This is a genomic window from Flindersiella endophytica (assembly GCF_054779015.1).
Window position 1 is genome coordinate 113,707 of the sequence record NZ_BAAGYY010000013.1, and the last position, 224,680, is coordinate 338,386.

At 70.1% G+C, this 224,680-nt stretch carries 212 protein-coding genes, 2 pseudogenes and 2 riboswitches (2 of these 216 running past the window's edge); of the genes and pseudogenes, 110 read left to right on the plus strand and 104 right to left on the minus strand.

The genetic code is table 11. The annotated features are described in order from the left end of the window. On the plus strand, positions 1–301 hold the final stretch of the coding sequence (locus ACYVF6_RS12770; RefSeq protein WP_460520566.1) for a phytanoyl-CoA dioxygenase family protein. The gene continues 554 nt to the left of window position 1, outside the view; only the last 301 of its 855 coding nucleotides appear in the window; its start codon lies off the left edge, out of view; the stop codon is at positions 299–301. 43 nt (positions 302–344) lie between these two features. Here ACYVF6_RS12770 and ACYVF6_RS12775 read toward each other — a convergent pair whose 3' ends face one another. After that, positions 345–1,745: an MFS transporter gene (locus tag ACYVF6_RS12775; protein WP_460520568.1), complete on the minus strand. Its 1,401-nt coding sequence runs from the start codon at positions 1,743–1,745 to the stop codon at positions 345–347. Next, a complete protein-coding gene (locus ACYVF6_RS12780) occupies positions 1,742–2,326 on the minus strand; it encodes a TetR/AcrR family transcriptional regulator (protein ID WP_460520570.1) in 585 nt (194 codons plus the stop codon). The genes ACYVF6_RS12775 and ACYVF6_RS12780 overlap by 4 nt, the downstream gene beginning before the upstream one ends. A 168-nt stretch (positions 2,327–2,494) precedes the next feature. Here ACYVF6_RS12780 and ACYVF6_RS12785 point away from each other — a divergent pair, with 168 nt between their 5' ends. Continuing rightward, positions 2,495–2,812, plus strand: coding sequence for an alpha/beta fold hydrolase (locus ACYVF6_RS12785; RefSeq protein WP_460520572.1), 318 nt, complete (start codon positions 2,495–2,497; stop codon positions 2,810–2,812). Between the two features lie 13 nt (positions 2,813–2,825). Here the strand turns inward: ACYVF6_RS12785 and ACYVF6_RS12790 are convergent, their stop codons facing one another. Beyond that, positions 2,826–2,960, minus strand: a complete 135-nt coding sequence (locus ACYVF6_RS12790) for a hypothetical protein (protein ID WP_460520574.1) — start codon at positions 2,958–2,960, stop codon at positions 2,826–2,828. 19 nt (positions 2,961–2,979) lie between these two features. Here ACYVF6_RS12790 and ACYVF6_RS12795 point away from each other — a divergent pair. Continuing rightward, positions 2,980–3,513: pseudogene (locus ACYVF6_RS12795) on the plus strand (TIGR03086 family metal-binding protein); the annotation flags it as partial. An 84-nt stretch (positions 3,514–3,597) separates the two neighbouring features. Here the strand turns inward: ACYVF6_RS12795 and ACYVF6_RS12800 are convergent. The 5 genes from ACYVF6_RS12800 to ACYVF6_RS12820 all read right to left on the minus strand — a co-directional run bounded on the left by ACYVF6_RS12800 (position 3,598) and on the right by ACYVF6_RS12820 (position 8,435). Further along, entirely contained in the window at positions 3,598–4,650 is a 1,053-nt protein-coding gene (locus tag ACYVF6_RS12800; protein ID WP_460521628.1) for a calcium:cation antiporter, read from the minus strand. Positions 4,651–4,735: 85 nt separating this feature from the next. Further along, positions 4,736–5,590, minus strand: a complete 855-nt coding sequence (locus ACYVF6_RS12805; RefSeq protein ID WP_460520576.1) for a hypothetical protein — start codon at positions 5,588–5,590, stop codon at positions 4,736–4,738. After that, entirely contained in the window at positions 5,583–6,953 is a 1,371-nt protein-coding gene (locus tag ACYVF6_RS12810; protein ID WP_460520578.1) for a hypothetical protein, read from the minus strand. The genes ACYVF6_RS12805 and ACYVF6_RS12810 overlap by 8 nt, the downstream gene beginning before the upstream one ends. Continuing rightward, positions 6,946–7,644 carry an N-acetylmannosamine-6-phosphate 2-epimerase gene (locus tag ACYVF6_RS12815; RefSeq protein WP_460520580.1) on the minus strand — a complete coding sequence of 233 codons (699 nt, stop codon included), beginning with the start codon at positions 7,642–7,644 and terminating at the stop codon, positions 6,946–6,948. Before ACYVF6_RS12815 ends, ACYVF6_RS12810 begins: the two co-directional genes overlap by 8 nt. A gap of 74 nt (positions 7,645–7,718) precedes the next feature. Then, the gene (locus ACYVF6_RS12820) at positions 7,719–8,435 is read right to left on the minus strand and encodes a GntR family transcriptional regulator (RefSeq protein WP_460520582.1); all 717 of its coding nucleotides are present in this window, start codon (positions 8,433–8,435) and stop codon (positions 7,719–7,721) included. A gap of 73 nt (positions 8,436–8,508) precedes the next feature. Here ACYVF6_RS12820 and ACYVF6_RS12825 point away from each other — a divergent pair, with 73 nt between their 5' ends. From ACYVF6_RS12825 to ACYVF6_RS12855, 7 genes are all read left to right on the plus strand, one after another. Further along, on the plus strand, positions 8,509–9,420 hold the full coding sequence (locus tag ACYVF6_RS12825; RefSeq protein ID WP_460520584.1) for an ABC transporter permease: 912 nt from the start codon (positions 8,509–8,511) through the stop codon (positions 9,418–9,420). Then, complete coding sequence (locus tag ACYVF6_RS12830; RefSeq protein WP_460520586.1) at positions 9,420–10,316, plus strand: carbohydrate ABC transporter permease; 897 nt, start codon at positions 9,420–9,422, stop codon at positions 10,314–10,316. Before ACYVF6_RS12825 ends, ACYVF6_RS12830 begins: the two co-directional genes overlap by 1 nt. 12 nt (positions 10,317–10,328) lie before the next feature. Next, positions 10,329–11,984, plus strand: coding sequence for a type 2 periplasmic-binding domain-containing protein (locus ACYVF6_RS12835; RefSeq protein ID WP_460520588.1), 1,656 nt, complete (start codon positions 10,329–10,331; stop codon positions 11,982–11,984). Between the two features lie 5 nt (positions 11,985–11,989). After that, positions 11,990–14,410, plus strand: a complete 2,421-nt coding sequence (locus ACYVF6_RS12840) for a hypothetical protein (protein WP_460520590.1) — start codon at positions 11,990–11,992, stop codon at positions 14,408–14,410. A 197-nt stretch (positions 14,411–14,607) separates the two neighbouring features. Then, positions 14,608–15,402, plus strand: a complete 795-nt coding sequence (locus ACYVF6_RS12845; protein ID WP_460520592.1) for a TrmH family RNA methyltransferase — start codon at positions 14,608–14,610, stop codon at positions 15,400–15,402. Then, a complete protein-coding gene (locus ACYVF6_RS12850; RefSeq protein ID WP_460520594.1) occupies positions 15,383–16,084 on the plus strand; it encodes a class I SAM-dependent methyltransferase in 702 nt (233 codons plus the stop codon). The genes ACYVF6_RS12845 and ACYVF6_RS12850 overlap by 20 nt, the downstream gene beginning before the upstream one ends. A gap of 15 nt (positions 16,085–16,099) precedes the next feature. After that, positions 16,100–16,624 (plus strand): GNAT family N-acetyltransferase, encoded by a 525-nt coding sequence (locus ACYVF6_RS12855; protein WP_460520596.1) that lies wholly within the window; start codon positions 16,100–16,102, stop codon positions 16,622–16,624. Positions 16,625–16,643: 19 nt separating this feature from the next. Here ACYVF6_RS12855 and ACYVF6_RS12860 read toward each other — a convergent pair whose 3' ends face one another. The 3 genes from ACYVF6_RS12860 to ACYVF6_RS12870 are packed head-to-tail and all read right to left on the minus strand — an operon-like array spanning position 16,644 to position 19,583. Next, entirely contained in the window at positions 16,644–17,528 is an 885-nt protein-coding gene (locus ACYVF6_RS12860; protein ID WP_460520598.1) for an ABC transporter permease, read from the minus strand. Beyond that, on the minus strand, positions 17,515–18,471 hold the full coding sequence (locus ACYVF6_RS12865; protein WP_460520600.1) for an ABC transporter ATP-binding protein: 957 nt from the start codon (positions 18,469–18,471) through the stop codon (positions 17,515–17,517). Before ACYVF6_RS12865 ends, ACYVF6_RS12860 begins: the two co-directional genes overlap by 14 nt. Then, complete coding sequence (locus ACYVF6_RS12870; RefSeq protein ID WP_460520602.1) at positions 18,468–19,583, minus strand: LolA family protein; 1,116 nt, start codon at positions 19,581–19,583, stop codon at positions 18,468–18,470. Before ACYVF6_RS12870 ends, ACYVF6_RS12865 begins: the two co-directional genes overlap by 4 nt. 115 nt (positions 19,584–19,698) lie before the next feature. On the opposite strand from ACYVF6_RS12870, the gene ACYVF6_RS12875 reads away from it, so the two are divergent. After that, positions 19,699–20,367: a response regulator transcription factor gene (locus ACYVF6_RS12875; protein WP_460520604.1), complete on the plus strand. Its 669-nt coding sequence runs from the start codon at positions 19,699–19,701 to the stop codon at positions 20,365–20,367. Positions 20,368–20,380: 13 nt separating this feature from the next. After that, positions 20,381–21,784: a sensor histidine kinase gene (locus ACYVF6_RS12880; protein WP_460520606.1), complete on the plus strand. Its 1,404-nt coding sequence runs from the start codon at positions 20,381–20,383 to the stop codon at positions 21,782–21,784. Positions 21,785–21,787: 3 nt separating this feature from the next. Here ACYVF6_RS12880 and ACYVF6_RS12885 read toward each other — a convergent pair whose 3' ends face one another. Then, positions 21,788–22,669: a hypothetical protein gene (locus ACYVF6_RS12885; protein WP_460520608.1), complete on the minus strand. Its 882-nt coding sequence runs from the start codon at positions 22,667–22,669 to the stop codon at positions 21,788–21,790. A gap of 244 nt (positions 22,670–22,913) precedes the next feature. Between ACYVF6_RS12885 and ACYVF6_RS12890 the strand changes: the two genes are divergently transcribed. Genes ACYVF6_RS12890 through ACYVF6_RS12900 form a run of 3 tightly spaced genes read left to right on the plus strand, consistent with a single transcriptional unit; the run spans position 22,914 to position 25,958 of the window. Beyond that, positions 22,914–24,218 carry an ABC transporter substrate-binding protein gene (locus ACYVF6_RS12890; protein WP_460520610.1) on the plus strand — a complete coding sequence of 435 codons (1,305 nt, stop codon included), beginning with the start codon at positions 22,914–22,916 and terminating at the stop codon, positions 24,216–24,218. After that, positions 24,211–25,140 (plus strand): carbohydrate ABC transporter permease, encoded by a 930-nt coding sequence (locus ACYVF6_RS12895; protein WP_460520612.1) that lies wholly within the window; start codon positions 24,211–24,213, stop codon positions 25,138–25,140. Before ACYVF6_RS12890 ends, ACYVF6_RS12895 begins: the two co-directional genes overlap by 8 nt. Continuing rightward, positions 25,137–25,958, plus strand: coding sequence for a carbohydrate ABC transporter permease (locus ACYVF6_RS12900; RefSeq protein ID WP_460520614.1), 822 nt, complete (start codon positions 25,137–25,139; stop codon positions 25,956–25,958). The genes ACYVF6_RS12895 and ACYVF6_RS12900 overlap by 4 nt, the downstream gene beginning before the upstream one ends. Before the next feature lie 5 nt (positions 25,959–25,963). Here ACYVF6_RS12900 and ACYVF6_RS12905 read toward each other — a convergent pair whose 3' ends face one another. Genes ACYVF6_RS12905 through ACYVF6_RS12915 form a run of 3 tightly spaced genes read right to left on the minus strand, consistent with a single transcriptional unit; the run spans position 25,964 to position 28,412 of the window. Beyond that, a complete protein-coding gene (locus ACYVF6_RS12905) occupies positions 25,964–27,016 on the minus strand; it encodes a hypothetical protein (RefSeq protein ID WP_460520616.1) in 1,053 nt (350 codons plus the stop codon). A gap of 24 nt (positions 27,017–27,040) precedes the next feature. Continuing rightward, entirely contained in the window at positions 27,041–28,123 is a 1,083-nt protein-coding gene (locus ACYVF6_RS12910; protein ID WP_460520618.1) for a hypothetical protein, read from the minus strand. Next, complete coding sequence (locus ACYVF6_RS12915) at positions 28,116–28,412, minus strand: hypothetical protein (protein ID WP_460520620.1); 297 nt, start codon at positions 28,410–28,412, stop codon at positions 28,116–28,118. Before ACYVF6_RS12915 ends, ACYVF6_RS12910 begins: the two co-directional genes overlap by 8 nt. 132 nt (positions 28,413–28,544) lie before the next feature. On the opposite strand from ACYVF6_RS12915, the gene ACYVF6_RS12920 reads away from it, so the two are divergent. Beyond that, positions 28,545–31,391 (plus strand): AfsR/SARP family transcriptional regulator, encoded by a 2,847-nt coding sequence (locus tag ACYVF6_RS12920; protein WP_460520622.1) that lies wholly within the window; start codon positions 28,545–28,547, stop codon positions 31,389–31,391. Positions 31,392–31,405: 14 nt separating this feature from the next. Here ACYVF6_RS12920 and ACYVF6_RS12925 read toward each other — a convergent pair whose 3' ends face one another. Then, the gene (locus tag ACYVF6_RS12925) at positions 31,406–32,719 is read right to left on the minus strand and encodes a VOC family protein (RefSeq protein ID WP_460520624.1); all 1,314 of its coding nucleotides are present in this window, start codon (positions 32,717–32,719) and stop codon (positions 31,406–31,408) included. A 136-nt stretch (positions 32,720–32,855) separates the two neighbouring features. Between ACYVF6_RS12925 and ACYVF6_RS12930 the strand changes: the two genes are divergently transcribed. Beyond that, positions 32,856–33,845 carry a thiopeptide-type bacteriocin biosynthesis protein gene (locus ACYVF6_RS12930; RefSeq protein WP_460520626.1) on the plus strand — a complete coding sequence of 330 codons (990 nt, stop codon included), beginning with the start codon at positions 32,856–32,858 and terminating at the stop codon, positions 33,843–33,845. Positions 33,846–34,077: 232 nt separating this feature from the next. Continuing rightward, positions 34,078–34,905, plus strand: a complete 828-nt coding sequence (locus tag ACYVF6_RS12935; protein WP_460520628.1) for a ParB/RepB/Spo0J family partition protein — start codon at positions 34,078–34,080, stop codon at positions 34,903–34,905. Positions 34,906–34,915: 10 nt separating this feature from the next. Here the strand turns inward: ACYVF6_RS12935 and ACYVF6_RS12940 are convergent, their stop codons facing one another. The 3 genes from ACYVF6_RS12940 to ACYVF6_RS12950 form a co-directional block, all read right to left on the minus strand. Further along, positions 34,916–38,230, minus strand: a complete 3,315-nt coding sequence (locus ACYVF6_RS12940; RefSeq protein ID WP_460520630.1) for an AfsR/SARP family transcriptional regulator — start codon at positions 38,228–38,230, stop codon at positions 34,916–34,918. A gap of 189 nt (positions 38,231–38,419) precedes the next feature. Continuing rightward, positions 38,420–38,710: a hypothetical protein gene (locus ACYVF6_RS12945; RefSeq protein ID WP_460520632.1), complete on the minus strand. Its 291-nt coding sequence runs from the start codon at positions 38,708–38,710 to the stop codon at positions 38,420–38,422. Between the two features lie 46 nt (positions 38,711–38,756). Further along, the gene (locus ACYVF6_RS12950) at positions 38,757–39,221 is read right to left on the minus strand and encodes a carboxymuconolactone decarboxylase family protein (RefSeq protein ID WP_460520634.1); all 465 of its coding nucleotides are present in this window, start codon (positions 39,219–39,221) and stop codon (positions 38,757–38,759) included. 140 nt (positions 39,222–39,361) lie between these two features. Here ACYVF6_RS12950 and ACYVF6_RS12955 point away from each other — a divergent pair, with 140 nt between their 5' ends. The 5 genes from ACYVF6_RS12955 (at position 39,362) to ACYVF6_RS12975 (ending at position 45,530) form a co-directional block, all read left to right on the plus strand. After that, the gene (locus ACYVF6_RS12955; protein ID WP_460520636.1) at positions 39,362–40,300 is read left to right on the plus strand and encodes a LysR family transcriptional regulator; all 939 of its coding nucleotides are present in this window, start codon (positions 39,362–39,364) and stop codon (positions 40,298–40,300) included. Positions 40,301–40,500: 200 nt separating this feature from the next. Next, on the plus strand, positions 40,501–41,310 hold the full coding sequence (locus ACYVF6_RS12960) for an ABC transporter ATP-binding protein (protein WP_460520638.1): 810 nt from the start codon (positions 40,501–40,503) through the stop codon (positions 41,308–41,310). Between the two features lie 68 nt (positions 41,311–41,378). Then, positions 41,379–42,392, plus strand: a complete 1,014-nt coding sequence (locus tag ACYVF6_RS12965; RefSeq protein WP_460520640.1) for an ABC transporter substrate-binding protein — start codon at positions 41,379–41,381, stop codon at positions 42,390–42,392. Continuing rightward, the gene (locus ACYVF6_RS12970; protein WP_460520642.1) at positions 42,389–44,506 is read left to right on the plus strand and encodes an iron ABC transporter permease; all 2,118 of its coding nucleotides are present in this window, start codon (positions 42,389–42,391) and stop codon (positions 44,504–44,506) included. The genes ACYVF6_RS12965 and ACYVF6_RS12970 overlap by 4 nt, the downstream gene beginning before the upstream one ends. Positions 44,507–44,642: 136 nt before the next feature. Further along, entirely contained in the window at positions 44,643–45,530 is an 888-nt protein-coding gene (locus ACYVF6_RS12975) for a sigma-70 family RNA polymerase sigma factor family protein (RefSeq protein WP_460520644.1), read from the plus strand. Positions 45,531–45,536: 6 nt separating this feature from the next. Here the strand turns inward: ACYVF6_RS12975 and ACYVF6_RS12980 are convergent, their stop codons facing one another. Next, the gene (locus tag ACYVF6_RS12980; protein WP_460520646.1) at positions 45,537–46,286 is read right to left on the minus strand and encodes a Rossmann-fold NAD(P)-binding domain-containing protein; all 750 of its coding nucleotides are present in this window, start codon (positions 46,284–46,286) and stop codon (positions 45,537–45,539) included. A gap of 53 nt (positions 46,287–46,339) precedes the next feature. Between ACYVF6_RS12980 and ACYVF6_RS12985 the strand changes: the two genes are divergently transcribed. Continuing rightward, complete coding sequence (locus ACYVF6_RS12985) at positions 46,340–47,077, plus strand: IclR family transcriptional regulator (RefSeq protein ID WP_460520648.1); 738 nt, start codon at positions 46,340–46,342, stop codon at positions 47,075–47,077. Positions 47,078–47,086: 9 nt separating this feature from the next. Here ACYVF6_RS12985 and ACYVF6_RS12990 read toward each other — a convergent pair whose 3' ends face one another. Continuing rightward, positions 47,087–47,986 (minus strand): sigma-70 family RNA polymerase sigma factor family protein, encoded by a 900-nt coding sequence (locus ACYVF6_RS12990; protein WP_460520650.1) that lies wholly within the window; start codon positions 47,984–47,986, stop codon positions 47,087–47,089. 82 nt (positions 47,987–48,068) lie between these two features. Between ACYVF6_RS12990 and ACYVF6_RS12995 the strand changes: the two genes are divergently transcribed. Beyond that, positions 48,069–48,545 carry a nuclear transport factor 2 family protein gene (locus ACYVF6_RS12995; protein WP_460520652.1) on the plus strand — a complete coding sequence of 159 codons (477 nt, stop codon included), beginning with the start codon at positions 48,069–48,071 and terminating at the stop codon, positions 48,543–48,545. Positions 48,546–48,572: 27 nt separating this feature from the next. After that, positions 48,573–49,028, plus strand: a complete 456-nt coding sequence (locus tag ACYVF6_RS13000; RefSeq protein ID WP_460521630.1) for a class I SAM-dependent methyltransferase — start codon at positions 48,573–48,575, stop codon at positions 49,026–49,028. A 256-nt stretch (positions 49,029–49,284) separates the two neighbouring features. Here ACYVF6_RS13000 and ACYVF6_RS13005 read toward each other — a convergent pair whose 3' ends face one another. Beyond that, positions 49,285–50,886 (minus strand): penicillin-binding protein, encoded by a 1,602-nt coding sequence (locus ACYVF6_RS13005; protein ID WP_460520654.1) that lies wholly within the window; start codon positions 50,884–50,886, stop codon positions 49,285–49,287. A gap of 164 nt (positions 50,887–51,050) precedes the next feature. Between ACYVF6_RS13005 and ACYVF6_RS13010 the strand changes: the two genes are divergently transcribed. The 4 genes from ACYVF6_RS13010 (at position 51,051) to ACYVF6_RS13025 (ending at position 55,393) form a co-directional block, all read left to right on the plus strand. Continuing rightward, positions 51,051–52,001: a LysR family transcriptional regulator gene (locus ACYVF6_RS13010; protein WP_460520656.1), complete on the plus strand. Its 951-nt coding sequence runs from the start codon at positions 51,051–51,053 to the stop codon at positions 51,999–52,001. Next, positions 51,998–52,897 (plus strand): serine hydrolase, encoded by a 900-nt coding sequence (locus tag ACYVF6_RS13015; protein ID WP_460520658.1) that lies wholly within the window; start codon positions 51,998–52,000, stop codon positions 52,895–52,897. The genes ACYVF6_RS13010 and ACYVF6_RS13015 overlap by 4 nt, the downstream gene beginning before the upstream one ends. A 95-nt stretch (positions 52,898–52,992) precedes the next feature. Continuing rightward, complete coding sequence (locus ACYVF6_RS13020; RefSeq protein ID WP_460520660.1) at positions 52,993–54,177, plus strand: class I SAM-dependent methyltransferase; 1,185 nt, start codon at positions 52,993–52,995, stop codon at positions 54,175–54,177. Between the two features lie 70 nt (positions 54,178–54,247). Continuing rightward, entirely contained in the window at positions 54,248–55,393 is a 1,146-nt protein-coding gene (locus tag ACYVF6_RS13025) for a WD40 repeat domain-containing protein (RefSeq protein ID WP_460520662.1), read from the plus strand. Between the two features lie 156 nt (positions 55,394–55,549). Here ACYVF6_RS13025 and ACYVF6_RS13030 read toward each other — a convergent pair whose 3' ends face one another. Next, on the minus strand, positions 55,550–56,206 hold the full coding sequence (locus ACYVF6_RS13030; protein ID WP_460520664.1) for a response regulator transcription factor: 657 nt from the start codon (positions 56,204–56,206) through the stop codon (positions 55,550–55,552). Continuing rightward, complete coding sequence (locus ACYVF6_RS13035) at positions 56,203–57,390, minus strand: sensor histidine kinase (protein WP_460520666.1); 1,188 nt, start codon at positions 57,388–57,390, stop codon at positions 56,203–56,205. Before ACYVF6_RS13035 ends, ACYVF6_RS13030 begins: the two co-directional genes overlap by 4 nt. Before the next feature lie 86 nt (positions 57,391–57,476). On the opposite strand from ACYVF6_RS13035, the gene ACYVF6_RS13040 reads away from it, so the two are divergent. Continuing rightward, positions 57,477–59,027, plus strand: a complete 1,551-nt coding sequence (locus tag ACYVF6_RS13040; protein WP_460520668.1) for a DUF1349 domain-containing protein — start codon at positions 57,477–57,479, stop codon at positions 59,025–59,027. After that, the gene (locus ACYVF6_RS13045; RefSeq protein ID WP_460520670.1) at positions 58,997–59,758 is read left to right on the plus strand and encodes an SAM-dependent methyltransferase; all 762 of its coding nucleotides are present in this window, start codon (positions 58,997–58,999) and stop codon (positions 59,756–59,758) included. The genes ACYVF6_RS13040 and ACYVF6_RS13045 overlap by 31 nt, the downstream gene beginning before the upstream one ends. Positions 59,759–59,785: 27 nt before the next feature. Here ACYVF6_RS13045 and ACYVF6_RS13050 read toward each other — a convergent pair whose 3' ends face one another. Continuing rightward, positions 59,786–63,058: a sugar-binding protein gene (locus ACYVF6_RS13050; protein ID WP_460520672.1), complete on the minus strand. Its 3,273-nt coding sequence runs from the start codon at positions 63,056–63,058 to the stop codon at positions 59,786–59,788. 156 nt (positions 63,059–63,214) lie between these two features. Here ACYVF6_RS13050 and ACYVF6_RS13055 point away from each other — a divergent pair, with 156 nt between their 5' ends. Further along, positions 63,215–64,339 (plus strand): substrate-binding domain-containing protein, encoded by a 1,125-nt coding sequence (locus ACYVF6_RS13055; protein ID WP_460520674.1) that lies wholly within the window; start codon positions 63,215–63,217, stop codon positions 64,337–64,339. Positions 64,340–64,436: 97 nt separating this feature from the next. Next, positions 64,437–65,321, plus strand: coding sequence for a carboxymuconolactone decarboxylase family protein (locus ACYVF6_RS13060; RefSeq protein WP_460520676.1), 885 nt, complete (start codon positions 64,437–64,439; stop codon positions 65,319–65,321). Here the strand turns inward: ACYVF6_RS13060 and ACYVF6_RS13065 are convergent. The 4 genes from ACYVF6_RS13065 to ACYVF6_RS13080 form a co-directional block, all read right to left on the minus strand. Then, the gene (locus ACYVF6_RS13065) at positions 65,318–66,547 is read right to left on the minus strand and encodes an RNA polymerase sigma factor (protein WP_460520678.1); all 1,230 of its coding nucleotides are present in this window, start codon (positions 66,545–66,547) and stop codon (positions 65,318–65,320) included. The genes ACYVF6_RS13060 and ACYVF6_RS13065 overlap by 4 nt on opposite strands. Next, positions 66,547–66,897 carry a YciI family protein gene (locus ACYVF6_RS13070; protein WP_460520680.1) on the minus strand — a complete coding sequence of 117 codons (351 nt, stop codon included), beginning with the start codon at positions 66,895–66,897 and terminating at the stop codon, positions 66,547–66,549. The genes ACYVF6_RS13065 and ACYVF6_RS13070 overlap by 1 nt, the downstream gene beginning before the upstream one ends. Next, a complete protein-coding gene (locus ACYVF6_RS13075; protein ID WP_460520682.1) occupies positions 66,894–67,508 on the minus strand; it encodes a dihydrofolate reductase family protein in 615 nt (204 codons plus the stop codon). The genes ACYVF6_RS13070 and ACYVF6_RS13075 overlap by 4 nt, the downstream gene beginning before the upstream one ends. Positions 67,509–67,596: 88 nt before the next feature. Further along, the gene (locus ACYVF6_RS13080) at positions 67,597–68,397 is read right to left on the minus strand and encodes a pentapeptide repeat-containing protein (RefSeq protein ID WP_460520685.1); all 801 of its coding nucleotides are present in this window, start codon (positions 68,395–68,397) and stop codon (positions 67,597–67,599) included. A 211-nt stretch (positions 68,398–68,608) separates the two neighbouring features. Here ACYVF6_RS13080 and ACYVF6_RS13085 point away from each other — a divergent pair, with 211 nt between their 5' ends. Next, the gene (locus tag ACYVF6_RS13085; RefSeq protein WP_460520687.1) at positions 68,609–69,814 is read left to right on the plus strand and encodes an FAD-binding oxidoreductase; all 1,206 of its coding nucleotides are present in this window, start codon (positions 68,609–68,611) and stop codon (positions 69,812–69,814) included. Positions 69,815–69,851: 37 nt separating this feature from the next. Here ACYVF6_RS13085 and ACYVF6_RS13090 read toward each other — a convergent pair whose 3' ends face one another. Genes ACYVF6_RS13090 through ACYVF6_RS13100 form a run of 3 tightly spaced genes read right to left on the minus strand, consistent with a single transcriptional unit; the run spans position 69,852 to position 72,113 of the window. Next, the gene (locus ACYVF6_RS13090) at positions 69,852–71,126 is read right to left on the minus strand and encodes an RNA polymerase sigma factor (RefSeq protein ID WP_460520689.1); all 1,275 of its coding nucleotides are present in this window, start codon (positions 71,124–71,126) and stop codon (positions 69,852–69,854) included. Between the two features lie 5 nt (positions 71,127–71,131). Beyond that, positions 71,132–71,473 carry a YciI family protein gene (locus ACYVF6_RS13095; RefSeq protein ID WP_460520691.1) on the minus strand — a complete coding sequence of 114 codons (342 nt, stop codon included), beginning with the start codon at positions 71,471–71,473 and terminating at the stop codon, positions 71,132–71,134. Positions 71,474–71,486: 13 nt separating this feature from the next. Next, a complete protein-coding gene (locus tag ACYVF6_RS13100) occupies positions 71,487–72,113 on the minus strand; it encodes a dihydrofolate reductase family protein (protein WP_460520693.1) in 627 nt (208 codons plus the stop codon). Between the two features lie 90 nt (positions 72,114–72,203). On the opposite strand from ACYVF6_RS13100, the gene ACYVF6_RS13105 reads away from it, so the two are divergent. Continuing rightward, entirely contained in the window at positions 72,204–72,536 is a 333-nt protein-coding gene (locus ACYVF6_RS13105; RefSeq protein WP_460520695.1) for a putative quinol monooxygenase, read from the plus strand. Positions 72,537–72,554: 18 nt separating this feature from the next. On the opposite strand, the gene ACYVF6_RS13110 is transcribed toward ACYVF6_RS13105, so the two are convergent. Further along, entirely contained in the window at positions 72,555–73,298 is a 744-nt protein-coding gene (locus tag ACYVF6_RS13110) for a phytanoyl-CoA dioxygenase family protein (protein ID WP_460520697.1), read from the minus strand. 89 nt (positions 73,299–73,387) lie between these two features. After that, positions 73,388–74,113 (minus strand): Rossmann-fold NAD(P)-binding domain-containing protein, encoded by a 726-nt coding sequence (locus tag ACYVF6_RS13115; RefSeq protein ID WP_460520699.1) that lies wholly within the window; start codon positions 74,111–74,113, stop codon positions 73,388–73,390. Between the two features lie 92 nt (positions 74,114–74,205). Between ACYVF6_RS13115 and ACYVF6_RS13120 the strand changes: the two genes are divergently transcribed. Both ACYVF6_RS13120 and ACYVF6_RS13125 read left to right on the plus strand, forming a co-directional pair. Next, entirely contained in the window at positions 74,206–74,652 is a 447-nt protein-coding gene (locus tag ACYVF6_RS13120) for a MarR family winged helix-turn-helix transcriptional regulator (protein ID WP_460520701.1), read from the plus strand. After that, positions 74,649–75,158, plus strand: coding sequence for a DnaJ family domain-containing protein (locus ACYVF6_RS13125; RefSeq protein WP_460520703.1), 510 nt, complete (start codon positions 74,649–74,651; stop codon positions 75,156–75,158). Before ACYVF6_RS13120 ends, ACYVF6_RS13125 begins: the two co-directional genes overlap by 4 nt. A gap of 18 nt (positions 75,159–75,176) precedes the next feature. On the opposite strand, the gene ACYVF6_RS13130 is transcribed toward ACYVF6_RS13125, so the two are convergent. After that, on the minus strand, positions 75,177–75,584 hold the full coding sequence (locus ACYVF6_RS13130) for a winged helix-turn-helix transcriptional regulator (protein WP_460520705.1): 408 nt from the start codon (positions 75,582–75,584) through the stop codon (positions 75,177–75,179). Between the two features lie 28 nt (positions 75,585–75,612). Here ACYVF6_RS13130 and ACYVF6_RS13135 point away from each other — a divergent pair, with 28 nt between their 5' ends. Continuing rightward, on the plus strand, positions 75,613–76,215 hold the full coding sequence (locus ACYVF6_RS13135) for a hypothetical protein (protein ID WP_460520707.1): 603 nt from the start codon (positions 75,613–75,615) through the stop codon (positions 76,213–76,215). A gap of 51 nt (positions 76,216–76,266) precedes the next feature. Here ACYVF6_RS13135 and ligD read toward each other — a convergent pair whose 3' ends face one another. Both ligD and ACYVF6_RS13145 read right to left on the minus strand, forming a co-directional pair. After that, positions 76,267–77,295: a DNA polymerase domain-containing protein gene (gene ligD / locus ACYVF6_RS13140; protein WP_460520709.1), complete on the minus strand. Its 1,029-nt coding sequence runs from the start codon at positions 77,293–77,295 to the stop codon at positions 76,267–76,269. Between the two features lie 17 nt (positions 77,296–77,312). Continuing rightward, a complete protein-coding gene (locus tag ACYVF6_RS13145) occupies positions 77,313–78,638 on the minus strand; it encodes a family 43 glycosylhydrolase (RefSeq protein WP_460520711.1) in 1,326 nt (441 codons plus the stop codon). An 81-nt stretch (positions 78,639–78,719) separates the two neighbouring features. Here ACYVF6_RS13145 and ACYVF6_RS13150 point away from each other — a divergent pair, with 81 nt between their 5' ends. Together ACYVF6_RS13150 and ACYVF6_RS13155 are read left to right on the plus strand one after the other, a co-directional pair. Further along, positions 78,720–79,271, plus strand: coding sequence for an alpha/beta fold hydrolase (locus tag ACYVF6_RS13150; protein WP_460520713.1), 552 nt, complete (start codon positions 78,720–78,722; stop codon positions 79,269–79,271). Positions 79,272–79,280: 9 nt separating this feature from the next. Continuing rightward, positions 79,281–79,556 (plus strand): hypothetical protein, encoded by a 276-nt coding sequence (locus tag ACYVF6_RS13155; protein WP_460520715.1) that lies wholly within the window; start codon positions 79,281–79,283, stop codon positions 79,554–79,556. A gap of 93 nt (positions 79,557–79,649) precedes the next feature. Here the strand turns inward: ACYVF6_RS13155 and ACYVF6_RS13160 are convergent, their stop codons facing one another. Next, complete coding sequence (locus ACYVF6_RS13160; RefSeq protein WP_460520717.1) at positions 79,650–80,354, minus strand: cytochrome b/b6 domain-containing protein; 705 nt, start codon at positions 80,352–80,354, stop codon at positions 79,650–79,652. Beyond that, positions 80,354–80,809 carry a DcrB/PsbP domain-containing protein gene (locus tag ACYVF6_RS13165; RefSeq protein ID WP_460520719.1) on the minus strand — a complete coding sequence of 152 codons (456 nt, stop codon included), beginning with the start codon at positions 80,807–80,809 and terminating at the stop codon, positions 80,354–80,356. The genes ACYVF6_RS13160 and ACYVF6_RS13165 overlap by 1 nt, the downstream gene beginning before the upstream one ends. An 84-nt stretch (positions 80,810–80,893) precedes the next feature. Between ACYVF6_RS13165 and ACYVF6_RS13170 the strand changes: the two genes are divergently transcribed. The 3 genes from ACYVF6_RS13170 to ACYVF6_RS13180 all read left to right on the plus strand — a co-directional run bounded on the left by ACYVF6_RS13170 (position 80,894) and on the right by ACYVF6_RS13180 (position 83,018). Continuing rightward, the gene (locus ACYVF6_RS13170) at positions 80,894–81,427 is read left to right on the plus strand and encodes a sigma-70 family RNA polymerase sigma factor (protein ID WP_460520721.1); all 534 of its coding nucleotides are present in this window, start codon (positions 80,894–80,896) and stop codon (positions 81,425–81,427) included. Then, positions 81,420–82,307, plus strand: coding sequence for an anti-sigma factor family protein (locus ACYVF6_RS13175; RefSeq protein ID WP_460520723.1), 888 nt, complete (start codon positions 81,420–81,422; stop codon positions 82,305–82,307). Before ACYVF6_RS13170 ends, ACYVF6_RS13175 begins: the two co-directional genes overlap by 8 nt. Before the next feature lie 102 nt (positions 82,308–82,409). Further along, positions 82,410–83,018, plus strand: coding sequence for a hypothetical protein (locus tag ACYVF6_RS13180; protein ID WP_460520725.1), 609 nt, complete (start codon positions 82,410–82,412; stop codon positions 83,016–83,018). Positions 83,019–83,021: 3 nt separating this feature from the next. On the opposite strand, the gene ACYVF6_RS13185 is transcribed toward ACYVF6_RS13180, so the two are convergent. From ACYVF6_RS13185 to ACYVF6_RS13195, 3 genes are read right to left on the minus strand one after another with little or no spacing between them, the layout of a single operon-like run. Then, a complete protein-coding gene (locus tag ACYVF6_RS13185; protein ID WP_460520727.1) occupies positions 83,022–83,405 on the minus strand; it encodes a VOC family protein in 384 nt (127 codons plus the stop codon). Between the two features lie 30 nt (positions 83,406–83,435). Further along, on the minus strand, positions 83,436–84,659 hold the full coding sequence (locus ACYVF6_RS13190) for a hypothetical protein (protein WP_460520729.1): 1,224 nt from the start codon (positions 84,657–84,659) through the stop codon (positions 83,436–83,438). 1 nt (position 84,660) lies between these two features. Next, positions 84,661–85,842, minus strand: coding sequence for a trans-sulfuration enzyme family protein (locus ACYVF6_RS13195; RefSeq protein ID WP_460520731.1), 1,182 nt, complete (start codon positions 85,840–85,842; stop codon positions 84,661–84,663). Positions 85,843–85,940: 98 nt separating this feature from the next. On the opposite strand from ACYVF6_RS13195, the gene ACYVF6_RS13200 reads away from it, so the two are divergent. Continuing rightward, positions 85,941–86,201, plus strand: coding sequence for a hypothetical protein (locus tag ACYVF6_RS13200; protein ID WP_460520733.1), 261 nt, complete (start codon positions 85,941–85,943; stop codon positions 86,199–86,201). Here the strand turns inward: ACYVF6_RS13200 and ACYVF6_RS13205 are convergent. The 7 genes from ACYVF6_RS13205 to ACYVF6_RS13235 all read right to left on the minus strand — a co-directional run bounded on the left by ACYVF6_RS13205 (position 86,161) and on the right by ACYVF6_RS13235 (position 91,700). Further along, on the minus strand, positions 86,161–86,415 hold the full coding sequence (locus ACYVF6_RS13205) for a hypothetical protein (RefSeq protein WP_460520735.1): 255 nt from the start codon (positions 86,413–86,415) through the stop codon (positions 86,161–86,163). The genes ACYVF6_RS13200 and ACYVF6_RS13205 overlap by 41 nt on opposite strands. Positions 86,416–86,552: 137 nt before the next feature. After that, on the minus strand, positions 86,553–88,091 hold the full coding sequence (locus tag ACYVF6_RS13210; protein WP_460520737.1) for a long-chain-fatty-acid--CoA ligase: 1,539 nt from the start codon (positions 88,089–88,091) through the stop codon (positions 86,553–86,555). 110 nt (positions 88,092–88,201) lie between these two features. After that, complete coding sequence (locus ACYVF6_RS13215) at positions 88,202–88,498, minus strand: hypothetical protein (RefSeq protein ID WP_460520739.1); 297 nt, start codon at positions 88,496–88,498, stop codon at positions 88,202–88,204. Then, positions 88,495–89,568: a toxin glutamine deamidase domain-containing protein gene (locus ACYVF6_RS13220; RefSeq protein WP_460520741.1), complete on the minus strand. Its 1,074-nt coding sequence runs from the start codon at positions 89,566–89,568 to the stop codon at positions 88,495–88,497. The genes ACYVF6_RS13215 and ACYVF6_RS13220 overlap by 4 nt, the downstream gene beginning before the upstream one ends. A gap of 2 nt (positions 89,569–89,570) precedes the next feature. Further along, on the minus strand, positions 89,571–89,891 hold the full coding sequence (locus tag ACYVF6_RS13225; RefSeq protein WP_460520743.1) for a hypothetical protein: 321 nt from the start codon (positions 89,889–89,891) through the stop codon (positions 89,571–89,573). Positions 89,892–89,896: 5 nt separating this feature from the next. Then, positions 89,897–90,274: a YbaB/EbfC family nucleoid-associated protein gene (locus ACYVF6_RS13230; protein WP_460520745.1), complete on the minus strand. Its 378-nt coding sequence runs from the start codon at positions 90,272–90,274 to the stop codon at positions 89,897–89,899. Between the two features lie 82 nt (positions 90,275–90,356). After that, positions 90,357–91,700: a sulfatase-like hydrolase/transferase gene (locus ACYVF6_RS13235; RefSeq protein WP_460520747.1), complete on the minus strand. Its 1,344-nt coding sequence runs from the start codon at positions 91,698–91,700 to the stop codon at positions 90,357–90,359. Positions 91,701–91,737: 37 nt separating this feature from the next. Between ACYVF6_RS13235 and ACYVF6_RS13240 the strand changes: the two genes are divergently transcribed. Next, the gene (locus ACYVF6_RS13240; RefSeq protein WP_460520749.1) at positions 91,738–94,317 is read left to right on the plus strand and encodes a PEP-utilizing enzyme; all 2,580 of its coding nucleotides are present in this window, start codon (positions 91,738–91,740) and stop codon (positions 94,315–94,317) included. Between the two features lie 5 nt (positions 94,318–94,322). Here the strand turns inward: ACYVF6_RS13240 and ACYVF6_RS13245 are convergent, their stop codons facing one another. The 6 genes from ACYVF6_RS13245 to ACYVF6_RS13270 all read right to left on the minus strand — a co-directional run bounded on the left by ACYVF6_RS13245 (position 94,323) and on the right by ACYVF6_RS13270 (position 99,058). Further along, the gene (locus ACYVF6_RS13245) at positions 94,323–95,093 is read right to left on the minus strand and encodes an alpha/beta fold hydrolase (protein WP_460520751.1); all 771 of its coding nucleotides are present in this window, start codon (positions 95,091–95,093) and stop codon (positions 94,323–94,325) included. Positions 95,094–95,168: 75 nt separating this feature from the next. Next, positions 95,169–96,119 (minus strand): sigma-70 family RNA polymerase sigma factor, encoded by a 951-nt coding sequence (locus ACYVF6_RS13250; RefSeq protein ID WP_460520753.1) that lies wholly within the window; start codon positions 96,117–96,119, stop codon positions 95,169–95,171. A gap of 11 nt (positions 96,120–96,130) precedes the next feature. Further along, a complete protein-coding gene (locus ACYVF6_RS13255) occupies positions 96,131–96,301 on the minus strand; it encodes a hypothetical protein (protein WP_460520755.1) in 171 nt (56 codons plus the stop codon). A 99-nt stretch (positions 96,302–96,400) separates the two neighbouring features. Beyond that, positions 96,401–96,967 (minus strand): PepSY domain-containing protein, encoded by a 567-nt coding sequence (locus tag ACYVF6_RS13260; RefSeq protein WP_460520757.1) that lies wholly within the window; start codon positions 96,965–96,967, stop codon positions 96,401–96,403. 86 nt (positions 96,968–97,053) lie between these two features. Further along, positions 97,054–98,334, minus strand: coding sequence for a sensor histidine kinase (locus ACYVF6_RS13265; protein ID WP_460520759.1), 1,281 nt, complete (start codon positions 98,332–98,334; stop codon positions 97,054–97,056). 1 nt (position 98,335) lies between these two features. Continuing rightward, entirely contained in the window at positions 98,336–99,058 is a 723-nt protein-coding gene (locus ACYVF6_RS13270; RefSeq protein WP_460520761.1) for a response regulator transcription factor, read from the minus strand. 104 nt (positions 99,059–99,162) lie between these two features. On the opposite strand from ACYVF6_RS13270, the gene ACYVF6_RS13275 reads away from it, so the two are divergent. Beyond that, positions 99,163–99,681 carry a hypothetical protein gene (locus tag ACYVF6_RS13275; protein WP_460520763.1) on the plus strand — a complete coding sequence of 173 codons (519 nt, stop codon included), beginning with the start codon at positions 99,163–99,165 and terminating at the stop codon, positions 99,679–99,681. Positions 99,682–99,792: 111 nt separating this feature from the next. Continuing rightward, complete coding sequence (locus ACYVF6_RS13280) at positions 99,793–100,392, plus strand: DinB family protein (protein ID WP_460520765.1); 600 nt, start codon at positions 99,793–99,795, stop codon at positions 100,390–100,392. Between the two features lie 4 nt (positions 100,393–100,396). On the opposite strand, the gene ACYVF6_RS13285 is transcribed toward ACYVF6_RS13280, so the two are convergent. Further along, positions 100,397–101,641 (minus strand): serine/threonine-protein kinase, encoded by a 1,245-nt coding sequence (locus ACYVF6_RS13285; protein WP_460520767.1) that lies wholly within the window; start codon positions 101,639–101,641, stop codon positions 100,397–100,399. A gap of 57 nt (positions 101,642–101,698) precedes the next feature. After that, the gene (locus ACYVF6_RS13290; protein ID WP_460520769.1) at positions 101,699–103,192 is read right to left on the minus strand and encodes a tetratricopeptide repeat protein; all 1,494 of its coding nucleotides are present in this window, start codon (positions 103,190–103,192) and stop codon (positions 101,699–101,701) included. 380 nt (positions 103,193–103,572) lie between these two features. Between ACYVF6_RS13290 and ACYVF6_RS13295 the strand changes: the two genes are divergently transcribed. The 3 genes from ACYVF6_RS13295 to ACYVF6_RS13305 are packed head-to-tail and all read left to right on the plus strand — an operon-like array spanning position 103,573 to position 105,681. Then, complete coding sequence (locus ACYVF6_RS13295) at positions 103,573–104,247, plus strand: nucleotidyltransferase domain-containing protein (protein WP_460520771.1); 675 nt, start codon at positions 103,573–103,575, stop codon at positions 104,245–104,247. A gap of 47 nt (positions 104,248–104,294) precedes the next feature. Beyond that, positions 104,295–104,816 carry a pyridoxamine 5'-phosphate oxidase family protein gene (locus ACYVF6_RS13300; RefSeq protein ID WP_460520773.1) on the plus strand — a complete coding sequence of 174 codons (522 nt, stop codon included), beginning with the start codon at positions 104,295–104,297 and terminating at the stop codon, positions 104,814–104,816. A gap of 58 nt (positions 104,817–104,874) precedes the next feature. Continuing rightward, positions 104,875–105,681, plus strand: coding sequence for a class I SAM-dependent methyltransferase (locus ACYVF6_RS13305; RefSeq protein ID WP_460520775.1), 807 nt, complete (start codon positions 104,875–104,877; stop codon positions 105,679–105,681). Positions 105,682–105,705: 24 nt separating this feature from the next. On the opposite strand, the gene ACYVF6_RS13310 is transcribed toward ACYVF6_RS13305, so the two are convergent. After that, complete coding sequence (locus tag ACYVF6_RS13310; RefSeq protein ID WP_460520776.1) at positions 105,706–106,659, minus strand: helix-turn-helix transcriptional regulator; 954 nt, start codon at positions 106,657–106,659, stop codon at positions 105,706–105,708. A gap of 62 nt (positions 106,660–106,721) precedes the next feature. Here ACYVF6_RS13310 and ACYVF6_RS13315 point away from each other — a divergent pair, with 62 nt between their 5' ends. Continuing rightward, positions 106,722–107,858, plus strand: a complete 1,137-nt coding sequence (locus ACYVF6_RS13315) for an epoxide hydrolase family protein (protein WP_460520777.1) — start codon at positions 106,722–106,724, stop codon at positions 107,856–107,858. A gap of 4 nt (positions 107,859–107,862) precedes the next feature. Here ACYVF6_RS13315 and ACYVF6_RS13320 read toward each other — a convergent pair whose 3' ends face one another. Further along, the gene (locus tag ACYVF6_RS13320; RefSeq protein WP_460520779.1) at positions 107,863–108,162 is read right to left on the minus strand and encodes a DUF4333 domain-containing protein; all 300 of its coding nucleotides are present in this window, start codon (positions 108,160–108,162) and stop codon (positions 107,863–107,865) included. 155 nt (positions 108,163–108,317) lie between these two features. Here ACYVF6_RS13320 and ACYVF6_RS13325 point away from each other — a divergent pair, with 155 nt between their 5' ends. Both ACYVF6_RS13325 and ACYVF6_RS13330 read left to right on the plus strand, forming a co-directional pair. Continuing rightward, positions 108,318–109,496, plus strand: a complete 1,179-nt coding sequence (locus ACYVF6_RS13325; protein ID WP_460520781.1) for an MFS transporter — start codon at positions 108,318–108,320, stop codon at positions 109,494–109,496. Positions 109,497–109,626: 130 nt separating this feature from the next. Continuing rightward, positions 109,627–110,925 carry an MFS transporter gene (locus ACYVF6_RS13330; protein ID WP_460520783.1) on the plus strand — a complete coding sequence of 433 codons (1,299 nt, stop codon included), beginning with the start codon at positions 109,627–109,629 and terminating at the stop codon, positions 110,923–110,925. A 4-nt stretch (positions 110,926–110,929) separates the two neighbouring features. Here the strand turns inward: ACYVF6_RS13330 and ACYVF6_RS13335 are convergent, their stop codons facing one another. Genes ACYVF6_RS13335 through ACYVF6_RS13380 form a run of 10 tightly spaced genes read right to left on the minus strand, consistent with a single transcriptional unit; the run spans position 110,930 to position 120,740 of the window. Beyond that, positions 110,930–112,318 carry a serine/threonine-protein kinase gene (locus tag ACYVF6_RS13335; protein WP_460520785.1) on the minus strand — a complete coding sequence of 463 codons (1,389 nt, stop codon included), beginning with the start codon at positions 112,316–112,318 and terminating at the stop codon, positions 110,930–110,932. Positions 112,319–112,327: 9 nt separating this feature from the next. Beyond that, complete coding sequence (locus ACYVF6_RS13340; protein ID WP_460520787.1) at positions 112,328–113,311, minus strand: LysR family transcriptional regulator; 984 nt, start codon at positions 113,309–113,311, stop codon at positions 112,328–112,330. 17 nt (positions 113,312–113,328) lie between these two features. Then, the gene (locus tag ACYVF6_RS13345) at positions 113,329–113,820 is read right to left on the minus strand and encodes a 2,4'-dihydroxyacetophenone dioxygenase family protein (RefSeq protein ID WP_460520789.1); all 492 of its coding nucleotides are present in this window, start codon (positions 113,818–113,820) and stop codon (positions 113,329–113,331) included. A gap of 21 nt (positions 113,821–113,841) precedes the next feature. Then, the gene (locus ACYVF6_RS13350; protein ID WP_460520791.1) at positions 113,842–114,594 is read right to left on the minus strand and encodes an SDR family NAD(P)-dependent oxidoreductase; all 753 of its coding nucleotides are present in this window, start codon (positions 114,592–114,594) and stop codon (positions 113,842–113,844) included. Further along, entirely contained in the window at positions 114,591–115,973 is a 1,383-nt protein-coding gene (locus ACYVF6_RS13355; protein ID WP_460520793.1) for a glycoside hydrolase family 1 protein, read from the minus strand. Before ACYVF6_RS13355 ends, ACYVF6_RS13350 begins: the two co-directional genes overlap by 4 nt. Further along, positions 115,970–116,887 (minus strand): aldo/keto reductase, encoded by a 918-nt coding sequence (locus ACYVF6_RS13360; RefSeq protein WP_460520795.1) that lies wholly within the window; start codon positions 116,885–116,887, stop codon positions 115,970–115,972. Before ACYVF6_RS13360 ends, ACYVF6_RS13355 begins: the two co-directional genes overlap by 4 nt. Beyond that, complete coding sequence (locus tag ACYVF6_RS13365; RefSeq protein WP_460520797.1) at positions 116,884–117,663, minus strand: VOC family protein; 780 nt, start codon at positions 117,661–117,663, stop codon at positions 116,884–116,886. Before ACYVF6_RS13365 ends, ACYVF6_RS13360 begins: the two co-directional genes overlap by 4 nt. Next, positions 117,663–118,505: a carbohydrate ABC transporter permease gene (locus ACYVF6_RS13370; protein ID WP_460520800.1), complete on the minus strand. Its 843-nt coding sequence runs from the start codon at positions 118,503–118,505 to the stop codon at positions 117,663–117,665. Before ACYVF6_RS13370 ends, ACYVF6_RS13365 begins: the two co-directional genes overlap by 1 nt. Continuing rightward, positions 118,498–119,436 carry a carbohydrate ABC transporter permease gene (locus ACYVF6_RS13375; RefSeq protein WP_460520802.1) on the minus strand — a complete coding sequence of 313 codons (939 nt, stop codon included), beginning with the start codon at positions 119,434–119,436 and terminating at the stop codon, positions 118,498–118,500. The genes ACYVF6_RS13370 and ACYVF6_RS13375 overlap by 8 nt, the downstream gene beginning before the upstream one ends. After that, positions 119,433–120,740, minus strand: a complete 1,308-nt coding sequence (locus ACYVF6_RS13380) for an ABC transporter substrate-binding protein (protein ID WP_460520804.1) — start codon at positions 120,738–120,740, stop codon at positions 119,433–119,435. The genes ACYVF6_RS13375 and ACYVF6_RS13380 overlap by 4 nt, the downstream gene beginning before the upstream one ends. A gap of 180 nt (positions 120,741–120,920) precedes the next feature. Between ACYVF6_RS13380 and ACYVF6_RS13385 the strand changes: the two genes are divergently transcribed. The 4 genes from ACYVF6_RS13385 to ACYVF6_RS13400 all read left to right on the plus strand — a co-directional run bounded on the left by ACYVF6_RS13385 (position 120,921) and on the right by ACYVF6_RS13400 (position 124,696). Continuing rightward, positions 120,921–121,736: an RraA family protein gene (locus tag ACYVF6_RS13385; RefSeq protein WP_460520806.1), complete on the plus strand. Its 816-nt coding sequence runs from the start codon at positions 120,921–120,923 to the stop codon at positions 121,734–121,736. Continuing rightward, positions 121,737–123,017: a mandelate racemase/muconate lactonizing enzyme family protein gene (locus tag ACYVF6_RS13390; protein WP_460520808.1), complete on the plus strand. Its 1,281-nt coding sequence runs from the start codon at positions 121,737–121,739 to the stop codon at positions 123,015–123,017. It begins immediately after the preceding gene. 44 nt (positions 123,018–123,061) lie between these two features. Then, entirely contained in the window at positions 123,062–123,514 is a 453-nt protein-coding gene (locus ACYVF6_RS13395; protein ID WP_460520810.1) for a GNAT family N-acetyltransferase, read from the plus strand. A 189-nt stretch (positions 123,515–123,703) separates the two neighbouring features. Beyond that, positions 123,704–124,696 (plus strand): TetR/AcrR family transcriptional regulator, encoded by a 993-nt coding sequence (locus ACYVF6_RS13400; RefSeq protein ID WP_460520812.1) that lies wholly within the window; start codon positions 123,704–123,706, stop codon positions 124,694–124,696. Here ACYVF6_RS13400 and ACYVF6_RS13405 read toward each other — a convergent pair. From ACYVF6_RS13405 to ACYVF6_RS13420, 4 genes are all read right to left on the minus strand, one after another. Beyond that, positions 124,651–125,484: a hypothetical protein gene (locus ACYVF6_RS13405; RefSeq protein ID WP_460520814.1), complete on the minus strand. Its 834-nt coding sequence runs from the start codon at positions 125,482–125,484 to the stop codon at positions 124,651–124,653. The genes ACYVF6_RS13400 and ACYVF6_RS13405 overlap by 46 nt on opposite strands. A 239-nt stretch (positions 125,485–125,723) precedes the next feature. Beyond that, complete coding sequence (locus ACYVF6_RS13410) at positions 125,724–127,211, minus strand: tripartite tricarboxylate transporter permease (RefSeq protein WP_460520816.1); 1,488 nt, start codon at positions 127,209–127,211, stop codon at positions 125,724–125,726. 3 nt (positions 127,212–127,214) lie between these two features. Then, positions 127,215–127,811 (minus strand): tripartite tricarboxylate transporter TctB family protein, encoded by a 597-nt coding sequence (locus tag ACYVF6_RS13415; RefSeq protein ID WP_460520818.1) that lies wholly within the window; start codon positions 127,809–127,811, stop codon positions 127,215–127,217. Next, positions 127,808–128,806 carry a Bug family tripartite tricarboxylate transporter substrate binding protein gene (locus ACYVF6_RS13420; RefSeq protein WP_460520820.1) on the minus strand — a complete coding sequence of 333 codons (999 nt, stop codon included), beginning with the start codon at positions 128,804–128,806 and terminating at the stop codon, positions 127,808–127,810. The genes ACYVF6_RS13415 and ACYVF6_RS13420 overlap by 4 nt, the downstream gene beginning before the upstream one ends. A 60-nt stretch (positions 128,807–128,866) precedes the next feature. On the opposite strand from ACYVF6_RS13420, the gene tcuA reads away from it, so the two are divergent. Together tcuA and ACYVF6_RS13430 are read left to right on the plus strand one after the other, a co-directional pair. Further along, positions 128,867–130,342: an FAD-dependent tricarballylate dehydrogenase TcuA gene (tcuA, locus tag ACYVF6_RS13425; RefSeq protein WP_460520822.1), complete on the plus strand. Its 1,476-nt coding sequence runs from the start codon at positions 128,867–128,869 to the stop codon at positions 130,340–130,342. Next, complete coding sequence (locus ACYVF6_RS13430; RefSeq protein WP_460520824.1) at positions 130,339–131,001, plus strand: GntR family transcriptional regulator; 663 nt, start codon at positions 130,339–130,341, stop codon at positions 130,999–131,001. Before tcuA ends, ACYVF6_RS13430 begins: the two co-directional genes overlap by 4 nt. On the opposite strand, the gene ACYVF6_RS13435 is transcribed toward ACYVF6_RS13430, so the two are convergent. Further along, on the minus strand, positions 130,991–131,977 hold the full coding sequence (locus tag ACYVF6_RS13435; RefSeq protein WP_460520826.1) for a substrate-binding domain-containing protein: 987 nt from the start codon (positions 131,975–131,977) through the stop codon (positions 130,991–130,993). The two genes, ACYVF6_RS13430 and ACYVF6_RS13435, sit on opposite strands and share 11 nt — an antisense overlap. Positions 131,978–132,103: 126 nt before the next feature. Between ACYVF6_RS13435 and ACYVF6_RS13440 the strand changes: the two genes are divergently transcribed. The 11 genes from ACYVF6_RS13440 to ACYVF6_RS13490 all read left to right on the plus strand — a co-directional run bounded on the left by ACYVF6_RS13440 (position 132,104) and on the right by ACYVF6_RS13490 (position 141,670). Further along, positions 132,104–133,072, plus strand: a complete 969-nt coding sequence (locus ACYVF6_RS13440; protein ID WP_460520828.1) for a lantibiotic dehydratase C-terminal domain-containing protein — start codon at positions 132,104–132,106, stop codon at positions 133,070–133,072. Positions 133,073–133,180: 108 nt separating this feature from the next. After that, positions 133,181–133,657, plus strand: coding sequence for a MaoC family dehydratase (locus ACYVF6_RS13445; protein WP_460520831.1), 477 nt, complete (start codon positions 133,181–133,183; stop codon positions 133,655–133,657). Continuing rightward, positions 133,644–134,714, plus strand: coding sequence for a LacI family DNA-binding transcriptional regulator (locus ACYVF6_RS13450; protein WP_460520833.1), 1,071 nt, complete (start codon positions 133,644–133,646; stop codon positions 134,712–134,714). The genes ACYVF6_RS13445 and ACYVF6_RS13450 overlap by 14 nt, the downstream gene beginning before the upstream one ends. Beyond that, a complete protein-coding gene (locus ACYVF6_RS13455; RefSeq protein WP_460520835.1) occupies positions 134,711–135,826 on the plus strand; it encodes an ABC transporter substrate-binding protein in 1,116 nt (371 codons plus the stop codon). Before ACYVF6_RS13450 ends, ACYVF6_RS13455 begins: the two co-directional genes overlap by 4 nt. After that, positions 135,819–137,027, plus strand: coding sequence for an ABC transporter substrate-binding protein (locus ACYVF6_RS13460; RefSeq protein ID WP_460520837.1), 1,209 nt, complete (start codon positions 135,819–135,821; stop codon positions 137,025–137,027). Before ACYVF6_RS13455 ends, ACYVF6_RS13460 begins: the two co-directional genes overlap by 8 nt. Then, complete coding sequence (locus ACYVF6_RS13465; protein ID WP_460520839.1) at positions 137,024–138,046, plus strand: Gfo/Idh/MocA family protein; 1,023 nt, start codon at positions 137,024–137,026, stop codon at positions 138,044–138,046. Before ACYVF6_RS13460 ends, ACYVF6_RS13465 begins: the two co-directional genes overlap by 4 nt. 2 nt (positions 138,047–138,048) lie before the next feature. Next, positions 138,049–139,146 carry a CaiB/BaiF CoA transferase family protein gene (locus ACYVF6_RS13470; RefSeq protein WP_460520842.1) on the plus strand — a complete coding sequence of 366 codons (1,098 nt, stop codon included), beginning with the start codon at positions 138,049–138,051 and terminating at the stop codon, positions 139,144–139,146. Positions 139,147–139,180: 34 nt separating this feature from the next. Next, positions 139,181–139,552, plus strand: a complete 372-nt coding sequence (locus tag ACYVF6_RS13475; protein WP_460521632.1) for a VOC family protein — start codon at positions 139,181–139,183, stop codon at positions 139,550–139,552. A gap of 83 nt (positions 139,553–139,635) precedes the next feature. Beyond that, positions 139,636–140,319, plus strand: a complete 684-nt coding sequence (locus ACYVF6_RS13480; RefSeq protein WP_460520844.1) for a transketolase — start codon at positions 139,636–139,638, stop codon at positions 140,317–140,319. Positions 140,320–140,335: 16 nt separating this feature from the next. Continuing rightward, positions 140,336–141,223, plus strand: a complete 888-nt coding sequence (locus ACYVF6_RS13485; protein WP_460520846.1) for a transketolase family protein — start codon at positions 140,336–140,338, stop codon at positions 141,221–141,223. 9 nt (positions 141,224–141,232) lie between these two features. Next, the gene (locus ACYVF6_RS13490) at positions 141,233–141,670 is read left to right on the plus strand and encodes a GNAT family N-acetyltransferase (RefSeq protein WP_460520848.1); all 438 of its coding nucleotides are present in this window, start codon (positions 141,233–141,235) and stop codon (positions 141,668–141,670) included. A gap of 524 nt (positions 141,671–142,194) precedes the next feature. Here the strand turns inward: ACYVF6_RS13490 and ACYVF6_RS13495 are convergent. After that, the gene (locus ACYVF6_RS13495; protein ID WP_460520850.1) at positions 142,195–143,658 is read right to left on the minus strand and encodes a PucR family transcriptional regulator; all 1,464 of its coding nucleotides are present in this window, start codon (positions 143,656–143,658) and stop codon (positions 142,195–142,197) included. A gap of 9 nt (positions 143,659–143,667) precedes the next feature. Continuing rightward, the gene (locus ACYVF6_RS13500) at positions 143,668–145,182 is read right to left on the minus strand and encodes a high affinity choline transporter 1 (RefSeq protein WP_460520852.1); all 1,515 of its coding nucleotides are present in this window, start codon (positions 145,180–145,182) and stop codon (positions 143,668–143,670) included. Between the two features lie 34 nt (positions 145,183–145,216). Beyond that, positions 145,217–145,337, minus strand: a riboswitch (guanidine-I (ykkC/yxkD leader). 141 nt (positions 145,338–145,478) lie between these two features. Next, a riboswitch (guanidine-III (ykkC-III) riboswitch) is annotated at positions 145,479–145,545 on the plus strand. Between the two features lie 16 nt (positions 145,546–145,561). On the opposite strand from ACYVF6_RS13500, the gene speB reads away from it, so the two are divergent. Continuing rightward, positions 145,562–146,725, plus strand: coding sequence for an agmatinase family protein (gene speB, locus ACYVF6_RS13505; RefSeq protein ID WP_460520854.1), 1,164 nt, complete (start codon positions 145,562–145,564; stop codon positions 146,723–146,725). A gap of 306 nt (positions 146,726–147,031) precedes the next feature. On the opposite strand, the gene ACYVF6_RS13510 is transcribed toward speB, so the two are convergent. Further along, a complete protein-coding gene (locus tag ACYVF6_RS13510; protein ID WP_460520856.1) occupies positions 147,032–147,532 on the minus strand; it encodes a methyltransferase family protein in 501 nt (166 codons plus the stop codon). A gap of 125 nt (positions 147,533–147,657) precedes the next feature. On the opposite strand from ACYVF6_RS13510, the gene ACYVF6_RS13515 reads away from it, so the two are divergent. The 14 genes and pseudogenes from ACYVF6_RS13515 to ACYVF6_RS13580 all read left to right on the plus strand — a co-directional run. Then, complete coding sequence (locus ACYVF6_RS13515; RefSeq protein WP_460520858.1) at positions 147,658–148,590, plus strand: NAD-dependent epimerase/dehydratase family protein; 933 nt, start codon at positions 147,658–147,660, stop codon at positions 148,588–148,590. Then, positions 148,587–149,450 (plus strand): sigma-70 family RNA polymerase sigma factor family protein, encoded by an 864-nt coding sequence (locus tag ACYVF6_RS13520; protein ID WP_460520860.1) that lies wholly within the window; start codon positions 148,587–148,589, stop codon positions 149,448–149,450. The genes ACYVF6_RS13515 and ACYVF6_RS13520 overlap by 4 nt, the downstream gene beginning before the upstream one ends. 211 nt (positions 149,451–149,661) lie before the next feature. Further along, positions 149,662–150,066: a hypothetical protein gene (locus ACYVF6_RS13525; protein WP_460520862.1), complete on the plus strand. Its 405-nt coding sequence runs from the start codon at positions 149,662–149,664 to the stop codon at positions 150,064–150,066. Between the two features lie 349 nt (positions 150,067–150,415). Continuing rightward, the gene (uraD, locus tag ACYVF6_RS13530) at positions 150,416–150,916 is read left to right on the plus strand and encodes a 2-oxo-4-hydroxy-4-carboxy-5-ureidoimidazoline decarboxylase (RefSeq protein ID WP_460520864.1); all 501 of its coding nucleotides are present in this window, start codon (positions 150,416–150,418) and stop codon (positions 150,914–150,916) included. Continuing rightward, positions 150,913–151,242: a hydroxyisourate hydrolase gene (gene uraH / locus ACYVF6_RS13535; protein WP_460520866.1), complete on the plus strand. Its 330-nt coding sequence runs from the start codon at positions 150,913–150,915 to the stop codon at positions 151,240–151,242. The genes uraD and uraH overlap by 4 nt, the downstream gene beginning before the upstream one ends. Positions 151,243–151,247: 5 nt before the next feature. Continuing rightward, complete coding sequence (gene pucL / locus ACYVF6_RS13540) at positions 151,248–152,075, plus strand: urate oxidase (protein WP_460520868.1); 828 nt, start codon at positions 151,248–151,250, stop codon at positions 152,073–152,075. After that, a complete protein-coding gene (locus ACYVF6_RS13545) occupies positions 152,072–152,926 on the plus strand; it encodes an FAD binding domain-containing protein (protein WP_460520870.1) in 855 nt (284 codons plus the stop codon). Before pucL ends, ACYVF6_RS13545 begins: the two co-directional genes overlap by 4 nt. Then, positions 152,917–153,396: a (2Fe-2S)-binding protein gene (locus ACYVF6_RS13550; RefSeq protein ID WP_460520872.1), complete on the plus strand. Its 480-nt coding sequence runs from the start codon at positions 152,917–152,919 to the stop codon at positions 153,394–153,396. Before ACYVF6_RS13545 ends, ACYVF6_RS13550 begins: the two co-directional genes overlap by 10 nt. Next, on the plus strand, positions 153,393–154,760 hold the full coding sequence (locus ACYVF6_RS13555) for an amidohydrolase family protein (protein WP_460520874.1): 1,368 nt from the start codon (positions 153,393–153,395) through the stop codon (positions 154,758–154,760). The genes ACYVF6_RS13550 and ACYVF6_RS13555 overlap by 4 nt, the downstream gene beginning before the upstream one ends. Continuing rightward, entirely contained in the window at positions 154,757–157,042 is a 2,286-nt protein-coding gene (gene pucD, locus ACYVF6_RS13560) for a xanthine dehydrogenase family protein molybdopterin-binding subunit (RefSeq protein ID WP_460520876.1), read from the plus strand. Before ACYVF6_RS13555 ends, pucD begins: the two co-directional genes overlap by 4 nt. Continuing rightward, a complete protein-coding gene (locus ACYVF6_RS13565; RefSeq protein ID WP_460520878.1) occupies positions 157,039–157,500 on the plus strand; it encodes an allophanate hydrolase-related protein in 462 nt (153 codons plus the stop codon). The genes pucD and ACYVF6_RS13565 overlap by 4 nt, the downstream gene beginning before the upstream one ends. Further along, complete coding sequence (allB, locus tag ACYVF6_RS13570) at positions 157,497–158,810, plus strand: amidohydrolase family protein (protein ID WP_460520880.1); 1,314 nt, start codon at positions 157,497–157,499, stop codon at positions 158,808–158,810. The genes ACYVF6_RS13565 and allB overlap by 4 nt, the downstream gene beginning before the upstream one ends. Further along, positions 158,807–159,799, plus strand: a complete 993-nt coding sequence (alc, locus tag ACYVF6_RS13575) for an allantoicase (protein WP_460520882.1) — start codon at positions 158,807–158,809, stop codon at positions 159,797–159,799. Before allB ends, alc begins: the two co-directional genes overlap by 4 nt. 14 nt (positions 159,800–159,813) lie before the next feature. Beyond that, positions 159,814–159,930 (plus strand): annotated as a pseudogene (locus tag ACYVF6_RS13580) (mycothiol transferase); the annotation flags it as partial. On the opposite strand, the gene ACYVF6_RS13585 reads toward ACYVF6_RS13580, so the two are convergent. Genes ACYVF6_RS13585 through ACYVF6_RS13595 form a run of 3 tightly spaced genes read right to left on the minus strand, consistent with a single transcriptional unit; the run spans position 159,927 to position 165,702 of the window. Next, positions 159,927–161,300 carry a cytochrome P450 gene (locus ACYVF6_RS13585; RefSeq protein ID WP_460520884.1) on the minus strand — a complete coding sequence of 458 codons (1,374 nt, stop codon included), beginning with the start codon at positions 161,298–161,300 and terminating at the stop codon, positions 159,927–159,929. The pseudogene ACYVF6_RS13580 and the gene ACYVF6_RS13585 sit on opposite strands and share 4 nt — an antisense overlap. 32 nt (positions 161,301–161,332) lie before the next feature. Then, positions 161,333–165,223: an ABC transporter ATP-binding protein gene (locus ACYVF6_RS13590; RefSeq protein ID WP_460520886.1), complete on the minus strand. Its 3,891-nt coding sequence runs from the start codon at positions 165,221–165,223 to the stop codon at positions 161,333–161,335. Further along, the gene (locus ACYVF6_RS13595) at positions 165,220–165,702 is read right to left on the minus strand and encodes a MarR family winged helix-turn-helix transcriptional regulator (protein ID WP_460520888.1); all 483 of its coding nucleotides are present in this window, start codon (positions 165,700–165,702) and stop codon (positions 165,220–165,222) included. The genes ACYVF6_RS13590 and ACYVF6_RS13595 overlap by 4 nt, the downstream gene beginning before the upstream one ends. 86 nt (positions 165,703–165,788) lie before the next feature. Here ACYVF6_RS13595 and ACYVF6_RS13600 point away from each other — a divergent pair, with 86 nt between their 5' ends. Beyond that, a complete protein-coding gene (locus ACYVF6_RS13600; RefSeq protein WP_460520890.1) occupies positions 165,789–166,610 on the plus strand; it encodes an alpha/beta fold hydrolase in 822 nt (273 codons plus the stop codon). 18 nt (positions 166,611–166,628) lie between these two features. Here the strand turns inward: ACYVF6_RS13600 and ACYVF6_RS13605 are convergent, their stop codons facing one another. Next, positions 166,629–167,447 carry an MDR/zinc-dependent alcohol dehydrogenase-like family protein gene (locus tag ACYVF6_RS13605; protein ID WP_460520892.1) on the minus strand — a complete coding sequence of 273 codons (819 nt, stop codon included), beginning with the start codon at positions 167,445–167,447 and terminating at the stop codon, positions 166,629–166,631. A gap of 246 nt (positions 167,448–167,693) precedes the next feature. Then, positions 167,694–168,086, minus strand: coding sequence for a cupin domain-containing protein (locus ACYVF6_RS13610; RefSeq protein WP_460520894.1), 393 nt, complete (start codon positions 168,084–168,086; stop codon positions 167,694–167,696). 84 nt (positions 168,087–168,170) lie between these two features. Here ACYVF6_RS13610 and ACYVF6_RS13615 point away from each other — a divergent pair, with 84 nt between their 5' ends. Next, on the plus strand, positions 168,171–168,644 hold the full coding sequence (locus tag ACYVF6_RS13615) for a MarR family winged helix-turn-helix transcriptional regulator (RefSeq protein WP_460520896.1): 474 nt from the start codon (positions 168,171–168,173) through the stop codon (positions 168,642–168,644). Positions 168,645–168,694: 50 nt separating this feature from the next. Beyond that, positions 168,695–171,841 carry an amidohydrolase family protein gene (locus ACYVF6_RS13620; RefSeq protein ID WP_460520898.1) on the plus strand — a complete coding sequence of 1,049 codons (3,147 nt, stop codon included), beginning with the start codon at positions 168,695–168,697 and terminating at the stop codon, positions 171,839–171,841. Between the two features lie 16 nt (positions 171,842–171,857). Here the strand turns inward: ACYVF6_RS13620 and ACYVF6_RS13625 are convergent, their stop codons facing one another. The 3 genes from ACYVF6_RS13625 to ACYVF6_RS13635 form a co-directional block, all read right to left on the minus strand. After that, on the minus strand, positions 171,858–172,454 hold the full coding sequence (locus ACYVF6_RS13625) for a TetR/AcrR family transcriptional regulator (RefSeq protein WP_460520900.1): 597 nt from the start codon (positions 172,452–172,454) through the stop codon (positions 171,858–171,860). A gap of 10 nt (positions 172,455–172,464) precedes the next feature. Beyond that, positions 172,465–174,879, minus strand: coding sequence for a PEP-utilizing enzyme (locus ACYVF6_RS13630; protein WP_460520902.1), 2,415 nt, complete (start codon positions 174,877–174,879; stop codon positions 172,465–172,467). Positions 174,880–175,267: 388 nt separating this feature from the next. Then, entirely contained in the window at positions 175,268–176,095 is an 828-nt protein-coding gene (locus tag ACYVF6_RS13635) for a UbiA prenyltransferase family protein (protein WP_460520904.1), read from the minus strand. Between the two features lie 20 nt (positions 176,096–176,115). Here ACYVF6_RS13635 and ACYVF6_RS13640 point away from each other — a divergent pair, with 20 nt between their 5' ends. From ACYVF6_RS13640 to ACYVF6_RS13655, 4 genes are all read left to right on the plus strand, one after another. Then, entirely contained in the window at positions 176,116–177,174 is a 1,059-nt protein-coding gene (locus ACYVF6_RS13640) for a type III polyketide synthase (protein WP_460520906.1), read from the plus strand. Positions 177,175–177,177: 3 nt separating this feature from the next. Continuing rightward, positions 177,178–177,693, plus strand: a complete 516-nt coding sequence (locus tag ACYVF6_RS13645) for an isoprenylcysteine carboxyl methyltransferase family protein (protein WP_460520908.1) — start codon at positions 177,178–177,180, stop codon at positions 177,691–177,693. Beyond that, positions 177,686–178,729: an NAD(P)/FAD-dependent oxidoreductase gene (locus ACYVF6_RS13650; protein ID WP_460520910.1), complete on the plus strand. Its 1,044-nt coding sequence runs from the start codon at positions 177,686–177,688 to the stop codon at positions 178,727–178,729. Before ACYVF6_RS13645 ends, ACYVF6_RS13650 begins: the two co-directional genes overlap by 8 nt. 71 nt (positions 178,730–178,800) lie before the next feature. Next, positions 178,801–180,231: a serine hydrolase domain-containing protein gene (locus ACYVF6_RS13655; RefSeq protein WP_460520912.1), complete on the plus strand. Its 1,431-nt coding sequence runs from the start codon at positions 178,801–178,803 to the stop codon at positions 180,229–180,231. Here the strand turns inward: ACYVF6_RS13655 and ACYVF6_RS13660 are convergent. Next, on the minus strand, positions 180,228–181,106 hold the full coding sequence (locus ACYVF6_RS13660; protein ID WP_460520914.1) for a serine hydrolase domain-containing protein: 879 nt from the start codon (positions 181,104–181,106) through the stop codon (positions 180,228–180,230). The genes ACYVF6_RS13655 and ACYVF6_RS13660 overlap by 4 nt on opposite strands. 4 nt (positions 181,107–181,110) lie before the next feature. Beyond that, the gene (locus tag ACYVF6_RS13665) at positions 181,111–181,581 is read right to left on the minus strand and encodes a PNPOx family protein (protein ID WP_460520916.1); all 471 of its coding nucleotides are present in this window, start codon (positions 181,579–181,581) and stop codon (positions 181,111–181,113) included. Positions 181,582–181,618: 37 nt separating this feature from the next. On the opposite strand from ACYVF6_RS13665, the gene ACYVF6_RS13670 reads away from it, so the two are divergent. Beyond that, positions 181,619–182,188, plus strand: a complete 570-nt coding sequence (locus ACYVF6_RS13670; protein ID WP_460520918.1) for a TetR/AcrR family transcriptional regulator — start codon at positions 181,619–181,621, stop codon at positions 182,186–182,188. Positions 182,189–182,226: 38 nt separating this feature from the next. Then, a complete protein-coding gene (locus ACYVF6_RS13675) occupies positions 182,227–182,742 on the plus strand; it encodes a nitroreductase family protein (RefSeq protein ID WP_460520920.1) in 516 nt (171 codons plus the stop codon). A gap of 3 nt (positions 182,743–182,745) precedes the next feature. Here ACYVF6_RS13675 and ACYVF6_RS13680 read toward each other — a convergent pair whose 3' ends face one another. From ACYVF6_RS13680 to ACYVF6_RS13695, 4 genes are all read right to left on the minus strand, one after another. Continuing rightward, positions 182,746–183,768, minus strand: a complete 1,023-nt coding sequence (locus ACYVF6_RS13680; RefSeq protein ID WP_460520922.1) for a CobW family GTP-binding protein — start codon at positions 183,766–183,768, stop codon at positions 182,746–182,748. Between the two features lie 85 nt (positions 183,769–183,853). Further along, positions 183,854–185,227, minus strand: a complete 1,374-nt coding sequence (locus ACYVF6_RS13685; RefSeq protein WP_460520924.1) for a hypothetical protein — start codon at positions 185,225–185,227, stop codon at positions 183,854–183,856. Then, positions 185,224–185,991, minus strand: coding sequence for an alpha/beta fold hydrolase (locus ACYVF6_RS13690; RefSeq protein ID WP_460520926.1), 768 nt, complete (start codon positions 185,989–185,991; stop codon positions 185,224–185,226). Before ACYVF6_RS13690 ends, ACYVF6_RS13685 begins: the two co-directional genes overlap by 4 nt. Further along, a complete protein-coding gene (locus ACYVF6_RS13695) occupies positions 185,948–186,352 on the minus strand; it encodes a PPOX class F420-dependent oxidoreductase (RefSeq protein WP_460520928.1) in 405 nt (134 codons plus the stop codon). The genes ACYVF6_RS13690 and ACYVF6_RS13695 overlap by 44 nt, the downstream gene beginning before the upstream one ends. A gap of 110 nt (positions 186,353–186,462) precedes the next feature. Between ACYVF6_RS13695 and ACYVF6_RS13700 the strand changes: the two genes are divergently transcribed. Beyond that, positions 186,463–186,732 (plus strand): hypothetical protein, encoded by a 270-nt coding sequence (locus ACYVF6_RS13700; protein WP_460520930.1) that lies wholly within the window; start codon positions 186,463–186,465, stop codon positions 186,730–186,732. On the opposite strand, the gene ACYVF6_RS13705 is transcribed toward ACYVF6_RS13700, so the two are convergent. Next, positions 186,729–187,238: a cupin domain-containing protein gene (locus ACYVF6_RS13705; protein WP_460520932.1), complete on the minus strand. Its 510-nt coding sequence runs from the start codon at positions 187,236–187,238 to the stop codon at positions 186,729–186,731. The two genes, ACYVF6_RS13700 and ACYVF6_RS13705, sit on opposite strands and share 4 nt — an antisense overlap. A 133-nt stretch (positions 187,239–187,371) precedes the next feature. On the opposite strand from ACYVF6_RS13705, the gene ACYVF6_RS13710 reads away from it, so the two are divergent. Then, the gene (locus tag ACYVF6_RS13710; protein WP_460520934.1) at positions 187,372–191,271 is read left to right on the plus strand and encodes a S8 family serine peptidase; all 3,900 of its coding nucleotides are present in this window, start codon (positions 187,372–187,374) and stop codon (positions 191,269–191,271) included. A 29-nt stretch (positions 191,272–191,300) separates the two neighbouring features. On the opposite strand, the gene ACYVF6_RS13715 is transcribed toward ACYVF6_RS13710, so the two are convergent. The 3 genes from ACYVF6_RS13715 to ACYVF6_RS13725 form a co-directional block, all read right to left on the minus strand. Beyond that, positions 191,301–192,911, minus strand: coding sequence for a protein kinase domain-containing protein (locus ACYVF6_RS13715; RefSeq protein WP_460520935.1), 1,611 nt, complete (start codon positions 192,909–192,911; stop codon positions 191,301–191,303). Between the two features lie 118 nt (positions 192,912–193,029). Continuing rightward, entirely contained in the window at positions 193,030–195,633 is a 2,604-nt protein-coding gene (locus tag ACYVF6_RS13720) for an ATP-binding protein (protein WP_460520936.1), read from the minus strand. 91 nt (positions 195,634–195,724) lie between these two features. Beyond that, positions 195,725–197,041, minus strand: a complete 1,317-nt coding sequence (locus ACYVF6_RS13725; RefSeq protein WP_460520938.1) for a vanadium-dependent haloperoxidase — start codon at positions 197,039–197,041, stop codon at positions 195,725–195,727. Positions 197,042–197,207: 166 nt separating this feature from the next. Here ACYVF6_RS13725 and ACYVF6_RS13730 point away from each other — a divergent pair, with 166 nt between their 5' ends. Continuing rightward, entirely contained in the window at positions 197,208–197,552 is a 345-nt protein-coding gene (locus tag ACYVF6_RS13730) for a hypothetical protein (protein WP_460520940.1), read from the plus strand. 122 nt (positions 197,553–197,674) lie between these two features. Here the strand turns inward: ACYVF6_RS13730 and ACYVF6_RS13735 are convergent, their stop codons facing one another. Continuing rightward, positions 197,675–199,942 (minus strand): glycoside hydrolase family 9 protein, encoded by a 2,268-nt coding sequence (locus ACYVF6_RS13735; protein ID WP_460520942.1) that lies wholly within the window; start codon positions 199,940–199,942, stop codon positions 197,675–197,677. Positions 199,943–200,196: 254 nt separating this feature from the next. Between ACYVF6_RS13735 and ACYVF6_RS13740 the strand changes: the two genes are divergently transcribed. The 6 genes from ACYVF6_RS13740 to ACYVF6_RS13765 all read left to right on the plus strand — a co-directional run bounded on the left by ACYVF6_RS13740 (position 200,197) and on the right by ACYVF6_RS13765 (position 209,815). Continuing rightward, positions 200,197–201,036, plus strand: a complete 840-nt coding sequence (locus tag ACYVF6_RS13740) for a PHP domain-containing protein (RefSeq protein WP_460520944.1) — start codon at positions 200,197–200,199, stop codon at positions 201,034–201,036. Between the two features lie 275 nt (positions 201,037–201,311). Continuing rightward, the gene (locus ACYVF6_RS13745; protein WP_460520946.1) at positions 201,312–203,123 is read left to right on the plus strand and encodes an extracellular solute-binding protein; all 1,812 of its coding nucleotides are present in this window, start codon (positions 201,312–201,314) and stop codon (positions 203,121–203,123) included. A 225-nt stretch (positions 203,124–203,348) separates the two neighbouring features. Beyond that, positions 203,349–205,166: a type 2 periplasmic-binding domain-containing protein gene (locus ACYVF6_RS13750; protein WP_460520948.1), complete on the plus strand. Its 1,818-nt coding sequence runs from the start codon at positions 203,349–203,351 to the stop codon at positions 205,164–205,166. 63 nt (positions 205,167–205,229) lie between these two features. After that, positions 205,230–206,123 carry a carbohydrate ABC transporter permease gene (locus ACYVF6_RS13755; RefSeq protein ID WP_460520950.1) on the plus strand — a complete coding sequence of 298 codons (894 nt, stop codon included), beginning with the start codon at positions 205,230–205,232 and terminating at the stop codon, positions 206,121–206,123. Positions 206,124–206,140: 17 nt separating this feature from the next. Continuing rightward, entirely contained in the window at positions 206,141–207,142 is a 1,002-nt protein-coding gene (locus tag ACYVF6_RS13760) for an ABC transporter permease (RefSeq protein WP_460520952.1), read from the plus strand. 504 nt (positions 207,143–207,646) lie between these two features. Further along, positions 207,647–209,815: a bifunctional polysaccharide deacetylase/glycosyltransferase family 2 protein gene (locus tag ACYVF6_RS13765; protein WP_460520954.1), complete on the plus strand. Its 2,169-nt coding sequence runs from the start codon at positions 207,647–207,649 to the stop codon at positions 209,813–209,815. Here the strand turns inward: ACYVF6_RS13765 and ACYVF6_RS13770 are convergent. Further along, a complete protein-coding gene (locus ACYVF6_RS13770) occupies positions 209,794–210,624 on the minus strand; it encodes an LLM class flavin-dependent oxidoreductase (protein ID WP_460520956.1) in 831 nt (276 codons plus the stop codon). The two genes, ACYVF6_RS13765 and ACYVF6_RS13770, sit on opposite strands and share 22 nt — an antisense overlap. 22 nt (positions 210,625–210,646) lie before the next feature. Then, positions 210,647–211,387: a hypothetical protein gene (locus ACYVF6_RS13775; protein ID WP_460520958.1), complete on the minus strand. Its 741-nt coding sequence runs from the start codon at positions 211,385–211,387 to the stop codon at positions 210,647–210,649. 152 nt (positions 211,388–211,539) lie between these two features. On the opposite strand from ACYVF6_RS13775, the gene ACYVF6_RS13780 reads away from it, so the two are divergent. Then, entirely contained in the window at positions 211,540–212,430 is an 891-nt protein-coding gene (locus ACYVF6_RS13780) for an aminoglycoside phosphotransferase family protein (protein ID WP_460520960.1), read from the plus strand. A gap of 7 nt (positions 212,431–212,437) precedes the next feature. Here the strand turns inward: ACYVF6_RS13780 and ACYVF6_RS13785 are convergent, their stop codons facing one another. After that, positions 212,438–213,016 carry a hypothetical protein gene (locus tag ACYVF6_RS13785; RefSeq protein WP_460520962.1) on the minus strand — a complete coding sequence of 193 codons (579 nt, stop codon included), beginning with the start codon at positions 213,014–213,016 and terminating at the stop codon, positions 212,438–212,440. Beyond that, positions 212,992–214,500, minus strand: coding sequence for a hypothetical protein (locus ACYVF6_RS13790; protein WP_460520964.1), 1,509 nt, complete (start codon positions 214,498–214,500; stop codon positions 212,992–212,994). The genes ACYVF6_RS13785 and ACYVF6_RS13790 overlap by 25 nt, the downstream gene beginning before the upstream one ends. Before the next feature lie 198 nt (positions 214,501–214,698). On the opposite strand from ACYVF6_RS13790, the gene ACYVF6_RS13795 reads away from it, so the two are divergent. After that, on the plus strand, positions 214,699–215,535 hold the full coding sequence (locus ACYVF6_RS13795) for an SCO6745 family protein (protein ID WP_460520966.1): 837 nt from the start codon (positions 214,699–214,701) through the stop codon (positions 215,533–215,535). 282 nt (positions 215,536–215,817) lie between these two features. Here ACYVF6_RS13795 and ACYVF6_RS13800 read toward each other — a convergent pair whose 3' ends face one another. From ACYVF6_RS13800 to ACYVF6_RS13810, 3 genes are all read right to left on the minus strand, one after another. Next, a complete protein-coding gene (locus tag ACYVF6_RS13800) occupies positions 215,818–216,606 on the minus strand; it encodes a class I SAM-dependent methyltransferase (RefSeq protein ID WP_460520968.1) in 789 nt (262 codons plus the stop codon). 243 nt (positions 216,607–216,849) lie between these two features. Next, the gene (locus tag ACYVF6_RS13805; protein ID WP_460520970.1) at positions 216,850–219,225 is read right to left on the minus strand and encodes a peroxidase family protein; all 2,376 of its coding nucleotides are present in this window, start codon (positions 219,223–219,225) and stop codon (positions 216,850–216,852) included. A gap of 233 nt (positions 219,226–219,458) precedes the next feature. Further along, positions 219,459–220,073, minus strand: coding sequence for a hypothetical protein (locus ACYVF6_RS13810; RefSeq protein ID WP_460520972.1), 615 nt, complete (start codon positions 220,071–220,073; stop codon positions 219,459–219,461). Between the two features lie 82 nt (positions 220,074–220,155). Between ACYVF6_RS13810 and ACYVF6_RS13815 the strand changes: the two genes are divergently transcribed. Then, positions 220,156–221,004, plus strand: a complete 849-nt coding sequence (locus ACYVF6_RS13815; RefSeq protein WP_460520974.1) for an SMP-30/gluconolactonase/LRE family protein — start codon at positions 220,156–220,158, stop codon at positions 221,002–221,004. An 11-nt stretch (positions 221,005–221,015) separates the two neighbouring features. After that, positions 221,016–221,756 carry a nucleotidyltransferase domain-containing protein gene (locus ACYVF6_RS13820; protein ID WP_460520976.1) on the plus strand — a complete coding sequence of 247 codons (741 nt, stop codon included), beginning with the start codon at positions 221,016–221,018 and terminating at the stop codon, positions 221,754–221,756. 21 nt (positions 221,757–221,777) lie between these two features. Here the strand turns inward: ACYVF6_RS13820 and ACYVF6_RS13825 are convergent, their stop codons facing one another. Then, positions 221,778–222,302: a GNAT family N-acetyltransferase gene (locus tag ACYVF6_RS13825; RefSeq protein WP_460520978.1), complete on the minus strand. Its 525-nt coding sequence runs from the start codon at positions 222,300–222,302 to the stop codon at positions 221,778–221,780. 85 nt (positions 222,303–222,387) lie between these two features. On the opposite strand from ACYVF6_RS13825, the gene ACYVF6_RS13830 reads away from it, so the two are divergent. Further along, complete coding sequence (locus ACYVF6_RS13830) at positions 222,388–223,668, plus strand: SGNH/GDSL hydrolase family protein (RefSeq protein ID WP_460520980.1); 1,281 nt, start codon at positions 222,388–222,390, stop codon at positions 223,666–223,668. A 4-nt stretch (positions 223,669–223,672) separates the two neighbouring features. Beyond that, on the plus strand, positions 223,673–224,680 hold the 5' portion of the coding sequence (locus ACYVF6_RS13835) for a hypothetical protein (protein WP_460520982.1). It continues 69 nt past the right edge of the window; only the first 1,008 of its 1,077 coding nucleotides appear in the window; it begins with the start codon at positions 223,673–223,675; the stop codon falls past the right edge of the window.

Here is a 224,680-nt window from a genome sequence, read left to right on the forward strand (position 1 = left end):
GAACGGCTGCATGCACGTGATCCCCGGCTCGCACCGCGAAGGACCGGTCGTCCACTTCCGACGACGCGACTGGCAGATCTGCGACACCGACATCCAGACCGGGCGCGATGTGGTCGTGCCGTTGCCGCCCGGCGGTGTGCTGTTCTTCGACGGGCTGCTACACCACGGAACGCCGTCGAACCGGACGGCACAGACCAGGCGGGCCGTGCAGTTCCACTACGTGCCGACGTCCGCGCACTTCGGATCCGACGAGGACCGCCTCGCGGTGTTCGGATCCGAGGGCAAGGACGTCAGCTGCTGAGCGACCAGCTCGTCGACGATCCTCGCGCGCTGAGCCCTGAGCCCTAGGCCTTGGAACGCCGCAGGGTAAGGGCGACGACGACCGTGACGGCCATCATCGCCGCGCCCAGCCAGGCCGCTGTCGCGTAGCCCGCCTCGACCGGGAAGTGGGCCGCCGCAGGCGTACGGGCCGCGAGCGTCAGCCCGCCGAGGGCGCTGCCGATCGAGAAGCCGACGCTGCGGACGACCTGGTTGATGCCCATCGCGCTCGACGTCTCGGCCGCGGGTGTGACGGCCAGGATCGCGGCCGGCATCGCGGCCGAGAAGACACCGACGCCCAAGCCCAGCAGGCCCATCACGACGAACAGCAGCCACAGCTGGCTGCGTACGATCGCGAACAGCGCGAGGGCCGTCAGCACCGCCGTGCCGCCGATCGCCAGCACCGACGTGGCGGCCAGCCGCCGACGCACCAGCGTCGGCGCCAGCCTGCCGCCGGCGAAGCCCAGGACGGAGAACGGCACCAGCACCAAGCCCGCGACGAAGACGCCGACTCCGAACCCGTAGCCGGCCGACTCCGGCGTCTGGGCGTAGCGGGTGACCAGCGTCAGCAGCAGGTACATGCCGACACCACCGAGCAGCATGACGAGGTTGGCGCCCGCGACCGCCGGGTGCCGCAGCAGCGCGAGGTCGACCAGCGGCGCCGTGCAGCGGCGCTCGCGGAACACCCAGCCGGTCAGCAGAACGGCCGCCACCACCAGCAGACCGGCTGCCAGCCAGGGCCGGGACGTCCACAGCGCGGTCTGGCTGATCGCCAGCAGCAGCGCGAACAGGCCCGCGCCCAGCAACGCCGCACCGGGCAGGTCGACCGCCGCGGAACGCCCGGCCGGGGGCCGGGGTACGGACCGCCAGGCCGCGGCCAGAGCGAGCACGGTGACGACCAGCCCGAGCCCGTACGCCACCCGCAGTCCACCCAACTCGGTCAGCAGCCCCGCCAGCGGATACCCGACACCCACCCCGATCGTGGACGCCACGGACAGCAGCGCGATCACCGGGCCCGAACGCTCGGCCGGCAGGTGGTCGCGGGCGATGCCCATCATCAGCGGGGTCAGTCCCAGCGCCGCACCCTGCGCCACCCGGCCGGCCACCAGCCAGCCGAACGAGGGTGGCACCACCGTCAGCACGCTCCCGGCCACGCCGACCAGCAGCGCCACCAGGACGACCTGACGGCGTCGCGGTCCCGTGCCCAGCCGCCCGAGCACCGGCGTGCCGACCGCGCCGACCAGCAGTGGCGCGGTGAGCGTCCACTGCGCGGCCGCCAGCGATACGCCGAACTCCCCCGCCACCGAGGTGATCAGCGGCGCCCCGAGGCTGCCGCCGACCGCGACGACGAGCGCGATGAACATCAGCGTCGGCACCAGCAGCCGGCCCGGAGCAGACGTCGTAGCAGGCGCCGCGGCGGCACTCACCGGTTCGCCTCCTCGCTGAGGTGGGTGAAGAGGCCGGCGTGGATGCGGGTCGTCGCCTGCTTCGCCCAGCCGGCGTCGACGTCCGCGGTGGCGAGCGCCGTGTTGGTGTTGAGCAGCATGCCGAACGCCATGAATGTCTTGATCTGCACAGGATCCAGGCCGGTCGCGTCGCTGACGGTCTGCCACAGCTGCCCGAAGCTCTCGCGGACCGCCTCCCGCACCTCGTCGTCACCGCAGGCGGCGAACGCCTGCAGCTGCAGTAGAAGCAGCGTGCGATCCTTCAGGCTGGCGTCGTAACGCAGGCCCATCGCGGCCAGCGCGTCCAGGCCGGACTCCGAGCCCGCGGCCGAGGCCAAGCCGTCCGCCATCGTGGCGAACGCCCGGCGGACGACCTCGAGGAACAGCTGTTTCTTGGTGCCGAACAGGCGGAAGACGTACGCGTGCGTGATCTCCGCCTTCCGCGCGATCACCTCGGCCGACACTCCGTGCAGGCCGTGCTCGGCGAACTCCTCGGCGGCGATCCCCAGCACCTGCTCGCGCCGGTCCGCGCCGGCCAACCGCTTGCCACGCTCCACGGCCACGGCAACCTCCCACAAGGAACAAGTAAGTCACCTGTAACTTAGCAAGCTCGGGACGCCTCTGGCGCGTGACGTCGAACACGCCGGCGCACCGCGACCGGCCGCTCGCCCACCTGTGGTTGGCTGGGACGATCGATCGCGTACGGGCGCGCGGGAAGCGGGCCGGATGTCGTGTTCTGCCACGGAACTCCGTTCTCCTCGCGCGTGTGGTCGGCCTACGCCGACGCGCTGGCCGGGGACTACACCGTGCACTTGTGGGACATGCCTGGGTACGGGCAGTCGTCGATGCGGCCAGAGCACGCGGTCGACTTCGGCGCACAGGCCAAGGCGTTCGCGGCGTTGCTGGAGCACTGGCGGCTGGACCGGCCACACGTGATCGCGCACGACTTCGGTGGCGCGGTCTCGTTACGCGCGACGCTGCTGGAGCAGGTGGCGTACGCGTCCTTGCTCCTGAGAACGCCACCCACTGGGGGCTGCGCGCCGAGCTGATTCCCGGTGCCGGCTACGTCGAGGTGCCTGCCGCGGGACACCTGATGCAGTACGACGTGCCGATCGCGCTCAGCAACCTGATCCGCGGCTGGCTCGCCCGCCAGGGCTGACCGCCGCGTCCGATTTCCGCCAGTGTTCTGCCGGTCATCCCGGCAGGCTGGACAGACATGAGCACCTTCGACGGCATCATCGAGCGGTTCGCCCTGGCCGGCAAGGAGTTCGGCGATCGGCTACGCCAGGTGCGCCCTGGCCAATGGGTCTGGCCCACGCCCTGCGACGAGTGGAACGTCCGCCAGCTCGTCAACCACATGGCACGCGGAAACCTCAACTACGCAGGCCTGGCGCGCGGTGGAAGCAGCGCGGACTTCCTCCGGTTGCGCGACGCCGACGCCCTTGGCGCCGATCCGGTCGGGGCGTACGAACGTTCGGTCGACGAGTGCGCGACGGCGTTCGCCGAGCAGGGAGTCCTGGAGCGCCTGCTCGACTATCCGCTCGGGAAGGTGTCCGGTGCGCAGGCGCTCGCGGTACGGACCACCGACGGCACCATCCACACCTGGGACCTCGCCCGCGCGATCGGCGCCGGCGACGGGCTCGACCCAGGTCTGGTCGAGTGGATCGACGTCAACCTCGCCGAGATCTACGCCGGGCTGGCCGAGACACCGGTTGCTGCCGACACCACCTACCGGTTCTTCGCCGCACCGGACGGGCAGCCCGGCCCGCACGCGTCCCGGCAGGACCGGCTGCTGCACCGGATGGGCCGCCGGAGTGAGGATGCCGGCCGCGGATCAGCCCCACCAGAAGGCAGCGGCGATCAGTACGTACAGGCCGACCATCGCCGCGCCTTCGACCGCGTCCGACTCGCCGTCCTGGATCAGGTAGGCGACCGCGAGCGTTCCAGCCGCGACCGTGGTGACCAGCAGCGGCGAGAACACCATGACGAACGGCGTCGAACCGACCAGCGGAGCCAGCAACACCAGCGCGGGCACGAGGACGAGCGCGATCTGCAGCGGGCTGTTGAGGATCACCGACAGAGCGGTTTCGGGCCGGTTCTGCCAGGCCAGCTTGACGCCGACGGTGTTCTCCACCGCGTTGCCGGCGATCGCGACGACGACCAGGCCGGCGAACGCCTGCGAGATCCCGATCGCGTCCATGGCGGGTTGCAGGGCCTCGACGAACCGGTCCGAGACGTAGGCGGCCAGGACACCGGTCACCGCCAGCATGCCGATCGTCAGCCACAAGGGCCATGGCTTGTGGTTCGCGTGTTCCGTCGACTTCTCGGTCGCCGGTGCCCTCGTCTGCTCCGGTCCGCCCGCGGCGCGCAGCGAAGCCGGAATCGAGAACGCGAACACCGCCAGCAGCACGATCGCCGTGACCCGGGACAGGCCGACCTCGTGACCTGCCGCCGGCGTGTGCACGAACGACACCAGGCTCGGCACCAGCATCGCCGCGACGGCGAGCAGCAGCAGGCCCATGATCAGCCGGGCCCGGCTCGCCGAGAACGTCAGCACCTTGTGCCGCAGGCCGCCGGCCAGCATCGACAGGCCGAGCACCAGCAGCAGGTTGGCCAGGATCGAACCGATCACCGCCGACGTCACCACATCGGTCAGGCCGCTGCGCAGGGCGAACAGGCAGATGAACAGCTCCGGCAGGTTGCCGAGAGCGCTCTGCAGCACGCCGACCGCGCCGGCGTTCACCAGATCGGCGAGGTGGTCGACGGCGCGCCCCACCAGTGCCGCCAGTACCGCGACGGCCGCGGCCGACACGGCGAACGGCAGGACGGCGCCCGCTCCGGCTCCGGTCAGGACGGATCCGGCAACCAGAACGGCGGCCAGGCCCATCAGCACGAAATCTGAGCGTGTGAAAACCCGCGTAAGGCTCAGAGAAACCATGAACAGCGAGAGTAGTACCAGCCCCGCTGCCGGGTCACACCGCCGGATTCCTCAAGCGCGCCTGGACGTGGGCCGCCAGGGCGGTGGGCAGTTCGGCGGGCACCACGTCTGCTGCCTGCCGCCCGCATCGCTCCAGCAGCTCAGCGACTCGGCGGGCCGCGCCGAGCAGTTCGCCGGCATCCAGGCCGACGACGGTGCGTTCGATGCCGGCCGGCATCCCCACGTCCGGCCGATCCACGACCGCGACCAGTCCGTACGCCGCGTCGGTGACACCCCTGGCCACACCCCACAGCCGGAAGACCTGTTCGGTGGCCTCGGTCAGGCGCTGCCGGGCCTCCCACAGCGAGCCGCGCGCGAGGTACTTCGCCAGGTCACCGAGCGCCCACCAGCCCAGGAACGCCCACTCCCGGACGCGCTCGCCCGTGATGTCGAGCGCCGCCTTGTGGTGTGGCGCGGTCAGGGCGTGCTCGGCGTCGTACAGGACGACCTCGCCGGCGGGACAGCCCGAGAGGTACGAAGCACCGGCGGCGGTGATGTCGACCTGGACGCCGCCGGCGTACTGCACGAACACGTGCCGGTGCGGCCGTGGCTCGAACCGCGGCAGCCGGTGCTCCAGCGCGTCCAGCACCTCACCGCCCTGCCGGAGGAACGCCATCAGGTTGTCCAGGGCGGCGGGCATGGCGTCCTCGGCGAGGCCGAGCCCGAGGTCGATGTCGGAGTGCGCGTCGGCCGCACCACGGGCGATCGAACAGCTCAGCACCAGCCAGTGCGCCTCCGGCCACGCTTTCACGGCATCCAGCAGCCGCAGCAGCACTGCTTGCTGGCGGGCGAGCGCAGGGGGCAGGGCGGCGACGAACCGCGGACCGTCTGTCGGATTCGGATCAGGCATCACTTCGCCAACGAGAGCAGTCGCTCTGGCGGTTCCACAGATCGTGCAGGAGGTCGGTGGCCGCGGCGATGATCGCGCGCTCGCCGGCCTCGTCGAACCAGCTGCTCATCGCCTCGTACGTCTGCCGGGTCCGCGCGGAGGCATCGGTCAGGTAGCCGTCGTAGCCGTCGGTGTAGCCGACGACCCGGGTGTGCCGGAACGGGCTCGCCTCCACGATCCGGCGGCCGATCGAGGTGAACGGCTCGACCGGCAGGTGCAGCCACGCGACGTCGCCCAGCCGGACGGCCGTGATCGGCAGCTCCATCCACGCGGGTGCGCCGGACGCCGCCAGCGCTCGTTGCACCATCGCACCCTCCGCCTCCGTTCGGGCCAGCCGTTCGGTCGCGGGCTCGACGTCCGCCGGAAGCTCCGCGAGCGCTGCCGCCGCGATCGCGTACCGCCGGTCCGCCTCCGCCAGTGCCGGCAAGCCGCGTCGAGGTATCCGGCAGCAGACCTGCCGTGAGTCCAGCACGTCCGCCCGAAGCTCTGGTTCACGCCCGCCTGCCGCGGAGACGGTCATGGAGACGACCGCGGCGCCGACGGTTTCGCCGAGCCGGATCGCTTCGGCCCGGCTCTGCGCCCTGCGAGTGAACCGTGTGCTCACGTCACCGGCCGCGCCTTGCAGGAACGCGATCGGCAGGCCGGGACGCGTCGCCGCCCGGACGGTGGTGCGAGCCGCGCCAACCCAGTCAGCCGACCAGCCGAGGCTGTCGGCGCCGAGCACCGTGGGATGGCAGGCGAAGTCGAACAGCATCCCGGCCGGCGAGCCGTCGTCTGCCCGCAGCTCGACCACGCCCACGCTGCCGTCGGCCGGCAGGTCGCGCGACGTACGGTTCGCGGCGACACCCGATGTCCTGGTCCTGCTGAACCTCGGCCGGACGCCGACCGGCTCGGCACTGGCGACCGCGCGTGCCAGCCCGTCGATCCGCGCCACCAGCTCCGCGCGGTCCGCCTCGTCCACCGCGCCCGGTATGCCTGGATGGATCGCGCCGACCCAGCCCAGCGGGCCGGAGTGCGTGTGCGACGCGCAGGCCAGCACGGTGACCGCGGGTCCCAGGTGTCGTTCGACGACCGTACGCAGCCGCGCGGCCAGCTCGGTCGTCACCGCGATCGCGTCGAGCGCCAGCCACGCCACCGACCCGCCGGTGCCAGAGCCGGAACCGAGGTCGGAACCGGGGCCGGAAAGCACCACCAGGTTGGCCTCGAGCTCGTCGAGCGTGCCGGCGCTCACCCGGTCGCCCCGGGCCACGTAGCCGGCCAGTGGACCGGGCCGGCTCGGCGTGATCGCCACCCGCCCGGCCCGTACGGACAGACCGTCAGGCATCGCGCACCAGCCGCAACCGCCGGACGAACCGGGCCGCGATCGCCTGCGGATCGGTGATCGCGGCGCCGACCACGACAGCGTGCGCACCCGCGGCCTGCACCGCGGCGACGTCGGACTCGTCGCGTACGCGCCCTTCCGCGACGACCGGGCAGTCGAGCTGCGCGGCCAGCCGCCGGACGAGCTCGACGTCCGGCCCGTCGAGAACCGCACCCCGGGAGGCCGGCGTGTAGCCGGACAATGTGGTCGCCACCGCGTCCGCGCCGGCCCGCCGCGCGGCCAGGCCGGCGTCCACCGTGTCGACGTCGGCCATCACGACGGCGCCCGTCCGCCGTTTGATCCCGTCGATCTGAGCCGCCGGCGAGGAGCCGTCGGGTCGCGCCCGCGTTGTCCCGTCGATCGCGACGATCGCCGCTCCGGCCTCGATCACCTCCACCGCGGCCTCGACCGTCGGCGTGATGAAGACTCCGTCGACCGGGCCGAGCTTGTTGATGCCGATGATCAGCAGCGAGACCGCCGCCCGGATCGCGCGTACGTCCTCGGCGCCGTTCGCGCGCACGGCGGCCGCGCCACCCAGTTCGCCCGCGCGCGCCATCAGCGCCAGCACCGCGGAGCTACGCAACGGATGGCCCGCGGCAGCCTGGCAGGACACGATCAGGCTGTCACGCGGCACCAGCTCCGCGAAGGAGTACATGCCCTCGACCGTAATCCGCGACGCTCGCCCGGCGATCCGCCGGCGAGGACGCGAGTAGACCAATTCACCCGGACTCAGCCGGCGGAGAAGGTGCCCAGCGAGCTGCCGAGCTGGTAGCGGTCGCCGCGGTAGAGGTTGCGCCCGATCTCGACGACCCGCCCGCCGGCGTCGATGCCGATACCGCTGATCTGGATACAGGGCTGCGACTCCGCGATGCCGAGCCGCTGCGCGGCATAGTGGTCCGGAAGCACCGCTTCGAGGTTCAGCGTCGCGCCGGTGACCCGCACCCCGTGCCGCTCCAGCAGGTTGACGTACAACGACCCCTCGGCGTCGGAGGCGGTCAGGTTCGGTACGAGCTCGGCGACCACGACCCCGCGGTCCACACCCATCGGAACGCCATCCGCGAGCCGGAGCCGGCAGTAGAAATAGGCCGGGTCGTTGACCGGAATCCGCAACAGGCGGGCGACGTTGCCGTCCGCGCGCCCACGCCGGAACGACAGCACCTCCGTGCCGGGCGTGATCCCCCGGCGGAGCATGTCCTCGGTGAACGAGGTCACAGCCAGCCGCCCGGCCACCTTCGGGCGTGCGGTGTAGACGCCGCTGCCGTGCCGGCGCACGAGCAGTCCTTCGTAGACCAGTTCGTCCATCGCCCGGCGCAAGGTCATCCTTGCGACCTGGAGGTCATGCGCCAGTTGACGCTCGCTCGGCAGGGCGGTGTCGACCGGGAGCGTGTCGATCAGGTTCAGCAGCCTCGTCCGGATCCAGGCGGCTTTCGGAGCACTGGTCACCATGCGCAGATCGTACGACCGGATTGGTCTACTCGGGCCAGTTGCTGAGGTTTTCGCGACGGCTCATCATCGATCCATGGGACCGCGGCGGCAACGGTGGCAGACGGCCCGCAGGCATTGGCAGATGTACGCGTTCGTGCTGCCGGGCCTCGTGGTGTTCGTCGTGTTCGCGTACGTGCCGCTGCTCGGCAACGTCGCCGCGTTCCAGGACTACTCCCCCTTCCTGGGCTTCAGCCACAGCCCGTGGGCCGGCCTCGACAACTTCACCCGCGTCCTCGCCGACCCGGACGTCCTGCACGCCCTGACCAACACGCTCGAGCTGTCGCTGATCCAGATCCTGTTCGCGTTCCCGGCGCCGATCGCGCTGGCGTTGCTGCTCAACAGCATCGTCACCCCGGTCATCCGGCGGTGGCTGCAGTCGATCGTGTACCTGCCGCACTTCATCTCGTGGGTGATCGTGATCTCGATCTGGCAGCAGGTGCTCGGCGGCGCCGGGCCGATCGCCGGAGTCCTTGCCCACTTGGGTTTCCACGACTCCAACCTGATGTCGAACCCGGACCTGTTCCCGGCGCTGGTGACCGCTCAGGTGATCTGGAAGGACTCCGGCTGGGGCACGATCATCTTCTTCGCCGCGCTGACGACGATCCCTGCCGAGCTGTACGAGAGCGCCGCGATGGACGGTGCCTGCGCCTGGCGGCGGATGTGGCACGTCACGCTGCCCGGTCTCGTACCGGTGATCAGCCTGCTACTCGTCCTTCGGCTCGGCGACGTGCTCAGCGTCGGCTTCGAGCAGATCTACCTGCAGTACAACTCGGTCGGCCCGGACGCGGCCGAGGTGGTCGACACGTTCGTCTACTTCCGTGGCGTCGTGGGCAGCGACTGGGGCATGTCGACGGCGGTCGGCCTGCTCAAGGGCGTGATCGGGACCGTACTCGTGCTCACCGCCAACCGGGTGAGCAAGCGACTCGGCGCGGAAGGACTGTTCTGATGCCCCGTCCGGCGCGACCGAGCCACCGGCCGATCTGGGCCGGGCGGCCGACGTTGCCCACGCAGGCCGCCAAGGTCGTGATCATCGCGCTGATCACGATCGCGATGATCTGGCCGATGCTGAACGTGCTGGCGACCTCGCTCTCCAAGGACGGAGCGGTCACGGCCGGCGGCATCCTGCCGCAGCACTGGAGTTTCGACGCGTACCGCACGGTGCTCGCCGGCGGCGTGGTCGGCCGCGCGCTCGCGGTTTCGGCGTTCATCACGATCGTCGGCACTGTCGGCTCGATGATCTGCACGTCGATGATGGCCTACGGCCTGACCCGCACCCGCGACCTGCCGGGCATGCGCGCGATCCTCTACGTCGCGTTGTTCACCATGCTGTTCGGCGCCGGGATGATCCCGAACTACCTGCTGATCAAGAACCTCGGCCTGCTGAACAACCTGGCCTCGCTGATCCTCCCCGGCCTGGTCAGCGCCTTCAACCTGGTCGTCCTGCGCAACTTCTACCTGCAGATCCCACGCGAGCTGGTCGAGGCCGCCCGGATCGACGGGTGCGGCGACGCGCAGATCTTCTGGCGCATCATGCTGCCGCTGTCGAAGGCGGTGACGGCCGTGCTGACGCTGTTCTACGCCGTGGCGTACTGGAACACGTTCTTCAACGCGCTGCTGTACATCTCCGACTCCGATCGCTGGCCGATCCAGCTCATCCTCAACCTGTACGTCATCCAGGGCTCTCCGATCGCCACGATCGACAACCCGAACCAGATACCGCCACCACCCCAGTCGATCCAGATGGCGGTCGTGATGCTCGCGCTCGTCCCGATCCTGCTCGCGTACCCCTTCTGTCAGAGGTACTTCACCTCCGGTGTGCTCACCGGATCCGTCAAAGGCTGAGAGGTCCTCGTCATGTCCAGTTCGCAGCCGGCGCCCAGCCGCCGTGGAGTTCTCCTCGGCGCCGGCGCGCTCGCCGCGGCCGCCCTCGCCGGGTGTTCCTCCGGCGGAGCGACCGCCAAGCCCACAGCGGGTTCGAGCAACGTCCCGTTGCCGAAGTACATCCCGAGTCCGCTGGCCAAGGGCGAGATCCGCAGCAAGTTCCCGGGCATGCCGTCGGCGTTCCCCGTGCTGCCCGACCCGTTGCGCGTCGCTCATCCCAAGCGACCCGGCGACGGGACCTCGATGTCGATGTTCACGATTCTCTGGGCGCCACCGCCACCGTCGCTTCGCCAGAACCCTTACTGGCAGCAGATGAACCACAGGCTCGGTCTCGAGCTGAAGATGATCTGGGGACCGTCGGACTCCTACGACGCCAAGCTGGCGACGCTGCTCAGCAGTGGCGACCTGCCCGACGTGACCGTGCTGCTGCCGAGTGCCACGAGCAACAAGGCGTTGCGGCAGGGCGCTTTCGCCGACCTGACCGAGGTGCTGAGCGGCGACAAGATGGCGTCGTATCCGAGCCTGGCGGCGTTGATCACCGAGGACAACTGGCGTAACACGCTCATCGACGGCCGGATCCGCGGTGTTGTCTGCCCGGTGCCGCCGGTCGACACCATCTTCCTCTACCGCGAGGACTGGGCGCGCAAGCTCGGCCTGTCGTCCGCTCCGCAGAACGCCGACGAGCTGTTCGAGTACTTCACCAGGATTCCGAAGGCGATTTCCAAGCAGGGTGGGCGAACTCCGTACGGTGTGGGAGGCTTCCCCGGCCCGTTCTTCGGTCTGGTCGTCTCGATGTTCCGCGCCGGACCGGACTGGCAGGAGCGCGACGGCAGGGTGGTCTCGCGGATCGACACCGACGCGTTCGCCGAGGCGATCGGCTGGTGCCGCAAGCTGTGGAAGGCCGGCGGCCTGCATCCGGACGCGCTCGCGCTGGACAGCCAGGAGATCAAGACGATCGACATGTTCCACGCCGGTCAGCTCGGGCTGACGAAGAACGGTCTGCAGGGTCCGTTCACGGCGGGCACGCCGGAGTACAAGATGGTCCAGGCCGGGCAGGCGGTGCCGCTGCTGCCACCGGGTCACGACGGCGGGCACTGCCAGTGGGTGCAGACGAACGGTTGGTTCTCGCGCTGGGGAATCTCGGCCAAAGCCGCCGAGAATCCCAAACGGGTCGACACGATCCTGTCGACGCTGGACTGGCTGACCTCGCCGTTCGGCACCGAGGAGTACATGTTCAACCGGTTCGGCATGGAGGGGCGGCACTGGAACTACAACGCCGAGCACGAGCCGGTGCCTGTCGACGACGCGCGGCTGCTGTCGGAGCTCACGGGCTTCGGACAGTTCCCGCACGCGTACTACTTCCCGGGTACGCCGAACGGCGCACGGGACGCGCTGGCGTACGCGGACGCGATGATGACCGATTCGGTGCCCGACCCGCTCAGCAGCCTGTCGTCGGAGGTCGGTGACAGGGTTGGCGGTGTGCTGGAGAAGATCACCGCTGACTACGTCAACCAGATCGTCAGCGGACGGCGGCCGATCGGCGACCTGGACGCCTATCGCAAGGAATACCACGCGCGCGGAGGCGACCAGATCATCGCCGACCTCGAGAAGCAACTGGCGGAGCGCTGAGACGCATGGACAGTCCACTGGTGCTCGGCGACGGGTCGGGCCGCCCCCTCGTCCTGGAGTTGCTCGCCTCCCTCGGTGACACGAGCGAGGCTCCGGTCGCCGTCGTGGTGGCGGACGATGCGCCGGAGCCACGCCGGCTCGATGCGGAGACCGCCTCGCGGCTGGCCGAGCTCGCGGCAGCGGGTGGAACGGTCTACGCCGAGTTCGTCACCGACCCGATCGGCTTGTTTCCCAGGCCTGTCGGTGAGGTGGGAACGGCGGGGTTCGAGCGGCTCTACGTGCCGCCGGGCGGTGCCGGCCACCCGATCCTCGACGGCTTCGAGCCGCTCACGATCTTCGAGGAGCACGCGTCGCGGACCGTCGAGGTGGTCCGGCCAGAGGCCGCTGTCGAGTTGCTGACCTACGGTCTGGTGGCCGGCGTCGGGCGAGCGGTCTTCGGGCCTGCGGACGAGCCGTGGCCGGCGCTGCTCGAGATCCCTGTCGGTGCGGGGCGCCTGCTCTACGCCACGACCGCCTTGAGTCGTGCGGACGTCGGGCAGTACCGGCCCGTCGCCCGATGGCGGCGGCTGCTGCGGCAGGTCCTGGCGTACGCGTGTGGAGTTCCGGTCGAGGCTGTCCCGCGCGGTTTCGTACCGGCTGAAGCGGTCGCGCGGCTTCCCCTGCGGCCGGATCGCGTCCGTTCGCTCGTGGACAAAGGGATGGCGTGGTTCGACCGGGCCGGCATGCTGTTCGGTCGTTCCGACGGGACCGCCGGGGTCGCCGAAGGGCTCTCCGGCGACATCGGGCCGGACGGCAGGCATCGGCTGCGCGAGCAGGAACGCGCCGACGGCGTCGTGCAGGTCGCTCATGCGTATCGGCTCTACGGCCGGCTGACCGGCGGGGAGCGGTACGAACGCGTTGCCGGCAACCTGATGCGGCGGGTGGTGGAGCGCAGCCAGATCGTCGACCGCAACTGGCTCTACGGCAGTTGGGAGCCGCGGGGCGAGCGCCGCGATCTCGCCGAGACCAACAACCTGTTCGCCGACGACGGTGGCTGGATCTCCTTGTTCGCCATGGCTTCCGGGCACCTCGGTGCCGGTCTGCGTGGCACGGAGTCGTTGCTGCGGACCAGCCGGGACGGACTGCAGACCAACCCGTGGCGTACGCCGGCGGTGTTGCTCGCCGCCGGCTGGGACGGCTTTCAGGCCGCTCCGTTCGACCGGGCGCTGGACCTGTCGGCGCACTGGAACAGCTCGGCGCAGTCCGCGTTCTGCTACGCCTACGCGACGACCGGAGACCGGCGTTACCTCGACGCGGCTTGTGTAGGCCTGGACCACATGCTCGCCGCGTACCCTCGGCTGCGGCTGGAGACCAGCCGTACCTGCGAGATGGTGCGGCTCCTGCTGCCGCTCACCGGTGCCTATCGCTACACCGGCGCGGCGCGCTACCTCGACGCGTTGCGGAAGGTCGCGGCGTTTCTCGGCTCGTGCGTCGATCCCGCGACCGGAGCGCTGGCGGAGGTCGACGGGCGCGGGCCGATCAGCAACGCCAGTTACGGGACCGACGAGGCGTCGATCTTCCAGACCAACGACGACACCGTGACCGATCAGCTGTACGCGTTGGGGTACGCCGCGCTGAGCCTGCCGGTCGCCGCTCAGGTGACCGGGCTGCCGGAGTTCGGGCGGCTGGCCGAGCAGGTGCTCGACTATCTGAGCCGGATCCAGATCGCGAGCGACGACCCGCTGCTCGACGGCACCTGGATGCGGGCGTTCGACTTCACGGAGTGGGACTACTTCGGCAGCAACTGTGACGTCGGCTGGGGTCCGTACTGCGCCGAGACCGGCTGGCTGCACGCGCCGATCCTGATCGGCGCCATGCTATGGCTGAGTGGGGAGGAGTTCTGGCCCGCGCCGGTGCCGGCGGGCGCGGGGCTGGCGAAGGCGGTGCGCGCGGAGTTCGACTCGATCGCGTCCGGCGCTTCCGAGCAGCTCGTCCTGACCCGGCGGCCGGATGGGCGGATCGTCCGTTCCTGGGCCGGCGACGGTGCGCCACAGGCGTTGCTGGGCTCGCTGGTCGCGGCGGCCGATCCGGTGTGGGTCGGCAACCCCGCCGGCGACTCGGTGGAGATCTACGCGCTCGGCGAGGACAGCGGGATCCACCACACCTGGGTACACCGGCGCACGGGCGAGGGGCGGTGGTCGCGGCTGGGTTCACTGGCGTTCAGTGGTGCTCCCGAAGTGCGGTACGACGCGAGGAGCGACTCGGTGCAGGTCGTCGCCACCGGTGTCGACGGTCGCAGGTATCGCAGCGCGCTCAGCGATCCGCGCCGCGGACACCTGCCGTGGCAGGAGATCGGGCACACGCCGTTCACGGGCGTTCCGGTCTACGTCTACGACGCCGGCGAGGAGACCGCTGTCGCATGGAACGACGGCCGGAAAACCGGATGACGAGGAATCGGGAGACTGTCTAGGCTGCCGCTCATGGAGTAACGCCCGGCATTCGCCCACCGTCGAGGCCTGCCGCACTGCTGCCTGCAGCGTGCTGTGCCGCCTCGGCCTGATTCGGCTTGCCGGGACTCTCCATGGACCCTCTCGATCTCTCTTGTCTGTCAGACCTTCCTCACGCCGGCGCACAACACCCACGCGTGCGGGCGCTGCTCGATGTGCGCAGGGGTGCGTACCTGGCCGGCTTCGTGCTGGTCGAGGGCCTGTGGGCACACGAGTGCCTGCTGGCTCGAAACGCCGGTGTCGTGACGTTCGTGTGGTGCCCGCAGACCGCCGGCTCGGAGCGGATCGTCCGCTGCGCTGCGGCTCTCGCGGCGCGCGCGGTCGAGGCGTACCAGGTCTCGGCCCGGGTGCTGGACCGCCTGACCAGCCGGGTGCGTACGGACGGCCTGGTCTCGCTGGTCCGGCTGCCGCGCCGGCCGCCGGCCGGATTCCCTGCCGGGGCGGGGAGTGTCGTGCTGGTGGCCGACGGCGTGCAGTACGCCGCGAACCTCGGCGCGCTCCTGCGTACCGTCGACGCCTCCGGCGCGGTTGGGCTCGTGCTGACGAATCGGCAAGCCCGCTTGGAACATCCGGTCACGTTCACGGCGAGCCGGGGTGCGGTGCTGACCACACCGGTGGTCGACTTCCCCGCCGTCGACGCTGCCGCCGACTGGCTGGACGCGCACCGGTTCGCATGCTGCCTGGCCGACCCCGCCGCGCCCGTCGCGTATCACTCGTACGTCCGTGACGGCCGGCCGGCGGCGCTCGTGGTGGGCTCCGAAGGCCACGGCCTCTCACCCACCTGGCTCGGCCGCGGCTACCACTCGGTCTCGATCCCGATGCGCGGCACGGTCGACTCCCTCAACGTGGCGGTCGCCGCCGGCGTCCTGCTCTTCGAACTCGTCCGCCAGACCACCCAGAGAGAGGCGCCCCATGCGCTCCGACCAGTGTGAACCGGCCCCGTACGTCCATCCGGCGCAGGCCAGGCAGAAGCGAGCGTGGGAGCGGCTGCTGGGCGACTACCTGGTCGTCGAGCCGCTCGAGGCCGGTTTCGCCCGGCGGATTCGTCGCGAGCCGGCCGGCCGCTTCCTCGAACTCGGCGGCGGGAGCGGGCCGATCTCGCGGCTGCTCACGCCTGAAGGAGTCTGGTGCCTGGTGCTCGACCTGAACGTCACCGACTGGACCGCCCACCATCGTCCCGCCGTCGTCGGCGACATCGTGGCGACACCCGTGCGGCCGGCGTCGTTCGACGCCGTCTCCGCGGTCAACTGCCTGTATTTCCTCGCCGATCCGGTCGCCGGCATCCGGCAGGCGTACGAGGCGCTGAAGCCCGGCGGGCTCTTCCTCGCCTCGTGCCCGAGCCGCTATCACGACCCGGAGCTGGCCGGCGTGGTCGACACCTGGGGACGGAAAGGCACGTTCGACGCGGAGGAGGCCGTGGGCCTCGTAGCGTCGGTCTTCGGTGAGGTCGAGGCGGACTGGTGGGAGGTGCCTGCCTATCACCTGCCCGACCGGGCAGCGGTCGTGGACTACCTCGTCGCGTTCGGCGAGCCGGAGCCGGAGACCAAGGCGGAGCGGCTTCCCGTCCCGCTGGACATCACGAAGAAGGGTGTGAACGTCTGGGCTCGCCGCTGACTAGTCTCTGGGAGCATGCCCGAGTTGATCGCACCGACTGCCGACCTGCACGCTTCCTGGCTGGAGGCCCGCGATGAGTGGGGGCGCGGCACGCACCAGGACGGCTCCGGCCTGCACGAGTCCGACGACGTGGAGACCGCTGAAGGCTTCGCGGCCTGGATCGAGCGGCTGCGCCGGCAGTCCGACCCCGCGATCCCCGCCGAGCCGGGACGGGTGCACGCCACCTACTGGTGGGTCGTCGAGGACGGGACGTATCTCGGCGCGATCTCGTTGCGGCACGAGCTGAACGACTTCCTGCTCCGCGCCGGCGGCCACATCGGCTACGGCATCCGCCCCTCCGCCCGCCGCCGCGGGCTGGCGAGCTTCGCCGTGTCCGCCGTGCTCGACGAAGCCCGCACGCTCGGCCTCGCGCGCGTCCTGATCACCTGCGACGACAGCAACGTCGGCTCCGCCCGCACGATCGAACGCAACGGCGGCGTCCTCGAAGATATCCGCGACACCGAACTCGGCCACACCCGCCGCTACTGGATCACGCTCTGACCGGAACGCACCGGCGTCGTCAGCTCGACACGTCGCGGTTCTGGAAGCGGGCCCAGGACGCTGCCAGGAAGACCAGGGTGTAGGCGAACGCCGACCACAGGCCCGGACCGATCGTCTCGGTGCTGATCGGCGTGCGGAGGAGGTCGCCGAAGCCGAGCCAGTGATGGGCGATGAGGTACGGATGCAGCCATTCCAGTCGTGGCACCACGTCGGCGATCTGACTGGTGATCGCGAAGATGAGCGTGGCGATCGCGGCGCCGATCGGCTGTTCGGTCAGCGTCGACACGAACAGGCCGAACGCGGCCAGCGACGACAGGCACGCCGTGATGTAGGCGCACACCAGCAACAGCCGGAGCAGGCCCTCGCCGAAGCCGATCTGCGTTCCGGACAGCAGCGTCAACGGCCCACCGCCGAAGAGGATCAGGCCCGCCGTGGCGCCTACGAACGCCACCAGCAGGGTCGCCGCCCCGCAGAAGACGACGAGCGCGCCGTACTTCACCGCGAGCATCCGGGTGCGATGCACGGGGACCGCCAGCAGGTTGCGCAGAGTGCCCAGGTTCGCCTCACCGGCGATCGAGTCGCCTGAGATGGCGGCGATCGCGAGTGGGAGGAAGATCGGCAGCTCGACGGTGAGGGCGGCCAGCGCCACGAACAGGCCGTTGGACGTGATGCTCGCGAAGAAGTCCGGCCCGCCCTCGTCCGCCGAGCCCGCACCGTTGGACACCTTCGTCGAGATCGCGATGATCAGCGGCATCGCCGCCAGGATCGCGAGCCCGAGCCAGTTGCGCCGCCGGCCGAAGATCAGCATCAACTCCGAACGGAAGAAGCGCGTGCTGAACGCCTTCGGCCGCGCCAGTGCCGCAGCGGCCGGCTCGGACTCCGGGCGTAGGTCAACCGCTGACATCGAAGCCCTCCCCCGTCAACGACACGAACATCTCCTCCAGATCGGGTGCCACCAACGTGAATCCCCACACCGGCAGGCCGGCATCGACGAGCGTACGAAGGAGTTTCTCGGCCCGGGCCTGCCGTTCGGCCTCGTCCACGTCCAGCACGCCGACCGCGGCCGGGCCGTCAGCCACGATCGAGACCGACGTCAGGCCCGCCTTGCGCATGATGTCGCCAGCTTCCTCCGGCTGGCTGGTCTCGACGTTGACCCGCGGCGCCGTGGCCGCTCGCAGCTCGGCAAGGGGAGCCTGCGCCTTCAGCCGTCCGATGTGCATGACCCCCACGTGTGTGCAGATCTGCTCCACCTCCGACAGCAGGTGCGTCGACAGCATGACGGTCGTACCGCTGTGGGCCAGATCGGTGATCAGCGAACGCACCTCCCGCGTGCCCTGCGGGTCGAGCCCGTTGGTCGGCTCGTCCAGGATCAGCAGGTCGCGCGGCTGCAGCAGCACCGCGGCCAGCGCGAGCCGCTGCCGCATGCCGAGGGAGTACGCGCGGTACCGCTTCCGGGCCGCCGCCAGCAGCCCCACCCGGTCCATGGCCGCATCGACCCGTGAACCGGCCGTACGCGGGTCGGCCAGCCGGTCGGCCGCGTCCAGCCGATGGAGGTTGGCCCGCCCGGAGAGATACGGATGGAACGCCGGCCCTTCGACCAGCGACCCGATCCGGGGCAGCGCCTCCCCGGCACCCTTCGGCATCGGGTGGCCGAGCAGCGTGTGCCGCCCGGACGTCGGCCGGATCAGGCCCAGCAGCATCCGGATCGTGGTGGTCTTGCCGGAGCCGTTCGGCCCCAGGAAGCCGTAGACCGATCCTGGCGGCACCGAAAGCGACAGGTCGTCGACGGCGACCTGACCAGAGCGAAACCGCTTGGTCAGGCCGAACGTCTCGATCGCGCCCGTCATCGGGTGGTGCCGGCGACGGAGTACAGGCGTTCCGGCGCGACCGCTCCCGCCAGCACCCGACCGTCGTCGGTGAACAGGACGGTGAACAGCGAGCCCTTGAGCAGCCGGCCGGATCCCCAGGATCCCGACACCTTCGGCAGGCTCTGCACGATCGCACCGAAGTCGCCTCCAGGCTTCCTCACCGACCTGCCGGGCTCGGTCGTCCGGGCTACCACGACCGTCAGCCAGCCCTTGCCCACGAGCTTCGGCGCGGACGCGGCATCCGTCTGGTCGCCGCGCCGCTCGGTCTGGCGGCCCTCGTCCGGCTGGTCCTTGCCCGGCCGCGCCTGCTCGACCTTCGTGCCAGGGGGCGGCGAGAACGTGAAGTGGTCGGCGCTCGGCCTGCCGAAGGTGATCCGGGTGAACCCGACCTGGAACGCCGGATCGCTCGCACCGCGGGCGTAGACCTGCACCTGCAGCGGAAGGTGCGACTTCGCGTCGATCGCCAGGCGGATCTGACCGACCAGCGACGACTGGTCGCGCGGGCTCAGCACCAGCTGGTACGCGTCGAGGCCGGCTACCCGCGCGGTGCCGTCCGTCGTGACCTTCGTGGTCGGGTCGAGCGCGGCCAGGGCCTGGTCGGCCGCCTCCTGCGGCGTCTTCGGCAACTGGTTCGCGTCGGGGACCACCGGGCCCTCCGGCTCTACACTCGACGCCGGCAGCGTCCGGTGCTGCGCCGACTTCTCGTTGCTGGACCACATCCACAGGTCACGGCCGTTGCGGATGATGTCGGACTCCCCCAGCGTGCCGAGCAGCGCGAGCCGTACGCGTTGCGGACTGTCGTACCACACCTTCAGCGTGTGGTTGCCCGACACCAGCGACGAGAGGTCCGAGCTGTTGTCGTCACCGGACAGCGCCGGGAGCTCCGGCAGCCCGAGCCGGGCCTGTTGCACGACCGTGCCGGAGAACGGCTCAGGTTGCGCGGTCTGCAGATCGACGAGCAGCTGCTTCGCCGAGCGCGGCGGCAGCGCGCCGGCGGCATCGGCGCGCAGCACGGTGCCCGTGACACCGGCCACGACCGCCAGGGCCGCGGCCGGGACGATCCAGCGCAGCGCGGGACGTGACGTGAACAAGGCCCACCTCCATGGGTACGGCGTTCCCCAGCGCTCACCATTCTGCGAGACACCGGCTGTGAACTGGCTGAGAGCGATCCGCGTACGAATCCGCCGGTCGTGGCAGGCTGACCTTGTGCGACTGCTCGTGGTGGAAGACGAGGTCAGGCTGGGCCAGGCGCTGGCCCGCGGCCTGACCGCGGAGGGTTTCGTCGTCGACGTGGCCACCGACGGTGTCAACGGCCTCGAGCGGGCGAGATACGGCGACTACGACGCGATCGTGCTCGACATCATGCTCCCGGGCCGGTCCGGCTACGACATCGTCCGCACGCTGCGCTCAGAGCACAACTGGGTGCCGGTCCTGATGCTGTCGGCCAAGGACGGCGAGTACGACCAGGCCGACGGCCTCGACCTGGGTGCCGACGACTACCTCACCAAGCCGTTCTCGTTCGTCGTCCTGCTGGCCCGGCTCCGCGCACTGCTCCGGCGGGGAGCGCCCGAGCGGCCGGCCGTGCTGACCGCCGGCGACCTCCGCCTCGACCCGGCCACCCACCAGGTCACCCGCGCCGGCACGGAGATCGACCTGACGACGCGGGAGTACGCCTTGCTCGAATACCTCATCCGCCGGGCCGGCGACGTGGTCCCGAAGCTGGAGCTGCTCGACCACGTGTGGGACGCGGCAGACGACACCGATCCGAACGTCGTCGAGGTCTACGTCGGATACCTCCGGCGCAAGCTCGGCCGCGACGTACTCGAGACCGTTCGCGGAGCCGGCTACCGGCTGACCGCCGGCGACCCGGCGTAGGGCGGAGGACGGCGTGCTCGGCTGGTGGCGGCGGGCGAGCCTGCGGGCCCGTCTCATCCTGATCGGCTCGGCCGGCGTGACGGCCGGGCTCGTGATCGGCGGCCTCATCCTGGTGCAGACGCTGTCGTACGCACTGCTCCGCAACCTCGACCAGAGCGCGACGCAGACCGCCAAGGAGACGGCGACTCTGATCCAGGCCGGCCGGCTGCCCGACCCGATCCCGGCCGGCGGCGATGCCGCGGTCGTCCAGGTACTCGACCAGGACGGCGGCATCGTCGCGGTGTCGTCCGGCGGAGACCGGCTGGTTCCGCTCCTGCCGGCGGATCAGCTACGAAACGCGCACAGCGGCAGCCGGTACATGGTCACCGGTGACCGCGCCGGCCTGGACGACCCCGTCCGGGTGGTGGTCCAGACCGCCAAGGCGTCCTCCGGACCGCAGACCGTCCTGGTCGCGGTGTCGGCCCACAGCCTGGAGGAGTCGGTCGGCATCGTCCGTAAGATCCTGCTGGTCGCGTTCCCCTTGCTGGTCGTGGTGCTGGCGATCGTCGCGTGGCGGGTGGTCGGGTGGACGCTGCGGCCGGTCGAGCAGCTGCGGCGTGGCGCGGCCGAGATCACCGGATCGCGTTCGGATGGCCGGCTGCCCGTGCCCAGCGGGAACGACGAGGTACACCGGCTCGCCGTCACGCTCAACGACATGCTCGCCCGGCTCGAGGCCGCCCGCGCCCGCCAGCGCGCGTTCGTCGCCGACGCGGCGCACGAGCTGCGCAGCCCGCTGGCCAGCATGCGTACGCAGACCGAGGTGGCTGCCCGGCTCGGTACCCAGGCCGACTGGGACGAGACCGCCGGCGGACTGCTGGCCGACCTGGACCGGCTGCAGCGGCTGACCGACGACCTGTTGCTGCTCGCCCGCGCCGACGACGCCGCCGCGCAGGCGATGGTGAAGCAGCCGATCGACCTGGCCGAGGTGGTGCGAGAAGTCGCCGCCCGCTACGCCGACGCCCGGGTCGCGGTCTCGGCGAACGCCGGCACCAGCTTGTGGGTGCTCGGCGCCCGCGACGGCCTGCACCGGATGATCGCGAACCTGCTCGACAACGCGTGCCGGCACGCGGCCACGAAGGTGTCGGTCGTCGTGACCGCCGACGGTGCTGCCATGGGCTCGGCGGCCCTGCTCACCGTCACCGACGACGGCTCCGGCATCCCGGAGGCCGACCGCGAGCGCGTCTTCGAGCGCTTCACCCGGCTCGACGACGCGCGCGCCCGCAACGACGGCGGCAACGGTCTCGGGCTCGCGATCGTTCGCGAGGTGGCCCGGATCCATGGCGGCACGGTCTGGCTGGAGGACGCCGCGCCAGGCGTCCGCGCCGTGGTCCGGCTCCCGTTGCGAGAGCCGGACCCGGGCCGCGGCGCGACGTCGTGATCGTCAGCAGACTCTGAGCTGAGCGGTCATCCCGTGTGCCCCGTGCGGCCGGCCGTCCGGCGCGGGGATGAAGTCCACCAGGGTGTACGTGCCCGGCTCCACCCGGACCATGGCCACGTCGCCGCCGTTGCCGCCCTGGGCGATCGTCTCGACCTGGTCCTGGGTGATGGTGCCGTCGAAGATGTCCTCGGGCTCGGCACCCGGGGGCAGGCGGAGCAGGTTCGCCTCGTGGAACTCCGCGCCCACGTTGCGCAGGTGCAGGACGAGCTTGCCGTTCCGCGGGCACACGTGCTGCCGGTCCAGCCGGTAGAAGTACTCCCCCATGTCGACGTTGATCTCCGCCGCACCCGCGGGAAGGTCGGGCTGGAGCGTCTCCATCCCGTCGACCTTCAGGAAACCGTCCTCCGGCCACCAGGTCGTCCTGGCATGCACCAGCTGGTGCCCGTACGCGAGGTAACGCGCCTCGGTCACGAAGCTGCTGTCCTCGTACGCGAGGATCCGGTCGATCCGCACGTGCTCCATCCGCAGACCGGCCAGAACGGCCGGCACCCGCTCGTAGCTGCTCTGTCCCATGCCCGCGCGAACGAAGTACGCCGTGAAGAGCGTCGAAGCCCGCAGGTGGTCACCTGCGTTGATGCACGTGACGAAGTTGTCCAGCCCTGCCCGCACCTCCCGGGCCTCGCGGCTGCTGGCCGGACGGGACGCGCCGGCCGGTGCGGCGGCCGAGGCCGGGTCGATCACCAACGGCGAGCCCGTCGGCGGTAGCGGTGGCGCCGAACACTCGTGTCCTCCGCCGCCGGGAGCCGATGTGGCGGACACGGCGGACACCGCCGGGCCGAACGGCACCGGAAAGGCGAGGACCAACGCCATGACAAGTCCGAGCATGCTGACTGCCTCCATATGTAGGTTGTCTACGCTCGAACGCTAGTGGACCGTCGCCGATCCCTGGTATCGGGAAGATCCCTGACTTCCCTCGGGGTCGAGCGCGCTGCCGTCGGTTCCGGAACCGGTCATCTCGGCCGCCGCTCAGAGGTCAATATCGTTCAGGTTTTGGTGCGTTCGGGATATGTCCGCGCAAACGCTGCTGGCCCATAGTTACTGACTGCGGAGGTGCTCCGCGGGAGGTGCGATGGCAACGCGACGAATCAGCCGCCGGCAGGCGCTCGGCCTGCTCGGCGCCGGCGCGACGCTGACCGCTGCGGGATGTACCCCGCCCAGCAGCTCGGCATCGCAGGGCGACCTGAACCTGTGGACGTTCGCGGACACGCACGCGGGCTGGTTCAAGGAGATGGCCAAGGAGTTCGAGCAACAGACCGGCATCCACGTCGCCGTCAGCCTGTTGTCGTTCGACTCCCTGCTCCAGCAGCTCCTGATCAACCTCAAGGCCGGCGGCCTGAACCTCCCCGATCTCTGCGACATCGAGCAGGGCGGCTTCGGCCGCTTCCTGATCGGCCGCTCGATCCCGTTCGTCGATCTCCGGCCCTGGTTGCGGCAGCAGGGTTACGACAAGCAGCTCGTGCCCGCCCGGCAGGCTCTCTACAGCTGGCACGACGGCGTCTACGGGATCGAGCACGCGTTGACACCCGTCACGCTCTTCTATCTCCGCGAACCCTGGGAACGCACGGGCATCGACCCCGCCACGCTCCACACCTGGGACGAGTTCACCGCGGCGGTTCAGGAATCGTTCCCACCCGACGCCCGCGCGATCCCGATTCCCCCGCACGACGTGATGCTCCGCCAGCGCGGCGGCGACTACTTCGACGCCGATGGGCGGCTGACCGTCGACAGCGAGCTGTCGATCGACACCATGGAATGGATGCTCGCGCTGGAACGCAAGCGGGTCTTCGCCGAGCCGTCCGGCTGGGTGAACCAGGGCTTCACGCCTGCTGTGTGGGAGGACTTCCGCAAGGGCAGGCTGGCCGCGTTCGTCGCGCCGGACTGGTACGCCGGCACGATCGAGGATCTCGCCGCCGACCTGTCCGGCACGTGGGGCGCCTGCCCGCTGCCGGCGTTCGAGCCCGGCGGCCGGCGCTCCAGCTGCAACGGCGGCACCGGTCTCACCATGCTGAGGACCACCAAGCGCCGCGAGATCGCCTGGCAGTTCATGGAGTTCGCGATGCTGCGCGTTGACGCGGTCGTCAAGCGTTACAGGGCGATCAACCTCTATCCGGCGTTCGTACCCGCGTGGGAGGACAAGCGCATGCTCGAGCCGGCGCCGTTCTTCGGCGGGCAGAAGATCGGCGAGCTCTACGCCGACATCGGCGACGAGGTGCCGCCGCAGTACCAGAACCCCTACCGGCCGCAGCTCGGCAACCAGGAGCTCTCGCCTCGCATGATGGACATCTACCTGCGCAAGCAGACCGTGCGCGAGGTCTTCGGCGAGGCGGCCTCAGCCGTACGCGCCAAGATGGAGCGGGGTGGGCTCGTTGACTAAGGCCCTCCCCTCGCCACAACGGCAGCGCCGGCGTAGCCGGGTCAAGCCGCGCTGGGCGCCGTACTTCTTCATCGCGCCGTTCTTCGTGCTGTTCGGGCTCTTCTTCGGCCTGCCCACACTGCGCTCGCTGCAGATGAGCTTCTACACCGAGCGCGGCGTGGACACCTCGGCGACCTTCACCGGCGCCGACAACTACGCGACGCTGATCGCGGATCCGACGTTCTACAAGGCGTTGCTCAACACGAGCTACTACGCGCTCGGCAGCATTCTGGTCATCGTCCCGCTCGCGCTGAGTCTCGCTCTGCTGCTGCGCACCAAGGGGCTGCTGCTACGAGAGTTCTTCCGGCTGTCGTTCTTCCTGCCGAACGCCATCTCCGGAATCGTCGTGGCGGTGGTGTTCCGGCTGGTCTTCGACGAGCAGTACGGCCTGCTGAACAACTGGCTGCTGTCGCCGCTCGGGCTGCCGAAGGTCGCGTGGCTGACCGATCCGAACTTCATCATGCCGAGCATCATCCTGCTGGGCGTGTGGCAGTTCACCGGCATCAACGCGATCTACTTCATGGTGGGGCTGCAGAATCAGGATCCCGGCATCCATGAGGCCGCGGTCGTCGACGGCGCCGGCCCATGGCAGCGCTTCCGCCACATCACGCTGCCGCTGCTGCGTCCCACGACCGTGTTCGTCGTGACGTTCGCCATCATCGGCTCCTACCAGCTGTTCGCCCAGCCCGTCGCGCTCGTCGGCGAAGGCGGTGGGCCGGACCGGGCCGGGCTGACGCTCACGATGTACCTCTACGAGACCGCGTTCACCAACCTCGACCTCGGCTACGGCGCCGCGATCGGATACGGCATCACGGTCGTCATCGTGGCGCTGAGCGTCCTGCAGATGTGGGCGCAGGGCTTCTTCCGGAAGGAGTCGGCATGAACTGGCGGCGGCTCGTCATCTACGTCCTGCTCCTGGCCGCGGTCGCGGTCACGCTGGTGCCGTACGTCTATCTGATGACGTCGACCGTCCGAGCACCCGGCGAGCTGTTCCAGCTGCCGCTGAAGCTGTGGCCCGGCGACTTCACGACCGAGCACTACGTCAACCTGTTCACCAGCGAGCTGATCCCGTTCGCCCGTCAGGTGCTCAACAGTGTGGCCGTCGCCGGGCTCACGACGCTGCTCGTGGTGGCGACGTCGGCCTCGGTGGGCTGGGGATTCGCGAAGTTCGAGTTCCCCTTGCGGAACCTGCTCTTCATCGTGCTGCTGGCGACGTTGACGCTGCCGTTGCAGGTCGCGCTCGTGCCGTTGTTCCAGATGATGGTGGCGTTCAACTGGCTCGACACGTTCCAGGGCGTGGTCCTGCCGGCGGGCGCCAGCGCCTTCGGGGCCTTCTTCATCCGGCAGGCGATGCTCGCGGTGCCGGACGACATGGTGCAGGCGGCCCGCATCGACGGCGCGTCGGAGTTCCGGATCTTCCTGACGATGGGTGTGCCGCTGGCCAAGGGCGCGCTCTCGGTGCTTGCCGTACTGACGTTCCTGGCCTCCTGGAACGACTTCCTCTGGCCGTCGATCGTGCTGCGCAGCCCCGAACGCCAGACCTATCCCGTGGGCCTGGCGAACCTGATCGGGTTCTACAACACGGAGTACGGCACGCTGTTCGCCGGCTCGTTCCTGGTCACGATCCCGATCGTCATCGTCTTCGTGGCCGGTCGCAAGCACATCCTCGACAACCTCATGGTCGGCTCGGTGAAGAGCTGAGCCCTTCAGCCGGCGTCGGGCCAGGCGCCGCGGGCGAGGACGAACGGATGCCACGGCAGGGCCGCGATCGGGTTCTCCAGCAGGCGTTTGGTCCGGGTGAGGTATGGGCGCTCGCCGCGCCAGCAGCCCTCCGGCGGTACGAGGCCGGCGGTCAGCGCGTCCTGCTGCGTGACGAATGGCGCGAGTGCCTCGTGCAGCCGGCCGCCGTCCGGTTGCGCGTGCGCCCGGCGCCGATAGTCGTCCAGCGCGTCGTGGCCGTCCGGTGTGAGGGAGACAGTGCGATCCGGCCCCGGTGTCGCCAGGCCGTTGCGCTCGAGGTAGCCGGCCGCCTGGGTGCACCCCTCCTTCGAGATCCCCGTCAGCGTGGGCAGATCCCGAAGCCGAACGACGCCGGATCCGACGGCCCGCAGGAGGTTGGCGGCGAGTGGCAGCGAGACCGCGGCACCCTGCTCGTGTTCGAGCGTGTACGCGGTCAGCACCTGGCCGAGCAGCGCCGCCAGCGGGCGCTGCTCGTCGTCTTCGCCGGCAGCGCCGGGCACCACCTGGGAGAGGTAGCCGTCGGTGGTCGTGACCTCGGGCGGCGACCACGGCATCGGCGTCGTCGGTAGGTGAGCGAGCAGCGCGTGCCGCAGTGCGCCGACTGCCTCGGCACCGAATCGCGCCCGCCAGCGCTGCTCGACGTCGCCGAGTACACGAGGCCACAGCCGGCGTGCGTCCGAGCCCGCCTTCGTCGGGCGCAGGACGCTGTTGCCGTTGATGCCGCGGAAGCTGCCGTACCCCGGCCTGCGTTCCGCATCGCTGGAGTCGCCGACCGACATCCAGCCCCACCGCTCCAGCCCGCCGAGGTTGCAGTCGGCCCGGGCCAGGCCGCGCAGCTCGGAGACCGTGACGCCGTCCTCGGACACGAACCGCAGCCCGTTGGTCCACATCGGCAACGACATCCGGAACGCCCGGCCGGCCTGAGCGGATGCCAAGGCCTCGAAGGCGTTGTCAGCCTCGATCGTGTGCGCGATCCACACCCAGGAGAGCAACGTGGTGAGCGGTACGTTCGTAAGCACCCAGGCAGGGTCGCACATCTGTCGTCAGGTCTTGGCCATGTCGCTCATCGAGCCGCCGAAGATCTCGGCGGCGTAGTCGATGAAGGACCCGATCGTCTTCAGGAAGTCGATGAGCGCATCGCCTACCTTGATGACCAGATCGAGCAAGTTCATCAAGAGATCCCACAGTGACTTGCCGAGGTCCCACAGCGCCTGAGGGCCGTTGTCCAAGGCAGCGAGGAAGTCGTCCTTGATCTCCTTGACAATCCTCTTCGCTTCCTCGATCCATCCACACCACGCCGCCACCCAGACCCAGATCGCCGCGTCGATGAGGGAGGCGAGCGCCTGGAACCCTTCCTTCAGGGTTCGATGGAGATCGGCGATCGTCTCCAGGCCGTCGAGCCAGTGTTTGCGAACATGGAACTCGAAAGCGCCCGCGGCAGGGCCGTCCCAGTGGCTCCCGAGATAGTCCATGCCGTCTTCGATCTCGGTCCTGATCTTGTTGTAGGCATCCTGCAGCTCACCGTGCTGCGCACCGAGGCCTTCCAGCTCACCCCAGTCGGGGATGACCTCCTTGAGCCACTTCATCACGTCGAACCCAGGTTCCCAGAGCCCAACGATGTAGTTGATCACATCCTCGATGGGGATGCCCCCGACGTCGCCGAACGATTCGTTGATCAGTTTCAGGGCATCGGGCGCCCGCTTGTGCCAGTGCGGAACCGTCAGCTTCAGGTCGCTGCCGTCCCAGTTGGTGTCGCCCTTGCGATGCGGCTCCTCCTCGAAGTCGTCCGGCACGCCTTCGCCCCACACCTTGAGGATCTTCGCGGAACCCTCGCTCTCCCCCTTCTTGTAGTTGCGGGCGGCCTCGTACAGCGTGTCGCCGAGCTTCGACATCAGGTCGGCGACGTACTTCGCGACCTGCTGACTGACGTCCTTCTGCATGTCCAGCGTGGCCCACGTCGGTGTGGTCGGCATCGCGATGACGAGAGCGACCTGCAGCTCGTCGGTGATCTCGAGGTTGTCGGAGGCGTATTTCTTGATCGTGCCCAACGCGTTTTCGCTGATCGCGCCGAGCTGCTCGGAGTAGTCGACCAGCGCGCCGGGGTCGACCTTGACGCCATCACCCACGGAGCCGCACCTCCCGATCCGGCGCGCTCTCCGGCCGGGCGCGTTCCAGCAGCTCGATGAGTGCGCTCGTGGTCAACTCAGCCTCGATCCGGACCTCGTCGCCCTCTTCCGATGTCTCAGCTGCCTCCGGTTCTTGGTCGGCTTCGTTCTCCGCCGCGGCTTGCCGGGCCAGCTGCCACGCCTCGAGGCGCGCGGCGTTCTCCCTCCCGAGCTGGTGCATGTCCTCGGACACGTCGGCCAGCTGGTCCTGGAGTCGCTGCAGCGCCCTTTGCATCTCCTGGTTCGTCATCCCCCGCCCGTCCTCTCTGTCTCGCCTAACCGGACGTGTGGGAGTCTGGTGGCCACTGCTTACAAATCCCTTGCCAACTAATATCGTCGCTGGTCAGGCATGGTTGCAGAAGCGATGACGGCCCACGGAGGCATGCGTTTGCGTTACCGGGTGCTGGGAAGTCTCGAGGTCACCGCCGACAACGGCGAGCTGCTCTCCTTGCAGGGCGACAAGCAGAGCGCGCTGCTGGCCGTACTCCTCTGCGAACGATCGCGTACGGTGCCGGCGGACCAGCTGGCGTACGCACTGTCCCGGCCCGGGCGCGCGCCGATGGCCAGGCGGAGCATCCCCGTCTACGTTCACCGGCTGCGGTCCGTGCTCGGCAAGGACCGCTTGCACAACGATGCCGGCAACGGGTACCGGCTGGACGTCGAGCCGGACGAGCTGGACGCCGACGGCTTCGAACAGCTCGCCGCCAGTGGGCGGGCCGCGCTGCTGGCCGGTGCCGCGGACGCGGCCTCGACGTCGCTCAAGCGCGCGTTGTCGATGTGGCGCTCGCACGCCTACGCCGGGCTGGAGGACATCGAACTCGTACGCGTCGAGGCGGATCGGCTGAACGAGATCCGGGCGGAGTCCGCCGAGGCCTGGGTGGAGGCGGAGCTGACGCTCGGCAGGCACCAGAAGGTGGTTCCCGAGCTGACGGCGCTCGTCCACGCGAACCCCCTGCGGCAGCGGCTGCGCGCGCACCTGATGCTCGCGCTCTACCGCTCCGGGCGGGCCGCCGACGCGCTGCGGCTCTACCGCGAGACCCGGGCGCTCTTCGTTCGGGAGCTGGGAGCCGAGCCGTCGGCCGAGCTGCGTGCGCTCCAGCAGTCGATCCTGCGTGACGACCTGGGGCCTGCTTCCGCGCCCAACCTGGCCGGCCGGGCCAATCCCAACCCGGCCAGGCCGGCCGGCCGAGCCCGTACCGCACCCGAACCGGCCGCGGCGGTGCCGGCCGAGCTGCCCACGACCAACGCCAACTTCACCGGACGTCAGGACGAGCTTGCCCGGCTGCTGAACGCGCGGACGCGGCTGCTGGCGCTGAACGGCCCCGGTGGCGTCGGCAAGTCGACACTGGCCCTGCAAGCCGCGGCTGCCCTGGCGGCCCGCCATCCCGACGGCCAGCTGTATGTCAACCTGCGCGGTGCCACGCCGGGCGCGGAGCCGGTGCGGCCGCAGGAGGCGCTGCGGAGAATGCTGCGCTCGCTCGGCGTTTCCGACCAGGCGATTCCGGCCGACGCCGCGGCCGCCGCTGCCTATTTCCGTTCGCTCACAGCGGCCCGGCGGCTGTTGCTCGTACTCGATGATGCGGTCGACGAAGCGCAGGTACGCCCCTTGCTTCCGGCAGGCCCGGAAGCGACGACACTGATCACGAGCCGTCCGGTGCTCGATCGCCTGGAGGGTGCCGAGCACATCGCTGTCGGTGGCCTGGACGCCGCCGAGGCCGTCGCCCTGCTGGGCCGGCTGGTCGGCGAGCAGCGGGTCGCCGCCGAGCCCGGCTCGGCCGCGGAGATCGTGCGGAGCTGCGGGTGGTTGCCGTTGGCGGTCCGGATCGCCGGAGCCCGGCTGACCAGCCGGCCCGACTGGACGCTCGGCACCCTGGCCGGCCGGCTCCGCGACGAGCGCGACCGGCTGGACGTCCTCCAACACGCCGACCTCGCGGTCCGGACCAGCATGGCCGTCGGGCGGCAGGACATCAGGGAGTCGGCGGAACAGCTGCTCGGCCTGGTCGGTGTGCTCGGCCTCGACGACGTGAGCCTGCCGGCGATCGCCGCGCTCGACGGGCGTTCGACGGCACTCGTACGCCGCGACCTGGACCGTCTGGTGGCGGCACAGTTGGTCGAGCGGCTCCCGGCATCCAGCGGCGACCGCTTCGCGCTGCACGACCTCGTACGCCTGCACGCACGTGAACAGGCGGCCGCACACGTGCCGGAAGCCGAGCAGAACAAGGCGATCCGGCGGCTCGTACACTTCTACGTCGCGACCATGCGCGACGCCACCCGCCGGTACGCGCCGTTGTCACCTTGGCGGGTGCGGGCCGGCCTGGCCGACGAGGAGCTGCTGGCGCACGGCCTCGAGCTCGACGACCGGGAGGCGATCGTCGCGTGGATCCGGGCGGAGAGCGGCAACCTGGTGCCGGTCGCGCAGCGGGCCGCTCGCCTTACCGGATCGGCCGAGCTCCTCACCGCGTACTCCGTCGCGATGCACGTTCCGGTGCAGAGCCAGGGCTACTGGCAGGAACGGCGCGATGTGTACGAGCTCACGGTGGAAACCGGCGCGGCGGCCGGACTGCCTTACGTACAACGCGATCTCGGGCTGGTGTACCGCAACCTCGAGCAGCTTGATCTCGCAGAGGCCGTTCTGGAGCAGGCGATTCACGCCTTCGGCGAACGCGGCGAAGCATTCCTGGAAGGCGACACGCTGGTGTTGCTGGCCGACGTCGGCAAGGCCCGCGGCGACCATCGAGTCGCACTCGAACGGCTCGGCCGCGCCCGCGCGAGCTCTCACACCCACGGTGACTACCGGGTCGAGGCACATGTCCTGGTCGCGATCGGCGAGCTGATGGCGGCGGAAGGCGACTATGCCAGGGCTCGAGAGCACTACGACCAGGCGCTGAAGGTGTACCGGGCGCACAACAGCACCGTCGGCACCGGCCGCGCACTCGGGCTCCTCGGCGAGCTGTGCAGGCGGTTCGGGCATCCGGCGGAGGCGGTCGCGTTCCTCGAGGAGGCAGTCGCCGCCCATCGCAAGGTGGGCTGGAGCCTTCGTGAGGCCGGCGCGCGATGGGACCTCGCCGACGCGCTCTATGAGCTCGGGCAGGTCGAGGCCGCCCGTACCCATTGGCAGGCGGCTCTCGATCTCGGTGTCCGCATCGCCGTGATCTCCCCTGAGACGGCCGCCGTCCTCCGCGCCGAGCCGCGGCCTGCCAAGCCCGCGACGCTCGGATCGGACGCCTGACCGCTCGGGTCAGCTCAGTCGCCGGCCGCCTGGGCCGCCTGCCAGATCTCTTCGCGGCCGACGGAGACGGCGATGTCGATCTCGTTGCCTTCGGGGTCGGCGAGCGTCCACCACTCCGGGGCTTCGGCGTCGTAGACGATCCGGCCACCGGCGGCCAGGGCGGCATCGATGCGGGCCTGGGCCTGGTCGTCAGGCACGAAGAGGTCGACGTGGATGCGGTTGCGCTGCGCCCGCCTGGCCTGCTCACCCTCGGAGTCGGCGTCGGCCAGCTGCTGGAAGAAGATCGGCGGGCTGAGCCGGCGAGGATCGAAGATGTCGGTGACGAACTCGCGGGGGTCGTTGTCGTAGCCCAGCACCACGCGCCAGAACTCCCGGAGCGCAGGGATGTCGACCGCGTCGATGCCGAGCTGGACGAAGCGCAGCCGGCTGAGATCCGCCGTCAGACCCAGTCTCCTGGCGGCGGCTTGCACGCTGCGGGCCAGCTCGCCGAACCGCGGGTCTTCCCACTGGTCCTTGCCCGTGTCGATCGTGACGCCGTCCGGGCGGACGTCGATCAGCAGTGGCAGACCGGCCGAGTCGGCCAGAGCGGCCGCCGCGGCTACCAGCTCGGCTGCCGGCGCTCCCCACGCGACCTGATAGAACGTCATCCCGCCGAACACCACCCGCCAGTCGGCGGTCTCGGCTCCCCCGGCCACCTCGTCGGGCCCCAGGAGGTCGGCCTCGTTGCCCTCGGCGTCAGTGAAGCCGACGCCGTAGGCGCCGTCCCTGAACCGGCCACCGACCGCCTCCACCGTGTCGGGAGTCAGGCCGTTGGTGCGGGCGATGTCGAGGTGGATCCGGTTACGCAGTGGACGCGGCTGGTCCTGCGGCTGGAACCAGATCCTCGGGTCGCGCCGCAGTGGGTCGACGAGATCGTCCTCGCCGAACTGCTGGTAACCGAGCGCGGCCTGCCAGAACGGCAGTACCGCCCGCCTGTCGAGCGTGTCGATCGCGAGCTGCATCGCCTGGAGGGCGGACGGATCGGCGGTCAGACCAAGATCACGCGCCACTGCCGAGATCGAACGAGCCAGCGCGACGGCGGCCGTTGTGACGCCGAGCGCGTCTCGCACGGGCAGCCGCACGTGGACGCCACGAGCGCGCACGTCAACGTCCGGCAGCCGGTGAACACCCTCCGTCGTCATCGAGGCGATCCGGGCCACGAGCTCCGCGCCCGCCGCGTGCGACGGCGTGGCGAACCACGCGTTCGCGCCGAACAGGAGCACTCGCCAGTCGTCGACGCCGCCTGACTCCTGGAACTGCCTGGCGGTCAACCGCTCGTTTTCGCTCATGCCCGGACAGGCTGCCACGCACCACCGACAGTCGCACTAGGAGCTTCGCTTGCCGACCTTGACGACCTTCCACGCCGGCTGCCTAAACTCCGGTTTCCAATCGTCACATCGTTCCTTTCGATCGGACCCGTGGGAAATGACGCTGAATCCCCGCACCGAACTCCAGGTCGTCGACCGCATCTGGCGGGAAGTTCTGAACGAGAGCCGGCCTGGCGGCTCTCCCGAACCGCAGCCACCGAACCTGTCCGCGCTGGCCGACGCGTACCGAGAAGCCGGCCGGTCCGCGCTCGCCGGCTGGACCGGCGAATCGCGTGAATGGCTCTACTGGCGGCTGGCCACCGCCTCCGACAGCACTCATGACGTCCTTCTCCACCAGCGCCTGCTTCCGGCGCTGACCGGCCTGGTCCAGGCCGGTGCCGTCGACAACTGGTGGTTCCTGCGCAAGCCGCGGGACGAACCGCACCTGCGCCTTCGCGTCCATCCCGCCCCCGGCTCCGACCTCGACGAGCTGACCGGCCTGCTCGATGCTTGCTTCGACGAATGGCGGCAGGCGCATGAGCTGGTGCGCTCCAGCCGGCTGGTCTACGAGCCGGAGGTCTCGGTCTTCGGCGGAGGAACCGGAATGGACCTGGCGCACGAGCTCTTCTACCGCGACAGCCTGGGCTACTGCGGCAGCGCACCGGCGCTCTCGGCCCGAGGGTTCGAGTTCGCTGCCGGCGTCTCGGCCGCGCTGGTCGCCGGCTGCTTCCAGGGTGCCGGCCTGGACTGGTTCGAGCAGGGTGACGTCTGGCGCGTCGTCGGCCTGCTCCGGGCCGACACCCCGCCGGCGAGCGTCACCGAGGTCGACCTGGCATCGGTGGCACGGCTCCGGTCCATCTTCGCCGGCACCGACGCCGCGGTCGCCGAGGCCGCGTCCGAGGTACCGAAGCTCGCCGAATGGCAGCTGGCGTTCAAGCATCTCGGTCGCGCCCTGGCGGAGGCTGACGCACGCGGCGAGCTCGAGATCGGGATCCGGCGCATCCTTGCCGCACACGTTGTCTTCCACTGGAACCGCATGGGCTTCGACCTCGCGCAGCAGGCCCTGCTGGCGCGGTTCGCGCGCCGGGCGACGAGCTGGGCCGCCTGACCGGCCTCGCCGCGGGAGGCGGCCTCGCCGTTCACCATAGGATCACCGCGCCCGGGCCGGCGGCCCGAGTCAGCGCGCGGTCAGCGCCAAGTCAGGCTCGGGTCAGAGCCCGCGGCTAGCGTGCTCGTGTGCAAGTGACCGGCCGGGCCCGCCAATTGGGGGCGCGGGGCTCACCCGGCCGGTCTTTTCTGGCAGTCAGCGGGCTGTTGTGGGCGACGGGGAGGCGGGCATCGTGGTCGAAATCGTGGACATCTGCGACCTTCCGGTACAGATTCTGATGGCGAGCAAGCATCAGGTCCGGACCCGGGAAGTACGCAAGGATCTCGACGAGCTGATCAACAACATTCGCGTGCACGGCCAGCTCGAACCCATCATCGTCAGCCCGACGGAGGACGACGGCAAGTACGAGATCATCGCCGGGCAACGCCGTTGGCTCGCGATCAAGGAGCTCGGCCTCCCCACCGTACGAGCCGCGATTCTCGGGAAGCCCGTCAACGAGGACGACGCGACAGCGCTGTCGATCAGCGAGAACCTGATCCGGCACCAGGTCGACTCGAGGGACCTGATCGACGCGTGCACGACGCTCTTTCGCAAGTACGGCTCGGCGAAGGCCGTGGCCGAGGAGGTCGGGCTTCCGTACAACAAGGTGCGCAGCTACGTGAAGTTCGAGCGCCTGCGTCCGCAGCTCAAGGTGAGCGTCGAGGCCGGGGAGCTCGATGTCGCGACGGCGTTGAAGATCGAGGACCGCGCCTCGGCGGCGAACTTCGGCGAGGATCAGACGGCCGCGATGATCGGCGACGTCAGGGGGTTGACCAAGGCCCAGCGCGCCGACTACTTCCAGAACGCGGCCGAGGCCGACGCGCACAGCCGGCCGGCCGACGGCGAGGTCAACGGATATGCCTACAACGGCCGGCCCGGCAACGTGCACCAGATCCTGGTGACGATGCCGAGACAGGTCTATGAGGACCTTCGCGAGTACGCCGGAACCAAGCGCATCAGCCAGGACAAGGCGGCCGCCTCCATCATCGGCGCCTACTTCCGGGCCAGGAAGGCCGGCTGAGGGTTCGGCATCAGGGCCGGCCCTCCGGCCGAGGCCGGCGAGGGAACAGCGTGGCCAGCTGGGCTTCGAGGCTGTGCCCGGTCGCTTCGAGCAGCTTGTGTGCTGCCCGCCGATCGGTCTCCGCCTCGGCCCCGGCACCGAGCAACCGGCGACCGTGGGCGCACACCAGCAGGGCCCGGGCCTGGCCGAGGCGGTGGCCGGTCTCGTCCTGGATCCGTGCCGCCTCGGCGGCGAGGTCGAGCGCCTCCGTCACGCCACCCGCATCCGGCTCCATACCGAGGCGGACAGCCGCCAGCACCACCAGGGCCTGGCCTTCCAGCAGCCGATAGCCACCGAGCCGGGACGTGGTCAGGGACTGCTGTACGAGGTCGGCCGCCTCCTCCAGGCGTCCGGTCTCGAAGAGAGCGACGGCCAGCCGGAGGCGGGCTTCAGCCTCGCCGTAACTGTCGGCCGTCTTGTCGGCGATGGTGAGGGCGCCGCGATAGGCCTCCAGTGCGGCCGGATGGTCGCCGCGTTGCCGCATGATCTCGCCGTAGGCCGACAGCGACATGGCCTTCACGTGCTGGTGTCCGGTCTGGTCGGCCAGCTCGACGGTCTGTGCGGCCAGCTCGAACGCCGCGGTCGGCTTGCCCAGGTCGAGATAGAGCTCGGTCAGCGCCGCCATCGTGTAGCCGGTGAAGTAGCGGTCACCGGCGTCGCGCAGCACGGTGAGGGACGAGGACAGCCGGTCGAGCGCGTCGTCCAGCCGGCCCAGCGCGTGGTAGGTGATTCCGAGCGCTGTTCCCGCCTTCGCCGCCGGAACCTTCAGTCCCTGTTCGGAATACAGCGAGACGGCCTGCGTCAGATAGCCGGCGGAGTCCTCGAGCTTTCCAAGTCCCCAGCAGATCATGCCGAGGTCGCCCACAGCCGATGCCTCGCCGGTACGCCAGCCGAGCCGCCGGCGCATGCGCAGTGAGCGCATCGAGAACTTCGCCGCCAGTTCGAGCTGCCCGAGCATCCAGTACTGCCCGCCCATGTTGCCCGTCGCCACGCACTCGCCGGCCTTCCAGCCGGCTTCCCGTGCGTACGTGGCAGCAGTCGACAGCGCGTCGATCGCGGACGAGGTGCGCTCGTGCAGCGAGTGCAGCATGCCGACGCTGAGGTGGGTCGCGGCCAGCGCGCGTACGTCGTCGCAGGCGGTGGCGGCGGAGAGCGCCGACTCGACGACGACTTCCCAGTCCGGCAACAGCATCCGGGCCAGCAGGTAGCCACGCAGCGCGTCCGCCAGCCGGTAGGCGACCTCCCGCGGCCCGGCCTGCGCGGTGTACACGATCGCCGCGACCAGGTTGCTCCGCTCGTCGTCGAGCCACGCCAGCGCCTCGGTCTCGTGGCCGAACCGGATCGCGTCGGGCGCGGGCGCCGCATCCTCCGGGCGCGGGAGGCGGAGCATTTCCGGATACAACAGCTCCGCGGCCGCGAGCACGTGCTCCAGGTAGTAGTCGTAGAGCCGGCCGAGCGCCTCCTCCCGATCCGCCGAGCTCTCGTCGTCGACCGCCTTCTCGACCGCGTACGCACGCACCAGGTCGTGCAGCGTGTAGCGGCCCGCAACGGGGTCGGCGACGAGGTTGGCCGACGTCAGCTGGTCCAGGTCGTGCTGAACCGACGCCATGTCCTTGGAGTCCACGAGCACCGCGGCCGCTGCCGTGGTCACGTCGGGTCCGGGTACGAGGCTCAGCCGGACGAAGAGCCGCCGCGCGTCGCTGCCGAGCGTGGCGCACGACAGGTCGAGTGCCGCCCGCACGCCCTCGTTCGGTGCACCGTGGATCTCCAGCGCGTCCAGCCGGTTCCCGGCCATCGAACGCACGTGGTCGGCGATGCTGACGTGCCTGGCCGTCGACAGGTTCGCCGCCGCGATCCGCAGGGCCAGCGGCAGGTTCCCGCAGAGCCGGGCCAGTTCACCGGACGCCGACGCCTCGTCCGCCACACGGTCGTCACCGAGCAGGCCGCGCAGCAGCTCGTACGCCTCGCCGTCGGTCAGCGCCTCGAGCGGCAGCGCGATCGCGCCCTCCTTCGCGACCAGGCCCGTGAGCCTCGCCCGGCTGGTGATCAGCGCGACGCAGCCAGGGCTCCCGGGCAGCAGCGGCCGTACCTGAGACGCGGAAGCGGCGTTGTCCAGCACGACCAGAACGCGCTTGCCGGCAAGGAGGCTGCGATAGAGCGCGCCGGCCTCGTCGAGATCCCCGGGCACCTGCTCGGCGGGCACGTTCAACGCCCGCAGGAACCGCGACAGTGCCTCCAGCTCCGACACGTCCGGTGTCGGTGAGTACGCACGCAGGTTGACATACAGCTGCCCGTCCGGGAACCGAGCGCGGACGCGCTGCGTCCAGTGCACCGCGAGCGCGGTCTTCCCGACGCCCGCCGGGCCGGTGATGGTCGCGATCACGAGCGCGTCGCCGCCGGCGGTGCCGGCATCCAGGCGCAGCAGCTCCGCCGTACGCCCGGTGAAACTTGTGACCGGTGCCGGAAGCTGTGCGGGCACCGGCTGAGTGGCCGGACCGGATGGTGCGGGCGTCGCCGGCGCAGGTGCCGTCGCTCCGAGCAGCGCCGGATCGTCGTTCAGGATGGCCTGTTCGAGCCGCGAGAGCTCAGGCCCCGGCTCCAGACCGAGCTCGGCGACCATCACCCTTCGCCCGTCCCGGTACACATCCAGCGCTTCGGCCCGAAGGCCGCATCTGTACAGGCACACCATCAAGTCGGCCCGCAGCCGCTCGTCCAGCGGGTGCTCGGCGACCAGCCGCTGCAGGTCAGCGACCGCCTGCCGATCGCGGCCGAGCCCCATCTGGGCGGCGGCTTTCCCGGCCTCCGCGGCCAGGCGCAGCTGGTTCAGCCGGGCCGCCTCCGCCCGTACTCCGGGTGACTCGGGCACGTCACTGAGCGGTGCGCCGGTCCACAGCTCGAGCGCCTCGGCATAACGACCGACTCCGTCTTCCAGGCGGCCCTGTGCGACGTACTCCTTGGCCGAATCCACCAGGTCCGCGAGCACCTGAGCGTCCAGCTCGCCGGCCTCGAGAGCCAGCTGATAGCCGGGATCCCGCGTCACGATCGGCCGGTACGCCGAGTCTCCGCCGATCAGCCGGCGCAGCTGTGCGATGTAGCGATGCAAGGTGTTCGACGCCGTGCGCGGAGGCTGGTCACCCCAGATCTCCTGGATCAGCCGATCCGTGGACACAGTCCGCCCGCGCTCCGCCAGCAGCACCGCGAGGACGACGCGTTGCTGCCTGGCGGGGATCGTCGACCAGTCCGCGCCGTTCCACACTCGAAGCGGACCGAGCACTCTGAACCGCATGCCGATCACCCCCACCCAGCGGGCGCGTCCTCGCCGTCGGCCAGTTCGCTAAACGCGCCCGCCGTTCACTTCGGTCACCAAGTATTGCCCCTTGCCTTTTTGACACGACGGCACAGGGCACATCTGGTGTACGGTGCCGGCCCGCAATCGGTTCAATCCGGTGCAGAACTCGTATTGGCGATATCCGGCCTAGCGCTCGTCGAGGATTTCGCCGTCGGTCACGATGTGGTCGGTGGTCAGCGACAGGGTGGCACCGACCAGCGGGAAGTTCTTGGCCGCCTCGGCCGCACTCTTCAGATCCTCGGCCGACTCCCAGCGCCAGATGTCGAGGTAGGAGCCATCCTCCTGACGGATCAGGGTGGCGGTGGTGAAGGACGGGTTCGCCGAGCGGATGCCGTTGATCAGCGTGGTGCGCTGCTCGAGCATCTGGGCCAGGTTGCCGGTCTCGACCGTGTAGCGGTGGGTTCGTACGACTGCCATGATCGTGCCTTTCGTCTTTTCGTTTCTGCTTTGTGGTTGGTTTTGCTCAGGCCCAGGAGGCGCCGGCCGGCTGGCGCGTGGTGACGTTCAGCCGGTTGAAGAGGTTGGCCGTCGCGATGTAGAGCAGGAGGGCGGCCAGGCCCTTCTCGTCGTAGTGCTTGGCGGCCTCGTCCCACACGGCGTCCGGCACGGGGTCGGGGCGGTCGGCGAGGCGGGTGGCGCACTCGGCGAGGGCGAGTGCGGCGCGTTCGGCGTCGTCGAAGTAGGGCATTTCGCGCCACGCGGCAACCGCGTGCAGGCGTTCGTCGGTCTCGCCGCTCTGCTTGGCCGACTTCACACCGCTGTCGACGCAGAAGCTGCAGCCGTTGATCTGGCTCACCCGCAGGTGGACCAGACCGAACGTGGACTCCGGGACGTCCGACTGCCGCGTCACCTTGATCAGGCTGTAGACCGCCTTGGACGCGCCGTCGAGGAGCGTCGCGGGGTTCGGCATCCGGGATTGCATCGTCATCGTCGTTTCTCCTTGCCTGGTTGGTTTCTTCAGCTCGCTTTTCGGTATGGCTACAGCCTTCCGGCCGGGCGGGATCCGAACAATGGGCAGTCGCGAAACGCCGGTTGCGCCTGGGGTTAACGATCGGGAAGGATGACGGAGTGGAGCTACGTGACATCGAGATCTTCCTGACGCTCGCCGAGGAGCTGCACTTCGGTCGCACCGCCGAGAAGCTGCACATCTCGCCACCTCGGGTGAGTCAGGCGATCGCCAAGCAGGAAAGGCGGATCGGCGCCGCACTGTTCGAACGCACAAGTCGCAAGGTGACGTTGACTCCACTCGGCAAGCAGCTTCGCGACGACCTGCAGGCGGGCTACCAGCGCATCCTCGATGGCGTCGAGGCCGCGACGAACACCGCGCGTGGCGGGCCCGACACCCTGACGTTCGGCGTGATGGGTCCGATGTGGCAGGACCTCGCGCCGATGACCGCGCTGTTCCGGAGCCGCTTCCCGCAGGTCGACTTCCGCCTCCGCGAGATCCGGATCGACGACCCGTTCGGCCCTCTTCGTAACGGAGGCGTGGATGTCGCGCTGCTGTGGCTGCCGGTGCGGGAGCCCGACCTCCGCGTCGGGCCGGTGGCGTTCACCGAGCCGATCGTGCTGATGGTCGGGCGTACACACGAACTGGCCGGGCGCTCTTCGGTGTCGCTGAGCGAGCTCGACGGCTACGACATCCTGCCCTCCGGCCTGCCCGTTCCGGACTACTGGGAGGCAGCGGTCGCGCCGGTGACGTCGCCTTCGGCAGACCCCGACGCTCCCCCGCCCCCTCCGACGCGGGAGGAGGTGCTGTGGATGGTCACCTCCGGCGGTTCGGCCGTGGCGTTCGCGTGCGGGCAAGGGCTGAAGTACTACGACCGCGGCGACGCCGTCTACCTGCCGATCCAGGAGAGCCCGACACTGAGCTGGGGCCTGGTCCACCGCACCGGCCAGATCGGCCGCTGGGTCCGCGAGCTCTCCCGGATCGCTCGAGAGCTCGGCCCCATCCCCCTCTCCCTCGAACTCGACGCGCCACCCCTGCGCCACCTCGGCTCCGCCGGCTGACCCAACCTCCACTGATGCCGGCCTGGCCGACGCCGACCGATCCCATGACGTTTGCGCGCCCGGCGCTGGAAGCCAGAGCCGGGATCGCGCGCCCGGCACGGTAGAAACCTGGCGGCCCCTGGACAGCGTGCATCCGATGGCTTAGCTTAGGCTTACTTTACTTCCGATGGACCTTTGGCCGGCAGACGAGCGAGGTGTGTGTGAGCGCGTCCCTGATCAGTGGTGCCCGGCTGGCGATCGGATACCACGGCACGCAGGTCGTGCACGGAGCCTCGATCAGCCTGGAGGCCGGCCACGTCACGGCGTTGCTCGGCCCGAACGGCTCCGGCAAGTCGACCCTGCTGCGCGCGCTGGCCCGCCTGCACCGGCCCACCGCCGGCGAGGTCCACCTGGACGACGGGCAGCCGGCGTTCGCGCTGTCGTCGAAGGAGTTCGCCCGGCGGGTGACGCTGCTGGCGCAGGCGCGTCCCACGCCCAGTGGCGTACGCGTGTCCGACGTCGTGGCGTACGGCCGCTATCCCTACCGCGGGCGCTGGCGCGGCGAAGATCCCGACGGTCCGCGGGCGATCGCGCACGCGATGGAGGTCACCGCCCTCACCGCGATGGCCGACCGGCCCGCCGACGAGCTGTCCGGCGGTGAGCTGCAGCGCGTCTGGCTGGCCATGTGCCTGGCTCAGGACACCCGCGTACTCCTGCTCGACGAGCCCACGACGTTCCTCGACCTGCGCTACCAGATCGAGACGCTCGACCTGATCCACGACCTGGCCACCCAGCACGACGTCGCCGTCGGCGTGGTGCTGCACGACATCAACCAGGCGGCCGCCATCGCCGATGACGTCGTGCTGCTCCAGGACGGACGCGTCCGCGCGAGCGGTACGCCCGAGCAGGTGCTCACCGCCGAGCACCTCACCGAGGTGTACGGCATCCGGATCGATGTCGACGCCGATCCGGCCACCGGTGCGCTCACCGCCCGCCCCGTCGGGCGGCACTCCAGCCGGGTCCGGGGCTGACGGCGACGACGCCGAAACCGCCCACCCGTAGGCAAGCACAGACGACCAAACCCACCACGGAGTTCGCCATGAACCGACCCGTCTTCCCCGCCCCGCGGACGGGCGTCGCCGCCCTCGCGGCCGGCGCGCTGCTCCTGCTCGGCGCGTGCGGCACCACCGAGGAGCCGACGACGTCCACCACCTCGAAAGCCTCGGCAACAGAGACCGCCGCCGGTCCCGTCGAGGTCACCGACGGCCGCGCCAAGACGGTCAAGCTGGACGCTCCGGCCAAGCGCGTGGTCGCGTTGGAGTGGGGCGAGGCCGAGATGCTCGTCACGCTCGGCGTGATGCCGGTCGGCGTCGCCGACACCAAGGGCTATGCCACCTGGGTCACCTCGGAGAAGCTCGACGCGAGTGTCAAGGACGTCGGCACGCGTCAGGAGCCGAGCGTCGACTCGATCGTCCAGCTCAACCCCGACCTCGTGGTGATGGAGGCCGAGCGCAGCTCACCGCTGGTCGCACAGATCGAGAAGTACGTGCCGGTCCTGGTGGCCAAGGGCAGTGACGCGTCCGACAACCTGAAGCGGATGCGCGAGGACTTCACGATGATCGCGCGGACCGTCGGCAAGCAGGACGCCGCGGACCAGGCGCTGCAGGACTTCGACACCGCACTCGCCGAGGGCAAGCAGAAGCTCGCCGACGCGGGCGCGGCCGGCGACTCGTTCGTGATGGCCGACGGCTGGCAGGAGGGCAACGCGATCTCGATCCGCCCGTTCGGCCAGGGCTCGCTGGTCTCGCAGGTCGCGATCGCGGCCGGTCTCGAGAACGCGTGGAACGGCAAGGTCGACAAGGTCTGGGGCCTCGGCCAGACCGACGTCGAGGGCCTGACGGCGATCAAGGGCGAGAACGTGCGGTTCCTCTACAACGCGTCCGACGGCACCGACGTGTTCGCCAAGGGGCTCGAGGAGAACGCGATCTGGACGTCGCTGCCGTTCGTCAAGGCCGGGCGCGTACACAAGCTCAGCAACGGCATCTGGACGTTCGGCGGGCCGAAGTCGTGTGAGCAGTACCTCGACGAGCTGGTCAAGGTCTACACCGCGTGAGATCCGCTTCGACCGAGCAGGCGGCGCCGGAGCGTCCGGCGCCGCCGCCGGTACGGCCCGTTCCCACGGCAACGATCCTTGTGCTCGCGATCCTCGCCGTCATCGGGCTGGCCGCGGTGCACCTCACCCAGGGCACCTCCTCGATCGGCGCGCTCGACCTGCTGCGGCTCGCGTTCGGCGGCGACGACCAGGACGCGTCGCGCGTCCTGGTCGCGTCCCGGCTGCCGCGGCTGCTCGCCGGTCTCACGGTCGGCGTGGCGCTGGGCGTCGCGGGCGCCGTGCTGCAGTCGATCGCGCGCAACTCGCTGGCCTCACCCGACACGCTCGCGGTGAACGCCGGTGCGCACCTGGCGGTCGTACTCACCGCGGTCTTCGGCGCCTCGCTCACCACGTCGCTGCCGGTGTTCGGCGGGCTCGGGCTGCTCAGCGTCGCGTTCGTCGGCGGCATCGCGGCGGCCGGGCTCGTGCTGCTGCTCTCGGCCGCCGGTACGTCCGGTCCGGCGCGGCTGATCCTGGCCGGAGCGGCGATCGCGCTCGCGCTGAACTCGCTGACGACGCTGTTGCTGATCCTGAACGAGCAGAAGACGATCGGCCTGTTCGCGTGGGGCAGCGGCTCGCTCGTCCAGGTCAACCTCACCGCCGTCACGCAGACCGCGCCGGTGGTGGCGCTCGGACTGGCCGGCTGCCTGGTCCTCAGCCGCCGGCTCGACCTGCTGGCGCTCGGCGACGACACCGCACAGGTGCTCGGCGTACCCGTCCGGCGGACTCGGCTGGTCGCGACGCTCGTCGCCGTGCTGCTCGCCACGGCCGCGGTGACGCTGGCCGGTCCTATCGGGTTCGTCGGGCTGTGCGCGCCGGCGATCGTCCGGCTGGTCACGGCGCGCTTCCCCGGCCTGCACAGACATGTGGTCCAGATTCCGCTGTCCGGGCTGGCCGGAGTGCTGGTGGTGCTGGCGGCCGACATCGCGGTCCGGGCCGCCCTGGGTGGGCAGGCCGGCGTCGACATCCCGACCGGCGTGGTCACGACGCTGGCAGGAGCGCTTGTGCTGGTGTGGCTGGCCCGGCGGCACCGCGACTCCGGGCCCGCGCGACAGGGCTCTGCGACCCATACCGGCACGATCCGCGGTCGTGGGTTCGTCGCAGTGCTGGTCGTCGCGCTGGCGGCTCTGGTGTCGGGCGCGCTGCTGGCCGGCCTGCTGCTCGGCGACACGAACGTCCTGACCGGCGACCTGGCGAACTGGCTCAGTGGGCGAACGGGTCCCGCGCTGACGTTCGTCCTCGACCAGCGCTATCCGCGGGTCTTCGCGGCGCTGCTCGCCGGTGCGGCGCTCGCGCTGGCCGGCACGGCTGTGCAGGCCGTCTGCCGTAACCCGCTGGCCGAGCCGGGGCTGCTCGGCATCATAGCGGGTGCGGGCATCGGTGCGGTCACGCTTCTCACGCTCGTGCCGATGGCCGGCATCTGGACGATGTCGGCGGTGGCGGGCGGCAGCGCGCTGGTGACGTTCGCGGTTGTGTACGGCCTGGCCTGGCGCGGCGGTCTCGCGTCCGACCGGCTCGTGCTGATCGGCATCGGCGTGTGGATGGGCGGCAACGCCGCGATCACATTCCTCATCGTGGCCAACGACCCGTGGAATACCGGGAAGGCGCTGACCTGGCTGTCGGGCTCGACGTACGGGCGTATGCCGGGACAGCTCGTGCCGGTCGTGCTCGCGCTGCTGGTGCTGGCGCCGGTGATCGTGCTGGCCAACCACGAGCTCGACCTGCTGGCTTTGGACGACGACACACCGCGGGTGCTCGGCGTCCGGCTGGAGCCGACCCGGCTGGTCGCCCTCACGGCGGCGGCCCTGCTCACAGCGGCAGCCGTCACGGCCGTCGGCGTGATCGCGTTCGTGGGGCTGGTGGCGCCGCACATGGCCCGGGCCCTGGTCGGCGCGCGACATACACGGGTGATTCCGGTGGCCACGTTGCTCGGCGCGTTGCTGATCTCGGTGGCGGACACCATCGGCCGTACGGTGATCGCGCCAGCGCAGGTGCCGGCCGGTCTGCTGACCGCGATGCTCGGCACGCCGTACTTCATCTGGCTGCTCTGGCGCTCCCGGAGATCAGCCGGCTAGCAGCCGCTGCCGTGCCTCCATCAACGCGAACCCAGCAGGTCGAGACGGTGCGCGGCCTTCGGCCCCCAGTTTCGCAGGTGGACGCGCGCGAGAGACTGGACGTCACATCCGGCGACGCCGACGGGTCTACAAGGGCATGAACACCGACGAGTACGACTGGCTGGCCGAGCGGTTCCAGCAGCACCGGTCCCGGCTGCGGGCCGTCGCGTATCGGATGCTGGGGTCGACGGGCGAGGCCGACGACGCTGTTCAGGAGGCGTGGATCCGGCTCAGCCGTTCCAACGCCGGCGAGATCGACAACCTCGAGGCCTGGCTCGTCACCACGGTCGGGCGGGTGGCGCTGAACATGTTGCGCTCGCGTACGACCCGGCGAGAAGAGCCGCTCGACGTCTACCTGCCCGATCCGGTCGTCGAGCGGCTGGAAGGCATCGACCCCGAGCAGGAAGCCATGCTCGCCGACTCCGTTGGGCTCGCGCTGCTCGTCGTCCTCGAGACGTTGACGCCTGCCGAGCGGCTCGCGTACGTGCTGCACGACATGTTCTCGGTGCCGTTCGAGGAGATCGGCGGCATCCTCAACCGCTCACCCGAAGCCGCCCGCCAGCTGGCCAGCCGCGGACGCCGCCGGATCCGCGAGGCCGACGCCGCGCCGGACCAGTCGGCGCCCGCCCAGCCGGAGGTCGTCAAGGCGTTCCTGGCCGCCGCGCGCGACGGCGACTTCGACGCGCTCGTCGCCGTACTCGATCCCGACATCGTGCTGCGCGAGGACGCCGGCACCGGGACGCTCCACGAGGTACGCGGCGCCGAGACCGTCGCCCGCCGGGCGAAGGCGTTCTCGCAGCTCGGCCTCCAGGTCCGGCTCGCCCGGGTCAACGGCGCGGCGGGGTACGTCTCGCTGCGCGACGGCACGCCCTACGCGATCGCCGCGATCTCGGTACGAGACGGCCGGATCGCGACGATGGACATCCTGCTCGACCCCGAGCGCCTGCGCCAGGTCGACCTGACCGACCTCGACTCCCAACCCTGACAGGGCTCAGCGCCCGCCGGACACAGCGAGAGTCGTGCCCGTGACGTACGAGGCTCCCGGCGAGCAGAGCAGCCAGACGATGGCTTCCGCGACCTCGGCCGCCTGGCCCGGCCGGCCCATCGGGATGCCGGACGCGAGCTGCCGTACGCGTTCGGGCGCGCCCGCGGCAGCGTGCAGGTCGGTGTCGATCAGCCCGGCCGCGACGCCGTTGACGCGGATGCCCTCGTCCGCGACCTCCTTGGCCAGGCCGGTGGTGAGCGTGTCGAGCGCACCCTTGGACGCCGCGTAGTGCACCCACTCCCCCGAGCCGCCCAGGGCCGCGGCCCGCGAGGAGACGTTGACGATCGCGCCGCCTGGCCCGCCGTACTTCGTCGACAGCCGCCGGACCGCCTCACGCGCGCAGAGGAACGCGCCGGTGATGTTGACGGCGAACACGCGCCGCAGCAGGCCGGCGTCGACATCGTCGACGCGGGCGAAGCCACCGGTGACGCCGGCGTTGTTGACCAGCGCCCCGATCGGCCCGAGCCGCTCCTCCGCGGTCTCGAACAGGCGGAGCACGTCCGCCTCGACGGCGACGTCGGCCTGAATCGCCGTCGCCTGACCGCCCTCGGCGCGGATCGCGGTGGCGAGGCGTTCGGCCGACGCTTCGTCCTTGGCGTAGTTGACGGCGACGGCGAGTCCGGCGCGGGCGGCGAGGCTCGCGGTGGCGGCGCCGATCCCGCGGCCTCCGCCCGTCACGATCACGGTGGTGCTCATGTGCTCCAACGGTAAGGCTTTCAGCTGCCGTCGCGGAGTCGTAGGCTCACTGAGTGAGTCAGCGATCCATGGTCGACAAGGTGCTGGCGATCCTCGAGGTGGCCGGCTCGGCCGGCCCGGTGGTCACCAGGGCCGACGTCATCGAGCGAACCGGCCTGCCGAAAGCCACGGCCAACCGCATCATCGCGACGCTGGTCGACGCTCGCCTGCTGCAGCCGGTCGGCAGCGGCCTGAGCCTCGGCCTCCGGCTGTTCGAGCTCGGCGAGCTGGCCGAGCACCGCGGGCTCGGGCTGCGTGACACCGCGCTCCCGTTCATGCAGGACCTGTACGACATCACACACGCCACCGTCCAGCTCGCCGTGCTCGACGGCACCGAGGTGGTCTACCTGCAGAAGATCTCCGGGCGGCGCAGCGTCCGGCTCGACACCAGAGTGGGCGGCCGGCAGCCGTCGACGTGCACGGGGTCGGGCAAGCTGCTGCTCGCGTACGCGCCACCCGCCCTGCTGACCGACGTACTGCGCCATCCCGTGCGGCGGACACCGAACTCCCTCACCGACGAGGCCTCGCTGCGCCGCGAGCTGGCCGCGATCCGCAAGCAGCGCTTCGCCGTCGACGACGAGGAGTTCGCGCTCGGCACCCGCTCGGTGGCTGCCGGCATCCTGCACAAGGGGAAGGTAGTCGCCGCACTCAGCCTGTCGGGTACGACCGACCACCTCACCGCGGCGACGACAGCGCCTGCTGTACGGGCGACCGCCGCCGCGATCGGCCGCGCGATCGCAACCACGACTTGACGTTTCTTCTCAGTCGTCCAGGAACGCCAGGTCAAGCCGTCGCAGCCGCTCCGGGTCGGCCAGTGCGTCGATCGCGACGATCCTGCCGTCCGCGATCGTGAACCCGATCACCGCGATCGGCTTGCCGTCGATGGTCGCGACGACACCGGCGGACCCGTTCACCAGGGCCGGCCGCACCAGGGCGGCGGGCTGGTGCACCGTACGGGCTCGTTCGACGACGGCTTCCGGGCCGTGCATCTCCGCGGTGAGGTCCGGACGGGCGGCACCGAAGTCGGCCCGGAACACGACCTCCGGATGCAGCGCCGCCACCAGTGCCTCGAAGTCGCCCCGGCGTGCCGCGGCGTAGAAGGCGTCGACGACCTCCCGCTGGCGGGCGATGTCGGGGTCGGGCGAGGGCGCCTGCGCCTGCGCCTCCGCACCTCGTACCCGCCGCCGGGCCCGGCTGGCCAGCTGCCTCGCCGACGCGGGAGTACGCCCCACCATGCCGGCGATCTCGTCGAACGGCAGGCCGAACATGTCGTGCAGGACGAACGCCAGCCGTTCGGCAGGCGCCAGCGTCTCCAGCACCACCTGCAACGCGAGCCCAACCGAGTCGGCCAGCAACGCCTCGTCCTCCGGCCCCAACCCGTCCGCGGGACCGACGACAGGGTCCGGTACGCGCAGGCCCATCGGCTCCTCACCGCGCGTCCGGCGGGCACGCAACACGTTCAGGCACACCCGGGCGACGATCGTGGTCAGCCAGGCACCGAGGCTGTCGACCTCGCTCGCGCCGGCCCGGCTGGCGCGCAACCACGCCTCCTGTACCGCGTCGTCGGCTTCGGCGAGCGAACCGAGCATGCGGTACGCCACCGCGCGCAGGCGGGTCCGGTTCGCCTCGAAGCCCTCGGCCAGCCGGTCGGTCTCGCTCATCGGTCACATTCCTTCGCCACCAGGTGTCGTAGAGGTGACACCTCAAATCCGCTCGATGTGACAAGCAAACCGGAGGACACCGATGAGCGACCTGCAGGCCGTCGCCGACCGCGTCGAGATCGAGGCGCTGCGCGCCGAGTGCACCGACGCCGCGCTGATGCGCGACTGGGACCGGTTCGCGTCGCTGTTCACCGAGGACGGCGCCTGGCGGATCCCCGACGTCGGCGTGGAGTTCACCAGCCGGGACGAGATCCGCGCCGGAATCGAACGGCTGCAGGGTTTCTGGGAGTTCTTCCTGCAGGCCACACATCCCGGCACGATCCGGCTCGACGGCGACACCGCCAGCGGACGGGCGTACCTCACGGAGTTCGGGCGGATGCGCGACGGCAACTCGCAATGGCACTTCGCGCTCTACCACGACCGCTACCAGCGGACCCCGGACGGCTGGAAGTTCACCGAACGCGCGTACGAGATCCGCTACCTCGACACCTCGCCGTTGGCGGGTTCGCCGCCCGGTGAAGCGACCTTCACGTCGCCCTCCAGGAGTAGCCAGGGATGACGGCCACGGCCGCCCGGTCCCGCGGGCATCGAGACCAAGGCGATGCTCGATCACGGCTGGCGGATCCTCGCGGTCGACAGCGACCCTGCGATGCCCGCGCACCTGGGCCGGCTGGTCGAGGACGACGGCCGGCTCGAGACCCGCGTCGCGTCGTTCACCGAGACCGAGCTGCCGGCTGCCGATCTCGTCCATGCGGGCTATGCGCTGCCGTTCCTGGCTCCTGGCGACTTCCGGCTGGTCTGGCAGCGAATCCGGCAGGCGCTGCGACCGGACGGGTGGCTCGCTGTCGACCTCTTCGGCGATCGGGACGGCTGGGCAGGCCGGGCGGGGATGACGTTCCTCACACGCCCGGACGCCGAGGCGCTGCTCGACGGGCTCGAGATCGTGAGCTTCGACGAGGAGGACGCGAACCGTCCCTCGTTCATCGGGCCGAAGCACTGGCACGTCTTCCACGTGATCGCCCGCTCGACGATCGCCGGCTAGACGATCTATTCCAAGGGGTCGCCTGACGCGCGGCGCCTGGCATCCACGCTGGCTGCGTTGTCGTCGATCGCCGGAGGCCCCTCCTGGCTCCTCCTCCGGCTGTGCCCACCCCCGCGAGCGGCGCCATGCGCCGCGCGCTTGACCGGCGACCCCTTGGAACAGATCGTCTAGGTCGAACGGGCGCGGTCGCGGATCGACAGACCCGCAGGACTTTTCCGGAGAAGCGCGCCGACAGGGCGTCCGGCCGGAGCTCAGGTCACCTCGTGCCGCCGGCGGTGAGTTGCTGGAGGAACTTCGCCGCGATCGGGCCGGCGTCGTGGCCGCCGGAGCCGCCGCCTTCGAGGAGGACGGCCCAGGCGAGGTCGCTGTCGCCCTGGTAGCCGATCATCCACGCGTGCGTCTGCGGTGGCTTGTCGTCGCCGAACTCGGCGGTGCCTGTCTTCGCGTGCGGCTCGCCCGGGATGCCCCGTAGTGCTTTGCCCGCGCCCTCGGTGACCACCGAGCGCATCATCGACCGGAGGTTGCGCACCACGTCCGGCGAGAGCGAGCGGGGCGCCTCGTACGGATGCTTGACCGCCGCGGGCACGAGCCTAGGCTGGACGAATGTCCCCGACTTCACCGTCGCCGCGACCGAGGCCATCACCAACGGCGACGTCAGCACGCGGGCCTGCCCGATCATCGAGGCCGCCTTGTCGTTGACGTCGGTGTTCTCCGGCACCGAGCCGTCGTACGTGCTCGCCCCGGTGTCCCACTCGCCGCCGATGCCGAAGGCGGAGGCCGTCGTGGCCAGCGTGGAGTCGTCGATGTGGTCGCGGGAGGCGATGAACGCCGTGTTGCACGACCGCGCGAACGCCTGCCGGAACGTCGACGAGCTGCCGAGCGAGAACTCGTCCTGGTTCGCGAAGCGATAGCCGTTCACCCATTCGTACGTCGGGCACGCGAGCCGGTCCGACGGTGACATGCCCGACTCCAGCAGCGCCGCGGCCGTCACCACCTTGAACGTCGATCCCGGTGGGTACTTGCCGACCAGTGCCCGGTTGAAGCCACCCGGCCGGTTCGCCACGGCCAGGATCTCGCCCGTCGAGGGCTTGATCGCGACCAGCGAAGCAGGCACGTCGGCGCCCTCCAGTGCCGCGGCTGCCGCCTCCTGTACGCGAGGATCGATCGTGGTCTTCACGTCCGTGCCCGCCCGCGCGCCGGCCTTCAGCGACAGCGGCCGCAGCGCCTTGCCGCTGTCGCGGTCGGTGATGGCGATGGCGTACGCCTGGCCCGACCCGCCGAGCTGGTCGTTGTAGCGCTCCTGCAGCCCGGACGCTCCCTCACCTTCGGCATCGACGGTTCCCACCAGCGAGCCCGCGGTCAGCTGGGCGCCGGTCCGGTCCAGGATCGACCCACGGGTGCCGACCTTCGCCACGGCCAGCGTCTGGCCAGGCCGCAGGTCCGGGTGCACCATCGACGACTTGAACTCCACCACCTGCGAGCCGACGCTCTCGACGACCCGCGCCTTCGACTCGTACGTGAACGGCCCGATCTTCGGCACCGTCATCCGCACGGTGAACGGGACGACGACCGGCTTGGCCTCGCTGGAGCCGGCCTCCTCGTGCCCCTCCCCGACCGTGATCTCGAACGGCGACGGCTTCAGGTTCTTCCCGACCGAGGTCAGCAGCGACGTCGCACCCTCGGGGTTGTCGGTCAGCCGGCCCGCCGCCTGCCAGTCACCAGCCCGCCAGGCGGTCATGAACGCCTTGAGCTTCTGCTCGGCGAGTACGACCGACTGCGGCTTCTCCTGCTCTTGCGCCTGCCCCGGCCCCGCGAAGGTCAGCCGGTAGCCAACAAATCCCCCAACCGTCAGCAACATCACCGAGACGATGCCGACGACGACTCGGGACCACCTTCGAGCCCTCCGCGCCGAGCCGTATTCAGTTACCCGTTCCACGACAGCGATGGAAGCACGATCTCAGCGATCATGCCAATATGAGTATCGAGCGAACTGGGTTTCTGATCTGGATATGATTCCTGATCATGGACGTAGTACGCCATTTGGAGTACTTCACCGCAATCGCCGCAGAAGGGCACTTCGGCCGCGCCGCGCGACGGCTCGACATGCGCCAGCCGCCACTGTCCCAGGGCCTGCGGCGGCTGGAGGACGAGCTCGGTGCGCGGCTGTTCGACCGCGACAGCCAGGGTGTCCGGCTGACGGAGGCCGGCCGGGCGCTGCTGCCGGCCGCGCAACGGGTGCTCGACGAGGTCCAGCAGCTCTACCTCCTGGCCAGGCGGCAGCCCGATCCCGAGCGGCCGCTGATCCGGATCCGGATCGCTCCCGGCCTCGGCCAGGCGCACTACTCCCAGCTGGTCGCCGCCTGCCGGCGGGCGGCGCCCGAAGCCGACATCGAGGTCGGCGAGCAGACCGCCCGCGACCAGATCCGCGACCTGCTCGCCGGCCGGGCTGAGGTCGCCGTCCTTCGCGAGCCCGTCGTCACTCGTGGGCTCTCGCTCGGGCCCGCCCTCGAGGTGCCGCTGCGCTGCATCGTCCCCGACGACGGCACGGATCGCGAGGTCATCGCACTCCGTGAGCTGGCCGGCCACGACCTGCTGCTCCCCGCGCGCGACCACGCGCCCGCGGCCCACGACGAGCTCCTCGCGATGTGCGAACGCCACGGGTTCCTGCCTCGCCCTACCCCCGACCACCACCCCGCCGGCGAGCTGTACGACGAGCGCGTCGCGCGCGGGTTGATCGCGGCCGGCGGCGTGGTCGCGTTCACGACCGACCCGCCGGGCTCCGGCGACGGCGTCCGGGTCGTACGCCTGGACGGCGATCCGCTCGCGCTCGCCCTCCGGGTGGCATGGGTCGGCACGCTGGCCGGCCCGGCGCGAGGGCTGCCTGCCGTACTCCAGGACGTGCTCGGAGCCGCCCGCCGACCGGCCCACGCCGGCCCGTCGCCACGACCCGTCTCCGAGGTGCCGGCGTCGTGAAAACCGAGCACACCAAGGAGAATCCCACGATCCAGCAGTGCTTCGAGGACGCCGGCGTGTGGGGGTGGCTGCACGCCGTCGACCTGAACGACCCGGATCGCGAGATCGGCCTGCACCCGGACGAGCAGGTGGCGCTCGCCTCGGTGTTCAAGCTCACCGTGCTCGTCGCCTACGCACGGATGGTCGACGCCGGCGAGCTCGACCCGGCGGAGCAAGTCACACTCGACCCGACCGAGCGTACGTCCGGGCTGACCGGCTTCGCGGCCATGACCGACCCGGTGACGGTCTCCTGGCGCGACCTCGCCCGTTCGATGATCGCGGTGAGCGACAACGCCGCGGCCGACGCGCTGCTCGACACCATCGGCCTGCGACGGCTGCGGGCGATGCTCGACGACCTCGGCCTGCACGCGACCCGGGTCGGCGGCGGCACCAGGGACCTGCTCGCCGCGATCCTCGCGGAGAGCGGGCGCGCCACGACGCAGGAGGCGCTGCACTGGCTGCGCGACTCGGGGACGATGGACCAGACCCACGCGCTCGACCCGGCGAATCCCGCCAGCACGGTCGGCACCTGCCGCGACCTCACCCGGCTGCTCACCGCGATCTGGCACGACCGGGCGGCCTCGCCCCGGCAGTGCGCGTTCATGCGTACGGTGCTGGCCCAGCAGGTCTGGACCCAGCGGCTGGCGGCCGCCTTTCCCTTCGACGACGTACGAGTCGCCGGCAAGACCGGGACGTTCATCGCGCTCCGGCACGAGGTCGGCGTCGTGGAGTACCCCAACGGCGAGGCGTACGCGGTCGCGGTCTTCACCAGGTCGCCGCGTACCCGCCTGATCCTCCCGGCAGCCGACGCGGCGATCGCCCAGGCCGCCAAACTCGCCGTCGCCGGACTCCGCTGAGCCTTGCCTGACCGCTACGGTTCGTGCCAGGCTGAAGCGAGTTCCATCCCTGGCAGTCGAACGCAGCTGCCCACCGACCGGAAGGTCCGTGTGGCATGCTGCCCTCCTCCAACAGCCTTGCCTGGCAGGCGAAACTCCATTCCGCGCTCGACGCGCACCAGGCGATCTGGCGGCCCGCGCCGTTCCACCTCCGTCGTCCGGGCTGGTGTGCCGACTGGCCCGAGCTCGCCGACGCCGTGCTCCGCCTCGACGAGCAGACGCTCGACCGGCTGAGCCATCACCCGCGAGCGGCCCACGACTGGCTCGCTCCGCTGCTGCCGGTCGTCCGCCTGCTGGACGACCTGACCCGCCTCCCGCGGTTGCCGCTGCGCTCCCCGCCACCAACCAGCGCGAGGTTCGACGCCGGCGTTCCCCACCGCAAGCGCGCGCAGGTCGAGGCCTTCGCGGCTCACACGTTCCCGGCTCGTACGCCGTTGCTGGACTGGTGCGCCGGCAAGGGGCACCTCGGCCGCAGACTCGCCGTCGCCGACCGGGTGCCGGTGCACTCACTGGAGATCGACCCCCGGCTCTGCGCAGAAGCCGGACGCCTCGCCGGCCGGGCGGGCGCCGACCAGACCGTCGTCTGCGCGGACGCGCTGGACGAGCTGTCCCATGAGTACGTCGAGGGCCGCTCGGTACTCGCCCTGCACGCGTGCGGACCCCTACATCGCAAGCTCGTCGAGCGAGCCGCCCACGCCGGCGCGCGCAGCTACCTGATCTCTCCGTGCTGTTATCACAGCGGCGTATCCGGCACCTACGAGCCGTTCGCCGCGCAGGCCGCGCTACCCCTCGACGCCGGTGCCATGCGGCTCGCGGTGACCGAGACCGTGACCGCTCCTTCGCATGTCAGACGGCGGCTCGCCCGCGACCAGGCGTGGAAGCTGGGCTTCATCGCGTTGCGCGACTCGTTGGAGGGCGAGGCCGTCCGGACGTTCCGGCCGGTGCCCGCACGCTGGCTCGCGGGCGACTTCGCCGCCTTCTGCCAGGCCCTCGCCAGGCGGGAGAACGTCAAGCTGCCGAGCGGAATCGACTGGAGCCACTGGGTCGCGGCAGGCGAGCGCCGGCGGGCCGAGGTACGCCGGCTCGAGCTCGTCCGGCACGCGTTCCGCCGCGCGCTGGAGCTCTGGCTCGGGCTGGATCTCGCAGCCGGCCTGGAGACGGCCGGCTTCGACGTTCGGGTCGGCGCCTTCTGCGAGCGCTCTCTCACGCCTCGCAACCTGGTCGTCCGCGCGTCACGGTGACCAGTCCGGGACCAGTCCCACGGCCGGAGCGGGATCCTGGTGTCGTTCGTCCGGATGCTTGGAGGTTGTGGTGTCGAGGCGTTTCGTCCTGCTCGCCGCCGTCGCGATCGCGGTCGCCACCGTCGTCGGCGGCACGCTGTCCGCCTGCGCGCCCGGAGACCGCGAGAACGCCGCTCCCGTGGAGACCCCGACGACCGAGCGTCCGGAACCGCCGCGCGGGTTCGCGTACCTGAAGATCCAGTTCGGCGCGTCCTGGGCGGCGACCACCTCGGACTTGGTCGTGATGAACGGCACCAAGCGGGTCGGCCACGTGAAGTTCGGCCTGGTCGGCAGCAAGCCGGTCTACACGACCGACGGGCGGTACGTCTTCACGCTGCCGCTCGACGACAAGGTCATCGCGCTGTCGGTCGCGACCGGCGAGCAGATCACCGTTCCGTGCGAGGGCTGCGCGGACCGCACGCTGAAGTGTCAGTGCCAGACGGTCGTCGCCGCCGGCGACAGCCGGATCGCCTGGCTGGACAGCAGGAACCAGCTCGTCCTGACCGACCTTTCGGCCAGCCGGCCGAAGCCACGGCCAACGGAGACCAAGCTGCCCACGTGGAAGAACATCTGGGACACCGCGAGTCCCCAGCTCCTCGCCGGCACCACTGGCGCGGTGCTGGCCGGGTACCCCGGCTCGCTGTCCGACCAGCCCGGGCCGGTCTACCTCGCACCGATCGACGGCAAGCCGCGCCGGATCGACACCGGCCGCGCGGACGCCGTGGAGTCGGCCGCGTTCAGCCCGGACGGCAGCCAGGTCGCGATCTACGGCGAGGAGCTGTCGAACGCCTGCGCCACCGTCACGCTCGTCGACATCGAGTCGGGCGTGCCTGGCAAGGGCAGGACCAGCCCGGTGTACGCGGCGCCAGGCACCACGTGCCCGACTCGCGACGGCTACGTCGGAGACCTGTGGTGGGACAGCCACGGCACGCTCAACGCGTACTACCAACCCTCCGGCGACGTCCACACCAAGGACGTCCAGCGGCTGTTCGACGGAGATCGCTGGGTCGCCGCCAAGACGCCCAAGTCGACTCAGGTCCATCGCCTGAACGCGGGCGCGACAGCCGTCCTCAGCCATCCGTTCATCCGCGACCAGGACGTCCTCTACGTCGTGATCGACGGCCGGCGGACCAGGCTCGACGGCGACGTCACCAAGGTCGTCGCCGCACCGCGGTGACGCATGATCGCCGAGTGTTCCGATATGCCTGCGGACGCGCCGTCCGGTGCGATAGGAAGGTTCGCACCTGATGCGTCTCGCGCAGGCGACCCGTTCGACGGGTGGTGCGACCTCAACCCCCTGGAGGTCGCACCTTCGCGCGGACGCCAAGCACGGCTAGCCGATCCGGTAGCCCACACCCGGCACGGTCGTGATGACCGATGGATCACCCAGCTTGCGCCGCAACCGGCCGATCGTCACCGTGACCGTGTTGGTGAACGGGTCGGCGTGCTCGTCCCAGACCTGTTCCAGCAGGGCTTCGGCGCTGAGGAAGCCAGGACTCGCGCGAAGCAGCGCCTCCAGCAGCGCGAACTCCTTCACCGACAGGTCGAGCTGGTTGCCGTCGCGTACGGCAGTCCGACGCAACGGGTCGAGCTCGATGCCGGCAGCGCGCAGCGTACGAGGCCGGGCCGCGGGTTTGCGCCGGGCCAGCGCCTGGATGCGCAGCACCAGCTCCGGGAAGTGGAACGGCTTGGCGAGGTAGTCGTCTGCTCCAAGCGTGAGCCCGGTGACACGGTCGCCGGGTGAGCCGGCCGCGGTCAGCATCAGCACCATCGCCCGTTCCTCCTGGTCGGTGATCAGCTGGCAGAGCGCGTCGCCGTGGATGCCGGGCAGGTCGCGGTCGAGGACAACGACGTCGTAGGCGTTGACGTCGAGCTTGGCCGCGGCCGTCAAACCGTCGTGCGCGACGTCGACCGCCATGCCCTGGTCGCGCAGGCCTTCGACGACCACCTCGGCCAGCGCCGGCGCGTCCTCCACGACCAGCACCCTCATCCGGCCACCGCCGGAAGCGTGACCGTGGCACGCAGGCCACCCTCGGGCCGAGCCGACAGCTCCAGCCGTCCGCCATGGGCGGCGGCGATGCCGGACACGATCGACAGCCCGAGCCCGGTACCGTCCGGCGACCCGATCCGGTCGGCGCCGATCCGCTGGAACGGCCGGCCGAGCCGGTCGACATCCTGCTGCTGGAGCAGGGATCCGCCGGTCTCCACCACCAATCGGACGCGCTCTTCTTCCGCTGCTGCTGAAGTAGCCTCCACCCGGATCCAGCCACCTTCTTCGTTGTGCCGGATCGCGTTGTCGACCAGGTTCTCGACCATGCGGGCGAGCAGCGCCGGGTTGCCTCGCGTCCACGCCTCCCCCGGTTCGCCCGGCTCGACGGCAAGCCGCTTCGAAGCGAGGTCGCTCGCCCGCGCCGCCAGCGCGTCCGAGACCAGCTCGCCGACGTCGACCCGGACGGCATCGGCCAGCGCGCCGTGCTGGGTACGCGCCAGCACGAGGAAGCCGTCGAGCATCTCGTCCACCTGATCGAGCTGTGTACGAAGCCGATCGGCCAGCGCCACCGTCTGCGCCGCCGGCTCGGGCTTGGCGACGGCGACGTCCAGCGCCGCCCGCATGGTCGCCAGCGGGGTGCGCAACTCGTGCGACGCGTTCGCCACGAACCGCCGCTGTGCGGCGAACGACGCCTCCAGCCGTTCCAGCAGATCGTCGATCGTGTCCGCCAGCTGCTTGACCTCATCGGTAGGTCCACTGACCGCAAGCCGCCGGTCCAGGTTGTCGGCCGTGATCCGGTTGGTAGCCGCCGTGATCAGCCGCAGTGGGCGCAGCACCCGCCCGGCCAGCGCGCGACCGAGGACGACCGAGACGACCACCATGACGAGCAACGCGCCGATCGAGCCGGCCAGCAACTGCCGGGAGTAGTCCGCGTTGATCCCGGCCAGCTGGCCCTGCAGGTCGTGGATCTGCCGCTGCGCGGCGGCCAGGCCGGTGTCCACCGGCTGCTGGCCGGGAACCTGCCCGGGAGGCAGCCCGGGGTAGTGCACCGGCGACGTGCTCGACACCTGACCGCCCGCGAGCAGGAACGTCAGCACGAGCAGCCCGACGCCCGACAACAGGAACACTCCGGCGTAGAGGACGGTGAAGCGCAGTCCCACAGTGCGCCGACTTGCCCAGTTCATTCCTTCAGCATGCCCAAGCCGGCCTAACAACGACGTGACAGGCATGGTTCGGGCCGTGTTACCGGCGCCCGCGTAGAACCGCTGCCATGTCTACCCGAGAGCTCCTCAAGCAGGAATGGATCGGCTTCCGCCGCCCCGGTCGCCTGATCGCGCTGGCGGTCGCGACCCTGTCCGTGGTCGCGTTCGGCCTGCTCGTCGCCAGCGGCATGCACTCGTCGTGCGACGGCCCGTGTCCCACCGACCCGACGACTGCGGACGGCCGGGTCGTCGGCGACCGGTTCTACTTCTTCCATCACGACCTCGGTCGCGACGGCAGCATCACGGCGAGGCTGACGTCGATGACCGGCACGATCACCTACCCGCCTCCGGACCACGACGAGATCGTCCCCGGCCTGGTGCCGTGGGCGAAGGCCGGGATCATCGTCAAGGACGGCGTCCGGCAGGGCTCCGACTACGCCGCGCTGATGATGACCGGCAGCCACGGCGTACGGATGCAGTACGACTACGCGGAGGACGTCGCGGGCACGCCAGGCCGGGGCGCCGATGTCTCCGGGCAGGCGCCCCGCTGGTTGCGGTTGAGCCGGTCCGGCGACACGATCACTGGTTACGAGTCCGCCGACGGCAGGCGGTGGTCGAAGGTCGGAACGGCGACGATCGACGGGCTGCCCGGCACCGTACGGGTCGGGCTGTTCGCGGCCTCGCCCGGCGACCTCACGTTGCGGCGCGTCGCACTCGGTGGTGCGGTCGAGGAGGTGCGCTTCACCCAGGCCGTGGGCGTCTTCGACCACGTCACCGTGACCGGCTCGGGCGCGAACGACTGGAAGGCCGAGCCGGTCGGCCAGATGAACCAGACCGACTGGGAGAAGTTCCACAACGCCTCCGGTGTCAAGCGTTCCGGCCAGACGGTCACGGTCAGCAGCACCGGCGACATCGGGCCGAGCGGGAACGAGGTCGCCGGGCTGGGAGTCGAGCGGATGCTGCCCGGGCTGGTCATCGCGCTGATCATCGTGCTGGTGGTCGGAGCGCGCTACCCCACGCGGCGCGCCAAGCTCCGCACCGACGGCCCGCCCTCTCGTTCCGTACTCCTGGTCCGAGCCGGCCTGCTGGCCGCCGCTGTGTTCGTGACCGGGCTGGCCGGTGTCGGCATTACGATCCCCAGCACACTCGCCATCGTGCGCGGCAACCAGATCCCGATGTTGCCGGTCTCGGCACTGACCGGCGTCCGCGTGACCGTCGGCCTCGCGGTGATGCTCGCGCTGTGCGCCGTGCTGGCGTTCGCGCTCGGTGTCCTGTTCCGGCGCGGTTGGGCGGCGGTCTCCGCGGCGGTGGTGCTGGTCGCTGTGCCCTTTGCCGTGTCGGCGCTGCCGCTCCTGCCCGATGAGGTGGCCGACTGGATGTTGCGGCTCACGCCTGCGGCCGGTTTCGCCGTCCAGCAGACTCTGGTCGAGTACCCGCAGGTCGTCGCGCACTACGCGCCATCCGCCGGGTACTACCCGCTCCCCGGCTGGGCCGGGTTCGCCGTCACGGCGGCCTACGTTCTGGTGTTCGGGTTGCTGGCCCGAAAATCGGTTGTCCCACCGGTGAACGGCTCGACACACTCGGCCCAATGGATGACGACGAGCTCGGTACGCGACTGACCAACGACCGCTTTCCCCGTTCGGCGAAGTATCCGGCCCGCTGGATGGTCGACAACTGCATGGGCCCGAACCCCGTATGGCTCTCCGAATGGCTGTGCGAGGTGATGCCGCTCGAGCCCGGCATGCGGGTGCTCGACATGGGCTGCGGGAAGGCGAGCAGCTCGATCTTTCTCGCCAAGGAGTTCGGCGTCGACGTCTGGGCCACCGACCTGTGGATCGAGGCCGGCGACAACTGGTCCAGAGTGCGCGACGCCGGACTCCAGGGGCGCGTGCATCCGGTGCACGCCGAGGCACACGCACTGCCGTTCGCGGAAGGCTTCTTCGACGCGCTGTTCAGCATCGGCACCTATCACTACTTCGGCACCGACGAGCTCTACCTCGGCTACTACTCCTCGTTCGTCAAGCCAGGTGGCGCGATCGGCGTGGTCAGCCCCGGTGTGGTCGAGGAACAGGAGACCCTGCCGCCACCCCACCTCGCGAAATGGTGGCCGTGGAACTTCTGCGCGTTCCACACACCCGAGTGGTGGCGGCGCACCTGGGAACGGACCGGCCTCGTGACCGTCGAGGTCGCCGACCAGCTGGAAGACGGCTGGCGGCACTGGCTGCAGTGGAACGAAGCCTGCGACCTCGACCGCCAGGGCAAGCCCGACTGGGAGTCCGACCTGCTCCGCGAGGACGCTGGACGGGTGCTCGGCCTCACCCGCGTCCTGGGGCATCGCCTGCCGGAGTGACGGACACCGGGTAAGGCCGATCGCTGGTCACGGGGTCAGGCCGGCCGCCTTGAACAGGGCGGCGTCCTTGGAGCTGCCGATGCCGCTCCCCCATTCGATGTAGCCCTTGCGGCCCGAGCCGTCGTTGTCGTTCACGAGCATGGACAGGCTCAGCATGCCGTCGCCGGCATCACTCGGTGCCAGCTCGCTCCACGGCAACGCGAGCTCGTACACCGTGTTCTTCGCGGTCTCGTCCCGCGTCACGGCGACGTCGACGTCGGAGACCGGGCCTGCCGCGCCGTCCAGGACGCTCCAGCGATAGACCTGCGGTCCGCTGGGAGTGAGGGCGAGGCCGTACTCGTAGCCGAACGCGAACTCACCCGGCCGTCCGGGCGTGACGGCGAACTGGATGCTGTCGCCCTGCCAGATGTTCGCGCCCGTCTCGGACTGGTGCGCCACGTCGTCGTGGACGCGGGCGGAGAGGTAGAGATGACCGGCGTCCCAGGTGAACCAGATATCACCGCTCAGGTCGTCGGCTCCCGCGTACGAAGGCATCTGGACGGTGCCGTCGGCCGCCAGGTCGATCGCCGGCTTGCCGGCCAGGTCGTCCAGGGTGCCGTCGACGGCGATCGCCTGCTGCCCGAGCGGCGTCACGGCTTCCGGCGGTACGACGACGACCTTGCCGGTCTGGGACATCGCGGGGAAGCCGGCCAGCCGGAGCTCGGCGCGCATGGCGTAGGTGCCCGCCGTCAGTCCGGCGAGCGGGAGGTCGGTGACGCGCTCGGCGCCTCCGGCGAGTGTCGCCCCTTCGAGGGCGGTACCCTCGTGGTCGCCGATCGACCACGTCAGCTGGTCGATCGTCAGCTGGCGCTCGCTGACGTTCGAGGCGGTCAGGCGCAGCGCCTCACCGTCGGCCGTGTCGACGTGCTTGCCGTGGAACACCACCGGCATGCGGACGTCGACCTGCGTGCCGAGCCTCGCGATCCGGCGGCCGGACACGACCAGATCGCCCGCGGGCTTGCGAATTCCGGCCGCCTCCTGCGCCGGCAGGTTCACCGGCACGTCGACCTGCTGCCGTGCCGGTACACGTACCGGCACGCGGGTGCCCGCGATCTCGAAGGTACCGCGCAGCTCCGCCGTCGGCGCCTTCGTGTTGTCCACCGTCAAGGTGAGCTTGACCTGATCGCCGACGAACGTGTCGCCCGCGGGCGCGAGCTCGAACTTCGAGCCCGGCCGCAGCCGCGCCGCCGGGTCGCTCACGACGTAGACCGGATCGCCCGACACCGACAGCGCGACCGTGCCGCCGGGTCCTGGCGAGTACGACTTCTGGTCGCCGGTGAGGTCGGCGACCGTGACCGCGCTGCCGGTGCTCACGTCGACCGTCGTCGGCTGCGTCGACCACAGCACGCGAGTCGTCTTGCTGCCCTTGCCGAACACCATGCTGAACACGCCGTCGCCGAGGTCTTCCCGGCGCTGGAACGTCGCACCGGTGAGCTGCCGGGCCATGACGGCGTAGGCGACGTAGGCCGGCTTCGGCACCCAGCGGCCCATCGCGTCGTGGTCGTTACGGATGATGCCGAAGTTGTTCTCGTTGTACGCCGGATCCGTGCCGTCGTTCATGAAGTCGTACCAGAAGAACTTCTCCACGCCGCGCGACAGAGCCATCGCGTAGGCCCGGACGAGGTAGGCGGCCTGGGTCTGCTCGCTGACGCCGGTCGCGCCGTTGTGGGTCGGCCAGCCCTGCTCGGTGATCCACAGTGGCTTGGCCTGCCCGTTGTTGTACTCCTTGACGAGGTTGCCGACGGCGTCGAGGTTGCCGACGACGTTCTCGGGTGGCGTTGGGTATTGGTACGGGTGGATCGACACCTTGTCGAGGTACGGCATCGCGCCGAGCTGGAACAGCGTCTCGAGCCACTCCAGCGGAACGCCCGCCGACGCCGGGCCGATCACGTCGACGTCCGGGTCGACGGCCTTCAGCTTGTCGTGCGTCGCCTTCAGCAGTGGGTAGTAGTACTCCGCCTTCGCGTCGGCCGGGCCGTCACCGCGGTCGCCGAAGCCCGGGATGTTGAACTCGTTGTAGACCTCGACCTCGTCCAACTGGGCGTTGTAGTGCTCGAGAGTCGCGGCCGAGTAGTTCGCGAAGCCCTCGCGGCCGGCGTCGGTGTACGGCGTGGCGTCGTTGTCGTGGAAGCGGTTGGTGTAGTCGACGATCGGGAAGACGTTGATGCCGGCCGCGTCGAGCCTCGACATCACCGGGTCGTAGCCGCTGAAGTCGTAGCTGCCCTTGGTGGTCTCGATGCCGCCCCAGCCGAGGTCGTTTCGTACGTTCATGATGCCGGCCTTGGCCAGCAGCGGGATCAGGTCGGCGCTGTAGCCGGTGAAGTGGGTGCCGATGCCGAACGGCGAGTCGGCGACCGACTTGACGTCGAACGGGTCCAGGAGGGCGAGGCTGGTCCTCGCCGTGCCGACCGTGGATCCGTCGGCCGCCTTGGCGGTCAGGTCGAGGGTGTAGTAGCCACGCTTGGCGATCGCGGGGCGGATGGTGGCCACGCCGTCGCTGGTGGCCGCTGTGCTTCCGGAGGTCGCGGTGCCGCCCCAGAAGTCGTGTGCGGTCCAGGCCACGTCGGTGCCGCTGGTGACGACGTTCAGCGCGGGCTGCTCGCCGCCGACGAACACGTTGCCGAGCGTCGTCGGCTGGATCTCCAACGCCGGTTGGGGTGCGGTCACGGTGATGTCGTCGAGGTAGACGTCCGCGCTGGTCCTGCCCGCCGCCAGGAAGGCCTTGTCGACCAGCAGGCCGATCCTCGTCGCCGGTCCGTGCCAGACGCCGTCGTTGGCGCCGCCCCAGTGGGAGGCGCTGCCGAACTCCGTGACGTCGACGCGTTGCCAGTCCGTGCTCGCGGCCAGCGTCAGGTGCTGCTGGTGGACCTGGCCGGTGGAGTCGGTGAGGCGGAGGCCGATCCTGCCGGCGTCGGCCGTTCTCACCCAGAGGCTGAGCGACTGGATGTCGAGCGCGTCGATACCGCGGAAGGCCTCGACGTAGTTGCCGCCGGCGGAGAAGTCGGTGTGCAGGCGGCCGGCGTACGTGCCGGAGTGTGGCTGCTGGTCGTCGCGGGTGAGCTGGCCCTGGGCGCCGGGGAACTCGGCGCCCAGGTTGACCTGCCAGTTCTCGCCTGAGTCCTCGAAGCCGCCCAGCAGGTGCTCGGCGACGGCGGCCGCACTGGCCTGGCCGGTTCGCGGCCGCGCCTGCATCGCGGCGACGGCGGGCAGCAGCGCCGCCAGCAGGATCAGGGTGAACAGGGATCGACCGACATGCCGCATGGGTGCACCGCCCCTTGTGCGAGACCGGAAGTGCCTTGGTCACAACGTAGAAATGACCTATTAACCCGTCAAGCAGGGTTGCCGAATGCGGACGCGACCTCAAGCTGCCAACCCGCTGTTAACCTGTCAAATGCGGCACGAGAGGAGGCGGTTGCCATGCCGAGCCAGCCGATCTACCAACGCATCAAAGCCGAACTGCGTGAGACGGTTGCGCGCGGTGGCTACGAGGCCGGCGTGCCGTTCATCACGCAGCGGGTGCTGTGCGAGCGCTTCGGCGTGAGCAACGCGACGGCGGTGCGCGTGCTGAACGACCTGGTGACCGAGGGCGTGCTCGTCCGGCACCGCGGCCGGGGCACGTTCGTTGCCGAGCGGCCCGTTCCGCCGCCGGGCGCGGGCGAGCGGGATCCGCATCGCTCGGTGTCGTTCATCGTCTACGACGAAGGGCCGCACCAGTCGGAGCTGTTCCGCGGCGTGAGCTCGGTCTGTCTGGAGGCGGGTTACCGGGTCTTCGTCGTCAACTCCAAGGCCTCGCCGGATGCCGAGGAGCAGGCGCTGCGGCAGGCGTTGCGGTTCGGCGCCTCTGGTGTGCTGCTGTATCCGCGGCAGGGCGAGGGCAGCCTGGCCGCGCTCGCCGACCTGCGGGCCGCGGGCACGCCGGTCGTCCTGCTGGACCGCCACCTGCCGGGCTTCCCGACCGACGCGGTGCTCGCCGACAACTACGCGGTCGGCTACCAGCTCACCAGCGCGCTGATCGCCCGCGGCCACCGCCGCATCGCGACGTTGTGGGGCGAGCACCAGTGCACCAGTGTCCATGACCGTTCAACCGGCCATATCCAGGCGTTGCGCGAGCACGACCTCCCGATCCTGCCCGAGCTCACCGCGCTCCGCCCGTACGTCGACCTGCCGGAGGCGCGGCGGAAGGCCCACCTGAGCGGTCTGCTCTCGGCGGCGACGCCGCCGACTGTTCTGCTCTGCGCCAACGGTGCCGTTCTGGCGACCGCCGCCCACGACCTCGCGGGCCTCGGCGTCCGCATCCCCGAAGACCTCGACCTCGCCGGCATGGACGACGCCGGCCCGTTCGACCTGCTACCGCTCGCGTGCGACGCCGCCGTCCTCCCGTCGTTCGACATGGGTGCCACCGCCGCGCAGCTGCTGCTGGCCCGCCTCGCCGACGCCGATCCCTACCGCGAGCCGCGCCATCGCGTCCTCCCGATCGCCCTGCGCTCCCGCGAGGACGGCCAAGCCCACCTCACCGTCGCCGCCGTCAGCTCGCGACAATGAGCCATGCCCGCCGATCACGCCGGCCCGGTGTCGAATCGGCGGGACTGCCGTTCGTCAGGATTGTGTAGGAGACGACGAGCCTCGAGGAGCGCCTGAGATGCGTCTGGCAGTACTGGATCACGGGCACCGGCTGCGCGCCCGCCTGTTCATGTCCATGGTGGGACGGATGTCGCGGGTCGAGATGGCCGACGTGCCGAAGACGTTGCTGTACCGGCCGGAGTTCTTCGGCCGCGCGATGCTCGAGCTCAGCGCCACCCGGATGCGCGGGCCGTCGTACTGGACGGCGGCCGAACGCGAGTACATCGGGATGTGCACCGCGGGCTGGCTGCGGTCGGACTACTGCGCGGAGACCCACGCCGAGATGGTCCGGGTCGCGAGTGACGGCGAGTTCGACCCGCTCGATCCGACCGCGGCGCGGAAGGAGCTGCTCGCCGTGCTGGCGTTCCTGGAGCAGGTCACGCGCACACCCGATGCGGTCCAGCCGCGGGACGCGGACACACTGCGGGACGCCGGCGTTCCGCACGAGGCGGTCGTGCAGGCGCTGGAGGTCAACTTCGTCTGGAACGTCGTCAACCGGCTGGGCAACGCGTTCGGCTTCGAGCTGCGGAAAGGGCAACTGCACTCCGGGACCCGTTCGCTGCACCGGTTCGGCTACCGGTTCCCCGCCTTTCTCACCGGCCGCGTCAACGGCGAGCCCGGCGGACCGGCCGGCGTGCTGGCAGCCGTACTCGCCGGATCGAACGGCTCAGCCCACACGACGCCCGAGCTTCGCGCCGCCGCTGCCAACGGCGACCCGCTGCCGCAGGACTGGCAGCAGTACGTCACCCAGGTCCGCGACCACTCCTACGAGCTCACCGACGCCGACATCCGGAAGCTCCAGTCGTCCGGCCACACCGACGACGAGATCTTCGAGCTCACCGTAGCCGCGGCGGTCGGCGCCGCCGATCGCGCTCTGACAGCGGGCGTGCGCGCTCTCGGCTAGCCGAGCTGCTCTCGTCGGCGCTGCAGGAACTCGCGCTCGGCGGTGTTGTCGGCGCAGGCGATCGCGGCGTCGTACGCCTCGCGGGCCTCGGTGCCACGGTCGAGGCGGCGCAGCAGGTCGGCGCGGATGGCGTGGAAGAGGTAGAAGCCGTCCAGGTCGAGCAGGTCGACCAGCTCGAGCCCTTCGGCCGCGCCCGACACCTCGGCGACCGCGACCGCACGGTTCAGGGCGACGACCGGCGTGGGTGCGATCTCCATCAGCTGGTCGTACAGCTGCACGATCTGCCCCCAGTCGGTCTCAGAAGCGGTCGCCGCGTCGCTGTGGACGGCGTTGGTCGCGGCCTGGATCTGGTACGGCCCGGGCTGCCCGCGCCGCAGGCAGGCGCGCACCAGTGCCTGGCCCTCCGCGATCAGCGAGGCGTCCCACGTCGTCCGGTCCTGGTCGGGGAGCAGGACGAGCGCGCCGTCCTCCGACACTCGAGCCGCACGGCGCGAGTCGGTCAGGAGCATCAGGGCGAGCAGGCCGGCCACTTCCGGTTCGTCCGGCATCAGCGAGGCCAGCAGCCGCCCCAGCCGGATCGCCTCGGCGCACAGGTCCTCGCGTACCAGCGACGTGCCCGCGCTCGCCGTGTGCCCTTCGTTGAAGATCAGGTAGATCACGGCGAGCACCGAGGTCAACCGGTCGGGCAGGTCGGCCGAGCGTGGAATCCGGTACGGGATGCGTGCATCGCGGATCTTGCCCTTCGCCCGCACCAGGCGCTGCGCCATCGTCGCCTCCGGTGTGAAGAACGCCCGCGCGATCTCCGCCGTGGTGAGCCCGCCCAGCAGCCGCAGCGTGAGAGCGACCCGCGCCGGCATGGTCAGCGCCGGGTGGCAGCAGGTGAAGATCAGGCGTAGCCGGTCGTCGCGCACGGGTCCCCCTTCCTGGACAGGTTCGTCGCGAGCTGCGTGCAGCAGCGCGGCCTGGGCGTGCCGGTCGTCGCGCGTGGACTCGCGGCGGAGCCGGTCGATGCCGCGGTTACGGGCGGTCGTGATGATCCAGCCGGCCGGGCTGGGCGGCAGCCCGTCGGCAGGCCACTTCTGTACGGCCGTGGTGAAGGCGTCCTGGACCATTTCCTCGGCGAGGTCGATGTCGCCGAAGACCCGGACCAGGACGGCCACCGCCCGGCCGTACTCCTCGCGGAAGACCCGCTCGATGTCGGCCGGCTCGACAGGCCCTACGGGCATCAGGCCTCGCCGTGGAACGGGCGGACCTCGATCGAGAGCGGCGAGAGCACGCGCGCCAGCCGACCGGCCCAGTCGAGCGCCTCGTCCAGGTCGTTGACCCTGATCACGGTGAACCCGCCCAGGTGCTCCTTGCCCTCGGCGAACGGCCCGTCTGTGGTGAGCAGCTCCTGGTCCTTCACCCGCAGCACGGTCGCGGTGCTCGGCGGGTGCAACCCGGCCGCGAACACCCACACGCCGGCCGCCTGCATCTCCTCGTTCAGCTTGCCGAGCTCAGCCATGATCGGCTCCAGCACCTCGGGAGGCGGCGGGTCGCCGTCGGGCTGGTAGATGCTGAGCAGGTACTGCTTCATTCGTCCGTACCCCTCACGTCGTACGTAGCCATGATCACGCCGGCGGCCGTCGGCACTGCCGAGACGAGCTCGAGGTCGGCGTACGCGCTGTCCTCAGTGAACCCCACCCACCTCCCCGACCACAGGCGGGCCCCACCGCCCAGGACCACCGGATGGATCAGCAGCAGGTACGTGTCGACCAGGCGATGCCGCGCGAGCTCCCGGACCAGCTCGCCACTCCCGAACACCACCAGGTCCTGCCCCTGCGCCTTGAGCTCGGCCACCGCCTCGGCCGCGTCGCCCTTCAGCAGCGTGGAGTTCGTCCAGCCGAGCGGTTCGGTGAGCGTCCTCGACGCGACGTACTTCCGCACCTTGTCGAGTGCCTCGGTGAACGGGTTCGGCTGGGTTTGCTTCGGCCAGTATCCGTACAGGTCGTCGTAGGTCACCCGGCCGAGCAGCAGGCTCCAGCCGGGCGGCATGTGAGCGCCCATCGCCTCGGCCATGGCCGGGTCGTTGCGGGCCGCTGCCCATCCGCCGTACTCGAAGCCGCCGCGCGGATCCTCGTCGGGTCGCGCCGGTGCCTGCAGTACGCCGTCGAGGCTCAGGTGGTTGATCACCGCGAGCTTGCTCATCGTTGTCCGCTTCCTTCGCTGTCGTTCCGGCTCTTCACCAGCTACACGAACGGCGGACAGGCGGATCGACATCGGCCGGCGGGATTGTCTACGACCAGTGCGGTGGGCGCTCCAGGCCGGCGGGGAGCTGCGTCTCCGCGTCGCCGTTGGCCGCGTTGACCTGCATCTGAGTGACGAAGATGGCACCGGCCAGGTTGGCGCCGGCGAGCTGTGCGTCGCGCAGATCCGCGCCGATGCAGTCGGCCAGGCGCAGGTCGGCGCCGGTGAGGTCGGCCGCGATCAGCCAGGCGCCGCGCAGGTTGGCTCCGCGCAGGTCGGCGCGCCTGAGCTTGGCGCCCATCAGGTCGGCGCCGCGGTGGTTCTTCCGGTTCCTGACGCCGGCCCGGGCCAGCTCGCTGGCCTGCAGCAGGAGTGTGTTGACCGCCTTCCGGTGCGCGGGTACGTCCAGGCCGATCAGGTCGTCGGCGCTGCCGTTGGTGAGCTCCTCGGTCTGCTCGAGGAGCTTGCGCAGCTCGGGGTACAGCGGCTCGGCCGCGGCGAGTGCGAGCGCCTCGGTGAGGCACCAGCGCAGCTCGTGCAGGTGACGCATGACGGGGAACGCCTGGAACATCTTCGCCGCGCTCTCGGGCTCCGCGCGCCAGTCACGGCCGGCGAACGTACCTTGCGACAGGTGCTGGCCGGCACCGAAGCAGTCGTAGACCGTACAGCCGGAGAAGCCCTCGCTGCGCAACGTCTTGTGGATTCCACAACGGAAGTCGCCGAGCAGGTTGGGACATGACTTCCCGGCCGGCTTGTCGATCGCGAAGTCGGCCGAGGCCTGGAACGGCAGTGCGACGCAGCACAGACCGAAACAGTTCGCGCAGTCGGCGCGCAGAGCGGCGGTACTCACTGGCGCCCAACCTACCCGTAGGCCCGTGGGCGTATCCGCGCGCGGTTGCCTGCTCCCGGTGGCGCAGTCGAACTGCCTCTCCGTGGCCGACGACTTGTGGGTCCGGATCGCGAATCATCGAGGCATCCGGAAACCCCGGACGGGCTCGGCGCGATGAGTTTCGTCGCAGCGCCGGTCTGTACGGATGACTTCGATGAGATGAGGACCTGAGATGACCGCGCAGACGTTGGAACGGCCGCATGAGCCGGGTGGACCGGTTGGACTGGTCGAGCCTGGTGCGCTGACCGTTGTCGAGGCGACGGCGCCGGCCGATGTCCGGGCCGCGGTGAACCTCGCGATCGACCGCGGGTTGCCGTTCGCCGTAGAGGGGACCGGGCATGGAACGCTGGCGCGCCCGGAGAGCGGTGTGCTGCTGAAGACGGGCCTGATGGATCAGGTGCGAATCGATCCGGTCCGGCAGGTCGCCGAGGTTGGCCCGGGTGCCCGCTGGAGCCAGGTGATCGAGGCCGCGGCGCCGTACGGGCTGGCACCGTTGTCGGGCAACACGCCTTCGGTTGGTGTCGCGGGCTTCACGCTGGGCGGCGGTGTGGGCTGGCTGGCGCGAGAGTACGGCTTCGCGGCCGACAGCCTGTTGCGCGCCGACGTCGTGACGGCCGACGGGCAGTCACGGGTGGCGAGCGCCGCTGAGAACCCGGACCTGTTCTGGGCGTTGCGTGGCGCGGGCGCGAACTTCGGCGTCGTGACGTCGCTCGAGTTCCGCCTCTACCCGGCGGCGATCGTGTACGGCGGCACGGCCACGTTCCCCGCGTCTCGTGCCGCGGACGTCCTGGCGTTCTTCCGGAACTGGGAGCAACCGAGCTCGCTGACGGTGTTCCTGGTCGTGACGCCCGACGCGCTGGTCGTCCGTGGCGTGTACGCAGGATCGGCCGCTGACGGGGAACGTGCGTTGCGCCCGCTGTGGCGCGTCGCGGGTGCGTCGCTGGCGAACGAGTTCCGCGTGATGCCGTACGCCGACGTCGCGACGATCGGCGGGACCGCGCCGCACGCGTTCGAGCTCTACGACGACCTGCCCGACGACCTGATCGGAACGTTGAGCGATCCGGACGCCGGCTTCAACGCCGTCGAGGTCCGCCGCTGGGGCGGCGCGATGGCCGCACCGTCGCCGGTGTCGGGTGCGGCTCCGGGCCCGGTCGGCCACCGCGACGTCCCGTTCTCCTTGACGATCGATGGACCGGCGGAGGTCGCCTCGCGGCTGCGGACCCACAGCACGGGCGGCTCGTTCCTCAACTTCCTCCACGACCGCACGCGTACGGCTGACGCGTACACGCCGTGGAACCACACCCTGCTGCGCGAGCTCAAGCGCGTCTACGACCCGGCCAACCGGTTCGGCCTGAGCCACAACATCCCACCGGCGTAGTGGCCGGCAACGCCCGGCTGCCGGCCGGCTGACCAACCTAGGTTCGCGGGCGGCCGAGCTCGGCGATCCGTTGCTCCAGGAAGCGCCGCTCGGCCTCGTTGTCGGCAAGGCGGACGGCTTCTTCGTACGCCACGACCGCTTCGGGCCGGCGGTCCAGCCGGCGCAGGAGATCGGCACGGATGGCGGGGAGATAGCGGTAGCCGGACAGTCGCCGGTCCTCGGCCAGGCGGTCGACCTGGTGCAACGCGGCCGCGGGACCGTCCACCATGCCGACGGCCACCGCGCGGTTCAGCGCGACGACCGGCGACGGCCACGCGGCCAGCAACGCGTCGTAGAGCTGGACGATCTGTGGCCAGTCGGTCTCGGCGTAGCCTGGCGCCGACGCGTGCAGCGATGCGATCGCCGCCTGCAGGGCGTAGCGTCCGGGCCGGGCGCCGCGGAGCGACTCGACCACCAAGCCGTCGGCTTCGGCGATCGCCGATCGGTCCCACAGCGACCGGTCCTGCGCCTCCAGCAGCACCAGCTCGCCGTCCGGACCCGTGCGCGCGGCCCGGCGGGCGTGGTTGACGACGACCAGCGCCAGCAGCCCGGCGACCTCGCGCTCCCCCGGCATCAGGTCGCGCAGCAGCCGCGCCAGCTCCAGGGCGCGTACGGCCAGGTCGGTACGGGCCAGCGACGCACCCGACGGCGCCGTATGGCCGGCGGTGAACAGCAGGTAGATGACGGCGAGCGCCGCCGCCAGCCGTTCCGGCAGCTCCGCGGCCGACGGCATCCGGAACGGGATGTGCGCCGTCACGATCTTCTGCTTCGCCCGGGTGATCCGCGCCGCCATCGTCGGCTCGGAGACCAGGAACGCCGCCGCGACGTCCGGCGTGCTCACGCCGCAGACCAGCCGCAACGTCAGCGCGACCTGGGCCTCCACGGCCAGCGCCGGGTGGCAGCACAGGAAGATCAGCCGCAGCCGGTCGTCGTGCACCGGCGCCTCGCCCCCGGTCGGAACGGCACCGGACTCCGAGCCAAAGGCCGCCGGCTCCGAGGCGGCCTCCGGCTCGACCAGCAGGTGGAGCTTCGCCCGCAGCGTACGTGCCCGCCGCAGCGCATCCAGCGCGTTGTGCCGGGCGGCCGTGGTCAGCCAGGCGCCGGGACGCTCGGGTACGCCCTCGCGGGCCCACGCGTCCAGCGCGTCGACATAAGCGTCCTGCACGCATTCCTCCGCCAGGTCGAGGTCGCGCGTGACGCGCACCGTCGAGGCGAGCACGGCGGCCCACTCCCGGCGGTGCGCGTCCGCGACAGCATCCTGAACCGGCGTCATCCAGGTCAGAGCACCTGGAAGTCGAGCAGTGGCCGGACCTCCACGCCTCCTGCGGCGATCGGCGTCAGCCGCGCACACGCGAGCGCGTGGTCGAGGTCGCGTGCCTCGAGCAGGTAGACGCCCGCGATCGCCTCCTTGCTCTCGATGAACGGCCCGTCGGTCACCACGTCACCGCGGATCGACGTCGAGGTGCTGGTCGGCTCGAAGCCCAGCCCGGCGACCACCCGTCCGCCCTGTTCGGCGATCCGGTCGGGCAGCGCCAGGTGCTGCTCGATGAGCTCCTGCGGGAGATCCGCGGCACCGTTCGGCGTCTCCTGCTCGAAGATGAACACTGCGTACTGAGGCATCTGTCGTGTCCCGTCAGTTGTCGTATTCCGGACCATAGGTGCCCCCGCCAAGCTCGCCACCACGGGCGTAGGTGCTCATGGTGATGCCGTTCGCCGTGGTCGTGACCTCGACCAGCTGCAGGCTGCGCGGCAACGTGCCGTCGCCGAACAGGCGTTTACCCGAACCGATCAGCACGGGAATCACCTTCAGGCGGTACTCGTCGACCAGGTCGTGCCGGAGCAGCGTCTGGATCAACTGGCCGCTTCCGTGCACCTGGATCTCGCCGTGTCCCGGCTCCTGTTTGAGCTCGGCCACCGCCTTGGCGATGTCGCCTCTGAGCACGGTCGAATTGTTCCACTCCGCCTTGTCCAGCGTCCTCGACGCGACGTACTTCGGAACGCTGTTGAGCTTCGCCGCGACCGGGTCCTCGTCCCCCCGCAACGGCCAGGCGGCGGCGAAGACCTCGTAGGTCTTGCGGCCCAGCAGCAACGCGCCGAGCCCTTCGATCTCCTCACCGACCCGCGCCAGGAACTCCTCGGCGATGTACGGCACCACCCAACCGCCGTGCCCGAAGCCGCCGTCCCGATCCTCGTCGGGCCCACCGGGCGACTGCAGCACGCCGTCCAGCGAGACGAACGTTCCAACCACCAGCTTGCGCATGTCGATTCCTTCCAGTCGTTCTCGGACTCTCTACTGAGACCGGCGAACGACCTGCCGCGAATCGACAGCGCGAGCCAATAAAATCTCCGAATGATCTTCATCACCGCGAAGTTCCGGGTCCTGCCCGAGCACGCCGACCGCTGGACCGAGATCACCGCCGACTTCACCGCGGCGACCCGTGCCGAGCCGGGCTGCCTGTGGTTCGACTGGTCGCGCAGCGTCGACGACCCGAGCGAGTACGTCCTGGTCGAGGCGTTCCGCGACGGCGACGCGGGCGGCGCGCACGTACAGTCGGCGCACTTCAAGGCCGCTCAGCAGACGCTGCCGCCGCACCTGGCCGAGACACCGCGGATCGTGAACTTCGAGGTGCCGCAGGACGACTGGTCGGAGCTCGGGGAGATGGCGGTGCCCGGCCAGGTCTGACCTGGCGGCCTGCGCTGCTCAGCTCTCGGCGACGACCTTGCCGTTGTCCAGGAACTGCTCGAAGGAGCCCCACGGCTGCGTGCCGTCCTTCGACATGATCACCTCGCCGGAGTACTGCGCGAGGTAGACCCGCCGCAGCTTGTCGGTGTGGTTCGGCCCGCTGCGGTGGATCACCACGCTGGAGAACACCGCGATCGAGCCCGCCGGCACGATCACCGGGAGGCCCGGGTCCGAGCCGAAGTAGGCGACCTTGTCGTTCACCCGTGGGTCCTCGATGTGCTTGACGTAGGCGCGGATCCCGGACCGGGAGTACGGCAGCAGGTAGACCGAGCCGTTCTCCTCGGTCACGTCGTCGAGCGCGATCCAGCAGGTGAGGTACGGCTCGTGGTCCTCGTGGACGTACCCGCTGTCCTGGTGCCAGGCGAACGCCGTGTCCGGGTCGCCGGCCTTGACGACGTACTGCTCCCAGAAGAGGTAGGCGTTCTCGCCGATCGTCGCCTTGCAGATCTCGGCCATCAGGTCGCTGAACAGGAACTGCCGAAGCTCGGGCCGATCCTGGTAGATCATCGCGCTGAAGTAACGTTTGCCGCGCGCGTTGATGCCGATCCGGTCGACTCCCCGCGCGTCCATCTCCTGGTCGAGCTTGTCAATCGAGTATTGCGCGCCGCCACGCAGCAGCTCGAGCTGCTCCTCGCTCAGTGCACGCTCGAGGATGAAGTATCCCTCGCGCTGGTACTGCTCGCGCATCGCATCAGTGATCACGACTTCGATGCTAGGTGGAAACAGGCCGGCGAACACAGGCCCGGGTGACCGATCCGTGTCAGCCTTTTGCGGCGGCTTTGCAAGGCCCGTCAGGTCAGCCCGCCGTCGACGGCGATGCTCTGGCCGGTGACCCAGCGGGCCGCGTCGGAGGCCAGGAACCCGATCACGTCGGCTATGTCGTCCGGCCGGCCGAGGCGGCCCATCGGCGTGAGCGCGATGATCTCCTCGACCGGGACACCGGCGGACTTCAGCGCGTCGGTATCGACCTGTCCTGGCAGGACGCTGTTGACGGTGACGGCCCTGGCCGCGACCTCGCGGGAGAACGTGCGTACCAGCTGCTCCCCCGCGGCCTTGCTCGCGGCGTAGAGACCACCGCCGGGGCGGCTGGTCCGGGTGATCGCCGACGACACGAACACGATCCTCCCTCCGTCGCGTACCCGGCCGGCGGCTTCGCGCAACGCCTCGAACGTCGTACGCGCGTTGGCGTCGAACGTCCGCGTGTAGTCGTCGTCGCGTGCCTCGGCGAGCGGCCCGTACGCGAAGCCGTAGGCGTTGTGCACGAACACGTCCAGCCCGCCGAAGTGGCGATCGGCCGCCTCGAACAGCCGGCAAAGCTGCGCGGCTTCGGTCACGTCGGCTCGTACGGCGGTCGCGTGGCCGCCGGAGCCCTCGATGGCCGCGACGACCTGGCCGGCCGCCGTCGCGTCGTCGCGGTAGTTGACGACCACGCACATCCCGTCGTCGGCGAGCTTCAGCGCGGTCGCACGCCCGATTCCCCGTGAGCTGCCCGTAACGATCGCGACCCTTTCGCGCACGATGCACCCTCCTCCATCTAGTCGATACTCTCGATAGTTGAGCTTATCGACTAAATGGTCGATGGTGTCAACTACCCGCTAGGATCGGAGACATGGAGGCGATCCGCACCGACGGCGAGCTCACCGAGAGCCTGCTGGCGCTGGCCTGCATGGTCGACGGCGTCCGGGGCTCGATCAGCCGGGCCGCCGGACTCACGCCGCAGCAGGCGCAGTTGCTCGCGTTCCTGCGTAACGGCGAGCGGACGCACGGGCAGCTCGCGGATCTGCTCCATTGCGACAAGACCAACGTCACCGGCCTCGTCGACCGGCTCGAACGCCGCGACCTCGTCCGCCGCCACCTCGACGACGGCGACCGCCGGGTCACGCGAGTCGCGCTCACCCCGGCCGGCGCGGAGGTCGTCGAACGCTTCCACGCCGACACCACCGCGGTGATCGCCAGGCAGCTCGACACCTGGTCGCGGTCGCGCCGCGACACCTTGACCAAGCTTGCCGGCAGCGCCGCCGAAGCTCTCCAGGCCACCAAAGGGAGGGACGCATGACGCAGCGGAAGCCACCAGGGATGGGTTTCGAGACCTGGATCGACAAGCAGATCCGCGAGGCCGAGGAACGCGGCGAGTTCGACAACCTGCCAGGAGCCGGCAAGCCGATCCCCGACATCGACCGGCCGTACGACGAGATGCGCTGGGTCGCCAACTGGGTGCGGCGAGAGGGCGTACCCACCGAGGCCCTGCTACCGACGCCGTTGCAGCTGCGCAAGGAGATCCACGACCTGCCGGGCGCGGTGCGGTCCCTGCGTACGGAACAAGCCGTTCGCGCGAAGATCGACGAGCTCAACAAACGCATCCGCGACTGGACACTGGTGCCGCGCGGTGGCCCGCAGATCGCGGTCTTCCCGGTCGAAGCCGACGAGGTGGTCGACCAGTGGCGCGCCGACCGAGCCCGCCCGGCCGAAGCCGTGAGCCCAGCCGATACCGCGGCCGCGCAGGACGAGCAGCCGGCACAGCGCAAGCGTTGGTGGCACCGCTTCGGCCGCCGTACGGCCTAGCCTGCTGAGTCAGCGCACCTAGGCGACCGCATCCGCACAGCTCAGCGCCTCGCCGGAAGCGGACTCGCCATGGGTGTGCCGCAGGTGCTCCTCTCCCCAGACGCGGAGGCTTTCCACCACCGGCAGGACGGTCTTTCCGTACGGTGTGAGCCGGTAGATGACAGGCGCCGGGACCGGGCCGGTCGTGAGGCGTTCGACGAGCCCGTCTGACTCGAGCTCGCGCAGCTGCTCCGCCAGCACCTTGGGCGAGATCGGCGCACCCCGGCGCCGGAGCCCGGCGAAGTGGGACTCGCCATGGGCCAGCCAGTACAACAACGTCAGCTTCCACTTGCCACCGATCGCGGCGAACGCCGCGGCCATGGGGCAGCCGGGCAGAGGGTTGGGGCGCGACGGCGGGTAGTTACCTGAAGGTGCGTTCTTGTCCATGGCGTGCTCCGTTCCGGATAGTCGGGGCATGAACATTCACACCCAGTTCGCCGTGCAATGCAAGCGGATCCTGGTCATGGGTTTCTCGCTCATCATCCTGACCGGGTTGGCGGCGGCCAGCAACGCATCGACTGCTCCCGGCAAGTCTCCGGCGGCCGTCGAGGACGGCCAACGGGACTTCGACTGGGAGATCGGCACCTGGCACACCAATGTACGCGTCCTGGCCAATCCGCTCTCTCCGTCCGAAGACGAGTGGTTGCGCTTCGAGGGAACCAGCACAGTGCGTCCGCTCATGGACCGGAGGGCGAACGTCGTCGAGTTCGACGTCTCCGGCCCGAACGGCCGGATCCAGGCCCTCAACCTGCGGCTGTACGAGCCGCAGGCGCGACGCTGGAGCCTGACCTTCACCAACCTCCGCGACGGACTGCTCACGCCGTCGGTGTACGGCGGTTTCCAGGACAACGTGGGCAGGTTCTACGGCGATGACCAGGTGGAGGGACGTCCGATCAAGGTGCGCTTCCTCGTCGTGCGGCAAGGGCCCGACAAGGTCCGGTTCGAGCAGGCGTTCTCGGCCGACGACGGAAAGACCTGGGAGACGAACTGGATCGCGGTGGACCGCCGGGTCCACTGACCACCGGACGGGACGACATGGGACCAAGCCGCGAGCCCGCGGACGGCGCTGCTACTCCGCCTGGGGTTTGGTCCCCGTCTGCTCCGCCTCGGCCTCGGCCGCCTGCCTGGCCTCGGCCGCACGCTTACGGCGCTTGCCCTCGTGCATCGCCTGGACGCGGGCGATCGGGATCGAGCGGCCCTCTTCCACGAGGTCGGCGGGGAGGGTCTGCGGCTTGGGCAGCCGCTCGCCCCACGGGTCGGCGTCGCCGAGCAGGGCAGCCGCGGTGTGGATCGTGAAGTCGGCGGGCTTGATGTTCTCCAGCTGGTCCCAGGCGACCGGGAACGAGACGGGTACGCCCGGTCGCAGTCGCGGGCTGTACGCCGCGACCACGGTCGCTCCGGGGCCGGAGCGGGTGGAGTCGACGAAGACGCGGCCGCCCCGGTCCTCCACGATGAACGCCGTCGTCGCCAGGGCGGGGTCCAGGGCCGCCGCCCGGGCGGCCAGTGCCCGGGTCGCACCGGCCAGCTCGTCGATCGGGGTCTGGTCGTCGACGGGCACGAAGATGTGCACGCCCTTCGCGCCGCTGGTCTTCACCGCGCCCTCCAGGCCCGCCGACGCAAGCGCCTGGCGTACCAGCAACGCTGTCGCCACCACGACCGAGAACGCGGCGCCCTCCGGCGGGTCCAGGTCGAGCACCATGTGGGTCAGCCGGTCGCGCCGCTCGGCCAGCACCAGCCCGGGGTGGTACTCCACCGCGCGCTGGTTGGCGAACCACAGCAGCGTCCTCCGGTCGTCGCACAAGGCGTAGGAGACCTCGCGGTTGGACGCCTCCGACCAGATCGGCACCGACCGGACCCACTCCGGCGTGTACTTCGGCAGGTTCTTCTGCATGAACGGCTTCTGTCCACGCAGCACCCGCATCACCGACAGCGGCCGCCCGCGCAACGCCGGGAGGATCCGCTCCGACACCGCGTCGAGGTAGTCGACCAGGTCGCGCTTGGTCGCCCCGGCGCCCGGAAACAGCTCCTGGTCGAGGTTGGTCAGCGATACACCGTCGCGCTCCTCGCCGGAGCCGGATCCGGAGCCCTTGCTGCTCATAGAGCTCACCCTACGGCTCAGGCGAGGTCGAGGTAGTCCAGCTCGGCGTACCAGGTGTCGTGCCGCAGCCGGATCGTGTTCCAGCCTTCGGACAGCTGTACGTCGATCGCGGCCTCCTGCCAGTTGTCCCAGCCGGTGAACGGGTAGGTGACGGTGCCGGCCGCGGTGCCGTTCACGTACACGCGATGCGTCGCCGCCTGCTGCGTGGAGCCGTCGACGGAGCCGTTGGCGTAACCGACCTTCGCGGTGTAGGAGCCCGACCTCGGCGCGTAGACCCGGAAGTCGACCCAGCTGTCGTCGTAGTCGATGTAGGCCGCCACCGCGTCGCCCGACGCGCTGGACACCGGCTTTCGTACGGTGCAGTGGTTCAGTGTGCCGGCCTCCGCCTCCATCCGGTTCCGCATGCCGCGCACCACCGGCACGCCCTCCGACGCCCAGCCCAGTTCGGCGACGTACAGCGCCCGATAGCCGCCGTCGCGTACGCCGTGGAACACGATGTGGTCGCCCGCGGTCTCGCGGATGATGTCGGCGCCGCCCGGCCCGGCGACCGCGCCGTCGAAGCCGTCGGTCGACAGCAACGGCCGATCCACCTTGGTGTACGGGCCGTCGACCCGGCTCGCTGTGGCGTACCGCGTCGCGTACGTGTCGTTCCAGTACTCTCCCGTGGCGTAGGTGAGCACGTACGTCGAGCCGTGCTTGACGAGCACCGGCGCCTCGACCAGCCAGCCCTCGTTCGCGTCGTTGGAGACGAGTGGCACGCGCGGGCCGGTGAACGTGATCCCGTCCGGCCCGACCGGCTGCAGCCAGATCGTCGTCGGCTCACCGATGGCGTTGCCGTCGTTCTTGTACAGCAGGTACCGCTTGCCGTTGGACTCGACGAAGCTCGACGCGTCGATCGCACCGCCCTCCTCGATCGGGCAGACGAGCGGCTTGGTCCCGACCGGTACGAACGGCCCGCGCGGCGAGTCGGCGAGCGCGGCGCCGATGCACTGGCGGGCCGGGTCGGTGTTGCGCGCGGTGTAGTACAGGAGGAACGTGCCGTCCTTGCGCCGTGACACGTCCGGCGCCCAGGTGAAGCCGGGCGAGGCCCAGGCACCCAGTCGCGGCAGGGCTTCCTCGGCCTGCACGGTCCACGGGCCGTCGATCGACGTGGCAGACGCCGCCGGGAGGGTCCGGCCGCCGGCATTGGTCGAGTAGACGTAGTACGTGCCGTCGACCTTGATGATGTCGGGATCCGGGAAGTCGCGATCCAGCGCGAGCTGCGGCGACTGGGTGGCCAGCGTACTCACTCCAAGCAGGATGGCCGCCATCGAAACGGATGCGGTCACGGGGAGGATGGGCATGACGGCAGTGTGCTTGCTCAACGTTGAAAACGCCAGCGAAACCGGGCGATGAAATCCGGGGGCGGGCGAAGTCCTATGGATATGACCAATACCCGTGAGTCCACGCTGGCCGTACCCGGCGCCGAGCTGTTCTACCAGGTGAGCGGCTCTGGCCCGGTCCTGCTGCTGATCCCCGGCGGGCCGGCCGACCACCACACGTTCGAGGCGATCGTGCCGGTACTGGCCGAGCACTACACCGTCGTGACGTACGACCCGCGCGGCCTGTCCCGAAGCCCGATGGACGACCGCTCGCAGCCGATCACGGTCGAGACGCAGGCCGACGACGCGTCCCGCCTGCTGGCCGCGGTCGGTGCCGGGCCGGCTTACGTGCTCGGCTGCAGCGGCGGCGGCATCACCGCGCTGGCGCTGGCCGTGCTGCACCCGGGGCAGGTGCGCGCACTGGTGGCGCACGAGCCGCCGGTCGTGTCGTTGCTGCCCGAGCCGGAGCCGTCGCAGCAGGCGGCGCAGGGACGCGAGCTGTACGAGACGTACCGCACGGAAGGCGCCGGAGCGGCGATGGCGAAGTTCATGGCGGGTGCCGGCCTCGACCAACCTGAGATGCCCGCCGACCAGCCGCCGCCGAGCCCGGAGTAGCTGGCCGGGATGATGCGCAACTTCGAGGTGTTCTTCGGCCAGATGTTGCTGCCCATGGGCGACTACCGGCTCGACGTGGAGGGCCTGCGCTCCGGCACACCCCGGATCGCGATCGGCGGTGGAGCGGCTTCCAAGGGCCAGCTCGCCGAACGTTGCGCGGCCGCGGTCGCCGGCGCGATCGGCCGGCCACTGCTCGAGTTCCCCGGCGACCACGCCGGCTGCATGACGCACGCCAAGGAGTTCGCCGACGTCCTGCACCGCGAACTCTCCCCCGCCCGCGAATGACCACGTTAACCACGCATTTGGCGGGTTAACCACGCCCCGGGACGTGGCGAAGCATCTACTGGCGTGGCGAACCGCCCGCCCGGCAACGTCAGCTCAGCGCCGCTCGAGCGGCTCCTGCTGCTCGGCGGACCGCACCCGGCGAAGCCGCCGTTCGGTCCAGCCGGGCCAGACGCGCCTGGCGACGTCGACCCGGAGGCGGCCGCCGAGGTGCATGGCGCGCGCCACGCCGCGGTAGCCGGGCAGGATGCCAGAGGCGATCACGATGTGGCCGATCAGCACCGGCGTGATCAGGATCGTCGCCCAGCGGTGGATCTCTCGTAGCACCAGGAATCCCGGCCCGCCCACGACCATCGTGAGGCCGACCCCGCTCCCGACCAGGAGCGCCAGCAGCCCGACGACGATCAGGTTCGCGATCCGCTGACCGGGGTCGAAGTGCCCCTCGTGGCGCGGGAACCGCCCGGTGAACACCGCGGCCGGCCAGCGTAGGAACCATCGCGCGTCGCCGCGGTCGAACCGGACGGACGACCGAACGAACCGGCCCGCGGTCCGCGCGCCGAACGTCACGGCGACCACGGTCAGCCCGGCGAGCGCCCAGCCCACCCAGGTGTGCACGGTCGGATCCGGTACGCCGGTCAGCCGGGCCAGCGGGCTCGGCCGGCCCTCCTGGCCGGCCAGCAACCACCAGCCGGTGAGCAGGAGGACCAGCACGGTCACGTACGTCGCGGCATGGAACCACCGGATCCAGCCGGAGTAGCGCCGGATCCTGGCCGGGGCCGCGGCATGGCTTCGCCGGTTCATCAGTAGTCGTAGCCGCCGTCGTCGGATCCCTTGTCGGAGCCCGAGTCGTCGCTCTTCGAGCCGCCCTGGATGGTCAGGTCGACCTCGCTCTCGGCGCCCGCCGGCGAGTGGTTGGCGTTGCGCAGCGACAGGTGCATGACGTGCTTGCCCGCAGGTGCGTCCTTCACCTGGACGGAGTTCTGCTCGACGATCAGGTAGTCGTCCTCGTTGTCGTCGAAGTACAGGTGGACGTGGTGCTTGCCGGTCGCCTCGTCACCGAGTTGCTCGCTGCTGTCGATCTTGACGGTGAACGGGACCTTGACCGTGGCGTTGGCCTTCGGCGCGGTCGCGGAGACCGTCATGCCGCCATCGGAGTCGGGCACCGCCGCGGTCTCCGCGTCGTTGCCGCTACAGGCTGTGGTCAGGCCGAGTACTGCGATCGCCGCGGCCACGGCGTACTTGTGCAGTCGGTTCATGCCGGTACCTACTGGCCCGGACGGCCGGAGAGATTTCTTCCGGCCGGAGAAATCCAAATTCCGCTGAAATCCGTACTACTTGGTATGACGGTGGCCGACGAGGGTTTGGTGGCGGGTATGGCCGCGGGCGATCCGCAGGCCGCGGCTGCCTTCGTCCGTCGCTACCAGGCCCGGGTCTACGGGCTCGCGCTGACCATCGTCGGCATTCCGGCGACCGCCGAGGAGGTCGCGCAGGAGGCGTTCCTGCGGGCCTGGCGGTTCGCCGGTGGCTACGACCCGAGGCGCGCGGCCGTGGCCACCTGGCTGCTGACGATCACCCGGAACGCCGCGATCGACGTGGCCCGGATCAACCGCGACCAGCCGTACGAGCCCGACGTCGTGCTCGGCATGCTGACCGCACAGGATCGTTCCGACCACTGGCCCGACGTACTCCGCGTCCGGTCGGCCCTGCGAGAGTTGCCACGCGAACAGGCGACCGCCGTGGTGCTGGCTACGTTCTACGGCCTGACCGCGCGCGAGATCGCCGAACGTGAGCAGGTGCCGCTGGGCACGGCGAAGACCCGGATCCGGCTGGGGCTGAACCGGCTCCGTGAGTGGCTCGAGGTGACCGATGACTGATCCGCGCGACTGTGAGCAGGTGCGGCTCGTGCTGGCCGAGCTCGCGACCGGCGCGGCGGCCGGCGACGAACGGGCCGCCGCCCTCCAGCATGTGGCCGGCTGCGAGGCGTGCCGGCAGGAGCTCGCGCAACTGGCCCGCGCCGCCGACGAGTTGCTGCTGCTCGCACCCGAGCGCGAGCCTCCGGCCGGCTTCGAGTCGCGCGTCCTCGCCCGGCTCCAGCAACAACCCGCGCCACGACCGGGTACGACCCCGGACGAAGACACGCCGGACCCGCCGCACCACGCCGACCACCTCGGGACGCCAGGCCCCGCACCCACCAGGCCGCCCGCGGCCGGCGGACCAGGCACTGGACCCGGCCGGGGCGACCGGGCGGACCACTCCCGCTGGTCTCGCCGAACCCGTACGCCCGGCGGCAGCCGACCACAACGGCAGGCCGGACCGCGGTGGCGAGGTGTTCTGAAGGCATTCACGCTCACCGTCGCGTTCCTGCTGGCCGCCGGCATCGGCGTCGGGGCGACCTGGCGTGCCACCTCCGACGACCGCCGGGTCGCCGAGCAGCACCGCAAGACCCTGGAGGTCGCCGGCGGACGCTACCTCGCCGCGATGCCGATCACCGCGTCGTCCGGCGGCCGGAAGGGAACCGCGTTCCTCTACCAGGGCAACCCGTCCTGGATGCTGGTCACGATCACCGGCGCACCCGTCGACGGGCACTACGAAATGCTGGTCGTCGGCCGCGACGGCGTGGTGCATCCCGGCGGAGGCTGCGAGGTCAGCGCCGGTAACGCGACAGCCGGCTACCGGCTCTACCGTCCGGTCTCCGACGTCGCCGCGATCCAGTTGAACGGCCCCGGTGGAGTACGCCTCACCGCACATCGCTGATCGTCGAAGCCGCGTCCGGTGTCGCCGCCGAACTGGACGTCTGATCCCCTACCGTTAGACCTCTGAACATCGATCACTCGATCGGGACAGGGGTGTCCAGCCATGCAACAGCAGGGGTTTCCACCGCCAGTCGACTCCTCGGAGCTCCGGCCGAAGCGGATGTGGTTCCTGGTGGCCGCCGGGATCGCCCTCGCGGGCATCGTCGCCGGTGTGGCCATGCTGGTCTACGGCATCGGCGGTATCGCGCAGCCGATGGACAAGACGTTCGACGAGGGCGAGACCGTCACCGCACGGCTGGACCAGAACACCGCGATCTACCTCGCGACGGACGAAACCGTCATCCGGACCAACTGCACGGCCACGTCCGCCGACGGGAAGCCGGTCCAGGTCGACCCGCCCGGCTACGCCTTCACCAAGACGGCCGACGGGCGTGATTGGCGCCTGATCGGCACGGTCCGGATCACGACACCGGGTGACTACGATCTCGCCTGCACCGAGTCGCCCGGCCCGTACGCACTCGCGGACGAGCCGGACGTCAGCCGCTTCGTGATCGGGCTCGTCGCGTTGTTCGTGGTGTCCGGGCTCGGCATCCTGGTCGGCGGCATCATCGCGATCGTCGTCGGTGTGAAGCGGTCGAACCACCGCCGGCGCCTCACCGACGAACGCCTTCGCGGCCAGGCCGGTCCGACCGGCCGGCCTGGCCCGGCCTGACGCCTACCGCTCGACCACGTACAGCGTGTTGCCGTCGAGGTCGCGGAAGCTGAACATCGGCGGCACGCCCTCCCAGCGCATGACCTCCGCGTCCACGTCGACGCCGCGCGAAACAAGCGCCTCGTGGTCGGCCGTCGCGTCGGACGTCGCCAGCCGGATGCCGGTGTCCTGGCCGACGGGAGAGTCCGGCCCGGCCGGCGCCAGCGCGATCGCGGCCGTCGTACCCGGCAGCGCGACCTCGATCCAGCGCAGTCCGGGAAGCTCCGCGTCCATCCGCTTCTCGAACCCGAGGCTGAGATAGAACTCCAGCGCCTTGTCGTGGTCGGACACCGGAACGGCGACCGCGGCGACACCCGTCAGGTGGGTCTTGCTCGATTCAGTGCTCATGCTCGGATAGACAAGCGGCGCACCCGAAACTCATCGGGGACCCGCGGTCGTCGCCGGGATCAGGTCGGACGTGACCACGGGAGCGGCCCAGCCCGGGTCGTCGTGCGGCCCGCCGGGCCAGCCGGCCAGCACGTACGCGCCCGCGGGAGTACGGAAGCCGACCTTGACCATCCGCTCGCCGATCGCCAGCACCCACGCCGACGCCGGACCGCCCTGCCCGGCGAACGCCTCCGCTGCCTCGGCAGCCGAGCCCGCGACGGCGAAGACAGCCGACTGACCGGACCAGTTCGTCGTCCACCAGGTCGCCCCGACCGGCCGTCCCACCAGGTCCAGCCACCCGGCCAGCTCGTCGGCCGTGGAGTAGTGGCACTCCTGATACAGCACCGGATGCAGCAGCACCGCGGCCGTCGCGGCGAAGTTCTCCGGTCGCGCCACGCAGCGCACCAGGCCGGCCTGGAAGTCGAGGTAGGGCTTGCCGTGCGGCCGGCTCAGTTTTGTCACCCGCGCGACCACGCCACCCGGCACAGCCGTCCGGTCGGAGTCCACCAGATCAACCGACGACCCTGTGAACGCCGATCCGGCATCGCTCAGCCAGCCCGCCAGCTCCCCGACGGTCGAGACCGTTCGGCCGGCATAGCGCGCCAACGCCGGCACGACCCGCACGGACTCCGCGTACGCCGCCGGCTCCACGTCGCACCGCCACCAGTAGCCGTTGCCGGCGGACAGCTCGAAGCTCGACAGGTGCGACAGCCGGACCTCCACCGGCCGGTCGTAGGCCGGGCCGTGCCACGACGCCGGCTCCGGCAGCTCGTCACAGCCCGCCAGCACCGCGAGCTGGTGCAGCCAGTCGCCGAGCTCACCCGGCGTGGCGACCGTCGCGGCCGTACGCAGCCCGGTCGACGGCGACCACGGCTCGGACCACTCGGCCGTGACGTAACAGACGATCAGGAACTCGTTCGACGGAATCGAGGGCCCGCGGCCGTGCTCGCGCACCATCAGCGAGAACGTGCCCGGCGTCACCGACAGCTCGATCCGCCGGGCCTCCCAGTCGTCCCGCAGCAACGCGAGCGCGGCATCCCTGCCGGTCAGAGAGTGGTCGTGCGGCCGGTTGTCGTAACGCATCTCGGTGTTCCAGTGCGCCGTCCAGCGGTCGGCGGGCCGGCCCGCGATCCGGTGCTCCCAGCCGGCCAGCCAGGCGTCCAGTGACGCGCCGTCAGGCGTCGGCCACTCCCGCAGTGAGCCAGGTGCCGCCATCTCAGGCGGCGTCCAGCGCCTGCGCGAAGTCCGTCCACAGGTCCTCGGGATGCTCGATCCCGGCCGCGACCCGTACGGTCGCCGCGCCGATGCCGGCCGCCGCCAGCTCCTCGGCCGACAGCTGCCGGTGCGACGTGCTCGCGGGGTGCAGGACGAGCGTCTTCACCGCACCCAGCGAGGGCGCGAGCGCCGCCAGCTGGATCGCGCCGACGAACCGCGCACCCGCCTCCCGGCCACCGGCCAGGTCGAACGCGAACACGCCGCCGCAGCCGTCCGGGAGCAGCGTGCGGGCCAGCTCGTGGCTCGGATCACCGGGCAACGCGGGATAGCGCACCCGCGACACGGCCGGATGCGACGCCAGGCGTGCCGTCAGCAGCTCGGCGTTCGCGCAGTGCCGCGCCATCCGCAGCGGCAGCGTCTGCAGGCCGCGCAAGGTCAGCCAGGCCGCGAACGGGTCGGCCGAGGCGCCGAGCTCGCTGGCGTACGACCAGATCGTGCGGTGCAGCGCCGCATCGGCGAACACGGCCACACCGCCCAGCACGTCGCCGTGGCCGCTGAGGTACTTCGTCACCGAGTGGACCACGATGTCGGCGCCGTGCTCGATCGGCCGGCACAGCACGGGCGAGGCGAACGTGTTGTCGACGACGCCCACCACGCCCGCGGAACGGGTGATCGCGAACAGCTCCGGCAGGTCGGACACCTGCGACGTCGGGTTGGCGAGCGTCTCGAGGTACATCACCTTGGTGTTCGGCCGCAGCGCGGCCTTCGCCTCGGCCGGGTCATCGCCGGAGATGTAGGTGACGTCGACGTTCCAGCGCTCGGTCAGGTCGTGCAGGACGGAGTGGGTGCCGCCGTACAGCGCGTTCTGCGCGACCACATGGTCGCCGGAGCGCAGCAGGCCGAGCAGCACGGCGCTGATCGCGCCCATGCCGGAGCCGAACGCCAGTGCGCCGGCGCCGCCTTCCAGGCCGGCGACCGCGTCCTCGAGCGAGCGGGTCGTCGGGTTGCCCAGCCGGTTGTAGAAGAAGGCACCGTCCGGGCCCTCGAACGCCTCGGCCATCGCGTCCGCGCTGTCGAAACCGAACAAATGGCCCTGGTACAACGGGACGCCGAGCGGGCGGCTACCGTCCGGCTCGGGAATCGGTACGTGGACGGCACGGGTCTCTGGATGCAGTGGGCTCATGGCACCAGCTTCCCCCACCCGGGCGAGAGGACGAACGCGATAGCTGGACGAAGCCGGGCCGACTCCGCCGCAGCCGCTACCCGTGGGCCGCCGACCTGTTGATCACGCTGCCGTGGCTGCTCGACCTGCTGGGCAACCGGCTCGACCTGTTCGACACGATCGGCGGGTGGGACGACGCGATGCATCTGGTGAACTGGGCTCTGCTCACCGCGGGTTGTGCTGGTCGCGTACGTGCCAGGAGGCGTCAGCCGTGGCATGACGTGCTGCTCGCGCTCGGCAGTCTCGGCGCCCTGCCGGCCGGCCTGATCGTGTCCCAGCTCAGGCGGGCACCGTCCGCCGGCCCACGGAGCGAGGGCTGAACGCCGACGCATGCGTGTCCAGAACGTTCCTCGACACCTGCTCGCACAGCGCCACGACCGACGGCCCGCGCACGCCGACCCGGTAGAGGCCACGCGCGGAAGAGCTCACCACCCGGACCACCCGGCCGGCGGGCAGTTGCCCGGTGTACTCATCGATCAGCTTGGCGGTAAGGGATCTGAGATCATGGCGGATAGCGATGGGGTCCCCGGACATACCTGCTCCCTGCACACTGCGAATTCACGCCCTCGGCCATTGCGCCGTTTCCCCATCAACATGGTCGCTGCCCGGACGCACGACCTCTGAGAGTCGGAACGCCCGGAATCCTGGGACTTTAGTCCCCTTAGCTCCCGTTAGCGCAGTTCGCGCTTGAGGATCTTGCCGGTCGCGGTCATCGGGAACGAGTCGCGGAACTCGATCGAGCGGGGGTACTTGTAGCTCGCCATGTTGTCCTTGCACCAGGCGACCAGCTCGCCGGCCTCGATCTCGGCGTCGGGCTTGCGGATGACGTACGCCTTGACCTCTTCGCCGAGCTCCTCGTCGGCCACGCCGACGACCGCGGCCAGCGAGACCGCCTCGTGCGTCAGCAGCACCTCTTCGATCTCGCGCGGATAGACGTTGTAGCCGGCGCGGATGATCATGTCCTTGGCCCGGTCGATGATGGAGTAATAGCCCTCGGAGTCGACGGTCGCGATGTCGCCGGAACGGAACCAGCCGTCGCGCATCACCTCGGCCGTGGCTTCGGGCTTGTTGTAGTAGCCCTTCATGATGTTGTGCCCGCGGATCGCGATCTCGCCCGGGCCCTCGCCCTCGACGGTGTTCCACTCCTCGTCGACCAGCTTCATCTCGACACCCCAGATCGGGATGCCGATCGTGCCGGCCTTGGTCGGGCGGTCGGGACGGTTGAACGATGCGACCGGGCTGGTCTCCGACAGGCCGTAGCCCTCCAGGATCGAGACGCCGAACGTCGCGGAACAGGCCTTCAGCACCTCCATCGGCAGCGCGGCACCGCCCGACACCGCCGTGTGCAGGTGCTCGAACTCGGTCCCGTCGCCGCTCTTGGCGGCGTTCAGCAGGCCCCAGTACATCGTCGGCACGCCGGCGAAGAACGTCACCTTCTCCTTGCGCATCAGCTCCAGCGCCTGCACGGCGTCGAACCGTGGCATCAGGACGAGCGCCGCGGCCCGCCGGAAGCCCTGGTTCATCATCACGACCTGACCGAAGGCGTGGAACAGCGGCAGCACGGTCAGGAACACGTCGGACTCGGCCCGGCCGAACATCTCGTCGCACACCACGGCGTTGAGCACCATGTTGCTGTGGCTGAGCTCGGCGCCCTTCGGCCGGCCGGTGGTGCCGCTGGTGTAGAGGATCACGGCGGTGTCGTCGGCGGAGGACTGCACGGTCTCGAACTCGCCGGGCAGGTCGGCCAGCGCCTGCCCGAGCGTCTCGCCGACCTCGAGCTCCGGCTCGTCGGCGCTCGGCGCGGCAGGCAGGACGAAGAAGTGCCCGTCGGGCATGGCTTCCTGGAACGCCTGCCGGCCCCGCTCGCCGAGCGGCAGCTCGGGCGTGCCCTCGAAGCAGAAGAACGCCGACACCTGTGAATCCTCAAGGTGGTAAGCGATCTCGCGGGCCTGCAGCAGGACGTTCAACGGCACGACGGCCGCACCGGCCTTCAGGATCCCGAAGTAGACGAACGGGAAGTACGGAAGGTTCGGGCACGCGAGTGCCACCCGGTCCCCCGGCCCGATGCCGCGGGACTTCAGCAGGTTGGCGATCTGGTTGGCGGTCTTGTCGACCTGGGAGTAGGACAGGCGCAGCCCGCCGAACACCACCGCTGTGCGGCGTGGATGCTCTCGTGCGCTGGTTTCGAGCATGGTCGCAAGGTTGAGCATCGCGAACTCCTGAGCACTTCGGTTCTTCCTGCCCCAGGTGAACGACAGGCAGCTTTCAACGTAATCGTGCACTACGCCGACGGCAACCGGACGGCGGGCTCGGTTAGCGCTCAGGTCTGGAGGGTGGGGCTGGGGTTCGGGCGGCGCTCCAGGCTCGGGTCCATGCCGACCATCGGCGAGGGCAGCCACGCCAGCCGGCCGTCCTCCTTGTAGACAACGGGAACCGCGCCCGCGATGGCGTAGCCCAGGTCACCATCGACCAGGTGCTCGCGCGCGCCGACCGTGAAGACGTACATCGTGTCGTTCTCGACGATCGCGCGGTCGTCGAGGCAGTACGTGCCGACCGACCAGCCCGGCTCGGACGCCTCGCGCACCAGCTCGCGGGCGGCTTCGTAGGTGATGCTCATGGGGCGGGTGCACTCCGTTGCGTGGCGTACTTGGGCACGACTCCGTCGGGAGCCGGAAGATCGTCCAGCCTGACATACTGCGGATCGACGCCGTTCTGGAAGTACTTCGAGGCGTCGACCGTGTTGTTCTGGGCATCGACGTAATAGACCTTCCCGCCGACGTTCTCGACGTTGAACACGTGCCCGCCGCCGTTCTTCCACTCCAGGTAGACCACGCCGCGCGAGCCCGGACCGTAATCCTGGAACGCCTGCTCGATGTCGGACTGGCTGCCGTTGGTGAAGTCGCGGCCCCAGGTGCCGGTGAGATCGGACAGCGGACGGCCGCCGTTCGGCCACATCTCCGCAGGCAGCCCGGTCGCCTCGACGTCCATGCCGCGGCGGCGCAACTCGTACGCCTGCACGACGTTGACGCAGTTGGCGGCGTAGGCCGGGTCGTTCGGATCGAAGTTCGGGTTGACCTTGCGCAGGTCGTCGAGCAGGCCGTCCAGCACCTTCTGGTCGGCGGCCGCCCGGCGCTTCGCGCTCTCCGCCGAGACGGCCTTCAGCAGGTCCTTCGCCTTGCCCAGTAGGGCTGCGACGCTCTTCTGGACGACGTCGACGAGCTTGCCGGACAAGGCGGTGCACGTCTCCCGGACGTCGCGGACCAGATCCGGGATCGCCGCCGTGCTCGCGCCGAACGTGGCGGTCGCGGCGGCCAGCGCGGCCGAGACCAGCCAGGCGAGGTTGGCCAGCTGCATGACGAGAGCGATCTTCATGGCCAGCGTCGCCGCCGCGAAGACGATCAGCGCGCCACCGATCACGGTCGCGGCGAGGGCGTCGTCGGCAAGGCGGTGTTGCGGTCCTTCGTCAGCCGTCCACCAGCGTTCGAACGCCTGGGCGGCCTTTCCTTCGTTCCGGTCCCAGATCTGGGCAGCGGTGTCGTTGGCCCGCTCGGCGATCGGGCGCAACGTGGCGGCGAAGCCCAGCCAGGTCTGCGCGGCTTCGTAGAGCTTGGTCTCGTCGGCCTTCGGCCAGGCCAGCCCGACCCACCCCAGGGGCTCGGTGAGCCACCCCGGCAGCTCCAAACCCACTGTCAGCGCTCCAGCTTCCGGCCGAACCGGGCCAGCTTCTCCGCGCCGGCCTGCTCGTTCTCGGTGGACTGGGCAGCCCAGGCGGCCAGTCGCTCGGCGGCGGTGACCAACTGGCCGGAGTGGGAGCCGAGCGTGTCGATGGCGTGCTGGAGCACGTCGGAGTAGATCTCGCCGAACGCGTTGCCCGGCTCGTCGTCGCCCCAGGGATGCTGGCTGCCGACGGTCTTCTGCAGGCCGGTCAACTCCTCGGCCAGGTCTTCGGCGCACCGGCCGATCTTCCACGCGGAACTGGCGATCTGCTCGACGTCTTCGATGGCCGCCATCGCGGTCACTGCCGATCCAGCCGCCGCGACAGCCCGTCGACTGTCGCCGTCAGCTCGGAGAGCGTGCGCTGGGCTCCGGAGCTGATCTCGTCGAGTGTGGCCCGCACGTTGTCGCGGGTGTCTTCGGCGCCGCCGACCGATCGCGGCGGGTTGGTGGCCAGTTGCTCCTGGACGGCCGAGCGGGCCTGGCCGAACGCCAGGAGCACGGCGTCGGAGAGGTCTTCGGAAGCCAGCCGCATCGCCTTCGGGGCGATGACGAGGCCCGTGATGTCGCCGGTGCCGTCGACCTCGACCCGGACGAGCCCGTTCGCGGCCTCGCCGGCGCCGTTGACGCGAGCTAACTCCTGGAGCAGACCGGAGACCGGATCGGTGCCAGAACTCACGTCCAACCCCCGTCCGTGTCCGTACCGCGCGGTGTCCCTGGAGACATTAGGCACGTTTGCGAAGCCGAGTCAACACCGCGGGTTAGGAGTGGCCAGATCGCTCGGCTTGGTCGGACTTCGCCCTGGCGTCGACCTCGCCGGGGTCGGCGATCCGCAAGAGCTCGCGGTGCAGGTCCTGCCGGACGGCGGCGAAGCCCGGCTCCGCGGCCAGGTCGATACACTCGTCCGGATCGGTGTCGAGGTCGAACAGCTGCGGCTCGGCGCCGCCGGCGTAGGCGCAGTACTTGTAGCGGCCCCTGCGAAGCATGAACCCGCCGTTCAGCATGCCCTGGGCGTGGTACTCGGCGAACACCGCGCGGTCCGGCAGCGGCAGGTCGAGCAGGCTGCGGCCCGGCAGGCCCGGAGCCGGATCCAGTCCGGCCAGGTCGAGCAGCGTCGGCAGGACGTCAAGCTGGCTTACCGATTCCCGGATCCGCGCCGGTTCGCGGCCGGGCAGCCGGAGGATCAACGGCACCCGGACGGCCGGTTCGTAGAAGCACTGCTTCTGCCAGATGCCGTGGAGGCCGGCCATCTCCCCGTGGTCGCTGGTGTAGAGCACAACGGTGTCGTCGTCGACGGCGGCCAGCAGCCGGCCGACCTGGTGGTCCAGATGGGTGACGAGCGCCAGGTAGGACGCCGTCGCCCGCCTCGCCACCTCCTCCGGGATCGGCTCGTCGTTGCGGAAACCCTTGCGGAGCTGGGCGATGACCGGATGCTGGCCTTCGATCGGCTCCTGCCAGGTCGGCGGCAGCTCGACGTCCGCCGGGTCGTAACGGTCGGCGAACTCCTTGGGTGCCAGCAACGGGAAGTGCGGGTGCATGTAGCCGACGTACAGCAGGAACGGGTCACTGTCGGGCCGGCGGCCGGCGAGGAAGTCGATGGCGCGATCGGTCGTCGTGACGTCGTGCCGCGTGTGCACGTGGTCGCCAGGCCCGCACTCCGTTACGTGCGAGTTGCCGGGCCGGCGCCAGTCCGCCGTTCGCCGCGGTGGGCGGCCGGAGTGGTCGAGCCAGAAGTCGAGGTCGTCGGAGAGCCGCCGGTCGAAGCCGAGCAAGCGGTCCGGGCCGTTGAAGTGCGTCCGGCCGGCCAGCACGCACTCGTAGCCCGCCGGCCGGAGATGGTGTGCCCAGGTGCGGTAGGTCACCGGGTCGGGGACGACGCCGTTGTCCCAGGCGCCGAGCTCGTGGACGTAGCGGCCGGACAGCAGCGAGAGCCTCGAAGGCACGCACATCGGGCTTGTGCAGTAGGCGTTGTCGTAGGTCCACCCACGCTCGCTCAGCCGGTCGAGGTTGGGTGACTGCACGGACGGGTGGCCGTAGCAACCCAGTGTGGACGCGGCGTGCTCGTCGCTCAGCACGACGACGACGTTCGGTGGGTGTCCCGGCATCTCCGCAAGACTAGTCTGAACCCCAGGAGGCGCCCAGATGAACAACACCGAAACGCTCGTCCTCGGCTTCGAGGAGATCGGGCAGCTGGCGCAGGCGGAGCGGCTCGCACTGGTCGGCGGAAAGGCCGCCAACCTCGGCGAGCTGACCCGCGCCGGGCTGCCTGTTCCTGCTGGGTTCTGCCTGACGACACACGCGTACGCACTGGCCGCCGACGCCGCCGGGCTCGGCGAGCACGATGCCGGCAGCCCGGCCCGGGAGCGCCTGCTCGCCACCGAGGTGCCGGCCGAAGTCGCGGCCGAAGTCGGTCGCGCCTACTCCGAGCTGGCGGGCGACGGGCCGGTCGCGGTCCGGTCGTCGGCCACGGCGGAGGACCTGCCGTTCGCGAGCTTCGCCGGCCAGCACGACAGCTACCTCGAAGTACGCGGGCTGACCGCGGTCGTCGACGCCGTACGCCGGTGTTGGGCCTCGCTCTGGACGGACCGGGCGGTGTCCTACCGCGAAGCGAACGGCATCGACCACGACTCTGTCCGGCTGGCCGTCGTCGTCCAGCAGATGGTCGACTCCCAGGTCGCCGGCGTGCTGTTCACGGCCAACCCCGTCACCGGCCGGCGCCGCGAGGCGGTCATCGACGCCGCGCGCGGCCTCGGCGAGCTCGTCGTCAGCGGGCAGGTCAACCCCGATCGTCTGGTGGTCGACACCGAGTCCGGTCGGGTGCTGCAGCACGAGCCCGCCTGCCTCACCGACGCGCAGGCCAGATCGCTTGCGGACTTGGGCGATCAGGTCGAGCGGCACTACGGCTCGCCGCAGGACATCGAGTGGGCGATCGACCCCGGCGGCACGATCTGGCTCACCCAGGCGCGGGCGATCACGTCGCTCTACCCCGTTCCCGACGTCGACGCGGAGGCGCCGGACGGTGAGCTGCACGTCTACTTCTCGTTCAGCGTCGCGCAGGGGGTCTACCGCCCGCTGACGCCGATGGGCGTCTCGGCGATCCGGGCGATCGCCGCCGGTGTGGCGGGGATGTTCGGCGTGCGCGTCGCCGACCGGGTGGCCGGCCCGGCCGCGGTCAAGGACCTCGCCGGCCGGATCTTCCTCGACGCCACTCCGGCGCTCCGCAACCGGCTCGGCCGGCAGCTCGTGGTTCGCATGCTCGGCGTGATGGAGACCCGATCGGCCGAGATCCTCGCCGGTCTCTTCGACGATCCTCAGCTACGCATCCGTACCGGCGCGCGTCCGGTGCTGCACCACGTCCTGCCGATGCTGGCGCGCAACGCCGTTCCGCTGCGGGCGATCCGGGCCCTGCTCCGGCCGGGTGCGGCCCGCCGGCGGGCCTGGCGGTTCGCCGACGAGCTCGCCACCGTGGCGCGCCCGCCCTACCCCCGACCACCAACCCCACCGGCGTCGCCCGCCGAGCGGCTGGACGCCGTCGAACGCGCACTGGTCGACCGGGCGCACCAGGTGATCCCGCGGATCGGGCCGATCGCGGGCGCCGGGTTCGCGATGCTGGGGCTCGCGCGCCGGCTGCTCCGGGCCGACCTGCGCGAGGGTGAGCTGGCCACCGTCCTGCGTGGGCTCCCTCACAACGTCACGACGGAGATGGACCTCGCGCTGTGGGCGCTGGCGGGCCGGATCGACGCCGACGCCGCCGCCCGGCAGCTCTTCCTGCAGTCCACGGCGAGCGAGCTGGCCGACCTCGCTCGCGACGGCCGGCTGCCCGCGGCCGCGCAAGGGCTGAACGGCTTCCTCCGGATCTACGGCCACCGCGCCGTGGCCGAGATCGATGCCGGGCTGCCGCGCTGGCGCGAGGATCCGGCCCAGGTCCTGACGATGCTCGCCAACTATCTCCGGCTCGGCGACGACCGGCTCGCGCCGGACCACCAGTTCGAGCGGGCCAGGCGCGAAGCCGAGGAGATGGTCGCCGAACTGGTCGCGCGGGCGTCCCGGCGCGGACGGATGCGGGCCCGGGCGGCTCGCTTCGCGCTGTCACGGGCGCGGGAGCTGGCCGGGCTGCGCGAGTTCCTCAAGTACTGCCTCGTCCTGGTGCTCGCCGACGTTCGCGAGCAGCTGTTCGTCGTCGGCGACGCGCTGGTCGCGGCCGGCCGGCTGGAACGCCGGCAGGACATCTTCTTCGCCGATCTGAAGGAGGCACGGGAGGCGTTGTCCGGCAGGGATCTGCGCGAGCTGGTCCGGTCGCGCCGGGCCGACTACGACCGCGAGCTGCGGCGCCGGCACATCCCGCGCGTGCTGCTGTCGGACGGCACGGAGCCGTCCGCGCCAAGCGTCGAGGCCGACGGTGCTCACCTCCTGCGCGGCGTGCCAGCGTCAGCGGGAACGGTGACCGGCAAGGCCAGGGTGATCCTCGATCCGCTGGACGCGCACCTCGAGCCCGGCGAGATCCTGGTCGCGCCGTCGACGGATCCGGGCTGGACACCGCTGTTCCTGACCGCCGGTGGACTCGTGATGGAGATGGGCGGCGCCAACTCCCACGGTGCCGTGGTCGCCAGGGAGTACGGCATCCCGGCGGTGGTCGGAGTACTGGGCGCGATCGACGCGATCGAGACCGGCCGGTCCATCGCCGTCGACGGATCGGCCGGAACGATCGCCTTCGAGAACTAACGGCTCTACGGCTGCGCGGTCGCCGCCCGGCGGATCGGCATGAGCGTCGCCGCCGGCGGCAGCGTCAGGAAGTCACGCACCAGCCGCGTGCACAGGTCCGGCTTCTCGTACATCAGCAGGTGCGTGGTCTCCGGCACGATCGCCAGCTGGCCGTCCGGCAACGCGCGGTAGAGCTCGATCGTGTGCTCCGGCGTTACCAGGTCGTCGTCGCCGGCCAGTACGAGGGTGCGCGCCACGACCGCCTTCAGGTCGGCCGGTGTCCAGGGCAGGTCGTCGCGGAACGCTCGCGCCACCTTCCCGATCACCACCGGAAAGTGCTCCGCCCCGTGCGGCGACACCTCGGCATACCGGGCCACCAGTTGCGCCGGCGGCTCGCCGTCCTCGCTCGGGCCGAAGATCATGCCGTCCTGGCTGAACGCTCCGCTGATCAGCACCAGCCGGTCGACCAGGTCCGGGCGCAGCATCGCCAGCCGCAGGGCGACGGCGGCCCCTGCGCTGTAGCCGACGACGTGGGCCCGGCCACCGGCCACCTGCTCCAGGAACGCGACGGCATCCGCCGCCATCAGCTCGACCGTGATCGGTCCGTCGACATCGGGCGTCCGGCCGTGGCCGCGCCGGTCCGGCAGGAAGAGGTGGAACTGATCGGCGAGCGCGGCCAGGTTGGGCTCGAAGTCCCGGCTGTCGCTCAGCCCGCCGTGCAGGAGCAGCACCGGGTCACCGGTGCCGCGTTCGTCGTACCACTGCGAGATGCCGTTCGCCTCGACGTAGCCGCTCATCAAAGTGTCCTTCCAGGTTCGTCCAGCCATGTCATGGTGCGGTTCATCTCTTGGTACGAACCAGGCGGCCCGAACTCATCGGTCCGGCGGCGACGTGCCGAACAGCGGCAGCAGCAGCTCGCCGTCGAGGAACGTCGTGGTGCCCGCGATCAGCCCGTCTCGGATGTCGTAGACCTCCAGCGAGAACGGCTTGTACCCGCCTTCGCCATCCGGCCAGTAGACCGCACACGCCGGCTGGCCGTTGGCGGCGGTCGGCACCATCCGGGCACCCTTGCACGGCTGGCCGGAGGCCAGCAGAACCTGCCGGATCGCGTCCCGGCCCGACAGCCACCAGGTGAACGGAGGCATCGAGGTGGTCGCGTCCTCGTGCAGCAGCGACACCAGCGTCTCGACGTCATAGCGCTCGAACGCCTCGCAGTAGCGCGCCAGCAGCTTGCGCTGTTCGTCGTCGCCGGGCTGGTAGGTGTCGGCTGGGGACGGCTCCGCGGTCGCGAGCGTGGCCCGGGCGCGCTGCAACGCACTGTTGACGGACGCGGTGGTGCCGGCGAGCAGCTCGGCCGTCTCGGCTGCCGACCAGCACAGCACGTCACGCAGGATCAGCACCGCGCGCTGCCGTGGCGGCAGGTGCTGCAGCGCCGCGACGAACGCCAGCCGGATCGTCTCGCGCCGCACGGTGAGCTCGGCCGGATCCGCCGTCGCCGGCAGGACTCGGGTGTCGGGAGCGGGGAACACCCAGGCGTCGGGCGGCAGCGGTACGCCGAGTTGATCACCTGGAGTCGCGGCCGGCCCGAGATCGATCGCCCGGGCCCGGCGCCTGGCGCCGCGTAGCAGGTCGAGGCAGGCGTTGGTGGCGATCGTGAACAGCCAGGTCCGCAACGGCGCGCGCCGCTCGTCGTACGTCGCGAACTTCTGCCAGGCGCGCAGCAGGATTTCCTGGACAGCGTCCTCGGCCTCGAACGGCGAGCCCAGCATGCGGTAGCAGTAACCGGTCAGCTCGACACGATGCTGTTCCAGCCGCGGATCCATCGCACTCCCCTCTATCGCAGCCCCAAGACAATCACGAACGCACCCACGACGACGCACGCGGCGCCGCCGGCGAGTCCCCCGACCGTGCTCGGTTTCCGGCGCAGGCCGTCACGGCCGGTGAACCGGTGCATCAACAACAGGCCGGTCCCTACCAGGACGACACCGCCAAGCGTCACAACCATCTGTTGCCTCCCCTTCGCCGAGCTAGATGTCCAGCCGGGCTTGGCGGTTGTGATGAACCGGATACGCGTGGGGAGGCGCCACGCGCATCCGGCAAGGCGTCAGTCGTCGTGGCGGTCGTCGCGGTCGTCGCCACTGCCGGGACCACTGTTGTCGTCGACCCGGTCCTCACTGTCGTGGTCTCCACGGTCGTCGCCGTGGCCGCTCGTGTCGTCACGGTCATCGGAACGGTCGTCCGAACGGTCGTCGTCGCGACCGTCGGCCCGGAACCGGGTGATCGCGCCGGTCTGGGCGTCGACCCGGACGTCGTACTCGACGCCGGACCTGATCACCTCGACCTTCCACTCCCACCGGCCGTGCTCGAGCTCCCGCTCGATCTCGTCGACGTGGCCGCCGCCGACCTTCGCGACCGCGATCCTGGCAGCCGCATCGGCGCTGACCTTCGGCTTGGCCATCGGTTTCGTGCTCGTGGTCGGCGTGGGCCGTGCACTCGGTGTCTTCCGGTCCTCGGCCTGGACGATCGCGGCCGGCCCGGCCACGGCGGACCCGGCCCGGGTGCCGGCTGCGGCCTGTGAGCCGTCCTGGCTCACACCGACCGCCAGTGCGGTACCCGCCGACAGCAGGCTCACGACTCCGGTCGTCACCGCGATGGTTTGCCACCTGTTCATTGCTCCGGCCTTTCGTCGGTCTGTCTCCGTGTTTCTGACAGCTCCGACGATGCCGGGGGCATGGCTAGGCGGGCGCTGTGCGAACCCTAAGCCCCGGCTAAGAGCTCGACGCGTACCGAAAGCCCGCCGCGCGGCGACTGCTCGAGGTACAGCTCGCCGCCGCCGCGCTGCGCGGTCCGGCGGGCGATGTCGAGCCCAAGGCCGCTCGATCCCACGCCGGAGACGCCCCGCTCGACCACGGCCGACGCCGGCAGGCCCGGCCCGGCGTCGGCCACGGTGAGCACCGCGCCACCGCCCGGACCGGGACGTGGCCGCAGCCGGACCGCGAACGCCGTACCGTCCGGCGTGTGCGCGAACACGTTGCCCAGCAGCGCGTCCACGACGGCGGCCAGGTCCGAACGACCGACCGCGACAGGCAGCGGTCCGGGTGCGAGCTCACGCCCGAGCTCCCGATCGGTGTCCTCGGCCAGGGCCGCCCAGAAGTCGACTCGCTCACGGACCACCTCGGCGGCGTCGCAGCCCGGCCCGGTGCCGGTGCCGCGCTGCCTGGCCTGGTCGATGCCCTGGGTCACCGCCCGCTGCACCGCCTCCACGCTCGCGCTGATCCGGGCCGCCTCCTCCGGCGACGACAGTGCCTCGGCCTCCAGCCGGAGTGCCGTCAGAGGGGTACGAACCCGATGGGCCAGGTCGGCGACGGTCTCGCGTTCCTCCCGCAGCAGTTCGGTGATCCGCCCGGCCAGGTGGTTGAGCGCCCGCGCGACGACGCCGACCTCGTTCGGTGCGAACGGATCGGCCCGGGCGGACAGGTCGCCGCCCGCCAGCCGGTGCGACACCTCGGCGAGCGTGATCGTCGCGCGGACCAGGCTGCGCGCCAGCCGGTCGGCGAGCAGCAGGCTCACGCCGAGCAAGGTCAGCCCCAGCATGGCCAGCAGCAGCCAGGCCCGCGTCACACCGACGTTCAGCTGAGCGTCGGTGACGAACGTCCGGATCACGCGGTACGCACCGGCGTTGTCGCGGACGGCGAAGACGATCTCGCGGCCGCCCGGCACCTCGCCGGACGTGCTGTTGCCGCGGGCCGCCAGCTCGACCAGCGGACTGCGATCCGCGGTGGCGCCGAGCCGCGTGCCGTCCGGCAGGAACACGCTCAACGGGTACGGCGCCATCCCGCTGGCCTGGTCGACGCTCAGCCGTAGCGCGTCGCCCTCGGTCGTCGCGACCACCGAGCTGAGCGCCTGGGCGCGAGCGGTCGCGACCTCCACGGTGCGGTCGATGGCCACGCCGCGGACGAGCACGGCGAGCGGAACGAGGAACGCGATCAGCACCAGCGACGTGGTGGCGCCGACCAGCAGCAGGACGCGGCGGCGCACGCTAGGGCAGAGCTCCCGGCCCGGTCGTCCCTGGCTGCCCGGCGTCGGGCGGCGCGACGACGCGAACGCCCACACCGCGTACCGAGTGCAGGTAACGCGGCTCCTGCGCGGTCTCGCCGAGCTTGCGGCGCAGCCACGACAGGTGAACGTCGACGGTCTTGTCGGCACCGCCGTACGGCTGCTGCCAGACCTCTGCCAGCAGCTCCCGCTTGGTGACGACCTCGCCTGCGCGGGCCGCGAGGTAGTGCAACAGCGTGAACTCCCTCGGTGTGAGGTCGAGGTCGCGGCCGTCCAGCGTGGCTTCACGCGTACGCAGGTCGAGCCGGAGCCCGCCCACCTCGACCGCGGTGCTCGGCTTGTGCTCGCCGCCTCGCCGGAGCACGGCCCGGATCCGGGCGTCCAGCTGCGCGGCGCTGAACGGCTTCACGACGTAGTCGTCGGCGCCGGCGTTGAGCACGGCGACGATCTCCTGCTCCTCGTCACGGGCGGTCGCCACCACGACCGGCACCTGGCTGGCGCCGCGCAGCATCCGCAACACCGTGCGCCCGTCGACGTCTGGCAGGCCGAGGTCGAGTACGACGACATCGGGCCGGTTGGCGATCGCCTGTTCGAGACCGGACATCCCGCTGGCCGCCGAGGCGACCGCGTGTCCGCGCTCGCCGAGGCCCCGGATCAGGGCACTACGAATCGCCGCGTCGTCCTCGATCAGCAGCACGTTCGGCACGGCACCCACGGTAGGGCACAGGATTCGGCCGGACGGGCAGGCACAGCGCAGCCATGGGAGTCGCTTAGCCTTCGCTTAACCTTCGGACTGGAAGGCTGGAACGCGTGAGCAGATCCCTCGGCTCGGTCGGTGTGGTGCTGGCCTGGCTCGCCGCCGTCGTCGCGGCGACGCTGGTCGGCGTGCTCGCCGTGGGCGCGATCGGCAGCGGCATCCTGCCGGAGGGCCAGGAGCCGCTGAGCCAGGCGGAGGTGAGCCGGCAGCTGGCCGCGCCGGAACGCAAAACCCTGCCGACCAACCAGCCCACGCCGACGGAGACGCCCACCGGTTCGCCGACGTCGGGACCGAGCACCCCCGCGCCCGGCGCCACCGAGGCGCTGCGCAGCAACGGCGGTGTGATCTACGCACGCTGCAACCCCGCCGCCGAGAACGGTGTCGAGGTCACCTCCGCCGTACCCGATCAGGGCTACCACCTGGAGCAGGTCGAGCCGGAGGACGGTGGCAGCCGGGTCCGCTTCGAGTCCGGCGACACCCGGCTCGAGGTACAGGTCAACTGCGTCGACGGCCGCCCACGTGTGGTTCCCGACGACGATTCCGGCCACGACGACGGCGGTCACGACGACTGAGCTGGCCGCTTCGGCGACGAACGCCGGCCGGCCGATGCGCCGGTTGGCCTCGGCGCCACGCTCACGAGCATCAGCTGACCGCACGCCGGCGCGGCTGGCATGCTGTCCGGCATGACCGGACCGACAGTAAACGACCCGAAGGCCGACCTCCACCGCTACCTGCGGTCCGGGCGCGATGCGCTGCTGTGGAAGCTCGACGGCCTGTCGGAGTACGACATCCGCCGGCCGATGACGCCTACCGGAACGAACCTGCTCGGGCTGGTCAAGCACATGGCGGCCGTCGAACTCGGCTACTTCGGCGAGTGCTTCGGCCGGCCGTCGGACGAACCGCAGCCGTGGGAGGCGCCCGACGCCGAGCCGAACGCCGACCTGTGGGCGACTGCCGAGGAGTCCCGCGACGACATCATCGCGTTCTACCGGCGAGTCTGGGTGCACGCGGACGCCACCATCGAGGCGCTGAGCCTCGACACGATCGGCCGGGTTTCGTGGTGGCGGCCGGGCCGCAACGAGGTCACGCTGCACCGGATCCTCGTCCACGTCAGCACCGAGACACATCGGCACGCCGGGCACGCCGACATCGTGCGCGAGTTGATCGACGGCGCGGTGGGCCTGCAGGACGGCAACTCCAACCTGCCGGCGGTGGACGAGGCCTGGTGGGCCGGCTACCGCGAACGGCTCGAGACGGTTGCCAGGGAGGCCGCCGAGCGCTGAGCGCTCAGCCCTCGACGCCCTTGCCCAACGCCTGCAGGCACAGCGTGAACGTCTCCGTGCCCTCGCCCAGGGTCTTGCGGAGGAGGTACGCCGGGCAGTCCACGGGCTCGGCGTACCCGAAGTTGCCGTAGACCTTGTAGTTGGTCGCTCCCGGCACCGGGAACGAGCACGGCTGCCTCGACCATTTGCCGTCGTCGATCGGGATCGCGGAGCTGTCCCACACGCAGTCGCCGGACTTGGCGTTCACCGCGCCCTGGCCGTAGAACCCACCGAATGCGATGAACGCGACGATGGCCCCGATGATCCACAGGCCGGCGTAGCCGCCCTTTTTCGTGGGCTCCTGCTTCGCGGGTGCCTTCTGCTCGGCGGGCTGCTTCTGGTCTGGCTGCTTCTTGTCGGGCTCGGCCAGCACCCTGGTCTTGCCGACGCCCGGTGCGTCCAGGACCGCCAGCGCCTGCCCGGCGTCCGGGCGCAGCGCGGGGTCCTTGTTCAGCAGCCTTGTGATCAGCTCGCCCAGCTGGGTTCCGACCAGCTCCGGGCGCGGCGGCTCGTGGCTGAGGACCGCGGCGACGATCGCCTGCAGGCTCTCCCGGCGGAACGGTGACTTCCCGGTGGCCGCCTGATAGAGCGTGGCTCCGAGCGAGAACAGGTCGCACGCCGCCGACTCGTTGCCGTCGCCGAGCCGCTCGGGCGCGATGTACTCCATCGAGGCGACCAGCATGCCGGTCTGCGTCACCGTCGTGTCGTCCCAGTGGACGGCGGTACCGAAGTCGGTCAGCAGCACGCTGCCGTCGTCGGCGAGCAGGATGTTGGCCGGCTTGATGTCGCGGTGTACGACGCCCTTGGCGTGGGCCGCCCGCAGTGCCTCCAGCACGCACCTGGCGACCTGCTCCGCCCGGTCGACGGGCAGGGGTTCCGCCTCCAACTGGTCCGCGAGCGACTTGCCTTCGACCAGCTGCATGACGACCCACGGCAGGTCGTCCTCGATGAAGACGTCATAGACGACAACGGTGTGGGGACAGCCCCGGAGCCGGGCGGCGTTGCGTGCCTCCCGCTCGGCGCGGCGGCGGCGTTCGGCCAGCTCCGCCTCGCTCCCCGCGGGTGGCAGCAGCATCTCCTTGATCGCCACCTCCGCCCGCAACGTCTGGTCGTACGCCCTCCAGACCCGGCCGAAGCCGCCCGCCGCCAGCACCTCGTCGAGCCGGTACCGACCGTGGACGACCCGGCCAACAGGCACGTCGTTCGACAAGCTGAGCCCTCCGCGTCCGCCGACACCGTGTCGGGCAACAGCGTACGCAATCCGGACTCAGGGGTCGATCAGCCTCTTGTACGCGGACCGGACATCGCCCTTGGAGGAGCTGACGTACTGCTGCGGATCCGGGCCGGTGTCGAGCGGGGCGTAGATCCGCCGCGGACAGCTGCGGCCGCTGATCTGCACCGAGCCCTTCGTCACCAGCTTCCCGGTCCGCACCTCGTAGACGTGGACGGGGATCTTGCGCTTGAAGTAGGACACGTTGTACACGCCGGGCCGACCCGTCTCCCAGTTGTACTGGCAGAAGTCGACGACCGAGCCGTACTCCAGCTCGCCGGCGCACACCACCAGGACGGCATCGGCGGCACCCTTCGCCCGCCACGAGACCGGCAGCTGCTTGCGGTGGCTGTCCTGGCCGAACAGCAAGGTGGGATACGGGCCGTGTCCCTTGCCCCGGTAAGGCTTGGCGCCACCGTACGGCGCGGGATCGTCGCAGTAGCGCGGCTGCCGGCCGACGAGCTCGGTTGTCAGCAACTGCTTCACGTCGGCCAGCTGGATCGCGAGCGTGGCCTTGTGCTCGCCCTGCTTGGCCCGCGCCGCCAGCTCGTGCTGGGGATAGTCGTCGAGGAGCTGGCGGTACTTCGTGCGGGCTGCCTCAGGATCCTTGGCGCTCAGATGCTTGTCCGCGCAGCCGAGAATCGCGGCCGGCGCGACCTTCGGCACAATGTCGGCCGCCCGGTCCAGCTCGTCACCCCGGGACGGCCGGGTAGCGAGCCAGTCGGTGATCCTGGCCGTGACGCAAGGATCCTCGACCGGCAGGCCCGCCAGGAAGCCGTCCAGTACCTTCCCGGCTTCGTCTGCCCGGCCCGGCGACCGGGCGAGGACGGTCGACAGGTGCGCGAAGCCGTCGCTCAGCATGCCGGTGTCACCAATGAGTGCGGTCTTCAGCTCGTAGCCGGCCTGGGCGAGTACGAGGTCGTCCCGCCGGCCGGTGGCACCCTGCCACAACGCGGCCGGGTGCGTGCGGTACTCCTCCAGCGTCGCGGCCGCCTGGAGCCGGTCGCCCTGCGCCTGCTGGCGTTCCGCGGCGAGCAGGAGCCGGCAGGCCGCCTCGCTGGCGGGAGCATCCCGGGTGACCAGCGACGGGTCGACCAGCCGGTGACCGGCCCCGAGCCCGTCCAGCCGCGAGAGCGTCTGCTGGCAGTCGTCCGCCCGATGCGCGTCGGCGGCGGCACTCTCGATCCGCCAGGCGTCGATGCGAAGGCCGGTCAGCGTCAGCACGAGAGCCGCCGTGACGCCGAACGCGACCAGCCGAAGCGGCCACACCGAGCCCGGCGCCGCCGGCGCCTGCGGGTGCCGCCGGTTGTGACGGTTGGAGAGCACCCACCCGTGCGCGATCGCGGCCAGCCACACCAGCAGGGCGATCAACTGCACCCAGCCGGCACCCTGCTCGACCGTGAGCAGCAGCACGACGACAACGACCGTCACCACCCAGTTGAGTGCGGCGAAGAGCGGCTTACGCAGCAGCAGATATCCGACGCCGAGCAAGGTCGCGTTCCAGGCAGCAACGGCAAACGCATCCCGCCGCCTCGGCGGCTCCGGCGGCCGGGCCTCCCAGGGCGCCGTACCCTGCGGCGTCTGTGATCCCGGCCCAGGCGGGCCGGGAGGACCAGGAAAGGCGGGCAGGCCAGGGGAACCCGGATTACCCGGAGGACCGGCATGGTTCGGAGGCATCGGATCCATACCGGGACCGTAGGTCGAGCAGGTTGGGAGTGGTCCCGGCTCGCTGCTCAGCCCGCGAGGTACGCCGACCACGTCGCAGAGACCTTCGTCGCGGGTGGGCGCGACTATGGTTGGGCTTCCAGGAATTTGAGTTGCGGCGTGACCGCACCCCCGGAAGGCTGAGCGGGGTGGACCGGCATCGGGAGATGGCCCAGACCGTAGCCGTCGAGCTGGCCGCGCGGGCAGACGTGCTCGCGGTGCTCATCGGCGGCTCGGTGGCTCGCGGTGAGCACCAGCCGAGCTCCGACGTCGACCTGCTGATCGTGTGCACCGAGGAGTCCCCACTGCCGACCGCCGAACGTTCGGTGCGGGGCGGGTTGCTCGTCGAGTGGATCGCGCGCACCGAGCCGGCCTGGGCGGAGCGCTTCGACCGGTTGCGTACCTCCTGGCTGTATCCCTTCCTCGAGGGCGAGATCGTCTACGACACCGGCCCGGCCGCGCGGCTGGCGGCGCTCGCCGCGGCCACGCTGGAGGGCTATCGCACGCCGCCGGCGGTGCGCCGGACGCTCGCCACCTATCTCTGGCACTCCCAGGCCAAGCTCGACCGGGCAGCGTTGTCGGGCGATCCGCGGGTGCAGGGATTCTGGGTGTCGCTGCTCGTCGAGCAGGTGGTCGACGGCCTGTACGCGATCCACGACGTGCCCAGGGCGGCCGGCTCCCGGCGGCTGGCCTACCTCCACCGGCTCGGCCTCACGGCAGAAGAGAAACGGTGGCTCGACGCGATGCTGACCGGCGAGACCTACGCCCGCTTCGACGCGACGCGGAGGCTGGTCGACCACCTGCGGGAGCACCTTGGCCCGCCCGACCTCGAGGCGCTCTAGCCCGGCACCACCGATGAGTTCTGCCGATCGGGCTGGTCTATCCGGGCATGACAGACCTGACCCCTTCCGAAACAACGAACCTCGACCGCTACGGCTCGCCGCCGCTGGAGTGGAGCCGCGCCCTCGCGGCCGTCTCGGGCGACCCGACGGCCGATCTCACGTACTTCCTCGGTACGTCCCGTCCGGACGGCACGCCACACGCAGCCGGCATCGGCGCGCAGTGGCGTGCCGGCTATCTCTACTTCACCAGCAACGCGAACGCACGCAAGGCGCGTGACCTCGCCGTCAACCCGCTCTGCACGATCTCGGTACGGCTGCTGGGCATCGACCTGGTTTTCGAGGGCCCGGCCGAACGCGTGACCGACGCCGGCGTGCTGGAGCAGGTCGCGGCGGGCTATCGCGAGGGCGGCTGGCCGGCGCAGGTCGACGGTGACGCGCTCACCGCTCCGTTCAGTGCGCCGAGCGCCGGGCCGCCGCCGTGGCAGGTGTACCGGCACGCGTTCCACACCGTCGTGGGCGTCGCGACGCAGGAGCCGTGGGGAGCGACCCGCTGGCGGTTCTCGCGCTGACCCACCGGTGGCATAAACCCGTCGCTCTCGGACACCGACTGTCGTTAGCGTTCTGGACGTGCTTGATTTTCGCGACTACTACAGCAGCGCCTTCGACGAGCAGGAGCGCCTCGCCGAGGGCGTGGGCGAGCTGGAGCGGGTCCGTACGCAGGAGCTGCTGACCCGTCACCTGCCGCCCGCGCCGGCGACCGTGCTCGACGTCGGCGGAGCCGCCGGTGTATACGCGCTGTGGCTGGCCCAGCTCGGCTATCAGGTCCATCTGGTCGATCCCGTGGCGCGGCACGTGGAGCAGGCGCAGGCCGCCTCGCAGGCCCAGCCGGACCACCCGATCGCGAGCTGCAGTGTGGGTGACGCGCGCTCGCTGGCGTTCGACGACCAGAGCGCGGACGTCGTGCTGCTGCTCGGGCCGCTCTATCACCTGACCGAGCGCCGGGACCGCATCACCGCGCTGGCAGAGGCCCACCGCGTGCTGAAGCCGGGAGGCCTGGTCGTAGCGGCCGGGATCTCGCGCTTCGCCTCGATGCTGGCCTGCCTGTCCGAGGGCCTGCTCGACGAGCCCGACTTCGTGTCGATCGTCCGCCAGGACCTCCGCGACGGCCAGCACCGCAACCCGACCGACAAGCCGTATTTCACCACGGCTTACTTCCACCACCCCGACGAGCTGCGCGACGAACTCGCGGCCACCGGCTTCTCGCTGCACGCCTTCGTAGCCGTCGAGGGCCCGGCGATGTGGATGCCGGACTTCGCCGCGAACTGGGCCCAGCCGCACAAACGCGAAGTGATCCTGGAACTCATCCGCACAACGGAGAACGAGGTCTCGCTCGCGGCCACCGGCTCGCACTTCCTGGGCATCGCGCACGCGTAGGACAGGTCTGGCCGACGGTTCGCCTCACCCGGCGGCTCGGCTGAGCCGGGAGCCCAACGTCCGCAGGTAGGCAGCCAGCTCCGGCGGGTCGTGCACCTCGAAGTCGCAGCCGAGCTGGACCAGCCGGATCGCCAGCCATTCCAGCGTGTCGGCCTGCCCGCGCAGCCGGCACCGTCCGGCGTCGACCTCCTCCACCTCGGCGGCCGTGATGCCGAGCCGGCCGATCACGTCGGCCGCGGGCGCGTGCAGGGTGGCGTCGACGGAGTACGTCGGGGCCAGGGAGTAGAGCTTGCCGCGCACGTACTCCGCCGGGTCGTCGCTCGGCAGTACGCGGGGCATCGCGCGGGCGCCGGTCGGCTCGGGATCGGTGATGCGGTCGACGCGGAAGATCCGCCAGTCGCCGCGCTCGACGTCCCAGGCGAGGAGGTACCACCGCCGGCCGAACGGGACCAGCCGGTACGGCTCGACCAGCCGGCGCGCGACCTCGTTGTCGTGCCGGGTGTAGCCGAAGCGCAGGCGTTCCTCGTCGCGGCAGGCCTGGGCGATCAGCGTGAGGGCGATCGCATCGACGGTCGGCCCGGCGTCGGCGACCGGAGAGGTGAAGTCGCGTAGCGCGTTCACTCGTCGCCGCAGGCGAGCCGGCATCACCTGGATCACCTTGGCCAGTGCGCGTACCGACGTCTCCTCGATGCCGTCGACCGCACCGCCCGCGGCCGTCCGCAGCCCGACCGCGATCGCGACGGCTTCGTCGTCGTCCAGCAGCAGTGGAGGCATCGCGGCGCCGGATCGCAGCTGGTAGCCGCCGGCCACGCCGCGGCTCGCGTCGACCGGATAGCCGAGCTCGCGCAGCCGGTCGACGTCGCGGCGCAACGTGCGCTCGCTGACCTCCAGCCGGCCGGCGAGCTCGGCGCCCGGCCAGTACCTGTGGGTCTGCAGCAACGACAGCAGCCGCAGCATCCGTCCGCTCGTGTTCGCCATGTCTTCAGAGTTCCTGCGATTGCGGTCAAGAAGTGGCCGGAATCGATCCTACGGTCATTCTCATGACGACGAACTCAGAGATCAAGCCGTCCACCATCGACGTCCCGCAGGCCGACCTCGACGACTTGAACGAGCGGCTGGCCCGGACGCGCTGGCCCGCGCAGCTACCCGGTGAGGACTGGAGCCGCGGCGCGCCGGTGCCGTACCTCAAGGAGCTCGTGGAGTACTGGCGGACGGCCTACGACTGGCGGGCGTACGAGGCGGAGCTCAACTCCTACCCGCAGTTCACGACCGAGATCGACGGGCAGACGATCCACTTCCTGCACGTCCGCTCGCCGGAGCCGGACGCGCTGCCGCTGATCGTCACGCACAGCTGGCCGCTGTCGATCGTGGAGTTCATGAAGGTGCTGCGGCCGCTGACCGATCCGCGCGCCCACGGCGGCGACCCGAAGCAGGCGTTCCACGTCGTGGCGCCGTCGGTGCCGGGCTTCGGCTTCTCGTCGGCTCCGAGCGACACCGACTGGGACATGCCGCGGCTGGCCCGGATCTGGGCCGAGGTGATGCGCCGCCTCGGCTACGACCGGTACGGCGTTTCCGGCAACGACTTCGGCGCGGTGCTGGCGCCCGAGGTGGCCCTCGTCGACACCGACCATGTCGCGGGCGTGCACATCACGGCGGGGCTGGGCGTTCCGACCGGGGCGCCGGGTGAGCTCGACGTGCTGACCGCGGAGGAGCGGGCCGGCATCCCGACGTTCACCAGCGGCGAAGGACCGTTCCACCACGTCGAGATCCAGTCGAAGCGGCCGCAGACACTGGCCTACGGCTTCCACGACTCGCCGGTGTTCCAGCTGGCCTGGATCGTGGAACGCTTCCACGACTGGACGGACTACCGCCGCGAGCTGCCGGAGGACGCGGTCGAGCGCGACCTCATGCTGACCAACATCACGTTGTACTGGCTGAGCGGATCGGCCGGCTCGTCGACCTGGTGGTACTCCATCGGCGCGGCCCGGATGCCGGTCGACCAGAAGGTCGTACCGACCGGCCTGATGAGCGCGACGCCCGGCATGCGGCGGCTGGCCGAGCGCGGCAACGACATCGTGCACGTCGGCGACCACGACTTCGCAGGTCACTTCACGGCGCTGGAGGTGCCGGAGATGCTGGTCGCCGACCTGCGTGAGTTCTTCGCGAAGGTGCGGTAGCGCCTTACTGCTCGTCGACCTTGACGTCGTACTTGACCGTGCTGCCCTCGACGCCCGTCACGGTCACGGTCAGCCCCAGCTCGTCGCCGCCGGCCTTCAGCGTGCAGCGCATGGTCGTGCCGGTCTTGCCGGTGAGGTCGCCCGGGCAGTCGATCGAGTCAGGTGTCTGGCCGACCTGCTTGGCCAGCGTGTCCTTGACGGACTTCTCCAGGTCTGCCTCCTTCAGCGTGGGGTCGCCGGAGCAGCCGGCGACGGCGGCCCCAAGGGCGAGCAGCGACGCGAGGGCGAGCATGCGAGTCTTCACTGGAGCAAACCTCTCATTACGGATATCACAGCCGTTGCATCCTATCCGTAACCGGACGAAGTCCGAGCGTAGCGGCGCGCGGGGCCTGGCGGCCAGAGTCCACATCCAGACAAGTGCGCTGGCGGACGGGTGGCCGCCGCATATGGTGTGGAGACGTGTCACCATCTCCCCGCCGGGCGTTGCTGCTTGCTGCCGCTCTGGTCCTCCTCGCACTCAACCTGCGCACCACCGTCGCCTCGTTGCCGCCGTTGCTCACCGAGATCGAGGCCGACCTGCGGTTGCCCGGTTGGGCGAGCGGGCTCCTCACCTCGATGCCGATGCTCTGCATGGCGTGGTTCGCGCCGTCGTCGCACTGGCTGGCGCAGCGGTTCGGCAAGGAGACAACGGCTTTCGGCGCGATCGTGCTGGTCGCTGCCGGAAACGGCGTTCGCGGCATCGACCACAACGTCTACGTCTTGTTCGCCGGCATGTTCCTCGCCGGCCTCGGCGTCGCGATCTCCGGTGTCGTCCTGCCGGGCATCGTCAAGGACTTCTTTCCCCGCAACTCCGGGGCCGCCACCGGTGCCTACTCCGTCGCGATGATGCTCGGCGCGGCCGCCGCCGCGACGTTCGCCGTTCCGTTGCAGGCCGGACTGGGCTCGTGGCAGGCGTCGCTGGCCAGCTGGGCGATCCCCGCCGTACTGGCAAGCGCGTTCTGGCTCGCCGTCACCGCCCGCACCAACCAGCGCGAGCCCGAGGCTGAGGCGCTCACCGGCCGCCTGCCCTGGCGCAGCCCGGTCGCCTGGCTGCTGGCGACGTTCTTCGCCGTGCAGGCCTCGCTCGGTTACGCCTACCTCGGCTGGCTGGCACCGCGGCACGAAGCGCTCGGCTGGACTCCGGAGGCCGCGGGCGTCCTGCTCGGGGCGTTCCAGCTGGCGCAGCTCGCGACCGCGTTGTTCCTTCCAGCCTTGGCGGATCGCACCATTCACCGGCGGCCCGCGCTGCTCGGCGTGGTGGTCTGCTCGGTCGTCGGCGCCGCCTGGCTGTGGCTGCTGCCGGGCGTCCTCCCCTGGGCTGCCTCGTTCGTGCTGGGCGCCGGGCTCGGCGGTGGGTTCGCGTTGTCGCTCGTGCTGATCGTCGACTACGCCGCGACCTCCGCGGCCTCGAGCCGGCTGGCGGCGATGGTGTTCCTCGTCGGCTACACCACCGCGGCGATCGCGCCGGTGCTCGTCGGCGCGTTGCGCGACTCGACGGGCGGCTTCACCGTGCCGTTCGCCATGCTGACCGGGCTGGCCGTCGTCCAGCTCGCGATGGCCACGCAGCTCGGCTCGAAGCATCACGGCAGCCAGCACTGACCTCACCCCGGCCCGGCGTTTGTTCGGCCGGTCGTAACGAAATGTCCGAGTCCGGTCATCGCCGTCCGGATTTCGAAATCGGGGATTCGGTAGCCGGGATGTGACAGCCGGTCGTGGCAACGTTCGCGGCATGGCGCTGCTCCCCAACGGACGGCCGGCATGGCTGCCCCGGGCGCATCCGGTGTCGTGGTGGATGCTGCTCGTATCGACCCTGGCCATCCTGATCACCTCGATCGACCGCGCGATCCTGCCGACGGTGCTGCCGGACATCCTCGACGAGTTCGACCTGACCAAGACCCAGGGCGGTGTCCTGGTGTCGCTGTCGTTCATCGGCACGTTCGCCGGCGCGATGGTGCTCGGTGTCGTCGGTGACCTGTTCGGACGTGGTCACCATCGCGCCCGGACCTGGATGATCACCGTGGCGATCGCGTGCGTGGCGAGCGTCGCGACGGCGTTCGCCAGGAGCCTGGACGCCTTGCGGGCTTGGCGAGTCGTGATGGGTATCGGCACCGGCGGCATGGAGCCGGTCAACGTCGCGCTGGTCAGCGAGTGGTGGCAGAAGGAGAACCGCGGCTTCGCGGTTGGTGTGCACCACACGGGCTTCCCGATCGGTCAGCTGATCGGACCGGTGCTGATCGGCTGGGTGCTGGCAGTCGGTACGTGGCGGGACGCGTTCCTGTGGCTGCCGCTGATCGCCGTTCCGATCATGCTGGCGCAGGCCCGGATCGGCCGGCGGGACAACCTGGAGAAGGTCAACGCCTGGATCGAGCAGCACAAGCTGACGCCCGCGGTGCCCGCCACCGACGGGCAACGCATGGAGAATCCGATCACGAAGCTGCGCGTGGCCCTGAGCCACCGCAACGTGTGGTGCGGCCTCGGTCTGGCGTTCTGCCTGCTCTGGGCGGAGACCGGCGTGACGGCGTTCCTCACCACGCAGCTCGTCGAGCACGCCGGCATGACGCTCGCAGCGGCGGCGGTCGTCTCCGGCGCGTCCGGTCTCACCGGCTGGATCGGCCAGGTGGTCTGGGGAACCGTCTCCGACCATCTCGGACGGAAGTTCTCGCTCGTCATCATCTGCGTGGGCTGGACGGCCACCGTGCTCGCGATGATCCTCATCAACTCGCCCGCGATGGCCTGGACCGTGCTGATCGCGTGGGGCCTGTTCCGCAACTCGCCGTTCCCCGTGGTCTACGCGCTGGTCGTCGACTCCACGCCGCAGGCCGCGTCGAGCGGGATGGGCCTGGTGATCGGCATCGCGCTCGGCGTGTCCGGCATCATCGTGCCGACGGTGAGCGGCTGGATCATCGACCACCACGGGTTCACGCCGAACTACCTGATGCTGGCCGCCACCTGCCTGCTCGCTCTCATTCCCATCGCCGCCATGCGCGAGACCGTCAAGGCCGTCAAGGCTGTCAGGTCGGACGCCTAGCGGATCACATTCCGCCCCGGCAGCTCACGTCCGCACGCTCCCCGCTGGACTCGGCGGCCTTGACCTGCACGCCGTCCACGTAGATCTCGCAGGTGATGGTGCCGTCGTCGTCGCTGTCCCACGGGTTCTGTGCGCCGAGGGACGGATCGTCGAAGGTGTCCTCGCCGACCTTGAACGTCTTCTCCCACGGGACGCGGACATCGTTCCTGTCCTCGCTCCCGGACGGCGTCGAGTAGCCGATGTTCGCACGCTTGACCGTGCCGCCGACCTTGTAGGTGATCGTGTGCATGGCGCCAGGCACGACCTTCGGCGTGACCGTGACAGTGACCGTGGGATCGACGCCGTCCGCGGCGTTGTTCTGTTTGGTGTTCACCGTCGACGGCTGGCCGGTGTTGCCCTGCCCGCCCTCCGGCTGCTGCCAGCGATCGGGCAGCCAGATCAGCCCGGCGACGAGCAGTACCGCACTCGCCAGTCCCGCACCGAGCAGGGCCGCGGCCAGCCGGGATCCGCGCCGCCGCGGCGGCTCAACAGGTGGCACAGGCTCAGTCAGCCGGAGTGTCGGCGGGACTTCCCTGCCCGCGGCCACCAGGGCGAGCTGTTCGGCCAGCACGGGTCCGGCCGTACGCCCGGCCGGTTCCTTGACGAACAGGCCGGCGAGCACCGGCGCGAGCAGGCCGGCCCGGGCAGGCGGCAGCGGATCGGCGGTCAGCACGGCGACCAGCAGCGCTGCGACCGAGGACGCCTCGAACGGTGGCCGCCCCTCGACGGCGAAGTACAACGTCGCACCCAGCGCCCACAAGTCGGTGGCCGGCGTCGCGGCCTCGCCGCGCGCCTGCTCCGGCGCCATGAACGCCGGCGTCCCCATCACGGTGCCGGACTGGGTGAGCACGGTGCCGCCGTCGAGGGCGGCGATGCCGAAGTCCGTGATGACCGTGCGCTCGCCGTCGAACATCACGTTGCTGGGCTTGACGTCGCGGTGCACGATGCCCACGGCGTGCGCGGCCCGCAGCCCGGCCAGCACACTCGCACCGATCGCAGCGACCTGCCGCGGCGGCAACGGGCCGTCCGTCCGTACGACCTGGTCGAGCGTGCGACCGTGCACCAGCTCCATGACGATCCACGGCCGGCCGTCGTCGTGGACGACCTCGTGCACGACGACGATCCCCGGATGGCTGCTGAGCTTGGCCGCCGCCTGCGCCTCCCGGATCGTGCGCTTCTCCAGCGCCCTGACCTCGGCCTCGGGCATGCCGGCGGGGAACCGGATCTCCTTGATGGCGACGTCGCGCCCGAGCGTCTCGTCGTGCGCGCGCCAGACCACACCCATGGCGCCTTCGCCGATCTTCTCCCGGAGGAGGTACTTTCCAGCGATACGTCCGTCTTCGCCCCTCGCCACGCGAAGAGCCTAACCGGCTTGCACGGTTCCGACGGGTGCACCGTCCGACGGAGCGTTCAGCCACGACCACTGTGGCGACGGCAGGCCCGAGATGACGTCGTGCACCGCCTTGGTCGCCGGCGAGCGGGTCTCGTCGGTACGCCACCACAAGGCCACCTCGCGCTGGCAGTGGGTGTCGGCGATCGGGACCAGTCGTACGCCCGTGAGGTTGGACGTCGACATCGCCAGGCAGTTGGTCACGCCCGTGCCCAGCCCGCGCCGGACCAGCGCGACCAGTGTCTGCGGCTGGTTGGTCCGGAACATCACGTGCGGCGTCAGCCCCGCCTGGTCGAACACCAGGTTGGTCTCGAACTGCGAGCTGGTGCGATCCTCCTGCTCGCCGATCGTGATGAGCTGCATGTCGGCCAGTTCGCCGAGCTGGACGAACGGTTCCGCGGCCAGCGGATGCCCGGCACCGACGACGGCCACCAGCGGCTCCCGCCACAGCACCGCGTGCGCGAGCCGCCCACCGCTGACCGGCGGCATCACCGGCCGGACGGCCAGATCGGCCTCACCGCGTAGCAGCAGCTCGTCGAGCGCCCTGGTCGGACCTTCCCGCAAGACCAGATTGACAGCCGAATGCGCTTCCCGCAACGACACCAGCAGTTCCGGCAGCAGATAGGCCGACGCGCTCGGATAGATCGCGAGCCGCACCTCGCCGCGCACCTGCCCGCCGGCGCTCGCCGCACTGTCGCACAAGGCCTGCACGTGCTCGAGGACGGCCCGCGCGTGCGGCAGGACCGTACGCCCCTCCGGCGTCAGCACGGCGGGATGGGTGGACCGGTCGAACAGCTTGACGCCCAGCGCCCGTTCGAGCTCGGCCACGTGAATGCTGATCCGCGGCTGCGAGCGATACAAAGCGCCGGCCGCCGCCGAGAAGCCTCCGTGCTCAGCGACCGCCGCGAAGCTGGCGATCCAGTCGAGCCGGTAACGGTAAAGCTGCGAAAGGTCCATGGACCACCCTGCCACTCCTACCGGATGAACTGGTTCACGAAGTCGGCTCCCAACCCGACGTTGTCGTAGTGCGCTCGGCACAGCTGAATCTTCGTCCACACGTCTTCGTAGCCGGTCTGCTTGCCTTCAGCGTCAACGTAGATCATCGCGCCGGTGACGTTGAAGAACGTGATCATCTCGTTGCAGTGCTCCGGCACGGCCAGCGTATGGATCTCACCCGGTGGCTCGTACACGAAATGTCCAGCTTCGGCCACCCAGTCGTGCTCGTGGTAGTGCCAGGTCCCCTTCAGCACATAGCCGAACACCGCGGCCGGATGCCGGTGCCGCGACACGATGCCCGAGCGGGTGACCTTCAGGAGGTTGCACCACTGCCCCAGCACGGTGTTCAGCATGAGTGGCCGGAACCAGACATCCTGCTCCTGCTGTACCCACAGCCGGTCGTCGTCCGGTATCGCGGGAATCGCGATATCCCGCAGGAGCTCGTTCACGTCGTGCTGCATCGCTGCCATGCGTTTCCTTCCTGTGCCGCCCTATGCCGCGAGATAGCCGCCGTCGACGGGAACGACGGCGCCGGTGATGAACGCCGCGCCCGGTGAGGCGAGGAAGCCGACGAGCTGCGCCACGTCCTCGGGCACGCCCCAACGCCCCAGGGGCGTGCGCTCGAGGATGCGGCGCTCAGCGTCGGGATCCTCCCGGATCTCGGCGGTGAGATCGGTACGAATCCAGCCGGGCGCCACCGCGTTCACCCGTACGCCGTCGTCGGCGTACTTCACGGCGAGGGCCTTGGTGAGCTGGACGACGCCGCCCTTGCTGGCGGAGTAGGCGGGCACGAGCGGGCCGCCGAAGTAGCTCAGCATCGAGGCGACGTTGACGATGCAGCCGTGGGTGGCGGTGAGCAGCGGATGCGCCGCGACGCAGGCACGCATCGTCCCGGTCAGGTTGACGTCGATCACCTGCGTGAAGACCTCGGGCTCGTACTCCAGCCGGCGCCGGATCATGCCCGCGCAGTTCACCAGGACGTCCAGGCGTTCCTGAGCCGTTACGAGCGCCTCGACGTCGCCCGGCCGGGCCAGGTCGAGCTCGACGACCTTGGCGATACAGGTGTCGTCCGGCAACGGCCGCCTGCCGGGCAGCCCGGCGGCGACGACGTGCGCGCCGAGGCGGCCGAAGTGCTCGGCCACCGATCCACCGATTCCGCCCGTGCCGCCCACCACGACCACGGTCCGTCCGTCGAACAGACCGGGACGCAGCGCCGCCTCGACCACGCTGTTGGCGGCACTCACAGCGCGTTGGCCTTCGCTCGCGCCGCGAACCAGTGCGCGCTCGACTTCGGGATGCGCTGCTGCGTGTCCGGATCGAGGTGGACCAGCCCGAACTTCTTGCTGAAGCCCCACGACCACTCGAAGTTGTCGGTCAGTGTCCAGACGAAGTAGCCCCGCAGGTCGACGCCCTCGTCGATCGCCTGTCGGCAGGCGCGCAGGTGGGCGTCGATGTAGGCGATCCGCTCCGGATCCTCGACCTCGCCACCGGCGTTCACCCTGTCGCGCAGCGCGATGCCGTTCTCCGTGACGTACAACGGCACAGCGGGATAGTCGTCGCGCAGCCGGACCAGCAGCCGGCGCAGCCCGTCGGGCTCGATCTCCCAGCCCATGTCGGTCTGCGGGAGCCCTTGCGGCACGGGCTCGACGTCAGAGCAGCCGATCCACACGGAGTTGGGCGGGGTGGTCGAGTCCGCACGCCGCCGGCGGACGTGGTTGGCGGTGTAGTAGTTGATGCCGAGGAAGTCGACCGGCGCGGCGATCGCCGCCTCGTCGCCGTCCTGGATGTGTGCGCTGTCGGTGACAGCGGAGACGTCGCCCAGCACGTCGCGCGGATACGCGCCGCGCAGCACCGGATCGAGGAACATCCGGTTGCTGATCCCGTCCACGCGCCGAGCCGCGTCCAGGTCCGCGGGTTCGCTGGTCACGGCGGTGACCGGCCAGAGGTTGAGCGTGATGCCGAACCGCTGGTCCGATCCGAGACCCGCACTCCGCATCCGCTCCACGGCCAGGCCGTGTCCGAGCAGCAGGTGATGGGCGGCCCGCAACGCCGCCTCGGGGTCCTGCCGGCCGGGCGCGTGCACGCCGTTCGCATACCCCAGATAGGCGGAGCACCACGGCTCGTTCAGCGTCGTCCAGTTCTGTACGCGGTCGGCCAGCCGCTCGTACGTCGCGAAGGCGTAGTCGGCGAACCGCATCGCCGTGTCGCGCGAAGGCCAGCCGCCCTTGTCCTCCAGCGCCTGCGGCAGGTCCCAGTGGTACAGCGTGACCCACGGCTGGATGCCCCGCTCCAGCAACGCGTCGATCAGACGGGCGTAGAAGTCGACGCCGGCAGGGTTGAGCGGCCCGCTGCCGTCGGGCTGGACCCGCGGCCAGGCGATCGAGAAGCGGTAGTGCGTGGCGTTGAGCAACGACAGCAGGTCGACGTCTTCTGCGTAACGGTGGTAGTGGTCGCACGCGACGTCGCCGACGTTGCCGTCGGAGATCTTCCCCGGAGTGTGGGTGAAGGTGTCCCAGATCGACGGGCTCCGGCCGTCCTCGCCGACCGCACCCTCGATCTGGTAGCTCGCCGTCGCCACCCCCCAGGCGAAGCCGTCGGGGAACGTCGTGCCCGTGCCGGTCATGCTGCCAGCTCCTTCCACAGCTCGGCTGGAATCGGCCAGGTCGCCCACCGCACGGTCTGTGCGACTCGCTCGGGGTTCGACAGCCCGACCACCGTTGACGAAATCCTCGGCTCGCGCATGGAGTACTGCAGCGCGGCCGCACCCAGCGGTACGTCGTGGGCGGCGCAGCGCGCCTGCATCTCCTGGACCCGGCGCAGGACCTCGGGCCTGGCCTCGCCGTAGGCGTACTTCGGCTGGATCGCGGGTCCCTTCGCCAGCATCCCGCCGCCGAACGGTGCGGCGTTCACGACCGCGACTCCGGCCTGCTGGGCCGCGGCTAGCAGCGGCTCGGCCGACTGGTCGACGAGCGTGAAGCGGTTGTGCGTCAGCACGACCTCGAACAGTCCGGTGTCGAGAAAGCGCAGCAGCAGGTCGATCGGCCCGCCCGCGACGCCGATGTGCTCGGCGATCCCCTCCTGGTGCAGTTGCACCAGGCCTTCGACGGCGCCGCCGGGGGCCATCGCGGCGTCGAAGCCGATCACCTCCGGGTCGTGGAGGTAGAGCAGCTGGAAGCGTTCCAGGCCGAGCCGCTGGAGGCTCTCCTGCGCGGACTTGCGTACCTGGGCCGCGGAGTAGTCACGCGTCTCGCGGTCGGGATCCACCTTGGTGGAAAGCACGAAGCCCTCCGGCAACCCGCCGGCCTCGGCCAGCGCGGCACCCACCCGCCGTTCGCTCTCGCCGTCGCTGTAGCCGGCCGAGGTGTCCACGAAGTTCAACGGCCCTTGCAGCGCACGGCGTACGGTCGCGACACCCTGGCCGGCCGCGACGTCATAGCCGAAGATCCCCGGCATGCCGCCCAGCACACCGCAGCCGAGGCAGACCGGCGTGACCTCCAACCCGGTCGCGCCCAGCGGGCGGCGGTCCAGCTCGCTCACGCCACGACCTCCAGCGGTACGTCGCCGGGCCCGGTGGCGAGGCCCGCGGCCAGCGCGTCGGCGCGGACACCGACCGCGCGGATCCCGAGCCGGTTCGCGATGTCGTGGCTCGCGCGACGATGGGTCGGCTCGGTGTAGGTGAACACCTCGAGCGTGCCTCCGCCTGCCCGCAGGTTGGTGATGAGGAACCCGCGCTCGTCCTCGGGGCGTACCAGCTGCCCGACGACGCCGAAGTCCAGCCGGTCGCGGTAGAACGCGAGCGCCTCGTCCAGATCGGGAACGGTGACGGCGATGTGGTCGAACCGAGGGGTTCCGTCCCAGTCGTCGTCGCCGTCGACCTCCTGCTGCGCGAGCTCGGCCGACCACAGCTTGTTGTGCTGGACGTAGCCCTCGACGAACTCCAGGTACGAGCCGTCCGGGTCGAAGAAGAACGCGATGCGCACGCCACCGAACGCGTCGAACGGCCGGGCCGCGAACTCCACGCCGGCGTTGGTCAGGCGGTCGGCCCAGGCGTCGATTCCCTTGACCTTCAGGCCGAAGTGGCGGATTCCGCACTGCAGGTCGTCACGCTGCCAGACGCTCGGCCGGCTGTCGGCCCCGGAGCCGACGTCGACCAGCTTCACCGCGCCGGTGTGCGACTCGAGCCAGGTCACGGTGCGGCCGATGGGGTCCTGCTCTGTGCGTCCCTCGGTCAAGCCGAGCAGACCGCCGTAGAACTCGCGCGAGCGGTCCAGATCGGAAACGCCGATCTCGACGTACGACATGCCGTTGTTCATTACTTGAGGGCTCCCATCGTCAGGCCGGCGACGAACTGTCGCTGCATGCGAACGTAGACGATCACGATCGGTACCACCGAGAGCACCAGCGCCGCCGTCACCACCGGCCAGGCGGTCGCGTGCTGGCCCTTCAGTGCGTACAGCACGGGCTGCAGCGGCAACTTCTCCGGCGTCTGCACCAGCGTGTTGGCGAGGATGAACTCGTTCCAGGTGAACATGAACTGGAAGATGACCAGAGTCGCCACGCCGGGTCCGGCCAGCGGCAACATGACGCTCCAGAAGATGCGGAACTCTCCCGCACCGTCGACCTTCGCGCTGTCGCGCAGCTCCCCCGGCAGCGTCTCGAAGAACGCTCGCATCAGGAACATCGCGAACGGCAGCGACGTGCCGATGTAGACCAGGATCAGGCCGGTGCTGGTGTCGAGCAGCTGGAGCTGCTTGAGTTCCAGGAACAGCGGGACGATGACCGCCGTGCCCGGCAGCAGCATCGTGCTGAGCAGGACGAGATAGATGGTCCGCTTGGCGGGGAACGCCAGGTGCGCGAAGCTGTAGCCCGCCAGCGTGGCGAGGAACACGACGGCCAGCACGGTGGCGACCGTGATCCAGATGCTGATCAGGAAATGCCTTGGCAGGTCGACGTTCATCCACACCTGGTGGTAGGCCGCGAACGTGATGTCGGTCGGAAAGAAGCCGCCGGTGAACACCGTCTGCCCGGGCCGGATCGACGTCAGCACCATCCAGACGAACGGAAACGCCGTGAACACCGCGAGTCCGGTGAGGACGACATAGCCCGCGACTCTGGTGAAGGTGTGGCGTGGCCCGCGAGCGAGGGTGTTACTCATCTCTGGGCCTCCTGGTCAGCCAGAACTGCAGCAGGATGGCGAGCATGCCGAGGAAGAACACGATCACGCTCACCGCGGTGGCGTAGCCGACGGCCGGTATCGCGCCGGCGGTCGAGCCGAACGCCAGCCCGTAGAGATAGGTGCCGAGCACCTCCGAAGCGTGGTTGGGCCCGCCGCCCGTCATCACGAAGATGAGCTCGAACACCTTCACGCCACCCAGCACGTTCAGCGCGATGACCACGGCGGTGACCGGCCGCAGCATCGGCACCGTGATCGACCAGATCTCCTGCAGCTTGCTCGCACCGTCGACCCGGGCCGCTTCGTACAGCGTCTGGTCGATGCCTTGCAGGCCGGCGAAGTAGATCAGCATGAAGAAGCCGACCGACTGCCACAGCGAGACGAGCAAGATGGCCGGCAGCACGGTCTTCGGGTCGGCCAGCCAATTGTGTGAGATCCCGCCGAGACCGATGCTCGACAGGAATCGGTTGATCATGCCGAAGTTGCCGTCGTACATCATCTGCCACAGCAGGCCGCTGACGACGAGCGAAACCACTTGTGGCATGAAGAAGACGGTTCGGAACACCACGCTCCCCCGCCAGCCGGCGGCGAGCAGGATCGCCAGGAGCATGGGCAGGACCGTCTGCAGGATCGTCGAGACGACGGTGAACACCAGCGTGGTGCGCAGCGACTGCCAGAACACCGGATCGTCCAGCATGCTCTGGAAGTTCATCAGCCCGACGAAGCGCGGCTGGCCGAAGCCGGGCCACTGCGTCAGGCTGATGTAGAACGACCGGGCGAACGGATACAGCACGAACGCGAGGAAGAACAGCACGATCGGGAGGATGAACAGGTATCCCACCGCGGCCCGCTGCGCCTTCTCCCTCGTACGCGACCGCGGTGTCGTCTTGGCGCCCGCCAGGACGGCTGTCACCGTGACTGCGCCTTCTCGACCGCCGTCTGGATGTTCGCCGCGGCCTTCTCGGGTGTGGCGTCACCGGCGATCACCGCGGCCAGTTGGTTGGCGGCCGCGTCCGAAGAGCCCTTACCGAACAGGATGTGGCCGCAGCCGTTGCCCTTGGTGAGCCAGGACGTCATCTGCTTCATCGCCGGATCGGTGATCTTCTCGGCCGCCGCGATCGTCGACGGCATGCTGTTGGACGCGTTCATCACCTTGGAGTAGCGGGAGGGCTCGTAGACCCACTTCAGGAAGTCGACCGCGGCATCGGCGTTCTCACTCGCCGCGCTCACCGACAGTCCGGCACCGGCCTGGTTGGCGCACCAGTGCTTGGCGCCCGCCTTCCACGCGGGAGTCTCGGCGACCTTGTAGAGGTTCACGAAACTCTTCGGTGCCGACTGCGCGAAGCCCTGCGGCTGCCAGGAGCCGGAGTAGAACATCGCGGACTTGCCGGTGTAGAACGCCTGACTGGCCTGGTCGCTGTTGACGCCGTTGATGCCGGGCTGGAAGACCTCGGCGTCGACGAGCTTCTTCACCATGGCGAGCGACTCGACCACAGGCGGGCTGTCCCAGGACTGCTTGTTTCGTTGCATGTCGAGGTCGAGCACGACCTGCGGGTCGTCGGTCACCTGGGTGATGAGCGGCAGCCAGAAGTCGAGCCCGCTGGGCCCTGGGTTGTTCGACAGCGAGACCGGTACGAGACCGGTCTTGTCGCGGATCGCCTTGGCGGCCGTGGCGAGGTCGTCCCAGGTCTCGGGCACGTCGACGCCGGCCTTCTGCAAAACGTCGGGGTTGTAGAACATGCCGAACGTCTGCGCCATCCAGCCGATGGCGAACTGCTTTCCGGCGTCGGTGTATTCCGAATTCGTGGACGGGAAGAATCCGTCCAGGAATTCCGCTCCGAAAGCCTCTTTCAGGTCGAGTGCGATTCCGGCTTTTCCGTACTCGATCGCGAGCACGTGTGGCGCGAAAATGTCCGGCGGAGTGCCGGCTGAAACGCTCGCCTGCAGCGCGGGCAGATAGCTGTCGGTGTCACCGAAGATGCGGTTCTCGATCGTGATCCCCGGGTGGGAGTCCTGGTACTCCTTGATCAGCGCCGGCCACTGGTCGCGCTGCTCGCCGTACCACGTCCACATCTTGATCTTCTTGGTGCCGCCGCTGTCCCCGTCATCACTGCACGCGCTGGCCAATCCCGGAAGACCGAGCAGCGCACCGGCGGCGGCTCCCCCGCGTAGAACGGACCGCCTGGACACACGCGGCACACCGTTGTCGAGAGCCATGGGATACCTCCTAGCGAGGTCAGGTCGTCCCGGAATCGTTTCGCCGTGCGCGTTGGCCCGTCAAGGGTTTGCCGGCTCTATTCGCGGAGCGGATGATGACTATCCCCTTGGCGGAAACGAGCGCGCTTGGGGCCCGTCCGGACTCCTATAACATCGGCTTGCGAAAGGAGCTCAAACCGAATGCGAATCAGTCCGACACCCGACGATCTGATCGAGCTCACGAGCCAGTGGAAGGGCGAGCGGTTTCCCGACGGCAGGCCGCACGTCCCCGACGAGATCCTCGAGCAGCTGAGGAAAGCCACCACCGAACAGGCCTGGGGCGTGCTGCGCAACGAGGGCTACGACCGGCAGTTCGCCGGCGGTTGGAAGGAGACGCATCCCGGCCACATCCTGGTCGGGCGCGCGGTCACCTCGCAGTTCGTGCCACACCGTCCGGATCTGGACGCCGTCGTCGTGGCGGCGGGTGCGCGGGAGGGTCACAAGGAGCCGGACAAGCAGAACTCCTGGATCATCTCGACATTGCAGCCCGGCGACGTGATGGTCACCGACATCTTCGGCAAGGTCAAGGACGGCACCGTCGTCGGCGACAACCTCAGCACAGCCGTGGCGTCCCGTACCGGAGTCGGCGCTGTCATCGACGGCGGCGTACGCGACTTCCAGGGCATCACCGAGCTCGAGGGCGTCAACTTCTTCTTTCGCGACATGGATCCGACGCCGATCCGCGACGTCACGCTCGCCGGCATCAACCTGCCGATCCGGATCGGCGAGGCGACCGTCCTGCCGGGCGACGTGGTGCTGGGCACGCCGAGCGGGCTGATGTTCATCCCGGCACACCTCGCGCAGCGGGTCGCGGAGGTCAGTGAGGACATCCGGGTACGCGACGTGTTCGGCAAGCTCCGCCTGTCCGAAGGCGTCTACACCAGCGCCGAGATCGACGTCGGCAAGTGGCCCACGCACATCGAGGACGACTTCCTGGGCTGGAAGGAGAACCACTAGATGGCAAGCGAATCCTCTACGCACGTCCAGGACAACGTCAGCCAGTTCTCCCGGCCGTCCGAGCTGCGAATCACCGATCTCCGGATCGCCAACCTGGTCGGTGTGCCGTTCCGTTCGACCATCATCCGGATCGACACCAACCAGGGCCTCACCGGCTACGGCGAAGTGCGCGACGGTGCCAGCAAGACCTACGCCTTGCTGCTGAAGAGCCGGATCATCGGCGAGAACCCCTGCAACATCGACAAGATCTTCCGCAAGATCAAGCAGTTCGGGCACCACGCCCGGCAGGCCGGCGGCGTCTGCGGCATCGAGATGGCGCTGATGGACCTGGCCGGCAAGGCGTACGGCGTGCCGGCGTACCAGCTCGCGGGCGGCAAGTTCCGCGACCGGATCCTGTGCTATGCCGACACTCCCACCTCGCGTGACCCGGAGGTGCTCGGGAAGCGGCTGCTGGAGCGGCGCAACCGTGGCTTCCAGTTCCTCAAGATGGACGTCGGCATCAACTTGCTGCGCGACATCCCCGGCGCGCTGATCGCGCCGCCGGGTGCGCTCGACACGCAGTCGGTGATGCATCCGTTCACCGGCATCCAGGTGACGGCCAAGGGCGTTTCGGCGTTGGTGGACTACGTATCCACCGTTCGTTCGATCGTGGGCTACGACATTCCGTTGGCCGCGGATCACTTCGGGCACATCGCGCTGGACTCGTGCATCCGGATCGGCCGGGCCCTGGAGCCGTTCACGCTGGCGTGGATCGAGGACCTGATCCCGTGGCAGCTCACCGACCAGTGGCGCCAGCTCACCCTCGCGGTCGCGACGCCGACATGCACGGGCGAGGACATCTACCTCGAGGAGAACTTCCGTCCGCTGCTCGAGCAGCAGGCGATCCGCGTCGTCCACCCCGACCCGGCGACGTCCGGCGGCATCCTGGAGACCAAACGGATCGGCAACCTGGCCGAGCGCTACGGCATCCCGATGGCCCTGCACCTCGCGGCCTCGCCAGTGGCGACGCTCGCATCCGTGCACATCGCGGCGGCGACGGAGAACTTCCTCGCGCTCGAACACCACGCCGCCGACGTGGCGCGGTGGAGCTCCCTCGTCACCGGCCTGCCGGAACCCTTCATCGAGGACGGCCACATCGCCGTCCCGGAGAAACCCGGGCTCGGTTTCGACGACCTCGACCTCGAAGTGATGCGCGACTTCGCCGACTCCACCGACCCGTTGTTCTTCGACGAGACCGCCAGCTGGGACGGCGAGGTGAGCAGGGACCGGCTCTGGAGCTGAGCCTGTGGCCGAACCAGCTGCCGGCCGCGGAATACTGACGGGTCATGAACGAGTCTGGGGTGACGATCCGTCGAGCCGGCGCAGCGGACGCGGCCGGAATGGCCGAGGTGTGGTTGAGCTCGTTCGCTGCGGCGCTGCCGACGGTGCGCCGAGCTCACTCCGCTGACGAGGTACGCGCCCACTTCCGGGATGTCGTGGTGCCCGACTATGAGGCGTGGGTGGCTGTGACAGATGGCAACGTCGTCGGGCTGCTGGCTCTGCGCGGCGAGTGGGTCGATCAGCTCTACCTGCATCCGTCCTGGCGGGGGCGAGGTCTCGGAGACAGGCTGGTCGCCCTGGCCAAGGCTCAACGGCCGGAAGGTCTGCAGCTGTGGACGTTCCAGGTCAACGAGCCGGCGTGCCGTTTCTACGAGCGGCACGGCTTCGTCGAGGTCGAACGCACCGACGGTGAGGGCAACGAAGAGCACGAGCCCGACATTCGCTATGCCTGGCGTTGACGGCTACGCACGAGCGCGGCGGCGCAGGCCGCGCAGGCCGCGCTGGATCACCACAGCGCTGACGGCGACTCCTGTCAGGACGGTAGCGGCCCACCAGTTCGTCGCCGTTGCCGACGTGGGTGGCCCAGCGCGTGTGCTGCATTTGGGGCCACTGGTTTGAGGTCGGTGGCGCCGTGTTTGGAGCGTTCGGTGCGGTGGTCGATCTCGCAGTCGATCGATGGTGTGAAAGCGGGGCCGGTGAAGGCAAAGCCCATCCAGGGAACCAGCCACGCCCCAAAGAGCCGAGACCGGCCAGAGGGAGCCCCCGACAAGAGCAAATCCCAACCATTGGGAGGAGCCCTCGCCAGACGACTTGCCAACGGCGCGATCATTGTTCCGAGCGCAACAACACAGGGGGAGGTATTCATGTCACCGCGCCCCACGCCGACCCGCCACGACGACACCGCCAGGCGATTCCTCGACCTGGCCTGCCAGCTGATCGACGCCTTCCTGGCCCCGCCCGGGCATCCCCGGCCACCCCGCCTTCGCATGCTGAAGTTCCCAGCCAATCTCGAATGGCTTCGAACAGAGGACGTGCTCCGGCTCGCCGCCGAAACCGGCGAGTCCGGCCTGAGCCGGACAGCGTTCTTCAATCGCTGGCCGACCAAGGATGATTTCATCCGCGATGCCGTGATCTACGCCGTCGCGTATCACCCCGAGGATCGGGACCCAGTATTCGATTCCGGGCAGCTCGACCAGATCTCACCGGAATCCTCGCTGTCCGCACAGATCGTACGTATCGCCGACGGCTACCTGAACGGCCTGCTCGCCGATCCGCGCAGCTTTCTGCTGGTGCACATCGGGCCGTTGCTCGACCACTACCCCGAGCTGCGATCCGAACAGTTGAGGGCCCTCCGCGCCAATCAGGTCTGGTTCGACGGGTATGCCAGGGTCATCGCAAATCTGGGGCTGGCGCTCCGGCCGGACTGGACTGTAGAACGACTGGGGCTCACCATCCAGGCGATGCTGGACGGTTTCCTCTTCCGTCACCGCCTCCAGCACGAGGACTACGAAGGGAGCAGATGGGAGGACGCGAGTCTCTTCGCCGATGCAGTCGTCGCGTTGTGCCTCGGAATACTCGACACCGACGAGACCGGTCACACCGCACGGAGGGCGCTCGACCTCGCCGCCTCCAAGCGCTGAGGTCCCCAGTGCCAGCGCAGCCCGTAGGAGTAGTGCCGCCTGGGCCGCTCGACAGTGACGCGGTACTCAACCGTCCCACCAGCAGTGTCCACCGATCGCTCGAGCGGAACCCTGGCGCAGACCAGACGCTGACGGTCCTTGTTCCAGACCAGACCCTCGACGTTCCCGAACAGTTGCGGATCCTCGCGGATCGGGAAGCGCGCGACGACGGTCATCCGCCTGGTCCGGTAACGCCCACCGGTCTCGCGGAAGTACGGGCGCTGCGGCTCCAGGTCGTCTTCGTGGACCTGCCGGATGCCGGCCACGAACTCCTGCCCTCGGGCGACCGGATCTCCGACGTAGATCCACCTGGAGATCCGGCCGTCGTCCTCCGGCCGTCTGCCATCGTGGACAACGTGGTCGCTCACCAGCGGATCCAACCGGATCGCCCCCTGGCTGCTACGCCCCGTCCAGTGGGCGTTCGCGTCGATCTGGCGGACGCCGTTCCGGAGTGCCTGCACGTGCTGCCTCAAGGTGTACTGGAACCGGTGGTGGCTTCCCACCGACTCGACCTCGAGCACGCTGTCCAGGTTCAGGATCCGATACGTCGCGGGTTGTGCGACGTGCTTGAGGTAGTACCAGAGCCCGGCCGTGGCCGACGTCAGCAGCAGGACACCCAGGCACAGGAGGATCGTGCCTGGGGTCCCGACTCGGTCGCTCCCCAACGTTACGGCGGTGACGGCCGCACCCCCCAGCACGGTTGCGAAGAAGCTGATGCCCTGCAGTGTCTCGGACGCATTCCTGAGCATCCGAAGGACACGCCCTTCCAGGAGCCCGCCGCGGCTCACGTTTCTCACACCCCTCGGTGAGATCCAGGCCAGGTGGGCTCCCCAGTGGAGCGAACCGAGTTTCACCAGGCCAGGCGCACTGCGCGCCTTCGCAGTTCGATCATGACCGAGCACCGAAACCTTTCGCAACCAGCCTTGGAAGACAACTCGATCTCGTTTCCCATTCGGCAGGCTCCGACCCGACCGGGCCCTATCCGGACTCAGCCCGCGAGCGCCCGCCGACGGCGGAGCAGGCGCGTGCCGAGCGGCGCCAGCAGCGCGAGGACGACGACAATCCACAACGCGATCGTCAGCGGGCCCGACACCAGGATCGACATGTCCCCTTCGGAGATGGCCAGCGCGCGGCGGAACTGTTGCTCGGCCAGCGGCCCCAGGATCAGGCCGACGACCGCCGGCGCGACGGGGACGTCGGCCAGGCGCATCAAGAGGGCGACGAGGCCCAGCGCGTACAACACGAACAGGTCGGTCACCGTGCCACCCGACGCGAACGTGCCGAGCGTGCTGAACACCATCACGCCCGCATAGATGCCCCAGGCCGGGATCGTCAGCAGGCGGGCCCAGATCCGCACCAGCGGAAGGTTGAGCACCAGCAGCATCACGTTGCCGAGGTAGAGGCTCGCGATCAGTGTCCACACCAGCGGACCGGAGTCGGAGAAGAGCGTCGGGCCGGGCTGCAGGCCGTACGACTGGAACGCCGCCAGGATGACCGCCGCCGTCGCCGAGGTGGGGAGGCCGATCGTCAGCAGCGGTACGAGGACGCCGGCCGCCGCCGCGTTGTTGGCGGCTTCCGGCCCGGCCACGCCCTCGATCGCGCCGCGGCCGAACTCCGAACGGTGCTTCGACAACCGGCGCTCGGCCGCGTACGACAGGAACGTCGGCACCTCGGCACCACCCGCCGGCAGCGCGCCGATCGGGAAGCCCAGCGCGGTTCCCCGTAGCCAGGCCGGCCACGAGCGACGCCAGTCGGAGCGGGACAGCACGGCCCACCCGCGAATCGGCTCGATGGTCTCCCGGCCGTCGCCGGACAGCAGCCGGGCGAACGTCTCGCCGACGGCGAACAACGCGACCACGACCACGACGACATCGATTCCGTCCAGCAGAGAAGGGATTCCGAACGTCAACCGCGGCTGGCCACTTTGCGCGTCGATGCCGATCAGGCCGACGAACAAGCCGATCAGCAGGCTCGCGGCACCCTTCACCAGCGAACGCCCGAGCAGCGCGCTCACCGTCACGAACGCGACCGCGATCAGCGCGACGTACTCCGGAGGCCCGAAGCCGATCGCGATGTCGGCGACCACCGGCGCCAGGAACGTCAGGCAGAGCGTTCCGATCGTCCCGGCGACGAACGAGCCGATCGCCGCGGTCGCCAGCGCGGTCGCGGCCCGCCCGGCTCGCGCCATCTTGTTGCCTTCGAGCGCCGACACCATCGACGCACTCTCGCCCGGTGTGTTCAGCAGGATCGACGTGGTCGACCCGCCGTACATGCCGCCGTAGTAGATGCCGGCGAACATGATCAGCGAGCTCGCCGGATCCAGCCGGAACGTCAACGGCAGCAGCATCGCCACGGTCAGCGCGGGCCCGATACCGGGCAGCACGCCGACGATCGTGCCGATCGTGACGCCGATCAGCGCCCACAGCAGGTTGCCGATCGAGAACGCGTCGGCGAAGCCTTGCAGCAGCTCAGTCATCGGCTAGAACCCCCAGGGACCGGTCGGCAGCGTCAGTCCGATCAGCCGGTCGAACGCCAGGAACACGACGGCGGCCAGCGTCCATCCGGCCGCCAGCGTCCGCCACCGGTGCGGTGAGTCGAGGAGCAGTGCGGTGCCGGTGAACAGCAGCGCGGACGAGACGACATAACCCGCGTACGGAAGCAGCAGCGCGAACGCCACCAGCAACACCAGCAGCAGGCCCACGCGTACGAGCCGCCCGCGTGGCGAGCGGTCAGCCGCCTCCGCGCCCTCAGCCTCCGAGCCTCCGGCCTCCGCGCCCTCAGCCTCCGCGCCCCCGGCCTCCGAACCCGCGAACGCCTCGATCGTCCGCACCCGCAGCACGGCCCGGACGATCAGCGCCGCACCGACCACGACCAGCAGCAGCCCGATCAGCAACGGGAACGCCGCGGGCCCCAGGATCACAGACGACCCGACATCCCACAGCGATCCCGCCTGCACCAGCGCGAACACGGCCGCGAGGAGTAGCAGGCCACCCAGCGCACCCGATGCCAGCAGGGTCCGGCGATCCTCGGCGTGCTCCAACTGCTCCACGCCTTCGTTCTCGGCGACTTCGCTCATCTCAGCCCAATCTCGTCGAGGATCTGCGTGACCCTGCGCTGCTCGCTCGCGACGAACCGCTCGAACTCCGGTCCGGCCAGCGCCGCATCGCCCCAGCCCCTGCGCTTCAGCGTCTCCTGCCACTGCGGGCTTCGCGTCATCTCCATCAGCAGGTCTTCCAGCGCCTTCTCATCGGCTTCGCTGATGCCCTTCGGCGCGACGACCGCGCGCCAGTTGGACAGCTCGACGTTCACGCCGGACTCGCGCAGTGTCGGCACGTCCTTCAACTCGGGAAGGCGTTTCGGGCTCGACACGGCGAGCGCCCGCAGCTGCCCCGACTCGATCTGCGACACGATCTCCGAGACACCGGAGACACCCGCCGTCGCGCGGCCGGACAGGATCGTGGTCAGCGCCTCGCCGCCACCGGAGTGGGCGATGTAGTTGACCTTCGCGGGATCGGCACCGATGTCCTTGGCCACCATTCCGGCCAGGATCTGCTCCACTCCCCCGGCCGACCCGCCGGCGATCGACACCGACCCGATGTCCTGCTTCATCCGGTCGGTGAGTTGCCGCAGGTTCTTGATCGGCGACTTGGCGGGTACGACGATGACCTCCCAGTCGGTGGTCAGCCTGGCCAGCAACGTCGTGTCGGAAAGCGAGACCGGCGAGTGGTTGCTCTCGATCGCGCCCAGCATGATGAGCCCGGTCGTCATCAGTTCGGTCGGCTGCGCGGGCTGCCGGGCGAACTGGCTCAGCCCGATCGTCCCGCCGGCACCGCCGACGTTGTAGACCTCGATCCGGCCCACCTTCTCGCGCAAGGCTGCCTGGATCTCCCGGGACGTCTGGTCCCAGCCGCCACCCGGATCGGCCGGGGCCATCAACCGCACCTGCCTGCCGTCGAGCACCGCCTGCGCCTGGGCCCGCTGGTCGTCCGGCTGCGAAACCACCAGTCCGACCGTGGCCAGAACAGCCGCCGCGAACGGCAAGGCCTTGCCAAACGTCTGTTTCCAAGCCATTTCCGCAATGTATACAATTGCATCCAACGTGTCCACCCGTCGGTCCGGAGAAAGGCGAAGATGGCCAGCACGCCCGAGACGTTCGACGCCGTGATAGCCGGTGGCGGCAACGCCGGCTTCAGCGCCGCACATGCCGCCGCCGAACGCGGACGTCGCGTACTCCTGCTGGAGAAGGGTGCCCGCGGCCAGGCTGGCGGCAACAGTTACTACACCGCCGGCGCGTTCCGGATCGCCCACCACGGACTGGCCGAGATCGGCGACCTGCTCGACCCGGACGAGCGCCACGTCAACTCCACCTTGCCGGAGTATCCCCGCGACGCGCTCGTGGCCGACATGGAACGCGTCACCGCCGGTCGCAACGATCCGGAGCTCACCCGTGTGCTCGCCACCGAGAGCCAGCAGACACTGCGCTGGCTGCGGTCCCACGGCCTGCGGTTCCGCCTGATGTACGAGCGACAGGCCTACCGCGACGACAGCGGGCAGTACGTCTTCTGGGGCGGGCTGGCGGTCGGCAGTACCGGCGGCGGTGAAGGGCTCATCGAGCAGCACACCGCGGCGGCCGCTCGGAACGGCGTCGAGGTGCGCTACGGCCACCGCGTCACCGAGCTCCTCGTCGACGACCATCGGGTCACCGGCGTCCGCTGGCAGGACGAGTACGGTCGGCCAGGCGTCACCTACGCCGGCTCGGTCGTGCTGGCCGCCGGCGGTTTCGAGGCCAGTGCCGAGCTGCGCCGCGAGCATCTCGGCGAGGGCTGGCAGTACGCCAAGGTGCGCGGCACGCCCCTCAACACGGGCGACCTGCTCCAGGCCGCGCTCGCGATCGGTGCGGCCCGCGGCGGCGACTGGTCGTCGTGCCACAGCGTCGCCTGGGACGCCAACGCGGCCGACGACGGCGGCAACCGCGAGCTGACCAACCGCCTCACCCGGCAGAGCTATCCGCTCGGCATCGTCGTCAACAAGGAGGGCCGCCGGTTCGTCGACGAGGGCGCCGACTTCCGCAACTACACCTACGCCAAGTACGGCGCCGCGATCCTGGCGCAGCCGGTCGGCCGCGCGTTCCAGCTGTTCGACGCCACCACGCGGCCCTTGTTGCGTACGGAGGAATACGACAGCCCCGGCGTCTCGGTGCTCACCGCCGGCACGATCGAGGAGCTGGCCAGGCTGATGGACGTTCCGGCCGACCATCTCATGCAGACGATCGGCGAGTTCAACTCCGGCATCGACCGCTCGATCCCGTTCAACCCGACGGTAAAGGACGGCCGCGCGGCCGCGGTCGAGCCGCCGAAGAGCAACTGGGCCATGCCCCTTGAGTCCCCGCCGTTCTACGCGTTCCCGGTCGCCTGCGGCATCACGTTCACCTTCGGCGGCCTCAGGGCCGACACCGACGGCCGGGTGCTCGACGAGCACGGCAGCCCGATCCCCGGGCTGTTCGTCTGCGGCGAGATGCTCGGCGGCCTGTTCAGCAGGAACTATCCGGGCGGCACCGGCCTCACCGCCGGCGCGGTGTTCGGCCGACGTGCGGGAGCCCTCGCATGAAACGCCGCATCGACGCGAACAGCATCTACCAGCAGTTGCGCGCCGACATCTTCGACGGCAAGCTGCCGGTCGGCACACCGATGCGCGAGGTGGCGATCGCCGAACGCTTCAGCGTCTCGCGCACGCCCGTACGTGAAGCCCTGCGCCGGATGCAGCACGAGCGCCTGCTCGAGCCTGCCTCGCGCGGCTTGCGGGTGCGGGTGCCGCAACCGGAGGAGGTGGTGCAGATCTACGACCTGCGGATCCTGCTGGAGGCCGAGGCGGCAGCGCAGGCGGCCAGGGCACGTAACGACGTCGACCTCGTAACACTGGAAGGGCTGCTGGCCCGCGACCGCGCCCTGACCGAGCCCGACAACGCTGCCCGCGCGACGTCCAACGTCCGCTTCCACGAGGCGATGTGGCAGGCCAGCCACAACCCCGTCCTCGTCGACCTCCTGCACCGCCTGCCCATCCACCTGGTCCACACCAGACGGTCCACACTGTCCAGCCCGGGCCGCTGGGAAGAAGCCCTCGACGAACACGCCGACCTGCTGACCGCCATCACCGCCCGCAAGGAGAAAGCCGCCCGCGAAGTCACCGCCCGACACCTCCGCACAGCCCGCGACATCCGCCTCACCATGCTCCGCCAAGCCGCCGGCGACGACGACGTCACAACGTGAAGGAGTCCGAGGCTTCCGGCAGCACGATCTCCTCCGGCGCGTAGACCCGTTTGGCCAGCCCCTGCTCGAACGAGTAGCGCGCGAACGTCGCCAGCACGTGCCGGTTCGGTTCGAGGCCGTAGTCCCAGTAACCCTCCCCCAGCACCGAGACCGTCTCGGCGACGTGCTCGTGCAGCCACGGCAGCATCACCTTCAGCGCGTTGCGATGCGTCAGGTCGTCGTAGGCGATCCGCAGCGACTCCTCGAACGCCTTCGTCAGCGACCGGGCCAGCCAGGGACGCCGCTCGTACAGCGAGCGGCGCAGCACGATGACGTGCATGATCGGGAAGATCCGGGTGCGGCGGAAGTAGTCCTGCTCGGCCGCCTTGAAGTCCTCGAACAACGGACGGACGCCGGGCGCCGATCCCACGCTGGACGGCCGGCGCGGGCCGATCACAGCGTCCAGCCGGCCGTCGGCGAGCATCGCTGAGAGGCTGTCGCCCACCGGGATCGGCTCCAGCGCGATGTGCGACGGCAGGTCGATCGCCAGCTTCTCCTTCCGCGCACCGCCACCGGCCTCGAGAGCTCCAGTCAGATGCTGTACGCCGTCGACCGGTACGCCGTACTCGTCGGCCAGCAACCCGCGTTGCCAGACACAGGCGGTGAGCTGGTACTCCGGCGCGCCGATCCGCTTGCCTGCCAGGTCCTCCGGCCGGTCGACACCGTTGACGTACATCGTCTGGTGCCGGAAGCTCCGCGACGGGAACACCGGCAGGGCGACGAACGGAGGCTCCGTCTCGCCGAGCGTCAGGAGGTACGACGACAGGCTGAACTCACTGACGTCGAACTCGCGGTGGCGCGCCTGCCGGTAGAACGTCTCCTCGACGGTCAGCGGGAGGTACGTCAGCTCGACGCCCTCCGGCCGGACCCGCCCGTCCTGCAGCGCGCGCATCCGGTCGTAGTCCCAGCAGGCGAACGACAGTCGCAACGGTGCCATGGCAACCCCTTCCCTCACGTGTGACCGAACCGCTACAATACGGTGCTTGTGGGAGCGCTCCCACTTCGTGGCAACACTCCTTCTCGATGAGGGCGACGGAAGCGGAGAGCCAGAGCGATGACCTGGGTGAGCGCACATCTGTACCATTTCGGCGATCTCGACGCGTTCCTGGAGCGCTGCATACGTCCCATGGTGCAGGAACTTACGACCGCGAGTCTCGTTCGCGGCCACTTCTTCACGCGGCACTGGGAAGGTGGACCACACCTCCGGCTGCGACTGCGGCCGGCTTCGGACCGGCTGTCGGAGCCGATCCGCTACCGGATCCGGTCCCGGGCGCAGGGCTACTTCGCCGACCGCCAGTCCGAGGCACCGACCGACCCGGCCGAGTATGGCCGGCTCGCGGCAGCCGTTGCCAGGGCGGAAGGCCGAAAGCACTACGACCAGCGGCTCCATGCCGCCGACTCGGTCGAGTTCCCTGCCTACCGGCCGGAGTATTCCACCTACGGCAGCGATGCCTGCATCACAGCCGTCGAGCGACACTCCACCACGTCCAGCGAGATCGCGATGAACCTGATCGAGCTCGGGACGCCCGCGCAGCAAAGGGACGCGATCTCACTGGCGACGCTGACTCTCACGTTGGCAGTCTGCGAGCCGAACCTGAGCGTGGCGGCCAAACGGCTCGCATCCGAGGGCGGATCGGAGAACGCCGACCCGAAGCTGGAAGCGGCCTACCAGTCGGCCCGGAATGCGCTGGTGCGACAGGCGTACGACCTGTGGACGCTGGCCGGTGCCGGCCCCGAATCCGACACTGACTCCGGTGAGGACGACATCCTGCTGGCCTGGCTGGAGTCGATCCGCGGGCTGCGTGGCACGCTCGAACCGTTGTGGCTGGACGGGCAGTGTCCACCGGTACCCCCCACGTCGCCGCTGTCCGAGCTGGCATCGACCATGGCCGCCGACAGCCGCACCGTGCCGTTGCTCCTGCTGGAGTGTGCACACCTGTTCAACAACCGGATCGGCCTGCAGGTCGAGACCGAGCAGCGGATGGCGTACCTCGCGGCTCGCACACTCACCGACATCGCGAACGGAGCATGAGCCGCCGCTGTCCGCTAGTGGCCGGAACCTCGCGTTGACGTCCTCCTCTGCTGCTCCTAGCGTCCTTACTCAAACGCTTGAGCAACAGGAACGTGGAGATCCGGCCCGATGCAGACGGTTGCGCGCTACTTCGAGGACTACGGCATCGGCGACGAGCGCCGTACGACGGGCCGCACCATCACCGAGGCCGACATCGTGTTGCACGCCGGCCAGACCGGCGACTGGTTCCCGCACCATGTGGACGCCGAGTGGTGTGCGACGCAGCCGTTCGGCCGGCGGATCGCCCACGGCACGCTGATCCTGTCGATCGCCGTCGGGATGACCGCGGGCGACATCAACCCGCTCGCGTTCAGCTATGGCTACGACCGCATCCGGTTCGTCGCGCCCGTGCACATCGGCGACACGATCACGGTCACCGCGAGCATCGCCGCCCGCCGCGACCATCCTCGGCGGACGACGCAGGGCTTCGTCGACGAGCAGGTCACGGTCGTCAACCAGCGCGGCGAGACCGTGCTCTCGCTCGTCCACGTCTATCTCGCCGAACGCCGCGAGCCGGCCCGGGAACGGTCCGATGCCGGCGCGTAAGCGACCGCCGGTGCTCGCCGACGTCGCCGCCAGAGTTGGAGTCTCGGCCTCGCTGGTCTCGCGCGTGCTGCGCGGCGACGACCGGATCCACGTCCGTGCCGAGACGCGCGAACGCATCCTCGCCGCCGCCAAGGAGATCGGGTACGTGCCGCACGTCCAGGCACGCAACCTGCAGGCGTCCAGAGCCGGTGCGATCGGCCTGGTCGTGCACGACGTCGGCAACCCGATCTACGCGCCGATCATCCGTGGCGTCCAGGAGGTCGTCTCCACTCACGAGAGCGTCCTGATGCTGGTCGACGCCACCGCCGTCACCGACGAGGCCGCGCTGCTCCAGCTCGCCGCGAGCGGACGGGTGGACGGCCTGCTCTGGCAGGCGGCCGGCCAGCCGGAGCTCAGTACGCAGGTGCGGGTGGCCGCCCGGCACGTTCCGGTCGTCCTGGTCAACTCACGTTCGCTGGCTGACCTGTGCTCATCCAGCCCCCGCGGCCTCCGGCCGCACGGGCCCACCCCGCTCCTACCCGGCGTCCGGCTCGACGAGGAGGCGGCGATGGCAGTGGCGATCCACCACCTGCACGAGCTCGGCCATACCCGCATCGGTTTCGTCTCCGGCGTCGTGGGATCCGACGTGTCCGAACGCAGGCGAGCCGCCTACCGCACCACCCTCCGAACACTGGGAGGCGGCCCGCGCCGGGCGTGGGAGGCCACCGGCGGCTGGGATCCCGGCAGCGGTCAGCAGGCGATGGCGAGCCTCCTGCGCGCGGCACCGGAGCTCACCGCCGTCGTCGTCACCAACGCCCTGGTCGCGACGGGTGCCGTCAACGCGATCGCCGCCGCCGGCAGGCGTTGTCCGCAGGACCTTTCCGTCGTGGCGATCCACGACCTCTGGTTCGCCGAACGACTCACGCCGCCATTGACCGTCGTACGCCTCCCGTTACGGGAGATGGGCCGCCGGGCGGCCGGGCTGTTGCTCTCCGGGGGCGACGAGAGCCCAGCCGACACCCTGATCACCGAACCCGCGCCAGAGCTGGTCCTGCGGGGATCGACGGGAGCCGCATGACAACGCAGTTGCGAGGCATCACCTGGAACCACACGCGCGGGTACGCGCCGATGGCCGTCACCGCGCAGGTCTACGCCGACCTCGTGGGCGAGGTCGAGGTGCGGTGGGACCGCCGTTCGCTGTGGGCGTTCGGCGAGCAACCGCTGGACGAGTTGATCGAGACCTACGACCTGCTGGTGATCGACCACCCGCTGATCGGCTGGGCCGCTGCGAACAAGGCGTTCCTGCCGCTCGACGACGTGGCCGCGCAGGCGATCGGCCGGTCTCAGGAGTCGTACTTCTATCAGGGCCGGCACTACGCGCTCGCGATCGACGCCGCCTGCCAGGTGGCGGCCGCGCGGCCGGACCTGTTGCGGGACAGGGGCATTCCGGTGCCCACGACCTGGCCGGAGGTGTACGAGCTGGCCCGGCGGACCGGGCAGGTCGCCCTTCCGCTCAACGCGATCGACGTGTGGAGCTGCTTCGTCACGTTGTGCGCGCACTACGACGCGCCGGTGTGCGGGCAGGAGTTCGCCGACCGCGACACCGCGCTGCGGGTGCTGGCCAAGCTGTCCGAGCTCGCGACACTTGTGCCGGAATGGTGCCGGACGGCGAACCCGATCGCGACGCTGACCCGGATGTCGTCGACCGACGAGGTCCTGTACTGCCCGCTGGCGTACGGCTACACCAACTACAGCCGTGACGGCTATCCGGCCCGGCTGCTGTCGTTCCACGACATCCCTTGTGCGGAAGGGCATGCGCCGAGCGGGTCCTGTCTCGGCGGTGCGGGGCTGGCTGTTTCCGCCCGGTCGTCGAACACCTCGGCGGCGCTTGCGTACGCCAGGTGGGTGGCGAGCCCGGACATCCAGCGCACGGAGTTCCTGCGGGCCGGCGGGCAGCCGGCCGCGCGGGCAGCCTGGTACGACGCGGAGGCCGACCGGCTCGCCGGTGGGTTCTTCAGCGGGACGCGGACGACGATCGAGTCGGCCTATCTGCGGCCGCGGTACCCCGGATTCCCGGAGTTCCAGACCGGCGCGGCCGTCCGGCTGCGCTCGGTGGTGCTGGGATCGGAGCCCGCCGGGCCGGTACTCGACCAGCTCGACGCGCTGTACCGGGAGAGCCGTGATGGCTGACCGGCTCAGGCTCGCGTACCGGGAGTTCAGCGGGTTCCAGACCACGTTCGGGCTGCAGGTCTCCGCGTTTCGCGAGCAACGGCCCGATGCCGAGATCGAGCTGGTGCCGTACGAGGTGCACGAGCTGTACGACGCGATGGCCGGCGGCGGCTGCAGGTCCGGCGACTTCGACCTGTTTCTCTGCAACACCGACTGGCTGCCGGAGCTGATCCGCGACGGGTCGCTGCTGCCGCTCGACGAGCTGATGCGCCGGGCTCCGCTGCCGGGCTGGCCGGACGCCTGGAGCCCTTCCCTGCGTGGGTTGCAGACGGCTGCCGACGGATCGACGTACGGGCTGCCCTACCACGACGGGCCGCAGATGTTCATGTATCGCGGCGACCTGTTCGACGAGCACGGGATCGCTCCGCCGGAGACCTGGCAGGACTTCCTGGAGGTGGCGAAGTACTTCGATCGGCCCAACGAGGATCTGTACGGGTGCGTGCTCGCCGCGCTTCCCGACGGGCACAACAACGTCTACGACTTCCTGATCCAGCTGTGGAGTCGCGGCGGTACGTTCCTCGACGGCCGGCGGGCCGCGTTCGACGGGCCGGAAGGCCAGGCGGCGTTGACGTTCCTCCACGATCTGATCCGCGTGCACCAGGTCACACAGCCGGACCCACGGGCGTACGACAGCGTGGGCTCGGGCGACTTCTATGCCGGCGGCCGGGCCGCGATGATGTGGAACTGGTGCGGCTTCGCCGCCGTCGCCGACCTGCCGGGCTCGGCGATCCACGGCAGGAACCGGCTCGGACCGCTGCCTCGCGGCGACGGGCCGGACGGGCGGCACACGTCGCTGTCGGTCTACTGGGTGCTGGCGATTCCGGCCGGCTCCCGGCAGCCGGAGCTCGCGTGGGAGTTCCTGCGGCACGTCGCGTCGCCCGAGATGGACGTCATCACGGCGACGCAGGGTGGCATCGGGTGCCGGCTGTCGACCTGGCGCAGCCCTGCCGTACAACGGGAATTCGCCTGCTACCGGCTGATCGAGCAGGTCCATGCGGACGTCGAGACCGTGCCGGGCATCCCCGAGTATCCCGCGATCGCGGACGTGCTCAACGCCGAGATCGACGCGGTGTACACCGGTGCCAAGCCGGTCGCCGCCGCACTGGCCGCGGCTGCCGGGCAGACGAACCGCCTGCTGGGCAAGGGAGGTGTGGGCCGATGAGTCTCGGTATCGGCATTGTCGGAGCGGGCGCGATCGTTCGGGCCGGGCACCTTCCGGCGTACCGCAAGGCAGGCCTCCCGGTCGTCGCGATCGCCGATCTCGACCTGTCCGCCGCGCACTCCGCGGCGGCGGAGTTCGGCATCGGGACCGTCCACGGATCGGCCGCCGAGCTGATCGCGGACCCGCGTGTCGACGTGGTCGACATCGCGGTCACGCCGCAGGCGCAGGCCGGGATCGCGCACGCGGCGATCGCCGCCGGCAAGCACCTGCTGTGCCAGAAGCCGTTGTCCGAGGAGCTTTCGACCGCCCGCGCGCTGGTCGAGGCCGCCGAGCAGGCGGGCGTACGGCTCGCGGTCAACCAGCAGATGCGCTGGGACCGGGTGGTGCGGAGCACGAAGGAGCTGCTGGACGCCGGGCGCTACGGCGAGGTGACCGGCGGGCTGTTCGACATCGACGTCAACACCGACTGGACATTGTGGCCGTGGCTGGCGGAACGGCCGCGGCTGGAGTACTTCTACCACTCGATCCACTACGTCGACGCGATCCGCCACCTGTTCGGCGATCCGGTCAGTGTGCTCGCCACGACCGCCCGCTATCCAGGGCAGGCGGCGGCCGGTGAGACGCGGACGACCACTGTGTACGAGTACTCCGGCACGTCGCAGGTGGTCGTGCTCGCCAACCACAACAACTGGTCGGACCGGCCGCGGGCCGTCGTCCGCTGCCAGGGGACGCTCGGCCAGTCCGAGGGAACGCTCGGCGTGCTCTACGACTATCCGGCCGGCAGGCCGGACACGTTCGAGTTCTGGTCTCGTACGGAGTCGCTCCGCCGCGACTTCACCGAGCGCTGGATCCCGGACGCGTTCGCCGGGCCGATGGGCGAGCTGCTGTCGGCTGTCGCGGAGTCACGGGAGCCGTCGACCAGCGGACGCGACAACCTGTCGACGTTGCGGGTCGTCCACGCCGCCTATCTGTCCGCCTCGGCCGGGCGGCGGGTGTCGTTGGCGGAGATCGAGGTGTGACCGTGCTGCTTCCACTGGACGGACTGCTCGTGCTCGACCTGGCGCAGTACCTCGCCGGACCGTCGGCGGCGCTCCGGCTCTCCGATCTCGGCGCCCGCGTCGTCAAGGTCGAACGTCCCGACGGCGGCGAGGGCGGGCGGCGGCTGGGGCTGGCCGGGAACTCGCCGGACGGCGACAGCCTGCTGTTCCACACGATCAACCGCGGCAAGGAGAGCGTGACAGCCAACCTCGGAGACCCGGACGATCGGGAGCGGGTGCTTTCGCTGGTTCGCGAGGCCGACGTGCTGATCCACAGCTTCCGGCCGGGAGCGCTCGAACGCTTCGGGCTGGACTTCGCCGCGCTGAGCGCCGTGAACCCGCGGCTGGTCTACGCCCAGGTGACCGGCTACGGCGACAGCGCCTGGCGCGACCGGCCCGGGCAGGACCTGCTCGTACAGGCGCGCAGTGGCCTGGTGTGGCTGAACGGACGTGCGGACGGTCCGCCGGAGCCGTTCGGGCTGTCGGTCGTCGACCAGACGGCGGGTGCCTATCTGGTGCAGGGCGTGCTCGCGTGCCTGGTCCGGCGTGGGGTGACCGGGCGCGGTGGGCTGGTCGAGGTGAGCCTGTTCGAGGCCGCGATGGACCTGCAGTTCGAGGTGTTCACGGCGTACCTCAACGGTGGCGGGCTGCCGCGGCGGAGTGCCGAGTCGGCCGGGCATCCGTACCTCGGCGCGCCGTACGGCATCTACCGAACGGCTGACGGCTGGATTGCGCTCGCGATGGGGTCGCTCGAGCAACTGGGCGGCCTGCTCGGCCTGCCGGACCTGGACGGCGACTGGGACCGGCGGGACGAGACCAAACGCCGCCTGGCCTCGGCGCTGGTCTCGCGTACGACCGCCGAGGTCCTCTCCGTGCTGGAGCCGGCGGGGTACTGGTGCGCGGAGGTGCGGGACTGGCCGGCGCTCGAGGCGTCCGGTGTGCTGGACAGCCTCGACCTGGTGGTCGAGTGCGGCACGGACGGGTCGAAGCGGTTTCGCACCTTGCGCTGCCCGGTCCGGATCGACGGGCACGCACTGGCCCGGACCGAGCTCGGGCCGCCGCTCGGTCGTTCGCGGACGTGATCCGGCCGCGATTCGGTCTATCGTTTGGCTCGTGATGTTCACGTATCGGCAGATCGTTCTCGACGCCGCCGACCTCGACGCCGAAAGCACGTTCTGGGCAGGGCTTCTCGACGGCACCGTCGAGAAGGGCGAGCGATGGCACAACATCTGGGTCGACGGCGGCTGGGCGCTCGCGGTGCAGCACGCGCCCGGGCACGTTCCGCCCGACTGGCCGGACGGAGCGCCGCAGCAGATCCATCTCGACTTCTATCTCGAGGACCTCGAGGCCGCACACGAGAAGGTGCTCTCGCTGGGCGGCCGGGTGCTGAAGGCGGAGGACGACCCTGCGAAGCCGAAGGGCTTCCGGGTCTACGCCGATCCCGCCGGCCATCCGTTCTGCCTGTGCTGGCTGCCGCCATCGTCATGATCACGGCCTAGTACCAAGGTCCGGGACGACCTACGCCGCGCGACCGATGTCCGCCCGGTCGACGCCGTGCGAGCCTGGCAGGCATGAAGGGCTACGACGAGCTGTTGCCGCTCATGACGCTGATGACCGGCGACGAGAAGCACAGCGTGAGCGCGACCTCGACGCTGGATGTCCTGTGGGTGCTGTACGACCGGGTGCTGCGGGTCTCCCCCGCCACGGTCGACGATCCGGGGCGTGACCGGTTCCTGCTGTCGAAGGGGCACGGGCCGATGGCGTACTACGCCGTCCTGGCAGCGAAGGGCTTCGTGCCGGAGAGCTGGCTGCCGCGGTTCGGGCAGATCGACTCGCCGCTCGGGCATCACCCCGACCGGGTGCTCGTTCCCGGCGTCGAGATCTCCAGCGGCTCCCTCGGGCACGGGCTGCCGCTCGGTGTGGGCCTCGCGCTCGGCCTGCGGGCGCAGGGGCTGACTGTTCCTCAGACGTACGTGCTCGTGGGTGACGCGGAGCTCGACGAGGGCAGCAACCACGAGGCGATCCAGTACGCCGGCGCGATCGGCCTGGCCGGCTTGACGGTGGTCGTCGTCGACAACCAGAGCGCGACGCACGGCTGGCCCGGCCCGGGTGGGATCGCCGCCCGCTTCGAGGTCAACGGCTGGTCGACGGCGACGGTCGACGGTCGTTCGCACGACGAGCTCGAGAAGGCCTTGACCAGTGGAGAATCCGGCCGTCCCCACGTCGTGGTGGCTGTCGTGGAAGCGAAGGGCTGACCGTTCGATGACTGATATGCGAACCAGGTTCGTGGAGACCACGATCGAGTGCCTCGACAACGATCCGCGTACCGCCGTCGTGCTGGCCGACATCTCCGCCGACCAGTTCTCGGCGGCCGCTTCGCGGCATCCGTCGCGGGTGCTGAATGTGGGGATCCGCGAGCAGCTGATGGTGAGCGTCGGCGGCGGGCTGGCGCTGAGCGGGCTCACGCCGGTCGTGCACTCGTACGCGCCGTTCCTCGTCGAGCGGTCGTTCGAGCAGGTCAAACTCGACTTCGGACACCAAGGAGCGAAGGGGATCCTGGTCAGCGTAGGCGCGTCGTACGACACGTCGTCGGGCGGGCGGACGCACCACGCGCCGGAGGACGTGGCGCTGATCGACACCCTGCCGGGCTGGCGAACGGTCGTCCCCGGCCACGCCGACGAGGTGCCGGCGCTGCTGCGGGACGCCTTCCACCATTCGGAGTCCACCTATGTCCGGCTGTCGTCCCAGTCGAACCAGGCCGCCCGGCCGGCGGGCGCCTCGGGCCGGCTCGAAGTCGTCCGCCGCGGCTCCGGTCCGGCTGTGATCGCGGTCGGTCCGCTGCTCGATCCGGTCCTGGAGGCTTGCGAGGGCTTGGACGTGAGCGTGGCGTACGCGTCGACCGTACGTCCGCTGGATGCTTCCGGGCTGCGGGAGCTCGCACCGCACGGCGAGGTCGTGCTGGTCGAGCCGTACCTCACGGGTACCACGGCGCGTCAGGTCGACCTGGCCCTCGCCGATCGCCCGCACCGTACGTTGTCCCTGGGCGTCGACCGGGTGGAGCTGCGCCGCTACGGCACCGCAGCCGACCACGCCGCGGCCTACGGTCTCGACCCTGCGAGCCTGCGCCGTTCGATCACGGAGTTCCTGACCCACCCGTAAGGTTGGCTCGTGATCGAGATCAGCGGGCTGGAGCCGGCGGACCGTCCGGAATGGGAAGCGCTGTTCCAGGGCTACAACGAGTTCTACGGCCGGACGGCGCCGCGGGAGCTGTTTGACCGAGCGTGGCTGGAGTTCCAGGCCGGTATTCGCATGCACGCGTTCGGCGCCAAGCTGGACGGCAGGCTGGCCGGCATCGCGCACTTCCTGATTCATCCCTCCACCACCACAGCCGACGTCTGCTACCTCCAGGACCTCTTCACCGCGCCGGACGTACGCGGCCGCGGCGTCGCCCGCGCGCTGATCGAGCGCGTCGCGGACTGGGCACGTGAGCAGGGCTGCGCCCGTGTCTACTGGCACACCCACGAGTCGAACGCGACCGCGCGCAAGCTCTACGACCAGGTAGCCGACAACGAAGGCTTCATCGTCTACCGCATGCCCCCGCTCTGAGCTGGGCGCATCAGCTTGATCCTGGTAGACCATGGCTGCGTGGGCCGACCGAGCGTCTGGGGTGGGAGGAGGTCCGCACGGTCGCGGTTCTGGACGGCCCGGTCGCGGGTCGCCGGGCCCTGTGCGTCTACCCGCTTCAGGAGCTGCCGGAGCCTGACCTTTCGCCCAGCGAGCTGTTCGCCGGTTCCGGGCCGGGCCTCGCTGTCCATTTCAGGTCGATGTTCGGCACGCCGCTCGCAGTGCATTGGCATCACATACGAGGGCCTTCCCTGAAGACACTCGCCGACCGCTTACCCACCTGGACCGAGGGCCGGATCGTCCTGCTCTCGACCCGCCCAGCCTGACTCTCGGCGCTCGTCGGCCTAGGGGGTGTCCTGTAAGTGTCGGTGGATAGCGAGGACGGTCATGGCGCCGGGCCAAGGCGGGCGGAGTCGATCGCAAAAGGTCATACGGGCGATCTTCGTCCAACGCAGCCAGCGTGGGGCCAGGGCCGCCGCAGCCCGGCGACACTTGCAGGACACCCCCTAGTCGGCAGGCGGTCGTAGCTCCAGCGCGAGGTACAGATCCACCAGGTCCGGCAGCTGCTTGAGGTCGCGGGCGGTGAGCTGTTCGATCCGGTCGATGCGATACCGCAACGTGTTGACGTGGATGTGCAGCTGTGCGGCGCACTGCGACCACGATCCCGAGCAGGACAGGAAGACCTTCAACGTGTGCAGGAGGTCCGACGTGTGCCGCTGGTCATAGTCGAGCAGGCGGCCGAGGACGCGGGTGCGGAACGCGTCGCGGACTTCGGGGGCGGCCGCGGCCAGCAGGGTGACGTGGGAGGCGAGCTCGTCCGGTCCCGCGACGTCGAGGTCGGACGTGGAACGCAGGCGGGCGACGTCGCGGACGTGGCGGGCGTCGGCGAGGGCGGTTTGGAGGCCGGACACCAGCACCGGTGCGCTGACGCCGATCGCGAGCCGGTGGCCGCCGAGCGTACGGCTCAACGCGGCCGCCGTCGCGCGGACGTCGGCCAGCGGCCTGGCCGAGGCCACCGCCACGATGTCGTCGCCCAGCCGGCTCCAGGCCACCGGTGAGAGCAGCTCGTCCATGACGGCCTGCGGCAGCTCCTCCACGTCCGCCTCCGCCGACACCACCGCGACCATGAACGGCCCGGCCGACTCGGCGGCACCACGCGCGGCCGCCCAGAGCCGGTCGGCGTCGACCTGGGTGGTCCGAAGCTGCCGTGAACGCTCCAGGCGCAGCATCGCGACCAGCTGGTCGGCAACCGCCTGCCGCTCGGCCTCCCAGCCACGATGGTCGTCGTCGACGACCAGCAGCCAGCCGGCGGCGGCCGGTGCCGCCGTGCCGAGCACGGAGTAGGTCACGCCCCGGCCGAGCCGTATCCTGCGCGGCAGCCCTCCGCCACCCGCACCACGCTCGGCGATCAGCATTTGGTCCTTCTCCGGCAGCTCGGGCCCGCTTCCCCACACCAGCCGGCCGGCCGGCGACAGCACCCAGCAGCTCATGCCGAGCTCTCCGGCCACCAGGTCGAGGACGAGCTGCCCGCCGCCGCCCGACTCCAGCAGCGACCGGTGCCGCTCGAGCAGCGCCGCGAGGTCGGCCGAGCGGCCGGTCGACAGCCGCCGCACGACGTACTCCGTGATCACCGAGAACGACACGTCGCCGCGTACGTGCAGCAGCGGCAACTGGTGCTCGCGGCAGGCCTGGACCAAGTCGGCCGGCAGCGACTCGAGGTCCGGGTCGCCCGCACCCAGCGCGACGACCCCCGCCGAGACCAGCTGCTCCACGTAGGTCGCGGATGAGGTGCCGTCGTGCCGCCACATCATCCCGGTCAGCACGAGCTCACCGCCGGACAGATAGCGCCGCGGGTCGCGGATGTCGGTGGTGTAGACCCAGCGGACCTGCCGGGAAAGCAGCCGTTCGCCCGCGACCACCGTGAGCCCCAGCTCCGGCGCCTTGACCAGCGAGGCGAGAGTTACTGCCATAGGTAGAAACTACGAAACGGCGCCGGCAGGCTCCACGTCGCGGTCGGTTCGTACCGCTTCCTCCCGCACCACGAGGTCGGCGCCGCGCATGCCCGCCGGCGTTCGACCGCCGGTCACCAGCGACACCGCGACGAACGTCACCAGCGAGGCACCGAACGCGATGAACGTCGGCCAGCCGTCGAAGCCCGCGCCCACCAGCGAGTTACGGACGTACAGGATCGTGTTGTCCACCCCGTAGATCGTCGGAGTCAGCGCGAACAGCCCGAGCCGCAGGACCAGCCCGACGACCAGCGACGCCATCGCACCGGCCGCCGTCGAGCGCCGCCAGAACATGCCGAGGACGAACGGCACCAGCAGGCACGCCAGCAGCAGGTCGAAGGCCAGCGTGAGCAGGATGCCGGTCTGCGGCACCCGCAGCGCCAGCACCACGGCGAGCAGGACGACCGGGATCATCGCCAGCCGGGTCGCGCGGAGCAGCGGGTCGGCCTTGCCGTCGGCGTGCACCCGGCGTACTCCCCCGATGTTGCGGACGGCCACGGCCGCCGTGCCGAGGATCGCGCCGTCGGCGGTCGACAGCGACGCGGCCACGATGCCGGAGAGCACGAGGACCGCCAGCCACATCGGCGCCACCTCGTCGAGCAGCTGGAACAACACCGGCCCTTCGCCGCCGGAAGGCAGCAACCCGCCTCCGCCCAATGCCACCAGGGCGAACGGCACGCCGATGATCACCGTGCCGACGGCGCCGACGAAGCAGGCTCGGCGCGCGACCTCGGGCGACCGCGCCGAGAAGATCCTTTGCATGAAGTCGATCGCCACGATGTCGCCGATCCCGAGCGAGACGAGCGTCGCCCAGTTGATCGTGGCGCCCTGCGCCGGATCACTCAGCTGCCCGAGGTCGAGCGGGCCCATGCCGTCCGGGATCGACAGCCCGTGTGTGGAGGCCAGCCAGACGATCAGCGCGAGCGAGCCGGCGAGCGTGAGCCCCATCTGGATGATCGACGTGTGCGCGTCGCTCAGCATGCCGCCGGCCAGCGTGTACAGCATGACGACGCCGACGATCAGCAGCACGCCGGCGGTGTACGACGTACCGAGGAAGTGCTCGAACAGGAACCCGCCGGCCACGAGGTTGCCGGCGACCAGGATCGCGAACGCCACGATCATCAGCAGCGCCGAAGCGACCTCGACCGTACGCCCGTAACGGTGCCGGTAGAAGTCGGGCAGCGTCGTCAGGCCCATCCGGTTCATCGGCTTGGCCAGGAAGATCCCCGTGATCAGCAGGCAGAGCGCGAGCCCGATCGGCAGGCTCGCGCCGGCCCAGAAGCCGAAGCCGGCTGTCAAGTCGGTGTTGCCGAGGGTCGCGTTGGTGTCGACCGCCTGCCCCATCAGGGTCGCGGCGGCGAACGGCAGAGCGAGATTTCGCCCTGCCACAAGGAAGTTCGTGCTGTCGCCGTCGACCTTGCGAGCGACGAGCAGACCCACGATCACAACGGCGAGAACGCTGAGTGCGACGCCAAAGAGAACCATCGAGCACCTCCGGGAGGCACGACGAGCTGGCAAGCTCTCCCGGGCTTTTGTCCCGCCGTGGAGCGGCCGACGCCGTTGGCGGCCGCCTGCACCTCTTGGACCAGACCCGCCCCTGGCGGAAACGACGAAGCGGCGGAACCCTAGGTGCGCCTCACTGCGTGAGTCATCGACAGAAAAGCGGCCCTATATTTCGTCCGGCCTGTGCACGTGTTACGTCTCGGTGACGCCTTTCTCACTTCGGCCGGTAGAGGCCAACCCGGCATGGGCAAATCTCCAGGCATGTGCGAACAATGGAGTCAGGAGCCCTGTCATGGCTCCCCGGACGAGGCGCGTCGTACCCGGACAGCGACAAGACGACGCGGTACGAAAGGACGGAGTCATGACTGAGCACAACCCTGCCCCGAACGCCGAAGGCGCCTGGGCGCAGCAGGCCGAGGCCGAGCTACCCACTTTCCGTTACCAGCAAGAGATCGAGCGCTCACTCGCCCACGGCCTGCAGGGCGCGCCGACGATCGTCGACCGAAACATCCCCACGTTCGTACGCGGCGAGGTGCCGCACTTCGCCGGTGAGCGCGGGACGTTCCTCAAGGCGCCGTTCATCGAGGACGTCCACGACGTGGGCGACGCGGAGGTCGCGATCTTCGGCGTCCCGCTGGACGCCGGCGCGACGTACCGCCCCGGCACGCGGTTCGGCCCGCAAGGGATCCGGCGGAGCACGAACCTGTTCGGCACGTACTCCTACGAGCTCGGCGTCGACCTGCGCGAGCAGCTCAACCTGGTCGACATCGGCGACGTGTTCACCATCCCCGGCAACCTGGAGAAGTCGTTCGACCAGATCAGCCAGGCGATGGCGCACGTCGTCCAGCAGGGTGTGGTGCCGGTCGTGCTGGGCGGCGACCACTCGATCGGGTTCCCGACGATCCGGGGCATGGCGCCCTATCTGGACGGCAACGTCGGCATCATCCACTTCGACCGGCACGTCGACACGCAGGAGACCGACCTCGACGAGCGGATGCACACCACGCCGTGGTTCCACGCGACCAACATCAAGAACGCGCCGGCCACCAACCTCGTGCAGATCGGTATCGGCGGCTGGCAGGCGCCACGGGCGGGCGTGCAGGTCGGCCGCGAGCGCGGCTCGACGGTCATCACGGTCGGCGACGTCGAACGCGTGGGTGTGGAGAAGATCGCGGAGATCGCGCTGGAGACCGCGTGGAAGGACGCCAAGGCGGTCTACCTGTCGTTCGACATCGACGTGATCGACGCGGGCTTCGTGCCTGGCACGGGCTGGCCGGAGCCGGGCGGACTGCTTCCGCGCGAGGCGCTCAACCTGGTCCGGATGGTGTCCGAACCGGGACTCGCCGGCATCGAGGTGGTGGAGTGCTCGCCTCCGTACGACTGGGCCGAGCAGACCGCGCTGCTGAGCTCCCGGGTGATCCTCGACAGCCTGGCGGTGCAGGTACGCGCCGGCAAGCTCGGCCGGAAGGCAGCGACGACGGACCGGATCGCCTGGGGCCCGCAGGGCCAGTGTCCTGCGCCGTGAAGTCGATGAACAAACCTGGTCGTGGGGTATGGCTGGTCGTCGTGGTCGTCGTGGTCGTCCGAAAGAGCCGTTGGTGCTGTCGGCTGAGGAGTACGGGACGTTGACACGGTGGGTGCGGCGGGCGAAGTCGTCGCAGGCGTTGGCGCAGCGGTGCCGGATGGTGCTGGGGTGTGCCGAGCAGGATGGGTTGCGGTCGAGCAAGGACGTGGCGCGCCACCGGCACGGTCATCGGCTCGATCCACCGCCGCCACCACGCCGGCGAGCACGCCTCGCCAGATATCCGAACCGAATTCCTGACTCACGACACTAGGGGTTCCAGGGGCGCAGGCGGGGCAGCCAGCCGGGCACGGCCTCGAGGTACGCCTCGTACTGCGCTCCGAATCGCTTGCGGAGCGCGGGTTCCTCGTGCCAGTGCACGAAGCTCGCCGTCGCGGCCCACATGCACGCCGCCAGCACGAGCACGCTCCAGCTGGCGAACAGCAGCGCCTGGCCGATCAGCGCGCCGAGCAGGGCGACGTACATCGGGTTGCGTACGTGGCGGTAGAACCCGCCGATCACGAGCTGGTCCGGTGCCGCCACAGGGACCGGAGTGCCACGGCCCTCGGTGACGAACCGGACGAACGCCTGCGCCGCGACGAGCACGCCGGCGAGGGTGAGGAGCGCGCCGATCACCTGCGCGACCACCCAGAGCGGGAAGGGCTGACGCAGCTCCCAGCCGGTCAGCCACCAGGGCAGGACGCCGACGAACAGGCCCGGGCCCGCGAGGAAGAACGCCGCGCTGCCGACAGCCGCTGCTGGTTTCCGCATGCCTCCAGTGTCGGCGCCCCTTGACTCTAATTCAACAGTCGATGAATTGATCTGGATCACATCCGGAACCGTCACATCGACGGCTGCTCGCTCGTCCTGATGCAAACCACGCTGAGGGAGACACGATGCGAGTACTCGTTGCAGGCGCGACCGGAGTGATCGGCCGGCAGCTCGTCCCGCTGCTGACCGCGGTCGGGCACGAGGTGATCGGCGTCGCGCGGTCGCGGGACCGGGCCGCCGGGCTCGAGGAGGCCGGCGCGGTGGTCGTCGCCGCCGACCTGCTGGACCGCGCGGCCGTGCTGTCGGCCGTCCGGGACGCCAAGCCGGAGGCCGTCGTCCACATCGCGACGGCGATCCCGCTGGCGATCGACGCCAAGCACCTGGACCGCGACTTCGCGCTGACCGACCGGCTGCGCACCGAGGGCACGCGCAACCTGATCGATGCCGCCCACGAGGCCGGCGCGCGGCGGATCGTCACGCAGGGCCTGGCCTACGGCTACGACCCCGGCGAGGGTCTGGCCAACGAGGACGCGCCGTTCTGGCAGAACCCGCCGAAGCAGTTCGCGCCGGTGCTGGCGGCCCTGCTCGATCTGGAACGGCAGACCGAGCGGGCCGGCGGTCTGGTGCTGCGCTTCGGGCACCTGTACGGGCCGCACTCCTCCTACGCGCCGGGCGGTCCGGTGGAGGCCCAGGTCAGGAGCGGCCAGTTCCCGATCGTCGGCGGTGGCGACTCGGTGTTCTCCTGGACGCACGCCCACGATGCCGCGACCGCGATCGTGTCGGCGCTCGACAAGCCGGTGACCGGTGCGCTCAACATCGTCGACGACGAGCCCGCCCCGCTGCACGAATGGCTGCCGTACCTCGCGAGAATTCTCGGCGCGCCCGCGCCGAAGCACGTCCCCGCGCTGCTGGCCCGGGCGATGGTCGGCGAGTTCGGTGTCGCGTTCATGACCCGGCTACGCGGGGCCGACAACGCCCGCGCGAGGCTGGAGCTGGACTGGCGACCGCGCCACGCGTCGTGGCGGGACGGGTTCGCGGCAGAACTTGGAGGACAGTGAACGACCCGACGGACGTGTTCGAGGAGCACCGCCCGCTGCTGCTGGGCCTGGCGTACCGCCTGCTCGGAAGCATGTGGGACGCCGAGGACGCCGTGCAGGAAGGGTTCCTGCGCTGGATGGGCGCCGACCGGTCGGAGATCCGGGAGCCGCGCGCGTTCCTGGTGACGGTCGTGTCGCGGATCGCGCTCGACCAGCTGAAGTCGGCGCGGGTGACCAGGGAGGCCTACACCGGCCCCTGGTTGCCCGAGCCGGTGGCCTCCGACGCGTTCGGGCCGCTCGACACGGCTGAGCTGCGCGACACGTTGCGCTTCGCGACACTGCACCTGATGGAGCGGCTGTCGCCGCCGGAACGGGCGGTGTTCGTCCTGCGGGAGGCGTTCGAGCTGCCGTACGACGACATCGCGGCGATCGTCGACGCGTCCGCGGCGGCGTGCCGGCAGCTCCACCACCGGGCCGCCCGCAAGCTCGCCGACGGCCGGGACCGGTTCCAGCCGTCGGCGGCGGAGCACCGCCAGCTGCTGAGCAGCTTCCTCCAGGCCGCACAGAACGGCGACCTGGAGGCGCTCACCGGCGTGCTGGCGGCAGACGTGACTGCCTGGAACGACGGCGGCGGCAAGGTCAGCCAGGCCCTGCGCCCGGTGGTCGGCAGCGCCAAGGTGGCCACGTTCGTGCTCGGCCTGGCGAAGAAGTACCCGATCGGCGGCTTCGAGCTCGTCGACGTCAACTGCCAGCCCGCCGCCTGGATCACGATGGGCGACAAGGAACAACTGTTCGCGTTCGACATCGTCGACGGGCAGGTCCTGACGATCTACGGAATCCTCAACCCCGACAAGCTGACCCGGGTCCGCCCGGCGGCCTGAGCTTGGACAGTTGGATGGTTCTGAACTCTCAGCGCGGCCCTCAATCCTCGATCAACGCCGCAGCTCCGATCACGATCACCGATAGGGACCTCCGGGAACTCCTTGCCGTGGCGCAGTCACGGGACATGATCAAGATCGACTGGGCGCTGGGAATGAACTTGGCTGAGGCAGGGTCACGCTCACTGCGGACGGCAAAAGGTACGCCGTACGCATGGAGCAGTTGCGGACCAACTCCGCTCAACGACGTAACGTGGCTCGCGGTGCCTTTCTGAGCTGGGCAGATTACCGGCAAGAGGACGAAGGCATTGAACCAGCCGTTCAGGCATTCTTCGAGTCGCCACACGCCTACCTGGCTGGCGAAATCCTGACCGCCGATGTCGTCGACAGGGCTTGCGAATATCTTCTGGCGAAAGGGCTCATATCCGGCATAGCCGCCTGGCAACAATCGTTCGTTCGAGGGCGACTAACCGATGCGGGTATCGACTGCGTGGAGAACTACGGAGATAACGTGAAGGAGTATCTCGCCAGTCAGGGCGCGCCACATGTGCCGGTCAACGTCCAGGTAAGTGGGCGAGACGGTATCAACATCGCATTGAACAGTTCGGCTCCGCGCTGAGTTGGCTCAACCGGCTCCGAGTCGCGGCCTGGTCACGGACCTCACCATGTCGCTGGGCCGGGTCTTCGAGAACGCCGTGGGTAGCGCTGCGGGTCAGTGGGTGCTGACCCTTCTCCCGACGGCTATCGCGGGCCTTGGCGGCTGAGCCGTTCGGCGCCAGGCCGGCCAGCGACCGAACGACCTTGACGCGCGCATCAGCTCCTGTCACCAACGGCGGGCCACCGAGGGCCAGGCAGTCAACAGTTCCTCGGCGACTTGGAGAAACCTACGAGAACCGGTCCACAGCGGGCCGGGAATCTTGTGCTCGCGACCGGTTGTAGCACGGCCCCGCGCGGGCATCTAATGCCCTATGCCGTCCATCCAGTCGTTCAACGACCTCGACCCCGTACGTGCCCGCGAGGCGTTGGCGGCGTGCTGTGCCTCATCCGCCTGGGTTCAGCACATGGTGGACGGCAGACCCTATGCCGGGCCGGACGAGCTGGCCGGTGCCGGATACAAGGCGGCCGAGGAGCTGCCCTGGTCCGGCGTCGAGGAGGCGCTCGCCGCACATCCGAGGATCGGCGAGCGCGCCAAGGGTGACAGCACGGAGGCCGGCTGGTCGCGCGGTGAGCAGTCCGGCGCCACCGATGCCGGCGAGCAGACGCAGGCCGCTCTCGCGGAGGCCAACCAGGCGTACGAGCAACGCTTCGGCCACGTCTTCCTGATCTGTGCCACCGGCCTGTCGGCCGAGCAGATGCTCGCCGAGGCCAAGCGCCGGCTCGACAACGACGAGGCAACAGAACGGGCCGAGACCACCCGCGAGCTGGCCAGGATCGTGGCGTTACGGCTGCGGAAGCTGGTGACCGCATGAGCCTCTCCACGCACGTCCTCGACGCCACAACCGGCAAGCCCGCCTCCGGACTCACCGTGAGCCTCTGGCGGCAGAAGGGCGACGACGGCACCTGGATCGAGCTGCACGAGGGCCGCACCGACGGCGACGGGCGGATCCAGGGGTGGCCGCTCGACGAGGGCGCGCACCGGCTGGTGTTCGCGACCGGACTGTGGTGGGCGAGCCACGGCGTTCCGGCTTTCCACCCCGAAGTGGTCGTGACCTTCATCGTCACCGATCCGGAGGTGCACTACCACGTGCCGCTGCTGGCCAGCCCGTTCGCCTACACGACCTACAAGGGGAGCTGAGGCGAATGGGTGCCGAGCTCGCCGCCTCGCGCTACGGCAAGGCCGAGACCAGGATCGTTCGCGTCGACCGCACCACACCGACGCACGCCGTCACCGATCTCAATGTCAGCGTCGCGTTGACGGGTGACCTGGCTGCCACCCACCTCACCGGCGACAACGCCAACGTGCTGCCCACCGACACGCAGAAGAACACCGTCTACGCGTTCGCCCGTGACGGCATCCCCTCGATCGAGGCGTTCGCGCTCCGGCTGGCCCGGCACTTCGTCGACACCCAGCCCGCGATCCATGCCTCGGACGTACGCATCGAGTCGTACGCCTGGCAGCGGCTCGGCGACCACTCGTTCAGCCGTCCGGACGGCGGCGAGGTCCGCACCGCCGGAGCCCGCTACGACGGCGGCCACGCAACGGTCACCGCCGGGCTCACCGGCCTGCTGCTGCTCAACTCCACCGACTCGGAGTTCCACGGCTTCGCCGTCGACGACTACACCACGCTGCCGCCCACCGCTGACCGCATCCTCGCCACAGCCGTCGACGCGAGCTGGACCTACGGCGGCGACGACCTCGACTGGGACAAGGCCTATCGCACCGCCCGCGAAGCGCTGGTCGAGGCCTTCACCGGCACCTACTCCTACTCCCTGCAGCAAACCCTGTACGCCATGGGCAAACGGCTGATCGACCAGGTCCCCGAAGCGAGCGAGGTCACGCTCGTGCTCCCCAACAAACATCATTTCCTGGTCGACCTGGCGCCGTTCGGGCTCGACAATCCCGGCGAGGTCTTCCTCGCCGCCGACCGGCCGTACGGGTTGATCGAAGGCACGGTACGACGCACATGAGGTTTCTCCAGCCCAAGACACTCACAGAAGCCCTGCAGGCCAAGGCCGAGCACCCCGATGCGGTCCCGATCGCGGGCGGCACCGACGTGATGGTCGAGCTCAACTTCGACAAGCGCCGGCCCGAAGCCCTGCTCGACCTCAACCAGATCGACTACCTCAACGAGTCGGGCCGTGACGGTTCGACGATCCGGATCGGCGCCGGCGTTCCGTACGCCCGGATCATCGGCCAGCTCAGGAGGTCCCTGCCCGGCTTGGCGATCGCGGCCCGGACGATCGGCTCACCGCAGATCCGCAACCGCGGCACGGTCGGCGGCAACCTCGGCGCGGCCTCCCCCGCCGGCGACAGCCATCCGCCACTGCTCGCCGCCAACGCCACGGTGGAGGTCGCGAGCGTTCGCGGCACCCGCCGCATCCCGGCGACCGAGTTCTACACCGGCCCCAAGCGCAACGCGCTCGCGCCCGACGAGCTGATCATCGCGACGCTGGTCGATCCCGCACCCGGACCGCAGCAGTTCGCGAAGGTCGGCACCCGCAACGCGATGGTGATCGCCGTGTGCTCCTTCGCGGTCGCGCTCGACCCGGTGCAAAAGACCGCCGGCACCGGCATCGGCTCGGCCGGACCGACTCCTCTACGTGCGGGCGAGGCCGAACAGCTCGCGGCCGCCGAGCTGCCGTGGGACAGCCAGGCGGAGCTGCCGGCCGGCCTCGCCCGCCGGTTCGGCGAGCTGGTCGCCGCCGCCGCCCGCCCGATCGACGACGTACGCGGCTCGGCCCGCTACCGCCGGCACGCGCTCGGCGTACTGGCCCGCCGGTGTCTCGCCTGGGCCTGGGAGGAGTACCGATGCGCGTGACGTTCACTGTCAACGACGAATTGCACACGACCGGCGACGTCTGGCCGGGCGAGAGCCTGCTCTACGTCCTGCGCGAACGGTTCGGCCTTTCCGGCAGCAAGAACGCCTGCGAGCAGGGCGAGTGCGGGTCGTGCACCGTCTACCTCGACGGCGTACCCGTCTGCTCCTGCCTGGTCGCGGCCGGGCAGGCGGAGGGCCGGGAGGTCCGTACGGTCGAGGCGCTGGCGAAGCCGGGCGAAGCCCTCGACCCCGTACAGGAGGCGTTCGTCGACGCGGGCGCCGTCCAGTGCGGCTTCTGCACTCCAGGCCTCCTGGTCACCACCCACGACCTGCTCAACCGCCGGCCGGATCCCGCCGACGCCGAGATTCGCGAAGCGCTCGCCGGCAACCTCTGCCGGTGCACCGGGTACGAGAAGATCCTCGACGCTGTGCGGCTCGCGGCCGAGCGCCGGAGAGCGGGTCGGCGATGAGGAACCGGCTGATCATCGAGAACGCCTACGTCGCAACGGTCGACGCCGCCTCGGCCGAGTATCCGGCCGGCCACCTGGTCGCGGTCGACGGCGTGATCGAGGCGGTCGGAGCCGGACCGGCCCCGGCGTTCGACGACGACCTGTCCACGCACGCGGTCGACGGCACCGGCTGCCTGCTGACGCCCGGTCTGGTCAACGCGCACCACCACCTCTACCAGTGGGCGACCAGAGGGCTCGCGACCACCAGCACGTTGTTCGAGTGGCTGACCGAGCTCTATCCCGTCTGGGGCCGGCTCGACGCCGACGTCCTCGACGCGGCCGCCCGCGCCAACCTCGGCTGGCTCGCGCTCGGCGGCTGCACGACGACGAGCGACCACCACTACGTCTTCCCAGCCGGCACGGGCGACCTGCTCGGGGTGGAGGTGACGGCGGCCCGCGACCTCGGCGTGCGGTTCCAGCCGTGCCGCGGCTCGATGGACCTCGGGCAGTCGGCCGGCGGCCTGCCACCCGACCACATCGTCGAGGACCTCGACACCATCCTCACCGAGACCCAGCAGGCGATCGACCGCTACCACGACGACTCGTTCGGAGCGATGACGCGGATCGCCGTCGCGCCCTGCTCGCCGTTCTCGGTGACCACCGACCTGCTGCGCGAAGCCGTCTCGCTGGCCAGGCGCAACGGCGTCCGGCTGCACACCCATCTCGCCGAGACCATCGACGAGGAGGACTACTGCCAGGAGGTCCACGGCTGCACGCCGGTCGACTACCTCGACTCGCTCGGCTGGCTCGGCCCCGACGTCTGGCTGGCGCACACCGTTCACCTGTCCGACGACGCGATCAAACGGCTCGCCGAGACTCGTACCGGCAGCGCGCACTGCCCGAGCTCGAACGCGCGGCTCGGCTCCGGACTCGCCCCGGTCAGGGACCTGCTCGACGCCGGCGTCCACGTCGGGCTCGGAGCCGACGGCTCCGCCTCGCAGGAGTCCGGAGTGCTGGTCGAGGAGCTGCGGCAGGCGGTCTACGCAGCCCGGTTGCGCGGTGGGCCTGCCGCCCTCGCGCCCCGCGAAGCGCTGGCGCTCGGCACGATCGGCGGCGCTCGCTGCCTGGGCCGGCAGGCCGAGATCGGCTCGCTCGAGCCCGGAAAGCTCGCCGACCTCGCGCTCTGGCGGCTCGACGGGCTCGGTCACGCCGGTATCTCCGATCCGGTCGCCGCGCTCGTACTGGCGCCGCCCGCTCCGCTTGCCCTGCTGACCGTCGGCGGCCGGGTGGTCGTCGAGGCCGGCGAGCTGCGCACGGCGGACGCCGAAACGCTTGCCCGTCACGCGAAAACAGCCGCACTCGTCCTCACCAGGGAGCGGACATGATCCACTCCCGCAGCCAGTCCACCGCGCGCGGCAGGGTCGGCGACAGCCCGCTGCGGCCGGAAGCAGCCGAGAAGGTCCGCGGCGAGTTCGCGTACTCCTCCGACCTGACCGTCGAAGGCATGCTCTGGGGCGCGACCCTGCGCAGCCCGCATCCGTACGCCCGGATCAACGGGATCGACACCTCGGCCGCCTCGGCGCTGCCCGGAGTGCAGGCGGTCCTCACCCATGCGGACGTGCCCGGTGAGAAGCTCTGCGGCCAGGAACGCAGAGACTGCCCGGTGCTCGCGATCGACAAGGTGCGCTACGAGGGCGAGCCGGTCGCGATCGTGGCCGCCGAGCATCCCGAGATCGCGCGCCGAGCGCTCGGCCTGATCGCCGTCGACTACGACGTGCTCGAGCCGTTGACCGATCCGCGGCAAGCGGTGTTCGACCCGACCGCCCCGCGTCTGCACGACAACGGAAACCTCGTCCGCTACCAACCCGTGCGGGTCGGCGATCCGAGCGCGGTCACCGCCGATGTCGTGGTCGCGGCGACGTACGAGGTCGGCATGCAGGACCAGGCCTTCCTCGGCCCGGAGTCCGGACTGGCGGTTCCGGCGGAGGACGGAGGCGTCGACCTCTACGTCGCGACGCAGTGGCTGCATGTCGACCTGGAGCAGATCGCTCCCGCGCTGGGCCTGCCGCTGGACAAGGTGCGCATGACACTGGCCGGTGTCGGCGGAGCCTTCGGCGGCCGGGAGGACCTCTCGATGCAGGTGCACGCGGCGATGCTGGCGCTGCGTACCGGCCGGCCGGTGAAGATGAGCTATCACCGCGAGGAGTCGTTCGTCGGCCACGTGCACAGGCATCCGGCGATCCTGCGGTACGAGCACGGCGCCACCGCCGACGGCAAGCTGGTCTACGTCAAGGCCGACGTGGTCCTCGACGGCGGCGCCTATGCCGCCACCACGAGCGCCGTCGTCGCCAACGCGGCCTCGCTCGGCATCGGGCCGTACGTCGTGCCGCACGTCGCGATCGACGTTTGGGGCGCCTACACCAACAACCCGCCGTGCGGTGCGATGCGCGGGTTCGGCGCGGTGCAGGCGTGCTTCGCGTACGAGTCGCAGATGGACGCGCTGGCCGCCCGGCTCGGGCTGTCGCCGATCGAGCTCCGCATCCGGAACGCGGTCAGCGAGGGCTCGGTGCTCGCCACCGGGCAGACCATCGACTCCCCCGCACCGCTGGCCGAACTGCTGCGGCGGCTCGACGCCAAGCCGCTGCCGCCGGCGCGGACCTCGGATCGGGTCGACGTGCGTGACCTGCCCGGCGGCGTCTCCAACACCACGCACGGCGAGGGTGTCGTACGCGGTGTCGGCTACGGCGTCGGCATCAAGAACATCTGTTTCTCCGAAGGTTTCGACGACTACGCGACCGCTCGCGTGAGATTGGAAGTGATCGGGGGCGAGCCGGTCGCGTTGGTACACACGGCGGGCGCCGAAGTCGGACAGGGCCTGTTGTCCGTACAAGCTCAGATCGCCCGCACCGAGCTTGGTGTCGACCGCGTCACGCTGGCGCCGGCCGACACCAAGGTCGGCTCGGCCGGATCCTCCTCCGCGTCGCGGCAGTCGTACATGACTGGCGGCGCGGTGCAGGCCGCTTGCGAGACGGTTCGTACGGAGGTCGCGGTCCGCCTCGGCGCCCGCCCACGGGAGATCTACCTGCGCGAGGGAAAGGTGCGCTCGCTGGGCGGCGAGGTGCTGGCGCAGCTCGCCGACGTCGTCGGCAACGCGCCGATCGAGCAGACCGAGGTGTTCCGGCACCGGCCCACCAAGCGGATGGACCCCGTGACCGGGCAGGGCGACAGCCACGTGCAGCTCGCGCTGTGCGTACACCGGGCGGTCGTCGACGTCGATCTCGAACTGGGGTTGGTGAAAGTCGTCGAGCTGGCCGCCGTGCAGGACGTCGGTCGCATCCTGAACCGGTCTGCCCTGGAAGGGCAGATCCACGGTGGGTCGGCGCAAGGGCTCGGCCTGGCGCTGATGGAGGAGATGCTCGTCGTGGACGGCAAGGTGCGCAACCCGTCGTTCACGGACTATCTGATTCCGACGATTCTCGACATGCCGCCGATGGCTGTCGATATCGTCGAGTATCCCGATCCGCACGCGCCTTACGGTTTGCGCGGCGCCGGAGAGCCGCCGACGCTGTCGTCCACGCCGGCGATCGTCGCGGCGATCCGCGACGCGACGGGCCTGGCGTTCCGGCGGGTGCCTGTGCGGCCGGAACACCTGACCGGCACGGCTTGAGCTGGTTCGAGCCTTTCGAGATTGGAGCGGCGTTGGTCTACATGTTCCTCAACGGCGGTGCGATGCGCGGCGGACAGTTGCACCCGCTGCTGTGTGGCGCGCCGCTGGTCGCCGCCACGACGTCGGCTCCGCTGTACCGCTTCTTCTCCGTCGGCGACCGGTTTCCCGCAATGGATCTTGCTCTACCGGATTATGCGGCTCCGCCGCGTGGTGCGCCAGGTGGGGCGACGGCCGGCGTCGGCTATGCGATTGCTGGCGAGGTCTACGACGTACCGCTGGAGGTGCTGCGCGACTCGCTGCTGCCGGCGGAACCCGCCGAGCTGGAGCTCGGCGTGATCCAGCTCGCCGACGGCACGCCGTCGCTGGCGATGGTGCTGCGGCGGTCGATGCGCGGAGACCCTTCCCTGATTGACATCTCGCCGATCGGCAGCTGGCGGGACTACCTGGACTCGACGTGAAGTACGACCTCCTCGTCCGGTCTCGCCGCGTCGTCCTGCCCGACGGGGTGCGGCCGGCGACGGTGGCGGTCTCGGGCGGGCGGATCGCCGCCGTGCTGGAGCACGCCGCACGGCCGTCCGCCGCCGCGCTGGTGGAGCTCGGCGACGAGGCGCTGCTGCCCGGGCTGGTCGACACGCATGTGCACGTGAACGAGCCGGGGCGTACCGAATGGGAGGGGTTCGCCACCGCGACCCGGGCCGCGGCCGCCGGTGGTGTCACGACGATCATCGACATGCCGCTCAACTCGCTGCCGCCGACGGTCGACGTCGCCGGGCTGGAGGCCAAGCGGGCGGCTGCCACGGGCCAGATCCACACCGACGTGGGGTTCTGGGGCGGTGCGGTGCCCGGCAACCTCGGAAAGCTGGGCTCGCTGTGGGACGCGGGCGTGTTCGGCTTCAAGTGCTTCACAGCCGACTCCGGCGTGCCGGAGTTCCCTCCGGTCTCTCCCGGTCAGCTGAAAGCGCTCCTTGCCGAGGTGGCCGGCTTCGACGGGCTCGTACTCGTACACGCCGAGGCCGCTGACGAGTTACGGCCGCTGGAGCATGCCGAGACGTTCGCGGAGTTCGTGGCCTCGCGACCGGCTTCCGCCGAGCAGCGTGCGATCTCCCGGCTGATCTCCGCGCTGAAGGCCACCGGTGCGCGGGCACACGTACTCCATCTGTCGGCGGCTCGTGCGTTGCCGGAACTGGCGGCGGCGCGTGCCGACGGCGTGCGGATCAGCGTCGAGACCTGCCCGCACTATCTGACGTTGCTGGCGGAGGAGGTTCCGGACGGGGCGACGGAGTACAAATGCTGCCCGCCCCTGCGGAACCTCGCGAACCGGGAGACGCTGTGGGCGGGGCTGGGTTCGGGCGACATCGACTGTGTGGTGTCCGACCACTCGCCCTGCCTGCCGGCGTTGAAGTCCGGCGACTTCGCCGCCGCGTGGGGCGGAATCGCCTCGCTGCAACTGGGCCTGCCATTGGTGTGGACGGCGGCCCGGGAACGTGGGTTCCCGTTGTCGGCCGTCGTGGAGTGGATGGCCGCGCGGCCGGCTTCGCTGGCCGGTGTGCCGCGGAAAGGGCGGATCGCGGTGGGGTTCGACGCCGATCTCGTGGCGTTCGACCCGGACGGCTCGTTCACGGTGGATCCCTCGGCTTTGTTCCATCGGCATCCGGTCACGCCGTACGCTGGAAGGCAGTTGACCGGCGTGGTGAGGCGGACCTGGCTGCGGGGACGGGTGGTCGACGGCTCGCGGTTCGGTCGGCTGCTTCGCAGGGAGGCGGCATGACGACGTTCGAGGAGCTGCCGGATCTGGCGGTGCGCGCGCTGGGCGGTGGTGTGGTGGCCGCCAACGACGAGTTGTTCGCCGCCAAGGAAAACCTTGTGGCCACGGCCGCGCCCGTGTTCTCGCCGTCGACGTTCGGGGCGAAGGGCCAGATCTACGACGGCTGGGAGACCCGGCGGCGGCGTACTGTCTCCGCCGAGTGCTTCGACTGGGCGATCGTGCGGCTCGGTGCGCCGGGGATCATCCACGGCGTGGTGGTCGACACTGCGTTCTTTCGTGGGAACTACCCGCCGGAGTGCGCGCTCGACGGGTGCGTGGCCTCGGGCTATCCGTCGCCGTCAGAGCTGCTGGACGCCGCGTGGGTGCCGCTCGTCCTACGGTCACCGTTGCGGGGCGACGCCCGGAATCCCTTTGAGGTCGACGCTTCCGAGCGCTTCACGCACGTACGGCTGCGGATCTATCCCGACGGCGGCGTGGCGCGGCTGCGGGTGCACGGCCTGCCGTCGCCGGACCCGCAACTGCTGGGCGCGATGCCGTTCGACCTGGCCGCGATGGCGAACGGCGGGCGGGTGCTGGACGCGTCCAACCGCTTCTTCTCCCGGCCCGGCAACCTGATCATGCCGGGCGTACCCCAGCAGATGAGCGACGGCTGGGAAACCGCTCGCCGCCGCGACGACGGCAACGACTGGGTGCTGGTGCAGCTTGCCCGCCGCGGCCTGATCCGCGTCGTGGAGCTCGACACCTCGTGCTTCATCGGCAACGCGCCGGCGTTCGCCGCTGTGCGCGGCCTGGACGTACCGCCGGCGCCGTACGACGCGGCCGCCCTCAACGAGTCGAGCCGCTGGTTCGACCTCCTCCCCCGTACCCGCCTCCAACCCGACACGCCACACCGCTTCCTCCTGGCCGACCCCCAGCCGGCAACCCACCTCCGCCTCGACATCTACCCCGACGGCGGCCTCGCCCGCCTCCGCTGCTTCGGCGAGGCGAGCTAACCGGCGATGAGCCCGGCGAGGGCCCGGTCTCGTTGCGCTGGGTGCTGATGCACCTGGTCGAGGAGTACGCACGCCACAACGGCCACGCCGACCTGCTCCGCGAACAGATCGACGGCGCAGCCGGCCTCTAGACGCGCGGGGTCAGGCGGCAGCGGGCCGGGCCGTTCGGGCGCAGGGTGATGCCCTGCAGGATCGGCACGTCGACGTCGACGGCTTCGAGCTTGTACGTGCGGACCACCAGCGCAAGCGCCAGCACCGACTCCAGCATCGAGAAGTACTGGCCGATGCATGCCCGCGGTCCGCCGCCGAACGGGAACCAGGCGTAGCGCGGCCTGGCGGCCTCCGCCTCCGGCGTGAACCGTTCCGGGTCGAAGCGGTCCGGGTCGGGCCAGTACGCGGGATGCCGGTGTGTCACCCACGGTGCCACGAAGATGTTCGAGCCCGCCGGGACGACGTATCCGTCGATCTCCGTGTCGGCAACGGACCGCCGACCGGTCGCCGGCGCCGCCGGGAAGAGCCGCATGGCTTCCTTCAGCACCATCGTCGTGTACGTCAGCGCCGAGGCGTCCTTGGCCACCGGGTCCCGCGAGCCGAGGACCGACGACACTTCGGCGAACACCCGCTCCTGCACCGACGGATGCTTCGCCAGCAGGTGCAGCGCGAACGTCAGCGACACCGACGTCGTCTCGTGCCCGGCCAGCAGGAAGATGAGCACCTGGTCGCGCACCTCGCTGGCCGCCAGCCGGTCCCCTGCCTCGTCCTCGGCCTTGGTCAGCAACGTGAGCAGGTCGGTGCGTTCGACACCCGAGGCCCCCGCCGCCCGCCGCTGCGCGATGATCCGGTCGCAGATCGCGTAGAGGTCGCGTTGCACCGCGAGCGCCTGCCGGTTCGCCGGCAACGGCCAGCGCAGCGGGATCTGGAACGGCGCGAGCCCACGCTTCATCGTGAACTCGTTGACCATGGTGAACCGCTCGCGCACGACCCTGATCGCGTCCTCGACGTCGGTGCCGAACAGGATCCGTGCGACGACCTGCAACGTCAGCCGGTTGTTCTCGAGGGCCAGGTCGACGGTCGACTCGGGGGCAGCCGCCCAGCGGCCCAGCATCTCCTCGACTTCCTCGCACATCGCCGAGGCGTACTGGTCGACCTGCCGGCGCGTGAACAGCGGCTGGACGAGCCGCCGCTGCCGCATGTATTCGTCGTCCTGGCTGGTCAGCAGCCCGTTGCCGAGCAGCTCGCGCACGATTGCGTAGAAGGGGTTGTCCTTACGGAAGTTGGCCGACTCGTGCGCCAGCACCTGCTGCGCGCCCTCCGCCGAGAACACGCCGTAGAGCTTCACCTGCAGGCCGGGCGGCCCGAGGTCGAACCGCACCACGTCGCCGAGGTCGCGGCACGCCCGGGTGTAGGTGCCCAGCGAGTCACCCCGCAGTGCGGGCATCGAGCCGAACAGCCGGCTACCGGGATGAACGGGCACCGGCTTCGCCATCGTCGCAATGCTCATCGGCCCTCCCAAAACGATACTCGTGAGTTACGTTACTCCCGAGTGTAGGCCGCCCACAGCATCGCGTACCGCCCGCCTGCCGCGAGCAGCTCGGCGTGCGTGCCGTCCTCCACCACCTTCCCGTGATGCAGTACGACGATCCGGTCGGCCCGCGCCGCGGTCGTCAGCCGGTGTGCGATCAGCAGCGTGGTGCGCTGCCTGGTCAACGTCTCGGTCGCCTTGATGACCAGCGCCTCGGTCGCCGGGTCCAGCGCGGCGGTCGCCTCGTCGAGCAGCAGGATGTCCGGGTCGACGAGGTACGCCCGCGCCAGCGCCAGCAGTTGCCGTTGTCCGGCCGACAGGTTCCGGCCACGCTCGCCGACCTTGTGGAGGTAGCCGTCGCGCATCCGCGACACCATCTGGTGGGCGCCGACCGCCCGGGCCGCGGCCTCGATCTCCGCGTCGGACGCCTCCGGCCTGCCGTACGCGATCGCGTCGCGCACAGTGCCCGGGAACAGGAACGGCTCCTGCGGGACGTACCCCAGCCGGTGCCGGTACGACGCCAGGTCGAGGTCGCGCAGGTCGTAGCCGTCGACGCGGACCGCACCTCCGGTCGGGTCGTAGAACCGTGCCACCAGCTTGACCAGCGTCGTCTTGCCGGCGCCGGTTTCGCCAACCAGGGCTACGGTCTGGCCGGCCGCGATCCGCAGGTTCATCCCGTCGAGCGCGTCGCCCTTCGCGTTGTCGTAGTGGAAGTGAACGTCATCGAGGATCACCTCGCCGGACAGCTTCTCCAAGGAAACCGGCTCCTCCGCCTGTGGAGTCATCGTCGGCGTGCGCAACAGCTCACTGATCCGCCGCAGGCCGACCTGGGCCTGCTGGTAGCCGTCGAAGACCTGCGACAACTGCTGCACCGGCGAGAAGAACAGATCGAGGTAGAGCAGGTACGCGATCAGCGCACCGGCCGTCAGCGCCTTGTCGTGCACGAGCCCGGCACCGACGCCGAGCACCAGCGCCGCCGACACCATGTTGAGGAACTGCACGAACGGGAAGTACGTCGCCATGTAACGCTGCGCACGCAGCCGGCTGACGCGGTAGGCCTCGCTCTTGTCGGTGAAGCGCTCGGCGTTGCGCCCCTCGCGGCCGAACGCCTGGGCGACGCGCATGCCCGCGACGTTCTCCGCCAGGTCGGCGTTGACAACGCTGATCTTCTCCCGCGCGTCCTGGTACGCGTCCCGCGACTTCGACCGGAAGATCAGCGTCGCGACGATCAGCACGGGCAGCACCGCCGAGACGGCCAGCGCCAGCTCCCAGTTGATGAAGAACAACGCGACCAGCACGCCGAAGAACTGCAGGACCGCTACGACAGCTGTCAGCAACGACGTCTGCAGGAACGTCGACAACGCGTCGATGTCGGTCGTCATCCGGGTCATGATCCGGCCGGTCATCTCGCGCTCGTAGTAGTCGAGCCCGAGCCGCTGCAGGTGCGCGAACAGCTTGATCCGCAAGGCGTACAGCACCCGCTCGCCGGTACGGCCGGTCACCATGGTCTGGCCGATGTTGACCGCCCAGGTGACGGCCACGACGCCGAGCGCCACGAGCGCCGCCACGACGACCACGGCGTAGGCGTGCTGCTGCACGCCGGCGTCCACACCGTGCCGGATCAGCAGCGGGAGCACCAGTGCGGCGATCGCGCCGATCGCTACCAGGAGCAGCGCCAGCAGCAACGACCGGGAGAACGGCCGCAGCGTACGGACCAGGTTGAAGCCCGGATCGGCTTGTTCGGAAGCCTTCCGGTCGACATTGGGTACGTCGGTGGCCGGCGGCAGCTTCTGTACCTGCTCGATGAGCTCGGGCGTCGGGGGCATGCCGGACAGCCAGCCGCCGCCGGGTCCGCCCATGCCACCGCCGCCGCCACCCCCGCCCATGCCGCCACCGAGCCCGCCACCGAGGCCGGTGTTGGTCCGGATGCGCGTGAGATGGCTTTCCAGCTCCTCCTCCGAGCGCTGCCACAGCGAAGGCGTCACCCCGTCGACCTGCTGCTCGCGCGCCGCCCCGTTCACCGAGCCGTTCGACAGGCCGTTCGACAGACCGTTGGACGAGCCGGTGGCCGGTGGAACGTACGAGTCGAGCTCGCCCGCGTCGATCCCCTCGGCGTCGTCGCCCGGGCCGGCCAGCAGCAGCCGGTAGAGCGCGCACCGTTCGTTCAGTTCCGCATGGGTGCCCGTGTCGACGACCTTGCCCTCGTCGAGCACCGCGATCCGGTCGGCGAGCTGCAGCGTCGACTGCCGGTGCGCGATGATGATGGTCGTCCGCTCGACCATCACCTGCCGCAGCGTGGCATGGATCTCCGCCTCGGTCTGCGGGTCGACGGCCGACGTCGCGTCGTCGAGTACGAGCAGCGTCGGATCGCTCAGCAGCGCCCGCGCCAGCGCGACCCGCTGCCGCTGCCCGCCGGACAGCGTGAGGCCGCGTTCGCCTACGACAGTGTCGTATCCGTTCGGCAGGTCCTCGATGAAGTCCTCTGCCTCGGCAGCCCGAGCTGCCGCGCGGATCTGCTCGTCGGTCGCGTCCGGCCGGCCGTAGGCGATGTTCTCGCGGATCGAGTCGGAGAACAGGAAGCTGTCCTCGAACACCAGCCCGATCCGCGCCCGCAACGACGACAACGTGACGTCGCGTACGTCCCGGCCGTCGATCAGGATCGAGCCCTCGTGCACGTCGTAGAACCGGGGCAGCAGCTGCGAGATCGTGGACTTGCCGGAGCCCGCGGTGCCGACCAGCGCGAGCGTCTCGCCGGGCTCGACGCGCATGCTCACGTTGCGCAGCACAGGGTCCGACCGGAGGTACCCGAACGTCACGTCGCGCAGCTCGACCGCGCCCGGACCGACCGGCAGGTCCTCGGCGTCCGGCTTCTCCTCCAGCATCGGCTTGGAGTCGATCACCTCGAACACGCGGATCACGCTCGCGCGGGCCTGCTGCCCGAGGACGAGGAAGTTCGACAGCATGCGGGTCGGCGCGATCAGCTGGACGAGGTAGGCCGAGAACGCGAGGAACGTGCCGAGCGTGATGTGCCCCTGGATCGCGAGGTAGCCACCGAGCGCGAGGATGCCGACCTGGCCGAGCAGCGGAACCGCCTGCAGTGTCGGGCTGTAACGGCTGGTCATGCGGACGGCCCGCAGGCGCGAGGAGAACAGCGCACGGACCTGGCGTTCCAGCTTGTCGAGCTCGCGCTGCTCCTGGCCGAAGCCCTTGACGACGCGTACGCCGGTGACGGCGGCGTCGACGATGCCCGCGACCTCGGCGGCCTGCTGCTGTGCGTCCCATGTCGCCGGGAACAGCCGGCTGCGGGTGCGGTAGCCGATGATGAGCAGCGCCGGAGCGACCGCGAGCGCGATCAGCGTCAGGACCGGTGACAGCGTGAACATCACCACGAGCGAGATGACGAACAGCAGCAGGTTGCCCAGCATGATCGGCAACATCTGCAGCAGGCCCTGCACCATCATGATGTCGCTGATCGAGCGGCTCACGACCTGACCGGTGTGCAGCTCGTCCTGGCGGGCGCCGTCGAGCTTGGCCAGCGAGTCGAACAGGTCACGCCGCACGATGTGCTGCACGTCGAGCGCGAGCTTGCCGCCGAGGAAGCGCCGGGCGAAGCCGGAGCCGAACGCCACCAGCCCGAGCGCGCACAACCCGAGCACCCACGGAAGCATCGGGGACGTACCGGCGATGATCACGCTGTCGACGATGTGCCGTTCGACGAGCGGCACCATCGCGGTCGCCGCCATCCCGATCACCGCACCGCCGAACGCTGCCGTCATCAGCGGCTTGGAGCGCAGGCAGTAGGACGCGAGCCGGCGTACCCAGCGTTCTGGTGCGTCCGGCGCCCTGCCCTGGTCGTCGCTGGGCGGCGCCGAAGGCGTGGCGATGGTGGACGTCGCGGTCATGAGGTGCTGCTTCCCTCCGTTGTCGTGCTTCGTGGCTTCCTCTCGCGCTGGCGTTGCGCCCACCTCTCATCCATGGCGTCGTCGATCTCGGTCAGTTGCAGGAGCAGGGCGGCCGGATCGGAGATCTGGTCCAGCAGCGGCTCGAGCCGCTCGCGGTAGGCCGCCTCGGCCTTGGCCAGCGCGGTCTCGCCGGCCGGCGTGAGCGCGAGCACCACGACCCGGCGATCGCCCTGGCGGCTACCCCTGGTGAGCAGCCCGGCGGCGACCAGCCCGTCGACCACCATCGTGACCGCGGGCTTGCTGGTGGCCAGCCGGCTCGCGATGTGGGTGGACCGCTCGGTGCCACGCGAGACGAGCTCGAGGATGCGGAACTGGGCGAGGCTCAGCCCGGCGTCCGCGCGTTCGAGCAGCCGGCCGACCCGGACAAGCGCGCGGACCGCTCGTTCGATCGAGGGCACGGGTGGTTCAGCTTCCTGCACGGTTAACCAGCTTAACCATTTCCAGTAGCAACGGCGAACACCCGGCTGGCCGGTTCTTGACTCGGCGCTTCTGGATCATGGGCCACGTGGCTAACGTCAAGGTCGTGTTCACAGAACGCGGTACGACGGATCACATCGCGTGGGCGCGAACCCGGCCGGACGTCGATGTGCTGCTCCTGCACGGGTTCAGCGACTCGGGCGACTGCTGGGCACCGCTACTGCCCGCACTCGGGCCGACCTACGGCTTCCTCGCGACCGACGCTCGCGGGCACGGCCGGTCCGGCCTGCCCGAGGAGCCGACGGGAAGCGAGACCTCGGCGGGTGACGCCGCACGGGTCTTGCGTACGGTGCCCGGCTTCCGCTCCGGAGGAGCGATCGTGATGGGCCACTCCATGGGCGCGGCCACGGCGTCGATGCTGGCGGCCAGGCATCCGGAGCTGGTGCGTGCGCTGATCCTCGAGGACCCGCCGAACTTCCCCCGCGGCGGGCGGCGGCCCACCTCGAGCTCCGGCGGGATGCCGGACTGGCTGGTGGACGTGCGTGCGCGCGGGCTCGACGAGCGGATCGCGGCCTGCCGGGAGAGCGAGCCGGACTGGCCGGCGGACGAACTGGAGCCCTGGGCCGTGTCCAAGGACCAGTTCAACCCGCACCTGCTCGAGCTGCCCTCGGCCGAGCCGACGCCGTTGCCAGAGGTCCTGGCCGACGTAGGTTGCCCGATCCTGTTCGTCTACGGCGATCCGGAGCGCGGCTCGATCAACTCCCACGAGTCGGTACGCACCTGTGCCGAGGCGACCAAGGCCGACCTGCGACCGGCGTACATCGAAGGTGCCGGTCACTCCGTCCGCCGCGACCGACGACTCCCGTACGCCGCGGCGGTGCTGTCGTTCCTGGCGGAGCAGCTCAGCTGAGGCTTTGCCCGGCGCGCTCTATGGGCGCAGCGCGAGCTTGCCCGTGGTGGCTCGCGCCTCGAGCCGGGCGAGCGCTGCCGGGCCGTCGGCCAGGTCGTAGGCGGTCGGCTGTCCGGGTGGGTAGACGCCGGCCGCGATCAGGTCGCGTAGCTCGGTCATCAGCTCGGCGAACAGCTTCGGTGCGGTCCGGCTCAGCACGCCGATGTGCAGCCCGGCGAGCTGGATCTGGTGCTTGAAGACCAGGTCCCAGTTGGTGATCGGTGTGTCGCCGGCGGCTCCGCCGTAGACCACGACGCGGCCGGTGATGCGCTTGGCCACCTCCAGGCTCGCCAGGAATGTCTCGCCGCCGACGGACTCGAGGACCAGGTCGACGCTCCTGCCGGCAATCGAGCCAACGGCACGGGAGTCGACCACCTGGCCGGCGCCCAGGGCGCGTACCGCCTCGTGCTTCTCCGGCGAGGCGGTCGCGATCACGGTCGCGCCGAAATGCCTGGCCAGGCGGACCGCGGCCTGACCCACGCCTCCCGCGGCTGCGTGCACGAGCACGGTCTCCCCCGCCGCGATCCGGCCGAGCGGGCGAAGGGCGGCGAGCGCGGTGGCCCAGTTGAGTACGAGCCCGAGCGCCTGCTCGCCGGCCCAGCCGTCCGGTACGGGCGCGGCTCCGGCCGCGGGCATCACCATGTACTCCGCGAACGCGCCGGGCCCGGTGCCGATCACGTGCGCGCCCAGCTCGGGGCTGGTCACGCCGGCGCCGAGCGCGACCACCTCCCCGGCCGCCTCGAACCCCGCGATGTACGGCGCCGCCGGACCACCGTCGTACGTGCCGTAGGCCTGCATGACGTCGGCGAAGTTGACCCCGGCCGCGCGCCCACCCGGACCAGGACCTCGCCCTGGCCGGGCCGCGGCACAGGCTCGTCGTCGACCAGCTTCAGTGCACCGGGTCCGGTCAGGGCGGGTTGCCGGAGGGCTCGCATGGTGGTGGGAATGTCAGTCATGGGCCGAAGCTAGAACGTTCACACTGTCTGTGAAGGTCAAGCGCCCAGGCACGAACGCCTCCGCCACCGGCTCGAACACCGGTGCCGCCTATTCCGCCCACGGGAGGTCGAGAGTGTCGGGTGAACCCGGCACCGAGGCCTTGCCGCCGGCCGGCATGCAGACCAGCACCTCGACCGGGTCGTCGTTCGCGCGGATCTGGCGTGGCGCGCCGGCCGGCAGGATCAGCGCTTCGCCCGCGGCCACCACCCTCGAGGCGCCGTCCACCGTGACGGTGAACGAGCCCGTCACGGGCATCCACACCTGCTCGCGGTCGATCGCGTGCAGCGGGCCTTCCGCGCCCGGCTCCATCCGTGTCCGCCAGGTGGCCAGCTCCCGGCTGCCCTGACTGGGTGCCGCCAGCGCCGTCATCACTCCCGCGGCCGTACGAATCGTCCGCTCCGCCGTCTCGTTCACCACGTTCACCGCGTTCACAGCACTCATTCCGAACCCCTCCCTTGAGTCAAGTTGCTTTACTCGCAGACCCGAGTAAAGCAACTTGACTCCAGATCTGTCAAGCTTGGTCTCGTGACGACCGACGACCCGCTCGCCGAGGCGGAGCTCACGTTCCTGCTCGGCATGGCGTTCCAGCTCGTGCTGACGGAGTTCAACAACCGGCTGGCCGCCGCCGGCTACGCCGACCTCCGGCCCATCCACGGCATGACGTTCCAGGCGCTCAAGGGTTCCGGCGCCACCAGCACCGAGCTCGCCGAACGCCTCGGGGTGACCAAGCAGGCAGCCGGCCAGATCGTCGACGACCTGGAGAGCCGCGGTTACGTCCGCCGCCAACCCCACCCGGACGGCGGGCGGCGCAAGCTGGTCGTGCTCACCGACCAGGCCAAGGAGCACCTCGGGATCGCCGGCCGGACGCTGCACACCCTGGAACGCCAGCTCGGCCGCCGCCTCGGCGACCCCAAGCTCACCGAGCTCCGCGTCGACCTGGCTCGCCTGATCCGCGACCTCGCCGGCGACTCACCTCCCCCACTACGCCCGATCTGGTGACCGCACCTCTACCTGTTGCCACCGATCTGGTTGAGCGATAGACCGTAAGCATGCGACTACGCCCCACACGGCGCCAACTACTCGGCGCGACACCGGCACTCGCTCTGACTCCCGCTCTCACCGTTCCGACCGACGCGCAGGCTGCGCCGACGGCGGCCGGCACCCGCACGGTCACCGTCACCGAGGGCACCAACCTGCTGGCCGCCGTCTCGCCGGACGGCCGGACGATCGCGATCGACCTGCAGGCGACGATCTGGCTGCTCGGCTCCCGCGGAGGCACCGCCCGCCGCCTGCTCGGCGAGGCCGCCGACGCCACCTGGCCGAGCTTCGCCCCTGACGGCCGCAAGGTCGCGTTCCAGTCGTACGCCGATGGCGGGTTCCAGATCTGGTACGCCGACCTTGCCACCGCGCGCACCACGCAGCTCACGACCGGACGCTACGACCACCGCGAGCCGGTCTACTGGCCTGGCGATCCGGCGAAGCTGCTGGTCGCCTCCGACCGCGACGGCTCGACGTACGGCATCTGGCAGCTCGACGCCACGACCCGCACGCTCTCACCGTTCGTCAACGGCAGCAAGGACGAGTACCACCCGGCCATCTCCCCCGATGGAAAGCAAGTCGCGTTCGTCTCCGACGGCACCGCGATCGAGGTCGTCGACTCGCAGGGCTCCGGCCGCCGGACGGTCGTCACCGCGCAGACCGGCGAGCTGGTGCTCGCGCCCGCGTTCGCGCCCGACGGCGAAACCCTTGTCTACGTGTCGTTCCGCCCGGGCGACATCCGGCTCTGCACAGTGCCGGCAAGCGGCGGTCAGCCGACCACGATCTCCGATCCCGGCGAGGACGTCTTCGCGCTCCGTCCCGGCTTCCTCGCCGACGGCCAGGTCGTCTACACCGCCGACGGAGCGATCAAGCGCCGCCCGCTGACCGGTGGCGCCGCGGCCCGGATCCCCTTCTCCGCCGGGGTTTCCGTCTCCACGCCGTCGTACCATCCGGTCCGCCCGATCCGCGACGACGGCCACGAGCACCCGGTCAAGGGCATCGTCGGACCAATGCTGGCGCCGGACGGCCGGCGCGTCGCGTTCCGCGCGCTGGGCGACCTGTGGATCGCGACGCTCGGCAGCAGCCGGCCACCGGCTCGCGTGACCGACAACCCCTATTTCACGACGGATCCGGCCTGGTCACCCGACGGCAGCACGCTCGCGTACGTCTCCGACGAGGCCGGCAAGCCCGACCTCTGGCTGCACGACCTCGCCGCCGGCACTCATCGCCGGCTCACCAACGCTCCCGGCGCGGCCGTCCTGCCCGCCTGGTCGCCGGACGCCTCCCAGCTGGCCTGCCTCGACCAGGACGGCAACGTCATGGTCGCCGACGCGAAGTCCGGCAGCGTACGCAAGGTCTTCGGCCCGTTGTTCGCACCCGGCCGGCCCACCTGGTCGCCCGACGGCCGGATCCTCGCGCTCGCCGCGCTGCGGCCCAATTCTCGCCGGTTCCGCGAGGGCACCAGCCAGATCCTGACCATCGACCTCGAGACCGGCGAGACCCGCTACCGCGAGGTGCTGCCCGAGCAGGGCGACCAGTCACTGTCGACGCGCGGCGTCGACGGCCCGGTGTGGTCGCCGGACGGCCGTTGGCTCGCGTTCGTCCTCGCCGGCGTCGTGTGGGCGCAACCCGTCGACGGCAAGGGCGAGCCCACCGGTGCCGCCCGCCGGCTCACGTCCGATCCGGCCGACGCGCCCAGCTGGTCGGCCGACTCGGCCTCGCTGCTCTACCTGGTCGGCGGCCGCCTGCGCACGACGACCCTGACCGGACGAACCCGGATCCATCCGCGGGTCGAGCTCCGCTGGCGCAGCGCCGCGCCCCGCGGACGGACGGTCGTACACGCCGGCCGGATGTGGGACGGCGAGTCCGACACGCTGCGGGAGAACGTCGACATCCTGCTCGACGGCAACCGCATCACCGCCGTCGAGCCGCATCGGGACGGCCGCCGCGGGCGGCTGGTCGACGCCTCGGACGCGACGGTGATGCCCGGCCTGCTCGACATGCACAACCACCGGCATCTCGGCGGCCGGGTCCTCGGCGCGCGGCAGGGCCTGGTCTGGTTGACGTTCGGCATCACGACGACCCGCTCGCCGGGCGATCCGATCTACGACATGGTCGAGGAACGCGAGTCGGTCGACTCCGGCGCCAGGCTCGGGCCGCGCTTCGTCGCGACCGGCGAGGCCGTCGACGGCCGCCGGATCTACTACAACTTCATGCGCCCGACCCACACCGGAGCCGACGTCCAGCTCGAGCTCGAACGGGCCAGGCTGCTCGACTACGACCTGGTCAAGACCTACGTCCGGCTGCCGGTCGCCGCTCAGCGCGCGATCATCGGCTGGGCGCACCGGCACCGGATCCGGGTCAGCTCGCACTACCTCCATCCGGCCGTGTCGTTCGGCATCGACGGGCAGGAACACATCGGCGCGACGAGCCGGCTGGGCTACTCGCACACGGTCTCGCGTACGGGCGGGGTCTACGGCGACGTGACGACGCTGTTCACGGAGTCCGGCATGGCCTGGACGCCGACGCTGTTCGCCTCGGCCGCGCTCTACCGCGACGACCGGGAGTTCTACGACGACGAGCGGATCCGGACGCTCTATCCCGCGTGGGAGTTCGTGAAGCTGCGGCAGAAGATCGACGACGCCGGCTCGACCGACCAGACCGCGAACCTGCGGATGCTGCGCGGCTGGGCGGGCGCGGCGGTCCGAGTGCTGCGGGCCGGCGGGACGATCGTGAGCGGCACCGACGCGCCGATCGACAACGTGGCGGTGAGCCTGCACATGAACCTGCGGGCGATGGTCAAGTCCGGCGGTGCGACACCGGCCGAGGCGTTGCGGACCGCCACCAGCCAGGCGGCGACCTACCTCGGCGTACCCGATCTCGGCCGGATCGCACCGGGGGCGCTGGCCGACCTCTCGATCGTCGACGGCGACCCGCTGGCGCGGATCGAGGCGGCCGCCGCCGTCCGAGCGGTCGTGCTCAACGGCGTGCACCACACCGTCGACGACCTGCTCACCACGCTCACGCCGTCGACACCCGCTGGTGGGTCGGCCGCGGCCGCGCCGCTGAGCACGCCGGAGCATCCGTCCCAGCGGTCGTACTGGTGGCACACGCCGGAGTTCGTGCACGAGGCCGCGCACTCCTGCTGCGTCGACTAGCTCGGTGCTGCGTCGACTAGCTCGGCGCGGTCGTGAAGAGAGGGACGAGAACTTCGTCGACGATCTCGGCGATCGTGGTGTCGGGGATGGGCGTGCCCTTGAAGTAGAACTGCTGCCGCAACATCGCCTGGCCGACCTCGAGCCGGCGTGGGGTCACGGCCGCTTCGGCGATCTCGCCGCGGGCGACGGCGCGGTCGACGACGACGTCCATCGACTTGCGGCCGTGGCCCTGCGACCGCCCGCGGAGCTCGGCCGTGCGCTCGGCGTCCTGGAGGGCGTCGCCGAGCAGGCCGCGCAACGCCTCGCCGGCCGGGCCGTCCAGCAGGTCGGCCGTCTGCCGGAGCAGGGCGAGCAGGTCGCCGCGGAACGAGCCGGTGTCCGGGGTCGACGCCGGGTCGGGCAGGGAGTGGTAAACCGCGTCCGTGGCGAGCTCCATCCGGCTCTGCCATCGGCGGTAGAGCGTGGCCTTGCTCGCCTTCGCCCGTTCCGCGACGCCCTCCATCGTCAGCCTGGCGTACCCGACCTCCGCCAGCTCTTCCAGCGCCGCCGTGAGGATGGCCTCGTTGAGGGCATCTCCCCGGCGGCGCGGGAGCTTGCGGTGGTCGATCGCCATGGGCGCGATCCTACGAAGCCGCGGTGACGCGGCCCGTGCCGCCGTCGACCGTCACGCGCCGGCCGTCGGTCAGCACGGTGGTGCCGGTCGCGGTGCCCATGATCGCGGGGATGCCGTACTCGCGGGCGACGATCGCCGCGTGGGAGGCGGTCGCGCCGGAGTCGACGACGACGGCGATCGCGCGCTGGAAGAGCGGTGTCCACGACGGATTGGTGTACGGGCAGACGAGTACGTCACCGCTGTCCAGCTTGCCGAAGTCCTCCGGGGAACGGATCACCTTCACCGGTCCGGTCACCCGTCCCGCACTGGCCGGCATTCCGGACACGAGGGCGTCGCCGTGGTCCTTCGGCGGATAGATCGCCGCCGGATCGATCAGGCGGACGCCGGTCAGCTCCTCGCGCTTGGCGGCCCGGGCCAGGACGAGCTCCCGCACGTGTTCCTTGACAGATTCGTCGAGCGTCGCCGGGTCGCCGACCTGCTGGAGCTCCTCCAGGCGCAGGTGGAAGACGTCCTCCGGCCGCTCGAAAATCCCCGCGTCGCACAGGCGGCGGCCCATCTCCAGCAACGCCTTCCGCAGGATCGGCAACGGCTTGGTGAAGTAGAAGTGGCTGTCCTCCCGGAACGCCATGCCCGCCTGCGCCGCCTCGACCCAGCGGCGCACGCGTTCGCGTCGCTTCGGGTTTCGCAACCTCGGCAGCGCCATCAGCTCCCGCATCGCTTCCCGAGCCCTGCTCGTGCTCTCCTTCGAGCTGCCGGCGAGCACTTTCACCAAGCCCAGAACGGTTTCCGGCGACTCACCCAGGGTCGGTGGCGAAACCAGCAACGGCGTCGCGGTCTCGCGGTGACCGTACTCCTCGAGGAACGCCTCGAACTTCTGGTGGAAGCCGCCGAACTCCTCCAGCCGGCGCAGATCCAGTTCGTCGACCGCCGCACGCAGCGCGGGGTCCGAACGGACGTCGCGGGCGAGTGCTTCCAAGGCCTGGTTGGTGTCTTCGGTACGTGTTCGCGCACCCGCGATCAGGTGGCCGCGCAGCTCCGGCCTGCCGAGCAGCTTGAGCAGCACCGCCAGGCGCACCAGCGCCAGGCCGGCCCGCGGCAGGTAGTCGGTCCGAAGGTCCGTGACCGGCCGGACGAGCTCGAACGTGAGCGATGGAACGCGGAGCAGTTCTGCCCACGACAGCGCCGCCAGGTCCCGCACCTTCAGTTCGTCGATGCGCCGGAGGTTGTCGGTGAAGCGCGGATCGTCCGTCCAGCGGGCCGGGTCGTATCGCCGCGCCCGAGAAACCAGCCGGAACGGCGCGCTCAGCACCCTGGGCGTCGGACGCGGTGAGCTCGGCACGAGCCGGTCGACCACACCGTCGGTCTCCCGCAGGAAGTCGTCGAACGCCTGCTTGATGCCGTACTCCGCCACCATGTCGGCCATCAGACCCGCCGGGCCGTTCGGGATCCAGGTCGACATGTCCATCGGGTAGGGACGGACGGGCAGGTACTCCAGCAGGACGGAGCCGAGCCTGCGCTGCAGGCGGTTCAGCCGGACCGGCGGTGGCGGGAGCGCGGTCATCGGGCGCGCCTGCAGCAGCAGCACGTGGCCGGAGGCGTACGCCCACTCGATGTCCTGTGCCCTGCCGAAGTGTTCCGCGACCCGGGATCCCAGTCCTGCAAGCTCCTTCAGCGCTTCGGCCGGCAACCGCGTCGCGTCGTCGGCGTTCCCGTTCTCGTGCGTGACGCCACCTCCGGCAGCGCTTCGGACGACCACCTCACGCCGCCCGGCCGCCCATTCGCGCACGTTGCCCCGGGCGTCCAGGACGTAGTGGTCCGGTGTCACGAGCCCGGACACCACTGCCTCGCCGAGCCCGCTGCTGGCGTCGACCACGATCTCCTGGCGCTCTCCCGTCACCGGGTTGGCCGTGAGCAGCACACCCGCGAACTCGGCGTCGACCATGCGCTGCACCACGACGGCGATGGTCACCTCCGCGGAGTCGATGCCGAGCCTGCCCCGGTAGGCGATCGCCCGGTCGGTCCACAACGAAGCCCAGCAACGGCGGACGGCATCGACCAGTTCGTCCTCGCCTACGACGTTGAGATAGGTGTCCTGCTGGCCGGCGAACGCGGCTCCCGGCAGGTCCTCCGCGGTGGCGCTGGACCGGACGGCGACCGCTCCGCCGCCCAGACCGGCGTACGCCCGATGGATCGACTCGGCAAGCTGGTCAGGCAGCTCGATCGCTTCGACGGCGGCGCGGGTCGTGGCTCCGTCGCTGCTCGCGGGACACGAGCCGACGACTTTCGCGTAGGCCTCGGTCGTAACCACGAAACCGCCGGGAACGGGAAAACCCGCGCGTACCAGCTCCCCGAGATTGGCGCCCTTGCCGCCGGCGAGGGCGAGGCCGTCCCTGCCGAAGGCCTCCAGCGGTTCTACAAACGTCATCGCAGCTCCTCGGGCGCACACCTGAGGCTGCGCCGCGCCGGCTCTTTAGTGAACGTTGCGTACTCTAATGGGGAGCGTATCGTTCACCGGCCGGTCATGCAAAGTCCACCAATCGCCCAGAGCGCGCGCAGGTATTCCGAGAGAGTTCGCCCGGACTCCCTCATCTCCTCGCCGAGGGCGAGGACGCGCGCGGGTACAACTCGCGGTTCGTCACCATGCCCGCGACCTAGACGATCTATTCCAAGGGGTCGCCTGACGCGCGACGCCTGGCATCCACGCCGGCTGCGTTGTCGTCGATCGCCGGAGGCCCCTCCTGGCTCCTCCTCCGCCTTCCCAGCGCGGCGCCATCCGCCGCGCGCTTGACCGGCGACCCCCCGGAATAGATCGTCTAGGGCATCCGGACGACCAGCAGCCCGACGTCCAGGGCGGCGATCGCCAGCGTCAGCAGGAACGGCGCCCGGCCGCGGGCGTACCGGCCGGGCACGAACGCGACCACGACGAGCAGTGCCGCGATCCCCGCGAAGCCGAGCCAGGCGATCAGGGGCACCGGGCCATCCGGCGCGACGACCAGCAGGACAGCTGCCACGGCCAGCGGCACCGGCGCGACCCATCGCGCGTGCGTGCCGAGCCGTTGCGGCCAGCCGCGGATGCCCAGCTCCAGATCGGCCTCGATGTCGGGTACGACGTTGGCCACGTGCGCGCCGACGCCGAGCAGCGCGCCGGCCGCCATCACCCACCAGAGCGGCCATGCGGGCGCCGGCAGGCCGAGCGTCACGACCGCCGGCAGCAGCCCGAACGCGACGACGTACGGCAGCCAGGACAGGACCGTCGACTTCAGGCCGAGGTTGTAGGCCCAGCCCGCGGCCACGGTGACGAGATGAGCGATGCCGGCCAGCAGCCCGTTCAGGAACGAGAACGGCACACACAGGAGGAGCACCACTCCGGCCGCGATGCCGAGCGTCCGCGTGCTCACCGTTCCGGCAACGACCGGCTTCTCCTGACGGCCGGCCGCGCGATCGCGGCCCGCGTCGATCAGGTCGTTGCTCCAGCCGATCGACAACTGGCCGGTCAGGACCGTCGCGAACACCAGCGCCGAGCCGGCAGCGCCACGGCCCCAGGCGATCGCCAGCACGGTCAGCAACGCGGTCACCGCGAACGCGGGTGCGGGATGGCAGCCCTTCAGCAAGCCGATCGCGCGTTCGGAAAAACCAGTCACGACACGTACCATGCCTTAAGGTGACGCGGATCGCTGCAGTCCACGGTGCGCTTCCACCGTATCGCTACGAGCAACGCGATCTCACGGAGGCGTTCGCGGCGCTGTGCGCGGCCGACGGCACGGCGCGTCGCATGCTCGAACGCTTCCATTCCAGCGCGCAGGTCCGCACGCGTTACACCGCACTCCCGTTGGAGAAATACTCCGATCTGGCCGACTTCGGTGCTGCCAACGACGCGTTCATCGCATCCGCCATCGATCTGGGGGCGGAAGCGGTTTCGGGGGCGTTGCGGACGGCCGGGCTCACGCCGGCCGACGTCGATCTGGTGCTCTTCACGACCGTCACCGGCGTGGCAACTCCGTCGATCGACGCGCGGATCGCCGCCCGGCTCGGGTTCCGGGAGGACGTCAAACGCCTTCCCCTGTTCGGACTCGGCTGTGTCGGTGGCGCGGCCGGGATCGCGCGGATGCATGATTACCTGCTGGCCTGGCCGACCCACGTCGCCGTGCTGCTGTCGGTCGAGCTGTGCTCGCTGACGATGCAGCGCGGTGATCGGTCCGTGGCCAACCTCGTCGCCAGTGGGCTGTTCGGTGACGGAGCCGCCGCGGTGGTCGCGCTCGGATCCGAACGTGGCAAGGACGTCCCGGGGCCGTCGGTGGTGGCGAGCCGGGCTCGGCTCTATCCCGACTCCGAGCGCGTGATGGGCTGGGACGTCAATGAGCACGGCTTCCAGATCGTGCTCGGCGCCGACGTGCCCGAGGTCGTGCAACGCTACGTTGGCGAGGATGTCCGCGCCTTTCTCTCCGACCACGGACTGACCGTCTCCGATGTCGCGACCTGGATCAGCCATCCGGGCGGGCCGAAGGTCCTGCGGGCAATGGAGTCCACGTTGTCGCTTCCTTCGGACGCACTGGAGTTGACGTGGCGCTCGCTCGCCGAGATCGGCAACCTGTCGTCGGCGTCGGTGCTCCACGTACTCCGGGACACGATGGCGTTACGCCCGCAACCGCGGGGCAGTCCTGGGATACTGCTGGCACTCGGTCCCGGGTTCTGTTCCGAGCTCGTCCTCCTGCGGTGGTGACTGATGACTTCTGCTGTGTTGTTCAGCGTTCTTGTGTTCCTGGTGGGCTTGGAGCGGCTCGCGGAGCTCGTGGTCTCGAAGCGGAACGCGGAGTGGAGCTTCGCGCGTGGCGGCGTCGAGAGCGGGCGGTCGCACTTTCCGTTCATGGTGGCGCTGCACACCGGGCTGCTGGTCTCCTGCGTACTCGAGGTGTGGCTGGGCGGTCGTGGGTTCCTGCCGGCTCTGGGGTGGCCGATGCTCGTGCTCGTCCTGCTCGCGCAGGGGTTGCGGTGGTGGTGCATCGCGACGCTCGGGCAGCGTTGGAACACCCGCGTGATCGTGGTTCCCGGGCTGCCGCTGGTGACCGCGGGGCCGTACCGCTGGCTGCGGCACCCGAACTACCTCGCGGTGATCGTGGAAGGCGTCGCGCTGCCACTGGTGCACTCGGCGTGGATGACCGCGCTGGGGTTCGCGGTGCTGAACTTCCCGTTGCTGTTCGTACGGATCCGGGTCGAGGAGCGCGCACTCGCCGATGCTTGACCTCCTGGTCGCGGGCGGTGGTCCCGCCGGGCTGGCGACGGCGCTGCACGCCCGGCTCGCCGGCCTCAGCGTCGCGGTCGTGGAGCCGCGAGCGGGGCCGATCGACAAAGCGTGTGGCGAAGGCCTGATGCCCACGGCGGTGGCGCGGCTCCGCGCGCTCGGTGTGCCGGTCGAGGGGTGGCCGTTCAGAGGCATCGCGTACGTCGATGCTGCGCATCGGGTCGAGGCCGGCTTCGCCGGCGGCGCGGGGATGGGCGTCCGGCGGACGGCGCTGCACGCGGCGTTGCGGGAACGCGTCGACTCGCTGGGAATCGAGGTGCTGGCCGGGCGGGTCACGTCGGTCACGCAGACGTCGACCTCGGTGTCGGCGTCGGGGCCGGTCTCGGCTGAGGGCCTGCGCGCGCGTTACCTCGCGGCGGCTGACGGCCTGCACTCGCCGATCCGGCGTTCGCTGGGGCTCGAGCTCACGGCTCGGACTGGGGCAGCGGCCGGCCGGTACGGCCTGCGCAGACATTTCGCTGTCGCGCCGTGGTCGGACTACGTGGAGGTGCACTGGGCCGCCGGCTCGGAGGCGTACGTGACGCCGGTTTCGCCCGATCTGGTTGGCGTCGCGGTGCTGACGTCCAGGCGGGCGGGCTTCACCGAACAACTCGAGGCCTTTCCGTCCCTTTCCAGCCATCTCGCCGGCGCTCCCGTCGCCACGTCCGCGCGCGGCGCCGGCCCGTTGTGCCAACGCGTTCGCCGCCGTGTCTCCGGCCGCGTCCTGCTCGTGGGCGACGCCGCCGGCTACGTCGACGCGTTGACGGGTGAAGGCATCGCCCTCTCCCTCGCCGCCGCCGAGGCCCTGGTGGCCTGCGTCGCACGAGACCGCCCGAACGACTACGAGCGAGCCTGGCGGGGCTTGTCCCGCCGCTACCGCTGGCTGACCGGTTCGTTGCTCTGGGCTCGTCGCCGTAAGGCCCTGGCGCCGCGGATCGTTCCCCTGGCCGCCCAGCTTCCCCGCGTCTTCCGCGCGGCCGTCAACCAGCTCGCCTGACCTCGTTCGACCGCACGGGGCGGGCCAAAAAGGATGGTGGCCGCGACCGATGAGGCGGTTAGGATCCCCGGGTGTCTCCCCAACGCGCGCTACTGCCACGGTCGACGCCGGCTGCATCGAGAGTTTCGTCGCGGGCGGTTGCCGCGCTGCTGGACCGGCTCGAAGAGCAGTCCGTCGAGTGCCACTCCCTCATGATCGTGCAGCACGGGCACGTCGTCGCCGAAGGCTGGTGGGCGCCCTATTCGGCCGAACGCCCGCACCTGCTCTACTCGCTGACCAAGTCGTTCACCTCGGTCGCCGTCGGGCTCGCGATCGGCGACGGGCTGCTCTCGCTGGACGATCGGGTGGTCGATGTGTTGCCCGAGCGCGTTCCGGCCGGTGTCTCCGAGCAGGGACGCCGCATCACCGTTCACCATCTGCTGTCGATGACGGCCGGACACCGTGAGGACAGCCTCGCCGATGCCTGGCAACTGGAGCCCGGCGACCTGGTGAAGGGTTTCCTCCGCCTGCCGTTTCACCAAGCCGAGGGAACCCGGCACGTCTACGACAACTCGACCACCTACATCCTGGCCCGGATGGTGGAACGGGTCACGGGCCGCGGCCTCCCCGAACTGCTCGACGAGCGCCTCTTCGAGCCGATGGGCATCGAGGGCGCCGAATGGGACCGGGTGGCGAGCGGCGCCGCCTTCGGATTCCACGGGCTGCACCTCACGACCGAGGCCGTCGCCGCCTTCGGTGAACTGTTGCTGCGCGGCGGCCGTTGGGGCGACCGCCAGCTCGTCCCGCGCGATTGGCTGGAGCTCGCGACCAGACGGCACGTCGAGACCCTGCCTCTTCCGGGCTGGTCGCGAAACCCCGACTTTCTGTCGGGGTACGGCTACCAGTTCTGGATGTCGCGGCACGGATACCACGGTCATGGCTCCTACGGCCAGTACTGCGTGGTCGTCCCGTCGCACGATCTCGTGGTGGCCGTGACCGGCGCCATCCAGCAGGAAGACGCGCTGCCCGGCGCCTTCTGGGACTGCCTGCTCCCCGGCCTGGACGACGCGGGGAGCGCCCGGGACGACGAGATCCTCGCCGCCCGGCTTGAGGGGCTGTCACTCGCGCCGGTGACGGGCTCGGCGGCCCCTTCCCGTTCCGCGACGGCGAGAATCGACGCCTCCGCCGAGAGTTCTGCCCTGCCAGACGAAACCGAAGTGGTCGTCGATCCCGCGGATCGCGGATGGCTGCTGCGACTCGGGTCGGCCCTCAAGGTCGAGGTCGGCCACGGCGAGTGGCGCGAAAGCTCACCGCTCGGCCGCCCCCTCGTCGCGACGGGTGCCTGGCAGGGCAACACGTTCGTCGCCGACCTGTACGTCATCACCACCCCGCACCGAGTCCGGCTCACGCTCGACGCCGACACGGGTACAGCGGAGGCGACCTGGAACGTCCCGCCCCTGACCGGCCCCAGCCTCGAGTTGCACCTGCGGTCGCCGCTCATGACCCGCCCGGACGTCGCCTAGACGATCCGAGGCCCGACGACTGCGTCGACGTCGGTCGGGAACGTGGCCCAGCCGTACGCCGGATCCGGTACGTCGACCGTCCGCATGCGTACGGCCACGACACCGGCGGCCGGTTGAACGGAGATCCACTGGCCCAGGTAGCCGTCGTGGCCGAAGCCGATCCGGCTCCGCGGATCGCCGGGCCGGGTGAACTGGGCGAAGCAGCCCAGGCCCAGCTCGCCCCGGCCGGGTGGCTGGGCGGCAAGCCACCACGGCGGCAGCAGGAGCCGGCTGCCGCAGCGTCCGTGGTTCAGGTGGAGGGATCCGAGCCGGGCCAGGTCGGCTGCGCGCAGGCAGAGCCCGGACATGCAGAGCGGAAAGCCCTCCGGGTCGCGTTGCCACGACCAGTCCCGCACGTCGAGCGGCGCGAACAGGCCATCGCCCGCGAGCTCGTCCACCGTCCGGCCGCCGGCCCGTTCGGCCACGATCCCCGCGAGGTGGAACGCGACGTTGTTGTACGCGAACCGGCCCGGCTCGGTCGCCGGCTCGCTCGCCAACACCAGCGAACGTACGGAAGCGGCCTGGTAGACCGTCGCCGGCGAGCCGACCGCGAGCCCAGTCCGGTGCGTGAGCACCTGCGTCAACGTCAGGTCGCCGCGGACGTCGTGCGCCCACTCGTCGATCCATCTGCGCAGCGGTGCACGGAGATCATCGGCGGACAGGGCCAGTCCAAGCGCCATCGCAACGACGAACTTCGTCACCGACATGCACTCGATCGCCCGCATGCCGTTGTCGTCGTACCACTCGAGGACGGCACCGCCGCCTGTCGCAACCGCGAGCGCCGCCGTCTGGTTGGTTCGGGCCTGGGCTACGAGCGGATTCCAGCCGGCGTTCATCCGGTCAGCGTGGCACGGCGATCCGGATCAGGCCACGCGGACCCGCGGCGGCTGCCTCGACGTCCTCCGGCAACGGTTCGCGACCGTTCAGGCGGATCTGGAAGAGATCGGCGTACAGCGCGGGCCGGAGGCGGATCCAGTGCTCGATCGCGCGGGCGAGCACCGGCGGGTCGGAGACGAGGTCGGCCCTGGCCGGCACGAGCCGGCCGCGCAGCCACAGTGTGAGGTCGGCGCCGCCGGCGAGGTTCTTCGACCAGCCGGCCGTCGTGGTCACGAACACCGCTCCCGGCTCCTGGTAGTACGTGACGGGCACGGAGTAGACCCTGCCCGACTTGCGACCGCGTACGTTCAGCACGGTCGTCTCGTTGCTGAGCCCGAGGAAGGCGTGCCACCGCGACCGCAGCAACCAGCCGACCATCCGGGTCAACCACCGAGGGGGCGGGGTGTGCTGCCTGGGCGGCCGATACGTCTCCACAGCTGACATGCTGACACTATTGCTCTAGACTGTCAGAGTGTCAAGCAGACGAGATCAGGTCCTGGACGCGGCGCTGAGGTGCTTCGGCCGCTACGGATACCGCCGGACGTCGATGGAGAGCATCGCCCAGGTGGCCGGCATGTCGCGGCCGGCGGTCTACCAGCACTTCGGCGGCAAGGACGAGATCTTCCGCGCGGTCGCGATCCGCCTGTTCGACGACGCGCTCGCGCAGGCCGAGGCCGCCGCAGCGCAGCAGCCCGGCGAGGGAGCGGCCGACCGCCTCTACGGCGTCCTGGTCGCGAAGCACCAGTTGCTCGTCGGCTCCACCCAGGAAGAGTTCCGGGCCGAGCTGATCGCCGAGGCCGAGACGCTCACCGCTGAGCTGATCGACTCGTTCCAGCAGCGACTCACCACGGTCCTGCGCCGCCTCTTCGACGACGTGGGCGACGAGCTCGACCTGCTCGGCACGCAGCTTTCCGCCGGCGACGCCGCCCGGCTCGTGCTCGCCGCCGCCGGCGGCATCGAGTGCGACCCGTCCCCCAGGGTCGTACGCAAGCGGTTGCGCCAGCTCGCCGACCTCACCGTGCGCGGCCTGCGGTCCGGCTGAGCACGTCCCCACCGGGCCGGCGGGGTACGGTGACCGGCATGGAGACCTGGGACGCCATCCGCGCGCGCCGAAACGTCCGTGCGTACACAGATCAGCCGATTTCCGACGAGCACCTCGACCGCATCCTCGAGGCCGGCCGGCGCGCGCCTTCGTCGCGCAACTGGCAGCCGTGGGACTTCGTGGTGGTGACCGACCGCGAGCAGCTGCGGCAGCTGGCGAAGGTGTGGCTGTACGGCTCCCATGTCGCCCAGTCCGCGGCCACGATCGCACTGGTGGCCCGCGCGCCCGGCTCAGAGCTCGAACGCGACACGATCCAGTACGACTTCGGCCAGGCCACGATGACCATGATGCTGGCGGCCGCCGACCTCGGCATCGGCACCGGACACTCCTCGGTCGGCGACCAGGACCTCGCCCGCGAGCTGCTCGGCCTGCCGGCCGACCGGTTCTGCGCGTACCTCATGGCGCTCGGCTACCCGTCCGACCGCCCGCTCACGCCGATCCGCAACCCCAGCCGCCGCCCCTTCGACGACGTGGTGCACCGCGGCCGCTGGTGACCCCTAGGCAGCCTGGTCGATCTCGCCGAGCCAGGGTGAGAAGCCGTCGTCGCGGCCGGCCCAGGCGGCCAGGCCGCGGGCCAGCTCGGAGTCGGTCATCAGGACGTCGCCGAACACCGCGCGCAGCCGGGTGAGGTCGTCGTCGATGCCGGTGAACGTCAGGCGCGTCACGGGCTTCTCGCTCCAGCGGCCGACCGTCCCGATGCTGAGCTGACCGCCCACGCCGTCCCAGGCGCAGATGGCGCTCGGGCGTCCCGGCAACCAGAAGCGGCCGGTGCCCCGGAAGCGTCCCGTGGCCAGGTCGGCCAGGCGGTCCTGCAGACGAGCGGGATGCAGCGGACGCCACGACTCCAGCACGGCGGTCCAGACGCGCAGGTCGTTGGTGACGTCGAGGCCCTGCGTGGAGTAGAGGTCGGTGAGCGTCGCGGCGTCGGGAGCCAGGTGCCACACCAGCGTCGCCGCCGCGGAATCGGGCGCCACGTCAGGACGGCAGGCGACCGTGTCGGCGTGCTCGAGCTGCCGGGCCAGCGCCTCGCCCACCGCGCGGCGGTCGGCCGCGGCGAGCGCGAGCCCGCGTTCGGCCAACAGGTCGTCGCCGAACAGATCGTCCACCACCGTTGACAAGTCGACGACGGAGACGACGCTGCCTTCGGCCACCACCTCCCGCAGCGGCCGCCCGGCCACGACAGCGGTGCGGAGCACCTCGAGCACCGGCGCCGGCTCGGCGGCGACGGGCAGCGCGAGCACCAGCCTCGTCCAGCGGCGAAGCCGCGCCAGCCGGGCGAGCGTCGGCACGATGTCCTCGCGCAACGCGCAGGTCAGGCAGGGATGGTCGAGCGAGACGACCGTGTCCTCGACGATGCCGCCAACGTCGTAAACCCTTCTGTGCAAGGCTCCTGTCGCCGGATCGACATCGTGCCGCACGACGACGGAGCTCGGCTCGTCGCAGAGCAGCACCGAGGCGGCCGCCTGCCGCAGCACCTCATCGATGGATACGAGCAGCGTTAGCGGCAGCGGTTGGTCCATACCTTCAAAGGTACGCGACCCATGCCTACTTGGCAATCATTTTCATTAAGCCCACGACCGCGCGTCGCGCCGCGACCCGTCGTGTCTAGCCCTCGGCGGCGTAGACGTCCATCAAATGCAAGGCTTCCTTGACCCCGAGCGCACCAGGCCGCCGCGGTTGGCGGACGCCGGTCGGCAGGCTGCGCAGCGCCGGCCCGTAGCGCGCGAGCGCGTCGAAGTGCATCGGCCAGCGCTCACGCGTGCCGGCGAGCAGCCGCACCCGGCCGTCGATGTACGCTGACAGCTCCGCCCACGCCTCCGGCCGCGCGATCCCCTTCGACGCCACGCCGTGCGGGAAGACCAGCACGTCGACGTCGCGGTACGGGTCGCCGCGCTGGCGGGCGGTCTCGACGTGCCGCAGCACCGCCTCGCGCGCGGACTCCACGCCAAAGAACGTCCAGTACGGCACCGATCCTGTACGGAAGGCCTGCACCGGATCCACCATCACGAACGACTCGACCAGCAGCCGGTCGCCGCTGCCGCCGGCGGCGCGGATCTCGTCGCGCATCAGGTCGGCCACCGGGTCGGCGAGCCGCTGCGGCGACGGCACGATGATCCGGTCGATGGTGCGCCCGGCCTGCGAGGCGTACTCGCCGAGTGCGTCGCCCAACCGGGTGTCGAACCCCCACTCCGCCTCCGACGCCACCGCGTCCGCGGCCGGCGACGTCGAGGCGCTCAGATAGTCGGCCGGCGTCAGCCCACCCTGCGCGCCCGACTGGAAGACGTGCCGCTCCCCCACCCGCGTCACCGGCCAGGTCGACAGGTCGTCCAGGACGACGATCGGCGCGTCCGGCGCCAGGCAGTTGTCGAGGAACTCGCGGTACGCGGCAGGCAGCGTCCACCACTTGAGCCGGAAGTAGGCCATCCGCGCCACCATCAGCTCGTCCTGGTTGCCGTCGTGCATGTGGTGGAGGACGACGCCGGGGTTGCGCTCCAGCAGCGGCCCGGCCACCGAACGCCCGAACTCCAGCGCCGCCGCCGGGTTGCCGGGGTCGTTGTCGCTCCAGCGCACGGGGATCAGGATCGTCTGCGGCAGCCACGGCATGCCGGTCGCGGCGCACAGGTGTGTCAGGGCGCCGTTCGACGATCCGATCACGACACCGGGATACGGCTTGCTGTCGTAGTGGTTCACGACCCAGCGGGCGACCGCCTCCAGGTCGACGTCACCGAGCTGCCCTGGCCGCAGGCCCTCGGCCGCGCCGATCAGGGAGTACGCCTGCCTCCGCAGTCCGGCCGGCAGCACCCAGCTCGCCCGCACCGGCTCGGCGCGCAGCCCACTCTGGCCGACGTGCGGGAAGTCCTTCCCTCGCAGTGCGTTCGCCGTCGCCCGCAACATCGCCGACGCCGAGTCGAACGACGCCACCGCACGCTCCGGCGGCACGTCGTCCGACAGTCCGTACGTCACGCCGCTGTGCCTCATGTCGCACCCTCCAACGCGCCGAGCGTGGCCTCCGCGAGCGCCTCCGGTTGCTGGAACGGGAACGCGTGCGGCGCCCCCGGCACCTCAACGAGCCGTCCGCCCGTGAACTCCGCCAGCCACGCGGCCCACTCCGGCGTACACATCGCATCGCGCCGCCCGCGTACGACCGTCACCGGCACGTCGGCTCGCTCCAGCCACACCGCCGGGTCGTCGTCGAGCATGGTGCGCACCATGCGCAGCATCCGCCGCCAGCCCGCGCGCCGCTGCTCCGGTCGCTGGAACTTCGCCAGCCCAGGCGGCTCGCGCGACGTGTCGATCAGCCAGCGGGCCAGCAACCGCACCATGCCGCGGTACGCGGGGTCGACCGTCGGGCTGGCCAGCACCATGCCGTGGACCAGCCCCGGCGCGGCGACCGCGAGCCGCGGCACGACCTGCGAGCCGTACGAGTGCCCGACGAACAGCGCGCCTCGCGGCAGCCGGCGAGCCGTCCAGCCCGCGACCTCGGCAACGTCCTCCAGCAGGCCGTAGGTCTTCGGCGGGTCTACTGCACGGCCCGTGCCCGGAAGCTCGAGCAGGTGGACGGTCGCGTGCTCGGCCAGGAGGTCCTGCGTGGCGGCGAGGTAGCGCGACACGGCCATACCCGGCACCAGGACGACGTCGGGACCGCTGCCCTTGGTCGTCCAGGCCAGCCGCATGCCCGGCCGAGGGCCGGCGCCGCGGCTACTGCTTGGTCGCGTGGTCGGGTCGGACGAAGACGACGACACGGTGCTCACCCGGCTGCGACCAAGGATATTCGTCCTGATCGATGTACTTCTTGGCCATCTTGTCGATGAACGTGTGGTCCGGATCGTCCTCGATCCGGTCCACGCGGCCCCGGAGCTCGACGTAGCGATGCGGCTCGTCGGGATCGTGCACCGAAACGGCGACGCGGCTGTCGCGCCGCAGGTTGCGGTACTTCTGACGATCCGTCGTCTGGCTGAACTTCAGGAACTCGCCGTCCCAGTCGATCCAGACCGGGTTCGACTGCGGCTCGCCCTCCGGTCCGATCGTCGCGACGTGTCCGAAGGCGCGCTTGACCAGAATCTCCTCACGGTCCTTGGGTACGACCGTCGTCTCGCTTGCCATCTCACGGTCACCTCCTCGACCTTCTATGCCCCGATTTGGCCCGGCCTCACCTACGACCAGCGGCGACCGCGGGAGACTGACAGGTCGGCTCGATCGTCGTCATCACGGCGATGCGGCTGGTCGACGACGACGTCCAGCCGCCCTGGGGCCTGCCGCTGCAGACGGTCGCGCCGCTCGTCGTCGGCGGCCTCGCGGCGATCGGGCTGCTGATCAGCCCGACGATCGGCGCGTATCTCGTCGCGCTCGGGCTGCTCCTCCACGCGAGCCTCGACGGCTGGCTGTTCCGGACCAACCGGGTCGTCGCGCACTCGATGGCGGAGTTCTGCTTCGTGCTCGACGCGACGCTGGCCGTGCTGATCGTCGGGCTGGCGAACGTCTAGACGGTGAGCGGCGGGCCCAGGATCTCGATGCCGTGCGCGGCCGCGATCCGGGCCAGCTCGGCCGGACTCGGGCCGGCAGACAGGTCGTCCGGCCGCCCGGCCTCGTCGTTCGCGGCAGGCGTGCCGACCTCGAGCGTGAACCGGTCGAAGCCGGCCGGGGTGTGCAGCGTGAGGTAATGGGCCTCCGGGCTGGTCACCACGAACCCGTGCGGGAGCTTCCTGGGCAGGAAGGCGACCGCGCCCGCACCGGCGGCCTGCGCGTGGCCGTCGACCTCAATCCGCAGCTCGCCGTCGAGGACGAAGAACGTCTCCTCGGCGTCGTGCCGGTGCAGTGGTGTGCTGAACCCACGTTCACAGCGATGCTCGAGGATCGCCAGCTGCCCGCCGGTGGCGTCTCCTCCCGCCCGGATCCGGACCAGAGCGCCCATGAACCAGACCGCCTGCTGGAGCTGGGGCGGCAGGATCGCCGGCGGGACGGGAACTCGCGAGCCGTCGTGGAAGGTCATGCTCTCGATAGTGGACCATCGGGGCCACGGCCACATTGGGCCATCGCCGGATCACGTTCGGCAGCTATGTCTGCGGTAGCCTGACGGCAGTGCAACGGCTGGGAGCGCTCTCAACGAGAGGATCCAGACGTCCATGGTTACCTCCGCAGGCAGCCAGACTCGCACCAAGACTCTCCTCGGCGCCCTCCTCGGCGGGATCGCCCTCGTCCTCGGCACGGTCGTGGCGCCGGACGGGTCGGCCGAACCACCGCCTCCACCATCTCCCCCAGCACTGACCTGGGCGTCACCGCAGCCCGGCGATGCCGGTGCGCACACGGTCACGCTGATCACCGGCGACGTCGTGCACTTCGAACGCGACACCACCGGCAAGCCCTCCTACTCGGTCACGCCGGCGGCCCGCCCGCGCCATGAACAGGTCACGTTCCAGGATGTGCCGCTGCGCGACGGCTTCCTGGTGCTGCCGTCCGACGCCGTTCCCTACGTCACCTCCGGCGCGCTCGACCGTTCGCTGTTCGACGTCGAGGCGCTGATCGAGGACGGGTACGCCGACGACGCGGCCGCGCTCCCGGTGATCGTCGACCACGCCGGCTCCGCGCGGGCGTTGCCCGCCGGCCGGACCGCTCGCACGCTGCGCAGCCTGAACGCCACCGCCCTCGATCTCGAACGCGGCGCCGCGAAGCGGTTCTGGGCGGGCCTGCGCCCCGAGCGCCGAGGCGACCCGCTCACGGCCGGCGTACGCAAGGTCTGGCTCGACCGCAGGATGCGTGCGAGCCTCGACCAGAGCGTCCCGCTGGTCGGCGCTTCACAGGCATGGGCGCTCGGCCTCGACGGCAAGGGCACCACTGTCGCGATCCTGGACAGCGGCATCGACACCACGCATCCCGATCTCACGGGCAAGGTCGCGGCCGGGCAGAGCTTCGTCGACGGTGAGCCGGGCTATGCGGACCACTTCGGCCACGGCACTCACGTCGCCTCGACGATCGCCGGCAGTGCCGCAGCGTCCGACGGCAAGTACAAGGGCGTCGCCCCGGCCGCGACGCTACTCGCCGGCAAGGTGCTCGACGACAGTGGCAACGGATCGATGTCGAGCGTCATCGCCGGCATGGAGTGGGCCGCACGGCAGGGCGCCGACGTCGTCAACCTGAGTCTCGGCGGTCCGGTGACCGACGGCACCGATCCCGCGTCGGCGGCGCTGAACGAGCTAAGCGAGCAGTACGGAACGCTGTTCGTCGTCGCCGCCGGCAACAACGGCGAGGAAGCCAGCGTCAGCACGCCGGGTGCCGCCGATGCCGCGCTCACCGTCGGTGCGGTCGACAAGGTGACCGGCACGTCCATCGCGGAGTTCTCCGGCCGCGGGCCGCGCTACGGCGATGGCGCGGTCAAGCCGAACCTCGTGGCGCCCGGCGTTGGCATCATCGCTGCCCGCGCGGCCGGCACCGACGGCCCGGAGCCGGTCGGCGAGTTCTACACCAGGGCGTCCGGCACCTCGATGGCCACGCCGCACGTCGCGGGAGCGGCCGCGATCCTCGCGCAGCAGCATCCGGACTGGACAGCTCAACAGCTGAAGGACGTCCTGGTGTCCACCGCGCGACCGCTGGACGCCAGCACGTTCGAGGCGGGTGCCGGCCGGCTGGACGTCGCCCGAGCCGTCGCACAGAACGTCCATGGCCCGGCCGCGGTCGACTTCGGCGAGGTCCCGCCCGGCGACGGCGCGATCACCAGGGAGGTCACGCTCACCAACGACCGTGCGACTGCCGTCGACCTGACCATGCGCAGCGACCTGCGCCGGCTCGACGGCGGCGCCGCCCCTGCGGCAGCGATCCGGCTCGAGCCCGCCCAGCTCGCCGTACCCGCGCACGGCAAGGCGACCGTGCGGGTCACGCTGGATCCGTCCGGGCTCGACCGGACTGTCTACGGCGGTCACCTCACGGCCGGCGGCGACGCCACCCTGTCGATCCCGATCGGCCTGTACGCGGGCCGGACGGCCGGCGTACACGTCGAGGTGCTCGGCGGGCACGGCGCACCGCTCCCGCTCGTCACCACGATCTTGCAGCAGACCGACTTCGACGCCGACCCGCGGGACCCGTTCGCGCAGGAGGTCTACGTCACCTCGACCGACGAGCAAGGCGCGATCGACGCGACGGTGCAGCCGGGCACCTACGACGTGTTCGCGTTCGGCGACGAGGTCGGCTTCGACGCGCGCCGCTACAACGCCTTGTACCGCTTCGACCTGGCCGTCACCACCGACACGCGGATCACGCTGGACGGGCGCGACACGGCGCCGCTGCGTCCGGCGGCACCCGAGCCGACCGACTTCACGAACTCGGTGACGACCGTGCAGCATCTCCTGCCTGGGGCGGCGGAGAGTCCGTTCTTCCGCTCGCCGCACATCGCCGGTGGCAACGAGATCGCCGACGTGTACGTCAGCCGGTCCCCCGGCGTCCGGCAGGGCCGGCTGCGGATCGAGCACCAGTGGACGCTCGAGCAGAGAGCACTGCGCACGGTCAGTACGTCCGGCGGGCTCGGCTTGAACCCGGCGTACGACAGCGCGTCGGTGCGCCGGCTGGTCACGAGCACGCGGACCTATCCCCTGGTGTTCGCCGGGCAGGGCGAGGCGTCCGACTTCGACGGGATCGACGCCACCGGGAGGTTCGCGCTGGTCGCGCTGCGGCCGCCGCCCGAGGGCACGCCGCACCGCTGGGAGCAGGCGTACTACAACCAGCTGGGCCAGGCGATCACCAACGCCGAGGCGGCCGGAGCCGCCGGGCTGCTGTACTACTTCGATCTGGCCGGCGCGATCGCCCACCCGATCGGCAGCGCGGCCACGATCCGGCTCGGGCTGAGCCAGGCCGAGGGCGCGCGGCTGCGTGCGCAGCTCGCCGGCGGACCGCTGTCGCTCACGCTGCAAGGCAGTGCGGAGCCACCGTCGGTCTACCACCTGTTCTTCGAGCATGGCTCGGCGCCGGCGTCGCCACCTTCGGTCGCGGCCGGGTCGCTGGCGCGCGCTCCGATCTCGTACCACGCCGACAAAGCCGGCGTGCCGGTTCGCGAGCGCTGGGTCGGACTGCACGCCGACAGCCCGCCCATCCGCCCGGAGATCTGGAACGGGCAACCCCAGCGAGCGTTCACCGGACCGGTGACGACGACGCACCTGGTCGGCCCAGTACGCGCCGACGTGACCTGGCTGCGCGAGGTCAGGCAGGGCTCGCGGCTGCCGATGCTGTCCTACCAGCGGTTCGCGACCGCCGGGACGCAGCCGGCCGAGCACTGGTTCAAGGCGCCGCTGCTGCCCGGAGCCGCCGACGTGCCGGCGGCTTCGACCCGGGCCGCGGGCCCGGTCGTACCGGCCTGCTCGCTGTGCCGGGACGGCGACCGGTTCGTACCGGCCGACCAGTGGCTGGACTCCGACCCGCGGCACTTCGCCGACCTGAGCCCGGCGCTCGGCACCGTGGAGCTGTTCGAGGACGACGCGGAAGTCCGCTTGCAGGACAGCGATCCACGTTCGTTCCTGGTCTCGTCGCCTGCCGCGGCGGACTACCGGGTCGCGGCCAGGGACGTGCCACCGGAGCTCAACAGCGTCCGCCTGCTGTCCAGCCAGGTCAGCACGGAGTGGAGCTTCGGCTCCCAGGCTCCGGACGAGTCACGGAACGGGTCACCGGACGGGTTCGCCTGCAGCTTCGGGACGTCGTGCGCGTTCCAGCCGGCGCTGCAGGTCCGGTACGACGTACCGCTCGACCTGCTGAACCGGGCACCTGCCGGGCAGGCTGTCGGCTTCGACCTGACCGCGGCCGTGCACGGCGCGGCGCCGGAACGCCCGGCGGTGACCGCGGCCCGGCTCCAGTTCTCGGTCGACGACGGCGCCACCTGGCAGGACGCCGGCCTGTCGGCCCTGGGCGGCGGACGCTACCGCGCGACGGTCGAGCATCCGGCGCTCCCGCAGACCAACGGCTACGTGTCGCTGCGCTTCACTGCGTCCGACACCGCCGGCGGCAGCCTGACCCAGACGGTGACGCGGGCCTACGCGCTCGAGTAGCAGGTCGCCGCGCGCGAGGAACGTGGCTGTCAGGCCTCCGGACCGGCCTCGAGGTCCGGCGGTGGGGTCTCCTGCGGGGTCGTGGGCGCAGGCTTCGGGGTGCTCGTCGGCGGTTTGGTCGGAGGCGGCTGGGTCGGCTCGGGCTCCGGCTCGGTCGGCTTCGGCGACGGGCTCTTCGTCGGGCTGGGCGAGGTGGTGGGCGTCGGGGTCTCGGTGGGCGTCGGGGTGGGGGTGTCGCGGCGCTGTGGCTCGTCGTCACGGATCACCCGAGTGTCGTCGGTCGGAGACGGCGAGTTCGGCGTGGCCGAGGTGGGCTTGGACTGGCTCGTCGTGGCCGCCGGCTTGATCGGCTGCTCCGCGCTCGATCCCGGACCACCGGCTCCGAGCAGTATCGCGAGCATCGTGCCGCCGCCACCGATGACCAGCAGCGCGGCCACCGCCACCGCAGCGAGGACCAGCTTGCGCCGCCGCGACATCGGACGCTCGCCGGTGTCGTCGGGCTCGAACACGCTGGCCGAACGGGTCCGGCCGCCGCCGCCCCAGTCGTCGGCCTCCACGATCGTGCGCTCGGCCGGCCCGCCCGGGTCGAGCGTGTCGTCGGCCATCGCGGCGATGCCTGCCACCGCCGGGTCGACGGCGATGGTCCGGTCGGGGTCCTCCGGCTCGTCGGCTCCGGCCGCCGGCACCTCCGGCGGACGCACCGGGACGACCAGCGCGGCCGCTCGGCTGTTCGCGCTCGCGGCCGCACCCGGAGCAGGCCCGGCACCCGGCCGCTCTCCGGCCAGGACGCCGACTCCGTCCAGTGCTCGCAGCACGTCCGCGCGCATCTCGAACGCCGTCTGGTAACGGTCGCGGGGGTTCTTCTGCAACGACTTCTGCAGGATCGCGTCCACCTCGGGCGCAACGTCGCGGTTGAGCGACGACGCGGCCGCGGGGTTCTCCCGGACGTGCTGGTACGCGACGGCGATCGGCGAGTCTCCGGTGAACGGCGGGCGCCCGGTCAGCATTTCGTACAGCAGGCAGCCGGTGGAGTAGAGGTCGCTGCGGATGTCGATCGCGCCGCCCCGCACCTGTTCCGGCGAGATGTACTGCGCGGTCCCGATCATCGCCGAGGTCTTGGTGATGGTCTGCCCGGCCTCGAGCGCGCGGGCGATGCCGAAGTCCATCACCTTCACCGCGCCCGCCGGCGTCACCATCACGTTGCCCGGCTTGATGTCGCGGTGAACGATTCCGGCCTGGTGGCTGTGCTCCAGCGCCGCTAGCACCTCGGCCGTGATCTCCAGCGCACGCTCGGGATCGATCCGCTTCTGCGCGCGCAGCAACGCCCGCACGGTGCGGCCCTCGACGTATTCCATGACGATGTAGGGCGCCGGCAGCCCGTCGCCGGCGTCCTCGGCCTCGCCCGTGTCGTAGACCGCCACGATCGAGGCATGGTTGAGCGAGCCGGCGGCACGAGCCTCCCGGCGGAAACGCTCGAGAAAGGTCGGGTCGGCAAGCCGGTCGGTCCGCAGCAGCTTCACAGCGACGGTGCGCCCCAGGCGTAGATCCGCGGCCATTCGGACTGTCGCCATGCCGCCTTGGCCAAGCGGTTTGCCCAGTTCGTACCGACCGTCCAACACGGTCTGCTTCTTCAACGGCACGCTTCCTGGTCCACTACTCGGTTCCTACGCTCATTGCCCCAACAGCCTACGTTCACACTGACGCAGCACATCCTTGATTCGTTGCCCGAACTTCGACGGATCAGTGATTCACCGCGATTCACACGGCATCGCGGGTCCTGGCCAGGACTTCCCGGGCTCGGCTCACCCCGGATTCGTTGCCCAGGCTGCGATAGATCTCCAACGCACGTTCGGCATGCTCTTCCGCGTCGGCCCGCTCGCCCACCTGGACGAGCAATTCCGCCAATCCACGCAAACAACGCGCTTCCCACCATCGGTCGCCGAGCTCGCGATAGGCGAGCACCGCCTCCCGTACCGCGTCGATCGCCTCCGCGGGCCGGTCCAGCCGGCTCAATGCCTCCCCCTCGGCGTACGACGTGCGCGCCACGCCCCAGGAGTCACCGAGGCCGGCCAGCATGTCCTTCGCCCGCTTCACAAACGTCAACTCACGCAGGCCGTTCCCCGGCTGGCCGACGCTCCCCGCCGCCCGCAGGCAGCGGGCCTCCTCCCAGCCTTCGCCACGCAGCCGGAACCGCTCGGCCGCTCGTTCGAGCGTGAGCGCGGCCATCGTGTACTTCACGTGCGCCTCGCGATGCGCCCCACGCGTACTCAACTGGTGCGCCTCGGCGGCGATGATCTCGCCGAGTGCCCGCTCGGTCTGGGCTTCGGAGTAACGGTTGCCGTCTCGCCGGAACACCCGCAGCGAGTCCTCCAGCAGCTCCCGCGCCTGGTCGTAGCTGCGCTGGGCGGACCGCAGCTCGGCGAGGTTGCGCTGGGTGCGGGCATGCCACCAGCTGTCGCCTTCGGTCCGGAACCCCTCGATGGCCTCGAGGAGGTACTGCTGCCCGGCGTCCAGGTTGCCGGCGTTGCGCAGGGTCACGCCGAGCAGCCGGTTGGCGCGCGCGGCCCACCAGGTCTCCCGCAACCCACGCAGGAGGTCCAGTGCCTGCCGACCGTCGTCCAGTGCTCGCTCGAGCTGGCCCATCCCACCGACGACGGCGGCTCGCTCGAGCAGCGCGATGCCGAGCGCGCGGCGGTCGTCGAGCCGGCCCGCGGCGTCGCAGCAGATCTCGGCGACGGCGAGCCAGTCGGACCAGAACATCCGCATCGAGTGGCACAGCGAGCAGAACGCTCGGCTGAGCCGCCACACCGAGCGCCACGTCTCGAGCTCGGCCGACTGCCGCAGGATCGCCAGCAGGGCAAGGCGTTCGCTGGTCAGCCAGTCCATCGCAGAAGGTTCGCCGGCAGCCGTACGGTCGGTGCGGTCGGGCCGGGCCTTGCGGTGCCAGTCCTGCGGCCAGCGCGACGCCGCGACCTCCTCCGCGCGGTCGCGGTAGCCGTCGATGACGCGGACCAGCGCGGTTCGCCGCTGCTCCTCGCTGTCCTCGCGTTCGGCGCTCTCGGCGGCGTACAGGCGGACCAGGTCGTGCAGCCGGTAGCGCCGGGCACCCGTCGCGTCGGTCGCGGAGTACTCCACCAGCTGCGCGTCGACCAGCGCCTCCAACTGGTCCACGCCGTCGAGCTCGGACGTGCCGAGCAGCTCGCCGGCCACCCAGCCGGGGATGTCGGGTGCGGCCACCAGGCCGAACGCACGCAGCAGCCTGCGCTGCACGTCGGTGCAGTCGTCGTACGACAGCTTCAGGCTGGCCCGGACGCTCTGGCTGATCCGGACACCGATCTCGAGCTCGTCGAGGCGTCGCCTCCGCTCGTCGCCGAGCCGGTCGGCCAGGTCGCGGAGCGACCAGTGCTCACGGGCGGCGAGCCGGCCGCCGCAGATGGAGATCGCGAGCGGCAGGTGACCGCACAGCTCGACGATGTCGACGGCGGCCTGCGCGTCGGCGGCGATCCGTTCGTCACCGGCGAGCCGGGCCAACAGCTCGACACCCTGCGACTCCGAGAACGCCGGCAGGCGCTTGTCGTAGGACGTACGGATGTAGAGCGGCTGGCGGGACGTCACGATCACCGCGCAGCCGGCGTCCGACGGCAGCAGCGCCTGCACCTGGTCGCCGTCGACGGCGTTGTCCAGGTAGATCAGCAGGCGGCGGTCGCGTACCCAGGTCCACCACAGCTTCTGCAGCTCGGGGAGCCCACCGGGGTCGGTGGACAGCCGCACGCCGAGGGCCAACAGGAAGCCGGTCAGTACGTCTTCCGGACTGACCCGGACCTCGGCGGTGCCGCGCAGGTCGAAATAGAGCTGGCCGTCGGGGAAGCGCTGGGCGATCTCGTGGGCGAACCTCGTCGCGAGCGCCGACTTGCCGACGCCGGCCGGTCCGTGGATCGACACGACCAGCGGAGTCGCGCCCATACCGGGGTCGTCGCGGTGCGGGCGCCTGCGGGCTCGCCCGCCGAAGACTTCGCGCAGCTCGTCCAGGACCTCGCCGCGGCCGGTGAAGTGCGTGACGACCGGCGGCAGCTGTGCCGGTGGGACGTTGCCCGGCTCGACGCCCCTGCCTCTCGGCTTCGGTTCGTCGGGCGCTCCGGCCGCACGCTGGGTCGCCCAGGCCACCAGGCCCGCGATCACCGACACGACGACGGTGATGCCGACTCCGGCCTCGACCGGCAGGTTGAGCACGTCGAGGGTCGACGTCAACCCGGCGACGACCGCGGTCAGTCCCCCGACCAGCCACGGCGCGGCCATCCGCGCCACTCGCCGGCCGTCGTCGTCCGGGCGGCGGTCCGCGGGTTCGAGCTGATTGCCTGGCATCCACACCCCTCCTGGATATGGCTTACCGGATCAATCCGCTCCCGGGCCCGTCGACCGGCCGTCGTTCGCCTGCCGTTCACTCTTCACCTCGTCAGCGCGGGCAGGCTCCTACGTGGGTGGGGCCTGAGGTGAAGAGCAGCTGGGTCCGCAGGACTTCGGCGGCCACGCCGCGGCCCATCGCGAGTCCGTCGCGGTTGCTGAAGTCGAAGTGGAGGCCGCCGACCACGCGTGAACTGCCTGCCTCCGCGGCCGCGGCCGAGAGGCTCGGGAAGCTGCGCGCCATCGGCAAGCCGGTCGCCGGATCGATCGGGGCGGAGTCGCTGGCGTGGGTGAACGACAGCAGGTCGTCGCAGTAGAAGCCGGCGATCACGGAAGCGCCGGCGGCGCTGTAGACACTGTGCCCGGAGACGTACTCCGGTGAGCTGCCCGGACTGCCGGCCCTGGCCCGCCAGGTCGGGACCGGCTCGGTGTACGGGTTGCCGTCCAGGTCGGCCTGCCGGATCGCCGATTCGGGACGCCAGTGCCGGAAGACGTACTTCGTGCGCACGGTCGCGACCGAGGTGTCGGCCAGCGCCATCGTCAGCAGCGCGAACAGCCTCGACTGGGCCTCCAGGCCGACCGGATGCTCGGCGGTCAGCTGCAACGCGATCCGCACCCACTCACCCGGCGGCTGGACCGTGCCCGTCCCCAGCGACCAGTACTGATAGGTCGCCGACTTCTCAGCGTCCGGGATGTCGAAGTCGCCGACCAGCCGGATATAGGCGAACGCCGCGGCGTAGTCCAGCGAGCCCAGCGCCGGCGGACCCGCTCCGACATACGGCGCCGCGTCGGCGATCGCGAACGGCGTCACGTTGCGGTATTGCACGCCCGGCCACGCCGCCGGGAACACGCCGGGCCCGGAACCCGCCGGCTGCGTCTCGACCGGTCGCGAGCCGTCACCGGCCCGCGCGTCGACGACGAACGCGCCGACCTGCTCACCCCACGCGCGGCCGGCCACCGCCCCGCGCCCGCTGCCGAGCTGGGCGAGGTCCGCGGCGAACTGAGCGTCGTAGACCGCCAGCTGGTCGGGGCGGTCGGAGTACAGCCGGGTCAGCACGGTGTGCGCGGCTGCGACCGCGGCCGCCTGCTGGTCGCCGTGCGCGGGCGCTCCCGCAGGCGACTTCAGCGCGAAGTCTCGCGCTCGAGATCCTCGTTTGGAGGCGATGCCGTTGACCGCGTCGTAGACCGCGACGCCGACCATCGCGTACGTCCGGGCCGCGTCGGCGTCGCTCGCCCGGACCGTTCGTACGGTGTTCAGCGCGAGCTCGTTCCAGGTGCGGATCGGATCGAGCCGCCCCGCGTCGAAACCAGAATCGAGCCCGGCCGAAACCGGTTGCGCACCCGTGGCCAGCAACAGTACAAATGTCAAGCAGACAAGGGCTTTTCTCATCCCGGACCCCTCCCCTGAGCCTCGCATGCGGACTCAGCATAGGCCTGCGGTCGGAAGGGTGTGCGGTGGTGATCTGATGATTTCTAGCGATGAGATAACTACGGTAAGTCTTCAGTTCGAGTTCAAATAGTGTCATAGTGAGGCCATGCCTGCTTCACCAGCAGCCGGACGCTCAGCCCGGCGACAGCGCTCCCAGCACCTCGAACAGCTCGAGCGTTTCCTGCGGCACCAGGGCGCCTACGGCACCGCGTTCGTCGACAGCGATGCCGAGCTTGCCGACACGTGGAACGGCCTGCTCGCCTGGGACATCCGCGACGGCGCCCAGTCCGGCACCACGATCCGCTGCGACCAGCACGAACCCGACGGCACCTGGCACTACCTCGACGACGCCGGTCACGTACTCGCCGCCGTACCCGACTGCCTCGGCGTGCACCACGAGCTCGCACGGCGCCGCCTCGGCACTTCGCCCGAGGCCCTGCGCGTCCAATAGGAGGAGCCGGCCAGATGCTCAGGCAGGCACCCACGCAGGTACGAGACAGGCAGCAGGCAGAGGAAGGGCCCGCTCGTTCGAAGGCGTAAGAACGAGCGGGCCCTTCACTTGTGGAGGATGGTCTAGTGATCAGCTCCCTGATCGGACAGGAACGACGCGACCCACACCAGCGCGGAGTTCCAGTTGATCGCTACTTCGTTCGTCGAGTAGCTCTGGATGTCGTCGACGTAGCAGAACTGCGGCGCGCACCCGGCGAGTAGCCGCTGGACGAACGGGTCCTGCAGGGCGGCGTTGGCGCCACCCGCGATCGAGCCGGCTGGCGGGTTCGGCAGCGACGCGTCCAGCTGGTGGCCGTAGATCCGGCTGTGCTGGTTCTGCGGGCTCTTGGTTCCGTAGCCGGTGACGTAGGAGTGGTTCAGCGCGTTGCGGCCGAGGATGTAGTCCATGCCGCGCAGCGCACCGTCGCGGTACTTCTCCTTGCCGGTCAGGTCGTACGCCGTCGCCAGCACAGCGAGGTTGTTGAGCACCGCGCTGTTGGAGCCCCAGAAGTACATGTCCGCCTGGCCCGGCAGTGGCACGCCGTACGCCTGCGCGCTGAGCGTGGCGAGGTAGGCGTCTGCCCCGGCCACGACCGACGCGCGCACCTGCTTGGCCTGCGAGTGCGGGAGCCGGCTCGGCACGGTCGCGAGGTCCAGCCTGGCCAGGCCACCGACCGACTGCCAGCCGAAGCCGCCCGGACCGAACACGTCGGCGGTGTGCACCGGCGAGGTCACGACCTCCGCGAGGTACTCGTTGCGGGCGGTCGTGAGGTACAGCTCGACGGCCGCCCAGTAGAACTCGTCGCTCACGTTCGTGTCGCTGTACGAGCCACCACCGTTGGAGTCCGCGTCGGTCGCGAGCACGTCCGGGTGCGCCTTGGCCGCGGTCCACGCGGTCTTCGCCGCGGTCAGGCAGCGGTTGGCGAACGCCCGGTCGTACGGCCGGAACAGCCGCGCACACTGTGCGCCGGCGGCGGCCAGGTTGAGCGTGGCCGCGGTCGAGGCCGGGTGCAGCTCGCGAAGCTGCGGGTCGGCCTCGGGCGCCAGCGGCAGGCCCGTCCAGTTCTGGTCGTGGATCTTGTGGTGCACCATCCCGGCGAGCGGCTGACCGGCCGGCACCTGCATGCGCAGCAGGAACTCCATCTCCCAGCGTGCCTCGTCGAGGATGTCCGGCACGCCGTTGCCGCGTTCGGGGACGCGCTGCGTGCGGTCCTTCAGCGGGCGGGTCTGACCGGTCGGCGCGAGCATCGCGCGCTCCCAGGTGCCGAGCAGTTGCGCGGCCGCGATGCCGCCGTTCACGACGTACTTGCCGTGGTCGCCGGCGTCGTACCAGCCGCCGCGGACGTCCAGCCGGTAGTCGCAGACGCCGGCCTGGCAGGGCACGTCGGTGTCGCCGGTGTTGGGCGCGACGCCGAGGTGGCCGGCCGGGCGGGCGTACTGCTCGCCGACCAGCGCGCCGTCGATCGCGATGCCGCTGCGCTGGATGTAGAAGAACTGCAGCGCGTCGCTACGCAGCTGGTCGTAGATGCGGCTGGAAATCCTGAACGGGTAGCTGGTCTCGCCGTCGGCGGTGAGCGTGTAGCCGCTGCCGGAACGGCGGACCCGGCTGAAGTCGATGGTCTGGACGTTCTGACCGGAAGCGGCATCGACACCGCGCGGCGTGCTGGTGCCGTCCGCGACCAGCCGGCCTGCCGAGTCACGCAGCTGCCACGGCAACGGGCTGGTCGCCTCGGTGACCACCGTCGCCTGCTTCGGGCCGGATGGCAGGTAGCCGACCTGGTTCACCCTCACTCTCGGGCCGGTGTCCGGCTCGTACGGGGGAATCTCCACACCACCCTTCAGGGAGACGTTGTCGAGGCAGAACGTCCAGGGTGCGGCCGAGCCGCCGATCTGGAACTGCACGCTCCCGGCCGCGGTGTCGGTCAGCGAGGTGAAGCTGTATGTGTAGGTCTGGTCGTCGCCGAGTGCGACCGGCTGGGAGATCTCGGCGGTGAATGGCGGGTCGGCCAGCTGCACGTTCGCCCGTACGGTGATCGGGGCGCTGGCCTGCGCGGAGAACGAGAACTCATAGGACTCGCCGTTGACCAGCGCGATGTTGTTCTGGCCGATGATCGCGTCCCAGGGGTTGCTGGTGCCGCCCGGGATCTCGGCGCAGAGCCGGCCGTCGGTGAGCTGGGCCGGAACGTTGCCGGTCCACCACCAGGGTGCGGTCTCGGTGTCGAAGCCGCCGTTGACGATCTGCTCGGCCGGCTCGTCGGCCAGGCCGGGTGCGGCCGTGGCGCCGCCCATGCCTGTCACGGCCAGGCCGGTCGCCGCGAACACAGCGAAAAGCCGTCGAATGTTCGTACGCATGATCCGCCCGCCTCCCTCGGACCGGGAGCGCTCACTGTCGCCTTCGGTGCCCCTTGTTGCCCTGTGCTACATGGTTGGGAGCGCTCCCACAGCAGCAGATGCTGGCAGTCCACAGATCGTCTGTCAATGGATTCGGGGAAACAAGCCCAGTGACCGGATGCCGCCAGGCCGAGCTTGGCGGCATCCGGTCGCGCCGGCGGCGGCGCCGGCTGAGCACGGCGTGGGCTGGTGCGGCAGGCGGTAGCGTCGAAGCAGTGACGATTCAACCCGCGGACAGCCACGTACACACCGAATGGTCCTGGGACACCGATGCCGGCTCGATGGAGCGCACGTGTGCCCGGGCTGTCGAGCTGGACCTGCCGGCCGTCGCGTTCACCGAGCACGTCGACCACACGCGGCTGAGCGTTCCGGATGGCAGCCCCTTCGGCGCCGAGTATCCCCACCTGATCGCCGACGACGGCACGTTCACTCCCCCGCCGATCGACATCGAGGGCTACCTGGAGTGCGTCGAGCGGTGCCGCTCGCTGTTCCCGTCGCTCCGGATCATCAGCGGCATGGAACTCGGCGAGGCGCACTGGCACGCCGAGACCGCGGCGAAGCTGCTGTCAGCCGGCCAGTTCGACCGAGTGCTCGGCTCGCTGCACGCGCTGCGAATCGGCGACGGCTACTTCGAGCCGATGGACGCGTTCCCGCAGCTGCCGGCCGCCGAGGTGATGCGCTCATACCTGGAGGAGATCCACCGGCTGGTCCTCGGCTCCGACGTCTTCTCGGTGCTGGCCCACATCGACTACGCGGTGCGCCCCTGGCCTGCCGCCTCCGACGGCCCGTTCTCGCCGGCGGCGTTCGAGGAGGAGTTTCGCGTGGTGCTGCGGGCGCTGGCAGACAGCGGCCGCGCGCTGGAAGTCAACACCCGCCTCCCCCTCGACCCGACGATCGTGGCTTGGTGGGCAGAGGAAGGCGGCGAAGCCGTCACCTTCGGCAGCGACGCCCACGAGCCTGCCGTCCTCGCCGACGGCATCCTCGCAGCCGCCGCAATGGTGGAGACATACGGTTTCCGCCCCGGCCGCCACCCGTACGACGTCTGGTACCGCTGACACCCCGCGAACCGCCGGTGCAGCAGCAGGCCTGGCGGCCGAGTGGCGACGCTCGGCGCCTCCACCACCGGCTATCCGCGATGCCGAATAGTCCCGCGCGTTACTGCCACGTTGCACCCTTCGTCATGCGGCAATTTGCAGAATCTGTCCTAATTTGGCCAGTAAACTTTGTTATGAATTCGTATTTCCTATAGGACACTTCTGATCACACGACCCCCGCCGCAGGTGCGGTGTGGCGCGGCACTGTTGATCTTGAAAGGCCTCCTATGGTGTCCATGCAGAAGCAGCCCGACGACGACAACGCGTACAGCTCGCCCCCGGTCAGCCGCGGCGGCGTGTCACGGCGCGGGTTCGTCCAGGGCGTCTTCGGTGTCGGCTTGGCGGCTGCCGCCGGATCCGCGCTCGCCGCCTGTGGCAACGATGACAAGCCCGGCGACAAGCCGGTCGCCGACGACGCGGCCGTCAAGGGTGGGCCGAAGACCACGCCGGTCAGCGGCATCCCCTACCCCGACGGCTACGTCGGGCCGGTCGCGGCCAAGAAGGGCCCGATCGTCGTCGGCGGCAAGCAGGTCAAGCTGAAGGTCGCCGTGCTCTCGGACCCCGGCGTCGGCGACTGGAAGAGCAACGAGTTCAGCAAGTGGTACGAGAAGCAGACCGGCGTCCACGTGGAGTACCAGGTCATCCCCGCCGAGGAGTCGATGACCAAGGTCAACGCGATGATCGCGTCCGGCGACGTGCCCGACGTCTTCCTGCGGATGGACTTCACCGAGGCCCAGCTCGGCCTGTACGGCCAGCAGGGCCTGATCATCCCGCTGAACGACCTCATCGAGCAGTACGGCGTCGAGACCAGGCGCGTCTTCAAGAACCACCCCGACGCCAAGGCCGCGGTCACCGCGAACGACGGCAAGATCTACTCGCTGCCGAACTACAACGACTGCTTCCACTGCAACGCGTGGAACAACCGGCTCTGGATCAACCAGGCCTGGCTCGACAAGCTCGGCCTCGCGATGCCCGAGACACCTGAGGACTTCGAGAAGGTCCTCGATGCGTTCAAGACCAAGGATCCGAACGGCAACGGCAAGGCCGACGAGATCCCGCTGATGACCTACAACGATCCGGGCGACCCCGGCTCGGCACTCGACTCGTACTTCATGAACGCCTTCCTCTACAACCCCGGCGAGCCGTGGGTCGTCGTCGACAACAAGAAGGTCGACGTGGTGTTCGACAAGGACGGTTGGCGGCAGGGCCTGATCTTCCTGAACCGCCTGTACAAGAAGGGCCTGATCCCCAAGGAGTCCTTCACCCAGTCCGCCGAGCAGTTCACCAGGATCGGCACCAACGCCAGCGCCGTCACGCTCGGCGCGGCCAAGGGCGGTACGTGGTTCGTGTTCACCACGATCGACGACAAGACCGCCGTCGGCAAGCGATGGAAGGACTACGTAGCCGCCCCGCCGCTCAGGGGATCCGCCCAGTTCGCGAGCTGGGACTACTACGGCGCTACGACGGCCGGCAACTTCGTCATCACCAAGGCCTGCAAGAACCCCGCGGTCGCGCTGATGTGGGGCGACGGGCAGTACGAGCTCGAAACGATCCTGCGCGCCTACTCCGGCCCGAAGGACGAGAACTGGCGCTGGGCCGAGCCCGGCGAGAAGGGCATCAACGGCAAGCAGGCGTTGTGGTCCAGTCTCACCCGCGCCGACGGCAAGACCGAAGGGCTCAGCTGGAACCAGTTCGGCATCTCCTACCGCTCCAACGACTTCCGGCTGGCGGAACGGGTCGACCCGAAGAACCCGACGTTCGAGAAGCCGCTGTACGAGGAGACCGCACAGGCGTACTACCCGCACCGCCAGCCGAAGGAGCTGCAGCTGCCTCCGCTGTACATGACCGAGGAGCAGGCCGGTTCCAGCAGCGAGCTCGAGGCCACGTTGGCCAACCACGTGAAGCAGTCGCTCACGAAGTTCGTGACCGGCGACCTCGACCCGAACAAGGAAGCCGACTGGAAGTCGTACACCGACACCATCGAGCAGATGGGTCTCGCAAATTACCTACAGACCTACCAGCAGGCCTACGACGCCAAATACAAGTAAGCAGCAGGTCCGGAAGGCGGGACAGGACGCCGAAATCCGGCCGAAATCGCCCGGACGGCGGGCGCCCGGATTGTAACGATCCGGAAGCCCGCCGGTTCCGGACACGAGACCCCTTGTGCAATTCCTGTTTCCTATACGATCCTGGGCCCTAGCCGGCCGGTAACACCTGAGCAACACCCGCCGCGTCGGCAGGCGCACATCCGTGCCCTCAGAGAGGAGATCGTCATGGCACCACAGCACGGACCGGATCGTGACGCACAGGGAGAACTCCCCGACGGCCCCGGCCCACGGTTCACGCGACGCGGCTTCGTCACCGGCACGCTTGGCCTTGGACTGGCGGCCGCCGTGCCCTCCGCCCTCGCCGCTTGCAGCAGTGGTGGCGGATCCGGCGACGCTGAGTCCGGTGCCTCGGACGCCGCCGCCGTGAAGGGCGGCCCGAAGACCACACCGATCAAGGGCATCCCCTACGCCGACGGTTACGTGGGACCGATCGCGTCCAAGAAGGGCCCGATCGTCGTCAAGGGCAAGCAGGTCACGCTGAAGGTCGCCGTTCCGCAGGACCCACTGGTGGGCGACTGGAACAAGAACTGGTTCTCCAAGTGGTACGAGGAGCGGACCGGCGTCAAGGTCCAGTACCAGGCCATCGCGGGTGACATCGGCAGCCCGGAGCAGATGACCAAGGTGAACGCCATGCTGTCGTCGGGCGACATCCCCGACGTCTTCATGAACTTCAACTTCACGCCTGCGCAGCAGATGCTGTACGGCCAGCAAGGGCTGTTCGTCGCGCTGAACGACCTGATCGACGGTTACGCCGTCGAGACCAAGCGGATGTTCAAGGACTATCCGCAGATGAAGGACATCATCACCGACAACGACGGCAAGATCTACTCGATGCCGTACCTCAACGACTGCTTCCACTGCAAGGCCGGACCGCAGCGTACGTGGATCTACAAGCCCTGGCTGGACAAGCTCGGGCTGAAGGTGCCGGAGACGACCGACGAGTTCGAGGCCGTCCTCGAGGCGTTCAAGACCAAGGACCCCAACGGCAACGGCAAGGCCGACGAGCTGCCACTGATGGGCGACTCGGAGAACTCGATCGACACGTACTTCGTGGGATCGTTCCAGTACAACCCGGGCAACCCATGGCTGTATCTCGACAACGGCAAGGTCGACATCGCGGTCAACAAGCCCGGCTGGCGCGAGTGCCTGCAGTACCTCAACGGCCTGTACAAGAAGGGGCTCATCGCCAAGGAGGTCTTCACCCAGACCAACGAGCAGCTGAAGCGGATCGGCGACAAGAAGGGCGACCGCATCCTCGGTGTCGCGCGCTCGTACTACTGGGGCAGCTTCCTCACCATCGACGACGACGATCCCAACGCCCAGTGGCGTGGCTACGTCACGGTTCCCACACTGAAGGGACCCAACGGCAAGCCCGTCGCCGAGTGGGGTTACTACACAGGCTTCGACAACGGCAAGTTCATCGTCACCAAGGCATGCAAGAACCCGGCCGTCGCGGTGATGTGGGCCGACGGGCAGTACGAGCTGGAAGCGCAGCTGACGGCCTACAGCGGCGAGAAGGGCAAGGGCTGGCGCTACGCCAAGCAAGGCGAGGTCGGCATCAACGGCAAGCAGGCGCTGTGGACGACGCTCGGCACCTGGCCGCCGGACAACGGCCTGTGGTGGAACCAGCAGGGCGTCAACTACCGCTCCAACGACTTCCGGCTCGGCGAGGTCGTCGACCCGAAGGCACCGACGTTCGAGAAGGCGCTGTACGAGGAGTCGAAGAAGTACGAGGCTCTCAAGGAGGCGAAGGAGCAGAAGCTTCCGCCGCTCTACATGACCGAGGACCAGGCGGCGCTGACCGGCGAGCTGGCCATCACGATCGAGAACCACGTGAACACACACTTCGCGAACTTCACGATCGGCAAGCTCGACATCAACGACGACGCCGCATGGAAGAAGTACACCGACGCCATCGACCAGATGGGGCTGGCGAACTACCTCAAGGCCTACCAGGACGCCTACGACGCCAAGTACAAGTAAGGGCCTGGTAGGGAATTTGCGGGGGTCGCTGCAAGAGGATGTTGACAGAGCAAGGAGTGGTCCATGTCGATCACAACGATTCACGACACGAGACAGGACAAGGTCTTCAACGTCGTCAACTACGTCGTTCTGGGCCTGTTCACGCTTGCGGTGTTGTATCCGCTCATCTACATCGTCAGTGCCTCGGTCAGCGACCCTCTGGCGGTCTCTTCGGGCCGGGTGTGGCTGTGGCCGGTTGACATCAACCTCAGCGGTTACCGCGCGGTGGTGGAGTACCACTCGATCGTCCAGGGATTCCTGAACTCGGTCTGGTACGCCGTCGTCGGCAGCCTGATCGCGCTGGCGCTCACGCTGCTGGCGGCGTACCCGCTGTCCAGGCGCGACCTGTTCGGGCGGAACGGGCTGATGTTCTTCTTCACGTTCACGATGCTGTTCAGCGGTGGGCTCATTCCGACGTACCTGGTCGTGCACGACCTCGGGCTGCTGAACACACGGTGGGCGATCGTGCTGCCGGGTGCGATGGGTGTCTGGAACATGATCATCACCAGGACGTACTACCAGGTGACGATTCCGAACGAGCTGCTCGAGGCGGCGAGGATCGACGGCTGCAGCGACTTCCAGTTCTTCTGGCGGATCGTGCTGCCGCTGTCGAAACCGATCATCGCGGTCAACCTGCTGTTCGTCGCCGTCGGGCAGTGGAACCAGTTCTTCAACGCGCTGATCTACCTGACCAACGAGTCGCTGTTCCCGCTCCAGCTGGTGCTGAGGGAGATCCTGATCCAGAACACCATCGACCCGACCCAGATGGACGCGGCCGAAATGCTACGCAGGCAGGAGCTTCGCGACCTGTTGAAGTACTGCCTGATCGTGATCGCGATGGTGCCGCCGTTGCTGGCGTACCCATTCGTGCAGAAACACTTCGTCAAGGGCATCATGATCGGTTCGCTGAAGGGATAGGGCAGGACGTGAACAATATGGTTACGCTTCTCCGCCGTCCCGGCAGCAAGGGCGCCCCTGACGCCGGGGGCACTGCCGCGGCCGGCAAGCCGTCGCTCGGCGACCGCCGGACCGCGATCGCCCGGCAGATCAGGAACAACTGGCAGCTGTACGTCATGCTGATCCCGCCGGTCGTGTTCACCCTGGTGTTCATGTACTGGCCGATGTACGGCGTGCAGATCGCGTTCCGCAACTACAACGTGGTCGACGGCATCGCCGGCAGCCCGTGGGTCGGCTTCGAGCACTTCCAGCGGTTCATGGACTCCTACCTCTTCTGGCCGGTGATCCGCAACACGATCATCCTGCACACCTACGAACTGGTCGCGACGTTCCCGTTGCCGATCGTGCTGGCACTGGCGCTGAACACGTTGCGGCGCAGGTGGTTCAAGCGTTCGGTGCAGATGATCACTTACGCGCCGCACTTCATCTCGACCGTCGTCGTGGTCGGCATGCTGTTCCTGCTGCTCGACCCGCGGATCGGCCTGTTCAACCAGCTGCTGGCGCTGTTCGGGCTGGATCCGGTCAACTTCATGGGCGAGCCGGAGTTCTTCCGGCACATCTACGTCTGGTCGGGTGCGTGGCAGAGCCTGGGCTTCTCGGCGATCATCTACCTCGCGGCGCTGGCCGGCGTCGATCCCGAGCTCCACGAGGCCGCGATCGTCGACGGTGCCTCGAAGCTGCAGCGGATGTGGCACATCGACCTGCCGGCGATCCTTCCGGTGGCGACGATCCTGATGGTGCTGAACATCGGCACGATCCTCACGGTCGGGTTCGAGAAGGTCTTCCTGATGCAGAACCCGCTGAACCTCGGCACGTCGGAGGTCATCTCGACCTACGTCTACAAGGTCGGTCTGGCCTCGGCCGTTCCGCAGTTCTCCTACGCCGCGGCGATCGGTCTGTTCAACTCCGTCGTCGGGCTGATCCTGCTGGTGTTCGCCAACAGCGCGGCGCGCCGGCTCACCAAGTCCAGCCTCTGGTGAACGAGAACGAGCGAAACGGTGCGATCCGCCCTACACTGATCCGCTGTGTCACAAGAGCAGGTGTTCGTTGATATATCGGGGCGCAGGCAGAGGCAGCTACGTCGGGCTGCGATCGCGGTTGGTCTAGGGCTCGCCGGTGTGCTGGTGGTCGTCGGGATCAGCGTCTTCGCCAGTCCCGACCTCGGCAGTCTCCCCTGGCTCGCCAACACACCGGGTTCGACCAAGAGCCCTACGCGACAAGGCGATCCCAGCCGATCACCCGGGTCGAACCGGACGGAACCGTCACCAACCAGACATGCCGGAACGCCAACCAGCTCGCCGAGTCCGGGAACCGGACCGACGACTACGCCCGGGCCGAGCCGGCCACCCACGGCGACTCCGTCACCGACGCCCACCGTCACTCGAAGCGGTGAGCCGCGCCGGACCCCGCCGGGTCAAACTCGCAAGCCCGACAATCCCGGCAAGCCACAAAAGCTCTCCTGATCCGGACGGTTCCCACCGAACATGGCAGTTCATCGGCGGCAACGCGAGCCGCGCGCGCACTGGGTCCTGGTCAGCCTGCTCCTTCTCACGTTGTGTGGTGCCCTGCTCATCCAGGGATATGCCGCGGGTGACTTCTCCGCCACCACTGAGTCGCCTGCCTCGGCGACCGGCGAAGCTTCGCCGCTGGCCGGTGCCGCACCCGTGCTCAACCTGTCGCAAGGCAAGCCCAGCAGCCTTCCGATGCCCGCGAAGACGATCGCGCTCACGTTCGACGACGGTCCGGACCCACGCTGGACGCCACGGATCCTCGACGTGCTGCGCCGCCACAACGCGCACGCGACGTTCTTCGTGATCGGCTCGCGAGCCGCCGAGCACCCGGAGCTGCTCCGGCGGATCGTGGCCGAGGGGCATGCCGTCGGCGTCCACACCTACACCCACGTCGATCTCGGCACAGCGCCGCCGCCGCGACGTGCGCTCGAGCTCGCCCTGAGCCAGAAGGTGCTCGCCGGCGCGGTCGGCACGCACAGCAGGTTGTTGCGGCCGCCGTACTCCTCGGAGCCGGATGCCCTGGTCGGACAGGAGTTCCGGGCCGCGGCGGATGCCGCCCGGGACGGTTACGTCGTGGTGCTGTCCGACCACGACAGCAAGGACTGGTCCGGACGTACGGCCGGCGAGATCGTCCGCGCCTCGACGCCCGCGGCGGGCAAGGGCGCCGTCGTCCTCATGCACGACGGCGGTGGCGACCGGGCGCCGACCGTCGCGGCGGTCGACAGGCTGCTGACCACGTTGTCGGCGAAGGGCTACCGCTTCACCAGCGTCCCGGCCGGCGTGGGGCTGACCGGCATGTCGGAGCCGGTGGGTCCGCTGGAGCGGACCTCCGGCAAGGCACTGCTGCTGATCCAGCAGGCGGCCAACCACACGACGCAACTGCTGCTGATCGCCCTCGCTGTGGCGGCGGTGCTCAGCCTGCTGCGCCTGTTCCTGGTCCTCGTACTCGCACGCTGGCACGCGTTCCGTGCTCCGCGGCGACCACAGCTTCCGTACTTCCCACCGATCACCGTGATCGTTCCGGCGTTCAACGAGCGCGCCGGCATCGCGAGCACCCTGCACTCACTCGTCTACACCGACTATCCCGGCGACGTTCAGATCATCGTGGTCGACGACGGCTCGACCGACGACACGGCGACGATCGTGGCCAGTCTCCGCCTGCCCAACGTCCGCCTGATCCGGCAGGACAACGCCGGCAAGGCGGCGGCGCTGCAGACCGGCCTGTCGTACGCCCGGTACGAAGTCGTGGTCATGCTCGACGGTGACACGGTCTTCGAACCCGGCACGCTGGGGCAGCTGGTCAAACCGTTCGCGGACTCCCGCGTCGGCGCTGTGTCCGGCAACACCAAGGTCGCCAACGGCCGTGGGCTGCTGGGGCGCTGGCAGCACATCGAGTACGTCATCGGGTTCAACCTCGACCGGCGGATGTTCGACGTGCTGCAGTGCATGCCGACGGTGCCGGGCGCGATCGGCGCGTTCCGGATGTCGGCGCTGCGCTCGGTCGGCGGAGTCAGCTCCGACACGCTCGCCGAGGACACCGACCTCACGATGGCGCTGGCCCGGGCCGGGTGGCGCGTGGTCTACGAGGAGACCGCACGGGCCTGGACGGAGGTGCCGAGCTCCCTTCGGCAGCTGTGGCGGCAGCGATACCGCTGGTGCTACGGCACGTTGCAGGCGATGTGGAAACACCGGCGGGCGGTCTTCGCGCGGGGCCGTTCCGGCGGCCGGCTGGGGCGGCGAGGGCTGACGTACCTCACGTTGTTCCAGGTGCTGCTGCCGTTGCTGGCGCCGGCCGTCGACCTGTTCGCGGTCTACGGCCTGTTGTTCGGATCGGCGGCCTATGTGATGGCGGTGTGGGCGGGTTTCGCGGCGCTGCAGGTGTTCGCGGGCGCGGTGGCCCTCCGGCTGGACCGGGAGCCGATGCGCGCGGTGTGGTGGCTCCCGCTCCAGCAGTTCGTGTACCGGCAGCTCCTGTACCTCGTGACCATCCAGTCGGTCGTCACCGCGATCGTCGGCACTCCCCTGCGCTGGCACAAGATCCGGCGGCGCGGAATCAACCCTCCGGCACCCGCAACGCCGGGATCACCGCTTCGGCCAGCAGACGGGGCGTTTCCCGGGCCTCAGGCGGCACGAACGCGATGAAGTACCGCACCCCGAGATCCACCAGCGCCTGATAGTGCGCGATCGCATCGCCCACCGTGCCGGCGAAGAACTGGGAGCGAAACTCCTCGACCCCTGTCGCCATCTCCGCCCGGGTCGCCTCCGCGGCGGCGCGGCTCTCGTCGACGATCGTACGGTCGGCCGGCGGCGGCACAGTGCTTGCGCAGCGCGTCGTACTTCCGTGCCACGTCGGCATCCGTGCAGGCGCCGCCGGTCCAGGACAACGGCCCGAAGTTGCAGGCGTCGGCGTGGTCGGCGACCTGCCGCAGCGTCACCTGCTCGCCGCCACCGGCGATCAGGATCGGAACGTGTGGCTGCTGCGCCGGCCCGCCCCGCATCGCGCCGTCCCACAGGCGGCGGATCTCCCGTACCTGCTCCTCCAGCACTCGCTGCCGGTCGCGCGCCGGTCCGAACGGGATTCCGAGCTGGGCGAACTCCGCCGGATCGTCTCCGATGCCGAGGCCCAGCACGAGCCTGCCGCCGCTGAGCTGGTCGATGTCGGCCGCCATCCTCGCCAGCACGGCCGGATGCCGGTACATCGCGCAGCTCACCGACGAGCCGAGCCGTACCGTCGAGGTCGCTCTCGCCAGCTCCGACAGTGCGATCCAGCAGTCGGCCGAGCCGAAGCTGAGCGGATGGTCGTAGACCCAGATCGAGTCGAAGCCCAGCGCCTCGGCCTGCTGGGCGTAGTCGCGGAAGTGTTGCCAGTCGCCGTATGAAGTGGACAGCAGGCCGAACCGCACCTCGTGCTGCCCTCGTTCCACCCATGGATGCGTCTGCACGATGGTCATGACCGGCCAACGAACCTAGGGGTTACATCGGTGTCCGAAACGGTTCGACCAGCCGGTCCCTGCTCGCCAGCGCGGTGACGTAGGCCTGCACGTCACGCAGGTCATGGCCCTTGCCGTCGTCCCGCATGCGTTCGATGGTCGGCACGACCTCTTCCCGCCACCACGAGTCGGCGAGCTCGTCGCGGTCCTTCACTTCGCGGCCGGCCAGGATGTTGCGGAACGCCCACGCCTCGGCCGCGTCGGCCAGGCGCATCCACTCCGCCGGGTCGTCGAGCCACAGGTCGGTGCGTACGTCGTCGGGCAACGGGACGCGCTCCAGGAACAGGCGCTCGGCCGCCTTGGCCGGCAGGTGCTTCAGCAGCAGGCAGCCCATGCCGTACGCGATCGTGCAGATCCGCCGCACTCGCGCGGTGATCGTCGGGCGGCCGAGCGCACGTGCGACCGAGACGCGGTGGTGGCCGTCGCGCACGAAGTACATCTCGCCGAGCACGACGAGGTCGACCGGTGGCAGGTCGATGCCGCTCGCCGACACGCTCGCGATGCGCTGCCAGCGGTCGCGCGACTGGGCGTTCAGCGGGCGGAAGCGCCGGTCGAAGTCGGCGCACCGTCCGGCGGTCCCGACCACCTGCTCGAGCGGCACATCGCGCTGGCCCAGCTCGGTGATGCCGTTCTCACCAAGTGCGATCAGAGCGTCTTCGAGCGTCATGATGGCCAGGTCGTCCTTGACGCGGCTACCGATCGCCCCGCGTACCTGCGCGAGCACGGCCGACAACCTGCTGGCGGTGAAGGCGTGGGGAGGGCCCGTGCGGGCGAAGCCCGCGGGGGACGGGTAAACACTGTCCGGCGACATAACAGGTACAACCAGCGAAAAGCGCATGGTGATTCCCGCGGCGCGGCCGGTAGAGTCCGGCGGCGATGATCGTCGTACCGCCGTCCTTCGTCGAGGAGCTGACCCGGGTCACCGGCTCGGCCGGCCATCGCTGGCTCGACGAGCTGCCGTCGCTGGTGGGTTCGTTGTGCGCGCGGTGGCAGCTCTCGCTGACGCCGGAGCCGGCGATGCACGGCGCGCTCGGGCTGGTGCTGCCGGCCGTCCGCGCGGGCGGTGAGCCGTGCGTGCTGAAGGTCGCCTGGCAGGACGAGACGACCGCCGATGAGGCGCTCGCGCTGCGGGCGTGGAGTGGGAACGGGACCGCGCTGGTGCTCGAGTCCGACCCGTCGCTGGGCGCGTTGCTGCTGGAGCGGCTCGACTCCTCGTACCGGCTGCGGCATCTGGACCTGCTCCCGGCCGCGGAGATCGCGGGTGGGCTGATCCGGCAACTCGCGATCCCGGCACCCTCGGGGTTTCGGCAGTCCGGCTCGATCGCGGCGGCGACGGCGGCGTCGGTCCGGTCGCGCAACCAGGCGCTGGGCGGGCCGATCCCCGTTGCGTGGGTCGACCGGATCGTTGGTCATGGCCTCGAGCTGACAGAGGCCGCCTCGGACGTGCTGGTACACGCCGACCTGCACTACGACAACGTGCTCGCGGGCCGGCGACAACCGTGGCTCGCGATCGACCCCAAGGCCGCGACCGGAGATCCGGAGCTGTCGCTGGCCGAGCTGATGTGGACCCGGCTGGACGAGGCGGCAGGGCCCATGGGCGTACGGCGGCTGCTGGCTGTCCTGGTCGCCACGGGCGACCTCGACCTCGAGCGCGGCCGGGCGTGGGTTGTGGTTCGCGCCGCGGACTACTGGCTGTGGGGACTCGAGGTCGGCCTCACGGAGGACCCGGTGCGCTGTGAGCGCCTGGTCTCGACGTTCCTCGGCTAGCGACCGGTCATCGAGCTGTCATCGGCGGCGGATCGTCGACGGCTTGGACCAGGCCGTGGACGAACCGGGCCAGCCACACCTTGCCGTCGTTCGCCTCGAACTCGACGGTCCACCGGCTCGGTGCCGAGCCTTCGTGATGGCGTACGGAAGCGTAGGTCTGCTCGACGTCGCTCACCACGCACGACCACGGCTCGAGCCGGCCCGACGTCGGCAGCGGCGGAACGGGCTCGCCCGGTGCGCGGACCAGCCAGCTGTGGATCTCCCGGTTGTCGGGGCCGGTGAGCACCTCCCAGCGCAGGTCCGGCCACAACGGAAACCGCCACTGGTGTATCAGGCACGGCATGTCGCCGATGTGGACGGTGGACCGCCCTTCCGGCTCGCCGAGGACGAGCCGGAAGCGACGGAGACCGCCGGGCGCGTTGCGCGAGCGGACCAGCCGCTGCCAGTGGGCGTTGGCGTCCCGTTGTTCGGTGCGCGTCACGCCCAGCTGCGCGCGGGCGGCCTCGACCAGCTCGGGCTGGTAGTCCTGCATGCGCCGCAACAGGACGAGCTGGAACTCCGTTACGCCGAACCCGCTGAGTGCCATCCGGCCAGTCTCTCAGCCGCCTCCCCCACGAGCTCCTCGTCGGGTTCGTGTCGCAGCACGTGCCGGATCTCGCCGATGGCCGTGGCGTCCAGCGTTCCTTCCGGCCAGGCTGTCAGGGTTCGGACGGCGGACCAGCGCGCTCGCGGTGTGCGGTTTCGCAGAGCGGTCTTGATCAGCCGCAAGCCCACGCCGGGGAAGTCCCGCAGCTGCCAGACGACCGCTGCGAGTGCGCGGTCGGCCTCGTACTCCTTGCCGAATCGGACGAGCTCCTGGACCTGTTCGGCAGGCGTGGCGCCGAACAACGTCTGCCAGACGTAGGCGTTGAACGGATGGCTCTCCAGCTGGGCGATCGCGGCGTCGTGGATCGGGATGCCGAGGTCGCTCGCGCAGGACAGGGCCTGGTCGAAGCCGTACGGGCCGACGGGGTTGGCGAGGCCGTCGCGTGCGACCTGACGCCAGATCGTTCGCGCCAGCAGGGCGTCGAGCCTGGCTGCGACGGCGTGACGTTCTGGTTCCTGCCACGGGAGGGTCTCGTTCGGCTCGCCGAGCAGTCGGTTGAGCCTCTGGATTTCGGCGAGCCGGTCCAAGGTGGGTGCGGCGCCGGCGATCAGGTCGAGGTAGCGATGGGTGGCGGCCAGGCCGTCGGGATAGTGCCGCAGGCCTTCGGCGGGGCCGCCGGTCGCGAGCGCGGCGAGGATCGCGCCGGCGCCGTCGAGCAGTGCGTCGTCGACGTGCTCGTCCAGCAGGGCGTCGTAGAGGTCGCCGGTGGTGGCGGCGAGGTGGGCGGTGTACTCGTGCATGATGCCGTTGCGGAAGCCCTCGCGTAGCAACCACGCCTTGATGTCCTGGTCCGGCGCGCCGCGGAGCCGTTCCACGGTGTGGATCCGCCCCCAGTTCTCGACGCGCTGGGCGAGTTCGAAGACGGCCCGGTGGCGGTCTTCCTGGCTGTTGTGCAGCGCCACGGCGGCGAACAGCGTGAACTCCTCGAGCGCGCCGAGGAGCAGCAGCAGCTCACGGTCGCGGTCGTCGGCGACGGTACCGAGGACGGCGATGGCGAGCTTGACGGCCTCGCGGTGGGTGCCGGTCTCGCAGAGGGTGCGGGCCAGCAAGCGGAGGTTGGCGGCCGGCAGGTCTCGGTCGCGTAGCTCGTCCAGCAACTCGTCGACAACGCGCATCGCACGCCTGGCGGCGAGCTGATCGTGCAACGTGGCAAGGCGTTCCGGCGTGCGGGCTCCGGCGGCTGCGGCTATCTCGTCGGAGAGCTCGGGGACGCCGGTCGCGGGTTCGGGCGTGAAGTGGTGGCTCTCGATGCCGTCCTGGACGACGCTGCTCAGCAACGGCCGGTCGCCACCGACCTGTTCGTCGGGCAACGGGTGGCCGCCGTCGGGCCAGGGTTTGGTGCCGTGCAGGGCGGACAGGGTGAGTGCGTGTGCGAGGAACGTGGGCCGCTCGGTGGGCTCCACCTCTCGCCGGCCGGCGGTCACCGGCTCGGGCGAAGGACGCCCTTTCCACTGGCTGTCATGGCGGCCAGGATGCCGCAAGGGGCGGTTCGCCGGCAACCGGTTTTGGTTTCTTCGAAAACTTTCTGGGCGACGGTGTCGGACCGATGCGGAGGCGTTCGTAGCAGGGGTGAGAGGCGGCGCGCGAGGCGGCGCCTCCACCGAGAAGGGACCGGATCCATCATGAGTCTGACCGCCACGCAGGCCGTTACCCGCCGGATGAAGGCGCTGGTGGATCCGATCCACATGGTCGCGTACTTCTCCCCTGAGCCGGACGACGAGCTCATGGCCCTCGGCTTCCGCAACTACTGGGACGGCTACTTCGCCGCGCGATCCGCCCCGCTGGGCCGGGTCCCGGCCGAGGTGGTCCACGCGGTCTTCTACAACTTCGCCGACGGTGAGGTCGCCCGCCACATCCCCCACGTCTGGAACATCACCACGCCCGAGGCGGCACTGGCCGCCCGCGAGCGCGGCTGCGTCGCGGCGTTGCGACGTATCCTCGGCGACCTGGCCGACAGCCCCGGTCTCGTGCGGGCGGCCGACCTCGCCACCAAGGCGGCGGCCGGAGCTCCTCTGGAGGGACGGATCCTGTTCGCCGGGCTCCGGTCGCTGCCGGTGCCGGAGGAGCCGGTGGCGCGGCTCTGGCACGCGGCCACCCTCCTCCGCGAATACCGCGGGGACAGTCACAACGTGGCCCTGGCCGCCGCCGGCATCGGCGGGACGGAGGCGCATGTGCTGGGCGCGCTGGCGGACGGCGTACCGGCGGAGAAGTTCGGCAGGGTGCACCATCTGCCGGCAGCACAGCTGACGGCGGTGGTGGAAGGCATGCGCGCCCGCGGCCTGATCGACGCCACCGGCTGGCTCAGCGACGCCGGCCGAGAGACCAGGGAACGAATCGAGTCGGTCACCGACGACCTCGACGCACCGGCGTACGACAGCCTCTCGCCACGGGAACTCGACCAGCTCATCGCCGACCTCGAACCCATCTCGGCAAAGCTCGACGCCGCCGGCTCCCGCTGACACCGAACTGGGACTCAGTCCCAAACGGGACTCGGTGCCAGTTGGAACCCGGTACCAAACGGGACTCGGTGCCAGTTGGAACCCGGTACCAAACGGGACCCGGTACCAGTTGGAACCCGGTACCAGTTGGAACCCGGTACCAGTTGGAACCCGGTACCAGTTGGAACCCGGTACCAGTTGGAACTCAGTCCCAAAAGGCACTCGGTACCACTTGGAACTCGGTACCACTTGGAACTCGGTACCGAACGGGACTCGGTACCGAGCGGCCGGTGGTCTGGAGGATCAGGCCGGCTTGCGGCCCCATGCGGTGATCATCGGTGCGAGCATGAGGTCCAGGTCGCCGCGCGCGAGGTTTGCCAGATGCGTCTCGATCTCCTCGGGCGTGGCCAGTTCCGCGGCCAGGAGCTGGTCGCGGACGTGCTGGACCGTGGCCGCCTCCAGGACCGCGCACGCTCGTGACGCGATGGGGAAGTAGGCCTCCGCACCAACCTCGGTCAGGTCCGACTCACGCAGCAGCCGGGGCAGCGTGCGACCGTACGCCAGGTCCGCCCCGCGCTCGGCCATCAGCGTCCGGATCTGGCTGCGCAGCTGGTTGGCCAGCGCTTCGCCGGGGCCGCGTTCGTCCGGGCAGGCCAGTGGCTGCAGGGCTGGGTCCCCGTCCTCGATCACCAGCCATCCGCCCGGGCGCAGCGCATCGATCATGACTCGCATCGCGGCCGCGCGATCCTTCAGGTGGACCAGAACCAGCCGGGCGTGGACCAGGTCGAACGTCTCCGCCGGCGGTGGGTCGCCGATCACGTCGTGCCGGCGTACCTCCAGTGCGCCGCCGGCCGCGGGCTCGGCCCACGACACGTCGATGTCCGTGGCCAGCACCCGGCCGCTGGTCCCCACGCGCTCGGCCAGGCCGCGCGGCACCGAGACGCCGCCGGCACCGACCTCCCAGCACCGCCATCCCTCACCCAGCCCCAGGTCGTCGAGGTGGCGGAAGGTCCACGGGTCGAACAACTCGGCCAGCGCCAGGAACCGTTCGCCGGCCTCCGGGCGACGGTTGTCGAGCAGATAGCGGTTCACCGCACCAGTATGGCCCGTCAACCTCGCGCAGGTACCAGACGTTGACGAACCTCACAGTTGGGTCGTTGTGCACCGGCCGTCCGGGGTGTCAACGGCGGCCTGCTCGAGAACCAGTCCGCCGGACCACACGCCGATCCACAGGTCTCAAGCATCGCTGCCCAAAACGATTCCCCGTACCCGGTACCCGGTGCCAGCCGGGCCCCTGCCGTGGGCACGGTGGCCGGCACCGGAGACAGATCCTCCCTAACCTTGTGAGCAGCGCGTCATGTTGAGCGAGAACCGTTTCGGTGGTGGATTGCCCCCTTTCGCGCTCGCCACCACACCGACTCGCACAGTTCGGCCCGGTCTCAGGCGTCCGTTGTTCTCGCCGTTCGACAACGCGACCAACCTGCCCTGCACGACCTCCGCTCCCTCCACCGTGCTGATCACCTGGCCACTCCCGTACGTGAATCGCAGCGTCCAACGGTCCACGGTGTAGTTACTGGTGTTGGTGATCGCGATCGTGGCGCGGAAGTCGCCGTTTGCCTGGTTGACCGCGCGATAGCTCACCCGGCACCCGCTCAGCGGTTCGTCCCCATGTACGAAGAACACGTCCGGCGCCAGCTCGTCGCGCGGAATGTCGGTGTTCGACGCGATCACGTCGCCGAGGTTGTTGCGGAAGTCGATCCCGTACCGAGACCGGATCAGCCGCAGCCCAGGGTCGTTCTCGTAGTAGAACCGGTCCCCGTCCCGCAGGGCACCGAACTGCCGCGTCCAGATCGCCCGCTGCAGCTCGCCGAGGTCGCTGGGGCCGCGATGCCGCTCGGCCACCATGCCGACGAACGCGTCCAGCTTGTCGACCGAGCCGTACATCGCCTTCAGGCGGGCGGCAAGCGTGGTACGTCGCTGCGTGTGGATCACCGACGTGGCTGCTTCGTCGCTGTCCGGCGGGATCGACTCGCCGTTGACATCCATCAGGAGCAGGTTGTCCAGGCTGGACGGGTCGTCGATCTCGCCGCCGGCCCGCAGCTCCGGGTCGGACGGGAAACGGTCCGTCGCCTCGCCCGTCACGGCGGTGAACGAGCGCTTCGGTGAGAGCCCGTACGCCCTGCGCAGGTCGTTGTACGACGGCATGCCGTGGTCGCGGCCGCGTTCGACGTCGATCGCGCCGAGGTCGACAACGCCCTGGAAGCACTCGGGCAGGCTCGGCCCGTCCAGGCAGCCGGGGTTACCCGAGACCGGCACCTGGAACAGCACGCTACGCAGCTGGTTGTCGATCTGCTCGTCGTTCTGGTACTCCGACTCCGACCCGATCCCCTGCAGCAGCGGGCCGAGCTCGATCGCGTTGACCAGGTCCGGGTTGAAGAACGCGACGTTCAGCGGCACGGTCAGCTCGACGTCTTCGCCGTCTTCGCTGGTCTCGACCTCGACTCCCTGCTTCTCCAGGGCCTCCACAGTGTCGTCGGAGTAACGGCCGGCATCCGCCTCCGCCTCGAGCTCGCCGTGGATCTGGCTGTGCCCGCGATACCCGACGGTCGCGAACTCGTTGGAGAGGTTCGCGTTGACGTTCGGGTTGTACCCGCGATACCGAGGCAGCTGTACGCCCATCGCCGGCAGGAACTCCGTATAGGTGATGTACTGCTGCTCCGCGATCACGACCCGGCGAGCGATCTGGAACTTCTGTTCCTCCGTCAGCGAGTCCGGCAACAGGTCGACGATCCGGTTGTGCTCGCGCGCGAACAACGTCTGCGTCGCGGTGAGCGCGATGTTCTCGTTGGCCCGGGTGTCACCGGCGACCGTCGCGCGGCCGGGCTGGCCGAGCAGCCGGCCGTCGAGCGCCATCTGCGGTGCTGTCTGCGCGTCGTCGCGAGAATCCCTTCTCGGCAAGTAGTTCTCGGGCAGCAACAGGTGCGCGCCGTTGTTGCTGAGGTCACCGTCGACAGGGCCCTCCCGCAGCCACTCCAGCCGTTGGCCGGTCGCGCCGTAGACCGCCTCCGCGTCGACGTAGGAGTTGACGGTGTTGACCTGCTGGCGCGGCGTGGTCACGCCCGTGCCAGGAGCCGCGGCCGAACGGGTGAACGCGATCCCGCCCAGCGTGTTGGTGAACTTCTCCAGCGGGTCGTTGTTGTCGAACGCGATCGGCGCCTTCTCTGTGGACTCCTGCCGCAGGCCGATCGTGTGGTCGATGAACTGTCCCCAGGTGAAGCCCCACTGTGTGACGCCTCGTTCGGAGAAGACGTTCTGGTCGATGTCGTTGAACAGGCGGTTGCTCACGTAACGGGTGTCCGGCCCGGCGACCTGTTCGGCGATGCCGTCGGCGTAGTTGGGTCGGGCCACCCGTGAGTACGGCGTGCCGGTCGCCCCCCATTCGGGATGCCGCACGTTGTTCCCACGGCCGTCGAGGCTCTGCACCTCGATCAGCTGGCCCGGGCGTCCGCCCGGTGCACCTGGCCGGCCGTTGTGTCGGGACTGCGTTGTCCCGGTGTCCTGACCTGCCAGGTCTGCCGGATCGGCGTTGCTGAGGCCGGTACCCCCGGCCGTTGCCGAACCGGAAAGGAGAAGCAGTACGGCGAACGTCAGGGCCAGCGATCGCTTCCGCGGGCCCTTGTGACGTCCCCGACGTTTCGGACTGCTGGGCATATCTACCACCAAAAGGGTCGGTGAAAGAAACGCCCCCCTTGGTCCGAAGTCCAACAGTCCGTCAACATAGGGGTTACAGCCGAAGGCCTACCAGGGCCAAAATCCCCTAGGACCCCCTTGGGTTGGGCGGACTTGAGCGGATTCGTCCCGACAACGACGGCCGGTCTCGCCTGCGGTTCGCCCACTCACGAACCCAAGCGTGTCGAACGCCGATCGAACCAGCCGGCCGCCGCTTAACCCACAGCAGCAGTCAGCCGCACCGCCGCCGACTGCCACGAGTCCCGATCGCTGTCGGACGTGATGAGCCCGAACAGCTCCTTGTGGTCGGAGATCTGCCCGGCCCGTCCGGCGTACCGCAGCAGGGTGTTCGCCGAGTGGTAACGCACGAGATACTCCGGGTCACACACGCCGTGACCAAGCGCCTGAACGAGGTCGGACGTCGGCCTGAACCCGGCCAGAGCCCTCGCCGCGTCCAGGCGCGGATACCAGTCCGCGTCCCGCGACGACGTCAGCACCGAGACGATCGGGCCGCTCCAGGCCTGGTCGCCGGTCACGGCACGCAGCGCCTCGGCCAGGCGTACCAGGAACGTCCCTCCCGCGGTCGGAACGGCGGACCGCAGCAGCGCCTCGGCACCGTCGATGGTGATCCCGGCACCGGCCAGCGCCGCGATCGACTGCGCGGCCAGCGGATCCCGCTCCTTGATGCCCAGGGCAAGCATCGTCGAGACCTGGTCGAGGTCGTCGTGAGCGGTCATCGCCAGGTAGTGAAAATCGGGCCCGTCGTGCCAGACGAGGTACGGATCGCCGAACACGCCGTCCCGCCAGACGCTCCAGTCCCTGAAAGTCATGTGGTTCCTCTCGAAGTGTCGATCCGGCGCGATGCCGATCGTGTAGGTGGTGAGAAGCGCTGATACCTGAAAGGAACGTGCCGTGAAACCAGAGGTTCTGCTGAGTGGGCTCGGCATTCCGGAGTCGCCCCGCTGGCACGACGGCCGGCTGTGGTTCTGCAACTGGATCGTTCAGGAAATCGTAGCTGTCGGCCTGGACGGCAAGGCCGAGGTCGTCGCCGCCGGACCGACCTCGATGGGACACTCGATCGACTGGCTGCCCGACGGGCGGATGCTGGTGACCGGCCGCGAGCTGTCGCGGCAGGAACCCGACGGCACCATGGTCACCCACGCCGGCCCGGCCGGTGGCAACGAGATCGTCGTGGACGGGCGCGGGAACATCTACGTCAACGGCGCCGACTTCGACTTCGCCGGCGGTGAGACGCCCAAGCCCGGATACATCAAGCTCGTCACGCCGACTGGTGAGGTACGCGAGGTGGCCGGCGACATCCAGTTCCCGAACGGCATGGTCGTCACGCCCGACAACCGGACGCTGGTGATCGCCGAGTCGTTCGCCGGACGGCTGACGGCGTTCGACATCGCCGCGGACGGCGGCTTGCTCAACCGCCGGGTCTGGGCCGACGGGATCGGTCCGGACGGCATCTGCCTGGACGCAGAGGGCGCGATCTGGACGTCGCCCGGCATGGGCGCGAACGCGTGTGTCCGTGTCGCCGAAGGCGGCCGGATCCTCGACCGGATCGAGTTGCCGGACGGCCACACCCCGTTCGCGCTGATGCTGGGCGGCCCGGACCGGCAGATACTGTTCGTACTCACGGCGGACTGGCGGGCCACGGACAGCATCGGTGACAACCTGCAGCGGCTGGTCACCGGACCGCGTACCGGGAAGGTCCTCACCGTTCCGGCGCCTGCTCCTGGAGCCGGCCGACCGTAGGATCGGCGGTCGTGTTCACAGCAGCCGAACGCGAGCAACTGCGCGACTCGCTGGTCGCCGCCGCCCGTACCGACCCTCGGATCACCGCCGCCGCCCTGACCGGATCCGCGGCGGCCGGCCGCGAGGACGCCTGGTCGGACATCGACCTGGCGTTCCGCCTCGCCGACGCCGGCGACCTCGAGCCGGCGCTCGCGGCGTGGACGGAACGGATGTACCGGGAGCACTCCGCCGTCCATCACCTCGACGTGCTGTCCGGCAGGACGGTGTTCCGGGTCTTCCTGCTGGCCAGCACGCTGCAGGTGGACGTGGCGTTCTGGCCGCCGGACGACTTCGGAGCGACCGGGCCGACGTTCCGGCTGCTGTTCGGCGCCGCGAACGAACGCCCAGCGGCGCGGCCTCCTGCTGCCGCCCAACTGGTCGGCACGGGCTGGCTCTACGCACTGCACGCCCGCTCCTCGATCGCACGTGGCAGGCGCTGGCAGGCGGAGTACATGTTGAGCGGCATGCGCAACCAGGTGATCGGCCTGGCCTGCCTGCGCCACGGCCTCCCATCCCACGAAGGCCGCGGGGTCGACGCCCTGCCGCGGGAGGTCACCGACCCGCTGACCGCGACCCTGACCGGCTCCCTGGACGACGTGTCGCTCCGCCGCGCGTTCGCCGCCATCGCACAAGCGCTGCTCGCCGAAACAGCCCACGCCGACGCCGAGCTCGCCGCCCGTCTGCGCGGCCCGCTCGAAGCGATGATCGTCTAGGCACCGTCATCCGCGCCGGCGTCAGAGGTCCTTGGTGAGCCACAGGATCAGATCGTGGCCGACCTCGACCGTGTCGCCCAGGCGGAGCGGCACCTGGCCTGTGCACGCGCCACGCCCGTCGGGCAGGTAGCCGCGTTTGGCGTAGAGCCGCTGGGCCGGGCCGTACTCGTCGAACAGGCCGACGGTGATGCCGACCCGGCTGCGACCGCGCGCCGCTGCGAGCTGTTCGGCCGCCTCCAGGAGCGCTGTCGCCACACCCAGCCGCCGGAACGAAGGAGCGACCGCGAGCTGGTGTACGAGGGGAATGCCCTGCTCCGCGAACGACGGGTTGCGCGAGGTCCAGCGCACCGTCACCAACCCCACGACCACTCCGTCGAGCCGCGCGACCAGCGTCGTGCCTTCGCCCGTGTCGTGATCGGCGACGTGGTGACGGGCAGCGTCCGCGTCTTCGGTGACCCACTCGGCGAGGAAGCCGAGCACGGCATCCGGCTCGGGGTCGGAGAGGTAGTCGGTGATGGCGACTGACCGATGCCCGGCGGACTCCATTGGCGGACCCTAGCAATCCCGCTACCCTACCTGCGGCCGGGCGTACTCCCCCACCGTTCCACCACAGGAAGCAGGGAGCTACGCGATGCGGAAGTCCCTTTGGCGTAAGCCTGTCCTCGGGCTGGCGCTGGCCGCCGGCCTGTTCGCCGTGACCAGCGCACCGGTGCCGGCATCGGCCGGCGGCACCCACCCGCGCTGGGTCGGCGCCTGGTCCGCGAGCCCGGTCGTCGGCTCGGAGATTCCCTGGATGCCGACCTGTCCAGGCGGGACCGGCCTCACCGACCAGACCGTACGCAACGTCCTGTTCGTCAGCGCCGGAGGCAGCCGGGTACGCGTGCGGCTCACCAACACCTTCGGCACCACTCCGCTGCGGATCGGCTCGGCCGGCGTCGCGATCCAGGCCGAGAACGCCGAGGCCGTCCCCGGATCCGTTCGCCGCCTGACGTTCCACGGCCGGACCAGTACGACACTCCGCCCCGGCGAGGAACGCTTCAGCGATCCCGTCCGCCTGGACGTCCAGCCGCTCAGCACGCTGCTGGTCAGCGTGTACGCACCCGGCCCGACCGGTCCCGTCACCGGGCATCCCTTCACCGCGCAGGGCAACTTCATCGCCACCGGCGACCGGACGAGGCAGAGCACCGGCAGCGGCTACACCGATCTTCCGTGCTGGCTGCTCGCCGACGGCGTCGACGTCCTGTCCACGCAGGCCCGCGGCACGGTCGTCGCGCTCGGGGACTCCATCACCGACACGTCCGCGACGACCGGAAACGCCAACCACCGTTGGCCCGACTACCTCGCGCGACGGCTGAACGAACAGCCCCACGGCCCGAAGCTGTCGGTCGTCAACGCCGGCCTCGGCGGCAACCGCCTGCTCGCCCGCCGCGAGGACGGCGCGTACTGGGGCGTTCCGGTCCTCAAGCGCCTCGACCGCGACGTGTTCGACCAGACCGGTGCGACAGCCGTGATCATGCTGATCGGCATCAACGACATCGGATTCGACGCCACATCAGAGCAGCTGATCGCGGGCTACCGCGAGGTCGCACGACGCACCCACGCCCACGGCCTGAAGATCTACGGCGCCACGCTGACCCCGTTCAAGGGCTCGTTCCTGTGGACCGAGCAACGCCAGCAGACCGCCGACGAGCTGAACGAATGGATCCGTACGACCCACAGCCTCGACGGCGTAGTCGACTTCAACAAAGCGACAGCCGACACCGGCGATCCGCTGGCCCTGAATCCCGCGTACGACAGCGGCGACCACCTGCATCCCGGCGACGGCGGAACCAAGGCGATGGCGGATTCGGTGGATTTGTCGATCTTGGGACATTCAGCCCTTACGAAGCAAGGGGTGAACCTGGCAGGCTAGCCCAATGCGCCTGCGAGGTCTGATCTCTGGTTTGTTGTTGTTCCTCGGCTGTGTCACCGCACTGGCCGCCGTGCCAGTGCGGTGGGCGGACCAGCAGATCCACTCCGACAACTACGCCGACACGATCCGGCCGCTGGTCAAGAACCCCGAGCTCCAGTCGGCACTCGCCGATCTCCTGCTGGAGACCGCCGAGGACAAGACCGGCCAGAAGCTCCCGCCACAGGCGCAGGCCGTGGTCAAGACCCAGGTCGCGACCGTCATGAACACCCCGGAGGCCACCGACCTGTGGGTGCAGGCGAACGTCACCGCCCGCGACGCCGTGGTCAACGGCACCGGCAACCAGGTCGCGGTCGACGTCAACCAGCTGGCAGGCGAGCTGCGCGGCCCGGTCGAGGAGAAGCTGAAGCCCTACAACGTAAGCCTTCCCGAGCTGCCGGCCTCGGCGGGCAAGATCGTGCTGGTCGACGACCCGGCCGTCGGGCAGGCGCGAGAGACCATCCAGCAGATCCAGCAGCTGGCCTCGATCCTCCCCTGGGTCGCGATCGGACTGCTGGCGGCGGCGGTCGCGGTCTCGGCGCGTCGTGGCCGGTCGCTGGTCGCGGCGGGCTTCGGCATCGGGATCCCGGCGCTGATCGGAGTGCTGGTCCTCACGCTCGCAGGAGCCTCGGTGGCCGCGGCCTTCGGCGACTCGCAGACGCAGCCGTTCATCCTCGCACTCGGCGACGCGTTCGTGGGCTCGCTCCGCGCTGACCTGCTCTGGCTGCTGGTGGCATGTGCCCTGGCGATCGTCGGCGGCTTCGTCCTGTCGGCGGTGACGAGCCGCCGCGGCGAGCGGGAGGACCCGGCCTACGGCCCGGACTACGACGACTACGAGGCGGGCCCGCCGCCGTACCAGCCGCAGCCCTACCAGCAGGCTCAGGGATACGGACAACCGCAGTATCCGCAGCAGCAGTACCCACCGCAGCCCCAGCCTTATCCAGGCCAGCAGCAGCCGTATCCCGGCCAGTACCAA

Coding starts and splice junctions, on each gene's coding strand:
- ACYVF6_RS12790 (WP_460520574.1), bottom strand. CDS start 2,960: ATGACCGGCAGAACACTGGCGGAAATCGGACGCGGCGGTCAGCCCTGG.
- ACYVF6_RS12800 (WP_460521628.1), bottom strand. CDS start 4,650: ATGGGCCTGGCCGCCGTTCTGGTTGCCGGATCCGTCCTGACCGGAGCC.
- ACYVF6_RS12805 (WP_460520576.1), bottom strand. CDS start 5,590: ATGCCTGATCCGAATCCGACAGACGGTCCGCGGTTCGTCGCCGCCCTG.
- ACYVF6_RS12810 (WP_460520578.1), bottom strand. CDS start 6,953: ATGCCTGACGGTCTGTCCGTACGGGCCGGGCGGGTGGCGATCACGCCG.
- ACYVF6_RS12815 (WP_460520580.1), bottom strand. CDS start 7,644: ATGTACTCCTTCGCGGAGCTGGTGCCGCGTGACAGCCTGATCGTGTCC.
- ACYVF6_RS12820 (WP_460520582.1), bottom strand. CDS start 8,435: ATGGTGACCAGTGCTCCGAAAGCCGCCTGGATCCGGACGAGGCTGCTG.
- ACYVF6_RS12825 (WP_460520584.1), top strand. CDS start 8,509: ATGGGACCGCGGCGGCAACGGTGGCAGACGGCCCGCAGGCATTGGCAG.
- ACYVF6_RS12830 (WP_460520586.1), top strand. CDS start 9,420: ATGCCCCGTCCGGCGCGACCGAGCCACCGGCCGATCTGGGCCGGGCGG.
- ACYVF6_RS12835 (WP_460520588.1), top strand. CDS start 10,329: ATGTCCAGTTCGCAGCCGGCGCCCAGCCGCCGTGGAGTTCTCCTCGGC.
- ACYVF6_RS12840 (WP_460520590.1), top strand. CDS start 11,990: ATGGACAGTCCACTGGTGCTCGGCGACGGGTCGGGCCGCCCCCTCGTC.
- ACYVF6_RS12850 (WP_460520594.1), top strand. CDS start 15,383: ATGCGCTCCGACCAGTGTGAACCGGCCCCGTACGTCCATCCGGCGCAG.
- ACYVF6_RS12855 (WP_460520596.1), top strand. CDS start 16,100: ATGCCCGAGTTGATCGCACCGACTGCCGACCTGCACGCTTCCTGGCTG.
- ACYVF6_RS12860 (WP_460520598.1), bottom strand. CDS start 17,528: ATGTCAGCGGTTGACCTACGCCCGGAGTCCGAGCCGGCCGCTGCGGCA.
- ACYVF6_RS12865 (WP_460520600.1), bottom strand. CDS start 18,471: ATGACGGGCGCGATCGAGACGTTCGGCCTGACCAAGCGGTTTCGCTCT.
- ACYVF6_RS12885 (WP_460520608.1), bottom strand. CDS start 22,669: ATGCTCGGACTTGTCATGGCGTTGGTCCTCGCCTTTCCGGTGCCGTTC.
- ACYVF6_RS12890 (WP_460520610.1), top strand. CDS start 22,914: ATGGCAACGCGACGAATCAGCCGCCGGCAGGCGCTCGGCCTGCTCGGC.
- ACYVF6_RS12900 (WP_460520614.1), top strand. CDS start 25,137: ATGAACTGGCGGCGGCTCGTCATCTACGTCCTGCTCCTGGCCGCGGTC.
- ACYVF6_RS12915 (WP_460520620.1), bottom strand. CDS start 28,412: ATGACGAACCAGGAGATGCAAAGGGCGCTGCAGCGACTCCAGGACCAG.
- ACYVF6_RS12920 (WP_460520622.1), top strand. CDS start 28,545: ATGCGTTTGCGTTACCGGGTGCTGGGAAGTCTCGAGGTCACCGCCGAC.
- ACYVF6_RS12925 (WP_460520624.1), bottom strand. CDS start 32,719: ATGAGCGAAAACGAGCGGTTGACCGCCAGGCAGTTCCAGGAGTCAGGC.
- ACYVF6_RS12930 (WP_460520626.1), top strand. CDS start 32,856: ATGACGCTGAATCCCCGCACCGAACTCCAGGTCGTCGACCGCATCTGG.
- ACYVF6_RS12940 (WP_460520630.1), bottom strand. CDS start 38,230: ATGCGGTTCAGAGTGCTCGGTCCGCTTCGAGTGTGGAACGGCGCGGAC.
- ACYVF6_RS12945 (WP_460520632.1), bottom strand. CDS start 38,710: ATGGCAGTCGTACGAACCCACCGCTACACGGTCGAGACCGGCAACCTG.
- ACYVF6_RS12950 (WP_460520634.1), bottom strand. CDS start 39,221: ATGACGATGCAATCCCGGATGCCGAACCCCGCGACGCTCCTCGACGGC.
- ACYVF6_RS12965 (WP_460520640.1), top strand. CDS start 41,379: ATGAACCGACCCGTCTTCCCCGCCCCGCGGACGGGCGTCGCCGCCCTC.
- ACYVF6_RS12975 (WP_460520644.1), top strand. CDS start 44,643: ATGAACACCGACGAGTACGACTGGCTGGCCGAGCGGTTCCAGCAGCAC.
- ACYVF6_RS12980 (WP_460520646.1), bottom strand. CDS start 46,286: ATGAGCACCACCGTGATCGTGACGGGCGGAGGCCGCGGGATCGGCGCC.
- ACYVF6_RS12990 (WP_460520650.1), bottom strand. CDS start 47,986: ATGAGCGAGACCGACCGGCTGGCCGAGGGCTTCGAGGCGAACCGGACC.
- ACYVF6_RS12995 (WP_460520652.1), top strand. CDS start 48,069: ATGAGCGACCTGCAGGCCGTCGCCGACCGCGTCGAGATCGAGGCGCTG.
- ACYVF6_RS13005 (WP_460520654.1), bottom strand. CDS start 50,886: ATGTTGCTGACGGTTGGGGGATTTGTTGGCTACCGGCTGACCTTCGCG.
- ACYVF6_RS13010 (WP_460520656.1), top strand. CDS start 51,051: ATGGACGTAGTACGCCATTTGGAGTACTTCACCGCAATCGCCGCAGAA.
- ACYVF6_RS13020 (WP_460520660.1), top strand. CDS start 52,993: ATGCTGCCCTCCTCCAACAGCCTTGCCTGGCAGGCGAAACTCCATTCC.
- ACYVF6_RS13030 (WP_460520664.1), bottom strand. CDS start 56,206: ATGAGGGTGCTGGTCGTGGAGGACGCGCCGGCGCTGGCCGAGGTGGTC.
- ACYVF6_RS13035 (WP_460520666.1), bottom strand. CDS start 57,390: ATGAACTGGGCAAGTCGGCGCACTGTGGGACTGCGCTTCACCGTCCTC.
- ACYVF6_RS13040 (WP_460520668.1), top strand. CDS start 57,477: ATGTCTACCCGAGAGCTCCTCAAGCAGGAATGGATCGGCTTCCGCCGC.
- ACYVF6_RS13045 (WP_460520670.1), top strand. CDS start 58,997: ATGGATGACGACGAGCTCGGTACGCGACTGACCAACGACCGCTTTCCC.
- ACYVF6_RS13050 (WP_460520672.1), bottom strand. CDS start 63,058: ATGCGGCATGTCGGTCGATCCCTGTTCACCCTGATCCTGCTGGCGGCG.
- ACYVF6_RS13055 (WP_460520674.1), top strand. CDS start 63,215: ATGCCGAGCCAGCCGATCTACCAACGCATCAAAGCCGAACTGCGTGAG.
- ACYVF6_RS13060 (WP_460520676.1), top strand. CDS start 64,437: ATGCGTCTGGCAGTACTGGATCACGGGCACCGGCTGCGCGCCCGCCTG.
- ACYVF6_RS13065 (WP_460520678.1), bottom strand. CDS start 66,547: ATGCCCGTAGGGCCTGTCGAGCCGGCCGACATCGAGCGGGTCTTCCGC.
- ACYVF6_RS13070 (WP_460520680.1), bottom strand. CDS start 66,897: ATGAAGCAGTACCTGCTCAGCATCTACCAGCCCGACGGCGACCCGCCG.
- ACYVF6_RS13075 (WP_460520682.1), bottom strand. CDS start 67,508: ATGAGCAAGCTCGCGGTGATCAACCACCTGAGCCTCGACGGCGTACTG.
- ACYVF6_RS13085 (WP_460520687.1), top strand. CDS start 68,609: ATGACCGCGCAGACGTTGGAACGGCCGCATGAGCCGGGTGGACCGGTT.
- ACYVF6_RS13090 (WP_460520689.1), bottom strand. CDS start 71,126: ATGACGCCGGTTCAGGATGCTGTCGCGGACGCGCACCGCCGGGAGTGG.
- ACYVF6_RS13095 (WP_460520691.1), bottom strand. CDS start 71,473: ATGCCTCAGTACGCAGTGTTCATCTTCGAGCAGGAGACGCCGAACGGT.
- ACYVF6_RS13100 (WP_460520693.1), bottom strand. CDS start 72,113: ATGCGCAAGCTGGTGGTTGGAACGTTCGTCTCGCTGGACGGCGTGCTG.
- ACYVF6_RS13105 (WP_460520695.1), top strand. CDS start 72,204: ATGATCTTCATCACCGCGAAGTTCCGGGTCCTGCCCGAGCACGCCGAC.
- ACYVF6_RS13120 (WP_460520701.1), top strand. CDS start 74,206: ATGGAGGCGATCCGCACCGACGGCGAGCTCACCGAGAGCCTGCTGGCG.
- ACYVF6_RS13125 (WP_460520703.1), top strand. CDS start 74,649: ATGACGCAGCGGAAGCCACCAGGGATGGGTTTCGAGACCTGGATCGAC.
- ACYVF6_RS13130 (WP_460520705.1), bottom strand. CDS start 75,584: ATGGACAAGAACGCACCTTCAGGTAACTACCCGCCGTCGCGCCCCAAC.
- ACYVF6_RS13135 (WP_460520707.1), top strand. CDS start 75,613: ATGAACATTCACACCCAGTTCGCCGTGCAATGCAAGCGGATCCTGGTC.
- ligD (WP_460520709.1), bottom strand. CDS start 77,295: ATGAGCAGCAAGGGCTCCGGATCCGGCTCCGGCGAGGAGCGCGACGGT.
- ACYVF6_RS13145 (WP_460520711.1), bottom strand. CDS start 78,638: ATGCCCATCCTCCCCGTGACCGCATCCGTTTCGATGGCGGCCATCCTG.
- ACYVF6_RS13150 (WP_460520713.1), top strand. CDS start 78,720: ATGACCAATACCCGTGAGTCCACGCTGGCCGTACCCGGCGCCGAGCTG.
- ACYVF6_RS13155 (WP_460520715.1), top strand. CDS start 79,281: ATGATGCGCAACTTCGAGGTGTTCTTCGGCCAGATGTTGCTGCCCATG.
- ACYVF6_RS13160 (WP_460520717.1), bottom strand. CDS start 80,354: ATGAACCGGCGAAGCCATGCCGCGGCCCCGGCCAGGATCCGGCGCTAC.
- ACYVF6_RS13165 (WP_460520719.1), bottom strand. CDS start 80,809: ATGAACCGACTGCACAAGTACGCCGTGGCCGCGGCGATCGCAGTACTC.
- ACYVF6_RS13170 (WP_460520721.1), top strand. CDS start 80,894: ATGACGGTGGCCGACGAGGGTTTGGTGGCGGGTATGGCCGCGGGCGAT.
- ACYVF6_RS13175 (WP_460520723.1), top strand. CDS start 81,420: ATGACTGATCCGCGCGACTGTGAGCAGGTGCGGCTCGTGCTGGCCGAG.
- ACYVF6_RS13180 (WP_460520725.1), top strand. CDS start 82,410: ATGCAACAGCAGGGGTTTCCACCGCCAGTCGACTCCTCGGAGCTCCGG.
- ACYVF6_RS13185 (WP_460520727.1), bottom strand. CDS start 83,405: ATGAGCACTGAATCGAGCAAGACCCACCTGACGGGTGTCGCCGCGGTC.
- ACYVF6_RS13190 (WP_460520729.1), bottom strand. CDS start 84,659: ATGGCGGCACCTGGCTCACTGCGGGAGTGGCCGACGCCTGACGGCGCG.
- ACYVF6_RS13195 (WP_460520731.1), bottom strand. CDS start 85,842: ATGAGCCCACTGCATCCAGAGACCCGTGCCGTCCACGTACCGATTCCC.
- ACYVF6_RS13205 (WP_460520735.1), bottom strand. CDS start 86,415: ATGTCCGGGGACCCCATCGCTATCCGCCATGATCTCAGATCCCTTACC.
- ACYVF6_RS13210 (WP_460520737.1), bottom strand. CDS start 88,091: ATGCTCAACCTTGCGACCATGCTCGAAACCAGCGCACGAGAGCATCCA.
- ACYVF6_RS13215 (WP_460520739.1), bottom strand. CDS start 88,498: ATGAGCATCACCTACGAAGCCGCCCGCGAGCTGGTGCGCGAGGCGTCC.
- ACYVF6_RS13225 (WP_460520743.1), bottom strand. CDS start 89,891: ATGGCGGCCATCGAAGACGTCGAGCAGATCGCCAGTTCCGCGTGGAAG.
- ACYVF6_RS13235 (WP_460520747.1), bottom strand. CDS start 91,700: ATGCCGGGACACCCACCGAACGTCGTCGTCGTGCTGAGCGACGAGCAC.
- ACYVF6_RS13240 (WP_460520749.1), top strand. CDS start 91,738: ATGAACAACACCGAAACGCTCGTCCTCGGCTTCGAGGAGATCGGGCAG.
- ACYVF6_RS13245 (WP_460520751.1), bottom strand. CDS start 95,093: ATGAGCGGCTACGTCGAGGCGAACGGCATCTCGCAGTGGTACGACGAA.
- ACYVF6_RS13250 (WP_460520753.1), bottom strand. CDS start 96,119: ATGGATCCGCGGCTGGAACAGCATCGTGTCGAGCTGACCGGTTACTGC.
- ACYVF6_RS13255 (WP_460520755.1), bottom strand. CDS start 96,301: ATGGTTGTGACGCTTGGCGGTGTCGTCCTGGTAGGGACCGGCCTGTTG.
- ACYVF6_RS13260 (WP_460520757.1), bottom strand. CDS start 96,967: ATGAACAGGTGGCAAACCATCGCGGTGACGACCGGAGTCGTGAGCCTG.
- ACYVF6_RS13280 (WP_460520765.1), top strand. CDS start 99,793: ATGACCGGACCGACAGTAAACGACCCGAAGGCCGACCTCCACCGCTAC.
- ACYVF6_RS13295 (WP_460520771.1), top strand. CDS start 103,573: ATGGCCCAGACCGTAGCCGTCGAGCTGGCCGCGCGGGCAGACGTGCTC.
- ACYVF6_RS13300 (WP_460520773.1), top strand. CDS start 104,295: ATGACAGACCTGACCCCTTCCGAAACAACGAACCTCGACCGCTACGGC.
- ACYVF6_RS13310 (WP_460520776.1), bottom strand. CDS start 106,659: ATGGCGAACACGAGCGGACGGATGCTGCGGCTGCTGTCGTTGCTGCAG.
- ACYVF6_RS13315 (WP_460520777.1), top strand. CDS start 106,722: ATGACGACGAACTCAGAGATCAAGCCGTCCACCATCGACGTCCCGCAG.
- ACYVF6_RS13330 (WP_460520783.1), top strand. CDS start 109,627: ATGGCGCTGCTCCCCAACGGACGGCCGGCATGGCTGCCCCGGGCGCAT.
- ACYVF6_RS13340 (WP_460520787.1), bottom strand. CDS start 113,311: ATGGACCTTTCGCAGCTTTACCGTTACCGGCTCGACTGGATCGCCAGC.
- ACYVF6_RS13345 (WP_460520789.1), bottom strand. CDS start 113,820: ATGGCAGCGATGCAGCACGACGTGAACGAGCTCCTGCGGGATATCGCG.
- ACYVF6_RS13355 (WP_460520793.1), bottom strand. CDS start 115,973: ATGACCGGCACGGGCACGACGTTCCCCGACGGCTTCGCCTGGGGGGTG.
- ACYVF6_RS13365 (WP_460520797.1), bottom strand. CDS start 117,663: ATGAACAACGGCATGTCGTACGTCGAGATCGGCGTTTCCGATCTGGAC.
- ACYVF6_RS13370 (WP_460520800.1), bottom strand. CDS start 118,505: ATGAGTAACACCCTCGCTCGCGGGCCACGCCACACCTTCACCAGAGTC.
- ACYVF6_RS13380 (WP_460520804.1), bottom strand. CDS start 120,740: ATGGCTCTCGACAACGGTGTGCCGCGTGTGTCCAGGCGGTCCGTTCTA.
- ACYVF6_RS13385 (WP_460520806.1), top strand. CDS start 120,921: ATGCGAATCAGTCCGACACCCGACGATCTGATCGAGCTCACGAGCCAG.
- ACYVF6_RS13390 (WP_460520808.1), top strand. CDS start 121,737: ATGGCAAGCGAATCCTCTACGCACGTCCAGGACAACGTCAGCCAGTTC.
- ACYVF6_RS13395 (WP_460520810.1), top strand. CDS start 123,062: ATGAACGAGTCTGGGGTGACGATCCGTCGAGCCGGCGCAGCGGACGCG.
- ACYVF6_RS13405 (WP_460520814.1), bottom strand. CDS start 125,484: ATGCTCAGGAATGCGTCCGAGACACTGCAGGGCATCAGCTTCTTCGCA.
- ACYVF6_RS13410 (WP_460520816.1), bottom strand. CDS start 127,211: ATGACTGAGCTGCTGCAAGGCTTCGCCGACGCGTTCTCGATCGGCAAC.
- ACYVF6_RS13415 (WP_460520818.1), bottom strand. CDS start 127,811: ATGAGCGAAGTCGCCGAGAACGAAGGCGTGGAGCAGTTGGAGCACGCC.
- ACYVF6_RS13420 (WP_460520820.1), bottom strand. CDS start 128,806: ATGGCTTGGAAACAGACGTTTGGCAAGGCCTTGCCGTTCGCGGCGGCT.
- tcuA (WP_460520822.1), top strand. CDS start 128,867: ATGGCCAGCACGCCCGAGACGTTCGACGCCGTGATAGCCGGTGGCGGC.
- ACYVF6_RS13430 (WP_460520824.1), top strand. CDS start 130,339: ATGAAACGCCGCATCGACGCGAACAGCATCTACCAGCAGTTGCGCGCC.
- ACYVF6_RS13435 (WP_460520826.1), bottom strand. CDS start 131,977: ATGGCACCGTTGCGACTGTCGTTCGCCTGCTGGGACTACGACCGGATG.
- ACYVF6_RS13445 (WP_460520831.1), top strand. CDS start 133,181: ATGCAGACGGTTGCGCGCTACTTCGAGGACTACGGCATCGGCGACGAG.
- ACYVF6_RS13450 (WP_460520833.1), top strand. CDS start 133,644: ATGCCGGCGCGTAAGCGACCGCCGGTGCTCGCCGACGTCGCCGCCAGA.
- ACYVF6_RS13455 (WP_460520835.1), top strand. CDS start 134,711: ATGACAACGCAGTTGCGAGGCATCACCTGGAACCACACGCGCGGGTAC.
- ACYVF6_RS13460 (WP_460520837.1), top strand. CDS start 135,819: ATGGCTGACCGGCTCAGGCTCGCGTACCGGGAGTTCAGCGGGTTCCAG.
- ACYVF6_RS13465 (WP_460520839.1), top strand. CDS start 137,024: ATGAGTCTCGGTATCGGCATTGTCGGAGCGGGCGCGATCGTTCGGGCC.
- ACYVF6_RS13475 (WP_460521632.1), top strand. CDS start 139,181: ATGTTCACGTATCGGCAGATCGTTCTCGACGCCGCCGACCTCGACGCC.
- ACYVF6_RS13480 (WP_460520844.1), top strand. CDS start 139,636: ATGAAGGGCTACGACGAGCTGTTGCCGCTCATGACGCTGATGACCGGC.
- ACYVF6_RS13485 (WP_460520846.1), top strand. CDS start 140,336: ATGCGAACCAGGTTCGTGGAGACCACGATCGAGTGCCTCGACAACGAT.
- ACYVF6_RS13495 (WP_460520850.1), bottom strand. CDS start 143,658: ATGGCAGTAACTCTCGCCTCGCTGGTCAAGGCGCCGGAGCTGGGGCTC.
- ACYVF6_RS13500 (WP_460520852.1), bottom strand. CDS start 145,182: ATGGTTCTCTTTGGCGTCGCACTCAGCGTTCTCGCCGTTGTGATCGTG.
- speB (WP_460520854.1), top strand. CDS start 145,562: ATGACTGAGCACAACCCTGCCCCGAACGCCGAAGGCGCCTGGGCGCAG.
- ACYVF6_RS13510 (WP_460520856.1), bottom strand. CDS start 147,532: ATGCGGAAACCAGCAGCGGCTGTCGGCAGCGCGGCGTTCTTCCTCGCG.
- ACYVF6_RS13515 (WP_460520858.1), top strand. CDS start 147,658: ATGCGAGTACTCGTTGCAGGCGCGACCGGAGTGATCGGCCGGCAGCTC.
- ACYVF6_RS13525 (WP_460520862.1), top strand. CDS start 149,662: ATGGAGCAGTTGCGGACCAACTCCGCTCAACGACGTAACGTGGCTCGC.
- uraD (WP_460520864.1), top strand. CDS start 150,416: ATGCCGTCCATCCAGTCGTTCAACGACCTCGACCCCGTACGTGCCCGC.
- uraH (WP_460520866.1), top strand. CDS start 150,913: ATGAGCCTCTCCACGCACGTCCTCGACGCCACAACCGGCAAGCCCGCC.
- pucL (WP_460520868.1), top strand. CDS start 151,248: ATGGGTGCCGAGCTCGCCGCCTCGCGCTACGGCAAGGCCGAGACCAGG.
- ACYVF6_RS13545 (WP_460520870.1), top strand. CDS start 152,072: ATGAGGTTTCTCCAGCCCAAGACACTCACAGAAGCCCTGCAGGCCAAG.
- ACYVF6_RS13550 (WP_460520872.1), top strand. CDS start 152,917: ATGCGCGTGACGTTCACTGTCAACGACGAATTGCACACGACCGGCGAC.
- ACYVF6_RS13555 (WP_460520874.1), top strand. CDS start 153,393: ATGAGGAACCGGCTGATCATCGAGAACGCCTACGTCGCAACGGTCGAC.
- pucD (WP_460520876.1), top strand. CDS start 154,757: ATGATCCACTCCCGCAGCCAGTCCACCGCGCGCGGCAGGGTCGGCGAC.
- alc (WP_460520882.1), top strand. CDS start 158,807: ATGACGACGTTCGAGGAGCTGCCGGATCTGGCGGTGCGCGCGCTGGGC.
- ACYVF6_RS13585 (WP_460520884.1), bottom strand. CDS start 161,300: ATGAGCATTGCGACGATGGCGAAGCCGGTGCCCGTTCATCCCGGTAGC.
- ACYVF6_RS13590 (WP_460520886.1), bottom strand. CDS start 165,223: ATGACCGCGACGTCCACCATCGCCACGCCTTCGGCGCCGCCCAGCGAC.
- ACYVF6_RS13605 (WP_460520892.1), bottom strand. CDS start 167,447: ATGCAGGCCTACGGCACGTACGACGGTGGTCCGGCGGCGCCGTACATC.
- ACYVF6_RS13610 (WP_460520894.1), bottom strand. CDS start 168,086: ATGAGTGCTGTGAACGCGGTGAACGTGGTGAACGAGACGGCGGAGCGG.
- ACYVF6_RS13620 (WP_460520898.1), top strand. CDS start 168,695: ATGCGACTACGCCCCACACGGCGCCAACTACTCGGCGCGACACCGGCA.
- ACYVF6_RS13625 (WP_460520900.1), bottom strand. CDS start 172,454: ATGGCGATCGACCACCGCAAGCTCCCGCGCCGCCGGGGAGATGCCCTC.
- ACYVF6_RS13630 (WP_460520902.1), bottom strand. CDS start 174,879: ATGACGTTTGTAGAACCGCTGGAGGCCTTCGGCAGGGACGGCCTCGCC.
- ACYVF6_RS13645 (WP_460520908.1), top strand. CDS start 177,178: ATGACTTCTGCTGTGTTGTTCAGCGTTCTTGTGTTCCTGGTGGGCTTG.
- ACYVF6_RS13650 (WP_460520910.1), top strand. CDS start 177,686: ATGCTTGACCTCCTGGTCGCGGGCGGTGGTCCCGCCGGGCTGGCGACG.
- ACYVF6_RS13660 (WP_460520914.1), bottom strand. CDS start 181,106: ATGAACGCCGGCTGGAATCCGCTCGTAGCCCAGGCCCGAACCAACCAG.
- ACYVF6_RS13675 (WP_460520920.1), top strand. CDS start 182,227: ATGGAGACCTGGGACGCCATCCGCGCGCGCCGAAACGTCCGTGCGTAC.
- ACYVF6_RS13680 (WP_460520922.1), bottom strand. CDS start 183,768: ATGGACCAACCGCTGCCGCTAACGCTGCTCGTATCCATCGATGAGGTG.
- ACYVF6_RS13685 (WP_460520924.1), bottom strand. CDS start 185,227: ATGAGGCACAGCGGCGTGACGTACGGACTGTCGGACGACGTGCCGCCG.
- ACYVF6_RS13695 (WP_460520928.1), bottom strand. CDS start 186,352: ATGGCAAGCGAGACGACGGTCGTACCCAAGGACCGTGAGGAGATTCTG.
- ACYVF6_RS13700 (WP_460520930.1), top strand. CDS start 186,463: ATGCGGCTGGTCGACGACGACGTCCAGCCGCCCTGGGGCCTGCCGCTG.
- ACYVF6_RS13705 (WP_460520932.1), bottom strand. CDS start 187,238: ATGACCTTCCACGACGGCTCGCGAGTTCCCGTCCCGCCGGCGATCCTG.
- ACYVF6_RS13710 (WP_460520934.1), top strand. CDS start 187,372: ATGGTTACCTCCGCAGGCAGCCAGACTCGCACCAAGACTCTCCTCGGC.
- ACYVF6_RS13720 (WP_460520936.1), bottom strand. CDS start 195,633: ATGCCAGGCAATCAGCTCGAACCCGCGGACCGCCGCCCGGACGACGAC.
- ACYVF6_RS13730 (WP_460520940.1), top strand. CDS start 197,208: ATGCCTGCTTCACCAGCAGCCGGACGCTCAGCCCGGCGACAGCGCTCC.
- ACYVF6_RS13735 (WP_460520942.1), bottom strand. CDS start 199,942: ATGCGTACGAACATTCGACGGCTTTTCGCTGTGTTCGCGGCGACCGGC.
- ACYVF6_RS13745 (WP_460520946.1), top strand. CDS start 201,312: ATGCAGAAGCAGCCCGACGACGACAACGCGTACAGCTCGCCCCCGGTC.
- ACYVF6_RS13750 (WP_460520948.1), top strand. CDS start 203,349: ATGGCACCACAGCACGGACCGGATCGTGACGCACAGGGAGAACTCCCC.
- ACYVF6_RS13755 (WP_460520950.1), top strand. CDS start 205,230: ATGTCGATCACAACGATTCACGACACGAGACAGGACAAGGTCTTCAAC.
- ACYVF6_RS13760 (WP_460520952.1), top strand. CDS start 206,141: ATGGTTACGCTTCTCCGCCGTCCCGGCAGCAAGGGCGCCCCTGACGCC.
- ACYVF6_RS13765 (WP_460520954.1), top strand. CDS start 207,647: ATGGCAGTTCATCGGCGGCAACGCGAGCCGCGCGCGCACTGGGTCCTG.
- ACYVF6_RS13770 (WP_460520956.1), bottom strand. CDS start 210,624: ATGACCATCGTGCAGACGCATCCATGGGTGGAACGAGGGCAGCACGAG.
- ACYVF6_RS13780 (WP_460520960.1), top strand. CDS start 211,540: ATGATCGTCGTACCGCCGTCCTTCGTCGAGGAGCTGACCCGGGTCACC.
- ACYVF6_RS13785 (WP_460520962.1), bottom strand. CDS start 213,016: ATGGCACTCAGCGGGTTCGGCGTAACGGAGTTCCAGCTCGTCCTGTTG.
- ACYVF6_RS13795 (WP_460520966.1), top strand. CDS start 214,699: ATGAGTCTGACCGCCACGCAGGCCGTTACCCGCCGGATGAAGGCGCTG.
- ACYVF6_RS13805 (WP_460520970.1), bottom strand. CDS start 219,225: ATGCCCAGCAGTCCGAAACGTCGGGGACGTCACAAGGGCCCGCGGAAG.
- ACYVF6_RS13810 (WP_460520972.1), bottom strand. CDS start 220,073: ATGACTTTCAGGGACTGGAGCGTCTGGCGGGACGGCGTGTTCGGCGAT.
- ACYVF6_RS13825 (WP_460520978.1), bottom strand. CDS start 222,302: ATGGAGTCCGCCGGGCATCGGTCAGTCGCCATCACCGACTACCTCTCC.
- ACYVF6_RS13830 (WP_460520980.1), top strand. CDS start 222,388: ATGCGGAAGTCCCTTTGGCGTAAGCCTGTCCTCGGGCTGGCGCTGGCC.